Here is a 170,312-nt window from a genome sequence, read left to right as displayed (position 1 = left end):
TTTTTATCAGATACTGAACACCTGCTTTGTGAGGTGTTTTGCTTGATTTGTACCTTGGCGAACGGATGCTTACCGCTACAAAGCAGCCATCTGAGAAAAACGGTCGAATGACCGCATCGAGCCCACAGTGCCCATTCCTTCGGTAGAGATGATTGTCAGTGACGCGCGCCAAGCGGACATTGCCATACAAGAAATGGCCCAATCCAGCCATTCGTTGCAGGACCGGCCGGTGCTTGCAACTGTTTTGGAATTCAGAAAAGAAGTGTAGACTTCGGCTATGCCTCATAGCGAAGCCGAAATTGTACAGATAGCTCGACTGAATAACTACTATAGCCTTGCAGGTTCCTCAACTTTGCAGAGCATCACCAACCGGGTGTGTGACTGCGGCTATATTGGCCACAGCAATGCGACGCGGTCCGAGGTTGACAGGATAATCTCCATGTTAGGCTTTGAGCGTCAGACGAACCTTCTCGACCTAGGAGCGGGGGCGGGATGGCCGGGGCTTTACTTTGCCAAAGAGTGTGGGTGTCATCTGACATTGCTCGACCTGCCGGAAGCAGGGCTAAAGCTAGCCGCGGAACGGGCTATTGAAGATGGGATTTCAGAGCGCGTGCAAACGGTTCGTGGTGACGCTTCATGTTTGCCCTTTGACAGCAATTCATTTTCCGCGATCACACACAGTGATGTATTGTGCTGCCTGCTGCCAAAAAGGGAGGCCCTGAAAGAGTGCCGGCGGGTGATTTCAGACAACGGGAAAATGGCCTTTTCGGTGATCGATGTTGCCCCCGGGCTTTCTCCGGCGGATCGGGCGGACGCATTAGATGCAGGTCCGGACTTCGTTGATAGCGATGAACCTTACTTGGACTTGCTTGCCGGCACAGGTTGGAAAATTCGCAGTTGTAAAGATCTTACCGCGGATCTTGAACAAACGTACGTTAAAATGATCGGCGCGGAACGCGATTATGAGGATGAGCTGCGGAGAATTGCGGGCGACGACTTTTACGAAGAAGCGCAGGCCAGCTGGGCAAAAAAACTACTAGCAGTTCGGCGGGGCCAGCTTCGTAGGTACCTGTATTTCGTTACGCCTGCCTAGGATATTTTCAAGGGTATTGGGTCTGCCCCGGGATCATTCAATATGTCTCGAAGAATTGCAGTGGCCGCGAAAAAGTATGCGCTGTGATGGAGGACTAGTCTACTATGCCGGCCTTCTCCAAACCGTCTAAATAGAGATTCAACTGGTCTTCCCTCTTCAGGAAGAAGAGTCGCTTCCGCGCAAATGACAAACTGAAATCTGGGCGCTCCTGAAGCAGACGGGCTACCATTTTGCGCGCTTCCTCGGTCCGCTCCAGATAGGCAAGCGCCACCACCGCGTGCGCCGTCGCCCAATACTGACAATTCGGGATATCAGTGGCGCGCTCGGCCCAATCCAACGCCTTTTCAAACTGGTTCGCGAACAGGAAGTTCAGTGCCCCATAGGAAAGAAATGCCCAAAGCTGTGGATGGTTAGGACTCATTTCGACCGCTTTTTCAAAATGCTCGGACGCTTCTTCGTAGCGACCCTCGTATGCAAGGGAGTCACCGAGCGCGCAAAAGGCTGGAGCTAAGGTCGGGTTAAGTTCAATGGCTTTTTCGTTCTCTGCTAGGGCGGCGCGATACTCGCGCCTTGCAAGCTGGACGCGGCCCATTAGCATGTAGAGCACTGCATTCTGGTTATCGAGCGCAACTGCCTGTCGGGCCGCAGCCAGTGCTTCGTCCATATGATCCGGGTCAGGTTCTGTGTCCCAATACACCATCCCCAGAATAGTGGCGTAGGCCCACATTCCATGCGCTTCCGCGAAGCTTGGATCAAGTTCACGCGCCCGCTGCAAAAGGCGTTGCGCCTCGTTGTTAGCTTCCGCCGTGAATTGATAAAACTTAGCAACGCCAAGGTGATAAGAGTCCCACGCGTGCACCTCGGGATAGGCGGTTTTTTCGATCTTTTGTCGTACCGCCAAGCCTATTTCCGGCTCAATTCGCCCGACGATATTCTGGGTCATTTCATCCTGCAGTTCAAATATGTCTTGCAAGCTCCGGTCATAGCGGTCAGCCCAGATATGTGCGCCTGTTCCCGTGTCGATCAACTGTCCTGTCACACGCACGCGCTGGCCTGCCCGTCGTACCGAGCCCTCGAGAACATAATCGGCGCCAAGCTCCTTCCCGACTTCATCGATCTTGGGCGACGTATGCTTGTAGGAAAAAGTGGTATTGCGAGCAATTACATCCAACCATCGATGTTTGGCTAACGCCGTGATGATATCTTCTGTCAACCCATCCGAAAAATACTCCTGCTCGGGATCGCCAGACATGTTGTTGAAGGGCAGGACCGCAATGCAGGGCTTTGCAGAACGCTGCTCCTGTTTGTCAGACGCTTCGCTAATCACTTGCAATCTTTTCGGATGCCAGGACCAGACGCGAACAGGGCGCGAGATATTTTTCAGATGTTGTTCTCCCATGTCGGTCAATGGAAGATTCAGTATCCCACCCAAATGCTCGTAGACCGTACTCGACAGACAAACGCCCCCTGGCTCCGCGATTTGTTCGAGTCGTGCCGCAATATTGACCCCAGTCCCTAACAAGTTCTCACCTTCGGTCGAAACATCCCCTAAATTGACGCCGATCCGAAGCTGCAGCATAGGATCGGATTTCGCGTGTGTTTCGGGTTCAGCAAGTTGGCTCTGGACCGCCACAGCGCATTCAACTCCCTGAACGGGGCTTGCGAATTCAGCAATGACACTGTCACCGGCACTGCCAAAAATCCTGCCGCGGTGCTCTGCAATGAGATTGTCAATGAGGGCTCGTGCACCACGCAGTGCTGAGAGCGTGCCCTTCTCGTCCGTTTCCATAAGCCGCGAGTAGCCAACCACGTCAGCCGCAAAAATTGTCGCGAGACGGCGCTCCATAAACGGATCTCCAATTTAGGATCTAGCACGAATACAAGACTCCCACACGTCAGTCTGACAGTTGGAGCGTATTCACGCAAACTTTAGATCAAATTCGGGAGTGGTTGTTATCTGCTGAACTTCGTCATCTGAGCCTTTCGACCGGGAGTCTCTGGGTTGAACCGACGTTTTTTTGACTAGCCCTGAGTATTATTCGCTTCTACATAGAACGCCCGAAAATCTCCGCGGGCGATTATCACTTTAGTAGAGAATCGCAGATACCGGCCATTCAAACGCAGAAGCCAAACGACGGCATAGTCCGCAACTCTGCCGTTCAGCAGATTTCAACGAATGTCCGGTGCTGGTAAATGCAGACATTCAGAACCAAAACTCCGAATTTTCGGTCTTGAATGGCTGCTTAACGCGAAACAGCCGACACTCACCAAAATTCGGCTAATGGTCGCTCAGAGCCCAAAGTTCGCGCACAATGGGCGCGTTTTCGCAACGGGTTAAAATCCAATTCTTTCAAATTTGCCGGCAGTTCAGTGGTCGAAACACGCCCTTAATCGGTGGATCGACATGGCCCAATGATCTCAATAAGCTGATATACGAAGAACGGATGTTACAAGCTGAAAGCGTTTATGGATAGATTGCCCAGCCGCTCACACGAACTTGAACAGATCGTGCGCCGATGGCTGCACGCAATCTTTAACCAACAACCCAAAACGGCAGTCAACTTATTCTCGGAAACGGATGCGTTGAGTTACATCGGAACAGACGAAAAAGAGTATTGGGCCGGCGAAAATCTGCGGCGAGGTTACGGCGGTCACATGGGAGAAGCCGATCCGTCGGTCATGAAGTCTTCTGAAATTGAAGCATGGGAGTGCGACGGGTTTGGATGGTCCAGATCGCGATTGGAAGTTCATTTTGAGAATGCTGAAAAACCGGTGTACTTGCGTCAAACGATGATTTTCAGGATGGAAGACGGCATCTGGAAGATCGTACATGTGCACAACTCAAATCCAGTGAACAATGCTGAGGTCTTTGGTTACACTCACAAGGCGTACGATGATTTCCTTGAGAAAGTAGGCAAGGTAGATCTTAAGCTGGAAGCGTCGGGAAGCGCCACCGTGATGTTTACGGATATTGTTAGCAGTTCGGCGTTGGCGGAAGCTATAGGCGACGCCAGATGGGCCGGGATCATTTCTGAGCACCTCAATCTCGTCGAGGAGCTTTTGGCACAACATGGAGGACGCCTAGTTAAAACGATGGGTGACGGCACAATGTCTATTTTCACATCGGCAGGAAGTGCGTTGAAAGCGGCAAGTAAGCTCCAGAACACGATCGATGGGATCGACGGAGAACCCAAGCTGACCATGCGCGTTGGGATCAACACAGGTGATATTGTTGAAGCAGGTGAGGATTTTCTCGGGACGGTCGTGAACAAAGCCGCACGAATTGCATCTATTGCCGACCCGAGTGAAATCCGAGTGTCTGATGCAACGAGAGCCATGGTAGGAGGAGCAAAAGATTATAAGTTCGGGTCACCTGTGACAATTGCATTAAAAGGCCTTGATGGCCAACACCTACTTTATCGCCTCGAATGGCGAGAGCAGGCTAATTGAAACAAGGTGAACAGTGGGCCGGATGAAAACTGCATAAAGATCTGCTTGTTCCGCGTAGCAGGCATTGATGCACTGCGCTCCGAAGGTCTGCAACGAGCCCGAAGCGTACCTTTGTTGTGCTCTACAATTTTTTTTTGTTATTCCTGCGAAGATTGCTTCCCGTAAGCCCTTCGCAATTTCAAGCTTTTGCGCCCCAGAATGGAGGACGCGATTTCATGACCTGGCATTATCCATACACCGAAATCAGGATAGCTCTCATGGTTTCCGAGAAATTGAAGCCCGATATCCTCACAGAGTTGTCTTCCCAAAGCATTCACTGAAATGGCTCCTATCTCGCGAACATATATCTCACGCTGAACAAGACCCTCCAATTCTGTGACGAAACCCGAGAGAAGCAATCGAGCAGCCGCCTCGTGACCCTTTGCAATGTAAATTGCAGGACAATAAGCAAAGTATTCTCCCGGCAATATCGGGCGCTTTAGCAGATCCGGTGTGACTTCTCCTTCATCGAACCGGCATTCATGAAAACGCTCTTCAAGGGCTGAACCCGGAAAGATCAATCCGACATGGCCCACTAAGACTGATCCGTGCATGACGTACGGCCCTGACAATCGCCCTTCGTTTTGAATGTCTCGCCAGATAGTGTCGCTCGCCGAGAAGCCACTTGGCAATCCATTCGAACCTTCCGTTTCCATAGTTGCCACGGCTTGGGTCACAGCTGATGCAGATCCATCGAATTCGTTCAGAATTTCCAAATTGTTCAACAAGCGGTAAGCAGAAGCTTGCAGTGCTGGTCGACCAGCCTCCCAGTCTTCGCGGCAGGCAAGCACTGTTTCTCGGCTCCAACCGAGTTTTTCGACAAGCTTGTATTCAAGGTCACCACGAATATAGGAAAGCGAGCGCTCGTATTTGCTAATGGCATCCACGCTAACATCTAGTGACGCCGCCAGCTCTTCCTGTGTCATGCGTCCATGCTCCCCGCATCCAATGCGATGAGAGCGAAGCTTCTGAGCGAAAAGAGATGTCCAATTGGTCATGATAGTTTTTAGTATAGCGTGAAACTATCCGCTCAGGATGCCAATAAACACCAATATGCCCAACAGACTTACGGGTTTCTTACGGTCAGATCCGGTTCTTGTCGGTGGGTTTTGGTCCTGTGCATCGGCAACTTTAACAAACCGATCAATTTGTTAGGGAGAACGCCTGTGCACCGCTGGACATCACCATTTGCCACAACCTTGGACATGCTCTGCTTCGGAGCGCCGAGTGGCCGCAACATCCACGATAGAAGACGTATTTCGGAGGAAAGATACAAAGATCATGGCACCGTAGAATATCAACGGGGCGCAAAAAACCATTTTGAAGTTTGAGGTGTTGTCGTCGACGCTGGTAGTGAAAAGCAATGGCAAGTTACCGCTTACCAAGAAATGCAGTCATCTGCATAAGTCTGTCGAATGGCCGCCCAGAGCCCGGATCGGACCATAGATGTCCTGGCACTCGCAGTCCCGATGCAGTACCGCTTCCGATCCGGTGGCCGTCCGGTGACAAGCAAAGATTATGCGAATGCATGCTCTGCAGCGGATGCATTCTACGGTCAAAGCAGAATGACAATGCCATACCGATTGCTCTTGATCGGGTACTGAAACAACCGGCACCCAACCTATTCATTGTTCAGAACTCTGGGCGAGACGGACGTTTAAAACCCAAGCATTCCTTCGTATATGACATATGCGGGTGTCCAGATCTGGTGCCTCAACTTTTGGCTGAAGGTATGAGACTCTCGCACGTCAAAGCAAATGTATTCCATATCCACGCGTAGATGAAGTGGAAGATCGGATTGTACATAGTCAAACCGATGGTTAGGATATCCAAATTGACTGCTGCTTCGTATCATATAGTTTACGCGGGGCTCTGTAGCTTCCATCAGTATTTGGTCAGTATCGGGGTTCCTAAGCAAGACACGTTTGACCGTGAGTGTGCACTTCTCAGACAACGAGATCTTACTAAAGTCAAAATTTAGAAGAAGGTAGGTCCTAGGTCCGCCTTCTTCGTAGGGAGGACTGTTGGTAGGCACACCGTACATACTGCCCCAGCCAAATTTTTGTGTATTTGTAACAAGTCCGCTCGTTTGGTAGGGGAAGAATATGATCATAAGAGGTACAACAATACCTCTTAGATAACCATACTGAATCACCGCAAAGATGAGTGCCAACCAAGTGATCACTAACAAGAATCCAAAATTCAATTTCTTCCTTTCAACGACCAACCAGATTTCTTCAGAAAGGGGTGTCACAACTTGTCAGAAATAGCCAACCGTATTCGCATGTTTATTTAGCGGCCGTCTTATGCATTTGACCGAAACGCGTGCCTTGCAGCGAACGGCCGATTAGTCCGCGTTGCGGTCATAGACGAATTTTTGACGAGCGTCTGCTATCGCCCGAACCGGTCATTGACAGCAGAAAGTTTGGCTTTTCGCGACCGAACGACCGCTGAGCGGCGCTTAGCCGTCATCTGATAAAAACAGTCGGAGGACTGCTTCGAGCCCAGAGCGAACACTTTGTCCGTGTCTTCAAGACGGGACTTATCCTGTTTCGCCTTCGAGACTTGCGAAGCTTGTCATGTAGACTTTTGCATCTTTGGTACCAACAACACGACTGACGTGACCCTTGCCGGAAATGTCGGTGCTCCGCCAAACCTCGCCGGGTGAGAAACATCGAACTTCTCCGCTGCCCACTTCAATTTCAATGTTACCTTGGAGCAGTATAGTGAAACCATCACCCGGAGAGTTGTGCCAACCGCTATTCCAACCCGCAGGAACCGACACAAATCCAGCCATCGCTTGCCGAAAACTGGATGTCGAAACGGGGTTTCCTTTTGCGGCTAGTTCGCTGGAAGCGAAAGAAACCTCCGCATCTCGAAAATGCGAAACTCCACGCGGATCGGCATAAATTTCAACATAGATCAATTTGGATGGTCCACTTCGGTGAAGCGTTTCTCAGCGCGGTGGCGGCTGCGTTCCCAGAACAGGTTTTTTGCCCAGTAATCCTGTATGGACCTTAGGTCTGTGTCAACGACGGCTAAGTCCCGCACAGCGGAAGTAGGCCGATTTTCCGCCAGCGTCCGCTTTTGACGTTAGCAGTCGTTCAAATCCGAAGAAACCAATCCACAACACGATTAAGCGAAGAACAGCATTCCGTCAAATTCCTACTAATTCCAGAGCCACATGGGGGATATGCTGGGGGATTTAAAATTAGTGAATGTAATAAAATTAATATATTACAATAATTTACGTAGCGTCAATGGCGGACCCTAGAGGATTCGAACCTCTGGCCTCTGCCTTCGGAGGGCAGCGCTCTATCCAGCTGAGCTAAGGGTCCGCTATTGCGCGGTATAGACTGCGGTTTTCACCGCTGCAATTACAAATTGGGCCCGCTTAAGCAAAGAGATCGTGTGCAAGCTCCAGCGCGTCCACCAGCACATCAACCTCGTGGGTCGTGTTATAAAGCCCGAAGGATGCGCGGCACGTGGCGCTCAGGCCCATATGTTCCATCAGTGGTCCGACGCAGTGTTGCCCGGCCCGCACCGCCACGCCCTTTTTATCAAGGATCGTCGAGATATCATGCGCGTGGCCCGCGCCGTCCAGTGTAAAGCTGAAGATGGCCCCCTTGTCGGGTGTCGTGCCCTGAAGCTGAAGCCAGTTCAACCCGCCGAGACGCTCCACCGTGTAGTCGCGCAGGCTGTTTTCGTGGGCGGCGATGTTCTCCATCCCGAGGCCCATCATATACTCCAGCGCCACGCCAAAGCCGATAGTCTGCACAATGCCTGGCGTGCCTGCCTCGAATTTCATCGGTGCGTCGTTGTAAATCACCGCGTCCTTGGTGACTTCCTTGATCATGTCGCCGCCCCCGATAAAGGGACGCATTTCTGCGTAGCGGTCCGCCTTCACATAGATCGCGCCCGATCCGGACGGACCATAAAGCTTGTGGCCCGTGATCGCGTAAAAGTCACAGCCAATGTCCTGCACATCAACGGGCTGATGCACAGCCGCCTGACTGCCATCGACAAGCACCGGCACACCACGCGCATGCGCCCCTGCCGTGATGGCTTTTACATCGACCCGCGTGCCCAGCACATTGGACAAATGGGTCACGGCGATCAGCTTGGTCTTTGGCGTAATAGCGTCGATCACCGCTTGAGGGTCGAGCGCCCCGGTGCTGTCCACATCAACCCATTTCAACACCACGCCCTGCCGCTCGCGCAAGAAATGCCAAGGCACGATATTCGCGTGGTGCTCCATAACGCTGAGGATAATCTCGTCGCCCGCTTCAAGCCGTGGCATCGCCCACGAATAGGCCACCATGTTGATGCCTTCCGTCGTGCCCGAGTTCAGCACGATTTCGTCTTCCGAGGCTGCATTGAGAAACCGCGCGATCACCGCGCGCACGCTCTCGTATTTCTCGGTGGCCAGATTAGAAAGATAGTGCAAGCCCCTGTGAACATTCGCATATTCATTGCTGTACACGTTAGTGATCGCATCAATGACCACTTGCGGCTTTTGCGCGGATGCGCCGTTATCGAGGTAAACCAGCGGCTTGCCGTTCACTTCCCGGCTCAGGATCGGAAAGTCGCGGCGGATTTTTTCAACATCATACATTCGAAGGGACTCCGACGGCAGAAACGCCGATCAGTGAAAGCAAAAAGGACAGGCCGATCATAAAGGCCACAGCCCCCACGATCAGCACGAACACCGCACGCCACAGGCTGTCGAGTTGCAGACCGACGCTGATGAAGTTGATGAAGATCCACAAGGTCGCCACGAAAACAAAGAGCGACAAAAATCCACCAAGGACAGGCACCAGAAAGAGAGACGCCAGAATGAGGGCCTGCGCCGCTGTACGCAACACCTGCAGCCACAACAGCAGCGTCATGAAATCGTAAAGCTCGCCCCGGCCGCCCATCATGCGACCGGTCCAGAAGACGGCGAGAACCGTCGCAACAAAGCCGCCCACAGCGATGACCAGATAGATAAACGGGCTGGTGCCCAGCGATTGCAACGGGGCCGGCAGCGGCATCACGATATTGCCCAGCGAGAACAGGATCGTCACGATCACACCCACCAGAAAAATCGCTGTCCAAAGCGCCTCGCGCGGCAGCTTCCAACCCAGCACAATCTGCGCTGCAGCCTGCGGGTCACGCAATGTCAGCACCGCAAGATCGGGCAAGGAAAGGGGCTGCGTCATACCGGTTGCCTCTCGGCGGCGATCAGGCCGCCCACCCAAAACCACAAAAAAACTGCCAGCCAGACAAAAGCGATCACCTGCATTTCGATCCCCTGCCCGATGAAACCGGCCACAAGACCCCATAGCAACATCAACGGTGACGAGGCAAGCAGCGCCCAGAAAAGAGCCAGCCGCGCGCCATAAAATGTACCGCTGCCGCGAAAAACCTTTGCGATAAGGTGGCTGATCGCCGCAATGGTATAAAGCGCCAGTGGCGCGATGAAAATCCACGCCATGAGCGTGCCGCCCAACAGCATGTTGAGATCCTCACCGCTGATATGCGCCTGACGCGCCAGCCGCGGCAGTTGCGCGATGAACACCAGCAAACAGCCCGCCATCAGATAGGCAAGTGCCCTGTCTTCGCGCTGACCAAGCGCCAAAAGGCGCGTCATGACGCGCCCCGGCCCTTTGTATGTCGCCGTGATATTACGGGTGATCGCCATTAACCGCGGTGCCGCTCCAACCAGTCTGTCAGGCGGGCAATGATGCCGTCGCGCAGTGTTTCATCTTCGATCTCTTCCACTGCTTCGGCCAGAAACGCCAAAGTCAGCAGATCGGTGGCCTGCGCTTTGGGCACGCCGCGTGACCGCAGGTAGAACAGCGCGGTTTCATCGATCGCGCCAGAGGTGGAACCATGCGAGCACGCCACGTCGTCAGCGTAAATCTCAAGCTCCGGCTTGGCCAGAAACTGGCTGTCATCATCCAGCAGCAGCGACTGGCTGATCTGATAGCCATCGGTCTTTTGTGCGCCGGGTTGCACGAGGATCTTGCCCTGAAAAACGCCCGTCGCGCCATTGCGCAGGACCTTTTTGAAAACCTGACGGCTTTCGCAGTTCACAGCGTCGTGTGTGATGAAAACCGTATCGTCATGATGGAAATCACCATCGCCGACACAGGCACCGGCAACATGTGCGACAGCATCGTCGCCGGTCAGTTCGATCACGCATTCATTTCGCGTCAACACGCCATTGGCGGTCAGGGTAAAGCTCTTGAAAATGCTTTCTGCTCCCAGACGCGCAAATATATGCGTAGCGGCCCTGCGTTCGTGATCGCGCCCCTGCGCCCGAACATGGTGGAATACACCGGTATCGGCGATGTCCACTTCCATCACCTTGTTGAACCGCGCGGCGGCGGGGCCGTTTTCCAGCACGGTCAACGCGGCACCTGCATCCACTTTGATCGCGTGGTGCAGGATCGCATCCGATGTCTCGTCGCGGTGATGGTACTGCAGACTGATCGGCTTGCTGACCTTGCCAGTGGCATGGATCAGGACACCATCGGTCGCATAGGCCGTGTTCAGCGCGGCCAGCGGACGCGGCACCGGCACCTGCCCCTTGGCCTCAAGCGTACCATACAGATCGCGCGCCCAATGGATGTCAGCTTGCGCTGCCGCGAGCCGTTCGATGGTTACCCCTTCAAGGTCGAGATCATCCGAGGCATCAGCATCAAACACCCCATCGACGAACACGATATTGATGCAATCAACCTCACCAAAGATCGCGGCCTCGTCACTGTCAAAAACCGCCGCACGCGGGGCTCCGGGCTGGGTAAGCGTATCGGGGCGGGTGTACTTCCAGTACTCGTCGCGACGCTCGGGCAGTTGCATGGCGACAAGGCGGTCATAGGCCGCCTTGCGCGCAGGCTCCGACCAGCCGCCCTTAGGCAGGGTCAGACCGGCCAGCCGCGCCTCGGTTGTGGTCTGTTTTGCTGCTGCTTCTGCCATTATGCCACCTCGGCAAGGATGCCGGCATAGCCGTTGTTTTCGACTTCCAGTGCCAGTTCCGGGCCACCTGTCTTGACGATCTTGCCGTCCGCCATGATGTGCACCACGTCCGGTTTGATGTGGTCGAGCAAACGCTGGTAGTGCGTGATCACCAGAAAGCCGCGCCCTTCAGAACGCAGCGCGTTCACGCCTTCCGCCACCAGCTTCATCGCGTCCACATCAAGACCGGAATCCGTCTCGTCGAGGATGCACATCTTCGGCTCCAGCATCGCCATCTGCAGGATTTCATTGCGCTTTTTCTCGCCACCGGAGAAGCCGACATTTACGGGACGCTTGAGCATATCCGCGTCAATCTTCAACTCCTTGGCGCGTGCGCGCACCGCTTTGAGGAAATCGGCGGCCGACATCTCTTCTTCGCCACGGGCTTTGCGCTGTGCGTTCACGGCTGTGCGCAAAAAGGTCATGTTGCCGACACCGGGGATTTCCACCGGATACTGGAACGCCAGAAACAGGCCTGCGGCTGCGCGCTCTTCGGGTTCCATGTCCAGCACATCCTCACCTTCCAGATACGCGGACCCGTCTGTGACCTCATAGCCGTCCTTGCCGGACAGCACATAAGACAGCGTCGACTTGCCCGACCCGTTCGGCCCCATGATCGCGTGCACCTTGCCCGCTTCGATCTCCAGATCGACGCCTTTGAGGATCTGCTTGTCTTCTTCTTCCAGTTTTACAGCGAGGTTCTTGATGCTCAGCATGTCGTTTCCCTTTTTCGTGCCCGCCTCGGCGTCAGTATCAGAGGCGTTAATTTTTTGTTAAGTGTCCGTACGGTTATCTTGTATTATCAGAGGGTTACCCGTGGATAACCCTGTGGCTTTGTCCGCCGTCTCATGAGATCGTCACCGCCGTGCCGGAGACAGAGACCATCAGCATCGAATCTCCGATCACCTCATAGTCCAGATCAATGCCTACAACCGCATTGGCCCCGAGCCGTTGCGCGCGTTCTTCGACTTCGGCCATGGCCTCGGCGCGGGCGTCCTGCAGTTTGGATTCATATGCGCCAGAGCGTCCGCCGATCACATCGGTGACAGAGGCGAAAAAGTCGCGCACGATATTCGCGCCCATAATCGCCTCGCCCACAACGATGCCCTTGTAAGCCGTGATCTGGTGCCCTTCGATGGTGTTGGTCGTTGTCAGGATCATTGCATCGTTCCGTCTTTGTCTTTCACAGGGGCCAATCCGCGGTGGTCTGATGACATCAGCAGGAACACCCGGATCGCTGAAACCGTCAGCGCGCCGCCGATCGCGGCACCAAACATAAGGTCCGGCGCCAAAAACAGAGCAATCACCGCACCCAGCGCTGCACCAACCACAGCGGCAACCACCAGCGCACCCGCCACGCCAGACCGCGCAGGGGGCTCTTGCGGCGGCTGGTCTGGTCCCAGTTCCACATCGTTTTTATCCGGTTGAATGCCCAAGGCTTAGCCCACCGAACCTTCAAGCGATATCGCCACAAGCTGTTGCGCTTCCATCGCGAACTCCATCGGCAGCGCTTGCAGGACGTCCTTGCAGAAACCGTTCACCACAAGGGCCACAGCTTCTTCTTCGTCCATCCCGCGCGAGCGGCAGTAGAAAAGCTGGTCGTCGTCCACCTTGGAAGTGGTCGCCTCATGCTCCACGCGGCTCGAGTTATTCCTGACTTCGATATAAGGCACCGTATGCGCCCCGCATTTGTCACCGATCAGCAGGCTGTCGCACTGGGTGTAGTTGCGCGAGTTCTTGGCCTTGGGGTGCATGGAAACAAGCCCGCGGTACGTGTTCTGCGCCTTACCCGCCGAGATGCCTTTGGACACGATCCGGCTTTTGGTGTTCTTGCCCAAATGGATCATCTTGGTGCCTGTGTCGGCTTGCTGGTGATGGTTGGTAATCGCGATCGAGTAGAACTCGCCCTGCGTGTCATCACCGCGCAAAATGCAGCTGGGGTACTTCCATGTCACCGCCGAACCTGTCTCCACCTGCGTCCACATCACCTTGGCGCGGTCGCCGCGGCAATCGGCGCGTTTGGTCACAAAGTTATAGATGCCGCCCTTGCCGTTCTCATCACCGGGAAACCAGTTCTGCACGGTGGAGTATTTCACCTCTGCGTCTTCCTCGATGATAATCTCAACCACGGCTGCGTGCAGTTGCGCGATGTCGCGCTGCGGCGCGGTGCACCCTTCGAGATAAGAGACATACGACCCCTTGTCCGCAATGATCAGTGTACGCTCGAACTGACCGGTGTTTTCTGCGTTGATCCGGAAATACGTCGACAGCTCCATAGGGCACCGCACGCCCGGCGGCACGTAGACGAAAGACCCATCCGAAAAGACGGCCGAGTTCAGGGTGGCATAGTAGTTGTCGCTGACCGGAACGACCGACCCCAGGTACTTCTTGACCAGTTCAGGGTGCTCCTTGATCGCCTCGGAGATCGAGCAAAAGATCACGCCGGCCTTTTTCAACTCGTCCTGAAAGGTCGTGCCGACCGACACGGAATCAAAGACCGCATCCACCGCCACCTTGCGTGGCTCGTCACCCATCTCCTCGGCGCCTTCAACGCCTGCGAGGATCATCTGCTCTTTCAGCGGGATGCCCAGCTTGTTGTAGGTTTCCAAAAGCTTCGGATCGACGTCATCAAGCGACTTTGGCTTTTGCTCCATCGACTTGGGCCGCGCATAGTAATACTGGTCCTGAAAGTCGATCTCCGGGTAGTCGACCATTGCCCACTTTGGCTCTTCCTTTTGCAGCCAACGCTCATAGGCCGCCAGCCGCCACTCGGTCATCCACTCCGGCTCTTCGTTCTTTTCGGAAATCAGCCGTACGATATCGGGTGAAAGGCCCTTGGGCGCGTACTCCATCTCGATGTCGGTGGACCAGCCGTATTTGTACTTGCCGCCAACCTCACGCACCGCGTCGACAGTTTCCTGATCAACGCCATCCTTCACCTGAACTTCGTCGGTTACGGGGTGGTCAAGTGCTGCCATCGTCTTCCTCCAGATCTCACGCCGCACGGGCGCGGAATTTCTTTTCTTTCTCTAGCCAACGCTCGGCAAAACGCAGAACGTCGTCGGATGTGTTTTCAAGCCCAAGCGACACGCGGACCGCCGAGCTCGCCGTTTCCTCGTCGTACCCAAGAGCGCGCAACACAGTGCTGGCCCGTACCTTGCCGCTGGAGCAGGCCGAACCTGCGCTGATTGCAAAGCCGGCCAGATCCATCTGGATGACCTGCGCCTCGCCCTTCCAGCCCGGCGTCGCAAAACAGGACGTGTTTGGAAGCCGGTCCGCGTCTTTCCCGACAAAAATAGTTGTCTTTGCCTCGGCTGCAAGGGCGTTTTCTAGAATCTTTCTAAGTTCTGCGACTTTTGTCCAGCGCCCTGCATCGATGTCCGTTTTCGCCGCACGACATGCAGCGGCAAATCCGGCTATGCCAACGATATTTTCCGTGCCGGATCGCCGGCCCATTTCCTGGCCTCCGCCGGCGGCCAGCGCGGTGATATCCAGCCCCTGCCGTACGATCAACGCGCCAACACCTTTGGGTCCACCCAGCTTGTGCGCGGACAGGATGGCGAAATCAGCGCCGCTGGCGGCAAAATCGAAACCGATGCGCCCTGCTGCCTGGGTGATGTCCAACAGCAGCCAGTCCGCCAGCCGGGCGCCATAGCGCCACTTGCCCGCCTCGCGCGGCGGCAACGGGCTGATGATCCCGGTTTCCGAATTGGCCAACCCCATTGCGAGCGTGGCGCTTGCTTCGGGACCGTCCGTTGCACCGGCATGGACCAACAACGCGTCATGCGCCGTGGGGTCAACGTAAACACTATGTCCTGCAAGCCCGGTGCTCAGCACCCGTGCGGCCTCGGTCGCACCCGAGGTGAAAACCACTTCTGACGCAGCGGCCCCGACCAAGGCGGCAACATCGGCGCGCGCGGCTTCCAGCAATCCCTTGGCGGCGCGTCCTTCGGCATGGACCGACGAAGGGTTTCCAACAAGATCCAGTGCATCCACCATCGCCGCCCGCGCTTCAGGTCGCAGGGGCGTTGTCGCATTATGATCCAGATAAACGCGCTCTTTCATCTTGCCAAATAAACTCCCGCCGGAGGCTCCCGCCCCCTCAAGCTTCGTCCACCAGCTGGAACAATGTCGGCACCGCCGGACAAGGCGCCAGATCGTTTTCGATTACATCAGAAAGCCGCGTTTGATGCAGAAAGACATACACATGCGCGCTCAATCCTTCCCACAGCCGGTTGGTCAGGGATTGCGCGCGGCTCCCCGACGCCCCGCCGGAGGCCCCTGCCCCCTTGTGCATGGCGTTGACCGTCTCGTCGACCGCGGACAACACGTCCACCACCCTGATCTGTTCGGCCGGGCGCGCCAGCCTGTAACCGCCGCCGGGGCCGCGCACAGAGGTGACCAACTCGGCCCGGCGCAGCTTGACGAACAACTGTTCCAAATAGGGCAGCGATATCGATTGCCGTTCGGCAATATCCCCTAAAGTAACGAGATGCCCCTCGGGCTGCAGCGCGATATCGGCCAGCGCAACCATGGCATAGCGTCCCTTTGTCGATAGTTTCATGGGCCTAACCCTCTCTGAACAATGCCAATCGATTGACGCCGGACAGATAAATGCCTAAACGCAAAGCGCACCGCCGCGATAGCGCCCTGCACATATTAGAACCGTTCTAAGGTACCTGACTGATCTCGTCAAGAATAGTCGCGGGCCGAGGACACCAGCATAGGGACACTCATGCCTGAGGTCATTTTCCCCGGCCCTGAAGGTCGGCTCGAAGGTCGCTACCATCCTCAAAAAGAGCGCGACGCCCCGATCGCCATCATCCTGCATCCGCACCCGCAATTCGGCGGCACGATGAACCACGTCATTGTGCACCGTATGCACTACGCCTTTTACAACATGGGCTTTACTGTTTTGCGGTTCAATTTCCGCGGCGTGGGGCGCAGTCAGGGCGAATACGATCAGGGTATCGGCGAACTGTCCGACGCGGCCTCGGCACTGGATTACCTGCAATCGATGAACAACAACTCCAAGCATTGCTGGGTTGCCGGGTTCTCTTTTGGGGCGTGGATCGGGATGCAGTTGTTGATGCGGCGGCCGGAAATCACCGGTTTCATTTCGGTTGCGCCCCCGGCGAACATGTACGATTTTTCGTTTCTGGCGCCCTGCCCGGCCTCCGGTCTGATTATCAACGGTACGGCCGATCGCGTGGCACCGCCTGCCGATACCGAGGCGCTGGTCTCCAAGCTGCACGAGCAAAAGGGCATCACCATCACCCACGAGCAGGTTGAAGGTGCGGGTCACTTCTTTGAAGAGCCGCATATCAATACACTGATCGACACGACAACGGATTACGTCAAACGCCGCCTGACCGAAACATCGAGGTAAGCCATGAGAATTCTGGAGGATGCCGCCGACGCCTTGGCGCAGGAAAGCCTCAAGATCATCAACGCCACAGGTGACGACGCCTTTGTGCAACGCGTTGCAGATACCATCGGCGGGTCATCGCAAACGATGGAAGAAGCTTACCTCACGGCTGTCCGCGTGCGCCGTGCCGAGCAACGGGCTTGGGATATGATCAGGCAAATCAAAGAAGAGATGGCGCAAACCCTGCCGCCGCCTGATGACAGCGCGCAATGAGCGAACGTCTTGATGCTCAGATCCGTTTTCTGAGTGCGGCGGACGCGCTGAAATCTGTGAACCGTGCGTCGCGCCTGCACGACGACTCGCGGTTTGAAAACTCGGCCGAGCACAGCTGGCATGTGATGCTTTTCGCGCTTGTTCTGGCAGATCAGGCCGGACCCGAAGTTCAGATCGACCGCGTGCTGAAAATGTTGCTGCTGCATGACATCGTCGAAATAGATGCGGGCGACACGCCGATCCACGGAAAAGTTGATCACGCAGCGCAGGATGCGCTGGAGCAGCGCGCGGCGGACCGGTTGTTCGGCATGCTGCCCGACGATCAGCGCGACAGTTTTCGCGCGTTGTGGGACGAGTTCGAAGCCGCAGAGACGCCGGATGCTGTATTTGCAAAGTCTGTGGACAGAATGCAGACACCGATTGCAAATCTCGCCAATGGCGGCGGGTCATGGCGGAGTTACAACGTCACCTTCGAACAACTGGACCAGCGTGTCGGCGTGCCGGTTCGGCGCGGTGCGCCCGGTGTCTGGGCATGGTTGCAGCCCAAGCTGAACGCGTTTTTCGCCCGCTCCTGACGTCTGGTCTGCCCGAAATCTGCGCAGGCGTTGCGCGTGGCGCATAATCAGTATGCGATTGTATACAATTTTCTTTCCATGGTGCACCAGCTAAGCTACATCCAAGCCAAACGACTCGCCCAAGCTGGATCAGGAGCGCGCCATGACCAAGATAAAAGTCGAAAACCCGGTTGTTGAACTGGACGGTGACGAGATGACCCGCATCATGTGGGATTTTATCAAGAAAAAGCTGATACTGCCCTACCTCGACATTGATCTGAAGTATTACGATCTCGGCATGGAATCGCGCGATGCGACGGATGACCAGATCACCGTGGATGCAGCGATGGCCATCAAAGAGCACGGTGTCGGGGTGAAATGCGCCACAATTACGCCAGACGAGGCGCGGGTCGAGGAATTCGGCCTGAAAAAGATGTGGCGCTCTCCGAATGGTACGATCCGCAATATTCTTGGCGGCGTGATTTTCCGCCAGCCGATTATCTGCCGCAATGTCCCGCGGCTTGTGCCGGGCTGGACAAAACCCATCGTTGTCGGGCGCCACGCCTACGGCGATCAATACCGTGCGACGGACTTCAAGTTTCCCGGCAAAGGCAAGTTGACGCTGAAATTCGTGGGCGAGGATGGCGAAGAGATCGAGCGCGAGGTTTTTGATGCGCCCGACAGCGGCGTCGTGATGGCGATGTATAACCTCGACAAGTCAATTCTCGATTTTGCGCGCGCGTCGTTCAATTACGGTCTGAGCCTCAAATGGCCGGTCTACCTGTCGACCAAGAACACGATACTGAAGCAATACGACGGCCGCTTTCTGGAATTGTTTCAGAAGGTGTATGAAGAGGAATTCGCGGACAAGTTCAAGGAGGCCGGTATCTGGTACGAGCACCGGCTGATCGACGACATGGTTGCATCGGCCATGAAATGGTCCGGTGGCTATGTCTGGGCGTGCAAGAACTACGACGGCGATGTGCAGTCGGATACGGTGGCCCAGGGGTTCGGGTCTTTGGGCCTGATGGCCTCGGTATTGATGACGCCGGACGGCAAGATCGTCGAATCCGAAGCCGCGCACGGCACGGTGACACGCCACTACCGCCAGCACCAAAAGGGTGAAAGCACCTCGACCAATTCGATTGCCTCAATCTATGCCTGGACGGGTGGCCTGAAACACCGCGCCAAGCTGGACGAGAACGCCGCTTTGATGAATTTCGCCGAGACACTGGAACGTGTCGTGGTCGAAACGGTCGAATCCGGTTTCATGACCAAGGATCTTGCCCTTTTGGTGGGCCCCGATCAGGGCTGGCTGACGACGATGGGCTTTCTGGAAAAACTGGACGAAAACCTCAACAAGGCGCTTTCCGGCTGATCCGCGAAAAGCCATTGGCGAGCAGCCGGCGGCGATAGCTTGCCGTTGGTCGTTCCCATTTGTGCAGCGGCAAGGCAAACAAACTGAACAATGCTGCAAGAAACGGGGCTGCTACGGGGGATACCGGCACCTGATGTACGGGTGAGTTTTCCGAGGCTGTCGGGGGCAGTACCGGACGTCGCGCAGGTGTTCGGTCAAAAGGCAGCAGCGCGGTCAGGTCCGGTTTCCCCTTTTTTGCTTTCTTGGGCTTCGTGCGTCCTTTTCCGGCGATTTTGTGGATCATCTCGCCCAGATCACCCTTTGTCACAAAGGGCGTGTGTGGCGTCATGCGCAGGCTTTTGGCGGGCGACGGTTGCGCGATGCGGTCGTAATCAAAGACAGTCGCGCCGAGCATTCGCGGTTCTGGGTCCGAAGGGACAAGCGAGGCGGCGGGGGCAAATGAGGGAACCAACAAAAAGCACAAGACAAAAATGGGGCGCATGGCGGCACATCTCCTAACCGGTTACTCCCACGTCCCGGAAAGGAGGATTGCGCCCACTCGATTGACAAAGTGTTAAAAAATGTACCGCTTGTGTCGAATTTTCTGAAAATTTCAGACTGTGCCTAAAGGTTATCCTGCGTGCCGGTTGTGCATCCGGTGATGCAGGCGGTCGATCATGCGGCTGGCTGTTTTTTCAAACAGGCAGGGGAAGAATGCATGGATCAAAGCCGCGCCTGCGGCGACCGCGAGGGTCCCGGCAAATCCGAGCGCAAAACGCATGTGTTGAAAAAACGTCTCATCGACGGTGGCGGGATGTTCGAGAAAAACGCGATGTAGCATGACACTCTCCTTTTGCTTGAACAAAAGATAGACCGTCTGCTGTGGGAAGTTATCTCAATGATTGCAGTAAACCCGTTGCAAATGGGATAACATCTCGGGTAATGTTAAATTATGGAAAAAATGGACGAATTTGACAGGCGCTTGCTGGATGTTTTGCAGCGCGACGCCGCCGCCCCCCTCGACCGGATCGGCGAAGAAGTAGGTTTGAGTCGAAACGCCTGCTGGCGGAGAATCAAGGCCTTGGAGGCATCCGGTGTGATTACCGGACGGACGACGCTTTTGGATGCGGACAAACTGGGGCTGGGTCTGATGGTATTCATCATGGTGCGGACAAGTGAGCATTCCGCCGACTGGCTGGAGCAATTTCGCAACGCGACGCGCGCCATGCCTCAGGTCCTTGGTGTTTACCGGATGACCGGTGATCTCGACTACTTGATCCGGGCACGGGTGGCCGATATGGCGGATTACGATACTCTTTATCAAAACCTGATCCGGCGCGTGCCCCTGTCTGACGTTTCTGCAAGCTTTGTCATGGAACATATAAAAGAGACGCATCGCTTACCGGTCTGAGCCAGAAAGTCATGCCATGCCACCGCACTACCTTTATTTGTTCTTTGCCGTGTTGGCTGAAACGATCGGGACGACCGCGCTGCAGGCCAGTGCTCAGTTCACGCGGTTCTGGCCGTCAGTTCTGGTTGTTGTGGCGTATGGTCTTTCTTTCTTTCTTTTGTCCCACACGCTGAAATTCATGCCGGTGGGTATTGTCTATGCGCTGTGGTCCGGCTTGGGCATCATATTTATCGCCGTGATCGGCTTTGTGGTATTTGGCCAGAAACTGGACCTTGCGGCACTGGTCGGCCTTGGGCTGATCATTGCCGGCATTCTGGTGATTAATCTTTTGTCGAACAGCACCCAGCACTAACCATGGTGCCGCATCGCGGCGATTAACGCTGGCCTTTGGTTCGGTTGCACGGTATGCGCGCGGCAACGCCTGCATCAGGGCAACCCTATACCTATCGAGGCTACAGCATGGACCTGCGCAACATCGCTATTATCGCTCACGTTGACCACGGCAAGACGACGTTGGTCGACGAACTCTTGAAGCAATCAGGCACGTATCGTGAGAACCAGGCCACCACGGAACGGGCCATGGACAGCAACGATCTGGAACGTGAGCGCGGCATCACAATTCTGGCCAAGGCGACATCTGTCGAGTGGAAAGGCACGCGGATCAACATCGTCGACACCCCGGGCCACGCTGATTTCGGCGGCGAGGTCGAGCGTATTCTGTCGATGGTGGACGGTGTCGTACTGCTGGTGGATGCCGCCGAAGGGCCGATGCCGCAGACGAAATTCGTGACGTCGAAGGCGCTGGCGCTGGGGCTGCGACCCATCGTGGTTTTGAACAAGGTCGACAAGCCGGATGCAGAGCCGGACCGTGCCCTTGACGAATGCTTTGATCTGTTTGCCAATCTTGGGGCTGATGACGATCAGCTGGATTTTCCCGCGATGTATGCCTCGGGGCGCTCGGGTTGGGCGGACATGGAGCTTGACGGGCCACGCGCAGATTTGTCGGCGTTGTTCGATCTGATCGTGGATCACGTTCCGGCCCCGGCGCAATTGAGCCGCCGCGACGAACCATTTCGCATGCTGGCAACCACGCTAGGCGCGGATCCTTTCATAGGGCGCATTCTGACGGGCCGCGTGGAATCGGGCACGCTGAAGGCTGGCGAGACCGTCAAAGCGCTGAGCCGTGATGGTGCATTGGTCGAGAATTTTCGCGTCACCAAAGTGTTGGCGTTTCGCGGGCTGACGCAACAGCCGATTGATCTGGCCGAAGCAGGCGACATCGTCAGCCTTGCGGGGATGTCGAAGGCCACCGTCGCAGACAGTATTGTTGCCCCGCAGGTTACCGAGGCCCTGCCCGCGCAGCCAATCGACCCGCCGACCATTACGGTTACTTTCGGGATCAATGACAGCCCGCTGGCCGGGCGCGACGGCAAGAAGGTGCAAAGCCGGGTGATCCGGGAGCGGCTTATGAAAGAAGCTGAAAGCAACGTCGCCATCAAGATCAGCGACACGCCGGGCGGGGAAGCCTTTGAAGTGGCTGGCCGTGGCGAATTGCAGATGGGCGTGCTGATCGAAAACATGCGTCGGGAAGGGTTTGAGTTGTCGATTTCGCGCCCGCAGGTGCTGTTTCGTGACATAGATGGCGTGCGGCACGAACCGATCGAAGAAGCCACGATTGATGTGGATGACGAGTATTCCGGCGCCGTTATCGAAAAGATCACCGGGGCGCGGCGTGGCGAACTTGTCGAGATGAAGCCTGCCGGAGCGGGCAAGACACGGATTGTGGCCCATGTGCCGTCGCGTGGCCTGATCGGCTATCATGGCGAGTTTCTTACCGACACGCGGGGCACCGGCGTGCTGAACCGCGTTTTCCACGGCTGGGCGCCCCATAAGGGCGCAATACCAGGACGCCGCGCGGGTGTACTGATCTCGATGGAGAACGGAACGTCGGTGGCCTATGCGCTGTGGAACCTTGAAGAGCGTGGAAAGATGATGATCGGCGCGCAGGCTGATGTGTACACCGGCATGATTATCGGTGAGCACAGCCGGGAAAACGATCTGGAGGTCAATCCGCTGAAGGGCAAAAAGCTGACGAACGTACGCGCGTCGGGAACAGATGAAGCGGTGCGTCTGACAACGCCCATGACGCTGAGCCTTGAAGAGGCGATTGCCTATATCGACGACGATGAACTCGTTGAAGTGACGCCGAATGCGATCCGGTTGCGCAAGCGCTATCTCGATCCACATGAACGCAAGCGAATGGCACGGGCCAGCTGACGTCACACCGGGGGCGCGCCCCCGGACCTATCATGTTTCGAGGCCCAAAAAGCCGGTTATTCTGAAGTTTCGATGATCATCAACTCACGCTCGGACGCATCCCGCGCGTGGTTCAGGGCCTGTTGGTAGGCATCAGACCGGTAGCAGCTTTCGGCTGATTCCAGATCAGGAAACCGCGCGACGACATTGCGCGGGCGGGCTTGGCCTTCGAGTTGGACAAAGCGCGCACCGCGGGCGATGAAATGACCGCCGTGTGCTGCAATCGCTTCGGTGGCCAATTCGGCGTATTTTGCGTAGGCTTCGTCATCCGTGACGGTGACATGTGCAATCCAGAGTGCGCCCATGGCTTATCCTTTCAACAGTGTTTCAACAGCAGCGATCGCGGCGTCCGCCTTGGAGGGGTCTTTGGCGCCGCCTTGCGCCATGTCCGGGCGCCCGCCCCCACCTTTGCCGCCAAGTTCGGCCACGGCAGTGCGCACCATGTCCACGGCCGAGACCTTTTCCGTCAGATCGGCGGTCACGCCGGCTGCAACGGCCGCCTTGCCGTCTACATCGGCGATCAGCAGCACGGTGCCGGAGCCGATTTTCTCTTTGAACTGGTCAACCAGGGCGGGCAGGTCTTTGCCCGTGACACCGGTCAGCGACTGGGCCAGAAACGCGACGCCGTTGACATCACGCGGCGATGTTTCGGACGTGGCACCCCCGCCGCCGCCGCCTGCCATGGCAAGTTCACGACGCAGTTGTGCGACCTCGTTGGACAGCGCGCGGCGCTCGTCGATCAGGCTGCGTACCCGCGACGGAACATCCGCCGGTTGCGCCTTGAGTTCCAGCGCCACTTCGGCGAGGCGGTGATCCTGATTGCGCAGATATTCCATGGCCGCGGCACCTGTCAGCGCCTCGATCCGGCGGACGCCGGCGCTGGAGGCGCTGTCGCCAAGCGTGACGAAAGCCCCGATGTCGCCGGTCTGGCGCACATGAGTACCACCGCAGAGTTCGAGCGAATACGTATCGCCAGACTGCCCTTTGCCGGAGCCTGCCTTGGTCCCCATGGACACAACGCGGACTTCTTCACCATATTTTTCACCAAACAACGCCTGTGCCCCCATGGCGCGTGCGTCGTCTGGGGTCATGATACGGGTTTCGACCGTGCTGTTTTGCCGGATGTAATCGTTCACATCGCGCTCGACGCGGGCGAGTTCATCGAGGCTGAGCGCCTGCGTATGGCTGAAGTCAAACCGCAACCTGTCACTGGCATTGAGCGACCCGCGCTGAGCCACATGATCGCCAAGCGCCTCGCGCAGTGCTTCATGCAGCAGGTGTGTGGCAGAGTGGTTGGCGCGAATGGCTGTGCGCCGGTCGTGATCCACGTTGAGCACCACAGCATCACCAGCGGTCAGCGTGCCGGAGGTGACCTTTGCAATATGAACAAAAACACCTGCGGTCTTGCGGCAATCGGTAATTTCGGCGGTGCCTTCTGGCCCCTCGATCGTGCCGGTGTCACCGACCTGTCCGCCGCTTTCCGCATAAAACGGCGTCTGGTTCAGGGCGATCTGGACTTCCTGTCCGGCAGTGGCGGATTGTATCTCTGCTCCGCCTTGGATCAACGCCACGATCTGGCCTTCTGCTGTCTCGGTATCGTATCCGAGAAAATCCGTGGTTCCCTTGGCGTCCGCCACATCGAACCAAATGGTCGCGTCTGCCGCCTCGCCCGAGCCGGACCACGCAGCGCGGGCCTTGGCTTTTTGCTCGGCCATGGCAGCATCAAACCCGTCGGTGTCGACCTCGCGCCCTTTCTCGCGCAGCGCGTCTTGCGTGAGGTCGAGGGGAAAGCCATAGGTGTCGTACAGCTTGAAAGCTGCCGCGCCGGGCAGGTTCTCACCCTCTGGCAGTCCGGCCAATTCGTCATCAAGCAGTTTCAGTCCGCGATCCAGCGTTTGCTTGAAGCGGGTTTCCTCTTGCAAAAGGGTCTGCTCGATCATCGCTTGCGCCTGACCAAGCTCCGGATAAGCCGCACCCATCTGGCGAACGAGCGCTGGCACCAAACGGTGCATCAGCGGGTCTTTGGTGCCCAACAGATGCGCGTGGCGCATTGCGCGGCGCATGATCCGGCGCAAGACATATCCCCGGCCGTCGTTCGACGGGAGCACGCCGTCGGCCATCAAAAAGGATGTGGAGCGCAAATGGTCGGCGATGACCCTGTGATGGGTTTTGCCGGGGCCATCAGGATCTGTGCTTGTTGCGTCTGCCGAGGCTTCGATCAGGCTGCGCATCAGGTCGGTCGCATAGTTGTCATTGGTGCCCTGCAACAATGCCGCGACCCGTTCTATGCCCATGCCGGTGTCGATTGACTGTGCTGCCAGATCGCGGCGCGTACCATCCTCGAATTGCTCGTACTGCATGAACACGAGGTTCCAGATCTCGACGAACCGGTCGCCGTCCTCTTCCGGGCTGCCGGGAGGTCCACCCCAAATGTGCTCGCCGTGGTCGTAGAAAATCTCGGTACAGGGGCCACAGGGGCCCGTCGGGCCCATCATCCAGAAGTTGTCATTCGTTGCGATGCGGATGATGCGGTCTTCTGGGACGCCGACTTTCTTCCAGATTTCCGCAGCTTGGTCATCGGTGTGGTAGATGGTGACGTAAAGGCGGCTTTTGTCGATGCCCAGATCGACGGTAACCAGATTCCACGCAAAAGAGATGGCGTCGTCCTTGAAGTAGTCGCCAAAGCTGAAGTTGCCTAGCATTTCGAAAAATGTGTGGTGGCGCGCGGTGTATCCGACATTGTCCAGATCGTTGTGCTTGCCACCTGCGCGTACGCATTTCTGCGCCGTCGTCGCGCGCTTGTAGTCGCGTGTCTCTACGCCGGTGAACAGGTTTTTGAATTGGACCATACCGGAGTTTGCGAACATCAGCGTCGGGTCGTTGCGCGGTACCAGCGGGCTGGAGGCGACAACCTCGTGACCCTGCTTGGCAAAGTAGGACAAAAAGGTGGATCGTATGTCGTTCAGCGTCTGCATATTCGAAGCCTTCGCGGGGTCATTTGCGTTTGTGTTGGCATACCCCTGCCGGTGGCGGCTGTCCACAAGCTGAGCGTTGGAAAGCCACGAAAAAGGGGCTGGCATCGTGCCAGCCCCTTTGGGAAATACTGCTTTGAGCGTTTAGCCGGGCGACTTCACGCTTCGAGTATGTCGTCGTCTTCGATCTTTTCCTGTTCGGGCATGTCGAAATCAAGACCGTGCGCTGCGCGTATCTTGTCTTCGATCTCCAGCGCCATTTGCGTGTTTTCCCGCAAGAACGACTTGGCGTTTTCGCGCCCCTGACCGATCCGTTCGTCACCATAGCTGAACCACGAGCCCGACTTGTCGACCACGCCTGCTGCCACGCCGAGATCAAGCAACTCGCCCATTTTGGAGATGCCTTCGCCGTACATGATGTCGAATTCCACTTGCTTGAATGGAGCAGCGACCTTGTTCTTGACGACTTTGACGCGGGTATGGTTGCCCACGACCTCGTCGCGATCCTTTATCGAACCGATGCGCCGGATGTCCAGACGTACCGAGGAGTAGAACTTGAGCGCATTGCCGCCGGTCGTGGTTTCCGGCGATCCGAACATCACACCGATTTTCATCCGGATCTGGTTGATGAATATCACCATGCAGTTGGAACGCGAGATGGAACCGGTGAGTTTGCGCATGGCCTGGCTCATCAGGCGGGCCTGTACACCGACAGAACTGTCGCCCATGTCGCCTTCGAGCTCTGATTTTGGTGTCAGTGCGGCAACCGAATCGACAATGACCATGTTCACCGCGCCGGAGCGGACGAGCGTGTCAGTGATTTCCAGCGCCTGCTCGCCGGTATCCGGCTGGCTGATCAGCAACTCATCCAGATCAACGCCCAGCTTTTTGGCGTATGTCGGGTCAAGCGCGTGTTCGGCATCTACAAAAGCGCAAACTCCGCCGGCTTTCTGCTGCTCTGCCACACAATGCAGCGTAAGCGTTGTTTTACCTGAGCTTTCTGGCCCGTAAATCTCTACGATCCGGCCCATTGGCAGGCCACCGATACCCAATGCGATGTCCAGACCGAGCGAACCAGTCGAGCTTGCATTGATATCCTGAACCGCACCTTCGGCGCCCAGTTTCATGATGGAACCCTTGCCGAACTGGCGTTCGATCTGGGCGAGCGCTGAATCGAGCGCCTTTTGCTTGTCTGCTGACTTTTTGCTGTTCATGCTGAGTAGATCTGCCGTTGCCATTTCCGTTTCCTCTTTCTGTCACAGTTCGGTGCCAGCAGCAATCGTCGCGCTGTTCCGCTGTGCCTATGTTCTCATTACGTTCCTTATGAGGGCAAAACGAGAACATTTCAATCAAATTTTTGATAATCTATCTTTTTCGGAAACTGGTTAAGGAGTAGTTTAAGCGGAAAAGAAATGATCGGGGGGCCGGGTGATGCTGGTTTTTTTCAAGCAGCGTCTGGTATTGCTGGCCATGCCAAAAACCGGATCGACGGCATATCAGGCAGCCTTGGCGCCGTTGGCGGATATGGTGATCAGTGGTCCGCCGGACCTGAAACACGCGCCGCTGTACCGCTATAACCGGTTTATTCGCCCGATGTATGAAAAAGTCTGTGGCGCACAGATGGAGGTCGCCGCGGTTATGCGCGAGCCGATCAGTTGGCTTGGCAGTTGGTATCGCTATCGCGGCCGGCCCGCTTTGGCGGGGCATAGAAACAGTACAGCAGGGATCAGTTTTGACCAGTTCGTGGAGGCGTATTGTCAGGGAAAGCGGCCCGCTTACGCTCAGGTGGGCAGTCAGGACAAGTTTCTTGAACCGCAGCCTAACGGATGCAGGGTCGATCATTTGTTCGCTTATGAGGATCAGGCCGCGTTGCAGGCGTTTCTCGCAGCCCGTCTTGGCCCCCTGCCCGCATTAGGGCAACGGAATGTGTCACCGGAAAAACCGCTTGCACTTTCTGAACCGGTCGAGGCGAAACTGCGTCGCAAATGCGCGTCCAGCTTTGCCTTGTACGAGAGTATCCCAAAGAGCAGCGGGTCAGTGTAACTGTTGGTGCACGGTGTCCGTCAGGTCATTCAGCGAGAACGGCTTTGGCAGGAACACCGAATTTGGAATTTTCGTCTGCTCTTCGCCGAAACTGTCTTCGGCGTAGCCTGAGACAAATACAACGCGAACGTCCGGGCGGTCTTTCAGCGCCTTGCGCACCCAACTGGGACCGTCCATGCCGGGCATGACGACGTCAGTGACAAAGACGTCTACGGTCAACGATTTGTCTTCGAGCGTTTTGAGCGCAGCTTCGGCGGAGTCTGCTTCGAGCACGGTGTATCCGCGCAATCGCAACGCGCGGCTGGCAAAAGCGCGCACGGGTGCTTCGTCCTCGACCAGCAGGATGACGCCATCGCCGTGTTTCGCCAGTGTTTTGGCCGGCGCGTCCTTTGCCACCACGGCAACAACTTCTTTATGTTCCAGCACGGGGAAATACAGGGTAAAGCTGGTGCCGCTGCCGAGCTGGCTGTCGACAAATATGTACCCGCCTGTCTGCTTGACGATCCCGTAGGCAGTGGACAGGCCAAGACCCGTGCCTTCGCCTGTGCGCTTGGTGGTGAAAAACGGCTCAAATACCTTTTGCAACTTGTCTGGCGGAATTCCGACACCGCTATCAATGACTTGCACCGTCACATAATCTCCGGGCGGGACGGTCACGCGGTCGCGTGTCAACGGCTCTTTCAGGTGGGTGCATTCCGTCAGGATCCTGATTTCGCCACCATCTGGCATCGCGTCGCGGGCGTTTACCACGAGGTTCATCAGCACCTGTTCCAGCTGCCGTTTGTCGGCGCGGATCGGTTGCAGGATCGGATCGTGGTTCAGCGTCAGAGTTACTTTCTCGCCGACCAGCCGGTTGAGCAGATGTGTCAGATCCGCCAAGGTGTCACGCATATCCAGCGTTTCAGGTCGCAACGTCTGCTTGCGGGAAAATGCGAGCAACTGCCCTACCAGCGCGGCAGCGCGATTGGCGTTCTGGTTAATCTGCACGAGATCGCCGAAATCGGGGTCACCTTGATCATGGCGCAGTAACAACAGATCGCAATGGCCGGAGATTGCGGTCAAGAGATTGTTAAAGTCATGCGCAACGCCGCCCGCCAATTGGCCAATGGCTTGCATTTTCTGGCTTTGCACGAATTGCGCTTCGAGAGATTTCAGTTCGGTCGCATCATTTAAAACGGCGATCAGTGCCGGCTCTCCGGCCTCGCTGATTTTGTTCAGGCTGACCTGAACGAATATCTCTTTGTCTGTGCGTTTGAGGCGGAGAAACTCGCTGGGCTGCCCTTTTCGTCCGGCCAAGGTATCGGTCAGCCAGTCTCCGATAGACCGGCCGAGCCCTTCCATCAACTCCGAGAGATGCACAGCAGGTGACAGCGTCTCACCGATCAGCGAAAACGCCATGCGGTTGAAGGCCTGAACGGTGCCGTCCGGTGCGACCTTGAGCAGTGGTACGGGCAAATTCTGAAAGGCATTCCAGCTGTTCGCCGCCGCCGGGTCTGATCCGGGTGGTAAAAAGTAAAGCGCGCGGCGCCCCGCGCCTGCGTCCACCTCGCACACCAAGGCGCGTGTAGGGCCCTCGGCGCTTGCAATTGTGCAGACCGTTCCCGACACAACGGGTGTTTCTTCGACGATGCTATCAAGCGACTTGCGCTTTTCCCCCAATAATTTGCGCGCGGGTGCGTTCAGGTGCAGAACCACATCGGATCGACCAAGCAGGGCCATCGGCAGTGCCGGACCTTCGGCGTTGGGCGGGTCTGACCGGTTCGTATCAATCCGCCAAACATAGCCCACGCCGGAGACGCGATGCACGGACAGGCGCAGGTTGCCTTTGCGGGTGATGATATCTTCATGTGCGGCGCCTTCGACATCCGCACGGCTTTGCAGCCGGTAAACGATCCCGCCGGGGTTGGCCACTGTGGTATCCAGCGCACCCGGAACGGTTTCGATCTCACTGCCCGTAAAATGGCGGCGTCCGGCTGCATTAACTGACACGACCTCGCCCTCGGCTGTTGCAATCAGACACGGGATTGCATCTTTGGCAACGATGTCCGTCATTAGCGCAGCGGCCAGTCTTTTGTGCCGCTCTTGCGCCCAAACCAGCACATACATGCAGGCGATGAATGCCAGCAGTGCAGCAGCAGCGGCAAAAAAGATCGCGCCAAGACGCTCTTCGGGTGCGGCCAGCCCCACAATGCTGAGCGTGATCGAAACGAGCACCAAGCTGCCTAGACGCCCCCTCGCAGTCATGGCGAACATTGTAAGTTTGGATGGCTCCAGCGCTTCGTTCGACACTAAAAAAACCCCGTTTCGAATCACGATCTCATCAAAGCGCTTAATGAGTTAAACTCACCTTAACCAAGAAAGCATATTCTCGCTTTAGTGGAGTATGCGGGGAATTACTCCTGCGTCAAGTGTGCGGTAAAAAATCCATCTCCGTGTTCTGTCACGGCAAAACGGTGTGTCAGGCTGTTGCGCCAGCCACTGTGCCTGTCGAGGAATGCCGAAACGCGCGCCTCATTTTCCTGCGCAAACACCGAACAGGTGGCATAGACAAGAGTGCCACCCGGCGCCAGCAGAGCAGCGGCCTGATCCAGAATGGCGTCTTGGGTGGCTGCCAATTTCGACAGGCGCTCGGGCGTCAGCGTCCACTTGCCCTCGGGCGCGCGCCGCCACGCACCGCTGCCCGAGCATGGCGCGTCGCACAAAATGATGTCGAAGGGCGCTTTCTGCGCCATGGCCTTGGCCGAGAGCTGTTCGATCCGCGCCCCTGCTCGCCCTGCCCTTTCAGGCAGATCAGCCATACGTCTGGCATCCACATCATAGGCATAGACACGGCGTGCATTTTGAGCGGCGATGGCAAGCGATTTGCCGCCACCTCCGGCGCACATATCGAGGCAGCGTGCTCCCTCCGGGATCAGATCAACTACCGCCTGAGAGGCAGCGTCCTGAAGCTCTATGCGGCCGCTGAGATATGCGGCACTCTGACGGATACGCCTTGCGCCCGACGTCACGGTCAGAGCCGTTGGGCTGAGGGGGTTAACCGTGGCTGTAATGTCCTGATCGGTGAGTTCTTGTAATACTATCGCGCGGCTCGCCTTGGTGAGATTGACCCGAAGCGTGACAGGTGCGCGCGCTTGCAATGCCAGCGCTGTTCGTTCTGCGTCGGGTCCGAGCGCGTTTTCCAAAACCGGTAGCAACCAGTCGGGCAGGTTCCAGAGCACGGCCTTTGCGGGGGATGCCTGTGGTTTGTTCCGCTCTGCCTCTGTCAGTTTTGGCGGCGCGTGCCCTTCGCCTGTGAACAGAGCGTCGGGGTTGGTTCCGTGATGCCTGAGCAGGCCCAGCATCATTTCGCGCCCTGTGCTGCCCCCACCCAAAAAGGCCGCTGTACGCCGGATGCGGATGACATCAAACACGTGGTCGCGCACAGCAGCGCGGTCTTTTGAGCCGGCATAGCGGCTGGCCCGCGCCCACCGCGTCAGCGCCTGTTCCACCGCCGCGCCATCTGACACGGCGTCCAGAACCGAAATAGCTGCGGCAACGCGTGCGCCCGGTGTCATGAGACCCTCTCAAATGCGTGGGGCATTGATCAGCCCACGCGGTAGTTGGGGCTCTCGCGCGTGATTTGCACGTCGTGCACATGGCTTTCTTTGAGCCCGGCACCCGTAATTTTTACAAAGCGGCAGTTCTGGCGCATCTCGTCCACCGTGGCACAGCCCGTATACCCCATGGCCGCGCGCAGTCCTCCGACCAGTTGGTGCAACACCGCCCCGGCAGACCCTTTGTAGGCGACCTGCCCCTCAATCCCTTCGGGGACCAGCTTGTCGCTGGCGGCATCTTTTTGAAAGTACCGGTCCGCAGAGCCGCTCGCCATGGCGCCAAGCGATCCCATGCCGCGATAGCTCTTGAAGCTTCGGCCCTGATACAGGATCACCTCGCCCGGACTTTCGTCGGTGCCGGCAATCATGCTGCCGACCATTGCGCAAGACGCGCCCGCCGCAATCGCCTTTGCGAAGTCGCCGGAAAACTTGATCCCGCCATCTGCGATAACGGGCGTATCACCAGCGGCAGCGGCACAGTCCATAATCGCTGTGAGTTGCGGCACGCCAACACCTGCGACCATGCGCGTGGTGCAGATCGATCCCGGACCGATGCCGACCTTGATCGCGTCGGCACCCGCGTCGATGAGCGCGCGGGTCGCTTCGGCAGTCGCCACGTTGCCTGCAACGATCTGCACGTCATTCGACAGCGCCTTGGCGCGCTTGACCGCTGCGGCGACGCCCTCTGAGTGGCCGTGCGCCGTATCGATCACGATCATGTCCGCACCGGCATCAACCAGCGCCTCTGACCTTTCAAAGCCTGCATCCCCTACGGTTGTCGCCGCGGCGACGCGCAGCCTGCCCAGATCATCCTTGCATGCGGTCGGGTTGAGGACGGCCTGTTCGGTATCCTTCAAGGTCAATAGCCCGGTCAGCTTGCCCGTCTTGTCTGTGACCAGAAGTTTTTCGATGCGCCGGGCTTTCATCAGGCTGATCGCTTCTTCGCGATCTGCAGGTTCATGCAAAATGGCCAGGTTTTCGGACGACATCATCACCGAGACCGGCGTGCTGTCATCACTGGCGAAACGCATATCCCGATTGGTCACGATCCCAAGCACGCGCCCGTTTTCATCCACGACGGGAAATCCGGTGACACGGTAACGTTCCTGCAAGGCCTTGGCGTCTGCGAGCGTCTGGTGTGCACGCAGTGTAATCGGGTTGTAAACGATCCCGGATTCAAACCGTTTGACGCGTCGGATTTCACGCGCTTGCTCTTCGATGTCGAGATTGCGGTGAACCACGCCGATCCCGCCTGCCTGCGCCATGGCAATGGCCATCCGACCCTCGGTCACTGTGTCCATGGCGGAACTGAGCAACGGAATGTTCATCGAGATGCGACGGGTCACGCGGGTGCGCGTGTCGGCGGTGGATGGCAGCACGGACGATGCCCCCGGCACCAGCAATACGTCGTCAAAGGTGAGAGCCTCACGAATCTCCATTGTGCACCTCGCTTTGGAGTGTTCATTTGGCAGTTTCCTATTTCATGGGGCGGAGAAAATGGAAAGGGCAAATTGGCCGTTTTAGAGTGTCAGGACGGGAGATGCCAACGAATGCGACACCACAATCTCGTACCGGCTTTTCTTGCGCGGCATCCGAACTGGTCTCTTTACCCATGGGTGTGAATGCGTAATCTTTGCAAAAAACACGACGATCGCCATGGCTGTCAAACCAGCGGCGACATCCGCAGGAGGCAAAGCCATAAGGTCAAAAGGCGCAATTCGTACCGCTCATTTGTTTTCTTGCGTGGTTGGGGAGCGTAAGGGGTGATGCGCCTTTGCTTTCATCTTGGCATTCACAAGACCGGGTCGTCTCTTATTCAGAAGAACCTGCTGCAGAACCTGAACCTTTTGAGAGACCAAAGGGTATTTTACGTGAATGCGGAAATGCCCGGTGCCATCGCCCGCCAGCGCAACGTCTTGCGACGCCTGCAGATACCTCAACGTGTTTCTCCGCCAGAAAATGCTCTGGAAGGTGTAAACCGTAAAATCATCGAGGCGGCGCAGCGCGCCGATGCCCGCGTTATTTTACTGTCGGAAGAAAACCGCATCGGTTTTCCGCTGTATTCGCAAATGATCCGGGTCGGGACACCGGCGCAGTTTTATCCGCTTGCGGACGCGTGTTTGCGCCGCGTGCTGCATGGTTTGGACCATCTCGACACGACACTTTTGCTATACCAGCGTCGGTTTGATCGCCTGTTGCCCAGCCTGTACTGCGAAGCGCTGAGAAACCTCGCGGTCACGGATACCCTCGATGCGTTCTGCGAACAAATCGACTTTGATAGTCTGAGTTACGAAACGCTTTGTGACAGGATTGCCTCTGCGGCACCGCATGCGTCTTTGGAAATAAAACACTTCGAGACAATCCGAACAGGCGCACATGCCTTCTTGCTAGAATTTTTAAGTGCATTCGGCATTGGCGAGACTGGCTTTGACTGTGATACCCGAGTGGTCCGGCAGGCAGTTGATGCGCAAAGAGCCGCCGAACTGTTGGCGCTGTCGCGCGCCCGGGTCGAGTTTGGCATGACACGTGAAATTCGGAAAAAGCGTCGTGAGGTCCTCGTACGCTCAGTGGATCGCGCTGCACAGCTTGTGTTGCCGGAGTGGGTCATGGACAGGTTGCATGGCGCTGAAGCCGACCACAAACGAACAGCGCAGTCATCAACAGGTTAATTCCAGCGTTGCCGCTGTCTGCGTTTCTGCGCAAAGTGGCGTGAGAGCGATCAATGGAAAGGCACGGTTTTGGCAGGGCACGGTTATGAAAGCGGGCGGCTTGATCTGCCCTTTGTCGGCATTTCAAGCTTTGCCAAAAAGCCCATTGCCAGCGACTGGTCTCAGCTTGCGGCTGATGTTGCTGTTCTGGGAGCCCCGTTTGATGCCGGAACACAGTGGCGCGCGGGGGCGCGGTTTGGCCCACGCGGGGTCCGAGAGGCCTCGACGCTGTTCAGTTTCGGTCATGCAGGGGCTTACGACCACGAGGACGACGCCACCTATCTGCCTGCCGATGTACGGATTGTTGATATGGGCGACGCGGATATCGTGCATACGGACACGGAAAAAAGCCACGCCAACATTGAAACAGGTGTGCGCGCGGCTCTTGCGGCCGGTGCTCTGCCAGTGGTGATCGGCGGCGATCATTCGGTCAATATCCCCTGCATTCGGGCGTTCGATGGGCAGGGAGATATCCATATTCTTCAAATCGATGCGCATCTTGATTTTGTTGATGAACGGCACGGTGTACGCCATGGCCATGGCAACCCGATGCGCCGTGCTGCCGAAAAGGAATACGTCACAGGGCTGACCCAGGTCGGCATCCGTAATGTCAGTTCGACTGCGCGTGAAGGTTATGAAGCGGCGCGTTCCATGGGGTCTGACATTCTGTCCGTCAGACAGGCCCGGACACTGGGAACGGAAGCGCTGGTCGCGCGCATCCCGCGCGACGCAAGGCTCTACATTACCATAGACATCGACGCGTTCTGTCCCTCCATCGCGCCGGGGACAGGGACGCCGAGCCATGGCGGCTTTCTCTACTACGAAGTGCTTGAACTGTTGCAGGCCGTGGCGCACCGGAATCCGGTTGTTGGTATTGATCTGGTGGAGGTCGCGCCGGACTATGACCCGACGGGCTCGACCGCTATTCTGGCTGCACAATTGCTGCTCAATACGCTCGGTTTTATCTTTCACGCACGCAGCGCGTTGCCCGAGGTTCAACCTTAAGATGCTGCGCTGCGCCAGCCTCATGATGTTTATGACAAAAATGACGTCCAATATGCCGCGACCAGCCTATTAAGTGACGCGGACCGGCTTTTGTTTCCCGGCCCGACAGCTATCCTGCCCGCAGGCAAAAACATGAGGCGACTTTCGGCATGAGCAGTGATCCTCTGGTGATCTTTACCCCATCGGGCAAACGTGGGCATTTTCCGGTTGGTACGCCGGTTCTGACGGCAGCGCGCCAGCTTGGTGTCGACCTTGATTCTGTGTGCGGGGGGCGCGGTATTTGCTCAAAGTGTCAGGTGGCGCCGAGCTATGGCGAATTCTCCAAACATGGCGTGACCGTGCAGGCCGGGGCACTGTCTGAGTGGAACAAGGTCGAGGAACGCTACAAGCAGAAACGCGGGCTGATCGACGGTCGGCGACTGGGATGTCAGGCCACTGTGCAGGGGGACGTCGTCATAGACGTGCCGCCGGAAAGCCAGGTGCACAAGCAGGTCGTGCGCAAACGCGCCGAGGTCCGCGACATCACCCTTGATCCGTCTACCCGACTTTTCTACGTCGAGGTCCAAGAACCGGATATGCATGATCCTTCGGGCGATCTGGAACGTTTACGCGACGCGCTGCGCGATCAGTGGGAGTTGGAAAACGTAACAGCCGACCTGCATATCTTGCAGGAGATGCAGCCCATCCTGCGCAAGGGGAACTGGAAGGTCACTGTGGCCGTGCATCTGGGCGATCATGAGAACAACCCCCGGATCATGATGATCTGGCCCGGTTATTACGACGGTACGGTGTACGGGTTGGCGGTGGACCTCGGGTCGACCACCATCGCGGCACATTTGTGCGATCTTCAAACTGGCGAGGTGCTTGCCTCATCCGGGTTGATGAATCCCCAAATCCGCTATGGCGAAGACCTGATGAGCCGTGTCAGCTATTCGATGATGAATGCCGACGGCGCCAAGGAGATGACGCGTGCGGTACGACAGGGTATGCGCGATTTGTTCAAGCAAATCGCGGATGACGCGGGTGTCGACCGGCAGTTGATCGTTGACGCGGTTTTCGTGTGCAATCCGGTCATGCATCATCTGTTTCTGGGCGTTGACCCTTTCGAGCTTGGTCAGGCACCTTTCGCACTGGCGACGAATTCAGCGTTGCGCCTGCGCGGTGATGATCTTGAACTGAATATCCACAGGTCGGCACGGGTCTATCTGCTGCCTTGCATCGCTGGCCACGTAGGCGCGGATGCGGCGGCTGTTGCTTTGTCCGAAGCACCTGACAAGTCTGATGATCTGGTGCTGGTTGTCGATGTAGGCACCAACGCCGAGATCTTGCTGGGCAACAAAGACAAGGTTCTCGCCTGCTCTTCGCCGACAGGGCCTGCATTTGAAGGAGCGCAGATCAGTTCAGGGCAACGCGCGGCGCCCGGTGCTATTGAACGTGTCGAGATTGACCCGGTCACCAAGGCCCCCCGCTTCAAGGTGATTGGCAGTGATCTGTGGTCTGATGACCCGCGTTTTGTCTTGGAGGCGGGATCGACCGGGATCACAGGCATCTGTGGCTCTGGCATTATCGAGATGGTTGCTGAAATGCGTATGCACGGCATCGTCGATGCAAGCGGACTTATCGGCGCGCCCGATCAAACCGGGTCTGATCGCTGCTTTCTGGATGGGCGCACGTATTCATACCTTGTGCATGACGGCACGGTCGATGGCGGCCCGCGCATTACCATCACAAATCGCGATATCCGCGAAATCCAAATGGCCAAAGCGGCACTTTATTCCGGCGCGCGCCTGCTGATGGACAAATTTGGTGTTGATGCCGTCGACCGGGTCGTTCTTGCGGGCGCATTCGGCGCGCATATCTCGCCAAAACACGCGATGGTACTGGGGATGATCCCGGATGCACCACTCGACAAGGTTTACTCTGCAGGTAATGCGGCGGGTACCGGAGCGCGCATCGCGTTGCTGAACCGGGGCGCAAGAGGTGAGATCGAGGCAACGGTCGGCGCCATACACAAGGTCGAGACGGCCATAGAGCCCCGTTTTCAGGAACACTTCGTCAATGCATCCGCAATGCCCAATGCTGTTGATCCCTTCCCCATCCTGAATGCGTTGGTTACCCTGCCGGACGTCATGTTTAATACCGGCGGAGAGTCCGGCGGCAAAAGGCGCAGACGCAGAGGATAGTCATGTCGAACGAAGCGCAAAAAGAGTTCTGGACTGCGTTTTCAGAGGTTTGGGTCGAACATCAGGACAGGCTCGACGCGTCGTTTGCTCCGATCCTTGATGAAGTCCTGCGCCGCGCGGATATCCAGCCGGGACAGCGGGTGCTTGATATCGGCTGTGGCACCGGAACCAGCACTGTCAGGGCTGCCGCGTTAACAGGGGCCTCAGGGCACGTCACCGGGGTGGATATCTCTGCGCCGATGATCGCGCGGGCACAAGAGCTTGCCAAGATGCATCCCAACGTGACGCTTGAAGTCTCTGACGCCGCAGAGGCCACGTTTCCCGCGCCGGGTTTTGATCGCGTCATTTCGCGTTTTGGCACCATGTTTTTCGAAGATTCTGTTGCAGCATTTGCCAATATTCGCAAGTCTTTGGCCCCGGGCGCGCGGCTGACCATGGCGTGCTGGTCAACGCTTGATGCGAACCCGTGGTTCAAGGTGCCGATGCTGGCGGCCAAGGAAGTGCTGGGCGCGCCGCCAAAGATAGATCCGGACGCCCCCGGCCCTATGGCGTTTCGGGACATTGACCGGGTTACAGGCATTCTGCGCGCCGCCGGATTTACTGATGTCTCGGGTGAGGCGGTCGCGTTGTCGCTGACACCGCTGGGCGATCTGCGTGACGTGGCACATCAATCCAGTTTGATTGGGCCCGCCGCGCGAACGCTTGAGCATTTTTCCGGTGGTGAGCGTGATTTGCGCGCGATTGCAGAACGTGTTGCCGATGGCTATCGCGGGTTCGTGCAGGGCGAGGCCGTGTTGGTGCCTGCCGAAATCAACTTCTTTTCTGCCCGTATCCATGCGTGATCAATGCACTTGACGGTGATCTGCGGTTTCACTAACTCACGTTCAGCGCGCGGGTATGGTGAAAAGGTATCACGGCAGCTTCCCAAGCTTTAGTTACGGGTTCGATTCCCGTTACCCGCTCCAAAAAAATTACTCTTTTTACTGGGCACTTGTCTTTTTGAGTTTGTGCCCAATCCCCACAAGTCCCCATTTGGGGGCAGCGATGCTCGTTCTAAGAAGCGCCATGTTCCTAAGTTCGGGCCCCCTAAAAAACGACCAAAAATCGCTATTCTCGCAAGGTACTTGAATGACCGAGGTGTGGCCAAACCTGCCGTTCGTGAAGAATAGGAATACGTAATTAAAAAAGGATTTGCCGCTGTTTCTGGATCAGTGACGTCAATACAGCGAGCCCAACAGAAAACAGTCCAGCCAGTGGTTAAAGGCGCTCGCATTGCTTTAGCCTAACCTTTTACGAACTTCGATCTCGTTCCGGCTTCCAGCGACGATGGATCCAGAGCCACTGGCCCAAATGTTTGCGGACTTGCGCTTCCAAACTGTCATTGCAAGCTTGGGTCATAGTAACAGGGTCGGTATGGGGTACTGGCGCTTCCAGTACAATATCGATGGCAATGCCATCGGAGTTGCGGATGCCGTAGGCCGGGATGAGCTCCGCATTGTATTTAAGAGCCAGTTCCGCGACCGAAGTCGCTGTGGGTGCTGATTTGCCAAAAAATAACAAGTCTTCACCCTGATGAAAATACTGGTCAATTAGCAACCCTACAGCTCCGCCTTGCCTCAAATACTTCACGAGGCCCGCCATGCCGCGTCGATCTCGTGCGAAGAGCGGCTCGCCGATCCTCTTCGTCACGGTGACATAATGCTCGTTGAAATAGGGGTTATTCATTGGCCGATAAAGCCCGCCGATGCTCCACCCCATCTCTCTCAGAGCAACGCGCACTGCTTGGTAGTTTCCGAAATGACCTGAGACAATAATTACCGGTTTGCCCGCGGCTTGCGCATCTTTGAAAGCTTCAAGACCCGGACCGGAAACCGACGCTTTGCGCATGATCTGGCTGAAGTCATCACTCGAGTAAAACTCCATGAGTGTGCGGCCAATGTTGTCTGGTACGTCGCGGCAAATACGGCCGACCTCTGCTTTTGAAAGCTCTGGCAAAACATGCGCGAGGTTTGCGCGTATACGCCTGGAATAACCTGCAAGCGGCGCAACGATACGCGAGACAATCCAGCCCAAAAGCGGCACGCGCCAGCGATAAGGCAGAACTAGCGCGAGTCGGATGATCGCTCTGAAAAAGAGGTCTGTTATCCGGTCCAAGATTTGATTTCTGCGCTTTTTCAAAACAAATCCTTCGTATTGACCTGAACTGCATAGGGTTGTGCCCCAGCGAATGCGTGCAGTTTAGAACAGTGCCCTAGAAAGCGCCGAATGGTTGGTCGGGAGAATACTGTCATAAGGGATCTGCCTACTTGCCGGTAATCAATGCCGCGAAGCCAATAGAATGAAAAGGTCATTGATCCACAGTTTAACTATGCTGCTGAAGCTCATCATGAGCAGGCACCAGGGCCATGACCGAACAATATAAGCTCTTGAGGCTAATCGGAAGTCTGCTCCGTGCTGAATACTGACCTTCGCAGGGTTTTTGAGGTTGTGTGTTTTGTTGCGCAACGCGGTTCTTCATGGCCGGAAACTCAAAAGTTGATTCCGAACGACTGCCTTCCCCAACAGCGGACACGGGCGGAACATCGTTCTGATCCCGCCGTACGAACGAAGCTGCCACTTGATACTCTTTCCTGCTACGGTTCGTTCAAGTTTTTGCTACGGAAGGAGACCTTAAGTGAAAGTACTTATCCATGGTGTGCCGGATACCAGCTACATGTGGTCTCCACTGATAGAAACAATGAACCTTTCGCCAGATAGCTTTGTCGCCCCGACCATGCCGGGATTTGATGGCAAATCGCATGGCTCTTTCAGTGCAACCAGAGACGCCTACCTGCAATGGGTTGTCCAAACGCTTGATGAAACAGCTGCAACCCACGGCCCAGTGGACATAATCGGACATGATTGGGGGGCCCCGCTCATTGCTTTGGCTGCGCAAATGCGCCCGGAAAAGATACGGTCTTGGACAGTTGTGAATGCGGCGCCAGAACCCAGCTTTGAATGGCATTCCATGGCGCGTTTGTGGCAAACGCCAATTCTGGGCGAACTGTTCATGTTGCTGGGCAATGCTCGCAAGTTTGAGAAAACCCTAATCGACAGCGGTATGCCCGAAAAAATCGCAGCACATGAAGCACCCCTGATTGACAAAAACATGAAGCAATCGATCCTGAAGCTTTATCGGTCTGCCAAGAATCCGAAAGACTGGACTATGGATTTTTCAAATATCTCTGACCGTGGCCTGATCTTGTGGGGCGTGAATGACCCTTTCGTACCCGTAAAAGTGGCTCGAAGTTTCAGCGAACGCTGGGGAATTCCTTTGCACGTGGAAGAAGGCGTCGGTCACTGGGGTATATGCGAAAAACCCGAAGCATTTGCTGCCCATCTGAAACCGCATTGGGGACTGTAAGCTTGCAAATTTTGGCTTGAGCCAAACACGCAAAATAACGCGCGTATAATAATTCGGTTGTCCGCCTCTGGTCCGGGAACGCCCTTTGCAGCGGGTGAACGCCGATTAAACGGAGCCTTTGAGCTGATTTTGTTGAAGTACCCCAGATTGCGAAATTCGTGCGGTTCCGTCGAATTTGATACATGCGCGAACGTATGGACGCGCTGCTAACCCGAAGACCGGTTCTGACGGTTCCTTTGGCAAATTGAACCCCTTCAGCGTGCGCGGTGAAAACCGTCACCAACCTGACCAAAAACCGATTTTTTATCCAGATGAGCTTGATGCCGATATTCGGGCTGGTCGTTCCAAAGGTCGCTGTGTCGCGTTAATATGCCGGTTGCCACTGGAAACTCAATAATTGGTTCCGAACGAGTGCCTTGCCCAAGAGCAGACAAAGGCTGAACAACGACCTGCTTCCGCTGAGTGGACATTTCGGATGCCGAAATTCACTGCCAAGCTTATCTCTCGGGCATCTCTAAAATGGTGATTTCACCTGTGTATCTCATTCGAAACCGAAATTGCTTTAGGCGGGTGTAACGCTTAATGTCTCTCTAAGATGCTGCCAAAATGGAATTCTTCACCGCAGATGATAATTGAACGCGTGGTTGCAACGCTTTTATTTGCTTTCGTAGAAGTCGGTATTTTTATTTCCCATCCACGGCTTTACAGGCAGTCTGTCCGGCGCGCGCGGTCGTTTGGGCGTTATCCATTCCATTCATTTCCAAGATCCGCCAATGAGAAATTCCTTTGGCGAAAAGTGTTTGACCACGATCCAACCTTTGTGCGCCTGTCCGACAAACTGGAATTGCGGAAATACTTACGCGAAACTGGTTTGGACCTTTCCATGACGCCAGTACTTTGGGCGGGTTTTTCTCCACGCGCACTGCCTGAGAAATTGATGACCGGAGACGTCATGATCAAAGCCAATCACGACTCGGGATCTTATCTCGCCATGTGGTGCAATGAACATTCTCGCGACGCCGTAATAGCGAAACTGGAGCACGCCTTGAACAGAGACTTCAGTTTATCTTTTGGTGAATGGGGGTACAAAAACGTTACGCCGCGCGTGTTTGCCGAAAAACGAATTGGCCAGAGCAGCGACAATCTCAACGATCTGAAGTTTTACACCTTTGGGCGACGCATTGAGCGGATTGTTCATATACAGGACCGGCCAAACGGGCGCTTTGGGCAGGTTTTCGAACCTGACGGGAAAGGAGAATTTTTCCGGCTGGACCGCGCGCCATCTGTATGCGACGGCAAAATTGAAGTTCCATTGGAAGGTATTCTGGGCCGTGCTGTTTCGCTTGCCCGCGATCTTGGCGCGCCGTTCGATCACATGCGCGTCGATCTTTTGGAAGCCGAGGGCAAGCTTTGGTTGACGGAAATGACAATATACAATCAGGGAGGACACATCACAAGCGGCGGTGCCGATCCTGATACCCAAATCAGTCGGGCATGGGACCTGCGCATGTCTTGGGCTATTCGTACGCGATCAGGTGGAATTGGCCGGCGCATTTATCTCGGAATGCTCAAACGCGCTCTGGATCGAGCCAACGAAAAACTGCCAAGCTTGCCGCCTGCGTGATGGCATTGGAATTTTTCACGTAGTTTCATGTAATCGGCATCAGGTGTTTCTGAATGACAAGTTTGGGCGCGATGCGGTTTGACGGTGCTGGTTTCGCGGGCCAAACGCTCCTGACCTTGTTTGGTTTCAGGACGAACCGGGCGTCCATGTGCCTTGGAATGACGCGGCTCGATTTGAATAATGGGCGCGCGGTCGTTTGCTGACAGAGGCAGAATGGGGACACACGGCACACGGCACCAAGGGAGACGCGCGCTTTCCGTGGCGTGAAAAGCGCGACTTACTAAGTTTTTCCCGTGTCATGTCTGGTAAGCGATTTCCCGAAACCGAACAGACAAACCGTACAAACGGGCCGAAACCGATTGCGGCCTTCGTTGCGTCGGGCACTGATGTGTAACAGTTGGGCAAAGCAGCCCGTGCTCTGCTGAACGACAAGCTGTTTTTGCGTCGAAACCCTACGCTCCCTCCAACGCACAAGCTTGATAGCGCCGTTTACTTAATACGCCTGTACAGACCCAAAGCGGTGAACGTAGCAAATAGCAGGGGAAGCGAAGCAGGCAGCGGTACAGCGTTAATTGGCGCCCGAGAGACGCTTCCCGAACTCACATATCTGGTCGGCTGTATTGAGCAAGAAACCGAAAACACGCACGTGCCCTCGACTGAGCTTGACGTCTTCAAGTCGAACTCATCTGTCATCAGTAGGTCAGCATTTCTGAGATTGCTCGGTGCTACTGACAGCAGAAAGTTCAAAGCGCCGGCCGACAATCCATCGGAGGTGATGAGGGCAATACTCTGTCCGCCCACGAACCCATCGGTACGATAGTCGAAATACCTTTGTACGACCCCTCCAGATGCATCGAAAGTTGTCACATCGATGTTGGAATACACGACAGGACCTGTATCGCTAATGTCGAAAGAGCCAATCGCCCACCCTTGATCTTCGAAGACCACATCTTTCAGCGTCCACGTGGCAGCTTGTGCCGACCCAACTGTAAGGCTCGCAAGGATAAAAACAAAAAATGTCAGCGTAGCTTGAGGCGACAGAAACTGTCAAACTTACGTTTTGACCGAAAATTTGCGCCTTTCGCTGCGGAAAAACACACACGCGTCGAACCGGCGTATACTTTGGGCGTGATGCGGTCATTCATCGAATTTTGGGGAACGTCTGCTATCTCGCGACTTGCTGCCGTTCACGATTGAAAATTCGAAGTTTTGTCTTTGAATGGTTTCCTGGCATAAAAGCGGACGCTGGCGAAAATTCTGGCTACTTCCGCTGTGCGGACAAAGTAAAACTCTACTCGTTCCGTCACTTATCAATCAAGTTCGAAGGTCAGGCCAACGGCCAGAACGCCGTCTGTGGACTGGCCGTTGCCGGGGATGAGTTGCGCGAAAAAGTTGCCGTATCGCCCTTGCAGCCCTCCCAGCAAGATAAGGTCGCCGACTGCGATCTCGAAACGGTCTCCGTCGCCGGGATACAGCGCGAGGCCGGCAAAAGCGCCAAACGCCCAGTTGTCGCCTTCCCAGAAATCGTACCCGACCGAAACGATCGGACTGATTTCCTCGTAGCTGTTGTAATAGACGCCGACGCTGTAATCGAGCGTACCTTCCCAGGTCAGAAACACGCCCGGATTAAATTCTTGAAACTCCTCGCTGGCGTTAAAATGTTCCGACCCCAGCAGGATCGACACCCGGTCTGGACCCGCATGGGCCGCGACTGGCAGCAGAACGGCACAGATCGGCGCGAGGAATTTCATCGGTCAGTATCCTTTCATCAAGGGAATCGCATCAGAACCCTTGTCTTTATGGTGATGAAATTAGGTAAAAATACGATCTACGGCAGCAAGACGTCTTTGAATTTGTCGCGCAAGTTCCGCTTGAGCACCTTTCCGGTTGCATTGCGCGGTAGCGCGTCCGTGAACACCACCGTGTCAGGACGCTGCCACTTCGCGATCTTGTTGTCGAAAATGCTCAGAACATCGTCGACACTGGGATTTTGCCCCTCAGCGGCGACCGCGACGAGCACAGGCCTTTCGTCCCATTTCGGATGTGGAGCGCCAATCACGGCGGCATCGGAAAGTGCAGGATGGGCAATGGCGATATTTTCCAAATCTACCGAACTGATCCATTCGCCGCCTGATTTGATGATGTCCTTCGCCCTGTCCATGATCGTGAGATAGCCGTCCGGGTCAATTCTTGCGACATCTCCGGTATTGAACCAACCGTCCTGAAGGGTTTCTTCCGTACCCATGTGAAAATAGGCGTCCAGAATATACGGGCCGCGGACGACTAATTCGCCCTGCGTTTCGCCGTCATGGGGCAGCACGTTGCCTTCCGGGTCGCGCAGGGCCAATTCCACGCCAAAAGGCGGACGGCCTTGGTTCTCTCGCAGCTTGCGTTGCGCCTCCACCGGCATTTCGGCGTGTTTCGCCAGAGGACGATTGACCGAACCGATGGGGGACATTTCGGTCATGCCCCAAGCGTGGATCGTCTCGACGCCGTACTCGTCGCGGAAGGCGTCGATCATGGATGGCGGGCATGCGGATCCGCCGACAACTGTTTTTTGCAGTGATTTCAATTCGCTGCCGGACTTTCTTGCCTCACCCAGCAAACCCAGCCAGATTGTCGGCACGCCAAGAGCGATATTGATCTGGTATGTATCAATCAAACCAATCAATGAGGCCCCGTCGAGATTGGGCCCCGGCAGAACCAGCTCAGCACCGACCATCGCGCAGGCGTAAGGTGTCCCCCACGCATTCACGTGGAACATCGGGACTACAGGAAGAACGATGTCGGTTGCGGAAAATCCAACGGTGTCGGTCAGGTTGCAGGCAAAGCTGTGCAACACGGTTGAGCGGTGCGAATATAGCACGCCCTTGGGATTGCCCGTCGTCCCTGAGGTATAGCACAAGGATGACGCGGTGAACTCATCGAATTGCGGCCACTCATAGGCCGGATCGCCTTGTGCCAGCAGATCATCGTAGGCAATGATCCCTGGCAAAGCTTCTGAAGCATCACCGACCTCAGCTTCCAGCAAGACGATGTGCCTGACCGTCGTCAATTGGGCGTGGATCGCGGCAACAAGCGGCACAAAGGTGCGGTCGATAAAAAGCACCTCGTCCTCGGCGTGGTTGAGAATGTACACAAGCTGTTCGGGAAACAGGCGCGGATTGATCGTGTGGCAGACAAATCCCCCACCGGATGTGCCGAAATAAATTTCCAGATGGCGCCGGTTGTTCCACGCGATCGTGCCGCAGCGCGCTTGCTGTGACAAACCCAAGCCAGAAAGAGCCGATGCCAGCCTGCGCGCATTGGCGTCCACGCCGCCCCAGTTGGTGACCTCGACCCCGCCGCCTGTGTTAACTGATACGATCTTGGTTTGCGCGTGATAGCGTGCGGCGTGCGCACTCAACGCGGAAATCAGCAAAGGCGCCTGCATCATCTGGCCCAGCATGACTGTCTCTCCTCCCTAGGGTGCCGGTTATTCCCGGTTGTCTGAACCTGCCTGCTTGCGTCTGATCTGGCAAGACTTGGCTTTCATGGCCCGTGGCGATAGCACTGCACGCATGACCCTTCCTTATCTCACCCCGCTGAGCGCAAAAGAACAAGCTGCACAAGGTATTGCCACGCCTGCACCGCTCGCTATGGCGGATCAGGTACGATTTTCCGAACTTGATGTTCTCAGGCACGTCAACAACGCAGTGTACCTGCAATGGTTTGAACGCGTCCGGGTCAGATACATGTCACTTTACGACGTGTCGCGCAGCTTGGGCGGAGCTGAAGGACCGCGCATCGTAATCCGGTCGGGTACGATCCATTACAAGCGCGAAATGCTCATGGATGAAACCTACATTGTCACCTGCCGTTGCACCGCCTTCCGCAACACATCTTTTACAATGCATCAGGAGCTATGGTCCGGTGGCACGCTGCGCGCGACTTTTGAATGCGTGCTTGTCCTGCTTCAGCCTGACGGGTCCGGGCGCTATCCCATCCCATCCGCCCTGCGGACAAGATTTGTCGAGGACGACGGCGCCAAGCCTGAAAGCTGAACCGGATCGCCGGTTTCACATCGGGTCGTGACAACGCGACGCTGTTCAACCGGGCAGCGGGAATTAGTCCCGTTGGCTGTGAATAAACTGCACAAGTGCTGCCGTTGATCCGTCTTTGCCGTCCGCAGAGGCGTCGCCGTCGATGACGGGCTGCAACGATGTTGCGAGCTCTTTGCCCAACTCTACGCCCCACTGATCAAAGGAGTTGATGCCCAGCACGACGCCTTCGACAAATACCCGATGCTCATACAGTGCGACGATCCGGCCGAGCGTGAACGGATCCAACTTGGTGTACGCCAAGGTAGTCGAGGGCCGATTGCCTGCAAAAACCCGATGACGGGCTTGCCGCTCGAGTTCTTCGCCGTCGAACTTGCCACGCATCTTTTCGCGAGCCTCTTCCAGACTGCGCCCGCGCATCAGCGCCTCTGATTGTGCCAGACAATTGGCGATCAAGAGATTGTGGTGATGGGCCAATTCAGGTTCATGCCCCTCAGCGGCGATCATGAACTCGCAGGGGATCACTCGCGTCCCTTGGTGGATCAACTGGTAAAAAGCATGCTGTCCATTCGTGCCTGCGGCCCCCCAAACGACCGGTCCGCTGTCGACCTCGACGGTCGATCCGTCCATCTGAACGCTCTTGCCGTTACTCTCCATCTCAAGCTGCTGAAAATAGTTGGGCAGTTGTCGCAGGCGCTGGTCATAGGGTAGTACCGCGCGGCTTGCATGCCCGCAGACCTGTGCGTGCCAGATGCCGACAAGCGCAAGCATTGCTGGCATGTTGTCCACCCAGTCGGCGGCTTGGAAGTGTCGGTCCATGTCCTGTGCGCCACGCAGGAAGGCATCAAATGCCTTTGGCCCGATGGCGATCATGAGCGACAGGCCAATGGGCCCCCACATGGAATAACGCCCGCCGACCCAGTCTTCAAAACCGAAAACACGTTCGGCGGGAATGCCGAAATCCGCGGTCAGTTGGTCTGCTGTGGATAGTGCGGCAAACTGGCTTTTCGGATCGCCACCGTGATCTGTCATCCATGCGCGCGCCGTTCTGGCATTCGTCATCGTTTCAATGGTGGTAAATGTTTTGGATGCAACGATGACCAGCGTTGTCTTTGCATCAAGATCGCGCAAGGTATCCGCGATATGGGCCCCGTCAACGTTTGACACGAAATGGCAGCGCGGACCGTCGTGATACGGCGCGAGCGCCTGAGTGGCCATCGCGGGCCCAAGATCAGACCCCCCGATCCCAATGTTGACCACATCGGTATATGCCCCTGCCCGCACCTCTTGCGCAAAAGCACGCATCCGCGCCAAGGTGTCCAGCACGCCGGGCATCACGTCTTGACCATCGACCATGACTGGCCCGCCATCGAGATTGCGCAGCGCCGTGTGCAGTACCGCGCGCCCTTCGGTGTCATTGATCGGCGCACCGGCAAACATGGCATCGCGTTTCTCGGCGACACCCGCGACTTGCAAAAGGCTGATCAGGCTACGGCGGGTTTCGGCATCGATATTCGTCTTCGAGTAATCGAAACGCATGTCACCGGTTTGAACGCTGTATTCGTCAGCGCGGCCATCTTCATCGAAAAGCGACAGAATGGCTCTGTCTTTCGTTGCCAATCGCTGTTCCTGCAGATGTGCCCAGTGCGCTGTCATTCCGCCCAATGTACCGTCCCCCCGCTCATCACTGCCTTGATTGGCGCCTGTTCTGGAGGCAGGTTGCGTGCCCGTTCCCAAGCGTCTTTTTTTGCAGTGCCGAAAATCACCAGATGTTTGTCCATTGCACCATCAAGTGCCGGTGCGCTCAGCGTGATGCGTTCCTCTGGCTGGTCTGCCGGCGCAATCGCGCAAACCAGCGGCGCATCCGACGCCATAGCTGCTGGCAATTCCGGCGCGCCGGGGAAAAGCGATGCGGTATGCATGTCATCGCCCATGCCAAGAAGCAGGAGCGACAAGGGCATCTCACCTGCCAATTCTTCCGACAGTATCGGCGCGGCTTGGGCCGCGGTCATTCCATCGCGATAGAAGGATACGAAATGGGCCGCTGCTGCCCGCCCGGTCAGTAATCGCGACTTTACAAGCCCCGCGTTTGACCGCGGGTGGTCTTCCGGCACCCAACGCTCGTCGGTCAGCATGACATGCACCCTGTTCCAGTCGATATCGACCGAACTCATGGCATCAAACACTGGTCCCGGGGTGGTTCCGCCCGGCACGGCAAAGCTGGCAAACTCGTGCCGCAAAAGGCATTTGCGCAGATCACTCGTCAGCGCGTGTGCAAGGTTCATGATCGCCATGTCACGATCGGCATTGCTGTTGAATGTCATCAGCTCAACTCCCGCCACTCACGCCCATCCCGTCGCATCATCTGCGATGCGGCGTCGGGCCCGGTGCTATGACTATCATAAGGCTTGGGGGCATCACCACGGTCGATCCACCCTTTGATGATCGGGTCGGTCCACGCCCAGGCTGCCTCTACCTCGTCGCCGCGCATAAACAGGGTCTGGTTGCCACGGATGACATCCATAATCAGCCGTTCATAAGCGTCAACATGCTCTGCGCTGTCAGGGCTGAGCGCATCGGCGAAAGTCATATCCAGCGGAACATCCACCAGACGCATCCCCCCCGGCCCCGGCTCTTTGATGGTGACCCCCATTGTAATGCCCTCGTTCGGTTGCAACCGGATCGACAGAACATTGCGGTGCCGTCCGGCATCTTCATCGAAGATGGAGTGTGGTGTCTGCTTGAAGACCACGGAAATCTCGCTGGACCGTTTGGCCATGCGTTTTCCGGTGCGCAAATAGAACGGTGTGCCGGCCCAACGCCAATTGGCAATGTGTGACTTGAGAGCGATAAAGCTTTCTGTTTTGGAGCGCGGATCGCCTACGGCGGTGCGGTAGTCGGGTTGCGCCTCTTCGTTGCCGGGTTCCGCGCCATACTGACCGCGCACGATCTGATGCGGTTCAACCTCCTCCAAGGCACGGATCACTTTGAGCTTTTCATCCCGAACAGCGTCAGGATCAAAATGCGCCGGTGGTTCCATCGCGATCAGGCACAAAAGCTGCATCAGGTGGTTTTGTACCATGTCCCGCATGGCACCTGATTTGTCATAGTATTCACCGCGGCCACCCACGCCTACGGTTTCGGCGACTGTAATCTGGATATGGTCGATAAACTGACTGTTCCAAAGCGGCTCGAACAACATGTTGCCGAAACGGATCGCCATCAGATTTTGCACAGTTTCTTTACCGAGATAGTGGTCGATACGGTAAATCTGATGTTCGTCAAAATATTTGGCCAGCGTACCATTGAGAGCCTGAGCCGTTTCAAGATCGCGACCAAAGGGCTTTTCAACCACGATACGTGATTGGCTGTCCGCCATCCCGTAGCTTTGCAGCCGTTCAGCGAGATCACCGAAAAGCGAGGGGGCCACCGAAAAATAGTAGGCTTCGATCCGGTCTTCGCCTGCCATCTTATCGCGCAGCTTTTCCCACCCATTGGTGCCCTTGGCATCGATGGCCACGTATGAGACGCACCCAAGAAAATCGGACAAGAGTGCCTCATCTATTTCGGCATCGCCCTTGAACTCGTGAATGGCCTCGCCCACCATTTGTGCATACGCAGCATCGTCCATATCGCTGCGCGCCGCGCCGACGATACGCGCACTTGGGGGCATCTGACCTGCGCAGTATCGCCTGAACAGTCCCGGCAAGATTTTTCGGCGAGCCAGATCGCCAGTGCCACCGAAGATCACCAAGTCAAACGGTTCGACCGGAATAACGCGTGAAACCATATTGCACCCAATAGTTTTGGCGCGCATGCGGCGCGCTGTTTTCTGTTAGCGCAAACATGCACAGATGCCCCGTGTTCACAAGAGTGTGCATGCGCATTTACCGGAGATTTCTTGCCTTATGTCACTTCGTAGCACACATATTCCCACAGACGAACGAGGAAGGGCAAAAAATGCGCGATCTTGCACAGGCAAATGTCGGTAAGTTCAAAAATCCGACACGTACTGCCACAGGCGAAGAACGTGCGACAGTAACTCTCAGCTCTCCGAAAACGCTATGGTTCAACACGGGAACCTTGTGCAACATCGAATGTGTAAGCTGCTATATCGAAAGCAGCCCGACCAACGATGCACTTGTCTACATTAAGGCCGACGAGGTGCGCGATTACCTTGACCAGCTTGAGCAGCGGGACTGGCGGGTGAGTGAAATCGCCTTTACCGGCGGCGAGCCGTTTATGAACCCGCAGATGATCGACATGATGCGCGCCGCGCTGGATCGCGGGTATGAAGTTTTAGTTCTGACCAACGCCATGCGACCAATGATGCGCAAAAAGATGCAGGCAGGGTTGTTGCAGCTTAATGCTGCATTCCCCGGCAAGATCACGCTGCGCATTTCAGTCGATCATTTCGACCCGATGGTGCATGACGGCGAACGTGGCGTTGGCGCTTTTGACAAAACACTCGCCGGTATGGAATGGCTGCGAGACAATGGCTTCCAAATGGCCATCGCGGGCCGGTCCATCATGGCAAATAGTGAAGCAGAGAGCCGCGCGGGATATGCGGCTTTTTTCGCGCGGCACGGCTTTGACATTGACCCGAACGACCCGTCAATGACCGTCCTTTTTCCCGAGATGGACATAAGTGTAGACGTACCCGAGATTACCACTGCGTGCTGGGATATTCTTGGGAAGTCACCTGACGCACTGATGTGCGCATCTTCGCGCATGGTGGTGAAACGCAAGGGGGCTGAAAAGCCGTCCGTGCTGGCGTGCACCCTTTTGGCTTACGAACCCGAATTTGAGTTGGGCACGACCCTCGCCGAGGCAGAGGGAGATGTAGCTCTGAACCACCCGCATTGCGCCAAGTTCTGCGTTTTGGGGGGAGCCAGTTGCTCTGCATGAGCCACTTTTGTTCCGATTGGTGCGGTGACCTGTGCGTCAGGTTCTGTCATCTAAATTGCTTTGAAACAGCGGCTTGCGATCTTTGCCTGAAATGCTCTGGCTTGATCCGCGAAAGCTTTTTGCGACGCGCGTGCCTGTAACCATGACGCCACAATATCTGTGGTGTCGCTTGACCAAATCTTCATAAAGCCCGCCTTTGCGCGGGTCGGGTGATGTTGGTTTCTTTCGCCGAAGGTCAGTCTGTCGACAGCGGCTCGATACTACAAGCTTGCTCAGACGCAGTAACAGAGACGACTTGGCGACGTTCAAATTTTCTCGGCTTACTACGCTGGTAGTTGCGCGGCTGGTGTACTCGTTCTGCCCGCCGCCCTTTAGTGCAGCGTGAATTCTCCGGTCACGTTGCGCCACTCGCCGGGTCGGATCATTTTGCGGTGCGTAAACTGTACGGAATGCAGCGGCCCCTCGATTTCCGACTGCCAGAATTCCACGAATTTGAACAGACGCGGATGATCCGGCGCCAGATCATATTCCTGCCAAATGAAGGAGTTCAGAACGTGGGTGTAATCAGGCATACGGTAAAAGAATTCCGCCGTTGTCAGCCCGTACCCTTTCAGCATTAACTCTGTTTCGGATGGGGTCATTTTTACCTCAATGTCGTTTCTTGTAATGACAGAATGCCACGAAGAAATTACTTTACAATAAAAACAGTATGTTAGCACTTGCATCCCCCGGCTGCCAGCGCAGCCGAAACTCGACCATTGCACCTTATATGTCCACTCTGCTAGAGTGCTGACACAATATATAGACTTGCGGAAAATTTGGGCATACAGCGTGAGCGACACACCACAACCCCCTGAAAATGATGATGAAATGACACCAGAGCGTCCGGAGTATACCGGGCCGACGGTTAGCATCGAGCACGAGATGCGCACGTCCTATCTGGACTACGCGATGTCAGTCATTGTCAGCCGTGCGATCCCTGACTTGCGAGATGGTCTCAAACCGGTGCACCGACGCATCCTGTTTGCGATGCACGAGACAGGCAACACGCACGAAAAAGCGTATCGCAAGTCTGCCCGCCCCGTTGGTGATGTCATGGGTCAGTATCACCCCCATGGCGACAGCGCGATTTACGATGCGCTTGTGCGTATGGCGCAAGATTTCTCCATGTCACTCCCTTTGCTCGATGGTCAGGGTAACTTTGGTTCAATGGACGGGGACAACCCTGCCGCCATGCGATACACCGAAGTGCGCATGGACAAGCCCGCAGCTTATCTGCTGGCAGATATCGACAAGGACACTGTCGACTTTCAGGATAACTACGACGGCAAACAGCAAGAACCGACAGTGCTGCCTGCCCGTTTTCCGAATATGCTGGTCAATGGTGCCGGCGGTATTGCTGTGGGCATGGCTACCAATATTCCGCCGCACAACCTTGGCGAGGTGGTTGATGCCACGCTGGCACTGATTGAGGAACCTGACCTTACCTCCGAGCAGTTGATCGAATATGTTCCCGGGCCAGATTTCCCAACAGGCGGCATCATGCTGGGCCGGTCGGGAGCGCGCAAAGCCTACCTTGAAGGGCGCGGTTCGGTCATCGTGCGTGCAAAGACCCGCACAGAGGAAATTCGACGCGACCGTTGGGCGATTGTCGTCGATGAAATTCCATATCAGGTCAACAAAGCCTCGATGATCGAGAAGATCGCAGAGCAGGTCCGTGAAAAGAAGATCGACGGCATCGCTCACGTGCAGGATGAATCCGACCGCAATGGCGTGCGCGTGGTGGTCGAGCTGAAGCGTGATGCGGTACCCGATGTTGTCATGAACCAGCTTTACCGCTTTACGCCGATGCAAACCTCATTTGGTTGCAACATGCTTGCGCTCAATGGGGGCCGGCCGGAACAGCTTACGCTTCGAAAATTCCTGACATCCTTCATCGATTTTCGCGAGGAAGTGGTCGCCCGCCGCACCGCATATCTGCTGCGCAAGGCACGGGACCGAAGCCATGTTCTGTGTGGCCTTGCCGTTGCGGTGACCAATATCGACGAAGTGGTCAACACCATCCGTTCGTCTGCCGATGCAGCCGAGGCACGTGAAAAACTGATGACACGCCGCTGGCCGGCCGAACAGATACTTGACTACATCGCTTTGATCGATGATCCGACCCACACGGCGAATGACGATGGCACCTACAATTTGTCAGAGACACAGGCCCGCGCGATCCTCGATCTGCGGCTGCAGCGCCTGACGCAAATCGGCGTCAAAGAAGTCACCGACGAGCTTGAAGAACTGGCCGGTAAGATCAAGGAATACCTTGAAATTCTGGGGTCGCGTGAACGCATCATGGCGATTATTGCCGATGAATTGCGCGAGGTACGGGAGCTTTTTGCCGTGCCGCGCCGGACCGAGATTGTCGACTGGTCGGGCGACATGGAAGACGAGGACCTGATCGCGCGCGAAGACATGGTCGTGACGGTGACGTCGGGCGGATACATCAAGCGCACCCCGCTTGCCGATTTCCGCAGCCAGAAGCGTGGCGGAAAGGGATTGTCGGGCGGAACGCTCAAAGAGGACGACGTTGTGACAACGCTCTTTGTGGCCAATACCCACACGCAGCTTTTGTTCTTCAGCACAGACGGAATGGCATACAAGCTGAAAACATGGCGTTTGCCGCAGGGCGGGCGCACGTCCAAAGGCAAGGCGATCGTCAATATCCTACCCATTCCGCAAGGGGTTTCAGTCGCGGCCATTCTGCCGATTGATCGTGAAGAAGACGCGTGGGACGAACTACAGATCGTTTTCGCGACATCAGCCGGAACCGTGCGTCGCAACGCGCTGAGCGATTTTACCAACGTGAAATCAAACGGCAAAATCGCGATGAAGTTCGAGGATGAGCACGCCGATACCACGTTGATCAACGCGCGCATTGCATCACCCGGCGATGACGTGATGCTGGTAACTGCCTCTGGCAGGGCGATCCGCTTTCCGACGACAGATGTGCGTGTTTTCAACTCTCGGTCATCTGTGGGCGTAAGGGGTGTCAGGCTGTCGGACAACGACAGTGTCGTATCGATGTCGGTCATTCGCCACTTTGAAGCGACGCCCGAAGAGCGCGCGGCGTATCTGAAACAGCGCCGCTTGATGGCGGGCGTAACCGAAGATCCGGACAATGACGAAGAAGAGGTGTCCCTCGGCAATTTGTCGCCGGATCGCTACGCCGAGATGTCTGCCGCAGAAAACCTGATCTTGACCATTACTAAGGGCGGCTCGGGCAAACTCACGTCCAGCCACGATTACCCGGTGCGTGGACGGGGTGGCATGGGGGTAACAGCCTGGGACAAGCGCATGCAGACCGGGACGATCATCGCGTCTTTCCCCGTTGAAATGGAAGATCAGATCATGTTGGCGACGTCCAACGGACAGTCGATCCGGGTGCCTGTCGACGGCATCTCATTCCGTTCACGCTCTGCAGGGGGTGTCAAAGTCTTTAATACTGGCGCCGGTGAAGAGGTCGTGAGCGTTGCGTGGATCGCGGATCAGGGTGACGAAGACGCAGGTGAAGAAGAAGCCTGACACGGGTTAAACCACAGCGGGTACCCTGCCCTGTGGAGACATCCTCTGAATTGCGGGTTGAAGAAATTTTTTCGAGGTGCTTTGCTCTGGTTAGCAACGGAGGCTCCGAAAAAATGTTAAAACCAGTTACAGTTTTGATCCTGACAGGGATTATGGCGGTTCAGGCCTGTGGGCCGGCTGCGACCCCTGAACAACAAGCGCAACGGCAGCACAATATCGCCTGCGCCACTGGCACGATCGCTGGCGCGGTGATTGGTGGTGCTATTGGCAACGAATTTGGCAGCGGCTCAGGTCAGGATATCTTGCGCGCTGGCGGCGCAGGTGCAGGCGCGGTCGCTGGCCAATCATTCGCGTGCTAAGGGGAGAGAAACAAATGAAACTTACGTATCTCGCACTACCGGTGATGGTCGCTCTTGCAGTGCCCGCCTTGGCACAACAGGGCGGCCTGAACGAAAGTCACCTGAACGCAATTGATCAGGATGGTGACGGGGCGATATCGAAACAGGAATTCGATACATTTACCGCGTTTGCCTTTGAAAAGATGGACACAAACGAGGACTCGGTGATCTCGCCTGATGAGTTGGACGACCATATGGTAGGCGATGCTTTCAGCATCCTCGATGATGATGGAAACGGTACTATCAGCGAAGATGAGTTTACCGTCCAAATGGAAGAGGATTTTGCCACCGCTGACAAGGACGGCGACGGTATTCTGAATTGATCTAGAATGTGATCGGGGCGGTCGAACGCTGCGTTCCGCCCCGAACTATCAAGCTGTTAAAGCCCGTAGATACCAGTGAATTTGGCTTTTAGATAAGCAAGCAAAGGGGCTTCGGACGGTTCTGCCCCGCGGGCGCGTGCAATAACTTCGCGCGGTTCATAGAGCCCTCCGTATTGCTGCACGTTTTCACGCAACCAGCCCGTCGCACCACTGGTGTCGCCATTCGCCAACTGGCGGTCGAGATCGGGCAAAGCGGCGCTCATCGCCTCAAAGAGACACCCGGCGTAGACATTGCCCAAAGTATAGGTCGGGAAATATCCGAACAGACCAACCGACCAGTGCACGTCTTGCAGCACACCATTCGACGGTTTGTCGACTGGATAGCCAAAGTCGGCCTCAAAACGGTCGTTCCATGCCGCCTCAAGCTCGGAGACGGTCAGATCGCCCGACATCAGCGCACGCTCAAGATCAAAGCGCAGCAAAACATGCAGATTGTACTGCAACTCATCTGCTTCTGTGCGGATAAATCCGTCTGAGACCCGATTCACAGTGGCGTAAAACGCCTCTTCGTCTCTCACACCAAAGTCACCAAAGGCGTCACGCATTTCGGCAAAAAGCCAGCCGGTAAACGGTCTGCTGCGCCCGATCTGGTTTTCGTAGATGCGGCTTTGGCTTTCATGAACACCCATGGAAACACCGCTGCCCAGAGGTGTCAGCAAGTAGCTGTCGTCGATATTTTGCTCGTAGCACGCATGGCCGACTTCGTGGATCGTTGAATAGAAGCAATTAAAGGGGTCACGTTCGCTGGTGCGCGTTGTGATCCTTACATCCAACCCCGACCCAGAGCTGAACGGGTGAACAGCCTTGTCCACCCTGCCGCGCGTCATGTCATATCCGAACGCCTTGGCGAGTTTGCGCGTCAACTTCATCTGAGCGGCTTCATCGAAGGTTCCGCCGAGACTCTGGGGCGCGGGTGCGGCGCGAACGGCTTGTCGAAGCTCGGTCAATTCGGGGCGTAACGCATCAAACATCTGGGCAATTTCGGCGCCAGTGGTCCCCGGTTCATAGTCCTGCAGCATCGCGTCGTAGACGTTTCCGCCCGCTGCCAGTGCATCGCCTTCTTCCCGTTTCAAAGCGATCACCTCAGCAAGCGTCGGAGCGAATGTAGCATAGTCATTCTCGGCGCGCGCATCTGCCCAGATCCCCTGTGCCTGCGACGTCGTGCGCGCGATCTTAGCGGCAAGGTCGGCGGGTACCTTGGCCGCGCGCTCATGGCTGCGGCGTATGTGGCGCAACTGCGCTTTCGCTTCGGCGGACGTCTCGGTGGTTTCTGCCTCGGCCAGCCAGTCTGCCACACGCGGGTCAACACGGCGGGCATGCAGGATCGATTCCATCGCGGCCATTTCCTCACCCCGTTGGGAGGCGGCGCCGCGCGGCATCATCGTTTCCTGATCCCATTCAAGGCGACCTGCCACCGCGGCCAGCGCCTGCGTTTCCCGCGTGAACTGCATCAGCTTTTCATATGCATTTTGTGTCATCGGGTGGCTCCTCGAACGGATGTGGCAACGGGATAACCGCTCAGAAAGCGGGCGCGCAGAATGAGTACCCAAAGCACCACAGCAACGGCTTGGTGGACGATGGCGATATGTGCAGGCGCCCCGTAGACGACGGTGACGATGCCCAAGGCAATTTGCACTGCCATAGCAGCCAGCACTGCATTGAACGCAAACCGCGTTTTCGGATGCGATGACTTGCGACCACGGAGCCAGACAACCACGGCGAAAATAGCAAGCACATAACCAATTACACGGTGCATAAACTGAACCAGCCCCGGGCTTTCGAAAAAGTTGCGCCACATCGGTTCAAAGCTGAAGGCCGTGGTTGGGAACCAGTTGCCGCCCATGAGGGGCCAGTCGGTATAACTGCGGCCCGCGTCAATACCGGCCACCAGCGCGCCCAGCAGGATTTGCAAAAACGTAAAATGTAGCAATCCCGTGGACATGCCCCACTGCTTGTTCTCTCGTGCGCGCCGGGCCTGCATCAGGTCGGAGGCTGAACGGCCCAGTTCCATAATGTACCAACTGATAAACCCCAGAATGACAAAGGCCAATCCAAGATGGGTGGCCAAACGGTAGCTGGCCACATCAACCATGCCTTCCCCCTGGGTCACGCCAGAGGCAACCATCCACCATCCAATGGCTCCCTGTGCGCCACCCAGTGCCCCGAGAAGCAGCAGCTTGCGATGCCACCCGGCGGGCACCTGACGGCGCAGGGCAAAGTATCCGTACCCCAACGCCCAAACGAGCCCGATCACCCGACCAAGCTGCCGGTGCCCCCATTCCCACCAGTAAATGACTTTGAAGTCCGACATTTCCATCCACTGGTTCTGGATGCGCCATTCGTCGATTTGCTGGTATTTTTCAAACTCAAGTTGCCATTCGGCGTCGCTCATCGGGGGCAACGCGCCGGTGATGGGGCGCCATTCTGTGATGCTGAGCCCACTGTCCGTCAACCGTGTCAGCCCGCCAACGGCGATCATAACGAAGACGAGTGCGAACAGGATCATCAGCCACACACGGACCGCGCCACGTGCGGCACCGTGCCCTTTATCGATCAACCCGGGCTGCGTCACGGGCCGGACCGGTTGCGCATCACCAACATCTTCAAACAATTTGCGTTTACCGCTCATGTCTCACCCACTCTTTTTGTTGTTGTGAACGTAGGCGCAGCAACGCTGGAGGTCCAGCGCGACTAGTCGCCGCGCGCCGCCCATCGCACGACCTGCCTCATCATGCCGTGCAGCATCTGGACATCGGCGCGTGTCATTGGCATCCGGCTCCAGAAATTGCGCAAATTCGTCCGCATCGATTGCGACTTATGTTCGGGATAGAAAAATCCCATTTCGTCTAGGCGCTCTTCGTAGTGTGACGCCAGTTTCTCAACTTCGACTGCTGCGGCCCACTCCGCACCGGCCATTTCGGTCGTGACGGGTGTGACCGAAGTGGTAACGCGGCGCCACTCGTAACCGATCAAGAGCGCGCATTGAGCCAGATTCAAAGATGGGAAATCTGGGTTAACCGGTACGGTGACAATAGCATTGGCGCGTGCAACATCGTCGTTTTCCAGACCAGAACGTTCAGGCCCGAATAATACTGCGACGCGCTGTCCCTTGGCGATCCTTTTGGCGGCCTCACGCATTGCCTCTTCCGGGCTGAATACCGGTTTAGTCAGATCGCGTGGACGCGCTGTGGTCGCGAAAACGTAGTGACAGTCTGAAACTGCATCCGCCAACGTGTCGGTCAACTGTGCCTGATCCAGCAAACGCCCTGCGCCGCTTGCCATCGCCACCGCTGCCTGATTGGGCCATCCGTCGCGAGGTGCCACCACGCGCATGCGGTCAAGGCCAAAATTCCACATAGCGCGCGCTGCTGCACCAATGTTCTCGCCCATTTGGGGACGCACCAGCACAAAGGCAGGCGTGGATGGTGGCGTGATCTCATGTGTCATGAGCGCGTCATAGTCCCAGAGACGCGGCGCTGCAACGCCTCGACTGCGAATTTGCCCAACAAGCATGCAACACAGTTTGCATCCCTGCCGGACTGAGGTACTGCTCGTCGGCAAGAGACCACAAGGACCACGATCATGGATACGCCCGAACAACCGCAGCTATACCTTATTACCCCGGCGGAGTTCGAGCTTGGCAGCTTTCCCGACGTATTAGCACGAACGCTTGATGCACATGCGGTGGCATGTGTCCGGCTTGATTTGGTTTCGCGGGATGAAGACAGGATCGCCCGTGCCGCCGACGCGCTGCGCGAGGTGACGCACGCGCGCGATATTGCCTTGGTCATTACGGACCACATTGGACTGGTGGAAAAGCTCGGACTGGACGGCGTGCATCTGTCGGATGCCTCCAAGTCAGTCCGTGAGGCGCGCAAGGCGATGGGACCCGATGCGATTGTCGGGAGTTTCTGCGGCACATCGCGGCACGACGGTATGGCGGCGGGCGAAGCGGGATGCGACTATGTCAGCTTCGGCCCTTTGACCGCATCGGCGTTGGACGATGGCGCCACTGCCGACCTTGACCTTTTTCAATGGTGGTCAGAAATGATCGAAATCCCCGTTGTTGCAGAACGGGGATTGGACGCGGCACGTATCGCGCAATTGTCGCCTTTCACAGACTTTTTCGGCTTGGGCGACGAGATATGGCAGTCCGACGACCCCGTACAACGCTTAGGCGAGTTGATCGAGGCCATTGGCTGACTGCTGCTACAGGAATACCCGCTCGATACACCAGTAAGCGCCAACAATTGCAATGACCAGCGAGCCGGGGATCGAAACAGCGCGGAACATCACCGCATAGTCACCGACGGGTTGCTCTTTCTCTGACAGGTCCGACCGGCGCGCAAGCCATGCGCAGGCCCACAACAACAAAGCGGCCACCGCAATTACTGTGAGTTGCCCCAATTCAACGCCTACGTTGAAACCGATCAGCGCCGGGATCAGTTGGCCTGTGGGCAAACCGAACTCTCCGAGGACCGAAGCAAACCCCAGCCCATGCAGCAGGCCAAATCCAAAAATGACCATGGGGCGCCATTTGTTCAGACGTCTTACAAACAGGTTTTCAACGGCAACATAAACGATAGACGCGGCAATCAGCGGTTCAACGATGCTGCCCGGAATATTGATAAGACCGAGCGCACCAAGGGCCAAAGTTACAGTGTGGGCCAATGTGAACGCACTGATCTGCCACAGCAGCGGCCCCCATCTGGTCGAAAGAAAGAACAATCCAAGCACAAAAAGGATATGATCCAACCCTTTGGGAACGATGTGATCAAAGCCCACGGGAATATAGCCGAAAAAGGCCTCTGATGGTGATTGTGCGTCCCCACCGGCCAGCGCAATCGGCTCACTTGATTGTCCACCGTCCAGATAACCGGTGTAAGGTGCCGAAACACCTTGTTGTCGTAACACCAGCGGTCCTGATCCAGCGGGCCAGTTCGTCACGACAGATGCCGCGTTTTCAGGTAAAGTGGCGCGAATGGTCAAGCTGGACAATCGCGGCAATTCGAAATCGACACCTTCCGGTATCAGCATGTCGTCAATTGTGAATGTCAACGGGGTGCCTGCAGTCATCAATGGCTCTGCATTCCAGCGGGCAACGACCTCTTGGGTACGCGTCCTTAACGCATCGGGCGGCAGTGCGCGCAGCGCGTCGTATTCGGCACCGCCGTCGGACTCGTCTGTGTCTTCCACCGCGTCCATATCTATGCCTGAAAGAAAGGCTTCGACGTTTATGCGGAATGAAAGCACGACGTCGTTGTCGTTCGTCACGGTCATATCGGCAATTGTCGGCTGTAACTCATGTGCGCCGACACGCGCCGCGCCGAAGGCTACGATTGCAGTTGACACCACAGCCAAAAAGAACAGCTTAAAGACTGACAAGATAGGGTTGATTTTCATGCGGTTCTTACCTTTTACAACGCTGTTGGCACTGACATTCGGGTTTTCCGCTAGTGCACATGAGTTTTGGATCGAGCCCAAGATATATCAAGTTGAAAACGACGCGCCAGTGGTTGCAGATCTGAAAAATGGCGAAGAGTTCGAAGGTGTTGCCTTGTCATGGTTTGATCGGAACTTCACGCGTTTCGATATGGTGCTCGGGGAAGACATACGACCGGTTACAGGACGGCTGGGCGATACCCCTGCCCTAACATCCTCCGCTTGGGGAGACGGGTTACTGATCGTTCTGCATGAAACGACCGCTTCCACCCTGACCTATACGGACTGGGATAAATTCTTGCGGTTTGCGGCGCATAAGGATTTTACAAATGCCGCGGCCGATCACACCGCAAATGGCTGGAGCAAAGAAAGGTTCCGGGAAAGCTATACGCGGCACGCCAAAGCACTTTTGGCTGCTGGCAGCGGTACAGGCCAAGACAGGGCCTTTGGCCTGCAAACCGAATTCATTGCGCTGACCAATCCTTATGATCCTGACTTTGACCAAGAGATGCGCGTCAGGTTGGAGTATTTGGGCGCCCCCCGTGCGGATGCGCAGGTTGAGGTTTTTGAAAAGGATCCGACAGGCGCTGTAATCGTTTCGCTGACACGCACGAACGCCGATGGTATCGCACGTGTCGATGTGCGCCCCGGTCACAGCTATCTCTTTGATGCCGTTGTGCTGCGCCCCAGCCCCGAGGCCGGCAACGCAGAGCGCGCCCCGGTCTGGGAAACGCTTTGGGCGGCTTTGACTTTTGCGGTTCCTGCGGCGGAATGACTTGCGCTTGCCAGAGATGAAAGCCACAAGACGGAATGGCTGCTCACAGTGACATTCTATGCATTGGCTCCGTCCTTTGGGACGTTATCGGCCGCTCCGCCAGCGTTATGCGGCAAGGGTCCGATGTGCCGGGGCGGATTACGCGCATTCCAGGCGGTGTCGCGCTTAATATTGCCATGGCATTGGCGCGCTTTGGATTGAAACCCGCGCTGCTGACAGCGATTGGCCGTGACGCGGAAGGTGATGAGTTGATCGCGGCTTGCCGTGCGCGCGGTCTGGAAACCGATCTGGCTTATCGCTCGGATGATTTGCCGACAGATGTCTATATGGCGGTTGAAGGCGCGAACGGATTGATCGCGGCAATCGCGGATGCACATTCACTGGAAGCCGCTGGCGACAAGATACTGGCGCCACTGTCAGATGGCCGCCTCGCGTCCGATGATGCGCCCTTTATGGGCCCGGTGGCGCTCGACGGGAACCTGACACACGACCTTTTGGGGCAAATCGCCCACAGCCCGATACTGGCCCACGCAGATCTTCGCGTGGCACCGGCATCGCCTGGAAAGGCGGAACGCCTCTTGCCTTTTGTTCAGACCGGACGTGGCACCATTTACGTCAACCTCGAAGAAGCGGGTATTCTGTGTCAGCAGCGGTTTGACAATGCACGAGATGCCGCCGCCGGTTTACTTTCGCGCGGTGCGCAACGGGTTCTGGTGACGAACGGCGGGCAGGATGCCAGCGAAGGCCGCGAAGATGGCATCATTACCCGCACGCCGCCTCAGGTTCTTGTCACGCGTGTCACCGGAGCTGGCGATACGTTCATGGCAGCGCATATCGCTGCTGACATTCGCGGCGCTTCGTCTGCAGAGGCGCTGGAACAGGCGCTGCAGACAGCCGCGACATACGTTTCCGGAGAAACACCCCTATGACCAGTTTGAACATGCTGATGTCTGCCGAGGTTGCTGCGGCCAAAGCCAGCGGCAGACCGATTGTCGCGTTGGAAAGTACGATTATCACCCATGGCATGCCCTACCCACAAAACCTGGAAGTGGCACAGCAAGTCGAAAACGACTTGCGCGGTGCAGGCGCAACCCCTGCGACCATTGCGGTAATTAACGGAACCTTGCACATCGGGCTGGACGCGGATCACCTAAAAGCTCTCGCCCAATCCAAAGGTGTCGCCAAGCTCTCACGCGCAGATCTCGCGGTGGCCCTTGCCGGCGACATTACCGGTGCAACAACGGTGGCCGCGACAATGATCGCCGCGCATCTTGCAGGCATCGAGGTCTTTGCAACAGGCGGCATCGGCGGTGTGCACCGCGGCGCAGAAAGCAGTTTTGACATTTCGGCCGACCTGATGGAACTGGCGCAGACACCGGTGACCGTGGTCGCCGCCGGTGCAAAGGCCATCCTTGACGTGGACAAGACGCTCGAAGTGCTGGAGACGCAAGGGGTGCCTGTGATCGCGGTGGGTCAAGACAGCTTTCCCGCCTTCTGGAGCGCGACCTCGCCGCTGAAAGCGCCACTGCGTATGGACACACCACAAGAGATCGCGCAGGCACACCGGATGCGCGCCGCCCTGTCTTTGCCAGGTGGACAGCTTGTCGCCAACCCGATCCCTGCGGCCGACGAAATTCCCGCAGATGCCCTTGCGCCAATCATCGCGCAGGCGCAATCCGACGCTGATACCCACAGCATACGGGGTAAAGCGGTCACACCCTACCTTCTGCAGCGGATATTCGAACTGACGGAAGGCCGGTCGCTTGAAGCCAATATTGCCTTAGTGCGCAACAACGCACAGTTGGCTGCAAGGATCGCTCATGCCTTATGCGAGACGGCCACGCCTGACTGAATGATCTGCCAGTATCGGCTTTGGCCCATTGTAGAGCCGCGGCAAACCGCCTAACTACCGTAAGAAGCCAGTACGGACCCAGAATGACGACCCCTTTTGACCCCGAAACCCCTACGCGTCGAAGCATGTTCGCGCGGCTGCGCGCCAATTTCATCACCGGATTGGTCGTCATCGCACCTGTCGGGCTGACCATTTGGTTGATCTGGTCCGTGGTTGGGTGGATTGATGGATTCGTCCTGCCGCTGGTGCCGCAGAAGTATCAGCCCGACCGTATGATACAGGATCTGCTCGGTCTCGACCGCGATGTGCAGATCAACATCCGCGGCATCGGCGTTGTCATATTCCTTGTTTTCACCGTGATAATCGGCTGGATGGCAAAAGGCTTGATCGGGCGATCCTTCATCCGCTTTGCCGAAAGCCTTGTGGAAAGAACGCCGGTAGTCCGGACCATCTATTCCGGCATCAAACAGATTTCAGAGACGGTTTTCGCGCAGTCCGAACGTTCTTTCGAAAAGGCCTGCATCATCGAATACCCCCGCAAGGGCATCTGGGCTATCGGCTTTATCTCGACCAACACCAAGGGTGAGATTGCCAGACGCGGCAACGATGGCGCCCCTATGTTATCCATTTTTCTGCCAACCACGCCGAACCCGACATCAGGCTTTTTGCTCTTCGTCCCACAGGCGGATGTGATTGAACTCGACATGACCGTCGAAGAAGCGGCCAAACTGGTGATCTCTGCGGGACTTGTCTACCCCAACGGCGGCGAAGACGGGCTTGCGCCGCCATTTGATCCGCCTACTGAAACATCTTGACCAGATCCACAGTGGATCGGGCGTTCAGATCGCCCCAGTGCTCTTCCAAAAAGGCGTCAGCAGACCGCTGCCCGGCTTCCTTCAAGCGCGCCAGCGTATAGGGCGTGGGGATCAGCTTTGTGGCAACCGACAATTCGTTCATCAAACTGTCGTCGGCGATCATATGTACAAGCACTCTGCTCATCTCGCCCTTCTTCAGAGCACCGCGGTCGAGAAGACGCTGCACAAATTCGATGGCGCGCAATTCACGCAGCAGTGATGAGTTGAAGCTTATCTCGTTGATGCGGTTTTGAATGTCCTGAGCCGATCGCGGCGTGTCCTTACGCTCAAGAGGATTGATATTGATAATCAGGATGTCTTCTGGCAAGCCGCCCGAGAATAGCGGGAACAAGGCCGGGTTGCCTGTGTACCCGCCGTCCCAATAGTCATCCGGCGTACCGGTGACCGGGTCATCAATGGATACTGCGCGAAAAATCGTCGGCAGGCACGCCGAGGCAAGAATGACATTCGTATTAATCTCGCTGTCCTTGAAAACCCGAACCTTGCCGTCCCGCACCTTGGTTGCGCAAATAAACAGACAAGGTCCTGCGCCGCGTTCTGCGCAGACATCGTCAAAGTTGAATTGGCTGATGATCGGCTCAAGCGGATTCTGATAAAGCGGTCCGTACGAATACGGCGACACGACGCGCGACCAGGCGTCCGCTGCCATGAAAACCGGCGACATCTCAAGAGCGTGAGAAAAATTCGAAAGCGAAAACGGCCACATCCACTGCCCGAGATGAAATTCTGGCCGCGCGCCCACCTCTTGCCACAGCCAGTCCAGCCGCGCCCGCGCACCATCGTGCCCGTCTTCGATCATTCCGGCTTTCAACGCGGCACCGTTCAGTGCTCCTGCACTGGTGCCCGAAATAGCGGCTATTTCCAGATCGCGTTCCATCAGCAACCTGTCGAGCACACCCCATGTATACGCACCATGTGCCCCGCCGCCCTGCAAGGCCAGATTGATGCGCTTTTTTTCCACGAACTCAGCTCCCTGTCATCTTGCCAAATAAACTCCCGCCGGAGGCTCCGACGGCGCGCAAACGGTTCAGACGGCCGGTTATAAGGCTGTCCAGCCGCCATCCACACTAATTGTGGTCCCTGTGATCTGATCCGCAGCAGACGAACACAAAAATATCGCCGTGCCACCGATCTGTTCGACCGTCGCAAACTCTTTTGACGGCTGACGGGTCAGCATGACGTTCTCGATTACCTCGTCGCGGCTCATGTCATATTCTTTCATCGTGTCAGGGATTTGCTTTTCGACAATTGGTGTCAGGACATATCCGGGGCATATGGCATTGGCCGTGATCGGTTCTTTGGCAGTTTCCAAAGCGGTCGTTTTGGTCAGGCCGACGACGCCGTGCTTCGCAGCAATATAGGCCGATTTGTACGGCGATGCCGTGAGACCATGCGCCGAGGCGACGTTGATGACACGGCCCCACCCCGCCTCGCGCATCATCGGCAGAGCGATCGCCGAGGTGTGAAAAGCCGACGACAAGTTGATGGCGATGATGGCGTCCCATTTCTCCGCCGGAAAATCTGGGATAGCAGCGACGTGTTGGATGCCGGCATTATTCACAAGGATATCGCATGAACCCGCCTTGGTGACCAGCGCGCGGCAATCGTCCGGCTTGGACATATCTGCCTGAATATAGCGCGCCTTGGTGCCTGTCTCAGATGATATCTTTTCAGCAATGGCGTGATCTTCCTCCGTGTCGGTGAAAGAATTCAGAACCACATCCGCCCCTGCCCGAGCCAATGCCCAGGCCACACCCAGACCTATGCCGGAATTGGATCCGGTAATGACAGCGGTTTTTCCGGCCAGTGAAATCTCGAAACTCATGGTGACGTCCTATCCGATAGTTGAGTGACATTGCTGCGCTGCACGCATCATGACGTGCTGCATGCGCAAAGCAAACCGGAAAAGGGTTCGGCTGGTTCCATCCCGCTTGTTTCGCGGGCAAAAAAAAACGCCTGCACAAGGCAGGCGTTAAGTTATTGAGGCAGGTTTCATACAGGCAAGAAACCTATCGAGCAGTGAGTTCTTTATAAGCAAGTTCAGGCCGTTGTCCAAGCTAAAAGTTTGATAAGACGTAAATACCCCGATAGGCTCCGGCTCAATAAAACAAGGGCAGCGAAGGATTGTATCCAAAATGAGTACTGTTTTTTTCCGCGATTTGCGTCGGATTCTGACCGCCACCAGTGTGATTCTATGTGCAGGTTTGGCATCGGCAGAACCGCAACATGGGATATCTATGTACGGTCAGCCGGCTCTGCCACCGGATTTTGTGTCCTTGCCATATGCTTGGGCGGATGCCCCAAAAGGCGGCAGCATCACATTGGGTAATACCGGCAGCTTTGACAGCCTCAACCCTTATGTCCGCAAAGGGAACGTCCCGTGGCAATTAAGATTTTTTACACATGAAGCGCTCATGGGGCGTTCTTGGGATGAACCTTTCGCGCTTTATGGTCTTCTTGCCGAATCGGTTGAGGTGCCGGACGACAGATCGTGGGTTGCCTTTACGCTGCGCGAAGACGCGAGGTTTTCGGATGGTTCGCCTGTCACCGTTGATGACGTAATCTTCTCGTACGAGCTGTTAGGCACCGAAGGTCACCCGCGGTATCATAGTTTATACCGGCAGATAGAGAAGATCGAGCAAACCGGGGCGCGCAGTTTGCGGATCACTTTTAATACCGACAACCGGGAACTTGCTTTGCTGGCGGGCATGCGTCCGATCCTGAGTCGTGCGCAGTGGGAAGGCAAAGACTTTGCCAATGCAACACTTGCGGAAATTCCCTTGGGAACCGGCCCCTATACGGTCAGCGACTACGAGGCGGGACGTCGTGTCGAGTTGACCCGCAACCCGGACTATTGGGGCAAGAACCTTGCCATCCGGCAGGGTACCAACAACTTCGATACCATCCGCATAGACTTTTACGGCGATGCTTCCGTCTTGTTCGAAGCATTCAAGGCGGGAGAGATTTCCGCGGCGCGCGAGTTCAACGCGGAGAAGTGGAAAACCCAGTACGATTTCCCTGCGATTACCAATGGAGAGGTGGTGAAATCGGAAATACCGCACGGAAAACCGTCGGGCATGACGGGTTTCGTTATGAATTCGCGTCGCGCGCCCTTTGATGACTGGCGAGTGCGCGAAGCCATGATTCAGGCCTTCAATTTCGAATTTATCAATGACACTCTCACCGGCGGCGCACAGCCGCGGATTACGTCCTATTTCTCCAATTCTTCTTTGGCATTTGAACCCGGGCCTGCCACAGGCAAGGTCGCGGACCTGTTGGAACCCTTCGCCGCTGAATTGCTGCCAGACACGCTGGAGGGATATACCCTGCCGCAAACAGACGGAAGCGAGCGCAACAGGCGCGGCATCCGTCGGGCATTAGCCCTGCTCGAAGAAGCAGGATACAGTGTGCAAGACGGTCGTCTCGTTGATCAGTCAGGGGAACAGGTCGCCTTTACGATCCTGTTGTCACAAGACAGTAGCGAGAACAAAGCGATTGCCGACCTTTATGTGAATGCGCTGCGCCGTCTTGGTGTCGACGTTTCGATAGAGACAACAGACAGTGCTCAGTTCACCGCGCGGACCAATGCCTTTGATTTTGACATGACCTACTACCGGCGGGCCTTGTCACTCTCACCGGGGAATGAACAGCGCTTTTACTGGGGATCGGAAGCCGCCGCGCAGGAAGGTTCAAGAAATCTCATGGGCGTCGCCTCGCCTGCCGCGGACGCGATGGTTGATGCCATGCTCACTGCAACCGAGCAGGAAGACTTTGTCGCCGCAGTACGCGGACTCGATCGCATCCTTACTGCCGGTCGCTACGTGATACCGTTCTGGCAGTTTACAACCGGATACATTGCCCATATCGCCGAAATGAAGCACGCAGAGACACTTCCTATCTATGGTGACGGTCCGGAATATATGCCAGAAGTCTGGTGGTATGAGCCAAACTGAAAACACTGCGCGACGTCTGGTCGCCGAAAGTCTTGGAACAGCGCTGTTGATCGTTTCAGTGATCGGCAGCGGTATTATGGGTGCAAGTTTGGCATCCGGTAACACTGCCGTCGCGCTGTTGGCAAACTCGGTAGCAACGGGCGCAATGCTCTACGCCATCATCACGGTACTGGGGCCGATTTCGGGGGCTCATTTCAACCCCGCAGTGACGCTGGCCTTCCTTTTGCGCGGTGAAATAGGTGCACCACTGGCATTTGCGTACGTCGTTGCACAGGTGGTTGGCGGATTGATCGGCGTAATCACCACCCACGCGATGTTCGATCTGCCGTTGCTGCAAACTTCCGAAACCTTGCACCGTACAGGTGGCGCACAGTGGTTCGCGGAATGTGTTGCGACCTTTGGATTGCTTTTCGTGATTTTCGGCGGATTGCGCGCACGCCCTGATGCGGTCCCGACGCTGGTCGCCTTGTATATCACTGGTGCATACTGGTTTACGGCATCAACCAGTTTTGCAAACCCGGCAGTGACGATCGCGCGTGGCTTTTCGGATACGTTTGCCGGTATCTACCCCGGACATATCGCAGGATTTATTGTGGCGCAGGTTGTGGCCGTGTTTCTGGCACATCTTGCGCTTGGCTGGCTATTTCAGCGAAATCCTTCAGATCAGTGATGTGACCCAGAGGATATTCGCATCCTCGGCGCTCACAGACACTACATTATGTCCCATCGTCGCGTCATAATAGGCACTGTCGCCACGGCGCATTTCGATGGGTTCATAAAACTCTGTGTAAAGCTTGATGACACCTGTCAGCACATAGAGAAACTCTTCGCCATCGTGTCGTACCCAGCCGTCAAATTCCGACATGTCGCGTGCACGTACGCGCGCGCGGTAAGGTAGCATCTGTTTCTTGGTGAGCGTATCTGCCAGCAGTTCATGCTCATAGGTGGCGGTCGCCTGCGCCGATCCCTGCCCGGTCTTGGTAACCGCCAGACGCCCGTTGATCTGGCCCGCGCGCGGCGGGGTAAAAAGCTGGGGCACGGAAATTTCCAAGCCGACCGCCAACTTCTTGAGCGCGTCATATGTCGGCGACATTTGACCGTTTTCAATCTTGCTGAGCGTTGAACGTGCCAAGCCAGCTTGCGTGGCGGCTTGTTCCAGCGTCCAGTCACGAGCTTTGCGCAACTCACGTACACGCACGCCAAGGTCAAGCGGCGTGCCGTTTTCGTCCTGACCAGTTTCGCGCGCAATGCGGATCAGTGTTTTTGGGTCTCTCTCGGTCATGCAAACGCTATAGGACCTTGCAGCCCCCCTTGCAACGACGCAGGGTCACCGATAGCACCGTGGGCATGCTAAGCCTGTATGACTCCACCCCTTTTACCCGCTGCCCGGCGCCATTCAATCTGGCCGCGCATGTGTTGGCTGCGGGTGAACGCTTGCCGGACAAAGACGCGCTTTGCATCGTGTCTGAGGGTCATGTCGAACGGTGGTCTTATGGCGACCTGCGGGGCGCCGTTCTTGGCACGGCTACCGGCTTGTTGAAGGCGGGTTTCCGACCGGGTAACAAGCTCTTGTTCCGTCTCGGGAACTCTGCCGATTTTCCGATCTGTTATCTGGCCGCTCTGGCGGCTGATCTGGTCCCGGTACCAACGTCAAGCAGTCTTACTCAACGCGAGACAGCCCAGATTATCGCTGCACTGAAACCGGCAGGTGTTCTTCATGACGCCTCGGTCGTGACGGCAGCACATCCGCGGACCTTGTCGGACCAAGAACTTTTACAAATGCGTGACCTGCCGCCGACCTCGCCGTCTTTGGGCGATCCAGAGCGTTTGGGATATATCATCTACACCTCCGGAACATCCGGAATCCCCCGCGCGGTTGCCCATGCCCACCGGTCGATTTGGGCACGTCAGATGATGTTTGACGGCTGGTACGGGCTGCGCGCGGATGATCGGGTGATGCATGCGGGGGCCTTTAACTGGACCTATACCCTCGGCACCGGCCTCATGGACCCGTGGACCATCGGTGCGACTGCCTATATCCCCGCCCCGTGCACGCCGGTGGAGGCGTTGCCTGCGTTGATGAAAGCGCATGAGGTTTCCATTTTTGCCGCAGCACCGGGGGTCTATCGGCAACTTTTAGACCGGGCACCCGATCTGGCACTGCCGTCGCTTCGTCATGGATTAAGCGCAGGTGAAAAACTTTCACCAGATATTGCAGGGTCATGGCGCGAGAAATCGGGACGACAGATTTACGAAGCCTACGGCATGTCAGAATGCTCGACCTTTATCTCACAGCCTGCAGGAAAGCCCGTGGACCCGAAAACCCTCGGGCAGCCACAACCCGGACGGCGTGTGGCACTGTTAAAAGACGGCAAACCGGTTGCGGCTGGGCAAGAAGGAACCATCGCGGTGCACCGGTCAGACCCCGGCCTCATGCTTGGCTATCTGGATGCCCCGGACGAGACGGCTGCGCGAATGTCCGGAGACTGGTTCCTGACCGGAGATCAGGCTGTCATGAATGCCCAACGCGCGCTGATTTACCTTGGTCGCCATGACGACATGATGAACGCTGGTGGTTTTCGTGTCTCACCTATCGAGGTCGAGACAGTGCTGGGCCAATTTCCGGGAATTGACACCGTCGGCGTGACAGAAGTCGAGGTAAAAGCCGATACTCGGGTTATCGCTGCCTTCTATACCGGCCCCGAGCCACTGGACGATTTCAATCTGCACGCTTATGTCAAAGAAAATCTGGCGCGCTACAAGCAACCACGCCTGTTCATCCATCTGGCCGAGCTTCCGCTGGGCAACAACGGCAAGTTGATGCGACGCGCGCTTGCCGCAGCCTATGAGGGGCAACATGACTGAGACCATCAAAATCGACGTAATTTCCGACCCGATCTGCCCGTGGTGCTATATTGGCAAAACACATCTGGACAAGGCTTTGGGGCAAGTGCCGGATCATCCTTTTGTCATCGAATGGCACCCGTTTCAGTTGAACCCGGACATGCCGGCGGAAGGTATGGACCGCCGTGCATATCTCGAAGGAAAATTTGGCGGCAAGGAAGGCGCGGTGCGCGCCTACGCGCCTGTCGTTGAAAATGCCGCCGCAGCCGGTCTGTCGATTGACTTCGAAGCAATGAAACGCACGCCAAATACGATTGACGCGCACCGTTTGATCCATTGGGCCGGGATCGAAAAACGGCAAACCGCTGCAGTCTCTGCGCTTTTCGAAGCGTATTTTGTTGAAGGGCGGGATATCGGCGACCGCGAGGTCTTGGCCGATATTGCAGATAGTATTGAAATGGACGCTGCTGTGGTTGCGAAACTCCTCGCATCTGATGCTGACGTCGAGGACATTCGCAATCGCGATGCACACAGCCGACAGATGGGTGTGAATTCGGTGCCGACATTTATCGTCGGTGGCAAACATGCCGTGCCGGGGGCACAACCGCCGGAGTTATGGCTTCGCGTCATTGAAGAGCTAAAAGCAGGCGTTTAGCCTTTCGGCGCTTTTTTTCCGGACGTTGACGCTGGGTGGCGATTGCACCGCCCTCAACTCTAGGTTATGCCTGACGCTGACTAGCACCAACTAATTGACGTGCCGATTCCGCAGAAGGTCACTCTTTTGAAGCCGACATTTGATGATTTGCCTATGGGGCGGGCTGAATTTATCGCCCTGATGGCAATGATGTTCGCAACGATCGCATTTTCGATCGACGCGATGCTTCCCGCGATAGAACAAATCGGCCAAGAATTGGCGCCGAGCGATCCGACACGCGCATCTTTGATCGTTACGTCTTTCGTTTTGGGTATGGGCATCGGGACATTTGTTTCTGGTCCGCTGTCGGATGCTTTCGGCAGACGCAATATGATGTTCATGGGGGCCGGGCTATACATCGCTGCGGCCTGCGTCGCCTGGGCAAGCACCTCGTTGGAAGTCATGCTGGTGGCACGACTTTTTCAGGGCATAGGAGCATCGGGCCCGCGCGTGGTCAGCGTCGCCATCATTCGAGACCTCTTTTCAGGCCGTGAGATGGCACGGATTCTATCGATCGTCATGATGATCTTTACGCTCTTTCCGGCGGTCGCTCCGGCCATTGGTGTTGTGATCATGGGCTTTGCAGGGTGGCGCAGCATCTTTGCAGCTTTTGTGCTCTTCTCTTTAATCTCGGTGATTTGGCTTGGAGTGCGATTGCCAGAAACGCTGCCTGTTGCTGAGCGCAGGCCGTTACGATGGAAGTTGATCCGCGGCGCGGTGCATGAAATGTTTGCGCAGCCGGTAGTGCGTTTGTCGATATTTGCACAGACCTGCGCAATGGCGTCACTGTTTTCGCTACTGATGTCGATCCCGACCATCTACTCCAAAGTGTTCGATCGTTTCGACACCTTTCCGTATTGGTTTGCGCTGACAGCGCTTATTTCCGCCTTGGCCAGCCTGCTGAATGCGATCCTCGTGGTGAGATTTGGCATGCGACGCCTCGTGACTTTGGCTTTCGCTATCCAAATTGCGATGTCGGGCGGTCTGTTGTTGCTGAACGGGTTCATCGATCAACAATATGACTTCGCACTTTTCGTGGTCTGGCAGTCCTATATGTTTTTTCAGGCAGGTCTGACGATCGGCAACCTCAATGCCATCGCGATGGAACCGATGGGCCACATCGCCGGCATGGCTGCAAGCGTCATTGGCGCAGTTGCCACCATTCTGGCGGCTTTGTTGGCCTCACCTGTCGGGTTGATGTTTGACGGGACAATTCGGCCCATGCTCATTGCCGTGTTGGTCATGGTTAGCATCGGTTTCGTCCTGATGCTGCGCATGAAACGAATGGAAGGCCGATTGGCTGCGGAGTAATCACGCGCTTTTGGCTTTAGCCCTCGCTGATTTTCGCTTTTTCTCCGCCACAACTTTCTCTGCGAGATCCCGTGAAATCGCAAAAGCCCCCTTGATCTTGTCCGCGTCTGCTTTCCAGTCGCGCCGGACAACGATCTTGTTATCCTTAACTTTTGCAAGCCCACGTTGATCCTGAATGAAATCCACAAGCCCCTGCGGAGACGCAAACTTGTCATTGTGGAATTGAATTGTTGCGCCTTTCGGCCCACCGTCCAGTTTGGCAATGCCTGCTTTTTTGCACATAGCCTTGATGCGCACGACCAGCAGCAGTGTGTTCACTTCCTTGGGTAATTTGCCAAAGCGGTCGATCAGCTCTGCCGCAAAGCCCTCAAGTTCTACTTTTGTCGTGAGGCTTGAAAGGCGGCGGTAAAGACCAAGCCGCACGTCCAGATCGGGCACGTAGGCTTCGGGAATAAGTACGGGCACGCCCAGATTGATCTGAGGGGCCCATTGGTCGTCCGCTTCTGACAGACCTTCCATCTCGCCGGCGCGGATCTTGGCAATCGCTTCTTCAAGCATTGATTGATAGAGTTCAAAGCCCACGTCTCGCATCTGGCCTGATTGTTCTTCGCCTAAAAGATTGCCCGCACCGCGAATATCCAGATCCTGACTGGCCAGTGTGAAACCGGCACCCAGCGTGTCGAGGCTGGACAGAACACGAAGCCGCTTTTCTGCTGTGGGCGTCAGTGGCTTCCGCGGCTTGGTGGTCAAATAGGCATAGGCGCGGGTTTTCGAACGCCCTACCCGTCCACGGATCTGATACAACTGGGCAAGTCCAAACATATCAGCCCGATGGACAATCATCGTATTGGCAGTTGGAATATCGAGGCCGGATTCCACAATTGTCGTTGCCAGAAGAACATCGAATTTGCCGTCGTAAAATGCATTCATCCGGTCATCCAGTTCGCCTGCCGCCATCTGGCCGTGCGCGACCACATACGTCAGCTCAGGCAGTTGGTCTTGCAGAAATTCTTCGATCTCAGGCAAATCGGAAATTCGCGGTACCACGTAAAAGGATTGACCACCGCGATAATGTTCGCGCAACAACGCTTCGCGTAATGTGACGCTGTCGAATTCGCTGACGTAGGTCCGAATGGCGAGGCGGTCTACAGGTGGTGTGCCGATAATTGACAGATCGCGTACACCCGTCAGGCTTAGTTGCAAGGTTCTCGGGATTGGCGTTGCCGTCAGTGTGAGCACGTGGATATCAGACCGCAGCTGTTTTAGGCGCTCTTTGTGTGTCACGCCAAAATGCTGTTCCTCGTCAATGATCAACAAACCGAGATTGTTAAACCTGATACCCTTGGCCAAAAGAGCATGCGTACCGATCACAATATCAGCCGTGCCCCGCGCCATGGCATCTCGCGTTGCATTCGCCTCTTTTGCTGAAACAAAGCGGCTCAACTGCTTTACATTAATCGGAAAACCGCGAAACCGGTCGGCAAAACTTTTGTAGTGCTGGCGTGCCAGCAGGGTGGTCGGCGCGATCACGGCCACCTGCACACCGGACATCGCGGCAACAAAAGCGGCGCGCATGGCAACTTCGGTCTTGCCGAAACCGACATCTCCGCAGACCAGCCTGTCCATCGGTTGGCCGGATGTCATGTCGTCGATTACGTCCGATATGGAGCGCAACTGGTCATCGGTTTCCGTATAGGGAAACCGCGCGCTGAAGGCGTCCCACATGCCGGGTGGAGGCTCCAGCACCGGAGCCTTGCGCAGCGCGCGCTCGGCTGCCACGCGGATCAGTTTGTCCGCGATCTCGCGAATTCGCTCTTTGAGGCGCGCTTTCTTGGCCTGCCAAGCGCCACCGCCCAACCGATCGAGAAGACCCTCCTCATGGCCGTATTTCGACAGCAGTTCAATGTTTTCAACAGGCAGGTAGAGTTTTGCGTTCTCGGCGTATTCCAACAGAATACATTCATGGGCCGCACCGGCGGCAGTGACCACCTCCAGCCCCTTGTACCGCCCGATGCCATGATCCACGTGTACGATCAGATCACCGGGGGCCAGAGATTGGGTTTCGGTGAGGAAGTTTTCAGCACGGCGCTTTCTGCGGGTCGTGCGAATGAGCCTGTCGCCAAGGACGTCTTGTTCCGAGATGACAGTCAATCCGGGCGCTTCGAACCCGTGTTCAAGTGCCCATACCGCCAGATACAGACCCCGTTTGCCAATGCGGGTGGCATTTGGCACCGGTATCGCTTCTGCCAGCCCTTCGTCTTCAATCAACCCTGTCAGGCGCTCGCGCGCGCCTTCCGAGTAGCTTGCGATCAGCACTGGGCCGCTTTCAAGTTTTTTCTTAACGTGATCGGCCAACGCACCGAAAAGGCTTAATGATTCCTGTTGCCGTTCAGGTGAGAAATTGCGCCCGATGCGTGCGCCAGCGTCGATCGCGTTGGGGCCTGTCGGTTGCGGCAAGGCACTTAGGTAAAGAGCACGCCGACCGTCAAACCGCGTGGCCCAAGCGGCCTCGTCCAGATAAAGCGCCGTTGGTGGTGCAGGCTTGTACACCGTATCCATTTTAGACCGGTTCGCCATGGCAAGTCGGCGCGTCTCATACTGATCTTCGATGCTTTCCCAGCGCGCCTGATGCATCGCCGGAATCTGGTCATCCAGCGAGATCGACGCCTCAGGCACGTAATCGAACAGAGTTTCAAGCTCTTCGTGGAAGAAAGGCAACCAGTGTTCCGCGCCATGGTGTTTGCGGCCTGCGCTAACGGCTTCGTAAAGCGGGTCATCGGTGCCTGCTGCGCCAAACTCAATCCGGTAATTCTGGCGAAATCGAGTGATTGCCGCCTCGTCCATAATGATTTCGGACACAGGTGCCAGTTCTACCACATCTAGCTTTTCCGTGGTCCGCTGGGTTGCGGCATCAAATCGGCGGGCACCGTCCAGCACGTCACCAAAGAGATCAAGGCGCACCGGCCCGAGGTCTCCGGGTGGGAAAATGTCGATAATACCGCCGCGAATTGCATAATCACCCGGTTCCGTCACGGTCGGGCTCTGAGCAAAGCCCATACGAACCAAAAACGCGCGAAGGGCGGCTTCGTCGATCCTGTCTCCCACCCGTGCTGTAAATGCCGCGTCTTTCAAAATCGAACGTGCAGGGATTTTCTGGCTCGCGGCATTCAGTGTTGTCAGCAAGACAAACTGGCTGGGCATCCCGTGTTGCAAAGCCGCCAGCGTTGCCATCCGCTGTGCCGAGATATCGGCATTTGGCGAAACGCGGTCATATGGCAGGCAATCCCAACCGGGGAATACGACGACCGGCATTGCGGGCGCAAAAAACCGCAATGCTGCCTGCATCGCCGCGAGCCTTTTGTCATCGCGCGCAATGTGCAGCACCGGGCGGTCATTCTTGTCAATCTCTTCCAACAAGAAGCGCGCGTCAAAGCCTTCGGGAACGCCCGAGACGGTTATGCGGGATTGGTTTGCCATAGGCTGCTTGACTTGGTCCTTGGTGACCCTTGTGTCAACCGCCAAGTACGCCGATCGACATGTTTTGGTACATGCCCCAAAGCGCGGTCATAAAGATCGAGATCAGACCGGTAATCTGGACGTACAACCGGTTGCGCGTCAACCGTTTGCGCAGCAACTCGCCTGCTGCTTCTTCCTCTTGGATGAGGCGGGCAGTTGATAGGGAAATCAATGCAACAATGGCCATCGGAAAAGCCAGAAGAAACAGCGCCTGTGCAAACTCGACACCGTAGACAAAACCGAGCACAACCAGCCCCGACAGGACAAAGCACCCGATGCTCAGCATCCATAGGCCCGACACCCGTGCGATATAGAGCATGCGATTGGTGTTGATGCGCACAAGGTCTTCCAGATCCTGTTCGGTCTGTCCGCCCTGCCTGCGCGCACGCAGTACCATGTCGTAAGGCACGCCCAGTATCCAATGGCTGGCAGTGGACCACAGGACAGCCAAAGCGATCCAGAACCAGAGGTTCGAGAAGGAACGCATGTCGATAAGTTCGAAAATACTGCTGTAGATGTCCAAGGTCGGTGCTTTTGTTTGGTCGTTTTGCCTCTCTTAGCGGCGCATCGTGGCAATTCCTAGCCTTGGCTTGCGGAAAAATACGTGGCACTCATCGACTGTAACTCAAAATGGACAGATTACGATGCGCCCGACCCAAGCTTCTTTTCCTGCGACCCGTTTCCGTCGCGCCCGTCAGAGCCCGCAGATCAGGGCCCTGACCCGCGAAAGCACGGTAAGCGTGGATGATTTCATCTGGCCGGTATTTGTGCGCTCCGGTGACGGGATCGAGGAGCCTATTCCGTCAATGCCAGGGGTGTTTCGCAGGTCTGTTGACAAGATTGTCGAGGCCGCACGCGAAGCGGCTGATCTTGGGATACCCGCCATCTGCATCTTTCCCTACACTGGCCTGGAAGAGCGCACCGAGGATTGCGCAGGTGCTTGGGATCCGGAAAATCATGCCAATCGCGCGATACGCGCCGTCAAAAAGGCGGTGCCAGAGTTGGCGATCATGACCGATGTGGCTCTCGATACTTATAACATTAACGGCCATGACGGGTTTGTTGAGAATGGCGAAATTGTCAACGATCGTACGATTGAGGCGTTGGTCAGGATGACGCTGGCGCAAGCCGAAGCTGGCGCCGATATCATTGGACCGTCTGATATGATGGACGGGCGTATCGGTGCAATGCGCACTGCGCTCGAAGACGCGGGCCATCAGCGCGTGATGATCCTGAGCTATGCTGCGAAATACGCGTCCGCCTTTTACGGACCTTTCCGTGATGCGGTCGGGGCATCAGGTGCGCTTACCGGCGACAAAAAGACTTACCAGATGGACCCGGGCAATTCGGATGAAGCGCTGCGCCTGATTGAGCGCGATCTGTCGGAAGGTGCGGATATGGTTATGGTCAAGCCCGGGATGCCTTATTTGGATATTTGCAGACGGGTAAAGGACACTTTTGGCGCACCGACCTATGCGTATCAGGTTTCGGGTGAGTTCTCGATGATCCAAGGAGCAGCGGCGAACGGCTGGATAGACGGAGAAAAGGCGATGATGGAAAGCCTGCTTGCGTTCAAGCGTGCCGGATGTGACGGGATCTTGACCTATTTTGCCCCTGCGGCCGCGCGTTTGTTGGGAAAATGACAGCGAATTGACGCCTAGATATATGGTTTAGGGTGACACTGACCGCTAATGAGCGTATTGTTGCGCACAAGTCGGGGGAACCGGCATTAGAGCAACATAATACAGGCAAATAAATGAAACGTTCAGGAATTTCGCGCCGGGTTTTCACCCTTGGCGCATTGGCAGGGACCGCTGTAACGACTGCTTGCGGCAACGGCGTCGGATCGACAGGCGGCGCGCGCATTGATGCCCGCGTTGATGCAACGCTGGACGAAATGTACAGCGCTTATCCAAATACGCGCAGTCTGGCGGACAAATCCAACGGCATGCTGATCATGCCCTTGGTTACCGAGGCTGGCTTTGGTTTTGGGGGGGCTTACGGACGTGGCGCGCTGCGCGTAAACGACATCACGGTCGATTACTACTCGCTGGCCGAAGTGTCCGGCGGCCTTCAGATCGGTGCGCAGCAGTATGCGCATGTCTTGTTCTTTATGACAGAGGACGCGCTGACCGACTTCCGGCGCTCGCCCGGATGGGCAGTTGGCGGTGACGTGGAATACGTGATCTCTGATCAGGGCGACGGCGCAAGCGCCAACACCACAACGGCACTTTCCCCTGTGATCGCCGCAGTCTTTGGACGGGCCGGTCTGCTACTCGGTGCGACGCTTAAAGGCAACAAATACACCCGCATCATCCCATAATGCTGGCAATGGCGGTCTGACGTACGGGTCAGGCCGCCAGCTTTCGGATCTTCTGGATCGGAGCTTGTTGAATAAACGCGACATTCGCCTCGATCTTGAGAATTACCGCAGAAAGCTCGGTCTCGCATCGGTTGAGTTCTACAATGGATTCATCCAGTCCATCGGCATCAACCGTGAGGTTTGACCTTTCGATTTTGCACATGATCCGTGTCATCTCCAGGCCGGACATGACACGCCGGATATCACGGCACATCTCGGAAAATCGTTTCGTCCGCGCGGTCAGATCATTCAATCCCGTATCAAGCATGTCACTCGAATACCGTTGCAATCCGACAAGGCGCGAAAGCTCTGCTGCTTTATCGATATCGTCTGGCACGCTTTCATCGTTGAAATTAGCGTGGACTTCTGACAGCAACCGGGTGGTCGAGGTTATGAAACAGACTTGCCCGATGTGATCGGCACCCTCGTGCGCGGCTTTCGAAAAGTTTGTGACGGCTTCTTCTAAAGATCGCATCATTTCCTGATGGTTACCCGATATTACACCGATCGGTCCTTCACGTCCTTCCAAACGCTGCGCCTGCAGTTTCATGTTGTGGGGTATTTGCTTTGTCTCTTCAAAGATGCGCGCCACAACTTGCGAGTGCTCTTCGATTTCTGCAACTGCGTCCAACATATTCAGTAGCGACGGGAGCGTACTGTCCGGCTGGATATTTAATGCGGCGCTACGTGCTGCAATTTCTTCGCTCAGCGCGCGGATCATGAAATGCTGGTAACTTTTATATCCCAAATCATTCAGGGCCGAAATCAGGTCTACCTTGGATTGTTCGGGCGTTATGTCTTCTTCCAGTTCGCGCTTGCGAAGCTGCAGGTAGAGTTTTTTGATGTCGTTCAGTTTGCCGCCAAGAGGTTTTAACCTGACAGAAAGATACCCGTCATCCGTTGGGACCATTACCGCGAAAACCCAGTAATGTGTGCCGTCCTTGCTCAGGTTTTTCACATAGCCCCCGACCGGCAGCTTTTTACCAAGGAATTCCCACAGCAAATGAAAAAGGCCTCTCGGCATGTTCGGATGGCGCACGATCTTGTGAGGCGCGCCGCGCAAAGTCTCCCAGTCGTACCCACTGATGCGCCGAAAGGTTTCGTTCGTAAATCTGATGACCCCGCGCGGGTCAGTCCGGGAAAAGAATAACTCGCTTGCCTGAAAGCTGTCTGATTCATTGGAATCGAGCAGACGATTTTTGCGGCTCATGACGATGGCGCCCCACAGATGTGCATTGGTCATGCTGGTATCGCAGGCGAGGCGTTGTGATTTGGTAAACCCGACCCCAAAAACAACCCCTTTGAAGAATATCAGCAAGTGCAACTGCGTTTTAGGTCACCGTAAGTTGCGTGATATACGCTTACCATGTGCGAACCGGTTATCCCGTGCCACAAAGCATAGGCGGCCTGTTACAGTTGTGCCGCACCCCTCACCTAAGACCCAAAGTGTTTTTCGTATCTGAGAATTTCCAACTCGAAACTGCCCGCTGACGTATCAAGCGACACCTTTTCGCGACCGGTATTCTGCCAACCGCAGTTTTCGTAAAATCGCATCGCGCGTGTATTTCCTATCGCGCAGGCCAGCCACGCTTTTTCGATACCTGCTTTGGCAAAAGAAGTTTCAGCATCCGCAATCAATCGCTGGGCAATACCGGTACCACGGCCCGCTGGTGCCACATACATCTGATAAAGCTCATCCGCTCTGCAAATGCAGAAACCAGTCACATCTTTAGTCTGAGCAACACGGGTTTGCCCGATCAGGTTTATCGTACGCTCCTGAAAACTCTCAAGCGTTCGCAGCTTTGCCAGTGCATCAGGTACCAGTTGGAGGTGTGCATCTCGCCATCCATCATACCAGATGCCGGCGATCGTTGTGGCATCTTCATGTATCGCGTCGCGGATAACCGTTTCGGGATCAGCCAAGATTTTGCAAGCGCTTGAAAAGGCTTGAGGTATCCCAACGACCGCCACCCATCTTTTGGACATCTTTGTAAAATTGGTCTACCAGTGCTGTCACAGGAAGGCTCGCCCCCGTCTCGTTTGCTGTCGACAGGCAAATGCCCAAATCCTTGCGCATCCAGTCCGTCGCAAACCCATGATCGAAATGATCATCCAACATGGTTTCATAGCGGTTGGACATTTGCCAACTGCCCGCAGCACCCTGGCTGATGACTTCGACAACGGCGCGTCCGTCAAGGCCAGCCTTATCTGCAAAGTGCAAAGCCTCTGACAAGCCCTGTACGAGGCCCGCGATTGCGATCTGGTTGCACATCTTGGTCATCTGGCCCGCGCCGCTATCTCCGATCCGGCGGCAGATTTTCGAGTAAACCTCCATCACGGGCAACGCCCGATCGTAAGCCCCCTGATCACCACCACACATGATCGACAGCACGCCGTTTTCGGCACCGGCCTGCCCGCCAGAGATCGGCGCATCGACAAAGCTGATCTGTTTTTCATTAGCCGCGGCGTACAGTTCCTTGGTGACTGCAGCGGAAACGGTGGTGTGATCGACAAAGATGGATCCTGGCAGCATGGAGGCAAACGCCCCGTCGGACCCAAGGCAGACACTGCGCAGATCATCGTCATTGCCGACACAGGCCAAGACGATATCCGCGCCGGCAGCGGCGGCAGCGGGTGTTTTCTGCATATTGCCGCCATGAGCTTGGGCCCAATCTTCGGCTTTTGAGGCGGTTCGGTTGTAAACCGTCACGTCATGGCCCGCCTTTTGTAGGTGCCCCGCCATCGGCGCCCCCATAACGCCTAGTCCGAGAAATGCGAGTTTGGCCATGATATGCTCTCCTTGGGTGTTGCCTTACGCTTGTCTCCTACCTAACAGTCAGACATCAAGGGTCAATTCAAACACGCCAAAAAGAGGATGCAGAATTAGGCATGGGGCTGGTCTTTCGTTGGCTGTTGCGGCTCACCGGAGCCTTGATCATTCTCGCAGTAGCGGGGGTGACGCTGATCTATTATCTCGGCTCGCGGTCTCTACCGGACTACAATACTGAATTGCGGGTCCCGTTTCTGAACGCACCGGTCGAAATCGTGCGCGACAATGCGAATGTGCCCCACATTTTTGGAAGTACCGACGAAGACGTCTATTACGCGCTTGGCTTTGCACATGCGCAGGACAGATTGTGGCAAATGACGATGCTCCGGCGTACCGCACAAGGTCGCCTGTCAGAGCTTTTTGGCCCGGCCACAGTGAATATCGACAAATTGCTGCGTCGGCTGGATGTCTACACCTTGGCCTCCGCGTCGGTTGAGGCACAGGACGAGCGTACAATGCGTATACTGCGTGCCTACGCAACTGGCGTGAACGTCCGGCTTGACCAGATCAACGCGCAGGCGTTGGGTCGCGGCGCGCCGGAAATGTTTCTGTTCAACGCGCCCATGGCACCATGGCGACCCGCAGATTCGCTTGCGATCATCAAATTGATGGGGTTACGGCTTTCGGGTCATCTGGATGCCGAGGTGCTGCGCGCCCGGATGTCTCTTGCCCTGCCTGATCCAGACCGGCTTAGCGACATTCTGCCCGACGCGCCGGGTTCCGGCGTTGCGGCGTTGCCGGAATACGCGTCTTTGTTTCCACAGGTGCCGCGCTTTGCCGAGACCGTACCGTTTGACCCGCATCCGCTGTCGCCGTTCGCCCGTCGCCCGATGGCCGGCGCGTCAAACGTCTGGGCAGCGGCGCCTTCGCGCTCTGCCTCCGGCGGCACATTGCTTGCAAACGACCCGCATCTCGGGTTCTCAGCGCCTGCCATTTGGTACCTCGCCCGGCTTGAGCTGCAATCAGGTGGTGTCATTGGGGGAACGATCCCCGGCATGCCCGTTGTTCTGACCGGCCGCAGTGCTGATCTGGGCTGGGGTCTCACCTCCGCCGGTATGGATGATCAGGATGTGTATATAGAGCAAGTTAATCCGGAAAATACCGAAGAATACCTCACACCGGATGGGTTCAAGCCGTTCCAGACCCGCAAGTCCATCATAAACATCAAAGATGGGACCCCGATAACGATCACCCTGCGCTGGACGGAAAACGGACCGGTACTTCCAGGAACACACTATAGCCTGGCCGCGGTGACCCCGCCCGGCCATGTCGCTTCGCTGGCTTGGACAGTACTGAGCGCGCAAGACACCTCGATGACCGCCGCACTGCGATTGATGGAAGCGAAGTCGGTTCAGCAAGGGGTCGATGCGATCGAAGACTTCGTCGCTCCGGCACAAAACCTCATGCTTGTGGATCGTGAAAACATCGGCATGAAAATGATCGGGGCCATGCCGCGGCGCGATGCGCGTCACCAGAGCAAAGGACGCATCCCAAGCCCCGGCTGGATCGCAGCAAACCGCTGGCAGGGTCGCCTGCCCTATGCGTCCAATCCCGAGTTCATCGCCCCGTCCGGCGGCATTATTGGCAACACGAACAACAAAACGGTGGACCGGCCATTTCCTAATCATGTCTCCTTTGACTGGGGCGATACACAACGTGTCCAGCGCTGGCAGCGGCTGATGCAAGCGCGGCAGGTCCACACGCGCGACAGCTTTATCGAGGCACAGCTTGATACGGTCAGTTTCACAGCCCGATCTTTGCTGCCCCTTATCGGTGCCGAGTTGTGGTTTACCGGTGAAGCGGCCGCTGAAGGCACTGCGCTACGACAACGCCAGCGCGCCTTGACGCTTTTGGCTGACTGGTCGGGAGAGATGAATGAACACATGCCCGAGCCTTTGATTTATGCTGCATGGTTGCGCAGCTTGCAGGCGCGTATGGTGCGAGACGAGCTGGGGCCACTCGCATCGGAACTCACGCATGTAGAGCCGCTGTTCATCGAGCGGGCTTTCCGCGATGTCGATGGCGCAGCAGTGTGGTGCGACGTGATACAATCCGCACCCGTTGAAACCTGTGCGGACATGGCACGGCTGGCGCTTGATGATGCACTGGTCTGGATCGAAGAAACATGGGGGCCTGCGCTGGAATCGTTGCGATGGGGCGATGCGCATCAGGCAACACACGATCACGCGGTGCTGGGGGAAGTTCCGATCCTGCGGTACTTCGTAAATATCCGTCAGTCGACAAATGGCGGCGACAATACCTTGCAGCGTGGGCTCACGCGCGGCACAGGCCCAAATCCTTTCTATAACGTGCATGGCGCCGGGTACCGGGGGGTTTATGATTTTGCCGACCCCGATAGTTCGGTGTTTGTCATTTCAACAGGACAGTCAGGGCATTTTCTGTCTCGCCACTATGACGACATGGCCCAACTTTGGCGTCGGGGTGAATATATCCCCATGTCGCTTGACGAAGAGCTCGCACGCGCGGGTGCTGTCGGGGTCACACGCCTTGAGCCCTCTCAGTAGATGACCCGGGTCATTCTGTTTAACAAGCCGTTCGGCGTTCTGTCGCAGTTCACTGACAAGGGAACCGAGGGAACGACGCGACCGACCCTTTCTTCTTTCATCGAAGCGCCCGGATACTACCCTGCGGGCCGATTGGACCGCGACAGCGAGGGGCTGATGATCTTGACCGATGATGGCAAGCTGCAGGCGCGCATATCCAGTCCCAAACACAAACTGCCCAAAACCTACCTTGTGCAAGTTGAAGGCATTCCAAAGGCGGAACAACTGGCGCAATTGCGTGCGGGGGTGACGTTGAAAGACGGACCAACGCGCCCAGCCGAGGCACAGATCACGAAAGAACCTGATTGGTTGTGGCCGCGTGATCCGCCTGTCCGGTTTCGCAAAACCGTGCCGGATGCATGGCTGCAAATCACCATCCGCGAAGGGCGCAACCGTCAGGTACGTCGTATGACGGCACACGTCGGGCTGCCGTGCTTGCGGCTCGTTCGTGTCAGCATTGCAGACTGGAAGCTTAATCAGTTACGTCCGGGCGCATGGCGTTTCGCATCCGTGACGGGCCCATGAGCCCCGCACCACGACCGATTATAGCCTGTTGAACGCGTCTTCTTGCGCCGCTGTCCAGCGCACGGTCAGTTCAAAGCCCGTGTCGGTTTGATTTTCTGTCTCGACCAGTTCGTGCTGAAACAGCCACGCACGCTTGCGGCCGTCAGCATAGCTCAAGGTTATGGTCGCCTGACGTTTCTGACCCTGCAAGACCTGTGTGACCGCGTCCAGCAAGTCGTTGATCCCGTCGCCGTTCAACGCAGAGATCGCGTATAGTGCCGGATCCCGCTCTGCACGCCGCCGCATGGCTTCAGCCTCCTCTGCGCTGAGCAGATCAAGCTTGTTCCAAACCTCGAATGTCGGACGCTCTTCTTCCACACCGAGCGACGCCATGATGTCCCGGACATCGGCTGCCTGTTCTTCCGTTTCGGGGTGCGCAATATCCCGCACGTGACAAATGACATCCGCCGCCAGCACCTCTTCGAGGGTCGCGCGGAAAGCAGCAACCAACTCGGTAGGCAGGTCAGAGATAAATCCAACCGTGTCAGACAGAATGACTTCAGGACCATCGGGAAGTTCGACGCGCCGCATCGTCGGATCGAGTGTGGCAAAAAGCATGTCTTTTGCCATGACTTCTGCACCTGTCAGCCTATTGAACAACGTGGATTTACCCGCGTTGGTATAGCCTACAAGCGCAACGATGGGGTATGGTACCTTGGCGCGCGCAGCCCTGTGCAGCGCGCGTGTTTTGACAACTTTGTCGAGCTGTCGTCGCAGGCGGGTCAACTGCTCATCGATGGCGCGGCGGTCTGCTTCGATCTGCGTCTCGCCGGGGCCACCAACGAACCCCAGGCCGCCACGCTGACGTTCAAGGTGGGTCCACGCTCGAACAAGCCGGGTGCGCTGATAGCTCAATGCCGCCATCTCAACTTGCAAGACACCTTCGCGTGTCGCGGCCCGGTCGCTGAAAATTTCCAGAATCAGCCCCGTCCGATCCAGCAGTTTAACCCCCCACGCCTTTTCGAGATTGCGTTGCTGAACCGGGCTGACGGGACCGTCCACCAGCACCAGTTCCACATCGTTGTCTGCAAGCAGTGATTTGATCTCGGCAATCTTGCCCGAACCAAACAACATCCCTGCGCGTACGGTCTTGAGCGGCGCAATTTCAGCGCCAACAACTTCAAGGTCAGGCAAGGCGCGCGCAAGCGATACCGCTTCGGCCAAGGCATGCTCCGGCAAGCGGCGGTCCGGATCCGACTTTATTTCAGGATGCACAACCCAAGCGCGCGTCACGCGAGGACCCGCGGTATTATCAATTTGAAAAGTCGGACGGCTCAAGAAGCGTCTTCGCCCTCGTAAAGGCTGATTGGCTGGCTCGGCATGATTGTGGAAATGGCATGCTTGTAGACCAACTGTGATTGCCCATCGCGGCGCAGCAGGACACAGAAATTGTCAAACCACGTAATAACGCCTTGCAGCTTTACGCCGTTGATCAGGAAAATTGTCACCGGAACCTTGGTTTTGCGCACGTGGTTCAGGAATGCATCCTGAAGGTTCTGTCTGTCGGAAGCCATTCTGGTCATGCCTTTTTTCTTGCGTGAACCCGCGGGTCGGGTTCGTCCCTCGCGGTGAGTATGGAGATCAATTTAGAGAGATTCCACCCCCAAAAAAATGTCCGTTACGGACCTAATTTCTGCAGTGTTCAACTGCGCCACAACTCAGGAGTCAAAAGCGCAATGATGGCGAGGGTCTCAAGTCTTCCCAGAACCATCGCAGCCGTGAAAATGAATTTCGCCGCGACTGAAAGTTGTGCCAATTCAATGGGTTGATCGGTGGCAAAGTTGATCAAGGGCCCCGTGGTGGAAAGGCCGGCGATGGTGAGCACCAGCGCCTCTTCGAATCCCACACCGGATAGTGCAAGCAGCACGGTCAATATCGCCAAGGTAATGGCAAATAACATAAAGAAAATCCATGCAATGAACGCACCATTGCGCTGAACGCGCCTGCTTTCCGAACTGGCTCTGCTGACAGAGGACGGATGAACCAGCCTTTCCAATTCACGCCGACCGTTCAGAAAAAGGGCAAAAACCCTTAGCAGTTTAACCCCACCTGCGGTGGTTGCCACGCCGCCGCCAATCAGTGCAAGCCCCATCAAAATCAAGCCCGGCGTCTGCAGACCCGACCAGCTTTGGGCCTGACTCCAATCCTGGCTTGCAAAGCCTGTTGTCGTCAGGAACGACATCACCGTAAACAGCGCCCCCCAAAGTGCGCCAATCGCCTGAGTGATGTTTTCGTCGCGCGATATATCCAGCGCGCCGATCCAGTGACGAAGAAACAGCACAACAGGAACTGCGATAACGATAGCGATGCCCAGACGAAACTCTGGGTCTGTCCCGATCCCTCCCTGTGTTGCGGTAATGGTATCCGAGGAAAAGGTCAGGCGGGAAAGTGCGAACAACATAAACAGCATCATCAGCGCCTCACCGGTGATGCCCGAACCACTTGCCTCGACCCCACCGACAGGCGAAATACCTGACGTTGCCATAACGGACATCGCATGGCTCAATGCGACGAGCGATCTGTCACCGCTAATCAGCAAAAGAACCCACAACAGCAGGGTCAGACCCAGGTAAATCGGCGCCAGCGTTTTCACCACGCGCAAAAGACGCTCGCGCGGGTCGGTGCGCCCGACAAGACTGTACCGCGTTTCGCGCTGTCCCGGTTCAGCCTGAGCGGTGACCTCAAAGCCGCCCAGATTAAGCGGTGCCAGAATTGCGGATGCAGCAATCCACATGGTCAGGCCACCCATCCATCCGACCTGTGCGCGCCACAGATGTTGCGTATCGTTAAGCCTTGCCGGATCGTCATAGACTGTTGCGCCAGTGGTCGTGATTGCACTGACCATTTCAACGTAAGCATTCAGAAACGTGGTGTTGCCGACGCTTTCATAGAATGGCACGGCCAGAATTAAGGGCAGGAACAGAAACGTCGAAAACAGGGACATCAGCGTCCCGAGTGCCCCATGTCTGGGCCTGCGTCCCGCGTAGGCCAAAGCTATGAAAGTAAATGTAATTACTCCAAGCAAGCCGGAGTAGAAAAAGATCCGCGCCGTCTCCAACTCGCGCGTAGCACCGCCATGCAGAGCAGGCACGAGCATCATCGCCGAAGTTGCACCAAAGATGAGCAGAAACAACGGTAGCTCCATCAGGTGCTCCAGCGCTGTCTTTTGCTTGCGGCTTGGCGCTTGCGGTCGCATGGCAGTTAGAAAAAGTCTATGGAGACCTGCATCAGGCGCTCCACTTCTGGCACATCCGTCGCGAGAGCAAACAACGCGATCACGTCGCCTTCGTCGATCCGGGTTGTCCCCAATGGTCGGATGACATCGTCTCCCTTGCGCAAGGCCCCGACGAGAACGCCTTCGGGAAAATCGATTTCTGATATTTTCTTACCGGCCAGCGGCGAGGTCGACAGCACTTCGGCCTCGATGACTTCTGCCTCTGCATCCCCAATCGAATAGACAGCGCGCACACGGCCGTGTCGAATGTGGCGCAGGATCGAACTGACCGTGGTTGCGCGCGGGTTGATGTAGGCGTCGATTCCAAGCGGCCCCATCAAGGGCGTCAACGTCGGGTCGTTGATCAAGGCAATCACGTAGTCGCACCCTTCGGACTTCGCGCGCACGCAGGCAAGCATGTTTGTTTTATCGTCGTCTGTGATGGCCAGCATGGCATCGGCGCGCGAAATACCGGCCTCTGCGAGCAAGCCCGCATCGAGACCATCGCCGTTCAGAACAATTGTGCGTTCCAGCGCCTCGGCAGCGCGCTCGGCACACATTCGGTTCTTTTCGATGACCTTCGTGCGTACGCGCTTGGCCCGTTTTTCCAGCGCCTGTGCCACGGCAAGGCCGACGTTCCCGCCGCCTACCAGCACAACACGTTCCTGCTTGGGCTGTCGTTTGCCGAAAATCTCCATAGTGCGCGCGATGTCGTCGACATGGCTAAAGACGTAACAGTCATCGCCGACAAACAGCTGGTCCTTTGATTCCGGCGCAAAAAGGCTGCCGTCCCGTCGAACCGCCACAACCGTGGTGCGCAGTGTTGAAAACAGATCGGTCAGTTGGCGCAACGGCGTATTCACCACCGGGCATTCTTCTTCGATACTGATCCCAAGCAACTGCGCCTTGCCGTCCATGAAGACCTCTGTGTCGAAGGCCGCAGGGGCCGAAAGGCGCTGCAAGGCGGCAGCGGCAACCTCACGTTCGGGGCTGATCACCACGTCGATCGGCATATGATCGCGGCGGTAAAGGTCGGAATAAATTGCGTCGAGATAGGATTGGCTGCGCAGCCGCGCGATCTTGCGATTCACCCCAAACACGGAATGCGCGACCTGACAGGTCACCATGTTCACCTCATCCGAGTGCGTGGCCGCAATCAGCATTTCCGCATCGCGGGCCCCTGCCCGGTCCAGTACGTCAGGATAGCTTGCAAACCCAGCAATACCTTGTACGTCAAGGCTGTCCGTGGCGCGACGTACCAGATCGGGATTGCTGTCTACAACTGTGACGTCGTTGCGCTCACCCGACAGGTGCCGCGCAATCTGCCAGCCCACCTGGCCCGCGCCGCAAATAATGACCTTCATGCGTTTTTTGTCCTTCAGGCCGTATTCAGGAACCTCTGAATGGCAGATGCCCCCAGAGCGGTCAAATTATTTGTCCTTTTGCAATATACAAGGCAAACTACAGGAATGACGCCCCGTATTATTATGATTGTTCTCGTTGGTTTTGTCGCTTCCTGCGCGCCTTTGTCCCTGTATTACAAACCCGGTGTATCGGTTGAAAGGCTGCAAAGCGATCAACTTGCCTGTGAGGTCAAAGCGTTGAACGAAGCGCCAGTGGCGACACAGGTACGCCAAGCGCCGCCACGCTATTACCCCGGACAACGTTATTGCAATTCGGCGGGTCACTGTTATCGCGGCGGCGGCTTCTGGGTGCCGGGAGAGGTCTACAGCTATGACGCCAACAGGTCCTTGAGATCGCGCGTAGAGTCGCAGTGCATGGCGTCAAAAGGGTATCAGCCTGTCGAAATCGAGCAGTGCCCGCAGTCAGTGTCAGCGCAGGTCGATACAGCCCAGACAACAGTTCTGCCCCGTCTTACGGACGGTAGCTGCGCAATTAAGAACAGTGACGGCAGTTGGCAAATAATTTCTCGGAATTGACAGGTTTGGTCGTTTTCTGACTGGATGGCGCGGAGTGAGCTTTCTACTGATGTTTACATGTCAGCAGTGATTCCAGAAACGCAGATTGACCTTGGCCAAATCAAGGAGATCGTGCAGTCCTATAACGCAGCGCTCGAAGGATCGTCTCCTGAGACTGTCGCCCTGACCCTGAGCGCGCATCTGGCGCCCGAGTGCGTCTGGCGCGGCATGCACCCATTCAACGTCCAGCATGGTCCGCACGCCGTGGCACAAGTGTTCTGGCAGCCCTTTCTAAACGCTTTTTCCCGCGTTCAAAGGCGTGAAGATATTTTTTTCGCAGGGCTCAACGAAATTGACGGTTTCAAGGGCACATGGACATGTTCGATGGGGCACTTCATGGGGCTGTTTGATGCGCCTTTTCTGAATATCCCGCCGTCCCGCAAAATCGTGATGGTGCGGTACGCCGAGTTTTGTAAGGTCGAGAACGGCATCATCGTCGAGGTTGCTCTTTTTGTAGACCTCTTGCATCTGATGGCACAGGCCGGGGTAAACCCGCTGGCAGCACCTCAAACAGCAGCGCAACTGGTGCAGCCTGGCCCACGCACACACGATGGCCTGGTGATGACGCCCCAACCGCTGGCTGCGTCTCGCAAAACACTCGACCGGATCAACAACATGATCGGCTCCATTGATCACGCCAACGCGGCCAAGTCGCCCCCGACGCCACAGGACGAACTGGCCGTTGACTGGAACGACGACATGATCTGGTGGGGTCCAACGGGCATTGGGGCCACCTACACGATTGACCGTTACATTGAACAACATCAGGGCCCGTTTCGGCGGGCGATGGAAGGGCGTGTGTTGAACGGCCACCTGTGCCGCATGGCCGAGGGCAAATATGGCGGCTTTTTTGGCTGGCCGAACCTGACTTTGACCAACAAAAACGGTTTCATGGGTGTTCCCGGGAACGATGTGCGTGCCGATATGCGCGTCGTTGACGTCTATCGCCGGGACGGTGACAAACTGGCCGAGAATTGGGTGTTCATCGACATGCTGCACTTTATGAAGATGCAGGGCGTCGACGTGCTTGCCGATCTGGCGCCTTAAAGGCGCCTAATCAACGGCTTCGGCATCTTCATCCACATGCGCGATCCGCGTCCCGGATTTCGCAGACGTCACCACGCCGAGTGATTTCAGCTTTCTGTGCAATGCGCTGCGCTCCATTCCGACAAAGTTCGCAGTCTTAGAGATATTGCCGCCAAAGCGATTGATCTGGGTAAGTAGGTATTCCCTTTCGAAGGCTTCGCGCGCCTCGCGCAATGCCAGCGTGGCCAATGCACCAGACAACACGACCTTGTTGTCGCTGTCGCCGCCTTCATCTGTTCCCGGCAACTCTTTGCTTTCGATTGGGCCACTTCCGTCGCCCATGATCAGCACGCGTTCGATCAGATTCTTCAACTGCCTGACGTTGCCCGGCCAAACCATTGTTTGCATCAGCGCAATCGCATCACTACTCAGTTCGCGCAGCGGCAGACCCTGTGTGGTATTCATTTCCGCGATAAAGTGATCTGCCAGATCCGGAATATCCTCTCGGCGTTCTTCTAACGAGGGTACCGCAATCGGCACTACGTTCAGACGGTGGTACAACTCCTGCCGGAAAGTGCCTGCATCGATGGCTTCCGCAAGATTGCGACTGGTCGAAGAGATCACACGCAGATCGACACGCACCTTGTCATTTCCGCCGACCCGCTGGAATTCCTGATCGACCAGCACCCGCAGTATTTTTGACTGTGTGCCCTCAGGCATGTCGGCAATCTCATCAAAATAGATGATCCCGCCATGCGCCTCTTCCAAAAGTCCGGGCTCAACGCCACGATCCGGCGTCTCACGACCAAACAAAACCTCTTCCATGCGGTCCGGAGCCACACCTGCGCAATTCACCGTAACAAACGGTGCATCCGAGCGGTTGGAGTTTGCGTGGATATACCGCGCGGCGACCTCCTTGCCGCACCCGGACGGTCCGGTCAGCATGACCCTGCCGTTAGACTTGGTGACCTTATCCAGTTGACCAACCATTGCCCGGAAAGCGGCAGATGTGCCTATCATATCGGATTGAACGATATCCTTGCGGCGCAAGTTCTGGTTTTCGCGCCGTAACCGTGACGTTTCCATTGCCCGTCTGATCACAACAAGAAGCTGATCGATGTTAAACGGCTTTTCAATAAAGTCATAAGCGCCCTGCTTGATCGCTGCTACGGCAATTTCAATATTGCCGTGGCCAGAGATAATGACCACCGGCACATCCGGGTTATCCCGTTTGACTGTCTTGAGAATATCGATGCCGTCCATCCGGCTGTCTTTGAGCCAGATATCCAGAACGATCAGTGCCGGAGCATCCGAGTTTATGGCGGCCATTGCCTCCTCGGAGTTTCCTGCCAGACGGGTCTTAAACCCCTCATCGATCAGAATGTCTGAAATCAGCTCGCGGATATCGCGTTCATCGTCCACAATTAGAATATCACTCATCGGGTATATCTTCCTTCTCATGGAAAGTGTCTTGTTCAGGTTCAGGCGACGACGTCGGCAGCACGATCACTGCCATCGCACCGTAGTGTTCAGCGCCATCGAATGCGGGGGCATCCTCCAGCGCCAGCGTGCCGCCGTGTTCTTCGATAATTTTCTTGACGATGGGTAGGCCGAGGCCGGTACCCTCGCTGCGTGTTGTCACGTAAGGCTCAAACAGCCTTGCACGGTCTTCGGGCAGACCGATACCGTTGTCGGCGATTGTTATCTTGGCCCGACTGTCCATTTGTTCCAGCGTCACCCTGATCGTTGGGATGTGTCCGTCCGGCGCACCTTTTTTCTGCAAACTTTCAATTGCTTCGCCGGCGTTCTTGATTAGGTTTGTTAAGGCTTGCGACAGCATCGTCGCATCAAGATCACTCAGAATTGGATCATCAGGCAGCGTGGTCTCGATAGAGACATCAGGTTGCCCTGTTTGTTGCAACAAAACGGCATCACGCACCAACTGTGTCAAATCAATATTCTTGCGCTCGGGCTCTGGCATACGCGCGAATTTGGAAAACTCGTCAACGATGCGACGCAGGTCGCCGGTCTGACGCACGATAACGTCTGTCATCTGCTCCAATATCTCTGAATCTTCCCCAAGCTTAGGCGAGAACTTGCGCTTAATCCTTTCCGCAGAAAGCTGGATCGGCGTAAGCGGGTTTTTGATTTCATGAGCAATGCGGCGCGCAACATCGCCCCAAGCAGCCATACGTTGCGCACTGACAAGGTCGGTTACATCGTCAAATGCGACCACGTAACCTTCCAGATTTCCGTTTTCCGAACGCCGCTTTGCCATACGCACCAGCAGGTTTTCCAAGCGGCCCTGCCGGCTGACTTTTACCTCGTCCTGCACCGTTTCGGTCGGGGCATCCCGGATCGCGTCGAACAGCGGGCCAAACTCTGGTACTGCCGCTGCCAGCGCAAGCGACTGTCTGTCCTCACGCCAGTCGAGCAGGCGTTCAGCCGATCGGTTCACGAACCGGACCCGACCTTCGGCATCCAGCCCGACAACGCCGGATGTCACCGAACTGAGCACAGAATCAAACAGCCTGCGGCGGCGTTCGATCTGCTCGGTGTTTTCAATAAGCGTCTCACGCTGCAGCTTCAGTTGCTTCGTCATCTGGTTGAAGTAGCGACTGAGCATCGCAATCTCATCATCGCTCTCTTCTTCGCGCACCTGAACGTCCAGATCACCTGCCCCGACCTGCTGGGCGGCACCGGTCAACCGCCCTACAGGACCGGAAAGCCGTTCTGCAAACCAAAGCCCAAGCCAGATCGCGGCTAGAATGAGAATGAGCGCAAACGCGAGGTACAAAAGCCCGAACTCGAAGAGCAGTCTGCCGCGTTCGCTTTCCAGTTGTTCATACAGGCGAACGGTTTCCTGTGTCTCGTCCAGCAGAGACAGCAACTCGCCATCCACGTCCCGACTGACGTAAAGATATCGGTCCACAAAGGTCGTTAACCGAACAAGCGCGCGAAATTCGTTATTGGGCCAATCCTCAATGATGACCATTTCGCCTTCTGCAGCTTGCGCAACAAGCCGGTCATCGGGTTTTTCAAAGTCAAAAAGGTAAGACCGGTTGCCACGCGCGCGTATCTCACCTGTTCCGTCGATAAGGTAAGCTTCGCGCAGACCGCGCTGGATTTGCCTCTGGCCCTCACCGAGTAGTTCACTGTCGGAAATAAGAATGCCTGCGCTGCGCGCATTGTTGATACTGGCGGCCAGTGCCGCCGCGTCCTCGGCGAGGTCCGACCGTTGTTCCTGCTCATAGGCTTGCGCCGCGGCCAGTGAATTGCCCACCACCTGCCGCACCCGATCCGAAAACCATCCCTCAAGGCCAACATTAACCGTCAAACCAGCAAAAATGGCGACCGTCACGGTCGGGATCAGCGCGAGCAGTGCAAAAACGCCAGTTAACCGGAGGTGCAGCCGAGATCCGGCAGATTTAGCACGCCGGGCCGAGATCAGACGCGCGACCTGCGAAAGCACCAAAGTTGCAACAACAAGAATGTATACCAAGTCTGCAAGCAGGATGAGCCGCAAGCCCAGAGTGGTGCTCGCTTGCCCCAGAGGACCAAGGATCAGATAGGTCGCAAGCGCAAGGACAGGCCCCAGCACCACAAGCCCTAATGTGGCTGCATTGCGCACGAAACGCATGCGTCTCATACGCGTTACGCGTAGCCAAAGTGACTTTTCGACACGGGAAACCAAATTGGCCCCTCACCCATGATGTGGTGCACGTGGCACCTACCGCTCTATTTTGTGGTCCTGAACGGTGTGTTCCCCGTTGGCCACGGTTTGTGTGGCGGTTTTACATCAATTTACGGCGCCGTGTCACCTCTATATCGAGGTCAGTTATCTTCTTTCTGAGAGTATTTCGGTTGATGCCGAGTAAATCGGCGCATTTTGCCTGATTTCCACCTGTCGCTTCGAGTGCAATCTCAATCAGCGGCGCTTCGACTTCGCGCAGAATTCGCGCATAAAGACCGGCTGGCGGCAGCATGTTGCCGTGCAGATCAAAGTAACGACGCAAATGCCGCTCAACCGAGGCCCCCAGTTTTTCTGTATTACCGGCGGCGCGCATCGGTTCGAGGTCCGGCTGCGCACCCAAAACCTGTTCGACCTCTGAACTGGATATCTCGGCCGCGCGGCTGGTCAGGCCAAGCCGACGAATGGCGTTTTCCAACTGCCGGACGTTACCTGGCCAACTGTAGTTGCGAAAGATTTCCGTTGCATCCGGCGACAGGCTGCGCGGCGCGGCGCCCGCGGCTTCGGCGCGTGCCAGAAAGTGATCCGCCAAAAGCGGTATGTCGTCTACCCTCTCTCGAAGTGCAGGAACGGTCAGTGTGGCCCCGCTCAGGCGGTAATAGAGATCTTTGCGCATCGCGCCTTCTTCCATCGCCTGATTGAGATCGGTTTGGCTCGTGGCCAGAAATCGTGGCGTGTATTCACCGGGGGTATCCATCATGCGCACAAGGCGTGCTTGAAGCTCTTCCGGCAGATCAGCGATTTCCTCGACGAGAAGTGTGCCGCCTTTCACTCTTGCGAGCAGCCTTGCAGGGCCTTCAAGCTCTTGCAGATCGGCAGAGGTGGCTGTGACGAAGGGAAGGCTACGGCGGTCCGAAAAATCATGTATCGCGCGCGCGATCAGCGACTTTCCGGTGCCGGATTCACCCCAGATGAGCACCGGCAAATCAGTGTTCATGACCCGCGCCACAACGCGGTACAAGCTTTGCATCACAGCGGTACGACCGACCAGCGGCAGATCATCGGGGCGCTCGTCGCTCACAGCGGGCGCGCGCCGGCTGTGTTGACGGAGTTCCAGCGCACGTGCAGTGCGTTTCATCAGGTCCGGCAAATCAAACGGCTTGGGCAGGTAATCGTAGGCTTCAGCTTCGGCGGCCTGAATGGCTGTCATAATCGTGTTCTGAGCAGAGATAACAATGACCGGAAGACCGGGTCGGTCCTGCGCGATCTTAGGCAACATCTCGAGCCCGTTCCCGTCGGGCATTACCACGTCGGATATGACCACATCACCCTTTCCCTCGCCGACCCAGCGCAGGAGTGTCGTCAGACTGGAAGTTGCGTGCACTTTGCAGCCCGCCCGTGTAAGCGCCTGTGTCAACACCGTACGGATCGTGCGGTCGTCATCTGCGACCAAGACCGTGCCGTCCATCGTCAGTCCTCCTTCTGATTGCGTTCAAGGGCATCCTTTGGCGCGCGCGCCAGTGAGATGCGGAATGTGGTTTTTCCCGGCACCGAGGTGACCGAGATCCATCCGGAATGATCCGAGATAATTTTGCTGACCAGAGCCAGCCCGAGCCCAGTGCCGTTTTCGCGACCGGACACAAAGGGATCGAAAATGTCTCCCTTGATGTTTTCCGGCAGCCCCGGGCCGTCATCGATAATTTCTATCTGAAGCGGCAAAGACTGTCCTGTGCCGTCAGCACGTCGAAGGCGGAACGAATGTTCGAAATAGCTGTGAAGCCGAATGGTGCCGGGCGTGTCGCCTGCCGCTTGTGATGCGTTTTTCAACAGGTTGAGCACCACCTGCAACAACTGATCGGGATCGCCATAAGCCAGAGGCAAAGAAGGGTCATAGTCTTCGACAATTTTCATGTGCGCCCCGAAACCCAAAAGCGCCGAACGCCGCGCACGGTCCAAGACATCGTGGATGTTTACCGGTTGAAAATCCGGCGCAGACAGGTTGCCGAACTGTTCCACCTGCCCCAGAAGCTTAACGATACGACGGCTTTCTTCGACGATCAGATCCGTCAACTCAAGGTCATCCTTTCCGAGGTTCATCGAAAGCAATTGCGCAGCACCAGTAATGCCAGCCAGTGGATTCTTGATCTCGTGAGCAAGCATCTCTGCCATGCCGATTGCCGATTTTGCCGCCGATTTTACAGAGTGGTTCTGGGTCATCCGACCAGCCAGTTCGCGCGGCGAAATCATGAAGATCATGTACCCCGGGTTGTCCATCAGCGGTGCAACCTGCAGATCAGATTGCATCGGCGCCCGTGCCCCGCCGCCGACATCCACATCATTTACGAAAAGCGGCGTGCCAGACGATCGCGCCCTTTCAAATGCTGTTTCCAGCGGATCATTGATCATCACCTGATCCCAAACAGGGGTATTCCGAAGCGTCTTGGCAGAGACGTTGAAAAAGCCTTCGGCAGCGGAGTTGATGTCGATAATTATGTCGTCGGGCCCGACGATAAGCGCTGGAATTGGCAGGCTTGCCCATATGGAGCGGTCATTGGTCATGCGGCGCAGGCCTCTTGCGGGATACAGGCGGTGGCCAGCAATGCCTCTGTCGCATTAACTGATGGCGCGGTGAGTACTTCTTTTCGCAGCGGCGCGGGCGTCCGGCAGGTATCCATATACCATCCCAAATGCTTACGCGCGACGCGCAGCCCCAGCTCCTCTCCATAGAACCGGATCATGGCTGCGTAATGCAAGCGTACCATGTCGGCAAAAGCTTGCCCGTCAGGGATTTCCGGGACTTTTGTATTATAAAGCGCATGCGAAACCTCGGCTAGCAGCCAGGGTCGACCGCGCGCGCCACGGCCGATCATAACGCCATCCGCACCGGACTGGGCCAGCGCCTGCCTAGCCGCGTTTGGCGAAACTATATCACCGTTCGCAATAACTGGGATCGACACGGCATCTTTCACCTGGGCGATGGCGGCCCAATCGGCACGACCTTTGTAAAACTGGCACCGGGTACGACCGTGTATCGTGATCATTTTGATACCGGCAGCCTCTGCCCGACGTGCGATGTCTGGCGCGTTCAGCATATCATCGCTCCAGCCGAGGCGCGTTTTGAGCGTAACAGGAATTTTCACTGCGCGTACCACCGCTTCGATTAGCGTCAGCGCGTGATCCGGTGTGCGCATCAGGGCCGAGCCACTGTACCCTTGCGTGACCTTTTTGGCGGGACACCCCATGTTGATGTCGATGATCGTGGCGCCCTGCCCCTCAACCATGCGCGCCGCTTCAGCCATTGGTGCCGCTTCACGACCGGCAAGTTGAATTGCTGTGCCTACCTTGCCCAACCCCAATTCTGCCTTTTCGCGGCTGCCGGGGCGCGCATTGAGCATGTCATGACTGGCCACCATTTCGGACACAACCAGCCCCGCACCAAAGGATGCGACCAATTCGCGATAAGGCAAATCGGTGATTCCGGCCATCGGGGCCAGCAAAACAGGCGCGTTCAAGCCTGAAGGAAAGAAACCGGAGGTCAAATGCCTAATCCTTGTGCAGCACCTACTTGGTAGCAAGTAGCGAGATTTTCCTCAATAAAACGCGCTATATCACAAGCAGCTTGCCACACGTTCGCCTATTTTTTAAGCACATCTTCGGGTGATTGATTGCCGTGCGTCAAACGCCTAGACATTAACCAATCATCGAAGGGAGATGTGATGAAAGTCGGTGCCGTCATCGTGGCAGCAGGGCGCGGGCAACGCGCTGGCGGCGGGGTGCCAAAACAGTGGCGCGCTTTGGGTCAAACGACTGTGGCCATCCACGCTGTTAAGGCTTTCTCAGAGCACCCTGATGTCACAAAGATCGTGCTGGTGGCGCACCCAGATGATATCGCGGCATGTCGCATGCCAGACGATCTGGATATTGAGGTTGTTCACGGCGGAGAGACGCGCAGCGCGTCGGTTCTGGCGGGGTTGCAGGCCTTGGCCGGACAGACCGAAAAGGTGCTCATTCACGATGCCGCACGACCTTGCGTTTCAGAAAGGATTATCAGCGATGTGATTTCCGGCCTTTCTCGCGCGCCAGCTGCGGCACCTGCGATACCGGTGGTCGATGCCCTTTGGCATGGCGCGGAAGGTAGAGTCGTCGGCACGGCGGATCGCAGCGGCCTTTTCCGGGCGCAAACCCCGCAAGGCTTTGACCTTGACCAAATCATCGCGGCGCATCACGCATTTCCGGATGGAGCGGCTGATGACGTAGAGATCGCGCGATCTGCGGGGCTTGAAGTTGTGATGACCCGAGGCGAAGAAGAAAATCTGAAAATAACGGTGCCGGAGGATTTTGCCCGCGCCGAAACAATCCTGAGGGTTCGGAATGGACATTAGACTGGGCAATGGATTTGACGTGCACGCATTCGGACCGGGTGACCACGTCACCTTATGCGGCGTCGATATTCCGCATACCCACGGGCTCGTCGGCCATTCGGACGCGGATGTGGCCATGCATACGGTTACAGATGCCCTTTATGGCGCGCTTGCCTTGGGTGACATCGGGCGTCATTTTCCGCCGAGTGACCCGCAATGGAAAGGCGCGCCAAGCGACATTTTTCTTAAGCACGCCGTCGGGCAGGTAGACGCGCAAGGATTTCGGATCACCAATATTGACTGCACCATCATCTGCGAGCTTCCAAAGATCGGCCCGCATGCCGACGCGATGCGGGAACAGATGGCGCAAATCATAGGGGTCGACGTTTCGCGCATCTCGGTCAAGGCAACGACCTCTGAAAAACTGGGATTCACGGGGCGTGCAGAAGGGATCGCCTGCATTGCAACAGCTGCGCTGGTGTCCGCATGAACCGCTTGGCACAGCTGATTGGAACTGTACTGGGGGTCGGATATATACGCCCTGCCCCTGGCACATGGGGGTCGCTTGTTGCTTTGCCGTGGGCTTGGTTGCTGCATGTGATCGGTGGGTTGCCGCTGCTCGCGTTGGGCGTTGTCGTGGCATTTGCCAAGGGCTGGTGGGCGACTGCGGTCATGACCCGCGACGCATCGGACCATGACCCTTCGGAGATTGTGATCGATGAGTTGGTAGGCCAGTGGATCGCGATCTTGCCGCTTTCCTACGCCGCGTGGTCGATGGGCTTGAATGTACTCGTCATGTGGCCTGGCTGGGTCGCTGCATTTTTACTCTTCCGCCTGTTCGACATCTGGAAACCGGGGCCCATAGGCTGGGCGGACAGACGCGGGGATGCCCTCGGCGTCATGCTGGATGATGTCATTGCCGGTGTTTTCGCGGCACTTGGTGTGCTGGCTTTGGCCGCGATTTACCACGGGCTGTTCTGAAATGACCGTTGCGCGCGAAGTATTGGAGGCCGGCAAGCGAAAATCAGTGATGATCGCAACGGCTGAAAGCTGCACGGGTGGGTTGGTGGCCGCCGCGTTGACAGACATCGCGGGTTCTTCAGCCGTGGTGGAACGCGGATTTGTCACCTACTCCAACGCTGCCAAGATGCAGATGCTGGGTGTTAAGGCCGCAACACTCGAAGCGCATGGCGCCGTGTCCGAAGAAGTCGCGGTCGAAATGGCGCTTGGTGCGATAGAGTTTTCCGGTGCATCTCTGGCGGTGTCGATAACCGGTATTGCAGGACCAGGTGGATCAGAGCACAAGCCTGAAGGCCGTGTTTGCTTTGCCACGGCATTCAACGGTGACGTGCGCGTCGAAACGGTGGAGTTTGGAGCAAGAGGGCGGCGAGAGGTGCGGCAAGCGGCTTGTGACCATGCTTTGCGTCTGCTGCGCGACCGACTGGCCTAGCCGGTACTGTAAAGTTCTGCGGCACGCTCTTCGAACGCGCGGACGATCCGGTGCATCGCCTCGTTAAACACGACTCCAATCAACCTTTGTAAGATCATGTTGCGAAACGCGAAATCCACAAAAAACGAAACTTCACATCCACCATCCACATCTTTGAATTTCCATGTGGATTTCATGTAGCGGAATGGACCATCGATATATTCCGTATCGATTGACCGCGCGCCTTGGTTCAGCACGACCCGGCTGGTAAAGCGTTCACGGAATACTTTGAAACTGATGACGAGGTCAGCGGTCATAATTTCGGTATCCCCCTGAGGGGTTACCGATTTGACACGCGCGGCAGAACACCACGGCAAAAACTCAGGATAGCGCCCCACGTCTGCGACGAGGTCGTACATCTGTTGCGCGCTGTAGGGCAGTATTCGGGTTTCGGAATGGGTCGGCATTGATTTGTTGTCAGGCTCACGTTAGCCATCATGTTCTATGTCCGCTCGGTAAATTCAAGGTGCAACTCATGTCAGCGCGTCCTTATGTCATAGACCAGATGATTTCGGCGAAATCGATTGCTGCACGCATAGAGGGCCTCTGTGCTGAAATTCGGCAGGAATTCGATGGAACGGACAAGCTGGTTGTCGTTGGTCTGCTGCGTGGCAGCTTTGTCTTTATCGCCGATTTAGTGCGCGAACTGGACTTGCCCATCGAAGTCGATTTTCTCGAAGCATCGAGCTATGGGGACGGTATGGAGAGCAGCCGTGAAGTACGCATCCTCAAAGACTTGCGCGGCGCCATAGAAGGCCGCGATGTCTTGGTTGTCGAGGATATTGTGGACACCGGTCACACGCTTAATCACGTGACGCACCTACTGCAAAGCAGACACCCCAAGCGTTTGAAATCAATCGCACTTTTGGACAAGCCATCCCGGCGCGAGGTAGACTTTCGTGCTGATTGGATCGGGTTTGAAATACCGGATGAATTCGTGGTCGGCTACGGGATCGACTATGCTCAGCGCAACCGCAATCTTCCTTTCATCGGCAAAGTTCGCTTTCCGGAAAGCGCTTAGTCATGCGCCTGTCATGGTTGTACCGCATGTCGCTTTGGGCACGCCGCCCACCTTCGGCGCGACGCGTGATACTCGTGTTTTCGGTGATCGCTTTGGCGTTGATTATCGCTGGCCTGGAAGCAGCTGACCTTTGGCCAGATGCACTAACGGCGCAACGGATGAAGCCTTAGTCTCCGTTCGCGGACAAATGACTTTGTAAATATTATCTTGGTAACTCGCGCTGATCCGTCAACGACACGGTGTCGTTCGCGTCTTGCTGATCGCGCGCTAGGATCGCTTCGATCGCGTCTTCGATATGATACGCTGCTACCTCGTATCGCTCTGGATCTATGGCGCTTTGTATATCGCGCAAGGCAAACACGGCCCAATGATTTTCAGACATCTCTTGGCAATCGCCCCCTTAGCCAAGCGTTGCGACCAATTTTTTCTGATGCAGTTATTATTATACCTAAGGTTGCGCCGCCAGTGACTCTTTGACCCATGGCTGTATTGTGCAAAGAGTTACCCCGACCCCAATTTCCGTTCTCGCGCGGCGCGCAGCCGTTCAAAATCGTCGCCCGCATGATACGAGGATCGGGTCAACGGGGTCGCGGAAACCATCAGAAACCCTTTGCCGTACGCCGCTTTTTCATAAGCCGCAAACTCATCGGGATGCACAAATCGGTCAACTTTATGGTGTTTGGGCGTCGGTTGCAGGTACTGTCCGATTGTCAAAAAGTCGATATCGGCGGCGCGCATGTCTTCCATCACTTGGATAACTGCCTGCCTGTCTTCTCCCAAGCCGACCATGATGCCGGATTTGGTGAAGATTGAAGGATCAATCTCTTTAACCCGTTGCAATAGTCGCAGCGAATGGAAGTAGCGCGCGCCGGGGCGTACCTCGGGATAAAGACCAGGCACGGTTTCCAGATTGTGATTGAATACGTCCGGTTTGGCGGCAACAACTTTTTCAAGCGCACCTGGGCTGCTCTTGATGAAATCCGGCGTCAGTATTTCAATCGTCGTTGATGGGCTGCGATGGCGCACAGCGCGGATTGTCTGGGCAAAGTGCTCAGCACCGCCGTCTTCGACATCATCGCGATCAACCGAGGTAATCACAACGTGGTTCAACCCGAGTTTTTCGACGGCATGTGCCACCCTGCCCGGCTCAAACGCGTCCAGATCCTCCGGGGGTTTACCGGTAGCAATGTTGCAGAACGTACACGCACGGGTGCAAACCTCACCCATGATCATCATGGTGGCGTGACCCTGACTCCAGCACTCGCCGACGTTCGGGCAGCCTGCTTCTTCGCAAACAGTGACGAGGTTGTTGTCGCGCATGATGCGTGCTGTTTCGGTATACCCCTTGCCGCCGGGTGCTTTGACGCGAATCCAATCTGGTTTCTTCGGCTGTGGATTGTCCGGCTTGCGTGCTTTCTCGGGGTGACGCTGCTCGGGAATTTTCAGATCGCGCGTGGCCATGTGGCACTCCTTGGAGACTTGGTTCACATGTAGCGTCTTTGTCCGGTCGGTTTCAACCGGCGCTGCTGTCGCAGGCCGCATGCCTGCCTTGCACCACGTGCAATGTCGCGCAAAAAAGGGGGCACAGACAAAAGCTGCGCCCCCATGCAAGCGGTCGGATGAAACTGCTAGCCGATCAGAGGCCCCCCCGGACCGACAGTTTCATCGTAATGCCGCTTGAGCCGCATAAGTGCGATCCGCAACACAATTTTGCCTGATCTGGCCGACCACCCCATTTTCTTTTCGGCCGTTTCAAGCCCTTCAAGATAGCAGCAGCACCTCAGCGCGACATCGGACAAACCGGGCCCGAGTTCTTGCAAGGCGTCAGCCACACGGGTGCGTGCGGCAGACGGGCCGTCCCCGACGCCGCTGTCCGGAACAAAGGTTTCGCGCCCGGCAGTGGTGAGAAAACGGTCCCAGTTCTGCGAGACCCGTGGTCCCATCTGGGCAAGTTCAAAGTCTTCACGCAGTTGTTCGCCCGCACTCACCAGATCTTCCGACAAGAACCGCTCGCCGTTTTTGTCGCGGCGACGTGCCAACGCGGTCAGTGGGCTTTCAGCAAGGTTATAGCGCATACGCCGCGACCGCCCTGCATCCAAAGACGTTGAATCGCGCGTGTCCCACAACCGGTCTTGGTCCGTGAATGCGCTTTGGTTCTCCGCAAAGCCCGGACACGCTTCTTCCTGCACCTTGCCAAGAAAATCCTCGATCGCCGTGCGTCCTGCAGGCGTAATGGTATATCGTGTGATCTTTCCTGACTGCTGCGCGCTGATCCAATCCTTCAGCGCCATCGCTTCGGCAACTTCGCGCGCAACCACCCCTGTGCGCTGCGCAGCACCCCCCGCATCGTCGCGCACGATGACCGCCTTTTCCATTTCCAACGCGACTGCCAGCACAGCGCCCTTTTCGCACAATCGACGCAAGACTCGCGCCGCCTCCGCCATAAACCGGGCGTCGTCCAACATGTCTTCGGCGGGAATTGGGGTGGTTATTTTCTCTTGGAAGCTCATCGTTTTTCTGCCTTTCCAGTCATCGAAAGCTGTGTGCGTGCCACCGCGAAATGCATCACACCCAAGTGGCGCAATGCGGCATCCACCAAGGGATCGTCGCGTCGTGTTTCAATCCGCCGGATCTGACGCAAAATTGTCGATGCATGGTTTCCGGTGACACGGGCAAGTGCCCTGATTGGAAACCCTGCTTCTGTGTGCGCAAGGTACATTTGTGCGGCGCGAGGCACCCAATGGGGAAAGGCGCGAATGCTTTTGGCACATGCGGTCTCCGCATTTTGCGATTGTTTGGTCATGGTGGTGCACCATATCAAGGTTGAGTAAAATTCTACCTATCAACCTAAAAGAGAATACTGTTACCTGTTCGTTAATTGAGAAGATGGCTAAAGCTATTGTATCCTTTGCATAGACAGTCTTAAGGTTGCGCGCGGTTGGAACGCAGATTGCGCAACAGTTACGCCACAATCTCACACATCAAGCTTTTGGAAACATGGGTAAATAATTGGTGACTCGTGCTGGGCGCAGCTCAGCCGGTTTTCGCAACAGTGTGTCTACCCGTGCCATAACGCGATGCCAAATGGCCGATGGTCTCGGTCAGGCAGAGCGAAAGGACTACCCAATATGCAAGACGTTATCTCGATGCTGCACTCCCTGCGCCGCCCCACGTTGCTCATGCGTGCGGCACGCATCGGTTCAGAAGACTATCGGCGCGACATGCACCTGCCGCGCCTTTTGGGATATGGTGTGATGCCGCGCCATGCAGCAGCCCTGTTGCGGCTGATTGATCTCGAAAGCGATGTTAACGCGCTGCGTATCGCCGGTGATTCCAGCTACAGCTTGGTGCGCCATGTAGATTTGTTGATTGCGATGCTCGGCGAGGCCCGCATTCTGCGCGCCTCGCAAACCAGCCAATCTACATAAAGCTGTCCGACGTCTCTGCCTTTTTACGCGCGATGTAGTCGTTCAGCCCATCGGCGATCCCTTGATCGAGCGCCGGTTGCTGGTAATCGGCCAGTAGCTTTTCAACCCTGATACCGGCCAGTGCCTGAGTATCGCGCGCGCCCTCGTCATCCCAAGTTTCAAAGGGCTTGTAGTCCAGAAGGTCAGATTTCCAGAACGCTGATTTAAAATTGCGCTGTGTGTGGTCGCAGCCAAGGTAATGTCCGCCGGGGCCGACTTCGCGGATGGCGTCCAGAGCCTGAGCGTCCTCGTCCAAGGCGACACCTTTTGCGAAATGGTGTAGCGTCCCGAGTTGATCAGCGTCCATCACGAACTTTTCAAACGAGGATACGAGGCCGCCTTCGAGCCACCCGCAGGCATGCAGCATAAAGTTCACGCCCGACAAAAGACCCATATTCAGGCTGTTTGCACTCTCATAGGCTGCCTGTGCATCGGGTAGCTTGGAGCCGCAGAATGAACCGGCGGACCGATATGGCAATCCCAGTCGGCGTGCAAGTTGGCCTGCGCCATATGTAATGTGCGATGCTTCTGGGGTACCAAACGTCGGGGCACCTGAGTTCATGTCGATCGAGGTGACAAACGCGCCCATGATCACCGGAGCACCCGGTCGGATCAGTTGGCTATAGGCAATACCGGCCAAACCTTCGGCAAGGACCTGCGTCAGCGTACCAGCAACAGAAACCGGCGCCATGGCACCGCCGACGATAAACGGCGATATGATGCAAGCCTGATTGTTTTGCGCATAGACTTCCAACGCGCCCATCATCACGTCGTCAAAGGTCATTGGCGAATTTACGTTGATCAGCGAAGTCATCACGGTGTTCTGCTGGACAAAGTCTTTGCCGAACAGAATTTCACACATCTCGACACTGTCTTGAGCCCGCGACGGTTCGGTGACCGACCCCATGAACGGCTTGTCGCTCAGGGTCATGTGCGCATGCAGCATGTCGAGGTGGCGTTTGTTGACGGGAATGTCCGTCGGCTCGCAAACTGTTCCGCCAGAGTGGTGCAGCCACTTGGACATGTACCCAAGTTTCACGAACTTGCGGAAATCTTCGATCGTCGCATATCGCCTTCCGCCGGTAGAATCGCGCACAAACGGCGGACCATAAACCGGTGCCAAAACGAGGTTGCGCCCGCCGATGTCAACGTTGCGCGCCGGATTTCTTGCGTGTTGGGTGAATTGTGAGGGTGCCGTGGCGCAGAGTTTACGCGCCAGCCCGCGCGGAATGCGCACACGTTCGCCTTCTACGTCGGCGCCCGCATCACGCCAGCGTTGAAGCGCGACCGGGTTTTCCACGAAGTTGACGCCGATTTCTTCCAAAACGGTTTCGGCGTTGTACTCAATGGTTTCGAGAGCTTCTTCCGTCAGCACTTCGAAGTTCGGAATATTGCGTTCGATGAACCGTGCCGTCTCAAACGAAACGGCACCGCGCTCAGCGCGCCGCGCGGCGCCCCCGCCGCCTCTTGAACGCCTGCGTTCTGCAACTGCCATGGATTCGATTCCCTAATGCGATTGTTGGCACGTATCTACCGCAACCTCAGCGGCGGCCGCACCTCACTTGCGTCCTTGCAGAGCAAAAAGCGACATGACCGCAGCGTCAGGCCGGTCGCCGGCAGGTACGGGCATTCTCAGGCTTGCCAGCGGCTGACCTTGCGCATAATCAGCATCCATGAGCACAGATACCCACGACCGCCTCCTCATCATCGACTTTGGCAGCCAAGTGACGCAGTTGATCGCCCGTCGCTTGCGAGAGTTGAACGTTTACTGCGAAATCCATCCGTTCAATTTGGTGACAGATGCCTTTCTGTCCGAATTTGCCCCAAGAGCAGTCATTTTCTCGGGTGGTCCCAGTTCGGTTTTTGCGGATGGGGCGCCAATGCCACCGAAATCGGTGTTTGACCTTGGCGTGCCGATCCTCGGAATCTGCTACGGCCAGCAGGTGATGATGCATTGCCTTGGCGGTCACGTGGAGCGTGGTCAGGGAACCGCCGAGTTCGGGCGGGCATTCGTAACACCGACCGCTGACAAGTTGTCCTTGCTGGACGGATGGTTTGCCGCGGATCGTGAACAGGTCTGGATGAGCCATGGCGATCACGTGAGCAAGATCGCACCGGGATTTGATGTTTACGGTACATCTCCTAATGCTCCATTCGCGATTACGGCAGACCCGGATCGGCACTTTTACGCCGTACAATTCCACCCGGAGGTTCATCACACGCCAAACGGTGCCAAACTTTACGAGAACTTTGTGCGGTTGGCCGGTTTCAAAGGCGACTGGACCATGGGCGCGTACCGTGAAGAGGCCATTGCGCGCATTCGTGAACAGGTCGGCGATGGAAAGGTGATTTGTGCCCTTTCCGGCGGCGTTGACAGCTCTGTTGCTGCGGTTCTGATCCACGAAGCCATCGGCGATCAACTGACCTGCGTATACGTGGACCATGGGCTGATGCGCAAAGGCGAAAGCGAACAGGTCGTAGGCATGTTTCGCGAGCACTACAACCTGCCGCTTATCCACGCCGACGAGTCGGAATTGTTCCTCGGTAAGCTTGAAGGGGTTAGTGACCCCGAAACAAAGCGCAAGATTATCGGCGGCCTCTTTATCGATGTGTTCGAAAAATACGCAAAAGAAACGGGCGGGGCGGATTTTCTGGCGCAAGGCACGCTCTACCCCGATGTTATCGAGTCTGTCAGCTTTTCAGGGGGGCCGTCGGTGACGATCAAATCCCACCACAACGTGGGTGGTCTGCCAGAACGGATGAACATGAAGCTGGTGGAACCATTGCGGGAACTTTTCAAGGACGAGGTGCGCGCGCTGGGACGAGAACTGGGCCTGCCGCCCAGCTTTATCGGACGGCACCCCTTCCCCGGGCCAGGTCTGGCGATCCGCTGTCCTGGCGAGATCACGCGCGAAAAACTCGATATTCTGCGCGAGGCAGACGCGGTCTATATCGATCAGATTCGAAAGCATGGGCTTTACGATGACATCTGGCAGGCTTTTGTGGCGATCCTGCCGGTTCGGACGGTCGGCGTAATGGGTGATGGCCGCACATATGATTTTGCTTGCGCCTTGCGCGCAGTCACTTCCGTAGATGGGATGACGGCCGATTATTATCCGTTCAGCCACGAGTTTCTCGGTGAAACAGCGACACGCATCATCAACGAAGTACCCGGTATCAACCGTGTAACCTACGACATCACCTCAAAACCTCCCGGTACTATCGAGTGGGAATAACGCCGGCTTCAAGGCTCACCCCATGAACACCACGCTCAAAGCGGCGGTGTGGATGACCGGTGCGATCGCGTCATTTTCGTCAATGGCAGTTGCCGGACGCGAAGTTTCGACCGAACTCGACACGTTTGAAATCATGATGTACCGCAGCCTCTTCGGGGTGATCATCGTGGTTGCTGTGGCAGTGCTGTTCGGCACACTCAAGCAAATCAATACGCGCAACATGGGCCTGCAAACAGTGCGCAACCTTGCCCATTTCACCGGGCAGAACCTTTGGTTTTATGCGGTAACTGTCATTCCGCTGGCGCAGGTCTTTGCATTGGAGTTTACCACGCCCCTGTGGGTGATTGTCTTGTCGCCTCTCGTGCTAGGTGAACGGTTGACTGCAATCAAAGGCCTCGCTGCGTTGATCGGTTTTGGAGGCATTCTGGTGGTGGCACGTCCGGATATGGCCGGGATTAACGCCGGGTTGGTTACGGCGGCATCCTGCGCGATTTTTTTCGCGCTTACGCTGATGATCACCAAGAAACTCACACGCACGCAAACCATTACCTGCATCCTGTTTTACCTGACCACAATGCAATTGGTCTTTGGCCTGATTGCAGCCGGATACGATGGCGACATAGCAGTGCCGTCTCTTGCTGCACTTCCGTTTGTCGTTCTTATCGGGGCGGCCGGTTTGCTTGCGCACTTTTGCATCACAAACGCATTGGCACTCGCCCCCGCAACCATCGTGGTACCCTTTGATTTTGTAAGATTGCCAACAATTGCCGTGATCGGGATGCTGCTTTACGGTGAGGCGGTGGATATTTGGGTTTTCGTCGGCGGCGCGATCATTTTCGGTGGAATTTACCTGAATATCTGGTCGGAAACGCGCTCTCGCACACGATGAACTGGTTATGACGTGGGGTCACAACTGTTTTTTCCCCTGCGTCACGCGTTGACGCATTTTGTATCCGTGATTAATTGCGGACGCCTGTGATTTTACATTTCCGTTACCTTTGCGCAGGTCAAATCTTCTGGGGAGGAGATAACATGAAACACTATATGAGCAGCGCAGCTGCTGTTTGCCTCACGGCGGGCGCAGTATCTGCAGGTGGCATCGACCGCTCCGGACAATCGATTGAAGCGCTTTTCGAACCAGGCCGCTATCTTGAGTTTTCGATCGCTGGCGTGTCGCCAGACATAACGGGTGTAGCACGCGCGCCTTTCGCCAATGGCACAGGCTCTGGCGATATCGCGCCAAGCTACCTGCGGTTTGGTGCGGCGTACAAAGCCGACATCAACGAGACATGGTCATATGCACTGATCCTTGACGAACCTTTCGGTGCTGACGTCGATTACCCTGCGGGCACCGGCTATTTCGCCAGCACCTCGAAAGCCGACTTTGAAGCACGTGCGCTGACCGGCCTGCTGCAATACAACATGGAAAGCGGGTTCTCGGTCTACGGCGGTTTGCGACTTCAGTCTGTCGAAGCGCAAGCGGATGTAAACTTTATCCGGCCTGTCGGCCCACCCCTTTTCTATACTGCTGATGCCGATGTGCATTACGGGCTGGGCTATGTTGCTGGTGTTGCCTACGAACGTCCAGACATCGCGCTGCGCGTATCGCTTACCTACAATTCGGAAATCTCGCACTCGGTCGATACAGTCGAAACCACGTTGGGCGTCGGGACACTCACTACATCGACAGAGTTTGAAACGCCGCAGTCGGTAAACCTTGAATTCCAAACTGGTGTTGCGCCGAAAACATTGCTTTTCGGCGGTATCCGCTGGGTGGACTGGTCAGACTTCGCGCTTGATCCGGCACAGTATGTGGCCGTAACCGGTGGTCCTTTGCTGAGCTATCAGGAAGATGTCGTCACCTACACGCTGGGTGTCGGTCGCCGGATCAATGATCGCTGGGCGGTCGCTGCCTCCATTGGGTATGAAGAAAACACCGGAAACCCCTTCACCAACCTTGGGCCCGCAGATGGTCAGGAAAGCATTTCGCTGGCCGCGATTTACACGCAAGGCAAATACGAGATCACTGCTGGTGTTCGCTATATCCGTATCGGCGATACCAATACGGTCGCCGGTGGTTTCCCGGCCGCGGACTTTAATGACAATGACGCGGTCGCATTTGGCCTGAAAGTGGCTTACCGCTTCTGATCGCGACGATTTTATGCAGCACTGAATGCGCCCGTAGCTGTTTGCTGCGGGCGTTTTCTTTTCCGCAAGATTCGGGTGGTGCACGGGCAAGCAGCTTTCTAGAACGCAGGCATGGTTGAACAAAAAACGATATCGACCCGAGCGTGGGTTTCGCTCTTGGCACTCGGCTCAATCTGGGGATTGAGTTTTGTGTCGATCCGTATCGCACTTGATGAGATCGGGCCACTGACGTCAGTGGCACACCGAACCTTCTGGGCAATGCTTGTGCTTTGGTGCGTGGTCTTGGCGATGCGTTTACCTGTACCAAGATCCCCTCATGTTTGGGGCGCGTTTCTGGTGATGGGTTTATTGAACAACGTCTTACCCTTTTCGCTCATGGCTTGGGGACAGCTCCACATTGAAAGCGGCCTGACATCTATCCTGAATGCCGCGACTGCGATCTTTGGCGTCATCGTCGCGGCCATATTCTTTGCAGACGAACGTTTAAGCGCGCGTAAGGCGTTTGGGGTCGGTCTTGGCTTTTTTGGTGTCGCGACGGCGATCGGTCTGGAAAATCTGCGCGACTTTGACATCCGTTCCCTTGCACAACTCGCGGTGCTTGCCGGTACAGTGTCTTATGCTCTTGCCGGTGCCTGGGCGCGTAAACATCTGTCAGGTCTTGCTCCGCAGGTGGCCGCCGCCGGAATGCTAACTGGCTCAAGCTTGCTGACCATCCCGATTGCAGTCTGGGTGGAAGGGCCGCTGACCCTGTCACTTGAGCCACGAACGCTGGCAGCGATCGGCTATTACGCCGTGATCGCCACAGCCGGCGCTTATCTTTTGTACTATCAGGTGCTTGGCATGGCGGGCAGCGGTAACTTGATGCTGGTGACGTTACTGGTAGCGCCGGTTGCCATCATTGCAGGCGCATTGATGCTTGGAGAGACGCTCGCACCCAACGCATACGCTGGGTTCGCTTTGCTGGCGCTCGGTCTGGTTATTCTCGACGGACGCGCGCTGCGCCGCTTTCCCGCTGCGCGGCCACACGATTGACGCTAGGGTCCCACAAGGCTAGGAAACCTCAGGTGAATTCTGACCCTGAAGGGCCGCTTGATGCTTTATTCTTCTGCCGCCGAGTGGCGTGACGCGCCACGTAAATCCGTGCTGGTCTATGGCATGTCAGGTCTGGGAAAGACACATATGTCCAACCTGCTTCGGGCGAGCGGCACCTGGTTTCATTACTCGATCGATTACCGTATCGGCACCCGGTACATGGGAGAGTACATTGCCGATAACGCCAAAGCCGAAGCAATGAAAGTCCCTTTCCTGCGTGATCTTTTGATGAGCGACAGCATTTACATCGGGTCCAACATCACTTTTGAAAACCTTTCGCCCGTGGCGACCTATCTCGGAAAGCCCGGCGCGCCGGACAAAGGTGGTCTGGCAATGCACGAATACCAGCGTCGCCAAGAGCAGTTTCGTCAGGCCGAAATCGCGGCTCTTTACGACACCAGCCACTTTGCCCGCCGCGCCGAAGCGCTCTACGGCTACCCGAATTTCATCTGCGATACGGGTGGGTCAATCTGCGAGTGGGTTGATCCCGAAGATGAAAACGATCCGCTCATGTTGGATCTCTCAAAACACTGTCTGATGATATGGATCAAGGGTGACGATGCCCACACTCAGGAACTGATAAGGCGCTTTGACCGCGCGCCCAAACCGATGGCGTATCAACCTGCATTCCTGACGGCTGCATGGCGCGAATATCTGGACAGCAAGGGATGCGACGAGAATGCGGTCGACCCGGATGACTTTATCCGGTTCACCTATGCGCGGGCTCTTGCACACCGCCAGCCGCGCTATGCAGCGATGGCGCGTTGGGGCATTACGGTGACGGCAGATCAGGTTTCGGCGTTGCAGACCCCGCAGGACTTTGACGATCTTGTCGCGTCCTGCCTTTAACCGCGTCACTGCCTCGTGATCCCTGCCCCCTTGTGACCTGATCCGCAACGTCCTATTTCTCCAGCCCACCCCAAGCTTCGGAAGCTGACATGCCAATCAAGATACCAGCCGATCTCCCCGCTTACGACGTGCTAACGCGTGAGGGTGTGTCTGTGATGGACCCGGATCAGGCTGCCCGACAAGATATCCGGCCCTTGCGCATCGCACTGCTCAATCTGATGCCCAAAAAGATCCAGACTGAAAACCAGTTTGCTCGATTGATCGGGGCGACGCCATTGCAGATCGAATTTGAGTTGATACGCATGTCCGAACACCAGACGCGCAACACGGCAGCAGAACATATGGCCGAGTTCTATCGCCCGTTTCAGGATGTGAAATCGGAGAAATTCGACGGTTTGATCATTACTGGCGCGCCTATCGAACATCTGGATTTTCAGGATGTGACCTATTGGGACGAACTGCGTGAAGTCATGGACTGGACACAGACCAATGTGCATTCCACCTTCGGCGTGTGCTGGGGCGGAATGGCGATGATCAATCATTTTCACGGTGTGAAAAAGCACATGCTCGACGCCAAGGCATTCGGATGCTTTCGGCATCGCAACCTTGCGCCCGCATCACCCTATTTGCGCGGGTTTTCCGACGATTGCGTAATTCCGGTTTCGCGCTGGACCGAGATGCGTCAGGAAGAGATCGACGCGGCGAGCGGTTTGAAGACCTTGCTTGGCAGCGATGAAGTGGGCCCGTGCCTGGTCGAAGACAAAGGCCATCGCGCCCTCTACATCTTCAATCACTTCGAGTACGACAGCGATACGCTCAAGCAGGAGTACGACCGAGATATTGACGCAGGCACACCGATCAACGTGCCGCTGAATTACTATCCGGATGACGATCCTTCACAGCAACCACTGAATCGCTGGAGAAGTCACGCACATCTTCTATATGGCAACTGGTTGACCGAAGTTTACCAGGACACGCCATATGATCTTGACGCCATTGGCCTTTAAAACGCTTGTTTCGGTTGGACTGATCGCGGCTGTTTGCGTGGCCATGGTCCAATGGCGCGCAGGCTCGCGCGAGGCAGAAGCACGCGATACCAACCCACCCAGCGGACAATTTGTTAAGGTGGAAGGTACGAAAATTCACCTTAAGGTGAGCGGACAAGGCACTGATATTATTTTAATTCATGGTGCGAGTGGCAGTTTGCGTGATTTCACGTTTGATCTGGCAGAGCGGCTGTCGACCACCCACCGGGTTATTGCGATCGACCGTCCGGGGCTAGGTTGGTCTGAGCGCCCTCCCGGATATGGTGGCGCCTGGTCAAAAGCCTATGAACCGCCACGGCTGCAAGCGCGTCTTTTGCAGGGCGCAGCAGATGCGGTCGGGGTAACCAATCCGATTGTCGTTGGTCATTCCTTCGGCGGGGCGATCGCGCTGGCGTGGGCCATCGAAAGACCGAAAGACACAGCGGGGCTTGTATTGCTCGCAGGTGTTGCAAACCCTTGGCCCGGCAAGCTGGGTTGGCTTTACCGGATGAATTCAACACGGTTCGGCAGTCTAGTCGCCATCCCGCTGATTACTGCGGTAACACCTCGGACTGTGTTTCAGGATATGCTGGGCGAAATATTCGCCCCGCAACGCCCGCCGGAAGGGTATCTGGCACACTTTGGCCCGGAAATGAGCCTACGGCGCAGTGCCCTGCGCGCCAATGCGCAACAGGTCAATAACCTCAAGCCGCATATTCGCGAAATGGTGACACACTACGGTTCGCTTACAATGCCAGTGGAAATTCTGCACGGTGAAGCCGATAAAACCGTGCCGATGGACATTCACGCCGAACCTTTATCCGCGCAGCTGCCGGATGCGGTGCTCACACGGATGCCCGGCGTTGGTCACATGCCACATCATGCTGATGTTGAAGCAACACTGGACGCCATCACACGGGTCGAACGCCGCGCGGGTTTGCGTTAATCGTATTAACATCCCATATATATGAAAATAAATACAAACGGAGGCCGTATGGACCTGCCTTTTGACGGAGCCATCAGCGCGTTCTACGAAAATGACGCCCCCAAAGACGTACGTCATTCGATAAAAGACGCCGACAAGAACGATATTCTGGCCGACAGCTATCCGTACCAAGAGCGCATGGATCGCGAACAGTATGAAAAAGAGCTGGAAGACTTGCAAATTGAGCTGGTCAAAATGCAGGCTTGGGTAAAAGAAAGTGGCACACGGATAGCCATTGTGTTCGAAGGCCGTGATGGTGCCGGCAAAGGCGGAACGATCAGCCGCTTTCGCGCCAACCTCAATCCACGTGGCGCGCGGATAGTAGCCTTGCAAAAACCGACCGAGACGGAAAGCAGCCAATGGTATTTCCAGAGGTATATCCAGCATCTGCCCGCAGGCGGAGAACTCGCTTTTTTTGATCGCAGTTGGTACAACCGCGGGGTCGTGGAGCATGTGTTCGATTTTTGCACGCCAGAACAACGCGCGCATTTTTTTGCGCAGGTGAACCCATTTGAAGAAATGCTTGTCGAGGACAATATCAAGTTGTTCAAGTTCTGGCTCAACGTGGGGCAATCAGAACAATTACGGCGAATGCTTGCACGTGAAAAAGACCCGCTGAAACAGTGGAAATTAAGCTGGATTGATGTCGAAGGTCTCAAACGCTGGGACAGGTATTCAAGCGCCATTTGGGAAACGCTGACAAAATCCAATCACGCTGCCGCACCTTGGACAATCGTGCGGTCCGACGACAAAAGGCGCGCCAGGCTTGATGTGATACGCACGGTGTTGTCAGCGCTCGACTATACCCGCAAAGACCGCGATGCCGTGGGCGAGGTGGACGCCAAGGTATGCGGTGGTTTGGACTTGTGGCATGCCTAAACGCGGGTATCACCATGGGAACTTGCGACAGGCATTGATTGATGCAGCGCTTGAACTGATCGAGGAAAAGGGGCCGACGGGCTTTACACTGTCCGAAGCTGCCAAACAGGCCGGTGTCACACCCGCAGCCGTATACCGGCACTTTCAAGGTCGTGAGGATCTGATCGCGGAAGCCGCGCGGCAAGGGTATGAAATTTTTGCCGATTTGATGGAATACGCCTACGAAGAAGGCCAACCTTCTGCCCTGTCAGCCTTTACTGCGACGGGGCGAGCCTATCTTGCCTTTGCACGCAAATACCCCGGTCACTATATCGCGATGTTTGAAAGTGGGATATCGGTGAACCGCTCGCCAGAACTGGCTGCAGTCTCGGCGCGAGCAAGCGCGGTGCTGGAAAAGGCGGCATCCGACCTCAGTCAGCATATCCCTGCAGACAAGCGACCGCCCGCGTCAATGTTTTCCGCGCATATCTGGGCGATGAGCCACGGCGTGGTTGAGCTGTTTGCCCGAAACTCGCCGGGGCGTGCATCGCCGTTCCCGGCTGACGATCTTCTCGAAACCGGAATTGGTATTTACTTGCGTGGCCTGGGTTTGATCGCTCCAGACAGTTGACGGGCCTTGTTGAGGCGGCCGCGCTTATTGCCCCGTTGTAGGATCAATAATCGTTTTCACTTCAGTAATCTTCGTGGCCGGAAAGCCACTGAGTTCCGCATGTTTATGGATCGCATCCTCGTTTTTCGCGAGATAAATGCAAAATGTCTTATCGCCTGCGACGTATGAATGCTGCCATTGCACGTCCCCGCTCAATTTAGCCAAGGCGTCATTTGACTTGGCGGTTGCGCCTCCCAATTCATCGTTACTCATGCCACCAACACCGGGAAGATCACGCTCGATTACGAATTTCTTCATAACAATTCCTTCCTGAAAATTTACGAGTGGTGGGCAAAGACTATCAGAAATAACCGCTTTGTGCCAATTCAGCGTATTGTGAACTGGTTACCGCGCCAGCGACAGGTTGCCTTCGACGTTCATCAATTCGACCGTTCCCAGGCCTTTGATTTTGTATTCTCCGATTTCATCAATCTGGAAACCATCGATCAGATCGAACTTCATCTCGATGGGTGCAACGATCTTCATCGGCTTTGCAAATACCTCAAGGCGTGCGGCCATGTTCACCGCGGGACCAAACACGTCATAGACGTATTTCTGTACGCCTACGACCGACCCCACCGCGGCACCCGTACCCAAACCGATCCGCGCTTCCCATTTGAACCGGTGGCTTTGGTTGCGCCGTTCCAGGTAACGCAGGAAACGAACAGCGCAGTTTGCCACGGCGCTGGCATGATCAGGTGCCGGTTCCGGCATGCCGGAAACAGCCATATAGGCGTCCCCGATCGTTTTGATCCGTTCGACGTCAAACTGTTCTGCGATCCTGTCAAAAGCGGTGAAAATATCATTCAACTCGCCAAGTGTAACCGTGGGATCGTTCTGCTCTGTAAAATCGGTGAAACCTACAAAATCCAGCATGAGCACCGACACGTTGCGATAAAGCTGGGGTGTCACCACCCCAAAGGTTTTGAATTCCTCGTACACCTTTCGCGGCATCAGGTTCAAAAGCAGTTTTTCAACGCGCTCCTTTTCGCGTTCCAACTGGCGCGTGTTCCGCTCAACCATGTTGGAATAGCTGTCAATCATCTGCTCCAGTTCACGCATGCGTGTGATGTTCTGGCATTCAGCCACGATCATCTTTTCCCCATCGATTTCAGACAGGTACAAGTTCAAACTAATTACGAGTGTGCGGCGTTTTGGCTTTATCTTCACCTCACCGACATAGCGCCCTGTCTCGCGAAAGGACTGCATCGCCGTTTCACGCAATTCAACAATTGTCGAATTGATGATTTCGCTGTCGTCAGGGTCGCCAAACCATTCCGCAAAGGCCGCGTTATGAAAAAAGAACCGCAAATCCTTATACCGGATAATGGCGATGCCAACGCCGATGGATTTCAGCAGTTGCTCGTTGATTGCTGTCAATCCGATATTGGTCATCAGACTGCCTGAGCGACAATAAGATGGCGCTTGTTTTCAAACTCCCGCGCGACGGCGCGAATGTCCTGATGCTCCATGCCGTTGTCGGCCATCGCCTCGCTTAGCAATGTGACGATCTCGTCAAACTCGGCTGGCGTGATATCAAGCCCCTTATGCACGCGTCTGAGCTGGTCGTCGTTCATCGCAGCAGGACCACCCATCAAAGAAGAGACAAACTTTGTCTGGTGATCCATCAATCGGGCCATGTCGACATCGTCGAAATGATGGCCCACCACATCACTGTCGAGAACCCTCTCGTAGAAATCCATCACGACCTTGCTGACCGTACTGAAACCGCCGTATTTATGAAACGTACTGGACATCGCCGTTGGCCTTTTCACTTCCTGCGAACGTTAAGAGCAAGTCAAAAATCACGCAAGGTGAACAGCCACCGATGTCAAATTCTTGCATATTCAGCCCGATACTGCGGCAAATTTACCGAAAAAGCGAGCCACAGCCCCCACTACACTGACGTCATTTCGGGTGTCACGGGCACGGGATGCATCGCCAAAAGCTTTTCAATTGCGTTGAAATCCTTGGCCAGAAAGCGACGCAGGTTGTCGATTGCTTGTTGTGACAGATGTTTTTGACTTGGCGGTGTTGCAGACTTGTTTTCATGTACGGTTCTGAGCGTCGCGACATCAAGGACGCGTTGCGCGTCCCACGCAAGTCGCTCTGTGAAAAGAACGCCGTAAATCTGGACCGGACGGATCGCATCCAGAAGATCGCCCAAGTAAAATGAAATATCTTCGCGCAGATGATGGATCGCACGAAAGTCGCGAGCAGCCGCAAGATCAAGACCGCTCTCACCATAAAGGGACAAGGCGAGAGCATCGAGTGTCTCGTAGCGGCACAGCGTATCAAATTCGCCTTCGAACCTGTTTTTCTGGCTGCCTTCCCGAACAACCAGACGGTATCGCCAGTTAAACGCAGATAGTGCCCTGCGGATCGGGTCGCGCACGACGATCAGGTAACGAGACTGCTGATGCACTGGAGGCCGCTCTACATGCGTCTTGGAGACCTTGTCGAAAGTTTCAGCAAGCTTTTCACTGCGCTGGATCGCATTCCACAAGGACGCGCCACCACATTTCCCGATGTGGATGTAAATCAGATGCGACGCGTTATCGTATCTGCGCTGACGCGGTGTTGGTTTGACGTTGAGCACTTTGTGCCTGTTTTGCTGCTCGTGTTTTTTATGGTTTCTATAGTTCAGGCGTTTTTAACGATCTGTAAACCCATTTTGCACAGCTGCGCACGCTATCCGGACGACCTGTTGCCCCCAGATAAGATGTCGTACAAAAAAACGGCCGCAATTTCTTGCGACCGTTGAAATCCGACCAGGGTAGACCTGAATGAATTAACGCTTGGAGAACTGGAAGCTCTTACGTGCCTTGGCTTTACCGTATTTCTTCCGCTCGACCACGCGACTGTCGCGGGTCAGGAAGCCGGCCGCTTTCAACGCGCCGCGCAGGCTGGGATCATACAGTTGCAGCGCCTTTGAGATACCGTGCTTTACCGCGCCCGCCTGACCAGACAGGCCGCCACCTTTCACGGTGGCAAAGACGTCGAACTGATCGACCGTGCCAGAGACGGAGAACGGTTGCGCCAGGATCATTTGCAGCACTGGACGCGCAAAGTATTCATTCTGCGGCTTGCCGTTGACGGTAACCTTACCGGAGCCCGGTTTGATCCAAACGCGCGCAATGGCGTCTTTACGCTTGCCTGTGGCGTATGAGCGGCCAAGGTCGTCGCGCTGCGGTTCGCGGGGCGTCATTTCGACTTCGGTACCTTGCACGGCGCCGATGGTCTCGGTGACGGCACCTGCGAGGTCTTCAAGAGAGTTGATTTCGTCAGCCATCTTTATGCGCTCCGCGTGTTTTTGCTGTTCATGGATTTAACATCCAGAACTTCAGGGCTTTGCGCGTCATGCGGATGCTCACCGCCTGCGTAAACCCGTAGGTTGGTCATGATCTTGCGGCTCAGCCGGTTGCCGGGCAGCATACGCTTGACGGCCAGCGTCACCACGCGCTCTGGATGATCCCCTTCGAGGATCTCTGCCTTGGTGCGCGACTTGATCCCACCAGGGTGGCCCGTGTGCCAATAGTGGTTTTCTTCACGTTTTTTGCCGGTCAGTTGGATCTTGTCGGCATTGATCACGATGACATTGTCGCCGCAATCCATATGCGGTGTGAAAGACGGCTTGTGTTTGCCGCGCAGACGCTGTGCAACAATCGACGCGAGACGGCCCAGAACGACGCCTTCCGCGTCGATCAGGATCCATTTCTTGTCGATGTCTGCTGGTGTTGCAGAAAAGGTTTTCATGGACGAATCCCCATTTGAGGTTTCCGCACCGGGATATTCCGGGCGCTAAATTCAGATTGGGGGGTTATACCTGTTCGATTTTACGGGTCAAGCGCGTTATGGTCGTAAAAATTCATATAATACAACACCTTAAGAAATAGGTATTATTTTACCCCATGCTTAGACGTTGATTTGCTCCGGCGGATTGTCCAGCAGACTGCGCAAGCGGCCGATGGCGGCCTCGAAATTCTGCCGACCAACGCCGGCGTTGATGGCAAAGCGGACAGCATGAGGCGCGCGGGCCTCTCGCGCGGCATATTCCTCGGCCGGCCTGATGCGCACGCCCTCAGCTTCGGCGGCCTGCACAAATGCGCCGGCCCGCCAACCCGATGGCAGATTTAAAAACATAAACGGCACATCCGCGCGCCACCGCAGGTCATAGCTGCCCAAAATGTTGACGGCGGACTTAACGTATTCCTCTATTTCGGATTTTGCCTTTTCCATCAATCCGGGCAGCCGAGGGTCGGCAAATAGTTTCGCCGTCAAATCCGCCATCGGCGTAGCAATCCCGAAAAATGAATTCTCGGCCGTACGTCTCAAGTGCCCTGCCCGAGCTTCTGGCGCGACGGCAATGCCGATGCGCAGAGCGGGTGTGATGCTTTTGGAAACCGATGAAATGTGCCAACTGATATCTGGAGCCAGCCGGCGATACCCAGGGGCCTGCGCCTGACCAAGCCGGTAGCAATCATCGTCTATGATCTGAATATTGTGCTGCTGTGCTATGGCAGCGATTTCGCGGCGCCGTTCCAGCGGCGTGCAAATGCATGTCGGGTTGTGCACTTCGGGTGAGGTACAAAGGATTTGCGCGTCATGCATGCGCGCCGCTTCTTCCAGCGCGTCAGGCCTTATGCCGTATTCGTCCATTTCCACCGGTACGACATCGGCCCGCAGCAGTTCGGCGGCACGGCGAAAACCCGGATAGGACAGCGCCTCGACCAGAACTGCTGGCTTACGACCACGCAGGATCGTCTGCATCGTTGTCAGGATCGCATTTTGCCCGCCGTGTGTCAGCACGACCTGACGCGGATGCACATTATCAAGCGCCGTCGCAGACATCCATTCCGCAGCAACATCAACGGCCGGTTGCTGGTTGCGCCGGTTTGGGTAATGCATCATCCCAGAGGGTGGATCCTCGGCGACCTCTCCGAGCAGTTGGCGGATCAGGGCAGCCTGCCCGACGCTAGGCAGATGCGGCGACACGAGATTGACCTGATATCCCTCGGTCTCAGCATTGTGGATTGCGCTGTCCTCTTCAATCAGCGGCTCTTTGTAGATCGGCTTGGCACCTTCAGGTTGCGCAACAAATGTTCCACGTCCGACTTCGGCCCGCAGCACACCTTCATCGGTGAGCACCGTGTATGCGCGGGCAACAGTGCCCGGAGTAATGGATAAATGCCATGCCAACTCTCGCACCGGCGGGAGCTTCTCCCCCTCGCGAAGCGCGCCTGACGCGATGCTGTCACGGATCATCATCGACAGGGCGCGATATTTCGGCCCCTGCCCGGTCAATTGGTCCGGCTGCCAAATTGTATCCATTACAATGTTTCCCTAGCGCTTTTGTATCGCTTATTGTACCCATATCTTGTAGGCATTTTGCTGCATTGTGTCAATACAATTTAGGAGATTCCCATGACACGCACATCAACGATACCGTCCGAAACCCTGACATATCTGTCAGAAGCACGCTTTGTGCCAACGACCTCTGTCGTCGCGGTGGAGTTCGCGGTGTGCCTGTCCAAGTGGAGTATGCGTCGCGAAACCCGAAAAGCATTGAGGAACTTGACTGATTGGGAACTGCGCGATGTTGGGCTGACACCGGAAGAGGCCAGATACGAGGCCTCCAAGGTGTTCTGGCGGGCGTAGCCTCCCCGGGCGCCTCGACAGACCTCTTCCTTCGGCCGGGCTTGCCCCGGCCGTTTTTTGTGTACGTGCCCTTACGGGGCTTTTGGCGGGATGGAATAAGTAAGAGTAGCCCGGGCAACCGGCTTATCCTGCCCTTCGGAATAGAGCAAAACGTCGCTGACGGAGAGAACCCGACCCAGTTTTAGCAACCTGCCTTCTGCGATCAGGTCAACACCTGCTGCCGGCTTGCGCATAAAATCAATTGAACAATTGGTCGTAACAGCCAGCGCCTGCGGACCGATACGCGCAAGCGTCATCAAGTAGGCTGCGACATCGGCCAGCGAAAACATAGAGGGGCCAGACACCGTATTGCCGGGGCGCAGGTGCCGTTCGCCGACCAACAGGCGCATGCGAATCGTATCTTCGGTCACTGCTTCAACTTCAAACTCGCCCTTAACCTGAAGAAAAGCTGTTTCGAGAAACGCATTCAACGCGTCTGCATCCAACTTCAATGCCATGCCACCTCCCTCGTCGCACGCCATTAACGTTTAGCGGATCGCAATCAGGCGCAACCCCGCAGCAAAATGACGTAGCGGCATTATGGTGTCATGATTGTTTCCACATGCGCGCGACACAGTTTCAAAATGAGGCATTTAAAATGCGGCAGGATCGTGACACATTTGGGGCGAGCGCATTGCGCTGTTGAACGATTTTGGGTCGCCGCCTCGCCGGAAGGTCCCTCCAGATCAGCCTCTCACTGATCCGACATGCCCGCAGCGGCGACCCCAAAACGCTCTCTCCCCCCACCCGCACTCTTTACAGTTTGAGTTGCACCCGCAAGCATCACGAACTACATCCGCGCCATGACAGAGAAACTTCACATCGTCGGTGGCGGCATGGCCGGGTCCGAAGCCGCATGGCAGGCCGCTGAAATGGGCGTTGATGTGGTGCTGCATGAGATGCGCCCGCAGGTCGAGACCTTTGCACATCAAACCGGATATCTGGGCGAAATGGTGTGTTCGAACTCTTTCCGCTCTGATGATCATGAGCAAAATGCCGTTGGTCTGCTCCATTGGGAAATGCGTCAAGCAAACGGGCTGATCATGCAAATGGCAGACCGTAACCGCTTGCCCGCAGGTGGTGCATTGGCGGTGGATCGCGATCCGTTTGCGCAGTCTGTAACCGATGCGCTAACTGCGCATCCCCGGATCACGATATCACTTGGTGAAGTTGATACCCTGCCGGACGCAGGTCACTGGATCGTGGCCACGGGGCCGTTGACTTCCGGGCGTTTGGGAACGGCGATCGCTGCTGAAACCGGCGCGGAAGCTCTCGCTTTTTTCGACGCGATTGCGCCAATCGTCTATTTCGACAGTATCGACATGAGCAAGGCGTGGATGCAGTCGCGGTATGACAAGGGTGAAACTGAAGAGGAGCGCACCGCCTATCTGAATTGTCCAATGACGCAAGAGCAGTATGAGGCCTTCATCGATGCGCTGCTTGCGGCTGACAAAACGGAATTCAAAGAAGGCGAAACTGCGGGATATTTCGACGGCTGCCTCCCCATAGAGGTCATGGCGGAACGCGGCCGGGAAACCTTGCGTTTTGGACCGATGAAACCGGTGGGGCTCACGAACCCGCACCAACCTGACACGCGACCTTACGCGGTGGTGCAACTACGCCGCGACAACAAGCTCGGCACGCTTTACAACATCGTCGGATTTCAAACGAAAATGAAATACGGCGCGCAAGCTGATGTTTTCAAAACCATTCCCGGTTTGGAAAATGCACGGTTCGCCCGTCTTGGCGGCATTCACCGCAATACTTTCTTGAATTCTCCGACACTCCTGGATGGCCAGATGCGGCTCAGGTCAAAGCCCAACATCCGCTTTGCCGGGCAAATAACTGGCGTCGAAGGATACGTTGAATCCGCCGCCATGGGGATGTTGGCGGGCCGGCTGGCGGCCTCTGAGATCAAGGGCGACAGACTTGAGACGCCCCCTGACACAACGGCTACGGGCGCACTGATCACACATATCTCAGGCGGCGCAGAGGCGAAGACCTTTCAGCCGATGAATGTCAATTTCGGGCTGTTTCCCCCTGTCGAAGGGCTCAAAGGAGGACGGCGCGGACGCAAAGACCGTTACAAAGCCTATACGGATCGTGCCAAAGCGGACTGGCGCCAATGGCTCGGCGCGGCGCTCGCGCCTGTGTGAGGCTGGACATTACCGCTGGGCTCGTTACGCTTTGACGGTATGACAGAAAAATTTCTCGACAAGGTTTATGACGCACGCGATGCGGCGTCGACCCGTCAGCTCTACGACGAATGGGCAGCAACCTACGAAGCAGAAGTCGCTGAAAACGGTTATGTCACACCGGGGCGATGCGCAGCCGCCTTGGCTGATCAGATGACCGATCTCTCGGCGCCTATTCTGGATTTCGGATGTGGCACCGGTTTGTCTGGGTTGGCGTTGAAGACCGCCGGTTTTGAGGTCATCGACGGGGTTGATCTCTCGGCGGACATGCTGGCCGAAGCCCGCAGCAAAGGAGCGTACCGAACGCTTTCCCAGATAGATGCCGACACCCCGCTGCCCCATCAGCCCGGCGAATACGCGGCCATTGCTGCAATTGGGGTAATTGGGGCGGGTGCGGCGCCAATCTCTGTATTGCACAGCTTGATGAACGGGTTGGCAAGTGGCGGGCTTTTGGTTCTATCTTTCAACGATCATGCATTGGCTGATCCTGCCAACGAAGCAGGATTGAACGAATGGCTGGATTGCGGCGCCGCGCACCTCCTATTCAAGGAACATGGCCCTCATCTGACAAAGATTGACCTGAACTCTACCGTTTATGTGATTGAAAAGGCTTAGTAATGCGAACGCGCTTTGCGCCGTCTCCGACGGGCCCGTTGCATTTGGGGCATGCTTTTTCCGCGCTTACCGCATTTGATCTGGCGACAAAGAATGGCGGTGCCTTTGTTCTGCGCATCGAGGATATTGATCAGTCTCGCGCCCGGCCTGAATGGGAACAGCAAATCTTTGATGACTTGCATTGGCTTGGGTTAAATTGGGAACAACCTGTATTGCGCCAGTCGGATAACCTACATGCCTATGACGAAGCGTTGCGGCGTCTGTGGGATATGGGTGTCATCTTTCCCTGCCAGTGCACGCGACGCGATATTCGCGACGCGTTGAGCGCCCCTCAAGAAGGCGTTGCGGGCCCTCATGGCCCGGACGGGCCGATCTATCCCGGCACTTGCCGCGCGGCTTGTCGCACAGGGCCCATGCCGCATGGGCCCGCTCTCAGGTTGGATATGACGCGCGCCGTCAAGATCATTGGCGCAAAGTCAGGCGCACAAAAACTGTCTTTTACCGAAGCTAACCCCCGCCTCAGTTCAGCGGCCGTTATCCCGCTTGCTGACTTGCCTGATACAATAGGCGATATCGTTGTTGCCCGTCGCGACTTTGGCACATCATACCATCTTTCGGTTGTGGTCGATGATGCGGCACAGCAAATCAGTCACGTGGTTCGCGGCGAGGATTTGTTTGAGGCGACGCAAATTCACCTAGTGCTGCAAACGCTTTTGTCGTTGCCGACACCGCAATATCTGCACCACGAGCTGATCCGCGATGACGCCGGAAAACGGCTGGCAAAACGTGACGATGCACGCGCCTTGTCAAAATACCGGGCCGAGGGGCGCAGGCCCGAAGATATCCGGCACATGGTCGGGCTCGACTAGCCCTCCGGTGTCATCAACTCGACGACACTGCCATTTTCTACAGCGCGATAAAAACAGTTACGCCGTCCGGTGTGGCACGCGGGGCCACGCTGTCTGACCTTCACCAGCAGACAATCCTGATCGCAATCAAAGCGGAATTGAACCAGTTCTTGAGTATTGCCGCTCGTTTCGCCTTTGACCCAGAAGCTTTGTCGCGAGCGGCTCCAATAGGTCACTTTTCCTGATTGCAGCGTTTTTTGAATGCTCTCGGCATTCATCCAGGCCAGCATCAGGACTTCGTTGCTGTCGTCATCTTGCGCAATCGCCGGGATCAAACCGTCCGAGTTGAATCGCAACGCATCGACATCAAAAGCGCCAAGTGTTTCAGCAGGGTCCTGTGCCATCGAAAATACCTTTTGCTTTGGCTTCAGCACACCTATTTACTATTGCTAAAGCCGGATCAACTGGAAGAACTGAGAATGCCCGCTGACACTGACCTGATCAAACTCTATTCTGGCCGCATTCTTGAGCTTGCGGCGGATATCCCACATCATTCCCGTCTGGAAAATCCGATGGCAACGGTGAAAAAGCGCTCTCCGCTCTGTGGCTCGGCCGTCACCGTGGATATTGATGTGCAGGACGGCAAGGTCTCCGCCTTTGGACAAGATGTCAAAGCCTGTGCACTGGGACAGGCGGCAGCGGCGGTAACAGCGCAGGCCGTCATCGGTCAGACATTGCCCAATCTGGTCAAGGCACGGGATGAGTTGCGTGCAATGCTGAAAGATCAAGGACCGGTGCCCGCGGCTCCGTTCGAGGGGTTTGAAGTGCTGGAACCTGCGAGAGACTATCGCAACCGTCACGCCTCCATCCTGTTGTGCATAGAAGCAAGCTGTGAGGCCATGGAGACGGCGCTGCAATCCAACTGCGCCTAGTGCAGCTTTTAGCTATTGTTTAGGAAAATGATGCCATGCTTGCCGAAACCATCGGTGGAGCGACATGGCACTACAAGAACACATCCAGTCTGCGCCGAAAGCAGACAGGCTCTCAGCCGCGGCGGCGGATTTGGGATATGAAATCGTTGATATCGCCGGATTTCTCGATTTAGTCGAAGAGCACGCGCAAGCACAAACTAAGGGTGTCCGACTGCTTGAAGAGCGTACGGCTCAAATGGCGACCACAAACAAGGACGTGCATGCCGCTGTCGGCGAAATGGCGCGTCACTCAAAAGAAACCGCACGCGATGTTGAAACTTCAGCAGGCATGGTGCGGACGTCGGGCGAGAAGTCGCGTGCGGTTGCGTCATGGGTTCAGGAACTGTCTTCTCGGACACAGAATGTCTCTGAGACGCTGAGCGCGGTGAAAACCAACAACCAGCAGATCGCTACAATCGCCAATCAAGTCAACACGCTGGCAATAAACGCCAAGATTGAAGCCGCACGCGCGGGAGAAGCCGGTCGTGGTTTCGCCGTGGTCGCCGAAGCGATCAATGATCTGTCACAGCAGACACGGTCTGCTGCAGTTCAAATTTCGGATAACATCGAAACACTGACAAAATGGATTGCGACGCTTGGCGATGACGCCAAACACATTGCCGCAGAAGCAGAAGACATCCTTGAAACAGCCAGCGGTACCGATACGGCCCTGACCCGCATGGAGGCTTCGGTGATGTCCGCCAACGATCAGGCGCAGCGCATTGCGCGACAGGCCGAACAAATGGGATCTGTCATTGCCGAGCTGCAGCCTGCACTCGATGACATCAAAACCTCTGTGAAGGGCACTACACACGGCATTGAAAGTACGCATGAACGTGTCCTGCGGTTGATCGATACATCAGAGACGATTGTGCAATCCACAGCGCTATTGAACGGTTCCTCGCCTGATGTGCCCTTTATTCATGCGATCAAGTCTCTTGTGTCCCAAGTCGAAGAACGACTTGAGGATGCAGTGGCAACGGGTGCAACAACAATGAGCAAGCTGTTTGACCGAAACTATCGCGCCATCCCCGGCAGCAATCCTGAACAGTATCTCACTGAAGCAACGAAGCTTTTGGACGAGTTACTGCCGCCGGTACAGGAGCCAGCGCTTGCTATTGATCCACGTGTTGTGTTCTGCGCCGCAGTGGACGTGAACGGATATCTGCCTACACACAACAAGAAATTTTCGCACCCGCCTTCGGATGATCCGGTCTGGAACACGGCAAATTGCCGTAACCGGCGGATTTTTGACGACAGAGTAGGATTAAAGGCAGGACGCAATACACAGGAATTTCTGCTGCAAGTATACCGCCGCGATATGGGTGGTGGTGCCTTCAAGATGATGAAAGACTTGTCAGCACCGATCTACGTGCAAAGCCGGCATTGGGGCGGTCTGCGATTGGCGTATGGCTTTGAATAAAAAAAAAACGCCGCCGTCCTGGTGGGCGGCGGCGTAGTTGAAGCGTTACTCACGGGGACTCCGAGGACACTCGCGGGTCAGACCCTAAAGTGAGATGCGGAACAGGCAGTGTTTCATCTCGAGCACCGGATTGGGGAAGGTGCAACAAGTGTTCCGGCGTGAGAGCGCAGGCAGAAATTAAATAAAGTCAGGCAGATGCAGGCATACAACCAGCATCACAACCAAGGCGGCGGCACCGATGACATCTTGAACAAGCGTGTCTTGAACCCGGCTTGTCATAGCTTTGAGTTGTGTAATTCTGTTCATACCGGCCTCCTTGCGTGTTGCTTATTTGTTCTCATTTTATTCACGCATTGTAAAGAACTTTTTGAGAACAAAAGAGAACAAAAATTCTAACCTACTGATATCAGGCGAATTGCTTCATCCTGACGCATCAGCCACAAAAGAAGGCGCGCTGCCTGCCCACGGGGGCTTTCCAAGCTCGGATCAACCGACAACAGCGCACGCGCATCGGATTGAGCCACCGCCATAAGAGACGCTTGTCGTTCAAGGTCAGCAACGCGGAACTTGGGGATGCCGGATTGCGCGGTACCGATGACGTCACCCGCGCCTCGCATTGCCAGATCTTGCTCGGCAATGGCGAACCCATCTTCTGAATCCCTAAGAATTTCCAGCCGGCGGCGCCCCGTGTCTGACAACGGAGATTGAAAAAGCAGTACACAGGTCGAAGCCGCTTCGCCCCGTCCAACGCGACCCCGCATTTGGTGCAACTGAGCAAGACCAAAACTTTCAGCGCGTTCTATCACCATAATGGTCGCGTTAGGCACGTTTACGCCCACTTCGATCACCGTCGTGGCAACCAGCACCTTGCTATGCCCGTTTTGAAAACGTTCCATGGCCGCATCCTTGTCGGCGACGGGCATCTGTCCGTGTACAAGGCTGACATTTCCTTCCCCCAAGGCTGCCCGCAAGTGCTTGAACCGTTGTTCGGCCGCGGTCAGGTCGATGACTTCGCTTTCCTCAACAAGCGGGCACACCCAATAACACTGGCGTCCTTCCGCAATCGCGTTGCGCAGCCTTTCAACGACTGCGTCCAGCCTCTCGGTGCTGACCAGCGCCGTCTTGATAGGCTTCCGTCCGGCGGGTTTTTCGTCGAGGATCGACACATCCATATCCCCGTATTGGGCAAGTGCCAGCGACCGCGGGATCGGCGTGGCGGTCATGACCAATACATCCACGGCTTGGCCTTTCTCCCCCAAGGCAAGCCGTTGTCGAACACCAAAGCGATGCTGCTCGTCGACCACGGCCAGTCGTACATCTTTGAAGGTCACATCCTGCTGAAACACGGCGTGGGTTCCGACCAATATCTGAATATCGCCGTTCTCGAGCGCTGCCAGCTTGGCCGCGCGCTCCTTACCTTTGTCGCGGCCTGTGAGTATTTCCAGCACAATGCCCGCCGACTCAGTCATGGGACGCAAACTTTCGACATGCTGGCGCGCCAATATCTCGGTTGGAGCCATCAGAACACCCTGCCCGCCCGCTTCAACCGCACGAACCAAGGCCATCAGTGCGACGAGCGTTTTACCAGCACCCACATCGCCCTGCAGCAAACGATTCATCCGCATTGTGCCTGCCATGTCGCGCCCGATCTCGTCGATAGCACGCTGCTGCGCACCTGTAGGCGCATACGGCAAATCAGCCAGAACTTTCCGCTGTAATGCCCCGTCGCCTGTGGTCGCGCGGCCTTTTTTACGCCGGGCATTCGCCCGCGCAAGGGCGAGCGTAAGTTGGTGAGCCATCAGTTCGTCATATGCCAACCTTGCCCGGACCGGGGAAGTCCACTGAATGTCGGATTGCGAGGTGGGCGTATGTGCCGCAATCATCGCTTCTTTAAAGTCAGCCCATTCGGCAGATTTTTTTTGCTCGGGATCGATCCATTCAGGCAAAGCAGGCAACCTGTCCAGCGCGCTTCTTGTTGCCTTCCACATCAGTTTTTGAGTGATGCCGGCCACCAGAGGATATACCGGCTCAAAGAGCGGGATTGATGATGCTTCTGCTTCTTCAACGATATGATCCGGGTGGACCATCTGGGGGGTGCCATCGAACAACTCCAGCTTGCCTGACACCACACGGCGCGTCCCTTCTGGCAGGCTGCGCTTCCAGTAGTCACCGCGGGCGTGGAAAAAAACCAGTTGAAAAGCTGTTGTTTCATCGTTGACCCACACCCGATACGCCCCACCTTTCGTGCGCGGCGGATTGTGCGTGCCGATTGTGACCGCCACAGTGACAGTTGCTGGCAAATCCTGCCCCGCAATAGATGCGCAACGCCGCCGGTCAATCCCTGAATGCGGCAGTACAAACAATAGATCGCGTGGTGCTGCGACGTTCAGGCCTTCAAAATGCCGTGCAGTTTTGGGACCGACGCCTGCCAAATTCTGCAAATCACCAAAAAGTTCGAACAGTATTTCAGGGCGGCCCTTCATTTGCCCTCGATCAATGCCAGCCAGTCATCTTCGTCGATGGTTTCCACTCCAAGATCGGCTGCTTTTTTGGCTTTGGATCCAGCACCAGGTCCCGCGACGAGCAGATCAGTCTTGGCAGAAACCGATCCTGACACTTTGGCACCGAGACGTTCTGCACGCGCCTTTGCTTCGGCACGCGTCATTTTCTCCAACGTCCCTGTAAACACGATGGTTTTGCCTGCGACAGGGCTGTCCTGTGTGTCGGGTTTTTGGGTTGCCTCTACATTCAACCCCGATACCAAGCGTTCGATAGAGGCTCGTTCTGACGGTGACGTCATGGATTGAACAAGCGATGTCGCCATGACTGTTCCAACCCCATCAATGTTCAGCAGGTCTTCCCATTCGGGGCCATGCAATTCGGCGGCGGCCGATATCGATTGCACAAAGGTTTCGAAATCACCGTAGTGACGCGCGATGAGATTCGAAGCACTTTCGCCCACGTGCCTAATACCTAGTGAAAAAATGAGTCTCGCCAGCGGGATGCGGCGTTTTTCGTCAATAGCGGCAAAGAGGTTTTGCGCAGATTTTTCGCCCCAACCCTCTTTGTTTTTCAACTGCTGAACACCAGAGCCGAAGCGGTCTTTCAAGGTGAAGATATCTGCCGGTTCCTTTACCCAGCCGTCATTGTAAAACTGTTCCACCTGTTTCGCGCCGAGCCCTTCGATGTCGAACGCCGCGCGGGAAACAAAATGCTTCAGTTTCTCAACGGCCTGCGCCGGGCAGATTAGCCCTCCGACGCAGCGACGTACCGCATCACCCTCTTCTCTGATGGCGTCGCTACCACATTCCGGGCATGTCTGTGGAAACACAAAAGGCTTGGCCGTAGCGGACCGTTTTGTCAGATCAACGTCCGCAACTTTCGGGATAACATCGCCGGCGCGGTAAACCTGCACCCAGTCGCCTTCACGTATATCCTTCCCCTCGCGAATGACATCTCCCTTACTGTCCAACCCAGCAATATAGTCTTCGTTATGGAGCGTGGCATTGGACACCACGACACCTCCAACGGTTACGGGTTCAAGCCGGGCAACGGGCGAAAGCGCGCCAGTGCGCCCGACCTGAATGTCGATAGCTTTCAGCCATGTCCAAGCGAGTTCAGCCGGGAATTTGTGGGCGATCGCCCAACGAGGTGTCGTAGATCGAAAACCAAGCCGCTCTTGCAGGGCGAGATCATTCACTTTGTAAACAACACCGTCGATATCATAAGGCAAAGTGGCGCGTTGCGCCTCAATTTCACGGTAGTGCGCCAGCATTTCAGACGGGCCAGAGCATTGCCGTGTGAGATCATTGGTCACAAAGCCCAACGCACCCAGACGATCAATGGCCCCTTGCTGTGTCGCTGCCAGTGGATCCGACAGATCCCCCCAAGCATAGGCAAAAAACCTTAAAGGACGATCGCGGGTAATCTCTGAATTAAGCTGTCTCAGTGATCCCGCTGCTGCGTTTCTTGGGTTGGCAAATGTCTTTCCGCCGGTTCTTTCTTGCGTAGTGTTGAGCGCAGCGAAATCCGGGTGTGACATGTAAACTTCACCCCGGACTTCCAACACATCGGGTGCCCCGGAGATCTTTTGAGGTATGTCTGAAATAGTAAGGGCGTTTTCGGTCACGTTTTCCCCGGTCGCCCCGTCACCGCGTGTCGCGGCCTGTACCAGCGTGCCGTTTTCGTATCGCAGCGATAGCGAAAGACCGTCAATTTTCGGTTCCGCCGTGTAGGTCAGAGGTTCACCGTCCGACATACCGAGGTACTTTTTGATCCGCTGATCGAATTCCCGAATATCCTCGTCGTCAAAAGCATTCGCAAGCGAAAGCATCTGCACCGCGTGCGCAACTTTAGAAAACCCCTCGGTCGGAGCAGCACCGACAATATCTGATGGACTATCACCCCGCTTGAGGTGGGGAAAGCGGGCTTCAATCTCTGCATTCTTGCGTTTCAGCGCATCGAATTCGGAATCCGACAAAACCGGATCATCAGATTGATGGTAGGCTGAATTTGCCTCGGACAGCAGTTTTGCCAATCGCGCCAGTTCTTTGCGCGCGGCGGTATCGTCCATTTGATCGAGCGCGTCCGACGCCATATGACAATGCCCCCCAAACCATGTTTACACGATAGATAGGCGGGCAGTTATGTCAGGTCCAGTTGAATTCCGTGAGGACGTCGCACATTTCAAAACGCATGCCGCCACGCGTCTTTCGCGGGCGGCACAGGCAATTATGCGCCGACTGCCATACGCTGAGGGTCATCAACATGTTGCGGCTCGGGATCGCGCAAGACGTATCCACGCCCCCAGACTGTTTCGATATAGTTATCGCCACCTGTCGCAGTGCTGAGCTTTTTGCGCAACTTACAGATGAACACATCGATGATTTTTAGATCCGGCTCGTCCATGCCACCATACAAATGGTTAAGGAACATCTCTTTCGTCAGCGTTGTGCCCTTGCGCAGAGACAACAACTCCAGCATTTGGTATTCCTTGCCGGTCAGATGCACAGCCTTGTTGTCGACACTCACCGTCTTCGCGTCAAGGTTGACAGAAATTGCGCCGGTATCGATAACAGATTGGGAGTGACCCTTAGAGCGGCGGATGATAGCGTGAATGCGCGCAACCAGCTCTTCACGGTGGAACGGCTTGGTCAGATAATCATCTGCACCAAAGCCAAACCCTTTGATCTTGTTCTCGGTGTCATCAGCGCCAGACAGAATTAGTATGGGAGTCTCAATGCGGGCAAGCCGCAACTGGCGCAGGACCTCGTGGCCGTTCATATCAGGCAAATCAAGGTCCAGAAGGATCAAATCATAGTCGTACAACTTGGCCAGATCGATCCCCTCTTCTCCAAGATCCGTCGCGTAGACGTTCAGGTTTGCATGGGTCAACATCAGCTCGATGCTCTTAGAGGTCGTTGGGTCGTCTTCAACCAGCAGTACGCGCATATTCTTCTCCGGGTCGGCCATCATTGAACTTGGCATTAACCGTGACTAAAAAAGGTTAATCACACGTTACCGTTTGGAAGAAAGTTATATTAACAACTCAGAGTTGTCTATATTTTTGTAACGCAGTGGTTTTCAGGGCGTCCTCTCCGTGCAAGGAAACCGCGCGAACCCATTCTTGAAACTCATCTTCGCTGATCTGATAACGTTTCAATGCTTCAGTTTGACTGATCAACCCATAGGCGACTCCACGAACAACAGCCGCCTTGCGAGACGCCACCCAGCGACGTGTGTTGGCTGGCGGCAGATCAGCGTGAGTCATGATAGAACCGTCCGCCAGCGTCACAGAACGCGGCCCATCAACTTTCTTGAGATACATACTCTTACCCAAAGTTCTACTCGTGAAGCACACCTTGACGAATTGACCTTAAGGACACATGAAGCGGGCTCTTGAGAGTAATTAGGATTTTCCTATATTCGCTCACAACTGCTGGAGTCTTCCGATGCCACTTGATTATTCCCCCCCGCTGAACTCGTTGGGGTTTGCAAAACCACCCGCCGAGACGCGGGTTGTCGTTGCCATGTCTGGCGGCGTGGACAGTTCCGTTGTCGCAGCGATGCTTGCTGACGAGGGATACGATGTAGTGGGAGTGACCCTTCAGCTTTACGACCACGGCGCGGCCCTGGCCAAAAAGGGGGCTTGCTGCGCCGGGATCGATATCCATGATGCACGTCGCGTGTCTGAACAGATGGGTTTTCCGCATTACGTGCTCGATTATGAAAACATCTTTAAAGATGCGGTGATTGACGAATTTGCCGACAGTTATCTGGGCGGTGCCACACCAGTGCCCTGCATTCGGTGCAACGAGCGGGTAAAATTCAAAGATCTTCTGGAAACAGCCAAGGATCTGGAAGCGGATTGCATGGCGACAGGACATTACATCCAGCGAAAGCTTGGCGTGCAGGGCCCCGAGTTGCATTGCGCCGCGGACGCAAACAGGGATCAAAGCTACTTCCTGTTTTCCACTACACCCGACCAGCTCGCTTTTTTGCGGTTTCCACTGGGGCATTTGCCGTCAAAAGGTGACACGCGCGCTCTGGCCGAAAAATACGGGCTGAGCGTTGCGGCCAAGCCTGACAGCCAAGATATCTGCTTTGTACCAAACGGCGACTATGCCTCCGTTATCCGCAAGCTTCGACCCGAAGCAGCCGCGCCTGGTGACATCGTCGATCCAACTGGTAAGGTCTTGGGTCAGCACGACGGCGTGGTGAACTACACCATCGGTCAACGGCGGGGATTGGGGATCGGTGGCCTCGCTGACCCGCTCTATGTTGTCAAACTTGACCCCGAGGCACGACACGTCATCGTCGGACCAAAGTCGATGTTGTCAACACGCACCATTCCGGTCCGTGAAATCAACTGGTTGGGCGATGCGCCGCTGACGTCGCGCAGTGAATGGCATGTTGCGGTCAAAGTACGCTCAACCCGACCACCGACAGAGGCAATCATCCGCCCCATTGACGCTGACACGGCGACCGTTGAACTGATTACACCTGAAGAAGGTGTTTCTCCCGGACAAGCATGCGTGTTTTATGATCCAGACAGCAGCCGGATCTACGGTGGCGGCTGGATTCACAAAGGCTGACCCGTGCCTTAGCTGCACCAGTAGCGGAGCCGCCCGAACCTAAGCGCGCGTTCCTCGCAGCCTTTGGATCACACGTGCATTCTGGACAAAACTGCCTGGGCAGCGCGCAGTCCGGGCGGGGCATCATCACGACCCAACCGCACCATGGTCGTTTCCATTGCCTCAAGTTGCGCGGTCGGTTGGGCCAGTGTCTGCAATAACGCTGCCGCTATTGGTTCAGGCTGGCATGCGGGCCCCAGAAACTCCGGAACTGCGCGGGTGTCGGAAACGAGGTTAACGAGCGTCACTGTATCCACCAGCGCCATCCATCGGATCAGACGGAAGCTGATCCAATGCATGCGGTAAGCAACAACCATTGGCGTCTGGGCTGCAGCAAGTTCCAGCGAGACCGTGCCGGATGCTGCCAACGCCACGTCAGCCGCGCGGAAGGCCGCACGCTTGCGCGCATTTGCGGCCTCAATGGGCAGATCACGCGGATCGAGAACCAGTGGGGCCACGGGCCACCTACGCACAACTTCCTTTACCGCGTCGGCGACTGGCGCTGCGGCAGGCACGACGACACGCGCGTCCGGGTGTGCGGCAATGACAGGCGCGACGGCTGCGCCAAAAACCTCGCCCAATCGCGATACTTCACCTGCGCGCGATCCGGGCAAAACCATCACAAGCGGCGCATCACCGATCTTGGTATCCCGGCGAAAGTCTGCTGCGTCCTGCTCGGAGGCTACAGGTTCAGCAACAACAGGATGCCCGACAAAATCGCAAGCAATGCCTTGGTCGGTAAAATACGGTGGTTCGAACGGAAAGAGCGCGAGAACGTGATCGATCACCTGCGCCATCTTTGCCGCGCGTCCCGGACGCCATGCCCAAACTGTCGGCGCGACATAGTGAACAGTCCGAATTTGAGTGCTTTGTTTGACCAACTTGGCAACGCGCAGAGAGAAATCCGGCGCATCTATGGTGATCAAAACATCCGGCTGCGTATCGATCACCGCCTGCGCTGTTTCTGCGATCCGCGCCTTGAGTGCGCGATACTTAGGCAGGATTTCCGCAATCCCCATCACGCTGAGTTCTTCCATCGGAAAGCGGCTCTGCAGGCCCTGTGCCTGCATCTGAACACCGCCTACCCCATCAAATGACACGTCCGGTTGCAGTTCTTTCAATCCGGCCATCAGTGCACCACCCAAGCGGTCACCCGATGGTTCACCGGCAAGGATGATAACGCGCATCACCCCGCACGACGGGACCAGAGAACAAGGCCCGCGGCATCAGCGCGCGCAATGGTCTCATCCCGGTCCAGTAGCAATACGGCACCTGCTTCGATCACCATACCGGCGAGCCCTGCCGCGACCAGCCTCTCAATCGTGGCGGGCCCCACGGTCGGCAGGTCTGCGCGCAGATCCTGACCGGTTTTGGGGTGCTTGACGAGCACGGCGCGTTTTGATGCTGCCTGGTCTGGCAGAGTGGAGAGCATGTGGTCGGTGCCGCCAATTGTTTCAATACCCCAAACCAGTCCGCCACCAACCACGCATCCCTGTCCCACATCCAGCGGTGACAATGCCGCCAGAACGGCATCCGCATGATTTACATCTGAGTGCATCTGCGCATCCGGTTGTGCCGCAGACAATACACCTTCAGGTGCCAACAGATCAGGTGCAAGCGCATGTGCGGCCTGCACTGCGAAGCCGTGATCTTCAAACAAGGCCATAACTGCGCGCAAAGCGCCGTCGTCACCTGTGCCCATGGCCTTCATCATAACCGGCACGAGCGGTAGCGTTGCCTGATCCAGCGCCCCGGGGTCAAAGGCAGGGCGTTCAATAGCGCCACAAAAGCATACATCTGTTACTCCGCGCGCCTTCAACTGGCTCAGCAGGGTTCCAAGATGCTCCAGTCGAAAGGTGATATCAGGCACCAAACCATCAGGCGCGAAACCTTTCAATACGCAAATCAGCGGTGCCACAGACTGCGCACCGGCGACAGCAGCGGGCAGCGCGCCGCGACCTGAAACCAGCGCCAGCATTATTGCGGGGTCAAAAAATGCCGATCACTGTCGGCAAGAATGAAGTCGACAATCTCGCGCACATATTCCGAGGTCGTTTCCTCTTTCAGGCGATGCGCCCGCGCGTGAAATGTTCCCTCGCCTTGTGCCAGCATCTGGAAAGCTGCCCGCAGGGCGGTTATGTCGCTGCGTTCCACGCCACGGCGTTTGAGCCCGACAAGGTTGAGCCCGTCCAGTTCCCCCCGCGGCGCCTGCACAAGACCGTAGGGAATGACGTCATTAGTCACCATGGTGACCGCGCCAATAATCGCCCCGCGCCCGATGCGGACGAATTGGTGCACGCCGGACAGTCCTCCCACGATCACATCATCCTCCAGTACGCAATGACCGGCAATCGCCACCGAATTTACAAGAATGCAGCGATCCCCGATTTGAGCATCATGCGCGACGTGACATCCGGCCATAAACAGACCGTCATCCCCGATGGTGGTGACCCCGCCCCCGCCTTCGGTGCCACAGTTCATCGTGACATGCTCGCGAATGCGGTTGCGTTTGCCGATCACCAGTCGGCTGGCTTCGCCTTTGAATTTGAGGTCCTGTGGAATTTCCCCGATCACCGCAAACGGGAAGATTACGGTCTCTTCTCCGATACTGGTGTTTCCGGTCACGACCACGTGGCTTTTCAAAACAACCCCGGCATCGAGTGTCACGTCCTCGCCTACAATGCAAAAGGGGCCGACCTCGGCAGTCGGGTCAATCCGCGCACCCGGCTCTATCACTGCGCTGGGATGAATGTTGCCCATACGCTTACCCCATATCCATCATCGCGGTAAATTCAACTTCAGCGGCCATTTCGCCTTCCACGGAGGCAATGCCGCCAAATCTCCAAACCTTGCCACCAGGCTTACCGCGCAGGGTCGTCAGACGCATCTCAAGAACGTCGCCGGGGATAACCTTGCGCCGGAATTTGGCTTTGTCGATGGCCATGAAGTAAACCTTCATTTCCTTGTCCAGCATCTCGAGCGTTACACCAACCATGACCGCTGCGGTTTGCGCCATCGCCTCGACGATGGTCACACCGGGCATAATTGGCATACCGGGGAAGTGCCCTTGGAAATGCGGCTCATTCATCGTGACGTTTTTGATACCCAAGCAAGAAGCGGTTCCGTCAATATCGATTACCTTGTCCACCAGCAAAAAGGGGTAACGATGCGGCAGTATCCGCTGGATCATCTGAATATCCGCGCTGGTGGTCGAGCTTGTCATGACAGCTATCCTTCGTACTCAATTGGTTAGCATCGTGCCTAACAACTCCGTCCGGTCGGAGCAAGCACGCGGTTCTTGCGCTATTGTTCAGGGGTAATGTCGTCATTCGCGAGCGCAGCATTCAGCCGCTCCACCGCAACCCGCGTGATGTCTACAGCATTGGATCCGATAAACACAGAACGACGCTCCAACACGACCGCCGCGCCAGCTTCTACCATCAACTGTTCGAGGATCGGCAAGGCGGTGTTCAAAAAGACGACACGTCTTTCGTCCAGTTCTGTATTCAAGGCGCGCGATTTGCTGTCTTGCGTCTCACGGGTCATTTGTACTTTGACGTCAAAGGCATCTGCCAGCGCACGAAACTCATCCGGCTCCATCGTAATGCGCAGTTCCGTCAGTTCCTGCTCCTCTGCGATGAGCGCTTCTTCGATCTTTCGGTTCTCTGCGGCCAGTTCTGCGGCCCTGGCCTCAAACTCTTCGATGGTTCGCTTGCCGTACTGGCTGGTCTCGAACAGCACTTCGGAATCGATCGTCAGGATCGGACTTTCCACGTTGAAAGGTACCGTGTCCTGCGCCGAACCGGCAAATGCTGCCGAAATCAGAATGGCGGATGCGGCGGCGCGAATGAGACGTGACAGGCGCACCGCTTAGAATGTCGTGTTGATCGTGACTTCGAAGCTTTGCTCTCTGTCGAATGTTTCCGCCTTCAACGCATTCGAGAAGTTGAAGCGGAGCGGACCAAGCGGTGTATCCCACAGGATCGATACCCCGACCACGTGACGGAACGACCCGCTTTCGCCAACGACATTGGATCCCGCCGGAATTGTTACGTCAGACAAATCCCAAAGGTTACCCACATCGTAAAAGAGCCCACCCGTGATGCCGTACTCTTCCGGCAACCCGAGAGGAAATTCTGCTTCGAAGCGCGCAGCAAGATAGTAGTTGCCGCCCAAGGCGTCCCGGTCACTCACGGCCAGATCGCGGGGCCCTATACCGCCAGGATCAAAGCCGCGCAAAATGGTTGAATCCAGAAGGAAACGATCGACCGCACGGTTTACACCGCTGCTGTAATTCAATGCACCTGCTTCCAAGGTGGCGCGCAGGGTGATCTCTTCGTTCCAGACCTTTCTTTCTCCGATGGCCTTGGCTGTGGTGCGGATAAAGGTGTTGTCACCGCCGACGCCGGCAAAATCCTGACCAAACTCGAGAAGGTACCCGGATTCAGGGTCAAGACCCGTGGTGCGCGAATCGTACGTAAACCGGTATCCGAGAGAGCTGCTTACGCGCCGACCCTCTGCAATTTCATTGCCGATCAGCGGCCCGTTCTGCGACGCATCACCACGGTCTGTCATCTCAGCCTGGTCATACTTGTAATTGAGCTGCAAGCGTGAGTTCGCCCCGATCGGGAATGTCAGCGACGGCGAGAACAAACCCCGCTCAACATCGTAAGTCAATTCAGAGCTTTCACTGCGTGAAATGTCCAAACTCAAACCCAGCGCAAGGTCGCGACCCAACAAAGTAGGTTCCACAAAATTCAGTCGGTACAACCTATCATCAGAAGCCGTGGAAACGGCGGCGCTGAAGAACTGTCCTCGACCAAGAAAATTGCGCTCCTGAAATTGCACGGCAAATCCAAGACCATCGTTGGTCGAGAAAGACGCACCAAAGGTCAAAGAACCTGTTGGCTGTTCCTCTACATCCACGTCAACGATTACCTGATCTGGCGTCGACCCTTCGCGCGCCTGAACGTCCGCTTCTGTGAAGAACCCGAGCGCGCGGATACGTTCCGCTGCTTCACGAATTTCCCGCGGATTGAAAGGATCGCCCTCAACGCTGCGGAACTGGTTGCGGATGACGCGGTCAAGCGTGGTCGTGTTCCCTTCGATGTCGATGCGTTCGACAAAGATTCTAGGGCCACGGGTCAGCACATACTCGACGTTGATTGCAAGGTTGCGTTCATCGCGAACGATGCGCGGCTCAACGCGCAGAAAATCCAGACCGTCGTTAATACCCTGCCGCTCCATACGGGCAATGTCTTGTTCGATCAGGCTGGGAGAATACCATTCGCCTGACTTTGTCGCCACGGCAGCACGGAACGACTCTTCGTCTGCACCACTAAACTCGCTGACAACAGAGATTTGGCCGATCTTGAAACGTTGACCTTCCTGTATGTCAAACACGAGGAAGTATCCGTCTCGTTCTTCTGTCAGCTCGGCATTTACCGAATTCGTTCTGAAGTCGATGTACCCGCGCGACAGGTAGAAGTCGCGCAATACCTGTTTGTCAAATTCGATGCGGTCTTCCACCAGCGTGTCCGCACGGACCAGCGACCGGAACACACCTGCCTGCTTGGTAGCCAGCACCCTGCGCAACCGCCGATCCGAAAACTCTCGGTTCCCGGTAAAGGTGATGCGCTCGATCTCAACGTTGTCGCCTTCAAAGATTTCGAAAACCAAATCAACACGGTTGTCAGAGCGGCGAATAATCGTTGGTGTTACGCGGGCCGCGATCCGACCTTCGGTTGCATAGGCCTCGGCAATCAAATCTGCGTCCCGTGCCGCCTCGTCCGGATTGAAGACGCGCCTTTCGTTAGAGTTGATGGCCTCCGCCAGCGCCTCGTCGGAGATACGGCGATTTCCTTCAAAGTTGATACGGTTGATTGTGGGGAATTCCGAGACGGTGATCAAAAGTCCCGAGCCTCGCGGCGTAAAATCCACCGTTTCAAATAATCCACTGGCATTCAGACGCTGCAAAGCTGCATTCAACTGCGCTTGCGAGATCGTCTGGCCGGGCACGATTCCTGCGCGTGTGAGGATCGCCGCGTCTCCGACACGCTGGTTTCCTTCAATTGTCACCGAGTTCAGCGTGATGTTCTGTGCAACAGCAACTGTGCCGCTCCCAACCCAAGCGCCTGTAATTGCCAAGAAAACTGTAGAGGCGCGTAACAGCGCCCCAGCCGATTTGAAAGTGCCCGAAACGCCCGAGAGAGCGCCTGCTTTGCCCCGTGTCATGATCTGCCCCGCGCTAATCATTTTTTATGGTCTATTGACTACCGAGAGTTACCATAATTGTCAAAACCATGTGGACCAAAAAGCGTCAGATACCAAATAAGCGCGCAAGACGTGTAAAAGGGTGTGCCGCCTGCGCAACACACCCTTTGCAAAATTCGTCCGCTAGATCAGCTAATCAGCGTGCCCAGCCAAGCCCCTGCACCCAAAGCAACAGCTATTGTCCCGATGTAAAAAACGCGATCCCAGTTCAGGTCTACAAGCAGGCTCAACCCGCGGTATCCGTTCTGTACTGCCTGCATAGTTTTTCCCTCCTACGTCTGTGCGCAGCCTAGCGCGCGATTGCGGCACAAGTTGGATAGAAAATGGCGAAAATAGGGCAATGGCCGCGAGGCCACTGATTTTTTGGGCTTTATGGACAGAACAGGTCATTCCCGAGTGCAAACAGCATTAGCGTCAGAACGCTGGCAAGACCGAAAGTCATCAGTACGCGAAGCGCCTTGTCACTTGGTGGTTTTCCGGCGACAGCCTCATAAGCGTAAAATACAAGGTGCCCACCATCAAGCGCCGGTACAGGAAACAGGTTCAACAGGCCAACGGCAGTACTAAGGACCGCGATAAACCAGATGAAGCTCTGCGCCCCCTGACTGGCCATGGCACCCGACGTCTGGGCGATCCCGATTGGGCCGCTCAGGTTACAGGTGCTGATCGCTCCTGTAATCATGTGGGCAAGGCCTGAAAGCGACCCGTCAATGATGCGCCACGTTTGAGCGATGCCGCCAGTGATCGCATCTCCGATGCCAGGGTTCTCTCGCGCTGGCTCAAACGCAATGCCACCTGCAATCCCAATGCGCCAATGCGTGACAAAACCGCCGTCGCGCTGTGGCTCATCAACACGTTTGGGCGTGAGCGACTTTTGCAAAACTTCACCGTTCCGCCAAATTGTCAGAGCGAGCGTTTCGCCATTTCCACCCTCGACAGCCGTTTTCAGTTGTCGAAACGCAAATACGTCATTTCCGTCAATTGCTGTGATGACGTCGCCAATTTCGATCCCGGCCTCCATCGACGCGCTTTGCGGGCTGAGGCCATTCACGAATGGGGGCAACAGATATGGGCCACGCGCGCTCACTTCTTCGCCGCCGCGCAGCACGGTGTAATCCAGCACCGGAGTTTGCGGCAAACCGTCAATGAACGCATCGTATGCCTCGCGATCCTCGGCGCTGGGCAGCGTATCACCTTCAATGGCAATGATCTCGTCACCCGGCTGCAGCGCTTCCGCGCTCTCAATCCATTCAGCGTCTTGCGGCAAGTCCCGCAACTCTCCCACCGTCAGCGGGTCTTTTGACACACCGCCGGTTAACATCACTGCGGAGAATACGATGATCGATAGCGCAAAGTTAAAAATCGGCCCTGCGGCAACTGTTGCCGTGCGGGCCCAAAGCGGTGCGCCGTGCATCGTTGCACGCAGGCGTACGGGGTCGCTTTCGACCTCGGCCATTGCATCCTCGTCTTTGCCGGATGCTGCGTTCGAGTCCCCTGCAAATTTGACGTAGCCGCCAAAGGGCAGTGCCGCAACCTGCCAACGCGTGCCCCGCTTATCAATCCGCGAGTACAAGACCGGCCCGAAACCGATTGAAAAGACATCTGCATGAATGCCCGACCAACGGCCGACGATGTAGTGACCGTATTCGTGGATCGCCACAATGACAGACAGCGCGAGAACAAACGCGGCAATCGTCCAGATCAACCCGCCAAACTGCGGGATCAAGGCAAAGATATCCAAAACTAACTCGAGCTCCTCGTGATGACGTCCCACGCTTCCTTACGCGCGAGATGGTCAATTTGTGCCACGTTATCAAGGGTCATGGTGGCATCAATATGACCCGGCTTGGCTGACAATTTGTTCAAGACGTCTTCGACGACTTCTGCCATTCGCGTAAATCCGATTTTTCCGGCAATGAATCCATCAAGCGCTGTTTCCTTGGCCGCGTTAAATACAGCGCCGGCAAGCCCGCCCGACGCCATGACCTCTCTTGCCAGACGTAATGCGGGCCAGCGTCGTTCGCAGGGCGCGCGGAATGACAGTGTACCAACAGCGGCAAGGTCCAACCGTTCGACCGGTAATGACTGTCTTTCAGGCCAATGCAGCGCATAGCCAATCGCATGACGCATATCGGGAGGGCCTACGTGGGCCATCAGCGCCCCGTCGTTAAATCCGACCAAAGCGTGTATCATCGATTCAGGATGCACAATGACTTCTACCTTCTCTGGATCTACGCCGAAAAATTCTTTTGTTTCAATTAACTCCAGCGCCTTGTTAAACATTGACGCGGAGTCGATCGTAATTCTCTGCCCCATATCCCAATTTGGATGGTTGGAGGCCTCCGCCAGCGTCGCATCGGCAAGTTTTTCTATTGGCCAGTCGCGAAAGGCACCACCGCTTGCGGTAATGATGACCCGTTCGACAGCCGATATTTCCTCGCCCACCAGTGCTTGAAATACAGCCGAGTGTTCACTGTCGACAGGCAGCAGCCGCGCGCCGGAAGCCCGCGCGGTGTGCAACATCAACTGACCGGCGCAAACAAGAGATTCTTTGTTCGCCAGTGCGAGCGTTGCGCCCTGCTCCAGCGCCCTGAGACCGGGGGCCAGACCAGCTGCGCCGACGATTGCTGACATGACCCAATCTGCCGGTCGTGAAGCCGCCTCTACCAACGCGTCAGGACCGGCCGCGGCCTCGACACCCGAGCCAGCAAGGCTCTCGCGCAGCTCTTGCAGTCTTTCCGGAATCGCGGTGACTGCAACCTCCGCTTTCAGTCGAATTGCATCTGCTGCAAGCTGGTGGATATTTCCAGCTCCCGACAGGGCCACGACTTCATAGGAGTCAGGCGCACGCGAGATTAAATCTATCGTGTTTTGCCCTATCGAGCCGGTCGCTCCAAAGATGGAAACACGTCGTGCCACTGTTGCTTATACCCAGCCCGGTGACAGCAGCGGACCAATGATCAGCAGGAAAACAGATGCACCAAGCATACCATCGAAACGGTCAAGGACACCCCCATGTCCCGGGATCAGGTTAGAGCTGTCCTTGACCCCCATGCGCCGTTTGATAGCGCTTTCTGCTATGTCGCCCATCTGGCTGGCCATAGAGATCGCCACCGACACGCCGACCAGTTGCGGCCCGACCCCCATTTTGAACATGAAAAACACACCGACCAAGGCCGCGCCCAGCCAGCCAAACCCAGTACCGGCCCATGTTTTTTTCGGGCTGACGGCGGGCCAGAACTTTGGTCCGCCAATCATTCGGCCAGCAAAGTACCCTACCACGTCCGTGGCAACCACCACGAGAACGAGCCACAGCATCCAATCAAAACCCAGATCGTTTCGTACCTGCACCATGCCGAAGCCAGCCAAAAGCACCATAACCGTAAACACCATAAAGATGACGCGGTTGTCCCTTAACTGGCCAAATCCAACCAAGGCTGGCGCCAACAGGATCGGCAAAGCAAACCCCGGCGGAATATAGGTGGTGAGGCCCATGACCGCACCGCTGAGCAAGCCCAACTGAACAGCTGTGCTGGGATCAAGGGGGGCAATCATGCGCACCAATTCCCAAACCATCAGCCCGCAGATAAGCGCAACCATAGCGTGGAACACCCATCCACCTGTCCAGACGCCCCACAATCCAAGCAGAACCATCGCACCGCCGGACCCGAGCCGCACGGCAAGATCAGACCACTTTTCGGATTTGGCCGTCATAAAGGGTCCGTCACGACTTCACACCGCCATAACGACGTTCCCGTCCGCCATAGTCACTGCATAGACGCCGGAACTCGGCTTGCGTGAAATCCGGCCAGAGCGTGTCGATGAATTCGTACTCCGCATAGGCAGATTGCCAGAGTAGAAAGTTCGAAATGCGTGCCTCGCCGCTGGTACGGATCACCAGATCCGGATCTGGCAGAACATGCGTATCAAGGTAGCGCGGCAGCGTTTCCTCGTTGACGTCCTCGGGAAGCAACCGACCTTTCGCGACATCCTGCGCCAGTCTTTTGGTGGCACGGGCCACCTCGTCGCGGCCGCCATAGTTCAGCGCGATTGTAAGATTAACGCGTCCGTTGCCAGCGGTGGATTCTTCAAGCTCCCGCATCAGTTTCGTCAGTTTGTCGTCCAGCCGAACCCTGTCGCCGATGAAGCGGACCCGCGCACCAAAAGCGTTAAGCGCCCGCGTCTCTTTGATGATGTAGCGACGAAAGAGGCTCATAAGGCCGGCAACTTCGACCTGAGTGCGCTTCCAGTTTTCTGTGGAAAAAGCAAAAATCGTGAGATACTCAACCCCGATTTCGGGGCACGTCTCGACGATTTCGCGCACGCGCCGCGCACCCGCGTGGTGACCGAATAGCCGCGGCCTCCCGCGCTGGGTCGCCCATCTGCCATTGCCGTCCATTATGATGGCAACATGCCGGGGACACCCGTCAATTTGGTTCGGTTCAGGTTGGCGCTCGGGCTCTATTGGTACACCCTCCGACCTTGTGGTGCGATGCCACTCAGGTACGAGAATTAATTACTGCTAGACGTCTTGTTGCACAGAGCAACCGCACATGACCACCTCAAAAAGCAGAAAATCGTTCCGGTCGCCCAACCAAGGTTGAGGAATTTTAGCGAAGTTCATCAATGTGACGCCGACGCGCGTCAGACTTGCATGATTTCACCTTGCTTGGTGGAAAGCTGGTCATCGATGCTTTTGATAAAGCGATCCGTGATCTCCTGCATCTCGGATTCCCAGAGCTTTTGATCGTCTTCGGACAAACCGTCAGCTTTCGCCTTTTTGATCTGATCCATGCCATCCCGCCGGATGTTGCGCACCGAGACGCGCGCATTTTCCGCGTAGTGCCCGGCCACCTTGCTCAATTCGCGGCGGCGCTCTTCGTTCAGTTCGGGGATCGGCAACATGATGATTGTGCCGTTGAGTTGCGGATTGATCCCAAGACCGCTTTCACGGATTGCTTTCTCGACCTTGCCGACCAAACCTTTGTCCCAGACATTTACCGTCACCATACGAGGTTCAGGCACGTTGACTGTTCCGACTTGATTGATCGGTGTACGTTGACCGTAGGCGTCGACCATTACAGGCTCCAGCATGGATGCCGAGGCACGCCCGGTACGCAGCGATGCAAATTCGGTTTTCAATGCCGACAACGCGCCGTCCATGCGGCGTTCGATGTCGTCTGTGTCCAACATGAAATCTTCTGACATGAGGTATTCCTGCCCAGTATTTGTTGTGACAGCGCACAGGCTGCCGGATCGTATGCGCTATATAAGTCGGCTTGGCGCAGAAAGGCCAGAGGCCGATACGCTTAGCCCTGCACCCGCGTGTAAGTGCCCTCGCCCGCCAAGATACCACGAAATCCGCCAGGCTCGTCCAACGAAAACACGATGATCGGCAAGTTGTTGTCGCGCGCCAGTGCAATGGCCGAGGCATCCATGACGCCAAGACGTTTCGAGAGAACGTCGTCGTAGCTGACAACATCATATCGTTTGGCATCTGTGTGTTTTGCCGGGTCTTTGTCGTATACCCCGTCAACCTTTGTTCCCTTGAAGATCGCTTCGCAAGACATCTCGTTAGCCCGTAACGTCGCTGCGGTATCTGTTGTGAAATACGGGTTACCCGTTCCAGCCGCAAAGATGCAAACCCGCTTCTTCTCGAGGTGCCTCACAGCACGACGACGGATGTAGGGTTCTGCCACCTCGTTCATTGTAATTGCCGAGATCACACGGGTGTGGATGCCCAAACCTTCGAGGGCAGATTGCATCGCAAGCGCGTTCATAACGGTGGCCAGCATTCCCATGTAGTCTGCAGTCGTCCGCTCCATACCTTGTGCGGAACCCTGCAATCCACGAAATATATTACCACCGCCAATCACCATGCAAATTTCGACGCCGAGATCGTGCACGGATTTCACTTCCGCCGCGATACGTTCAACCGTTGGCGGGTTAAGGCCAAAGCCTTGATCGCCCATCAGTGCCTCGCCCGAGATCTTCAGCATGACCCTCTTGAACGCGACCTCGGTTTCCAAAGTTGTCATGAGAAAAGCTCCTGCTGGGCTATTTGTAATTGCGCGCAAAATGTCGGAAAAGCTGCGGAACTTCAATGCGCCCCGCGACCAAAGACTGCGAAAAATGACACAGACCGGGATATTGACCGAAAAGTTCTTGCTTGACGCTGTCGACCCGGATCGCCACGTGCTGATCGCCGGGCCCACTGCATCGGGAAAATCAGACCTGGCGCTCCGGATTGCTCAAGCACAAGGGGGTGTCATCGTAAACGCTGATGCGAGTCAGGTTTATGCTTGCTGGCGCGTGCTGACCGCCCGCCCCTCTGCCGAAGATGAATTGCAAACCCCGCACCGGTTGTATGGCCATGTACCTGCCCAGTCGACCTATTCAGCGGGTCATTGGCTGCGTGAAGTCTCCGCAGAACTGACGCGCGCCGACCGTCTGATATTTGTTGGCGGCACTGGTCTATATTTTTCGGCGCTGACGAAAGGTTTGGCCGACATCCCTGCAACGCCGAGCGAGGTGCGCGCAGAGGGCGACACCTTGGAACTGTCGTACATGCTCGACCAATTGGATGACGCGACACGGGCGTCAATCGACACGGCTAACCGGGCGCGCGTGCAACGGGCATGGGAGGTTTTGACCGCCACAGGTCGCGGGTTGGCAGAATGGCAGAAAAACACCGGACCGCCGTTACTTGACCTTTCTGCGACGACACCGATCGTCCTTGATGTCGAAAAACAGTGGCTGAATGACCGGATTGAGCAGCGGTTTGGAATGATGATCGACAAGGGCGCTCTGGATGAGGCGCGCGCGCTTCAGCCCGATTATGACCCGAGTTTGCCTGCGCATCGCGCCATTGGCGCGCCTGAACTGATGGCGTATCTGGACGGGCGCATGTCACTTGCCGAAGCAAAACAAGCAGCAACAATCGCGACGCGTCAGTACGCAAAGCGCCAAAGGACGTGGTTTCGATCAAAAATGGGCGATTGGTTGCGTTATAATCCGGCCGATTAGACGATCGTGTGTTTCACATAACCGATGACTCCACAGTCATTTTTTGTTAGTGGCTTTTGAAACCTGACAAATTTCGACAATTACAGCACGGGGGCGAAAACGTGCATGATGAGTTGAAAATACTCACGTTGCCGCAACTGACCTCAGGGCAGGATTGGCGACTCACACTGGCTCACGAACGACAGGCGCACCTACTGTTTTGGATCACGCGCGGTCAGGGCCTGATGTTGTTGGACGGGCAGCGTCGCGGTGTTGGCACGCACAATGCCATTTTGGTGCCTGCAGGCCACCTTTTTGCAATGGAGCTTGGGCGGCAAGCTGTTGGACAGGTCGTGGTCGTTCCCGAGGGCGCCGACCTCGAAATGCCACGCCTTCCAGTTCAGCTGCGCATCCGCGAGGTAGATGCAATGTCGGAATTGACGACGCTCATGGAAGCAGCAACACGCGAGCAGCAAAAAGCGAGACCGCTTTCTAAACAAGCAATGGAAGCGCATGTGTCATTGATTTCTGTCTGGCTCCAGCGGCAGATGGCGTCCGAAGAACATGTCCAAGGCCGTCCAAACGCCGCGGCGCGCCTGTCGGCGAAGTACTGCCATCGTATTGCAGCGCATTTCAGAGACCCTCTGACAATGGGCGATCATGCCGAAGCTCTCGGTGTGACACCGACGCATCTTACCCGCGCCTGCAAGGCTGCCACTGGCAAAACTGCCGCGGATCTGTTGACCGAACGTGTGCTGTACGAGGCACGCGATCTACTGGCGCGCACCAACGTTCCGGCACAGGATATTGCACGGCATCTGGGATTCGGAAGTGCAGCATATTTCACGCGATTTATGCAGCATCACACAAAATTTACGCCGACGGGATTGCGAAAACGCGCACAGACACGGCCCGCAGCAGCCTGACTACGCTGGCGTACCCTGTTTGTTTGCGACCTACTCTATGTCGTTTTTTGACCGGTATTAGGCGCTCGTCTTCATTGACGGCGGGTCGAATCTGTTGCCTGATACTGCAACAAACAAAATAAAGCTGGCGCAAAGGCATACTGTTCGTGCGGCGCGCACTGGCATAACGCCTGACAACAGGGGCAAACATGGGACTATTCATACTCAGACGTCTGGGCGTGATGCTGCTGACGGCACTATGCCTGACGTTCATCGTGTTCTGGCTGACAAACTTATATCCAAATCTCGAAAAGCTTGCCAAAACACAGGGCAACTTCCGGATGTCAGACGAGGCGGTCACAAGCTATCTCGACAAAAACGGCTACCTGCAGCCCTTGCCTGTGAAATTCGGGCAATGGTTGGGCGTACTACCCGGCTGGACAAAAGAAATTGATGGCGAGACAACTGGACGGTGTTTTGCGGCAGGCACGCCCGAAGCGGAACGCGACAGTTTCTGCGGCGTCCTGCAGGGATACTGGGGGTATTCCACGGTTTTCAAGGATGATGTGGGGTCGATTGTCCTGACGCGACTGGGTCTGACGGGCAAGCTGATGTTCGCAGTCATGCTTGTTATGGTCCCGATGGCGTTGATTGTCGGGGTGCTGGCGGGGATGCGAGAGGGATCCAAACTGGACAGGTCGCTCTCTACCTTCTCGATCGCCTCAACCGCGACGCCAGAATATGTCTCCGGCGTTATTTTTATTGCAGTGTTCGCGTCTTCCGCCTTCGGCCTGAAGTGGTTCAAGGGCTCTGCAACATCAGCAATGGAGAACGCGACCTTCGAAAACTTTACATTGCCGGTCATTACGATCTCGCTTTACGGCATGGGCTACATCGCGCGGATGACCCGCGCATCCATGACAGAAGTCATGACAGCGCAATATATCCGGACTGCGCGGCTGAAAGGTGTCAACTTCCGCGACATCGTTCTGAAACACGCGTTGCGCAACGCGCTAATCGCCCCTTTCACCGTCATCATGTTGCAGTTTCCATGGCTCCTGAACGGGGTCGTGATTGTCGAAACGCTGTTCAATTACAAAGGCTTTGGATGGCTGCTTGTTCAGGCTGCGGGCAACAACGACATTGAACTGCTGCTCGCTGTTTCGGTGGTTTCGGTGGCGGTTGTCCTGATCACCCAACTGATTTCTGACATAGGCTACGTGTATCTCAATCCACGTATCCGGATCACGTAAGGGAGGGCTGGTCAGATGGAAGAACTTTCCTGGGGCAGCATCATTGCCCGCATGTTCATGCAGCTTGGTCCGGTTTGGATTTCGCTGATAGTCCTGTTCACCCTGTCGATTGTCTACAAGCGCAAACTTGGGCTTTATGGCAAGCTGTTTGACAGCACCATAGGCATGATCGGTTTTGCGCTGGTCATGTTCTGGGTGTTTGTCGGTGTATTCGGCGGCCCGCTTGACATGCTGGTCACACACGATCCGCTCGGCCAAGTGTCAGGCATGAAAAACAAAGTTCCCGGCACGCCAATGCGCAGCCCCGACGAAGGCGAATATGCGTATTTTCTCTTAGGGGGCGACAACCTGGCGCGCGACGTTTTCAGCCGCTTGATCAAGGGCGCATGGGTGGTGGTGCAAATCGCACCGATAGCGACACTCTTTGCCTTTATGGTCGGGATCACGCTGGGTCTGCCTGCAGGCTACTACGGCGGCAAACTTGACACGACGTTGTCGTTTTTGGCGAACTTGATCCTCGCCTTCCCGGTCATCCTGCTGTTTTACCTGTTGGTAACACCCGAGATCGTGCTGACGGGTATTCCGAATTACATGGCGATTTTCCTCTTTATCTTCCCGCTTATCTTCATGTGCATTCTGCTGAACTCGCGCTACTACACACAGCCGAGAATCCGGACGCCACTTCTGATTGGCGTTCTGGGACTACTGGGGTGGCTGTACCTGTCGCTGGTTTCGACGAATGGTTATGCGGTGCCCGGCAAGATAATCGGTCTGCCGCCTGTTCTTGATCTCTTTGACATCGACCCTGGCATCCTTGTGGTGTTCGTCTCGGTTGTTTTTGTGAACTCGCCGACAGTGTTCAGGATCGTGCGAGGGCTGGCCATGGATATCAAGACACGAGACTACGTCGCGGCAGCACAAACACGTGGCGAAGGGCCTTGGTATATCATGCTATGGGAAATCCTTCCTAACGCACGCGGGCCGTTGATAGTCGATTTCTGTCTGCGCATCGGCTACACGACGATCCTTCTGGGGACGCTGGGCTTTTTCGGCCTGGGCCTGGAATCGGAAAGCCCGGATTGGGGCAGCACGATCAATGCGGGTCGCCGGTTGCTTGCCCTCTATCCACATGCGGCGATTGCGCCAGCGGTCGCATTGCTGACACTGGTCTTGGGTCTCAATCTACTGGCCGATGGTCTGCGCGAGGAAAGCCTCCGCGATTGATGAATAATGCGGGACCGGGGGGCAGCCTCTGGACCCGCGGAATATTTTCGGGTCAAAGAACATGCGTTTGACCCGCTCCAGATGGGGAGAGACAAATGGTCAAAGAGAATTATGACGGGCCGATCCTTGAAATTGACAAGCTGTCGATTTCATTTTTCACACGACTGCGGGAAATTCCTGCGGTGATGGATTTCTCGGTTGCGGTGAAACCCGGCGAAGCGGTGGGGCTTGTGGGTGAATCCGGCTGCGGGAAATCCACTGTGGCGCTGGGCGTCATGCAAGACCTTGGCAAGAATGGTCGCGTCGTCGGCGGATCAATCAAGTTCAAGGGACGTGATCTGGGCGAGATGAGCGACGAAGAGTTGCGCGATATTCGCGGCTCTGAGATCGCAATGATCTATCAGGAACCGATGGCATCGCTGAACCCGGCTATGAAGATCGGCAAGCAGTTGATGGAAGTGCCGATGATCCACCAAGGCGCCAGTGAAAAGGAAGCTTACGAGCGCGCGTTACAAGTGGTCACGGATGTAAAATTGCCCGACCCAAAGCGCATGCTCAACAGCTATCCGCATCAACTTTCTGGCGGTCAGCAGCAGCGGATCGTTATTGCCATGGCGCTGATGTCCGAGCCGTCCCTGTTGATATTGGACGAACCGACCACGGCATTGGATGTGACCGTCGAGGCGGCAATCGTCGAGTTGGTCAAGGACCTTGGTCGCAAATACGGCACATCGATGCTGTTTATTTCGCACAACCTTGGTCTGGTTCTGGAAACCTGTGACCGTATTTGCGTAATGTATTCCGGCGAAGCGGTTGAACGCGGGTCGATTGAGGATGTATTTGACGAGATGCGCCACCCCTATACGCAGGCGCTTTTCAGGTCCATCCCTCTGCCCGGTGCGGACAAGAACGCACGACCTCTCGTCGCGATCCCCGGAAACTTCCCGTTGCCGCACGAGCGGCCACCTGGTTGCAACTTTGGACCGCGGTGCGACTACTTTGAAGAAAGTCGCTGCGATCAGGGCGTGATCCAGATGGACGCGGTGCCTGGCAACGACCGCCACCACACGCGGTGCCTGAAATTCCAAGAGATCGATTGGAATGCGCCAATGCAGCTCTCCGACACCAAGACGAAGGGCGAAATCGGCGACGTTGTGCTGAAAATGGACAACCTGAAAAAATATTACGAGGTGGCCGCTAACGCGATTTTTGGCGGTGGCAGTAAGAAAGTTGTCAAAGCCAATGAGACGCTCAGCTTTGAGGCAAGGGAAAGTGAGACACTGGCAATCGTGGGCGAGTCCGGTTGCGGTAAATCAACCTTTGCCAAAGTACTCATGGGGTTGGAGACAGCCACTGACGGCGAAATTTTGCTGGGCAACAAACCCATTCAACAAATCCCTATTGAGGAGCGGGATACTCAAACGGTTGCGGACGTCCAAATGGTCTTTCAAAACCCGTTCGACACGCTGAACCCATCCATGACCGTGGGACGCCAGATTATTCGGGCCTTGGAAATTTTTGGGATTGGAGAGAACGAAAAAGACCGCCAGCAGCGTATGCTAAAGCTGCTCGATTTGGTGAAGCTGCCGCGTGAATTCGCAACCCGGATGCCGCGACAACTGTCAGGCGGGCAAAAGCAGCGGGTGGGCATTGCGCGCGCCTTCGCTGGCGATGCGCGCATTGTCGTGGCCGACGAGCCTGTCTCCGCGCTGGATGTGTCGGTTCAGGCGGCGGTTACTGATCTGCTGATGGAAATTCAGCGCGAACAGAAAACCACGCTTTTGTTCATCAGTCATGATTTGTCGATCGTGCGGTATCTGAGCGACAGGGTCATGGTGATGTATCTGGGGCATGTGGTGGAATTGGGAACGACCGATCAGGTCTTTTCACCGCCCTACCACCCCTACACCGAAGCGCTCTTGTCGGCGGTACCGATAGCCGACACTTCGGTAAAGAAAAAGCACATCGTTCTGGAGGGCGACATTCCGTCGGCCATGAACCCGCCATCGGGGTGCCCGTTCCAAACGCGGTGCCGCTGGAAATCCGAGGTTCCGGGTGGCTTGTGCGAAAAAGAGGTGCCGCCCGTCAGGACACTTGCCGGCAATCACCAGATCAAATGTCATCTCAGCGATGAAAAACTCAGCGAGATGGAGCCTGTGATCGAAGTGAACGTAGCGGCCGAGTGAGCAATAAAAAAGGCGCGTAAAGCGCGCCTTTTAACACCACTGTTTTTCGAGCTTTATGTCAGCAAGGGCGTTGCCAACGCACTGATATACCCAAGCGAAAAAAGCGCAAAACCCGGTCGTTTCGAAGCAACAATTACTGCAATCAGCATCAGAACTGGCGCCATTCCAAAGCTTGCGAGTGTCACGTATTGCACGGCGTCGTTCAAAGCCGTTCCGGGGCCCCAAGGGCTGCTTTCCATGCTCAGGCCGATGAACATCACCGCAGCCAATCCACCAAGCATTATACCGATAATAAGGGACAGCATGTTATCTTTGAACGCGCTTCTGCGTTTCTTTGGTTGCATGACCGCGGCAACACTCGCGACGCCGCCTTCGCGTACCGGTTTGGACGCTGGCTGAGCCATTTGTTGTTGAGCCTTTTGGATGCGTTCGATGCGAGCGTGGAAGTTTGCAGTCGCCATTGTTCATTATCCTTGTTGTCCTGAAATTCGACCTATGGGCGAATCTGGACGCGGATATGACCAGCGTTGGGAGCGTTTATGAAGTGATTGTGTTTTGTTTCTACGCGCGAAACAATCTCACCCGAAATGCGTCATCAGCTGCCGGTTATGACACGAACATAGTGCTGAGTTTCTTTATAGGGCGGAATTCCGCCATATTTCACCACTGCGGCGGGTCCAGCGTTATACGCTGCCAACGCGAGACGCCATGTACGAAACTTGTCATATTGGCGTTTGAGATATCGCGCGCCACCTTCAAGATTTTCTCTTGGATTCAACGGGTCGACACCCAGTGCCCGCGCGGTCGCAGGCATCAGCTGCGCCAATCCCAGCGCGCCTTTGCGGGAGCGCGCTGTTGGGTTCCAGCCAGACTCCTGTTGAACAAGCCGCAGAAACAGATCCTCTGGCACGCCATGTTTGCGCGCGGCCGCCTTGGCAATATCAAGGTATTCACCCCGATATTTGCCGTTGTATTGCGGCGTGTTCCATTTACTGGGGGTGATAACGGCGGGGGGCTGTAGCCGAACGGAGTTCTTGTATTGACTGGCCGCGCGGGAATCCAACACATCGGTTTGCGAACCGAACAACTTTGCCCGGCTCTTGGAAGAGAAGACCTGCGCTGAAGCAGTACCAGCCACGAAGACGCCGCAGATCGCGCCGATGATTATCGCTTTGCTACTCACACCCGTTCCCTGCCATCTCAAGACACCCAGAACTATAGCAAATTTTACACAACCTGCCAGACCCGATGTTCAGGTGGTCATTTCATGGCCGACACGCTTTACTTGGTTTTAACGCTCGCCATGTCGGTATAGGTTTATGCAAATTGTCGGGGTCCGGATTCGGTTCGCGCCGTGATGCAACCGACAGAGCAAAAATATCAAAGGGGGGCGTGATGGCCGGCTCAGTCAACAAGGTAATTCTCATTGGCAATCTCGGGCGCGACCCGGAAGTACGCAGCTTTCAAAACGGCGGAAAGGTGTGCAACCTGCGCATCGCAACTTCCGAAACCTGGAAGGATCGTAACACCGGCGAACGCAAAGAACGCACCGAATGGCACTCAGTCGCCATTTTTTCTGAGCCACTGGCACGTGTTGCCGAGCAGTATCTGCGCAAAGGTTCCAAGGTTTACATCGAAGGCCAGCTTGAAACCCGCAAATGGCAAGACCAATCCGGTCAGGATCGATATTCCACCGAAGTTGTCCTGCGTCCCTACAAGTCCGAATTGACCATGCTGGACGGTCGTGACGGCGGCGGCAGTGGTGGTGGCTACGGAGGCGGCGGCGGAGGCCAGATGGGACACGACGATCGTGGCGGAGACAGCTATGGCGGCGGCGGCAGTTCTAGCCCTGCACCATCACGCGATCTGGATGACGAAATCCCCTTCTGATGCTCCAAGCGCTGCATGTCAGGCCCCTTGTTGACGGGGATGCAGATGTGGCCCTCAAACTATACAATGAGTTAACTTTCGGCCCTGAATGCTCGGATGCGAATGCAGTCAGGGCCGTCTTGTCTCATTCCGGCACAACGGTGCTCGGTGCCTTGGACGGCACGAACCTATGCGCCATGTTGACCTTGCACCTGATGCCAAATGTCACTTGGGGCGCCCGTCCCTACGGCTTGATCGAAAATGTTGTTACCTCAGAGCGATATCGAAAACGCGGCATCGGAAAGCACCTTATGCAAGCCGCATTGGCGCGTGCTTGGGCTGCGGACGCCTATAAGGTCATGCTTATGACCGGCCAGAAAAGAGACGCCAAACAGTTTTACGAGAAGGCAGGTTTTTCATCAGAGGACAAACACGCCATGGTGGCGCGGCGCTATTCCTGATTGCGCATCAAGCGTTTCGACGTCTCATGCGGTTGCTAATGCATCTTGCAACACTTGGCGCACGGTATCTGCCGGTACATCGGCCGTCACGAATGCATCGCCAATTTCACGCGCAAGAATAAAGCGCAATTCCCCCCGCACCACCTTTTTGTCCTGCCCCATCAATTCGACAAGTGCCTCCGCCGTGGGCAAATCGCCAGGAATATCACTCATGTCGGTTTTCATTCCCATGGTCTTGAGATGTGCGCGCACTCGGCTTGGGCTTTCCTGGCTGCAGAGCCCCAATCGCGCGGATAATTCGAAAGCGAGCGCGCAGCCGATAGCCACCCCTTCTCCGTGCAACAGCCTGTCTGAATAGCCCGTCGCGGCTTCAAGTGCGTGGCCAAAGGTGTGACCGAGGTTAAGCAATGCCCGGTCCCCCTGTTCTGTCTCGTCACGGGCGACGATGTCCGCTTTCATCTGCACAGAGCGACGCACCGCCTCGACACGTGCCGACATATCGCCAGACGCCAGCGCAGGTCCATTCTCTTCCAACCACTCAAAGAAGTCGGCGTCGCCCAGCAAACCGTATTTGACGACTTCGCCATACCCAGCCAGAAAGTCACGCGCGGTAAGGGTCCCCAAAACATCTGTATCTGCCAAGACAAGGCTTGGCTGATGAAATGCGCCGATCAAATTCTTGCCCTGCGCGGCGTTGATCCCGGTTTTACCGCCGACGGAACTATCCACCTGAGCCAGCAAAGATGTCGGGATCTGCACAAATCGGACCCCACGACGCAGTATGGCAGCGGCAAACCCCACAAGATCACCGATGACCCCGCCGCCAAAGGCAACTACGACATCGCCCCGTTCGACCTTTTGATCCAGCAGCCAGCCGACTGTCTGCTCAAGGGGTGCCCACGACTTTGTGGCCTCGCCAGCAGGGAGCGACAAGGCGCTTGCGTCAATGCCGTGACGAGAAAGACCTTCGCGCAAGCTGTCGAGGTGCAAAGCGCCAACCGTCTCGTCCGTGACGACCGACACGACGGGCCGCGTGAGCAGCGGCGAGATTTCGGCACCCGCCTGTGGGATCAGACCCGGCCCGATCAGGACGTCATAACCGCGTCCCGGCAAATCCACATGAACTGTTTTACGCATCTGACCTCTCCAATACGTCTGGGCGGGTCAACAAGACATTCGCAACGCGCAGCGCCATTTCTTCGATGCTGACAGGCGGCGCACAGGGAACACGCAAATCGGCTTTGGCGTATTCCGGAACGCGGGCTGCAAAAAGGCTTTCCAGCGTTGCGCGCGGGTTTTCAGTCTGCAGCAAAGGGCGTGTATCGCGATGTTTCACCCGGCTCCACAGCAGGTCGATGTCAGCATCAAGCCAGACCGACACCCCGCTTTGTGAAATGGCCTGTCGATTGACCTCTGCCAGAAATGCGCCTCCCCCCGTGGACAACACGCACGGTGTACCGCGCAGCAACCGATTGATGACTTCCGTTTCCCGCGCCCGAAAAAAAGGTTCGCCGTCACGCGCAAAAATTTCCGGCACGCTCATGTTCGCCGCAATTTCTATCTCGTGGTCCGAATCAAGAAACGGCACGCCAAGCCGCAAAGCAAGCCCGCGGCCCACTGCTGTCTTGCCAGCACCCATCATGCCGACCATCACAATCGTTTTTTTCAACACAAATCCTTGTGTTGCGCCCTGATCGGCCATGGATTGCTCAATTTCGCTCATAATCGATTGAATGACGTGATATTGCAAAAAAGGCCATATATAACTTCTGAAAAAAGACGGCAGGCAACAAAGGCAGTAAACGCGACATGTCCCGCATTTTAAAATATTTGTTCTATCTCGCGATTTTGGGTTTCATCGCCTTGGTGGGTTACGCCTACATAGGCCCCTATTTCGGCGTGGATTTTTCGGCCCCCCAGAGTGAAACACGGGTGCCCGTACAACTGGATGCCAACTAAGCGCATTCGATACGCCGGCGCGCTGACGGTCGCGCTGATTGGTGCAGGCGCGTCTGTGGCGCAAGAAGCACCTCTTTCAGTAATTGATTGGCTCAAACGGCATCCAGACAAGCCGCCAATGACCTCCGCCGATCTGCCGGACAGATTTGAGCCCCCGATCAGTGCGGACACACTGCCGCCCGAAGTGACGACGCAGACGCTGAGCGAGCCTGCTGCACGGCTTATCGGTCTGGTACCTGGTTCGGTCACCGGTCTGCCCGAAACCCTTTGGTCCGGCAGCGGGGTCCAGGGCCTTGCTGCGCAGTTTGATGCATTGCCTCCACTAAGACTGCCAGCGGCTCAAGCCTTGCTCTATACGCTGCTGCTCACCGAAGCATACAGCCCCGGGACAGACACGGAAGAAGCAGACCGGCTGACAATGGCCCGTGTGAATGCGCTCATGCGTCTTGGAGCGCCAGACCCCGCTCTGGCATTGCTGGAGCAGGCAGGCGTCACCCGGGACGCAGCGCATTTTGGTGCCTATATGGATGCCGCTTTGCTGACAGGACAGGAGGATGCAGCCTGCGCGATCCTGTCTGCCAACCGCCATCTGTCCCCGACATTGAGCCACAGGGTATTTTGCGCTGCGCGATCAGGAGACTGGCCAACCGCAGCTTTGTTGTTCGACACTGGCAACAAGTTGGGAGAGATCGCAGCCGCAGATGTGCCAGTGCTAGAACGTTTTCTTTATCCTGAGGCGTTCGAAGGCGCGCCAAATCTGCCGCGACCGGATCAAATGACACCGTTGCTCTTCCGGCTCCATGAAGCGATTGGTGAACCGCTCACTACCGGTCTTTTGCCGCGTGCATATGCCGTGGCAGATTTACGTGACCTTGCCGGTTGGAAGACGCAACTGGAAGCCGCAGAGCGGCTCGCCGCCGCTGGCGCCCTGCCCGCCAACAGGCTTTTGGGGCTCTATACTGCTAGACAACCTGCGGCATCTGGCGGCGTTTGGGAACGTGTCACGGCAGTACAACGGCTAGAGACGGCTTTGCGCACGCGTTCAGCCGAAGCTATTTCGAAAACGCTGCCGGCCGCATGGCGGCAAATGCAGCGCGTCGGGTTGGAAGTCATCTTTTCGCAACTGTTTGCCGATGGGTTGCAACGCTACGAACTGACGGGAGACGCCGTAAGCATCGCGCAGCGGATGTTATTGTTGTCGCCCGATTACCGGCAATACGCCCGCGTATCCGATGCCGACCCGCTCTTTCGTGCAATCGCACAAGGCGACACGCGCGGAGTGATGCCCCATGACCCGCGTGCCGCTGCAATTGTCGCGGGGTTCGATACACAGAACGCACGCAAGGATTTGACCGAGATGGCGCGCAACGGGCGCACAGGCGAGGCACTGTTGCGCGCGCTGATCCTGCTGGACGATGGCGCCGAAGGGGACATTCGCGCGCTGACCCAGGCATTGGCAAGTTTGCGCGCATTCGGGCTGGAAGAAACCGTGCGCCGCGCAGCACTGCAGATCCTTTTACTGGATCGGTTCAGTTGATGGCGGATGGTCACGCTTGGATATCCGCTTTTCTGGAAGCACAAGCCGCCGAGTTGGGAGCCGCACGGAACACTTTGCTGGCCTACGGGCGCGACCTAAAGGATGTCGACGCGTGGATGCAGCACCGCAAATTGACCTTTGCCGATATGGCGAAGACGGACGTAGAGGCATATCTCATTTCCTGTGATGCCCAAGGCCTTTCCAAAGCGACACGCGCGCGACGGCTCAGTGCGATCAAGCAGCTTTATCGTTTCGCATTTGAAGAAGGCTGGCGCAGTGACAATCCTGCGATTCAGGTTTCCGGCCCCGGACGCGACAAGAAGCTCCCCAAGACCCTCAGCGAAAACGAAGTTGACAGCTTGCTCGAGGCCGCACGCGCATCGGGGCGCACAGAGGACGACCGCGCACGAAATACCTGCATGATGGAGCTGCTTTATGCGACTGGCATGCGGGTCAGTGAGCTGGTCAGTTTGCCCGTCTCAGCAGCCCGTGGTGATCCGCGTATGTTGTTGATCCTCGGCAAAGGCGGCAAAGAACGCATGGTGCCACTGTCACCACCCGCCCGCAGTGCACTTACCGTATGGCTGAAAAAACGCGATGCCGCAGAAGAGGTCGCAAAAGCCAAAGGGCATCCGTTATCGAAATTCCTGTTCCCCTCACGCGGTTCGTCAGGCCACCTGACGCGACACCGATTTTATCTGTTGATCAAGGAGCTTGCCCTTGCCGCTGGTGTTACTCCGTCAAAGGTAACGCCGCACACGTTACGTCATGCGTTCGCGACCCATCTATTGGCAAACGGAGCGGATTTGCGCTCTATCCAGACCCTTTTAGGGCATGCCGATGTGGCGACCACGGAAATTTACACGCATGTTCTTGAAGCCCGGTTGGCGCAACTGGTGCTGACCCATCACCCCTTGGCAAAGGATGACGAACGCAGAGAGGACGGCAGCATGTCCTCGGATGGCCAATAACCGCTGAGCAGAGCTTTGTCGTAACCATGGGTTAACCCCGCCAATTGCATATCGCGGGCGGCGGCTTCTGCATCGTACCGCAAATGATGAAACAGCACTTCGCCACCATCCAATACAGCGAAACGGGTCTGTTGGCGTCCGTCATTAGGGGGCATACCGATCACACCTGCGTTGATCCACCGCCCCTGCCCCGTTTGCCGGATAAAGGGCAATCCGCAGTGACCAGCGATGACGTGATCAACAGCACCAACGCGGGCTCGGACAGCCTCAAGCTCCTGCGCGAAAACGCCTTGGGAGGCGTCGGGCCAGATGAAGCGGGCGATATCCGTCATTCCACCGTGAACCACCGCATATCGCGCACCCTGATGCCGGAATGAAACGACTTCGGGCAAGCTGCGCATCCAGCTGCGCGATGCCAAAGAAACCCGTTCGTTTGCGTAGGCATACCATCCCTGGCTGAGCAAATCGCACGTTGTGCCCTGCTCAAAACCACAGCCGCATGTATCTGCGCTGGCGCCAAGTTGGCGCTCGCAGTTGCCCGCAACTACGGCGATGCCGATGTCGCACACTGCTTGTGCGGTAGCTTCGGGATGGGCGCAGTAGGCCACCACGTCACCTGTACAGATAACGTGACTGAAAGGAACACCGCGCTGGCGCGCAACCTCTAGTAAGGCGTGGGTTGCCTGCAAATTGCTATAGGGACCACCAAACACCACGACCGGGCCGTCCAGAGTGCCGAGATCTTGATGCAATTTGCGGCTCCTCTCTTGATTGAAGGCGCGCCCAGCCCCATAACCAATGCCAAGTAACCTAAAGGTATCCTCCCAAATGGAAACGGCCACCGCAACGCTCGACGCGGCTTTTTGGATCACAAGTGGCGTGATCCTCTTTCTTCTTGTTCTTTCCGGTTTCTTTTCCGGATCCGAAACCGCGCTGACCGCTGCGTCGCGGGGCAAGCTGCGCAGTCAGGCGGATAAAGGCTCCAAGGGCGCGGAGCGTGCGCTCAAGATCACAGAGGATAACGAAAAACTTATTGGCTCCGTTCTGCTGGGAAACAATCTGGTCAACATCCTTGCGGCATCCCTTGCCACATCAATTTTCACACGCGCCTTTGGCGAAAGCGGTGTGGCACTGGCTACGCTGGTTATGACGCTGCTGGTTTTGATTTTTGCCGAAGTGCTGCCAAAGACATACGCCATTACAAACTCGGAAAAGGCGGCAAGCCTTGTCTCGCGCCCGATTTCGCTCGTCGTTCACGTCTTTGCCCCTGTGGTTGCTGCAGTGCGCTTGTTGGTCCGCGGTGTACTGCGCATCTTTGGTGTTCGCATTGATCCGGACAGTAACATTCTGGACGTCCATGCAGAAATCGAAGGCGCCCTTGCAATGGGGCACCAAGAGGGTGTCGTAGAAAAGGAGCACCGCGACCGTATTCTCGGCGCGCTCGATCTGAATGAACGAGCGGTTGAAGAGATCATGCTTCACCGGTCCGGCATCGAAATGATCGACGCGGATGACGAGCCGCAAGATATTTTGCAACAGTGTTTGCAGTCCAATTACACACGCTTGCCGGTATTTCAGGGCGATCCCGAAAACATCATCGGTGTGATCCACGCCAAAGACTTGCTGAGGGCCATGTACAAGATCATTGGAGGACCCGAAGGAGACGCCGCCAAGCTGCGCAGCTTCAAGCTGTCTGATGTGGCGATGAAACCGTATTTTGTACCTGAGACGTCAACGCTCGACGAACAGATGCGCCAGTTTCTGCGCAGGCGCACCCATTTTGCGCTGGTTGTTGACGAGTACGGCTCGCTTCAGGGCCTGATCACGCTTGAGGATATTCTTGAAGAGATTGTTGGTGAAATCACCGACGAGCATGATCCGCAGGACGAACAAGTGCTGCAAAGCACTGACGAGGGCGACTATGTGGTCGAAGGCGGCATGACGATCCGCGACCTGAACCGCGCCACAGACTGGAACCTGCCGGATGAAGAAGCCAACACGGTAGCCGGCCTAGTCATTCACGAAGCGCAAATGATCCCAACCGCCGGGCAGGTATTTTCCTTTCACGGTTTCAGGTTCGAAGTATGCGCCCGTGAGGGCAACCGAATAACCGAATTGAAAATCAGGCCGTTGTAGCGCAGCATCGCGCAAACGATGCCACGGCTTGTCTGGTATTTGCACTGAAGAGGACGGCCCAATGAGTGACACCCTCGCCGCACCAATAAAACCGGCTCGTGTTTACCAAGGGACGCTGTCTGACAGCACAAAGTGGGAGCGGTTCGCCCCCCGTCAAAATGATGTCATCGTGTCCACACCTGCAAAATCGGGCACAACATGGACGCAGGCAATTCTCTCGCTGTTATTCAGCGGTGATCCCGAAGTGGATGCCAATCCGTCATTCAATGCCCCTTGGTACGACTCCACTTTTTCTGACACAAACGAGTTGCTGGACCGACTGGAAGCGCAAGAGCACCGCCGCCACATTAAAACCCACACGCCGCTTGATGCGGTTCCGATCTGGCCCGACCTTCGGTACATTACGGTCTATCGGCATCCCATCGACGCACACTTTTCGGCCAGAAAACACGTTTTTAACTACGCTCCGGATGTTGCGGTGCTCCGCAAGATTTCTGACCAAAACTTTCCACAAGATCCGCGGGAAAGCTTTCACATCTTCCTCACGTCCCGGGATAACGAGGACCATGGCACACTAAGGCTGATCGTTGATCACTATCTGTCGAGCCTGAAAGCCGAAGCGACGGGTCGCGTTCTGCGGTTGCACTATGCCGATATGACCCGCGATCTGAAAAGTGCCATTCATCGGGTTGCGCAGCACTTAGACATCGTGCACGACCCGGAAGTTATGCAAAGCATTGTTGAGGCCGCAGGTTTCGCCAGCATGAAAAAGAACGCTGACAGGTTTGCGCTGGCGCAGGGCAAGGGCGTGTGGCGCAACGACAAAGACTTTTTCGACAGTGCGAGCTCAAATAAATGGGAAGGCGTACTGACAAAAGGCGACCTTGCCGACTACGACGCCGCGATCTCGAAACTTCTGACGCCAAGGCAGCGGCACTGGCTTGAATGGGGCACAGTCTGAAGCTGCTCCTCGCGAGGACGCCACGGCTGCATCAAGCCCGCAGTCTTTCGCCTTTGGGATCGAATGGCGGCTCGTCGAGAATGACAGCCTTGTGTGGTTGGCCAAGCACCATTACCTCAACTTCATCGCCGGCTTCAGCACCCACGACATAGCCCAAAGCAAGGCTCCGGCCGATGGTGTAACCATATCCACCTGATGTGACCCGCCCTATCCCTTTACCTTCTTTGAAAATCGGCTCGCCGCCGGTCGCATCGGCATTGGAAGCGTCAGTTTGTGCGCTATCGAGCGCCAACAAGACAAGGTTTTCGCGCGCAGGCTTGGCAAGCGTTTCTGCGACAGCCTGCTTGTTCAGAAAATCCTTGTCCATTTTGCACAAACGGTCGAGCCCGACCTCCTGTGGCCAGTATTCCGGGCTGTATTCACGCCCCCAAGAGCCGTAGCCTTTTTCTATCCGCAGGCTCATCAGTGCCCGGCTGCCGACAGGGCCTGCGGAAAATGCGCGGCCAGCATCAAGCAGCGCCTCGTAGAGGCGTGCCTGATCGCCCGCGTCACAGTGCAGTTCCCATCCCAGATCACCGGTAAAGCTGACCCGCAGGGCAAGAACCTCAACGCCTGCAATCTCCAACCTTTTGGAGCGCATGAAAGGAAAGTCCTCGGTCGCAAGAGAGGTATTCGTCAGACGCTGCAGCATGTCACGGGATTTTGGCCCGGCGACGTTAAAGCCGCAGACCGCCTCAGTCTGGCTTTCAAACACCGTCCCCTCGGGGAGCGGCACCGCCTTGAAAAACCTTTTGTGATACCGCTCCGCCATGCCTGAACCGATGATCCAGAATTCATCGTCCGCAAGTCTTGTCACCGTGAAATCACCTGCAATGCCACCACGCTTACCGATCAAAGGGGTCAGGCACGACCGCCCGACCGCTTTCGGCATGTTGTTTGCAAAAACACTATTCAGCCACTCCTCGGCATCGGGACCTTTGCAGCGATACTTGGCAAAATTCGAGATGTCGATGATACCGGCGTGCTCACGCAACATTCGACACTCCGCCCCGACGGGTTCCCACCAGTTCTGTCGGGTAAAGCCGTCGGTGTCCTGTGTGCCGGGTTTGTCCGCGAACCAAAGCGGGTGTTCCCATCCGAAATTCAAACCAAATACCGCTCCCAGATCGCGCTGCATCTCGAAAACGCCGCGCGTTCTAACGGGCCGGCCTGCGGTACGTTCTTCGTTTGGAAAATGTATCTTGAAACGGTTTGCGTATTGATCACCAACCCGCGCCTTGGTGAATTGCTTGTCAGCCCAAGCGCCGAACCGCGCCACATCCCAAGCGAACATGTCGTATCTGGTCTCGCCGGTGACAATCCAGTCCGCCGCCAGCAGCCCCATGCCACCGGACTGGGAGAAGCCTGGAATAATACCGTTGCAACAAAAATAATTTGATAACTCAGGCGCCGGGCCGAAGAGCACATTGCTGTCGGGTGACCAAATCATGGGCCCGTTGATAACCCTTTTGATTCCAGCTGTACCAACCACAGGTACCCTGTCGATGGCCCGCATCATGTTGTCTTCGATCCGTTCAAGATCATCCGCAAACAGTTCGTGGCCAAACCCTTGCGGCGTCCCGTCTTCGGCCCAGAAACGCAGGTCTTTTTCGTATGCGCCGACCAACAGTCCCTTGCCCTCCTGACGCAGGTAATACTCGCCATCCCGGTCCGCCACCGATGGCAGCCGCCGATCCATGGCAGCAATTTCCTCAATGGTTTCTGTGACAAAGTACTGGTGCTCGGTCGGCTGAAGTGGCAGTTCCAATCCAGCCAGCGCTGCAACCTCTCGTCCCCACAATCCCGCAGCATTCACAACCCACGTTGTTTTGATATCACCTTTGGGCGTGCGCACGATCCATGTGCCATCGCTTTGCTGCTCGGTTGCTGTCACGGGACAGAACCGAATGATCTCGGCACCATTCTGGCGGGCCCCGGTGGCATATGCATTGGTCACGCCTGACGGGTCGACATTCCCGCCATCCGGCTCCCACATGATGCAGCGTATTCCGTCAAAATTCACCAAAGGGTGCAGGCGTTCGGCTTCATCGCGGCTGACTTCATGAAAATTCATCCCATAAAGCTTGGCCTTGGCTGCCTGCAGACGCAGTTGATGTTCGCGCGCCTCGGTTTGCGCCAGATAAAGACTGCCGGGCTGGAATACGCCACAGCTTTGTCCGGTTTCTTCTTCCAGACTATTGTAAAGGTTCATCGTGTAATGCTGAATGCGGCTGATATTGGTGCTATCGTGCAGCCCATGAATATTTGCAGCGGCGTGCCACGTAGACCCGGAAGTCAACTCGTCTCTTTCCAGCAGCACCACATCCTGCCAGCCCAATTTGGTCAGATGGTACAGTATCGAACAACCAATGACGCCGCCTCCGATAACGACAGCTTGGGCATGAGTGCGCATAAGAGCTCCTGTGGTGCAAACAACGCCTCTACATTGACTTGGCATTCTCTAAACCGATTGCGCGATGGCGACATTTTACGTCGCGGCTGTCACATCTTATCGACACGCAAAACTATGATTGACCAAAAGCTGTGCGGGCGATGATGGTGTCATGTGACAGCACGAAATGGAGATTTCTTGATGGACAGACTAAAATATCGCCTCGCACACACGGAAGATCGGGTTGCACTGCACATTGCGACAATTCCATCTCCTGTTGTCACTCAGGCCATGGCCGCTGCCGGTGCCGACGGCATCATTATTGATCTAGAGCATGGTGCAGTTGACTATGGAACGGCGCAGGCGATGATTGCAGCGACGGCAGGCACGCGGTGCTCTCCGCTTGTCCGGATAGCAAAAAACGATCCCGCACAAGTGAAACGAGCGCTCGATCTGGGTGCAGAAGGCATCTGCTTTCCGCTGATCCGCACAGCGCAAGATGCCAAAGACGCGGTGGCTGCCATGCGCTACCCACCTCGCGGTGTGCGTGGTTTTGGCCCGTTCATCGCACAGTCTTACTGGCAGAGCGATCTGACGACATTTCGAAAAGATACCGAAGACAGTCTTGTTACCATGTTGTTAATCGAAACACGCGACGCGGTTGAAAACATCGAAGAAATCTGTGCCGTCGAAGGCATAGATATTCTTGTGACTGCAATGTTCGATTTAACGACCGATCTGGGGCATATGGGCCAATTCGACCATCCGGAGGTACAAGACGCTGTTCAGCGCATCGAAAAAGCGGCGCAAGATGCCGGCATTCCGATCGGCAGCAACGCATTGGACGCCGCAATGGCCAAAAGGCTCTTTGCGCGCGGCTACCGCGCAATTGCCGGTTTTGATATTCTGTGGATCCGGGCGAAAACTGCCGAATTCAAAGATTGGGTGTCAAATTGAGGTAAATTGTAACAACCGTCCGGCGAAAATCCGCTGTTTTGCCGTATTGCAGTGCAGTATTCTGAATTTTGTGGTTTGCTGAAACACATGAGTTAACAGTTGTCCGCTAAGGTATGCTGATGGACAAATATGAACCGTTCCAACGGAAAAAGCCAAAGCCCGATCCAAAACGGCGGTGCCACAGGTGTCAGGGCTCGGGACAGGCAAACTGTGTCACCTGCGGCGGTCAGGGGCGTGTGGTCAAAAGCAAGGACAAATTGGGCAAACCGATTTATGGGCGTTGCGACGCCTGCTATGGCACCAGATCGCGTCGCTGTTCCAGTTGCTCGGGCGAAGGGTTTATCTGACGCCTGAGAGCACGACAGCGGCAAGAATGGTCGTTTTTGACCCAGCCAAACAGCCGATACCTGCGCAGTTTGTCGACGACCATTATCTGCGGCGGAGCATGTCATGAAATCTACTTCTCGGGTTGTCGTCATTGGTGGCGGCGTGGTTGGCGCTTCGGTGCTCTATCACCTGACGAAACTTGGATGGGCGGATGTCATGCTTCTGGAACGTTCGGAGCTGACATCGGGATCCACATGGCATGCTGCGGGCGGCTTTCATACCCTAAATGGCGATACAAACATGGCTGCCTTGCAAGGCTACACCATACGCCTTTACCGTGAACTCGAAGAAATCACCGGAATGTCTTGCGGTTTGCACCACGTTGGCGGCGTAACGCTGGCGGATAATTCAGATCGCTTTGACATGTTGCTGGCAGAGCGGGCCAAGCACCGTTTCATGGGGTTAGATACAGAAATCGTTGGCCCGGAAGAGATTGCCCAAATTGCACCAATCACCAATCTCGAGGGGATTATCGGTGGCCTTTATGATCCATTGGACGGGCATCTGGACCCATCGGGCACCACACACGCATATGCCAAAGCTGCCCGCATGGGCGGAGCGACAATCGAAACCCATTGCATGGTGCGCGAGACAAATCAACGCGCTGACGGCTCGTGGGATGTGGTAACCGACAAGGGCGTCGTTCATACAGAGCATGTAGTCAACGCCGGTGGTCTTTGGGCACGCGAAGTTGGCGCGATGGCCGGGGTGTATTTTCCGCTGCACCCGATGGAGCATCAATATATCGTCACCGATGACATCGCCGAGATCTACGACAGAGACAGTGAACATCCGCATGTCATGGATCCCGCAGGCGAAAGCTATCTGAGGCAAGAAGGGCGCGGGCTGTGCATTGGCTTTTATGAACAAAAGGCGAAACCTTGGGCCGTTGACGGAACGCCGTGGGAATTCGGGCACGAGCTTTTGCCTGATGACTTTAGCAAGATCGAGCAAAGCATTGAATTTGCGTATAAACGCTTCCCTGTACTAGAACGTGCCGGGGTCAAGTCAGTTATACACGGGCCTTTCACTTTCGCACCTGACGGGAATCCGCTGGTCGGGCCGGTACCGGGCGTACGTAATTATTGGTCGGCATGTGGGGTCATGGCCGGTTTCAGTCAGGGCGGCGGGGTCGGTTTGACACTGGCGCAATGGATGATCGAGGGGGAACCGGAACGAGACGTGATGGCTATGGATGTGGCCCGCTACGGTCACTGGATCACACCGGAATACACGCGACCCAAGGTCATCGAAAACTACCAGAAGCGTTTTTCCGTCTCTTATCCCAACGAAGAACTGCCCGCAGCGCGCCCTTTCGTGACAACGCCGATGTACGACACATTCACTGCCATGGGGGCGGTATGGGGTCATCAATACGGGTTAGAGGTGCCGAACTACTTCGCTCAGGACGGTGAACCAACGTATGAAACGCCCAGTTTCAGGCGTTCTGACGCATTCGATGCAACCGCCCGCGAGGTTGCCGCAGTGCGCGAGCGTGCCGGTATCAACGAGTTGCGGAATTTCGGCAAATACCGCGTTAGTGGTCCAAATGCGCGTGCATGGCTCGACCGAATAATGGCGAGCCGCGTGCCAAAAACAGGACGCCTCAGCCTGACCCCGATGCTGTCTGAAGCAGGTAAACTGATAGGTGATTTCACGATCTCTTGCCTCGCAGAAGATGACTATCGCCTGACCGCATCCTATGGCGCGCAAGCGTTCCATTGGCGCTGGTTCATGACCAACGCTATGCAAGGAGTTGATGTCGAAAACATTTCGGACAGCCTAGCGGGATTTCAAATCGCCGGGCCGCACGCACGCGACGTGCTGGAATCTGCTTCCGGTGCGCCATGTGCGATGCGTTTTATGGATGTGCGACAGTTGCGTATCGGCCAATTGCACTGCCTCGTGCAACGCGTCAGTTACACCGGTGATCTTGGATACGAGATATATTGTGCGACAGAAGACCAACCAAAGCTGTGGGATGAACTTTGGCAATCTGGCCGGGCTTACGGCATAACTCCCTTTGGAATGCGGGCAATGATGTCTCTGCGGCTGGATCGGTTTTTTGGCAGTTGGATGGCCGAGTTCTCGCCTGACTACACCCCTGCGGAAACAGGCATGGACCGCTTTATCAAATGGGATAAGGACATTCCGTTCATTGGCCAGCCTGCAGCCGAAAAAGAACGTCAGTCGGGACCGTCACGGCGGTTGGTGAACCTTCAGATTGATGCGCTGGATGCAGACGTAAGTGGTTATGAGCCCATCTGGCTCGACGGCGAGGTAGTTGGGTTCTGCACATCCGGCGGTTACGCACACCATAGTAAAGCGTCACTGGCGATGGGTTTCTTGCCCGCCGACAAGGTCGACATGACGGACACCTGCACGGTTGAAATTCTTGGCGAAATGCGCCCTGCAAAAGTAATCAAAACGCCTGCTTTTGATCCGTCCGGAGACCGCATGCGCGGTTAGTTGCGCTTTTGCCAGTGGCCAGATCGGCGTAAGCTGTGCATATGAAACGTGATAGCG

162 protein-coding genes and 2 tRNA genes (1 of these 164 running past the window's edge) are annotated in these 170,312 nt (G+C 56.1%); 75 read left to right on the top strand and 89 right to left on the bottom strand.

Annotated features, from left to right (window positions below; all coding sequences use genetic code 11):
- Positions 1 to 277 precede the first annotated feature (277 nt).
- Positions 278 to 1,093, top strand: coding sequence for a class I SAM-dependent methyltransferase (locus AC2D8V_RS15955; RefSeq protein WP_484734554.1), 816 nt, complete (start codon positions 278 to 280; stop codon positions 1,091 to 1,093).
- 94 nt (positions 1,094 to 1,187) lie between these two features.
- Here AC2D8V_RS15955 and AC2D8V_RS15950 read toward each other — a convergent pair whose 3' ends face one another.
- Positions 1,188 to 2,939 (bottom strand): adenylate/guanylate cyclase domain-containing protein, encoded by a 1,752-nt coding sequence (locus AC2D8V_RS15950; protein WP_484734553.1) that lies wholly within the window; start codon positions 2,937 to 2,939, stop codon positions 1,188 to 1,190.
- Positions 2,940 to 3,559: 620 nt separating this feature from the next.
- Here AC2D8V_RS15950 and AC2D8V_RS15945 point away from each other — a divergent pair.
- A complete protein-coding gene (locus tag AC2D8V_RS15945; RefSeq protein ID WP_484734552.1) occupies positions 3,560 to 4,543 on the top strand; it encodes an adenylate/guanylate cyclase domain-containing protein in 984 nt (327 codons plus the stop codon).
- Positions 4,544 to 4,680: 137 nt separating this feature from the next.
- On the opposite strand, the gene AC2D8V_RS15940 is transcribed toward AC2D8V_RS15945, so the two are convergent.
- From AC2D8V_RS15940 to iscR, 13 genes are all read right to left on the bottom strand, one after another.
- Positions 4,681 to 5,508, bottom strand: coding sequence for a helix-turn-helix domain-containing protein (locus AC2D8V_RS15940; RefSeq protein WP_484734551.1), 828 nt, complete (start codon positions 5,506 to 5,508; stop codon positions 4,681 to 4,683).
- Positions 5,509 to 7,124: 1,616 nt separating this feature from the next.
- A complete protein-coding gene (locus AC2D8V_RS15935) occupies positions 7,125 to 7,508 on the bottom strand; it encodes a cupin domain-containing protein (protein ID WP_484734550.1) in 384 nt (127 codons plus the stop codon).
- A gap of 335 nt (positions 7,509 to 7,843) precedes the next feature.
- Positions 7,844 to 7,920 (bottom strand) — tRNA-Arg (locus tag AC2D8V_RS15930).
- Positions 7,921 to 7,976: 56 nt separating this feature from the next.
- The gene (locus tag AC2D8V_RS15925) at positions 7,977 to 9,197 is read right to left on the bottom strand and encodes a cysteine desulfurase (RefSeq protein ID WP_484734549.1); all 1,221 of its coding nucleotides are present in this window, start codon (positions 9,195 to 9,197) and stop codon (positions 7,977 to 7,979) included.
- Positions 9,190 to 9,783 carry a YIP1 family protein gene (locus AC2D8V_RS15920; protein WP_484734548.1) on the bottom strand — a complete coding sequence of 198 codons (594 nt, stop codon included), beginning with the start codon at positions 9,781 to 9,783 and terminating at the stop codon, positions 9,190 to 9,192. The genes AC2D8V_RS15925 and AC2D8V_RS15920 overlap by 8 nt, the downstream gene beginning before the upstream one ends.
- Positions 9,780 to 10,265 carry a YIP1 family protein gene (locus tag AC2D8V_RS15915; RefSeq protein ID WP_484734547.1) on the bottom strand — a complete coding sequence of 162 codons (486 nt, stop codon included), beginning with the start codon at positions 10,263 to 10,265 and terminating at the stop codon, positions 9,780 to 9,782. The genes AC2D8V_RS15920 and AC2D8V_RS15915 overlap by 4 nt, the downstream gene beginning before the upstream one ends.
- Positions 10,265 to 11,545 (bottom strand): SufB/SufD family protein, encoded by a 1,281-nt coding sequence (locus AC2D8V_RS15910; RefSeq protein ID WP_484734546.1) that lies wholly within the window; start codon positions 11,543 to 11,545, stop codon positions 10,265 to 10,267. The genes AC2D8V_RS15915 and AC2D8V_RS15910 overlap by 1 nt, the downstream gene beginning before the upstream one ends.
- The gene (gene sufC, locus AC2D8V_RS15905) at positions 11,545 to 12,300 is read right to left on the bottom strand and encodes a Fe-S cluster assembly ATPase SufC (RefSeq protein ID WP_484734545.1); all 756 of its coding nucleotides are present in this window, start codon (positions 12,298 to 12,300) and stop codon (positions 11,545 to 11,547) included. The genes AC2D8V_RS15910 and sufC overlap by 1 nt, the downstream gene beginning before the upstream one ends.
- 130 nt (positions 12,301 to 12,430) lie before the next feature.
- Positions 12,431 to 12,745: a YbjQ family protein gene (locus AC2D8V_RS15900; RefSeq protein ID WP_484734544.1), complete on the bottom strand. Its 315-nt coding sequence runs from the start codon at positions 12,743 to 12,745 to the stop codon at positions 12,431 to 12,433.
- On the bottom strand, positions 12,742 to 13,020 hold the full coding sequence (locus AC2D8V_RS15895; RefSeq protein ID WP_484734543.1) for a hypothetical protein: 279 nt from the start codon (positions 13,018 to 13,020) through the stop codon (positions 12,742 to 12,744). Before AC2D8V_RS15895 ends, AC2D8V_RS15900 begins: the two co-directional genes overlap by 4 nt.
- A 3-nt stretch (positions 13,021 to 13,023) precedes the next feature.
- A complete protein-coding gene (gene sufB, locus AC2D8V_RS15890) occupies positions 13,024 to 14,562 on the bottom strand; it encodes a Fe-S cluster assembly protein SufB (protein WP_484734542.1) in 1,539 nt (512 codons plus the stop codon).
- Between the two features lie 16 nt (positions 14,563 to 14,578).
- Positions 14,579 to 15,649 carry a cysteine desulfurase family protein gene (locus AC2D8V_RS15885; RefSeq protein ID WP_484734541.1) on the bottom strand — a complete coding sequence of 357 codons (1,071 nt, stop codon included), beginning with the start codon at positions 15,647 to 15,649 and terminating at the stop codon, positions 14,579 to 14,581.
- Positions 15,650 to 15,686: 37 nt separating this feature from the next.
- Positions 15,687 to 16,148, bottom strand: a complete 462-nt coding sequence (gene iscR / locus AC2D8V_RS15880; protein WP_484734540.1) for a Fe-S cluster assembly transcriptional regulator IscR — start codon at positions 16,146 to 16,148, stop codon at positions 15,687 to 15,689.
- Positions 16,149 to 16,319: 171 nt separating this feature from the next.
- Here iscR and AC2D8V_RS15875 point away from each other — a divergent pair, with 171 nt between their 5' ends.
- The 4 genes from AC2D8V_RS15875 to AC2D8V_RS15860 all read left to right on the top strand — a co-directional run bounded on the left by AC2D8V_RS15875 (position 16,320) and on the right by AC2D8V_RS15860 (position 19,157).
- Positions 16,320 to 16,973, top strand: coding sequence for an alpha/beta hydrolase (locus AC2D8V_RS15875; RefSeq protein ID WP_484734539.1), 654 nt, complete (start codon positions 16,320 to 16,322; stop codon positions 16,971 to 16,973).
- Positions 16,974 to 16,976: 3 nt separating this feature from the next.
- Positions 16,977 to 17,225 (top strand): hypothetical protein, encoded by a 249-nt coding sequence (locus AC2D8V_RS15870; protein ID WP_484734538.1) that lies wholly within the window; start codon positions 16,977 to 16,979, stop codon positions 17,223 to 17,225.
- On the top strand, positions 17,222 to 17,800 hold the full coding sequence (locus AC2D8V_RS15865; RefSeq protein WP_484734537.1) for an HD domain-containing protein: 579 nt from the start codon (positions 17,222 to 17,224) through the stop codon (positions 17,798 to 17,800). Before AC2D8V_RS15870 ends, AC2D8V_RS15865 begins: the two co-directional genes overlap by 4 nt.
- A 142-nt stretch (positions 17,801 to 17,942) precedes the next feature.
- Positions 17,943 to 19,157, top strand: a complete 1,215-nt coding sequence (locus AC2D8V_RS15860) for an NADP-dependent isocitrate dehydrogenase (protein WP_484734536.1) — start codon at positions 17,943 to 17,945, stop codon at positions 19,155 to 19,157.
- Here the strand turns inward: AC2D8V_RS15860 and AC2D8V_RS15855 are convergent.
- Together AC2D8V_RS15855 and AC2D8V_RS15850 are read right to left on the bottom strand one after the other, a co-directional pair.
- The gene (locus AC2D8V_RS15855) at positions 19,135 to 19,638 is read right to left on the bottom strand and encodes a hypothetical protein (RefSeq protein WP_484734535.1); all 504 of its coding nucleotides are present in this window, start codon (positions 19,636 to 19,638) and stop codon (positions 19,135 to 19,137) included. The genes AC2D8V_RS15860 and AC2D8V_RS15855 overlap by 23 nt on opposite strands.
- Positions 19,639 to 19,767: 129 nt before the next feature.
- Positions 19,768 to 19,977 carry a DUF6356 family protein gene (locus AC2D8V_RS15850; protein ID WP_484734534.1) on the bottom strand — a complete coding sequence of 70 codons (210 nt, stop codon included), beginning with the start codon at positions 19,975 to 19,977 and terminating at the stop codon, positions 19,768 to 19,770.
- 111 nt (positions 19,978 to 20,088) lie between these two features.
- Here AC2D8V_RS15850 and AC2D8V_RS15845 point away from each other — a divergent pair, with 111 nt between their 5' ends.
- The 3 genes from AC2D8V_RS15845 to typA all read left to right on the top strand — a co-directional run bounded on the left by AC2D8V_RS15845 (position 20,089) and on the right by typA (position 22,824).
- Positions 20,089 to 20,547: an Lrp/AsnC family transcriptional regulator gene (locus tag AC2D8V_RS15845; protein ID WP_484734533.1), complete on the top strand. Its 459-nt coding sequence runs from the start codon at positions 20,089 to 20,091 to the stop codon at positions 20,545 to 20,547.
- Between the two features lie 16 nt (positions 20,548 to 20,563).
- A complete protein-coding gene (locus tag AC2D8V_RS15840) occupies positions 20,564 to 20,899 on the top strand; it encodes a DMT family transporter (RefSeq protein WP_484734532.1) in 336 nt (111 codons plus the stop codon).
- A 107-nt stretch (positions 20,900 to 21,006) separates the two neighbouring features.
- Positions 21,007 to 22,824, top strand: a complete 1,818-nt coding sequence (gene typA, locus AC2D8V_RS15835) for a translational GTPase TypA (protein WP_484734579.1) — start codon at positions 21,007 to 21,009, stop codon at positions 22,822 to 22,824.
- A gap of 56 nt (positions 22,825 to 22,880) precedes the next feature.
- Here typA and AC2D8V_RS15830 read toward each other — a convergent pair whose 3' ends face one another.
- The 3 genes from AC2D8V_RS15830 to recA all read right to left on the bottom strand — a co-directional run bounded on the left by AC2D8V_RS15830 (position 22,881) and on the right by recA (position 27,073).
- Positions 22,881 to 23,168 carry a DUF1330 domain-containing protein gene (locus AC2D8V_RS15830; RefSeq protein WP_484734531.1) on the bottom strand — a complete coding sequence of 96 codons (288 nt, stop codon included), beginning with the start codon at positions 23,166 to 23,168 and terminating at the stop codon, positions 22,881 to 22,883.
- 3 nt (positions 23,169 to 23,171) lie between these two features.
- Positions 23,172 to 25,838: an alanine--tRNA ligase gene (alaS, locus tag AC2D8V_RS15825; RefSeq protein WP_484734578.1), complete on the bottom strand. Its 2,667-nt coding sequence runs from the start codon at positions 25,836 to 25,838 to the stop codon at positions 23,172 to 23,174.
- 155 nt (positions 25,839 to 25,993) lie between these two features.
- A complete protein-coding gene (recA, locus tag AC2D8V_RS15820) occupies positions 25,994 to 27,073 on the bottom strand; it encodes a recombinase RecA (RefSeq protein ID WP_484734530.1) in 1,080 nt (359 codons plus the stop codon).
- A gap of 193 nt (positions 27,074 to 27,266) precedes the next feature.
- Here recA and AC2D8V_RS15815 point away from each other — a divergent pair, with 193 nt between their 5' ends.
- Positions 27,267 to 27,878: a gamma-glutamyl kinase gene (locus AC2D8V_RS15815; protein ID WP_484734529.1), complete on the top strand. Its 612-nt coding sequence runs from the start codon at positions 27,267 to 27,269 to the stop codon at positions 27,876 to 27,878.
- Here the strand turns inward: AC2D8V_RS15815 and AC2D8V_RS15810 are convergent.
- From AC2D8V_RS15810 to guaB, 3 genes are all read right to left on the bottom strand, one after another.
- Positions 27,870 to 30,131 carry an ATP-binding protein gene (locus AC2D8V_RS15810; protein WP_484734577.1) on the bottom strand — a complete coding sequence of 754 codons (2,262 nt, stop codon included), beginning with the start codon at positions 30,129 to 30,131 and terminating at the stop codon, positions 27,870 to 27,872. The genes AC2D8V_RS15815 and AC2D8V_RS15810 overlap by 9 nt on opposite strands.
- A gap of 140 nt (positions 30,132 to 30,271) precedes the next feature.
- A complete protein-coding gene (locus tag AC2D8V_RS15805) occupies positions 30,272 to 31,432 on the bottom strand; it encodes an RsmB/NOP family class I SAM-dependent RNA methyltransferase (RefSeq protein WP_484734528.1) in 1,161 nt (386 codons plus the stop codon).
- Positions 31,433 to 31,461: 29 nt separating this feature from the next.
- A complete protein-coding gene (gene guaB, locus AC2D8V_RS15800; RefSeq protein ID WP_484734527.1) occupies positions 31,462 to 32,910 on the bottom strand; it encodes an IMP dehydrogenase in 1,449 nt (482 codons plus the stop codon).
- Positions 32,911 to 33,234: 324 nt separating this feature from the next.
- Here guaB and AC2D8V_RS15795 point away from each other — a divergent pair, with 324 nt between their 5' ends.
- The 5 genes from AC2D8V_RS15795 (at position 33,235) to AC2D8V_RS15775 (ending at position 38,332) form a co-directional block, all read left to right on the top strand.
- Positions 33,235 to 34,140: a hypothetical protein gene (locus tag AC2D8V_RS15795; protein ID WP_484734526.1), complete on the top strand. Its 906-nt coding sequence runs from the start codon at positions 33,235 to 33,237 to the stop codon at positions 34,138 to 34,140.
- A 69-nt stretch (positions 34,141 to 34,209) separates the two neighbouring features.
- A complete protein-coding gene (gene speB / locus AC2D8V_RS15790) occupies positions 34,210 to 35,184 on the top strand; it encodes an agmatinase (RefSeq protein WP_484734525.1) in 975 nt (324 codons plus the stop codon).
- Between the two features lie 149 nt (positions 35,185 to 35,333).
- Positions 35,334 to 37,367 carry an ASKHA domain-containing protein gene (locus AC2D8V_RS15785; RefSeq protein WP_484734524.1) on the top strand — a complete coding sequence of 678 codons (2,034 nt, stop codon included), beginning with the start codon at positions 35,334 to 35,336 and terminating at the stop codon, positions 37,365 to 37,367.
- Positions 37,368 to 37,369: 2 nt separating this feature from the next.
- Positions 37,370 to 38,209 carry a class I SAM-dependent methyltransferase gene (locus AC2D8V_RS15780; protein WP_484734523.1) on the top strand — a complete coding sequence of 280 codons (840 nt, stop codon included), beginning with the start codon at positions 37,370 to 37,372 and terminating at the stop codon, positions 38,207 to 38,209.
- Between the two features lie 49 nt (positions 38,210 to 38,258).
- Positions 38,259 to 38,332, top strand: a tRNA-Gly gene (locus tag AC2D8V_RS15775).
- Positions 38,333 to 38,657: 325 nt separating this feature from the next.
- Here the strand turns inward: AC2D8V_RS15775 and AC2D8V_RS15770 are convergent.
- Positions 38,658 to 39,521: a lysophospholipid acyltransferase family protein gene (locus AC2D8V_RS15770; RefSeq protein ID WP_484734522.1), complete on the bottom strand. Its 864-nt coding sequence runs from the start codon at positions 39,519 to 39,521 to the stop codon at positions 38,658 to 38,660.
- 520 nt (positions 39,522 to 40,041) lie between these two features.
- Here AC2D8V_RS15770 and AC2D8V_RS15765 point away from each other — a divergent pair.
- Entirely contained in the window at positions 40,042 to 40,770 is a 729-nt protein-coding gene (locus AC2D8V_RS15765) for an alpha/beta fold hydrolase (RefSeq protein WP_484734521.1), read from the top strand.
- Positions 40,771 to 41,365: 595 nt separating this feature from the next.
- Positions 41,366 to 42,394 (top strand): ATP-grasp fold amidoligase family protein, encoded by a 1,029-nt coding sequence (locus AC2D8V_RS15760; RefSeq protein WP_484734520.1) that lies wholly within the window; start codon positions 41,366 to 41,368, stop codon positions 42,392 to 42,394.
- 1,310 nt (positions 42,395 to 43,704) lie between these two features.
- On the opposite strand, the gene AC2D8V_RS15755 is transcribed toward AC2D8V_RS15760, so the two are convergent.
- Both AC2D8V_RS15755 and AC2D8V_RS15750 read right to left on the bottom strand, forming a co-directional pair.
- Positions 43,705 to 44,145, bottom strand: a complete 441-nt coding sequence (locus AC2D8V_RS15755; RefSeq protein ID WP_484734519.1) for a hypothetical protein — start codon at positions 44,143 to 44,145, stop codon at positions 43,705 to 43,707.
- Positions 44,146 to 44,222: 77 nt separating this feature from the next.
- Positions 44,223 to 45,842 carry a long-chain-fatty-acid--CoA ligase gene (locus AC2D8V_RS15750; RefSeq protein ID WP_484734518.1) on the bottom strand — a complete coding sequence of 540 codons (1,620 nt, stop codon included), beginning with the start codon at positions 45,840 to 45,842 and terminating at the stop codon, positions 44,223 to 44,225.
- A gap of 85 nt (positions 45,843 to 45,927) precedes the next feature.
- Here AC2D8V_RS15750 and AC2D8V_RS15745 point away from each other — a divergent pair, with 85 nt between their 5' ends.
- Positions 45,928 to 46,437, top strand: coding sequence for an acyl-CoA thioesterase (locus AC2D8V_RS15745; protein WP_484734517.1), 510 nt, complete (start codon positions 45,928 to 45,930; stop codon positions 46,435 to 46,437).
- Positions 46,438 to 46,500: 63 nt separating this feature from the next.
- On the opposite strand, the gene pgi is transcribed toward AC2D8V_RS15745, so the two are convergent.
- The 3 genes from pgi to zwf are packed head-to-tail and all read right to left on the bottom strand — an operon-like array spanning position 46,501 to position 50,224.
- The gene (gene pgi / locus AC2D8V_RS15740; protein ID WP_484734516.1) at positions 46,501 to 48,090 is read right to left on the bottom strand and encodes a glucose-6-phosphate isomerase; all 1,590 of its coding nucleotides are present in this window, start codon (positions 48,088 to 48,090) and stop codon (positions 46,501 to 46,503) included.
- Positions 48,087 to 48,758 (bottom strand): 6-phosphogluconolactonase, encoded by a 672-nt coding sequence (gene pgl / locus AC2D8V_RS15735; RefSeq protein ID WP_484734515.1) that lies wholly within the window; start codon positions 48,756 to 48,758, stop codon positions 48,087 to 48,089. The genes pgi and pgl overlap by 4 nt, the downstream gene beginning before the upstream one ends.
- Positions 48,758 to 50,224, bottom strand: a complete 1,467-nt coding sequence (gene zwf / locus AC2D8V_RS15730) for a glucose-6-phosphate dehydrogenase (protein WP_484734576.1) — start codon at positions 50,222 to 50,224, stop codon at positions 48,758 to 48,760. Before zwf ends, pgl begins: the two co-directional genes overlap by 1 nt.
- A 170-nt stretch (positions 50,225 to 50,394) precedes the next feature.
- On the opposite strand from zwf, the gene AC2D8V_RS15725 reads away from it, so the two are divergent.
- The gene (locus AC2D8V_RS15725) at positions 50,395 to 51,342 is read left to right on the top strand and encodes a radical SAM protein (protein ID WP_484734514.1); all 948 of its coding nucleotides are present in this window, start codon (positions 50,395 to 50,397) and stop codon (positions 51,340 to 51,342) included.
- 371 nt (positions 51,343 to 51,713) lie between these two features.
- On the opposite strand, the gene AC2D8V_RS15720 is transcribed toward AC2D8V_RS15725, so the two are convergent.
- A complete protein-coding gene (locus AC2D8V_RS15720) occupies positions 51,714 to 51,983 on the bottom strand; it encodes an usg protein (RefSeq protein WP_484734513.1) in 270 nt (89 codons plus the stop codon).
- Positions 51,984 to 52,212: 229 nt separating this feature from the next.
- On the opposite strand from AC2D8V_RS15720, the gene gyrA reads away from it, so the two are divergent.
- From gyrA to AC2D8V_RS15705, 3 genes are all read left to right on the top strand, one after another.
- Positions 52,213 to 54,915: a DNA gyrase subunit A gene (gene gyrA / locus AC2D8V_RS15715; protein WP_484734575.1), complete on the top strand. Its 2,703-nt coding sequence runs from the start codon at positions 52,213 to 52,215 to the stop codon at positions 54,913 to 54,915.
- 113 nt (positions 54,916 to 55,028) lie between these two features.
- Positions 55,029 to 55,274 (top strand): glycine zipper 2TM domain-containing protein, encoded by a 246-nt coding sequence (locus AC2D8V_RS15710; protein ID WP_484734512.1) that lies wholly within the window; start codon positions 55,029 to 55,031, stop codon positions 55,272 to 55,274.
- A 14-nt stretch (positions 55,275 to 55,288) separates the two neighbouring features.
- Positions 55,289 to 55,636 carry an EF-hand domain-containing protein gene (locus AC2D8V_RS15705; RefSeq protein ID WP_484734511.1) on the top strand — a complete coding sequence of 116 codons (348 nt, stop codon included), beginning with the start codon at positions 55,289 to 55,291 and terminating at the stop codon, positions 55,634 to 55,636.
- Between the two features lie 56 nt (positions 55,637 to 55,692).
- Here AC2D8V_RS15705 and AC2D8V_RS15700 read toward each other — a convergent pair whose 3' ends face one another.
- From AC2D8V_RS15700 to AC2D8V_RS15690, 3 genes are all read right to left on the bottom strand, one after another.
- The gene (locus AC2D8V_RS15700; protein WP_484734510.1) at positions 55,693 to 57,174 is read right to left on the bottom strand and encodes a carboxypeptidase M32; all 1,482 of its coding nucleotides are present in this window, start codon (positions 57,172 to 57,174) and stop codon (positions 55,693 to 55,695) included.
- Positions 57,171 to 58,325, bottom strand: a complete 1,155-nt coding sequence (gene ctaA, locus AC2D8V_RS15695) for a heme A synthase (protein ID WP_484734509.1) — start codon at positions 58,323 to 58,325, stop codon at positions 57,171 to 57,173. The genes AC2D8V_RS15700 and ctaA overlap by 4 nt, the downstream gene beginning before the upstream one ends.
- 62 nt (positions 58,326 to 58,387) lie before the next feature.
- Entirely contained in the window at positions 58,388 to 59,143 is a 756-nt protein-coding gene (locus tag AC2D8V_RS15690) for an RNA methyltransferase (protein ID WP_484734508.1), read from the bottom strand.
- A 135-nt stretch (positions 59,144 to 59,278) separates the two neighbouring features.
- On the opposite strand from AC2D8V_RS15690, the gene AC2D8V_RS15685 reads away from it, so the two are divergent.
- Positions 59,279 to 59,899 (top strand): thiamine phosphate synthase, encoded by a 621-nt coding sequence (locus AC2D8V_RS15685; protein ID WP_484734507.1) that lies wholly within the window; start codon positions 59,279 to 59,281, stop codon positions 59,897 to 59,899.
- A 6-nt stretch (positions 59,900 to 59,905) separates the two neighbouring features.
- Here AC2D8V_RS15685 and AC2D8V_RS15680 read toward each other — a convergent pair whose 3' ends face one another.
- Positions 59,906 to 61,099: a HupE/UreJ family protein gene (locus AC2D8V_RS15680; protein ID WP_484734506.1), complete on the bottom strand. Its 1,194-nt coding sequence runs from the start codon at positions 61,097 to 61,099 to the stop codon at positions 59,906 to 59,908.
- Here AC2D8V_RS15680 and AC2D8V_RS15675 point away from each other — a divergent pair.
- From AC2D8V_RS15675 to AC2D8V_RS15660, 4 genes are all read left to right on the top strand, one after another.
- Complete coding sequence (locus tag AC2D8V_RS15675) at positions 61,098 to 61,913, top strand: DUF4198 domain-containing protein (protein ID WP_484734505.1); 816 nt, start codon at positions 61,098 to 61,100, stop codon at positions 61,911 to 61,913. The genes AC2D8V_RS15680 and AC2D8V_RS15675 overlap by 2 nt on opposite strands.
- Before the next feature lie 35 nt (positions 61,914 to 61,948).
- Complete coding sequence (locus tag AC2D8V_RS15670) at positions 61,949 to 62,842, top strand: PfkB family carbohydrate kinase (RefSeq protein ID WP_484734504.1); 894 nt, start codon at positions 61,949 to 61,951, stop codon at positions 62,840 to 62,842.
- Positions 62,839 to 63,765 (top strand): pseudouridine-5'-phosphate glycosidase, encoded by a 927-nt coding sequence (locus AC2D8V_RS15665; protein ID WP_484734503.1) that lies wholly within the window; start codon positions 62,839 to 62,841, stop codon positions 63,763 to 63,765. The genes AC2D8V_RS15670 and AC2D8V_RS15665 overlap by 4 nt, the downstream gene beginning before the upstream one ends.
- 83 nt (positions 63,766 to 63,848) lie before the next feature.
- A complete protein-coding gene (locus AC2D8V_RS15660; RefSeq protein WP_484734502.1) occupies positions 63,849 to 64,580 on the top strand; it encodes a DUF502 domain-containing protein in 732 nt (243 codons plus the stop codon).
- Here the strand turns inward: AC2D8V_RS15660 and AC2D8V_RS15655 are convergent.
- Positions 64,564 to 65,601, bottom strand: coding sequence for a patatin-like phospholipase family protein (locus AC2D8V_RS15655; protein ID WP_484734501.1), 1,038 nt, complete (start codon positions 65,599 to 65,601; stop codon positions 64,564 to 64,566). The genes AC2D8V_RS15660 and AC2D8V_RS15655 overlap by 17 nt on opposite strands.
- Before the next feature lie 78 nt (positions 65,602 to 65,679).
- The gene (locus tag AC2D8V_RS15650) at positions 65,680 to 66,465 is read right to left on the bottom strand and encodes a 3-hydroxybutyrate dehydrogenase (protein ID WP_484734500.1); all 786 of its coding nucleotides are present in this window, start codon (positions 66,463 to 66,465) and stop codon (positions 65,680 to 65,682) included.
- A gap of 310 nt (positions 66,466 to 66,775) precedes the next feature.
- On the opposite strand from AC2D8V_RS15650, the gene AC2D8V_RS15645 reads away from it, so the two are divergent.
- Both AC2D8V_RS15645 and AC2D8V_RS15640 read left to right on the top strand, forming a co-directional pair.
- Entirely contained in the window at positions 66,776 to 68,593 is a 1,818-nt protein-coding gene (locus AC2D8V_RS15645) for an extracellular solute-binding protein (RefSeq protein WP_484734499.1), read from the top strand.
- A complete protein-coding gene (locus AC2D8V_RS15640; protein WP_484734498.1) occupies positions 68,580 to 69,263 on the top strand; it encodes an aquaporin in 684 nt (227 codons plus the stop codon). Before AC2D8V_RS15645 ends, AC2D8V_RS15640 begins: the two co-directional genes overlap by 14 nt.
- On the opposite strand, the gene AC2D8V_RS15635 is transcribed toward AC2D8V_RS15640, so the two are convergent.
- Positions 69,252 to 69,875 carry a helix-turn-helix domain-containing protein gene (locus AC2D8V_RS15635; protein WP_484734497.1) on the bottom strand — a complete coding sequence of 208 codons (624 nt, stop codon included), beginning with the start codon at positions 69,873 to 69,875 and terminating at the stop codon, positions 69,252 to 69,254. The genes AC2D8V_RS15640 and AC2D8V_RS15635 overlap by 12 nt on opposite strands.
- Positions 69,876 to 69,940: 65 nt before the next feature.
- Between AC2D8V_RS15635 and AC2D8V_RS15630 the strand changes: the two genes are divergently transcribed.
- The 3 genes from AC2D8V_RS15630 (at position 69,941) to AC2D8V_RS15620 (ending at position 73,442) form a co-directional block, all read left to right on the top strand.
- A complete protein-coding gene (locus AC2D8V_RS15630; RefSeq protein ID WP_484734496.1) occupies positions 69,941 to 71,458 on the top strand; it encodes a class I adenylate-forming enzyme family protein in 1,518 nt (505 codons plus the stop codon).
- Positions 71,451 to 72,092 (top strand): DsbA family oxidoreductase, encoded by a 642-nt coding sequence (locus tag AC2D8V_RS15625; protein WP_484734495.1) that lies wholly within the window; start codon positions 71,451 to 71,453, stop codon positions 72,090 to 72,092. Before AC2D8V_RS15630 ends, AC2D8V_RS15625 begins: the two co-directional genes overlap by 8 nt.
- Before the next feature lie 153 nt (positions 72,093 to 72,245).
- Entirely contained in the window at positions 72,246 to 73,442 is a 1,197-nt protein-coding gene (locus AC2D8V_RS15620; protein WP_484734574.1) for a multidrug effflux MFS transporter, read from the top strand.
- Here the strand turns inward: AC2D8V_RS15620 and mfd are convergent, their stop codons facing one another.
- Positions 73,443 to 76,919: a transcription-repair coupling factor gene (mfd, locus tag AC2D8V_RS15615; RefSeq protein WP_484734494.1), complete on the bottom strand. Its 3,477-nt coding sequence runs from the start codon at positions 76,917 to 76,919 to the stop codon at positions 73,443 to 73,445.
- Positions 76,920 to 76,953: 34 nt separating this feature from the next.
- Complete coding sequence (locus tag AC2D8V_RS15610) at positions 76,954 to 77,481, bottom strand: component of SufBCD complex (protein ID WP_484734493.1); 528 nt, start codon at positions 77,479 to 77,481, stop codon at positions 76,954 to 76,956.
- A gap of 121 nt (positions 77,482 to 77,602) precedes the next feature.
- Between AC2D8V_RS15610 and hemB the strand changes: the two genes are divergently transcribed.
- Both hemB and AC2D8V_RS15600 read left to right on the top strand, forming a co-directional pair.
- Positions 77,603 to 78,601: a porphobilinogen synthase gene (gene hemB, locus AC2D8V_RS15605; protein WP_484734492.1), complete on the top strand. Its 999-nt coding sequence runs from the start codon at positions 77,603 to 77,605 to the stop codon at positions 78,599 to 78,601.
- A 113-nt stretch (positions 78,602 to 78,714) separates the two neighbouring features.
- Positions 78,715 to 79,281, top strand: a complete 567-nt coding sequence (locus AC2D8V_RS15600; RefSeq protein ID WP_484734491.1) for a lipid-binding SYLF domain-containing protein — start codon at positions 78,715 to 78,717, stop codon at positions 79,279 to 79,281.
- Between the two features lie 28 nt (positions 79,282 to 79,309).
- Here AC2D8V_RS15600 and AC2D8V_RS15595 read toward each other — a convergent pair whose 3' ends face one another.
- The 3 genes from AC2D8V_RS15595 to AC2D8V_RS15585 form a co-directional block, all read right to left on the bottom strand.
- Positions 79,310 to 80,563 (bottom strand): PAS domain-containing protein, encoded by a 1,254-nt coding sequence (locus AC2D8V_RS15595; RefSeq protein ID WP_484734490.1) that lies wholly within the window; start codon positions 80,561 to 80,563, stop codon positions 79,310 to 79,312.
- Between the two features lie 191 nt (positions 80,564 to 80,754).
- A complete protein-coding gene (locus AC2D8V_RS15590) occupies positions 80,755 to 81,243 on the bottom strand; it encodes a GNAT family N-acetyltransferase (protein WP_484734489.1) in 489 nt (162 codons plus the stop codon).
- Positions 81,236 to 82,108 (bottom strand): NAD(P)-dependent oxidoreductase, encoded by an 873-nt coding sequence (locus AC2D8V_RS15585; protein ID WP_484734488.1) that lies wholly within the window; start codon positions 82,106 to 82,108, stop codon positions 81,236 to 81,238. The genes AC2D8V_RS15590 and AC2D8V_RS15585 overlap by 8 nt, the downstream gene beginning before the upstream one ends.
- Before the next feature lie 101 nt (positions 82,109 to 82,209).
- Between AC2D8V_RS15585 and AC2D8V_RS15580 the strand changes: the two genes are divergently transcribed.
- Together AC2D8V_RS15580 and AC2D8V_RS15575 are read left to right on the top strand one after the other, a co-directional pair.
- Positions 82,210 to 84,675: a penicillin acylase family protein gene (locus AC2D8V_RS15580; protein ID WP_484734487.1), complete on the top strand. Its 2,466-nt coding sequence runs from the start codon at positions 82,210 to 82,212 to the stop codon at positions 84,673 to 84,675.
- On the top strand, positions 84,676 to 85,239 hold the full coding sequence (locus AC2D8V_RS15575; RefSeq protein WP_484734486.1) for a pseudouridine synthase: 564 nt from the start codon (positions 84,676 to 84,678) through the stop codon (positions 85,237 to 85,239). It abuts the gene before it with no gap.
- Positions 85,240 to 85,257: 18 nt separating this feature from the next.
- Here the strand turns inward: AC2D8V_RS15575 and hflX are convergent, their stop codons facing one another.
- From hflX to trkA, 4 genes are all read right to left on the bottom strand, one after another.
- Positions 85,258 to 86,556, bottom strand: a complete 1,299-nt coding sequence (gene hflX, locus AC2D8V_RS15570) for a GTPase HflX (RefSeq protein WP_484734485.1) — start codon at positions 86,554 to 86,556, stop codon at positions 85,258 to 85,260.
- Positions 86,553 to 86,792: an RNA chaperone Hfq gene (hfq, locus tag AC2D8V_RS15565; RefSeq protein ID WP_007119530.1), complete on the bottom strand. Its 240-nt coding sequence runs from the start codon at positions 86,790 to 86,792 to the stop codon at positions 86,553 to 86,555. The genes hflX and hfq overlap by 4 nt, the downstream gene beginning before the upstream one ends.
- Positions 86,793 to 86,920: 128 nt before the next feature.
- Positions 86,921 to 88,474 (bottom strand): TrkH family potassium uptake protein, encoded by a 1,554-nt coding sequence (locus AC2D8V_RS15560; RefSeq protein WP_484734484.1) that lies wholly within the window; start codon positions 88,472 to 88,474, stop codon positions 86,921 to 86,923.
- 5 nt (positions 88,475 to 88,479) lie between these two features.
- On the bottom strand, positions 88,480 to 89,856 hold the full coding sequence (trkA, locus tag AC2D8V_RS15555; RefSeq protein ID WP_484734483.1) for a Trk system potassium transporter TrkA: 1,377 nt from the start codon (positions 89,854 to 89,856) through the stop codon (positions 88,480 to 88,482).
- A gap of 105 nt (positions 89,857 to 89,961) precedes the next feature.
- On the opposite strand from trkA, the gene AC2D8V_RS15550 reads away from it, so the two are divergent.
- Entirely contained in the window at positions 89,962 to 90,432 is a 471-nt protein-coding gene (locus tag AC2D8V_RS15550; protein ID WP_484734482.1) for a hypothetical protein, read from the top strand.
- A 57-nt stretch (positions 90,433 to 90,489) separates the two neighbouring features.
- Complete coding sequence (locus AC2D8V_RS15545) at positions 90,490 to 91,518, top strand: ester cyclase (protein ID WP_484734481.1); 1,029 nt, start codon at positions 90,490 to 90,492, stop codon at positions 91,516 to 91,518.
- 6 nt (positions 91,519 to 91,524) lie between these two features.
- Here the strand turns inward: AC2D8V_RS15545 and ntrX are convergent, their stop codons facing one another.
- From ntrX to dusB, 5 genes are all read right to left on the bottom strand, one after another.
- A complete protein-coding gene (gene ntrX / locus AC2D8V_RS15540) occupies positions 91,525 to 92,937 on the bottom strand; it encodes a nitrogen assimilation response regulator NtrX (protein ID WP_484734480.1) in 1,413 nt (470 codons plus the stop codon).
- Complete coding sequence (locus AC2D8V_RS15535; protein WP_484734479.1) at positions 92,930 to 95,137, bottom strand: sensor histidine kinase NtrY-like; 2,208 nt, start codon at positions 95,135 to 95,137, stop codon at positions 92,930 to 92,932. The genes ntrX and AC2D8V_RS15535 overlap by 8 nt, the downstream gene beginning before the upstream one ends.
- A gap of 154 nt (positions 95,138 to 95,291) precedes the next feature.
- Complete coding sequence (locus tag AC2D8V_RS15530) at positions 95,292 to 96,656, bottom strand: response regulator (protein WP_484734478.1); 1,365 nt, start codon at positions 96,654 to 96,656, stop codon at positions 95,292 to 95,294.
- 2 nt (positions 96,657 to 96,658) lie between these two features.
- Entirely contained in the window at positions 96,659 to 97,747 is a 1,089-nt protein-coding gene (locus tag AC2D8V_RS15525; RefSeq protein WP_484734477.1) for a two-component system sensor histidine kinase NtrB, read from the bottom strand.
- The gene (dusB, locus tag AC2D8V_RS15520) at positions 97,744 to 98,673 is read right to left on the bottom strand and encodes a tRNA dihydrouridine synthase DusB (protein ID WP_484734476.1); all 930 of its coding nucleotides are present in this window, start codon (positions 98,671 to 98,673) and stop codon (positions 97,744 to 97,746) included. Before dusB ends, AC2D8V_RS15525 begins: the two co-directional genes overlap by 4 nt.
- Before the next feature lie 231 nt (positions 98,674 to 98,904).
- Between dusB and ispD the strand changes: the two genes are divergently transcribed.
- From ispD to AC2D8V_RS15500, 4 genes are read left to right on the top strand one after another with little or no spacing between them, the layout of a single operon-like run.
- Positions 98,905 to 99,570, top strand: a complete 666-nt coding sequence (ispD, locus tag AC2D8V_RS15515) for a 2-C-methyl-D-erythritol 4-phosphate cytidylyltransferase (protein ID WP_484734475.1) — start codon at positions 98,905 to 98,907, stop codon at positions 99,568 to 99,570.
- Entirely contained in the window at positions 99,560 to 100,039 is a 480-nt protein-coding gene (gene ispF, locus AC2D8V_RS15510) for a 2-C-methyl-D-erythritol 2,4-cyclodiphosphate synthase (protein ID WP_484734474.1), read from the top strand. The genes ispD and ispF overlap by 11 nt, the downstream gene beginning before the upstream one ends.
- Positions 100,036 to 100,530: a phosphatidylglycerophosphatase A family protein gene (locus tag AC2D8V_RS15505; protein WP_484734473.1), complete on the top strand. Its 495-nt coding sequence runs from the start codon at positions 100,036 to 100,038 to the stop codon at positions 100,528 to 100,530. Before ispF ends, AC2D8V_RS15505 begins: the two co-directional genes overlap by 4 nt.
- A 1-nt stretch (position 100,531) precedes the next feature.
- A complete protein-coding gene (locus AC2D8V_RS15500; protein ID WP_484734472.1) occupies positions 100,532 to 100,999 on the top strand; it encodes a CinA family protein in 468 nt (155 codons plus the stop codon).
- Here AC2D8V_RS15500 and AC2D8V_RS15495 read toward each other — a convergent pair.
- A complete protein-coding gene (locus AC2D8V_RS15495; protein WP_484734471.1) occupies positions 100,996 to 101,445 on the bottom strand; it encodes a type II toxin-antitoxin system RatA family toxin in 450 nt (149 codons plus the stop codon). The genes AC2D8V_RS15500 and AC2D8V_RS15495 overlap by 4 nt on opposite strands.
- Before the next feature lie 68 nt (positions 101,446 to 101,513).
- Here AC2D8V_RS15495 and hpt point away from each other — a divergent pair, with 68 nt between their 5' ends.
- Positions 101,514 to 102,059, top strand: a complete 546-nt coding sequence (gene hpt / locus AC2D8V_RS15490; protein ID WP_484734470.1) for a hypoxanthine phosphoribosyltransferase — start codon at positions 101,514 to 101,516, stop codon at positions 102,057 to 102,059.
- Positions 102,060 to 102,261: 202 nt separating this feature from the next.
- Here the strand turns inward: hpt and AC2D8V_RS15485 are convergent, their stop codons facing one another.
- The 4 genes from AC2D8V_RS15485 to AC2D8V_RS15470 form a co-directional block, all read right to left on the bottom strand.
- Positions 102,262 to 102,441: a hypothetical protein gene (locus AC2D8V_RS15485; protein WP_484734469.1), complete on the bottom strand. Its 180-nt coding sequence runs from the start codon at positions 102,439 to 102,441 to the stop codon at positions 102,262 to 102,264.
- 119 nt (positions 102,442 to 102,560) lie between these two features.
- Positions 102,561 to 103,520 (bottom strand): lipoyl synthase, encoded by a 960-nt coding sequence (lipA, locus tag AC2D8V_RS15480; protein WP_484734573.1) that lies wholly within the window; start codon positions 103,518 to 103,520, stop codon positions 102,561 to 102,563.
- 167 nt (positions 103,521 to 103,687) lie between these two features.
- Positions 103,688 to 104,569 carry a DUF6456 domain-containing protein gene (locus AC2D8V_RS15475; protein ID WP_484734468.1) on the bottom strand — a complete coding sequence of 294 codons (882 nt, stop codon included), beginning with the start codon at positions 104,567 to 104,569 and terminating at the stop codon, positions 103,688 to 103,690.
- Positions 104,566 to 104,862, bottom strand: a complete 297-nt coding sequence (locus tag AC2D8V_RS15470) for a hypothetical protein (RefSeq protein ID WP_484734467.1) — start codon at positions 104,860 to 104,862, stop codon at positions 104,566 to 104,568. Before AC2D8V_RS15470 ends, AC2D8V_RS15475 begins: the two co-directional genes overlap by 4 nt.
- 325 nt (positions 104,863 to 105,187) lie before the next feature.
- Here AC2D8V_RS15470 and AC2D8V_RS15465 point away from each other — a divergent pair, with 325 nt between their 5' ends.
- Positions 105,188 to 105,487 (top strand): DUF6477 family protein, encoded by a 300-nt coding sequence (locus AC2D8V_RS15465; RefSeq protein WP_484734466.1) that lies wholly within the window; start codon positions 105,188 to 105,190, stop codon positions 105,485 to 105,487.
- Here the strand turns inward: AC2D8V_RS15465 and AC2D8V_RS15460 are convergent.
- Positions 105,480 to 107,021 (bottom strand): trimethylamine methyltransferase family protein, encoded by a 1,542-nt coding sequence (locus tag AC2D8V_RS15460; RefSeq protein ID WP_484734465.1) that lies wholly within the window; start codon positions 107,019 to 107,021, stop codon positions 105,480 to 105,482. The genes AC2D8V_RS15465 and AC2D8V_RS15460 overlap by 8 nt on opposite strands.
- A 178-nt stretch (positions 107,022 to 107,199) precedes the next feature.
- Here AC2D8V_RS15460 and guaA point away from each other — a divergent pair, with 178 nt between their 5' ends.
- The 9 genes from guaA to AC2D8V_RS15415 all read left to right on the top strand — a co-directional run bounded on the left by guaA (position 107,200) and on the right by AC2D8V_RS15415 (position 116,350).
- The gene (guaA, locus tag AC2D8V_RS15455; protein WP_484734464.1) at positions 107,200 to 108,762 is read left to right on the top strand and encodes a glutamine-hydrolyzing GMP synthase; all 1,563 of its coding nucleotides are present in this window, start codon (positions 107,200 to 107,202) and stop codon (positions 108,760 to 108,762) included.
- 22 nt (positions 108,763 to 108,784) lie between these two features.
- The gene (locus AC2D8V_RS15450; protein WP_484734463.1) at positions 108,785 to 109,651 is read left to right on the top strand and encodes a DMT family transporter; all 867 of its coding nucleotides are present in this window, start codon (positions 108,785 to 108,787) and stop codon (positions 109,649 to 109,651) included.
- A gap of 143 nt (positions 109,652 to 109,794) precedes the next feature.
- Positions 109,795 to 110,910, top strand: coding sequence for an OmpP1/FadL family transporter (locus tag AC2D8V_RS15445; protein WP_484734462.1), 1,116 nt, complete (start codon positions 109,795 to 109,797; stop codon positions 110,908 to 110,910).
- A gap of 111 nt (positions 110,911 to 111,021) precedes the next feature.
- Positions 111,022 to 111,942, top strand: coding sequence for a DMT family transporter (locus AC2D8V_RS15440; RefSeq protein ID WP_484734461.1), 921 nt, complete (start codon positions 111,022 to 111,024; stop codon positions 111,940 to 111,942).
- A gap of 60 nt (positions 111,943 to 112,002) precedes the next feature.
- Positions 112,003 to 112,851, top strand: a complete 849-nt coding sequence (locus AC2D8V_RS15435) for an ATPase (protein WP_484734460.1) — start codon at positions 112,003 to 112,005, stop codon at positions 112,849 to 112,851.
- An 89-nt stretch (positions 112,852 to 112,940) separates the two neighbouring features.
- Positions 112,941 to 113,858: a homoserine O-acetyltransferase MetA gene (gene metA / locus AC2D8V_RS15430; protein ID WP_484734459.1), complete on the top strand. Its 918-nt coding sequence runs from the start codon at positions 112,941 to 112,943 to the stop codon at positions 113,856 to 113,858.
- On the top strand, positions 113,833 to 114,822 hold the full coding sequence (locus AC2D8V_RS15425) for an alpha/beta fold hydrolase (protein WP_484734458.1): 990 nt from the start codon (positions 113,833 to 113,835) through the stop codon (positions 114,820 to 114,822). The genes metA and AC2D8V_RS15425 overlap by 26 nt, the downstream gene beginning before the upstream one ends.
- A 48-nt stretch (positions 114,823 to 114,870) precedes the next feature.
- Positions 114,871 to 115,740, top strand: a complete 870-nt coding sequence (gene ppk2, locus AC2D8V_RS15420) for a polyphosphate kinase 2 (protein ID WP_484734572.1) — start codon at positions 114,871 to 114,873, stop codon at positions 115,738 to 115,740.
- The gene (locus AC2D8V_RS15415) at positions 115,733 to 116,350 is read left to right on the top strand and encodes a TetR/AcrR family transcriptional regulator (protein WP_484734457.1); all 618 of its coding nucleotides are present in this window, start codon (positions 115,733 to 115,735) and stop codon (positions 116,348 to 116,350) included. The genes ppk2 and AC2D8V_RS15415 overlap by 8 nt, the downstream gene beginning before the upstream one ends.
- 24 nt (positions 116,351 to 116,374) lie before the next feature.
- Here AC2D8V_RS15415 and AC2D8V_RS15410 read toward each other — a convergent pair whose 3' ends face one another.
- The 7 genes from AC2D8V_RS15410 to AC2D8V_RS15380 all read right to left on the bottom strand — a co-directional run bounded on the left by AC2D8V_RS15410 (position 116,375) and on the right by AC2D8V_RS15380 (position 121,720).
- Positions 116,375 to 116,647 carry a DUF4242 domain-containing protein gene (locus tag AC2D8V_RS15410; RefSeq protein WP_484734456.1) on the bottom strand — a complete coding sequence of 91 codons (273 nt, stop codon included), beginning with the start codon at positions 116,645 to 116,647 and terminating at the stop codon, positions 116,375 to 116,377.
- An 87-nt stretch (positions 116,648 to 116,734) separates the two neighbouring features.
- Positions 116,735 to 117,784 (bottom strand): adenylate/guanylate cyclase domain-containing protein, encoded by a 1,050-nt coding sequence (locus tag AC2D8V_RS15405; RefSeq protein ID WP_484734455.1) that lies wholly within the window; start codon positions 117,782 to 117,784, stop codon positions 116,735 to 116,737.
- On the bottom strand, positions 117,784 to 118,146 hold the full coding sequence (locus AC2D8V_RS15400) for a group I truncated hemoglobin (RefSeq protein ID WP_484734454.1): 363 nt from the start codon (positions 118,144 to 118,146) through the stop codon (positions 117,784 to 117,786). Before AC2D8V_RS15400 ends, AC2D8V_RS15405 begins: the two co-directional genes overlap by 1 nt.
- Before the next feature lie 140 nt (positions 118,147 to 118,286).
- Positions 118,287 to 118,988 (bottom strand): hypothetical protein, encoded by a 702-nt coding sequence (locus AC2D8V_RS15395; protein ID WP_484734453.1) that lies wholly within the window; start codon positions 118,986 to 118,988, stop codon positions 118,287 to 118,289.
- A gap of 192 nt (positions 118,989 to 119,180) precedes the next feature.
- Positions 119,181 to 119,681 (bottom strand): 30S ribosomal protein S9, encoded by a 501-nt coding sequence (rpsI, locus tag AC2D8V_RS15390; RefSeq protein ID WP_484734452.1) that lies wholly within the window; start codon positions 119,679 to 119,681, stop codon positions 119,181 to 119,183.
- Between the two features lie 2 nt (positions 119,682 to 119,683).
- Positions 119,684 to 120,145: a 50S ribosomal protein L13 gene (rplM, locus tag AC2D8V_RS15385; protein WP_484734451.1), complete on the bottom strand. Its 462-nt coding sequence runs from the start codon at positions 120,143 to 120,145 to the stop codon at positions 119,684 to 119,686.
- A gap of 159 nt (positions 120,146 to 120,304) precedes the next feature.
- Positions 120,305 to 121,720 (bottom strand): aminotransferase-like domain-containing protein, encoded by a 1,416-nt coding sequence (locus AC2D8V_RS15380; RefSeq protein WP_484734450.1) that lies wholly within the window; start codon positions 121,718 to 121,720, stop codon positions 120,305 to 120,307.
- 93 nt (positions 121,721 to 121,813) lie between these two features.
- On the opposite strand from AC2D8V_RS15380, the gene AC2D8V_RS15375 reads away from it, so the two are divergent.
- A complete protein-coding gene (locus tag AC2D8V_RS15375) occupies positions 121,814 to 122,047 on the top strand; it encodes a DUF1127 domain-containing protein (protein WP_484734449.1) in 234 nt (77 codons plus the stop codon).
- Positions 122,048 to 122,118: 71 nt separating this feature from the next.
- Here AC2D8V_RS15375 and AC2D8V_RS15370 read toward each other — a convergent pair whose 3' ends face one another.
- A complete protein-coding gene (locus AC2D8V_RS15370; RefSeq protein ID WP_484734448.1) occupies positions 122,119 to 122,544 on the bottom strand; it encodes a PaaI family thioesterase in 426 nt (141 codons plus the stop codon).
- A 345-nt stretch (positions 122,545 to 122,889) separates the two neighbouring features.
- On the opposite strand from AC2D8V_RS15370, the gene trmFO reads away from it, so the two are divergent.
- The 3 genes from trmFO to gluQRS are packed head-to-tail and all read left to right on the top strand — an operon-like array spanning position 122,890 to position 125,765.
- Complete coding sequence (gene trmFO / locus AC2D8V_RS15365) at positions 122,890 to 124,242, top strand: methylenetetrahydrofolate--tRNA-(uracil(54)-C(5))-methyltransferase (FADH(2)-oxidizing) TrmFO (RefSeq protein WP_484734447.1); 1,353 nt, start codon at positions 122,890 to 122,892, stop codon at positions 124,240 to 124,242.
- A gap of 39 nt (positions 124,243 to 124,281) precedes the next feature.
- Entirely contained in the window at positions 124,282 to 124,896 is a 615-nt protein-coding gene (locus AC2D8V_RS15360) for a class I SAM-dependent DNA methyltransferase (protein ID WP_484734446.1), read from the top strand.
- Positions 124,897 to 124,898: 2 nt separating this feature from the next.
- Positions 124,899 to 125,765, top strand: a complete 867-nt coding sequence (gluQRS, locus tag AC2D8V_RS15355; RefSeq protein WP_484734445.1) for a tRNA glutamyl-Q(34) synthetase GluQRS — start codon at positions 124,899 to 124,901, stop codon at positions 125,763 to 125,765.
- On the opposite strand, the gene hisI is transcribed toward gluQRS, so the two are convergent.
- Positions 125,762 to 126,148, bottom strand: a complete 387-nt coding sequence (gene hisI, locus AC2D8V_RS15350; protein ID WP_484734444.1) for a phosphoribosyl-AMP cyclohydrolase — start codon at positions 126,146 to 126,148, stop codon at positions 125,762 to 125,764. The genes gluQRS and hisI overlap by 4 nt on opposite strands.
- A 75-nt stretch (positions 126,149 to 126,223) precedes the next feature.
- On the opposite strand from hisI, the gene AC2D8V_RS15345 reads away from it, so the two are divergent.
- Together AC2D8V_RS15345 and AC2D8V_RS15340 are read left to right on the top strand one after the other, a co-directional pair.
- Positions 126,224 to 126,676 (top strand): iron-sulfur cluster assembly scaffold protein, encoded by a 453-nt coding sequence (locus tag AC2D8V_RS15345; protein WP_484734443.1) that lies wholly within the window; start codon positions 126,224 to 126,226, stop codon positions 126,674 to 126,676.
- Positions 126,677 to 126,740: 64 nt separating this feature from the next.
- Positions 126,741 to 128,138, top strand: a complete 1,398-nt coding sequence (locus AC2D8V_RS15340; protein WP_484734442.1) for a methyl-accepting chemotaxis protein — start codon at positions 126,741 to 126,743, stop codon at positions 128,136 to 128,138.
- Between the two features lie 177 nt (positions 128,139 to 128,315).
- On the opposite strand, the gene AC2D8V_RS15335 is transcribed toward AC2D8V_RS15340, so the two are convergent.
- From AC2D8V_RS15335 to sciP, 5 genes are all read right to left on the bottom strand, one after another.
- Positions 128,316 to 128,444 (bottom strand): hypothetical protein, encoded by a 129-nt coding sequence (locus AC2D8V_RS15335; protein WP_484734441.1) that lies wholly within the window; start codon positions 128,442 to 128,444, stop codon positions 128,316 to 128,318.
- 86 nt (positions 128,445 to 128,530) lie between these two features.
- Entirely contained in the window at positions 128,531 to 130,621 is a 2,091-nt protein-coding gene (recG, locus tag AC2D8V_RS15330; RefSeq protein WP_484734440.1) for an ATP-dependent DNA helicase RecG, read from the bottom strand.
- The gene (gene ligA, locus AC2D8V_RS15325) at positions 130,618 to 132,735 is read right to left on the bottom strand and encodes an NAD-dependent DNA ligase LigA (protein WP_484734439.1); all 2,118 of its coding nucleotides are present in this window, start codon (positions 132,733 to 132,735) and stop codon (positions 130,618 to 130,620) included. The genes recG and ligA overlap by 4 nt, the downstream gene beginning before the upstream one ends.
- A 134-nt stretch (positions 132,736 to 132,869) precedes the next feature.
- A complete protein-coding gene (gene ctrA / locus AC2D8V_RS15320) occupies positions 132,870 to 133,589 on the bottom strand; it encodes a response regulator transcription factor CtrA (RefSeq protein WP_484734438.1) in 720 nt (239 codons plus the stop codon).
- A 97-nt stretch (positions 133,590 to 133,686) separates the two neighbouring features.
- Entirely contained in the window at positions 133,687 to 133,965 is a 279-nt protein-coding gene (gene sciP, locus AC2D8V_RS15315) for a CtrA inhibitor SciP (RefSeq protein ID WP_484734437.1), read from the bottom strand.
- A 124-nt stretch (positions 133,966 to 134,089) separates the two neighbouring features.
- Between sciP and mnmA the strand changes: the two genes are divergently transcribed.
- Positions 134,090 to 135,232 carry a tRNA 2-thiouridine(34) synthase MnmA gene (gene mnmA, locus AC2D8V_RS15310; RefSeq protein ID WP_484734436.1) on the top strand — a complete coding sequence of 381 codons (1,143 nt, stop codon included), beginning with the start codon at positions 134,090 to 134,092 and terminating at the stop codon, positions 135,230 to 135,232.
- A 68-nt stretch (positions 135,233 to 135,300) separates the two neighbouring features.
- Here the strand turns inward: mnmA and lpxB are convergent, their stop codons facing one another.
- The 13 genes from lpxB to pyrH form a co-directional block, all read right to left on the bottom strand.
- Positions 135,301 to 136,458 carry a lipid-A-disaccharide synthase gene (lpxB, locus tag AC2D8V_RS15305; protein WP_484734435.1) on the bottom strand — a complete coding sequence of 386 codons (1,158 nt, stop codon included), beginning with the start codon at positions 136,456 to 136,458 and terminating at the stop codon, positions 135,301 to 135,303.
- Entirely contained in the window at positions 136,458 to 137,249 is a 792-nt protein-coding gene (locus tag AC2D8V_RS15300; RefSeq protein ID WP_484734434.1) for an LpxI family protein, read from the bottom strand. Before AC2D8V_RS15300 ends, lpxB begins: the two co-directional genes overlap by 1 nt.
- Positions 137,249 to 138,031 (bottom strand): acyl-ACP--UDP-N-acetylglucosamine O-acyltransferase, encoded by a 783-nt coding sequence (gene lpxA / locus AC2D8V_RS15295; RefSeq protein ID WP_484734433.1) that lies wholly within the window; start codon positions 138,029 to 138,031, stop codon positions 137,249 to 137,251. Before lpxA ends, AC2D8V_RS15300 begins: the two co-directional genes overlap by 1 nt.
- A 4-nt stretch (positions 138,032 to 138,035) precedes the next feature.
- Positions 138,036 to 138,494 (bottom strand): 3-hydroxyacyl-ACP dehydratase FabZ, encoded by a 459-nt coding sequence (gene fabZ, locus AC2D8V_RS15290; protein ID WP_484734432.1) that lies wholly within the window; start codon positions 138,492 to 138,494, stop codon positions 138,036 to 138,038.
- An 80-nt stretch (positions 138,495 to 138,574) separates the two neighbouring features.
- Complete coding sequence (locus AC2D8V_RS15285; protein ID WP_484734431.1) at positions 138,575 to 139,138, bottom strand: OmpH/Skp family outer membrane protein; 564 nt, start codon at positions 139,136 to 139,138, stop codon at positions 138,575 to 138,577.
- A gap of 3 nt (positions 139,139 to 139,141) precedes the next feature.
- The gene (bamA, locus tag AC2D8V_RS15280; RefSeq protein WP_484734430.1) at positions 139,142 to 141,505 is read right to left on the bottom strand and encodes an outer membrane protein assembly factor BamA; all 2,364 of its coding nucleotides are present in this window, start codon (positions 141,503 to 141,505) and stop codon (positions 139,142 to 139,144) included.
- A gap of 167 nt (positions 141,506 to 141,672) precedes the next feature.
- Positions 141,673 to 141,804, bottom strand: a complete 132-nt coding sequence (locus tag AC2D8V_RS15275) for a hypothetical protein (RefSeq protein WP_484734429.1) — start codon at positions 141,802 to 141,804, stop codon at positions 141,673 to 141,675.
- Positions 141,805 to 141,914: 110 nt separating this feature from the next.
- Positions 141,915 to 143,285, bottom strand: a complete 1,371-nt coding sequence (gene rseP / locus AC2D8V_RS15270) for an RIP metalloprotease RseP (protein ID WP_484734571.1) — start codon at positions 143,283 to 143,285, stop codon at positions 141,915 to 141,917.
- A 2-nt stretch (positions 143,286 to 143,287) separates the two neighbouring features.
- Positions 143,288 to 144,463 (bottom strand): 1-deoxy-D-xylulose-5-phosphate reductoisomerase, encoded by a 1,176-nt coding sequence (dxr, locus tag AC2D8V_RS15265; protein WP_484734428.1) that lies wholly within the window; start codon positions 144,461 to 144,463, stop codon positions 143,288 to 143,290.
- 6 nt (positions 144,464 to 144,469) lie between these two features.
- On the bottom strand, positions 144,470 to 145,258 hold the full coding sequence (locus AC2D8V_RS15260; RefSeq protein ID WP_484734427.1) for a phosphatidate cytidylyltransferase: 789 nt from the start codon (positions 145,256 to 145,258) through the stop codon (positions 144,470 to 144,472).
- A gap of 10 nt (positions 145,259 to 145,268) precedes the next feature.
- Positions 145,269 to 145,976, bottom strand: a complete 708-nt coding sequence (uppS, locus tag AC2D8V_RS15255) for a polyprenyl diphosphate synthase (protein WP_484734570.1) — start codon at positions 145,974 to 145,976, stop codon at positions 145,269 to 145,271.
- Positions 145,977 to 146,188: 212 nt separating this feature from the next.
- Complete coding sequence (gene frr, locus AC2D8V_RS15250; protein ID WP_484734426.1) at positions 146,189 to 146,752, bottom strand: ribosome recycling factor; 564 nt, start codon at positions 146,750 to 146,752, stop codon at positions 146,189 to 146,191.
- 101 nt (positions 146,753 to 146,853) lie between these two features.
- A complete protein-coding gene (gene pyrH / locus AC2D8V_RS15245; RefSeq protein ID WP_484734425.1) occupies positions 146,854 to 147,582 on the bottom strand; it encodes a UMP kinase in 729 nt (242 codons plus the stop codon).
- 94 nt (positions 147,583 to 147,676) lie between these two features.
- Between pyrH and miaA the strand changes: the two genes are divergently transcribed.
- From miaA to AC2D8V_RS15220, 5 genes are all read left to right on the top strand, one after another.
- Complete coding sequence (miaA, locus tag AC2D8V_RS15240) at positions 147,677 to 148,570, top strand: tRNA (adenosine(37)-N6)-dimethylallyltransferase MiaA (RefSeq protein ID WP_484734569.1); 894 nt, start codon at positions 147,677 to 147,679, stop codon at positions 148,568 to 148,570.
- A 101-nt stretch (positions 148,571 to 148,671) separates the two neighbouring features.
- A complete protein-coding gene (locus AC2D8V_RS15235; RefSeq protein WP_484734424.1) occupies positions 148,672 to 149,475 on the top strand; it encodes a helix-turn-helix transcriptional regulator in 804 nt (267 codons plus the stop codon).
- Between the two features lie 188 nt (positions 149,476 to 149,663).
- Positions 149,664 to 150,707, top strand: a complete 1,044-nt coding sequence (locus AC2D8V_RS15230; protein ID WP_484734423.1) for an ABC transporter permease — start codon at positions 149,664 to 149,666, stop codon at positions 150,705 to 150,707.
- Between the two features lie 15 nt (positions 150,708 to 150,722).
- Positions 150,723 to 151,931: an ABC transporter permease gene (locus AC2D8V_RS15225; protein ID WP_484734422.1), complete on the top strand. Its 1,209-nt coding sequence runs from the start codon at positions 150,723 to 150,725 to the stop codon at positions 151,929 to 151,931.
- 95 nt (positions 151,932 to 152,026) lie between these two features.
- Entirely contained in the window at positions 152,027 to 154,117 is a 2,091-nt protein-coding gene (locus tag AC2D8V_RS15220) for a dipeptide ABC transporter ATP-binding protein (protein WP_484734421.1), read from the top strand.
- Between the two features lie 53 nt (positions 154,118 to 154,170).
- Here the strand turns inward: AC2D8V_RS15220 and AC2D8V_RS15215 are convergent, their stop codons facing one another.
- A complete protein-coding gene (locus AC2D8V_RS15215; RefSeq protein WP_484734420.1) occupies positions 154,171 to 154,578 on the bottom strand; it encodes a hypothetical protein in 408 nt (135 codons plus the stop codon).
- Positions 154,579 to 154,712: 134 nt separating this feature from the next.
- Positions 154,713 to 155,300 carry a lytic transglycosylase domain-containing protein gene (locus AC2D8V_RS15210; protein ID WP_484734419.1) on the bottom strand — a complete coding sequence of 196 codons (588 nt, stop codon included), beginning with the start codon at positions 155,298 to 155,300 and terminating at the stop codon, positions 154,713 to 154,715.
- A 212-nt stretch (positions 155,301 to 155,512) separates the two neighbouring features.
- Here AC2D8V_RS15210 and ssb point away from each other — a divergent pair, with 212 nt between their 5' ends.
- Positions 155,513 to 156,007, top strand: a complete 495-nt coding sequence (gene ssb / locus AC2D8V_RS15205) for a single-stranded DNA-binding protein (protein WP_484734418.1) — start codon at positions 155,513 to 155,515, stop codon at positions 156,005 to 156,007.
- Positions 156,007 to 156,447, top strand: coding sequence for a GNAT family N-acetyltransferase (locus AC2D8V_RS15200; RefSeq protein ID WP_484734417.1), 441 nt, complete (start codon positions 156,007 to 156,009; stop codon positions 156,445 to 156,447). Before ssb ends, AC2D8V_RS15200 begins: the two co-directional genes overlap by 1 nt.
- Positions 156,448 to 156,471: 24 nt before the next feature.
- Here the strand turns inward: AC2D8V_RS15200 and aroB are convergent, their stop codons facing one another.
- Both aroB and AC2D8V_RS15190 read right to left on the bottom strand, forming a co-directional pair.
- Positions 156,472 to 157,584 (bottom strand): 3-dehydroquinate synthase, encoded by a 1,113-nt coding sequence (aroB, locus tag AC2D8V_RS15195; protein WP_484734416.1) that lies wholly within the window; start codon positions 157,582 to 157,584, stop codon positions 156,472 to 156,474.
- The gene (locus tag AC2D8V_RS15190) at positions 157,577 to 158,170 is read right to left on the bottom strand and encodes a shikimate kinase (RefSeq protein ID WP_484734415.1); all 594 of its coding nucleotides are present in this window, start codon (positions 158,168 to 158,170) and stop codon (positions 157,577 to 157,579) included. The genes aroB and AC2D8V_RS15190 overlap by 8 nt, the downstream gene beginning before the upstream one ends.
- An 86-nt stretch (positions 158,171 to 158,256) precedes the next feature.
- On the opposite strand from AC2D8V_RS15190, the gene AC2D8V_RS15185 reads away from it, so the two are divergent.
- From AC2D8V_RS15185 to AC2D8V_RS15175, 3 genes are read left to right on the top strand one after another with little or no spacing between them, the layout of a single operon-like run.
- Complete coding sequence (locus AC2D8V_RS15185; protein ID WP_484734414.1) at positions 158,257 to 158,406, top strand: hypothetical protein; 150 nt, start codon at positions 158,257 to 158,259, stop codon at positions 158,404 to 158,406.
- A complete protein-coding gene (locus AC2D8V_RS15180; RefSeq protein ID WP_484734413.1) occupies positions 158,396 to 159,943 on the top strand; it encodes an MCP four helix bundle domain-containing protein in 1,548 nt (515 codons plus the stop codon). The genes AC2D8V_RS15185 and AC2D8V_RS15180 overlap by 11 nt, the downstream gene beginning before the upstream one ends.
- Entirely contained in the window at positions 159,943 to 160,914 is a 972-nt protein-coding gene (locus tag AC2D8V_RS15175; protein WP_484734412.1) for a site-specific tyrosine recombinase XerD, read from the top strand. Before AC2D8V_RS15180 ends, AC2D8V_RS15175 begins: the two co-directional genes overlap by 1 nt.
- On the opposite strand, the gene AC2D8V_RS15170 is transcribed toward AC2D8V_RS15175, so the two are convergent.
- Positions 160,851 to 161,666 carry a metallophosphoesterase family protein gene (locus tag AC2D8V_RS15170; protein ID WP_484734411.1) on the bottom strand — a complete coding sequence of 272 codons (816 nt, stop codon included), beginning with the start codon at positions 161,664 to 161,666 and terminating at the stop codon, positions 160,851 to 160,853. The genes AC2D8V_RS15175 and AC2D8V_RS15170 overlap by 64 nt on opposite strands.
- Before the next feature lie 76 nt (positions 161,667 to 161,742).
- On the opposite strand from AC2D8V_RS15170, the gene AC2D8V_RS15165 reads away from it, so the two are divergent.
- Together AC2D8V_RS15165 and AC2D8V_RS15160 are read left to right on the top strand one after the other, a co-directional pair.
- Positions 161,743 to 163,050 carry an HlyC/CorC family transporter gene (locus AC2D8V_RS15165; protein ID WP_484734410.1) on the top strand — a complete coding sequence of 436 codons (1,308 nt, stop codon included), beginning with the start codon at positions 161,743 to 161,745 and terminating at the stop codon, positions 163,048 to 163,050.
- Positions 163,051 to 163,111: 61 nt separating this feature from the next.
- Positions 163,112 to 164,011: a sulfotransferase domain-containing protein gene (locus AC2D8V_RS15160; protein WP_484734409.1), complete on the top strand. Its 900-nt coding sequence runs from the start codon at positions 163,112 to 163,114 to the stop codon at positions 164,009 to 164,011.
- Between the two features lie 31 nt (positions 164,012 to 164,042).
- Here AC2D8V_RS15160 and AC2D8V_RS15155 read toward each other — a convergent pair whose 3' ends face one another.
- On the bottom strand, positions 164,043 to 166,463 hold the full coding sequence (locus AC2D8V_RS15155; RefSeq protein ID WP_484734408.1) for a GcvT family protein: 2,421 nt from the start codon (positions 166,461 to 166,463) through the stop codon (positions 164,043 to 164,045).
- Positions 166,464 to 166,643: 180 nt separating this feature from the next.
- On the opposite strand from AC2D8V_RS15155, the gene AC2D8V_RS15150 reads away from it, so the two are divergent.
- From AC2D8V_RS15150 to AC2D8V_RS15140, 3 genes are all read left to right on the top strand, one after another.
- Positions 166,644 to 167,399 (top strand): HpcH/HpaI aldolase family protein, encoded by a 756-nt coding sequence (locus tag AC2D8V_RS15150; protein WP_484734407.1) that lies wholly within the window; start codon positions 166,644 to 166,646, stop codon positions 167,397 to 167,399.
- 450 nt (positions 167,400 to 167,849) lie between these two features.
- A complete protein-coding gene (locus tag AC2D8V_RS15145; RefSeq protein WP_484734406.1) occupies positions 167,850 to 170,255 on the top strand; it encodes a GcvT family protein in 2,406 nt (801 codons plus the stop codon).
- Between the two features lie 41 nt (positions 170,256 to 170,296).
- A protein-coding gene (locus tag AC2D8V_RS15140) for a nucleotidyltransferase family protein (RefSeq protein WP_484734405.1) crosses the window boundary here: on the top strand, positions 170,297 to 170,312 show its 5' portion. 611 nt of this gene lie beyond the right edge of the window; the window shows 16 of its 627 coding nt (coding positions 1-16); it begins with the start codon at positions 170,297 to 170,299; the stop codon falls past the right edge of the window.

The sequence above is a fragment of the Roseobacter sp. YIN89 genome, from assembly GCF_057219365.1.
This window is presented reverse-complemented; position numbering and strand designations above follow the sequence as displayed.

Excerpts from the sequence above, each read along its gene's own strand:
- AC2D8V_RS15860 (WP_484734536.1), top strand. The coding sequence starts at position 17,943 with ATGACCAAGATAAAAGTCGAAAACCCGGTTGTTGAACTGGACGGTGAC.
- gluQRS (WP_484734445.1), top strand. The coding sequence starts at position 124,899 with ATGCGAACGCGCTTTGCGCCGTCTCCGACGGGCCCGTTGCATTTGGGG.
- AC2D8V_RS15465 (WP_484734466.1), top strand. The coding sequence starts at position 105,188 with ATGCAAGACGTTATCTCGATGCTGCACTCCCTGCGCCGCCCCACGTTG.
- AC2D8V_RS15220 (WP_484734421.1), top strand. The coding sequence starts at position 152,027 with ATGGTCAAAGAGAATTATGACGGGCCGATCCTTGAAATTGACAAGCTG.
- AC2D8V_RS15945 (WP_484734552.1), top strand. The coding sequence starts at position 3,560 with ATGGATAGATTGCCCAGCCGCTCACACGAACTTGAACAGATCGTGCGC.
- AC2D8V_RS15650 (WP_484734500.1), bottom strand. The coding sequence starts at position 66,465 with ATGAGTTTCGAGATTTCACTGGCCGGAAAAACCGCTGTCATTACCGGA.
- recG (WP_484734440.1), bottom strand. The coding sequence starts at position 130,621 with ATGAAGGGCCGCCCTGAAATACTGTTCGAACTTTTTGGTGATTTGCAG.
- guaA (WP_484734464.1), top strand. The coding sequence starts at position 107,200 with ATGAGCACAGATACCCACGACCGCCTCCTCATCATCGACTTTGGCAGC.
- AC2D8V_RS15450 (WP_484734463.1), top strand. The coding sequence starts at position 108,785 with ATGAACACCACGCTCAAAGCGGCGGTGTGGATGACCGGTGCGATCGCG.
- AC2D8V_RS15830 (WP_484734531.1), bottom strand. The coding sequence starts at position 23,168 with ATGGGCGCACTCTGGATTGCACATGTCACCGTCACGGATGACGAAGCC.
- AC2D8V_RS15445 (WP_484734462.1), top strand. The coding sequence starts at position 109,795 with ATGAAACACTATATGAGCAGCGCAGCTGCTGTTTGCCTCACGGCGGGC.
- AC2D8V_RS15815 (WP_484734529.1), top strand. The coding sequence starts at position 27,267 with ATGCTGGTTTTTTTCAAGCAGCGTCTGGTATTGCTGGCCATGCCAAAA.
- AC2D8V_RS15630 (WP_484734496.1), top strand. The coding sequence starts at position 69,941 with ATGCTAAGCCTGTATGACTCCACCCCTTTTACCCGCTGCCCGGCGCCA.
- AC2D8V_RS15275 (WP_484734429.1), bottom strand. The coding sequence starts at position 141,804 with ATGCAGGCAGTACAGAACGGATACCGCGGGTTGAGCCTGCTTGTAGAC.
- pgl (WP_484734515.1), bottom strand. The coding sequence starts at position 48,758 with ATGACATTCAACAGCAATGCCGATCGTGACATGGCGATCATGAACCTT.
- AC2D8V_RS15175 (WP_484734412.1), top strand. The coding sequence starts at position 159,943 with ATGGCGGATGGTCACGCTTGGATATCCGCTTTTCTGGAAGCACAAGCC.
- AC2D8V_RS15725 (WP_484734514.1), top strand. The coding sequence starts at position 50,395 with ATGCGCGATCTTGCACAGGCAAATGTCGGTAAGTTCAAAAATCCGACA.
- AC2D8V_RS15870 (WP_484734538.1), top strand. The coding sequence starts at position 16,977 with ATGAGAATTCTGGAGGATGCCGCCGACGCCTTGGCGCAGGAAAGCCTC.
- AC2D8V_RS15950 (WP_484734553.1), bottom strand. The coding sequence starts at position 2,939 with ATGGAGCGCCGTCTCGCGACAATTTTTGCGGCTGACGTGGTTGGCTAC.
- AC2D8V_RS15640 (WP_484734498.1), top strand. The coding sequence starts at position 68,580 with ATGAGCCAAACTGAAAACACTGCGCGACGTCTGGTCGCCGAAAGTCTT.
- hpt (WP_484734470.1), top strand. The coding sequence starts at position 101,514 with ATGTCAGCGCGTCCTTATGTCATAGACCAGATGATTTCGGCGAAATCG.
- ppk2 (WP_484734572.1), top strand. The coding sequence starts at position 114,871 with ATGGACCTGCCTTTTGACGGAGCCATCAGCGCGTTCTACGAAAATGAC.
- pyrH (WP_484734425.1), bottom strand. The coding sequence starts at position 147,582 with ATGACAACTTTGGAAACCGAGGTCGCGTTCAAGAGGGTCATGCTGAAG.
- rpsI (WP_484734452.1), bottom strand. The coding sequence starts at position 119,681 with ATGGCTGACGAAATCAACTCTCTTGAAGACCTCGCAGGTGCCGTCACC.
- recA (WP_484734530.1), bottom strand. The coding sequence starts at position 27,073 with ATGGCAACGGCAGATCTACTCAGCATGAACAGCAAAAAGTCAGCAGAC.
- AC2D8V_RS15900 (WP_484734544.1), bottom strand. The coding sequence starts at position 12,745 with ATGATCCTGACAACGACCAACACCATCGAAGGGCACCAGATCACGGCT.
- AC2D8V_RS15685 (WP_484734507.1), top strand. The coding sequence starts at position 59,279 with ATGGATACGCCCGAACAACCGCAGCTATACCTTATTACCCCGGCGGAG.
- rplM (WP_484734451.1), bottom strand. The coding sequence starts at position 120,145 with ATGAAAACCTTTTCTGCAACACCAGCAGACATCGACAAGAAATGGATC.
- ntrX (WP_484734480.1), bottom strand. The coding sequence starts at position 92,937 with ATGAGTGATATTCTAATTGTGGACGATGAACGCGATATCCGCGAGCTG.
- AC2D8V_RS15165 (WP_484734410.1), top strand. The coding sequence starts at position 161,743 with ATGGAAACGGCCACCGCAACGCTCGACGCGGCTTTTTGGATCACAAGT.
- fabZ (WP_484734432.1), bottom strand. The coding sequence starts at position 138,494 with ATGACAAGCTCGACCACCAGCGCGGATATTCAGATGATCCAGCGGATA.
- AC2D8V_RS15400 (WP_484734454.1), bottom strand. The coding sequence starts at position 118,146 with ATGTCCAGTACGTTTCATAAATACGGCGGTTTCAGTACGGTCAGCAAG.
- AC2D8V_RS15470 (WP_484734467.1), bottom strand. The coding sequence starts at position 104,862 with ATGACCAAACAATCGCAAAATGCGGAGACCGCATGTGCCAAAAGCATT.
- AC2D8V_RS15660 (WP_484734502.1), top strand. The coding sequence starts at position 63,849 with ATGACGACCCCTTTTGACCCCGAAACCCCTACGCGTCGAAGCATGTTC.
- iscR (WP_484734540.1), bottom strand. The coding sequence starts at position 16,148 with ATGAAACTATCGACAAAGGGACGCTATGCCATGGTTGCGCTGGCCGAT.
- hfq (WP_007119530.1), bottom strand. The coding sequence starts at position 86,792 with ATGGCTTCCGACAGACAGAACCTTCAGGATGCATTCCTGAACCACGTG.
- ispF (WP_484734474.1), top strand. The coding sequence starts at position 99,560 with ATGGACATTAGACTGGGCAATGGATTTGACGTGCACGCATTCGGACCG.
- AC2D8V_RS15580 (WP_484734487.1), top strand. The coding sequence starts at position 82,210 with ATGGGGCTGGTCTTTCGTTGGCTGTTGCGGCTCACCGGAGCCTTGATC.
- AC2D8V_RS15925 (WP_484734549.1), bottom strand. The coding sequence starts at position 9,197 with ATGTATGATGTTGAAAAAATCCGCCGCGACTTTCCGATCCTGAGCCGG.
- trkA (WP_484734483.1), bottom strand. The coding sequence starts at position 89,856 with ATGAAGGTCATTATTTGCGGCGCGGGCCAGGTGGGCTGGCAGATTGCG.
- frr (WP_484734426.1), bottom strand. The coding sequence starts at position 146,752 with ATGTCAGAAGATTTCATGTTGGACACAGACGACATCGAACGCCGCATG.
- alaS (WP_484734578.1), bottom strand. The coding sequence starts at position 25,838 with ATGCAGACGCTGAACGACATACGATCCACCTTTTTGTCCTACTTTGCC.
- AC2D8V_RS15380 (WP_484734450.1), bottom strand. The coding sequence starts at position 121,720 with ATGGATACAATTTGGCAGCCGGACCAATTGACCGGGCAGGGGCCGAAA.
- lpxB (WP_484734435.1), bottom strand. The coding sequence starts at position 136,458 with ATGCGCGTTATCATCCTTGCCGGTGAACCATCGGGTGACCGCTTGGGT.
- AC2D8V_RS15845 (WP_484734533.1), top strand. The coding sequence starts at position 20,089 with ATGGAAAAAATGGACGAATTTGACAGGCGCTTGCTGGATGTTTTGCAG.
- AC2D8V_RS15785 (WP_484734524.1), top strand. The coding sequence starts at position 35,334 with ATGAGCAGTGATCCTCTGGTGATCTTTACCCCATCGGGCAAACGTGGG.
- AC2D8V_RS15550 (WP_484734482.1), top strand. The coding sequence starts at position 89,962 with ATGACGCCCCGTATTATTATGATTGTTCTCGTTGGTTTTGTCGCTTCC.
- AC2D8V_RS15940 (WP_484734551.1), bottom strand. The coding sequence starts at position 5,508 with ATGACACAGGAAGAGCTGGCGGCGTCACTAGATGTTAGCGTGGATGCC.
- AC2D8V_RS15635 (WP_484734497.1), bottom strand. The coding sequence starts at position 69,875 with ATGACCGAGAGAGACCCAAAAACACTGATCCGCATTGCGCGCGAAACT.
- AC2D8V_RS15810 (WP_484734577.1), bottom strand. The coding sequence starts at position 30,131 with ATGTTCGCCATGACTGCGAGGGGGCGTCTAGGCAGCTTGGTGCTCGTT.
- AC2D8V_RS15805 (WP_484734528.1), bottom strand. The coding sequence starts at position 31,432 with ATGACACCGGGCGCACGCGTTGCCGCAGCTATTTCGGTTCTGGACGCC.
- mnmA (WP_484734436.1), top strand. The coding sequence starts at position 134,090 with ATGCCACTTGATTATTCCCCCCCGCTGAACTCGTTGGGGTTTGCAAAA.
- AC2D8V_RS15575 (WP_484734486.1), top strand. The coding sequence starts at position 84,676 with ATGACCCGGGTCATTCTGTTTAACAAGCCGTTCGGCGTTCTGTCGCAG.
- AC2D8V_RS15300 (WP_484734434.1), bottom strand. The coding sequence starts at position 137,249 with ATGCTGGCGCTGGTTTCAGGTCGCGGCGCGCTGCCCGCTGCTGTCGCC.
- AC2D8V_RS15215 (WP_484734420.1), bottom strand. The coding sequence starts at position 154,578 with ATGGCGACTGCAAACTTCCACGCTCGCATCGAACGCATCCAAAAGGCT.
- AC2D8V_RS15460 (WP_484734465.1), bottom strand. The coding sequence starts at position 107,021 with ATGGCAGTTGCAGAACGCAGGCGTTCAAGAGGCGGCGGGGGCGCCGCG.
- ctrA (WP_484734438.1), bottom strand. The coding sequence starts at position 133,589 with ATGCGCGTACTGCTGGTTGAAGACGACCCAACGACCTCTAAGAGCATC.
- dusB (WP_484734476.1), bottom strand. The coding sequence starts at position 98,673 with ATGGCCGGAATCACCGATTTGCCTTATCGCGAATTGGTCGCATCCTTT.
- AC2D8V_RS15230 (WP_484734423.1), top strand. The coding sequence starts at position 149,664 with ATGGGACTATTCATACTCAGACGTCTGGGCGTGATGCTGCTGACGGCA.
- AC2D8V_RS15700 (WP_484734510.1), bottom strand. The coding sequence starts at position 57,174 with ATGACACAAAATGCATATGAAAAGCTGATGCAGTTCACGCGGGAAACG.
- ssb (WP_484734418.1), top strand. The coding sequence starts at position 155,513 with ATGGCCGGCTCAGTCAACAAGGTAATTCTCATTGGCAATCTCGGGCGC.
- AC2D8V_RS15625 (WP_484734495.1), top strand. The coding sequence starts at position 71,451 with ATGACTGAGACCATCAAAATCGACGTAATTTCCGACCCGATCTGCCCG.
- AC2D8V_RS15260 (WP_484734427.1), bottom strand. The coding sequence starts at position 145,258 with ATGACGGCCAAATCCGAAAAGTGGTCTGATCTTGCCGTGCGGCTCGGG.
- AC2D8V_RS15840 (WP_484734532.1), top strand. The coding sequence starts at position 20,564 with ATGCCACCGCACTACCTTTATTTGTTCTTTGCCGTGTTGGCTGAAACG.
- metA (WP_484734459.1), top strand. The coding sequence starts at position 112,941 with ATGCCAATCAAGATACCAGCCGATCTCCCCGCTTACGACGTGCTAACG.
- AC2D8V_RS15440 (WP_484734461.1), top strand. The coding sequence starts at position 111,022 with ATGGTTGAACAAAAAACGATATCGACCCGAGCGTGGGTTTCGCTCTTG.
- AC2D8V_RS15620 (WP_484734574.1), top strand. The coding sequence starts at position 72,246 with ATGGGGCGGGCTGAATTTATCGCCCTGATGGCAATGATGTTCGCAACG.
- AC2D8V_RS15915 (WP_484734547.1), bottom strand. The coding sequence starts at position 10,265 with ATGGCGATCACCCGTAATATCACGGCGACATACAAAGGGCCGGGGCGC.
- AC2D8V_RS15500 (WP_484734472.1), top strand. The coding sequence starts at position 100,532 with ATGACCGTTGCGCGCGAAGTATTGGAGGCCGGCAAGCGAAAATCAGTG.
- AC2D8V_RS15645 (WP_484734499.1), top strand. The coding sequence starts at position 66,776 with ATGAGTACTGTTTTTTTCCGCGATTTGCGTCGGATTCTGACCGCCACC.
- aroB (WP_484734416.1), bottom strand. The coding sequence starts at position 157,584 with ATGCGTAAAACAGTTCATGTGGATTTGCCGGGACGCGGTTATGACGTC.
- ispD (WP_484734475.1), top strand. The coding sequence starts at position 98,905 with ATGAAAGTCGGTGCCGTCATCGTGGCAGCAGGGCGCGGGCAACGCGCT.
- AC2D8V_RS15675 (WP_484734505.1), top strand. The coding sequence starts at position 61,098 with ATGCGGTTCTTACCTTTTACAACGCTGTTGGCACTGACATTCGGGTTT.
- AC2D8V_RS15955 (WP_484734554.1), top strand. The coding sequence starts at position 278 with ATGCCTCATAGCGAAGCCGAAATTGTACAGATAGCTCGACTGAATAAC.
- AC2D8V_RS15485 (WP_484734469.1), bottom strand. The coding sequence starts at position 102,441 with ATGTCTGAAAATCATTGGGCCGTGTTTGCCTTGCGCGATATACAAAGC.
- typA (WP_484734579.1), top strand. The coding sequence starts at position 21,007 with ATGGACCTGCGCAACATCGCTATTATCGCTCACGTTGACCACGGCAAG.
- AC2D8V_RS15910 (WP_484734546.1), bottom strand. The coding sequence starts at position 11,545 with ATGGCAGAAGCAGCAGCAAAACAGACCACAACCGAGGCGCGGCTGGCC.
- lipA (WP_484734573.1), bottom strand. The coding sequence starts at position 103,520 with ATGGCCACGCGCGATCTGAAAATTCCCGAGCAGCGTCACCCCGAGAAA.
- ligA (WP_484734439.1), bottom strand. The coding sequence starts at position 132,735 with ATGGCGTCGGACGCGCTCGATCAAATGGACGATACCGCCGCGCGCAAA.
- AC2D8V_RS15190 (WP_484734415.1), bottom strand. The coding sequence starts at position 158,170 with ATGAGCGAAATTGAGCAATCCATGGCCGATCAGGGCGCAACACAAGGA.
- AC2D8V_RS15780 (WP_484734523.1), top strand. The coding sequence starts at position 37,370 with ATGTCGAACGAAGCGCAAAAAGAGTTCTGGACTGCGTTTTCAGAGGTT.
- AC2D8V_RS15425 (WP_484734458.1), top strand. The coding sequence starts at position 113,833 with ATGATCTTGACGCCATTGGCCTTTAAAACGCTTGTTTCGGTTGGACTG.
- AC2D8V_RS15875 (WP_484734539.1), top strand. The coding sequence starts at position 16,320 with ATGCCTGAGGTCATTTTCCCCGGCCCTGAAGGTCGGCTCGAAGGTCGC.
- AC2D8V_RS15745 (WP_484734517.1), top strand. The coding sequence starts at position 45,928 with ATGGCCCGTGGCGATAGCACTGCACGCATGACCCTTCCTTATCTCACC.
- AC2D8V_RS15885 (WP_484734541.1), bottom strand. The coding sequence starts at position 15,649 with ATGAAAGAGCGCGTTTATCTGGATCATAATGCGACAACGCCCCTGCGA.
- AC2D8V_RS15340 (WP_484734442.1), top strand. The coding sequence starts at position 126,741 with ATGGCACTACAAGAACACATCCAGTCTGCGCCGAAAGCAGACAGGCTC.
- AC2D8V_RS15755 (WP_484734519.1), bottom strand. The coding sequence starts at position 44,145 with ATGAAATTCCTCGCGCCGATCTGTGCCGTTCTGCTGCCAGTCGCGGCC.
- AC2D8V_RS15155 (WP_484734408.1), bottom strand. The coding sequence starts at position 166,463 with ATGCGCACTCATGCCCAAGCTGTCGTTATCGGAGGCGGCGTCATTGGT.
- AC2D8V_RS15750 (WP_484734518.1), bottom strand. The coding sequence starts at position 45,842 with ATGCTGGGCCAGATGATGCAGGCGCCTTTGCTGATTTCCGCGTTGAGT.
- AC2D8V_RS15850 (WP_484734534.1), bottom strand. The coding sequence starts at position 19,977 with ATGCTACATCGCGTTTTTCTCGAACATCCCGCCACCGTCGATGAGACG.
- zwf (WP_484734576.1), bottom strand. The coding sequence starts at position 50,224 with ATGGTTTCACGCGTTATTCCGGTCGAACCGTTTGACTTGGTGATCTTC.
- AC2D8V_RS15410 (WP_484734456.1), bottom strand. The coding sequence starts at position 116,647 with ATGAAGAAATTCGTAATCGAGCGTGATCTTCCCGGTGTTGGTGGCATG.
- AC2D8V_RS15375 (WP_484734449.1), top strand. The coding sequence starts at position 121,814 with ATGACACGCACATCAACGATACCGTCCGAAACCCTGACATATCTGTCA.
- AC2D8V_RS15665 (WP_484734503.1), top strand. The coding sequence starts at position 62,839 with ATGACCAGTTTGAACATGCTGATGTCTGCCGAGGTTGCTGCGGCCAAA.
- AC2D8V_RS15920 (WP_484734548.1), bottom strand. The coding sequence starts at position 9,783 with ATGACGCAGCCCCTTTCCTTGCCCGATCTTGCGGTGCTGACATTGCGT.
- AC2D8V_RS15705 (WP_484734511.1), top strand. The coding sequence starts at position 55,289 with ATGAAACTTACGTATCTCGCACTACCGGTGATGGTCGCTCTTGCAGTG.
- AC2D8V_RS15545 (WP_484734481.1), top strand. The coding sequence starts at position 90,490 with ATGTCAGCAGTGATTCCAGAAACGCAGATTGACCTTGGCCAAATCAAG.
- AC2D8V_RS15225 (WP_484734422.1), top strand. The coding sequence starts at position 150,723 with ATGGAAGAACTTTCCTGGGGCAGCATCATTGCCCGCATGTTCATGCAG.
- AC2D8V_RS15200 (WP_484734417.1), top strand. The coding sequence starts at position 156,007 with ATGCTCCAAGCGCTGCATGTCAGGCCCCTTGTTGACGGGGATGCAGAT.
- AC2D8V_RS15145 (WP_484734406.1), top strand. The coding sequence starts at position 167,850 with ATGAAATCTACTTCTCGGGTTGTCGTCATTGGTGGCGGCGTGGTTGGC.
- AC2D8V_RS15370 (WP_484734448.1), bottom strand. The coding sequence starts at position 122,544 with ATGGCATTGAAGTTGGATGCAGACGCGTTGAATGCGTTTCTCGAAACA.
- AC2D8V_RS15600 (WP_484734491.1), top strand. The coding sequence starts at position 78,715 with ATGAAACGTTCAGGAATTTCGCGCCGGGTTTTCACCCTTGGCGCATTG.
- AC2D8V_RS15680 (WP_484734506.1), bottom strand. The coding sequence starts at position 61,099 with ATGAAAATCAACCCTATCTTGTCAGTCTTTAAGCTGTTCTTTTTGGCT.
- AC2D8V_RS15360 (WP_484734446.1), top strand. The coding sequence starts at position 124,282 with ATGACAGAAAAATTTCTCGACAAGGTTTATGACGCACGCGATGCGGCG.
- sufB (WP_484734542.1), bottom strand. The coding sequence starts at position 14,562 with ATGGCAGCACTTGACCACCCCGTAACCGACGAAGTTCAGGTGAAGGAT.
- AC2D8V_RS15760 (WP_484734520.1), top strand. The coding sequence starts at position 41,366 with ATGCTGCCAAAATGGAATTCTTCACCGCAGATGATAATTGAACGCGTG.
- ctaA (WP_484734509.1), bottom strand. The coding sequence starts at position 58,325 with ATGAGCGGTAAACGCAAATTGTTTGAAGATGTTGGTGATGCGCAACCG.
- AC2D8V_RS15530 (WP_484734478.1), bottom strand. The coding sequence starts at position 96,656 with ATGGACGGCACGGTCTTGGTCGCAGATGACGACCGCACGATCCGTACG.
- mfd (WP_484734494.1), bottom strand. The coding sequence starts at position 76,919 with ATGGCAAACCAATCCCGCATAACCGTCTCGGGCGTTCCCGAAGGCTTT.
- AC2D8V_RS15595 (WP_484734490.1), bottom strand. The coding sequence starts at position 80,563 with ATGACCAATGCACATCTGTGGGGCGCCATCGTCATGAGCCGCAAAAAT.
- AC2D8V_RS15585 (WP_484734488.1), bottom strand. The coding sequence starts at position 82,108 with ATGGCCAAACTCGCATTTCTCGGACTAGGCGTTATGGGGGCGCCGATG.
- AC2D8V_RS15720 (WP_484734513.1), bottom strand. The coding sequence starts at position 51,983 with ATGACCCCATCCGAAACAGAGTTAATGCTGAAAGGGTACGGGCTGACA.
- bamA (WP_484734430.1), bottom strand. The coding sequence starts at position 141,505 with ATGACACGGGGCAAAGCAGGCGCTCTCTCGGGCGTTTCGGGCACTTTC.
- AC2D8V_RS15690 (WP_484734508.1), bottom strand. The coding sequence starts at position 59,143 with ATGACACATGAGATCACGCCACCATCCACGCCTGCCTTTGTGCTGGTG.
- AC2D8V_RS15150 (WP_484734407.1), top strand. The coding sequence starts at position 166,644 with ATGGACAGACTAAAATATCGCCTCGCACACACGGAAGATCGGGTTGCA.
- AC2D8V_RS15160 (WP_484734409.1), top strand. The coding sequence starts at position 163,112 with ATGAGTGACACCCTCGCCGCACCAATAAAACCGGCTCGTGTTTACCAA.
- AC2D8V_RS15415 (WP_484734457.1), top strand. The coding sequence starts at position 115,733 with ATGCCTAAACGCGGGTATCACCATGGGAACTTGCGACAGGCATTGATT.
- guaB (WP_484734527.1), bottom strand. The coding sequence starts at position 32,910 with ATGGAGATTCGTGAGGCTCTCACCTTTGACGACGTATTGCTGGTGCCG.
- AC2D8V_RS15405 (WP_484734455.1), bottom strand. The coding sequence starts at position 117,784 with ATGACCAATATCGGATTGACAGCAATCAACGAGCAACTGCTGAAATCC.
- sciP (WP_484734437.1), bottom strand. The coding sequence starts at position 133,965 with ATGTATCTCAAGAAAGTTGATGGGCCGCGTTCTGTGACGCTGGCGGAC.
- pgi (WP_484734516.1), bottom strand. The coding sequence starts at position 48,090 with ATGACAGCGCACTGGGCACATCTGCAGGAACAGCGATTGGCAACGAAA.
- AC2D8V_RS15865 (WP_484734537.1), top strand. The coding sequence starts at position 17,222 with ATGAGCGAACGTCTTGATGCTCAGATCCGTTTTCTGAGTGCGGCGGAC.
- AC2D8V_RS15495 (WP_484734471.1), bottom strand. The coding sequence starts at position 101,445 with ATGCCGACCCATTCCGAAACCCGAATACTGCCCTACAGCGCGCAACAG.
- AC2D8V_RS15435 (WP_484734460.1), top strand. The coding sequence starts at position 112,003 with ATGCTTTATTCTTCTGCCGCCGAGTGGCGTGACGCGCCACGTAAATCC.
- gyrA (WP_484734575.1), top strand. The coding sequence starts at position 52,213 with ATGACACCAGAGCGTCCGGAGTATACCGGGCCGACGGTTAGCATCGAG.
- AC2D8V_RS15855 (WP_484734535.1), bottom strand. The coding sequence starts at position 19,638 with ATGCGCCCCATTTTTGTCTTGTGCTTTTTGTTGGTTCCCTCATTTGCC.
- AC2D8V_RS15525 (WP_484734477.1), bottom strand. The coding sequence starts at position 97,747 with ATGACCAATGACCGCTCCATATGGGCAAGCCTGCCAATTCCAGCGCTT.
- AC2D8V_RS15535 (WP_484734479.1), bottom strand. The coding sequence starts at position 95,137 with ATGCGTTTCGTGCGCAATGCAGCCACATTAGGGCTTGTGGTGCTGGGG.
- AC2D8V_RS15560 (WP_484734484.1), bottom strand. The coding sequence starts at position 88,474 with ATGCGACCGCAAGCGCCAAGCCGCAAGCAAAAGACAGCGCTGGAGCAC.
- AC2D8V_RS15335 (WP_484734441.1), bottom strand. The coding sequence starts at position 128,444 with ATGAACAGAATTACACAACTCAAAGCTATGACAAGCCGGGTTCAAGAC.
- AC2D8V_RS15670 (WP_484734504.1), top strand. The coding sequence starts at position 61,949 with ATGGCTGCTCACAGTGACATTCTATGCATTGGCTCCGTCCTTTGGGAC.
- AC2D8V_RS15180 (WP_484734413.1), top strand. The coding sequence starts at position 158,396 with ATGCCAACTAAGCGCATTCGATACGCCGGCGCGCTGACGGTCGCGCTG.
- hemB (WP_484734492.1), top strand. The coding sequence starts at position 77,603 with ATGCGCCCGACCCAAGCTTCTTTTCCTGCGACCCGTTTCCGTCGCGCC.
- hisI (WP_484734444.1), bottom strand. The coding sequence starts at position 126,148 with ATGGCACAGGACCCTGCTGAAACACTTGGCGCTTTTGATGTCGATGCG.
- miaA (WP_484734569.1), top strand. The coding sequence starts at position 147,677 with ATGACACAGACCGGGATATTGACCGAAAAGTTCTTGCTTGACGCTGTC.
- AC2D8V_RS15345 (WP_484734443.1), top strand. The coding sequence starts at position 126,224 with ATGCCCGCTGACACTGACCTGATCAAACTCTATTCTGGCCGCATTCTT.
- AC2D8V_RS15185 (WP_484734414.1), top strand. The coding sequence starts at position 158,257 with ATGTCCCGCATTTTAAAATATTTGTTCTATCTCGCGATTTTGGGTTTC.
- AC2D8V_RS15710 (WP_484734512.1), top strand. The coding sequence starts at position 55,029 with ATGTTAAAACCAGTTACAGTTTTGATCCTGACAGGGATTATGGCGGTT.
- AC2D8V_RS15505 (WP_484734473.1), top strand. The coding sequence starts at position 100,036 with ATGAACCGCTTGGCACAGCTGATTGGAACTGTACTGGGGGTCGGATAT.
- lpxA (WP_484734433.1), bottom strand. The coding sequence starts at position 138,031 with ATGGGCAACATTCATCCCAGCGCAGTGATAGAGCCGGGTGCGCGGATT.
- sufC (WP_484734545.1), bottom strand. The coding sequence starts at position 12,300 with ATGCTGAGCATCAAGAACCTCGCTGTAAAACTGGAAGAAGAAGACAAG.
- trmFO (WP_484734447.1), top strand. The coding sequence starts at position 122,890 with ATGACAGAGAAACTTCACATCGTCGGTGGCGGCATGGCCGGGTCCGAA.
- AC2D8V_RS15475 (WP_484734468.1), bottom strand. The coding sequence starts at position 104,569 with ATGAGCTTCCAAGAGAAAATAACCACCCCAATTCCCGCCGAAGACATG.